This is a genomic window from Pseudomonas sp. MF7453 (genome assembly GCF_016405455.1).
Classification (GTDB): Bacteria; Pseudomonadota; Gammaproteobacteria; order Pseudomonadales; family Pseudomonadaceae; genus Aquipseudomonas; species Aquipseudomonas paralactis.
Window position 1 is genome coordinate 115344 of the sequence record NZ_JAEKCN010000002.1, and the last position, 230686, is coordinate 346029.

The following is a 230686-nucleotide window of genomic DNA, read 5'->3' on the forward strand; positions in this document are numbered from 1 at the left end:
GGAAATGCCAAAGGCGGTCGCGCTGCTCGGCGCCAACCGTGCTCAAGCCACTGAGCTCTGGGTCTGGGCGATCATCCCCCGGCACCAGGATCAGCGTGACGCCGCGTTCGGCCAGCTCCACCAGGCGCTCGATACCGTAGCGCCAATAGCCAATGCCACCGTGCAGGGAAATCAGGATGACCTTGGCGTGACGCAACACCTCATCGACATACAGGTCGACCGAGGCATGGTTCTGCACCTGCATCGGGTTGGCCAGGCGCAGGCTGGGGTAATCCTCGGGCAATTGCTGGGCGACTTCGGCCAGCAGCGCCAGGCTGGAATCGCCGCTGCACAGGATCACCAGCTCGGCGGGGGTTTGGCCAAGGTCGGCGATATTGTCGTCCGCGACGAAACCACCGGGCTGGGTCCTGAGCAGGTGCATGGTTAAACGCTGAGGGCAGCGCGCAATTGCGCTTCAAGGCCGGCGGCGTCCAGCTCTTGGCCGATCAGCACCAGGCGCGTGGTGCGCGCTTCATCGGCGCCCCAGGCGCGGTCGAAGTGCTTGTCAAAGCGTGTGCCCACACCCTGGATCAGCAGGCGCATCGGCTTGTTTGGGATAGCTGCAAAGCCTTTCACACGCAAAATGCCGTGCTGCACCACCAATTGGGTCAGGGCGTCGAGCAACAGGGCTTCGTCGGCTTGCGGCAAGTCGATGGAGATGGAGTCGAACGCGTCGTGGTCGTGGTCGTCTTCGCCTTCATGGTGCTGATCGTGATGGCTGTGGCGAGCGTCGATATGCTCTTCGGAGCTGGCGCCGAGGCCGATCAACACGTCCAGCGGCAGGCGGCCGCTGCTGGCTTCGATGACCTTCACCGCCGGCGGCAGTTCTTCGGCCACTTCCAGGCGCACACGGGCCAGGTCTTCGGCGCTGATCAGGTCGGCTTTGTTGAGGATCACCAGGTCAGCGCTGGCCAGTTGGTCGGCGAACAGTTCGTGCAACGGCGACTCGTGGTCCAGGTTGGGGTCAAGTTTGCGCTGGGCGTCGACCTGATCCGGGAAGGCGGCAAAGGTACCGGCGGCCACGGCCGGGCTGTCGACTACGGTGATCACCGCGTCAACGGTGCAGGCGCTGCGGATTTCCGGCCACTGGAAGGCTTGCACCAACGGCTTGGGCAGGGCCAGGCCCGAGGTTTCAATGAGGATATGGTCCAGGTCACCGCGACGGGCGACCAGTTCGCGCATCACCGGGAAGAACTCTTCCTGCACCGTGCAGCACAGGCAGCCGTTGGCCAGTTCGTACACGCGGCCGTTGGCTTCTTCCTCGGTGCAACCGATAGAGCACTGCTTGAGGATCTCGCCGTCAATGCCCAGCTCGCCAAATTCATTGACGATCACGGCAATGCGACGGCCCTGGGCGTTGTCGAGCATATGGCGCAGCAACGTAGTCTTGCCCGAGCCGAGGAAGCCGGTAACGATGGTGACGGGAAGTTTGGCCAGTGTTTTCATCGGATGCCCTTTGGGGCGGGCATACGGGACGACAGGCCCTGCGGCGGCGCGCAGCAGCGGATTTCGTCACCGGATCACCCCGCCCGGTTGAATTGAAAAATCGGTGACGAGGCAGGTCTCCTGGCTTGGGGCGTGCAGGTCTTGCGACCAACGTTGACTGCGCCTTCCCGCCGTCTCGGCAGTGGCATGGCAGTCAACTGAACCCTTCACAGTTGCGGGGGCAGCCGCGGCTTGAACCGCGTTCCCTTCTTAGCTTCGGCGTGGGGCCGAAGAACCTCGAAGGTGCAAGGCTACAGGGGCTCGCGGCATTTGACTACCGTCCCCGGCCCATGCTCTCCTACACATCTTGTTTCGGGTGCCCTTCACAGGGTGAAACGGGAAACCGGTGCGTCATACCCCTATGACAAATCCGGTGCTGCCCCCGCAACGGTAAGCGAGCGAAGCGTCACGGCCACTGTGCTTTTGCATGGGAAGGCGATGCTTTTCAGGCGCACTCTGTCCAGAGCCGCCCCTCGCAAGCCCGGAGACCGGCCCGAAAAAATCAGATAACAAACCCGCGGTGGGCGGGCGCTGTTCGAACCCTGCGTGCCTGGCGCGTGGGGTTTGCATGCGCTCGTTTCACCCTGACACCTGAAAGGGACGCGCCATGTCGATCATCAGCAGCACTACGCCCTCCGCAAGCAGCACCACCACGTTGAGTCAACGCCTGAGCGCTGCGATCGGCGCGGCAATCCTGGGTGCGTGCCTTGTGTACTTCGCCGGTTTTTCGCATATCGAGGCGGTGCATAACGCGGCCCACGATACCCGCCACAGCGCCGCGTTCCCTTGCCACTGAGGCCTGCCGACATGATCAAACGTATTGCGCAAACCGCAGGTTTCACCGGCCTGCTGGCCGCCCTGCTGCTGACCCTGCTGCAAAGCTTGTGGGTCTCGCCGTTGATTTTGCAGGCCGAAACGTATGAAAAGGCTCCTGTAGCGACCGAAGTTGCCCACGAACACGGCGCAGGTGCCGCTGCACATAGCCACGACGCCGAAGCCTGGGAGCCGGAAGATGGCTGGCAGCGCGTGTTGTCGACCACAGGTGGCAACCTGGTGGTGGCGGTCGGCTTTGCGTTGATGCTCGCCGGCCTTTACACCTTGCGCGCCCCCACCCGCACCGCCCAGGGCTTGCTCTGGGGCCTGGCGGGTTACGCGACCTTTGTGCTGGCACCTACCCTGGGCCTGCCGCCTGAATTGCCGGGCACGGCCGCGGCTGACCTGACGCTGCGCCAGACCTGGTGGATCGGTACCGCCGCCTCCACCGCCGCCGGTATTGCGCTGATCGTGTTCGGTCGCAACGGGCTGCTCAAAGTGCTGGGCGTGGCAATTCTTGCCGTCCCCCACGTGATTGGCGCGCCGCAGCCGCAAGTGCATTCGATGCTGGCACCCGAGGCGCTCGAAGCACAGTTCAAAATCGCATCGCAACTGACCAATGTGGTGTTCTGGCTGGCCCTGGGCCTGATCAGCGCCTGGCTGTTTCGCCGCAACCGCGACGACCAATACTCGGCATGACGTTGGTAGTCGGCCTGGGTTGCCAGCGGGGTTGTGACGTTCACACGCTGCTGGCGCTGCTGGACAGCGCCCTCGTCGAAGCGGGTATCGGCCGCCAGTGCTTGACGGCGCTGGCCAGTATCGATCGCAAGCAGGATGAGCCAGGGTTGCTGGCGCTCGCCCAAGTGCTGAATGTACCGCTGCTGTGCTTCGATGCCACGCAATTGGCGGCTTACGAAGAGCGACTGAGCCACAAATCGAGCGTCGCATTTGCCCATACCGGCTGTTACGGCATTGCCGAAAGCGCCGCCCTGGCCCTGACCGAACAGCTCGCTAATGCCCCTGCCCGCCTGCTGATCACTCGCAGAAAAGTTGCCCACGCCACGCTTGCATTGGCCTGCACCGGCTAAAACCTTGATAATCGCCCTTGCGACCATGAGCCGTTTTCATGCTCGCCCGCTTTTCAACAGGAACTCTCCATGACCGTCTACTTCATCGGCGCAGGCCCCGGCGATCCGGAACTGATCACCGTCAAGGGCCAGCGGCTGATCCGCAGTTGCCCGGTGATCATCTATGCCGGCTCGTTAGTGCCCGCCGCGGTGCTGGAGGGTCATCAGGCGCAGCAGGTGGTCAACAGCGCCGAGCTGCATCTTGAACAGATCATGGACCTGATCAAGACCGCCCATGCCCAAGGCCAGGATGTGGCGCGCGTGCACTCGGGCGACCCGAGCCTGTATGGCGCGATTGGCGAGCAGATCCGCCACTTGCGGGAAATGGGTATTCCTTTCCAGGTCATTCCCGGCGTTACGGCAGTAGCGGCCTGCGCCGCGTTGCTGGAAACCGAGCTGACTCTGCCGGACATCGCCCAGAGCGTGATCCTGACCCGATACGCCGACAAGACCAACATGCCCCCCGGTGAGAGCTTCGACAGCCTGGCCCGCCATGGTACGACCATGGCGATCCACTTGGGGGTCAATCACCTGGAAAAGATCGTCGCCGAACTGCTGCCGCACTATGGCGCCGATTGCCCAATTGCCGTGGTGCACCGAGCGACCTGGCCGGATCAGGATTGGGTTGTCGGCACCCTGACAGATATTGCCGCCAAGGTCGCAGCCAAGGGGTTCCGGCGCACGGCACTGATTGTGGTGGGCCGAGTGCTGGCCAGTGACAGTTTCGGCGAGTCGTCGCTGTATCGGGCCGGGCATGCCCACCTTTACAGACCCTGATTATGTGGGGTGGCTTGCCCTAATCCCTGTAGGAGCGAGCTTGCTCGCGAAAACCCCATAGGCGCCGCGTTTATTCAGGAAACACGCGTTATCGTTGACGCTTTTCGCGAGCAAGCTCGCTCCTACAGAGAGCGCATAAAAAAACGGCGCTCACGGGCGCCGTTTTTTATGCTCGCAGTGAACACCTTACTCAGTAGTAGGCATTTTCTTTCTGCGTGTGGTCGGTCACGTCACGTACGCCCTTAAGCTCAGGAATACGCTCAAGCAAAGTCCGCTCGATGCCTTCGCGCAGGGTCACGTCCGCCTGGCCGCAGCCCTGGCAGCCGCCGCCGAATTTCAGCACGGCGATCCCGTCATCCACCACGTCGATCAAACTCACCTGGCCGCCGTGGCTGGCCAACCCCGGGTTGATCTCGGTTTGCAGGTAGTAGTTGATGCGCTCGTTGACCGGGCTGTCGGCGTTGACGTTCGGCACCTTGGCGTTGGGCGCTTTGATGGTCAACTGGCCGCCCATGCGGTCGGTGGCGTAGTCGACCACGGCGTCGTCAAGAAAGGCTTCGCTGAAGGCATCAATGTACGCGGTGAAGCTTTTGAGCCCCAGGGCGGTGTCTTCAGGCTTCTCTTCGCCGGGCTTGCAATACGCGATGCAGGTCTCTGCGTACTGGGTGCCGGGCTGGGTGATAAAGACGCGGATGCCAATACCCGGGGTGTTCTGCTTGGACAGCAGGTCAGCCAGGTAATCGTGGGCGGCGTCGGTAATGGTTATGGCAGTCATGGAAACTCCTCACAGGCTTGCCCGCAGTTTACGCCAAATCATTACAGAGGTACAAAGTCCTAGTATTTTTGTCGGGAAATAATTACCGAATCATCAACGCCCAGCCAACGCTTTAGCGCGCGATAGGTTGCCTTCTCCAGCCATCGATAGCTTGCATAAGCGCCCAAAGCTATCACCACGATGCACATCAGCAGCATCGTGTAAGGGTCGACACCCATTCGCTGGGCAACAAAATACCCAACGGCGAGCACCGGCACGTGGATCAAGTACACCGAATAGGAACAATCCCCGAGCAACTTCAAAAAGCGGGAGCCTTGAAACCAGGGCTCCAACGCTACACAACTGATGACCAGTACCGCACTGGGCACTCCCCATTCCAGCGCACGCGGTATATCGGCGCCATGATAAATCGCCGTTAACGCAACGACGATACCCAGCACCGGCAGCCACGGCTTGGCCTGGCACCTACCCCGTCGATACATCATGCCGATCATAATGCCCATCAGAAACTCCAGCACAATGCCATTGCTATAGAACCCACTGGCCAAGCCCAGGGCGGGGCCGATATAGCACATCAGATACAGCAAAGTGGCCGCGACCCACAACCGACAGGATTCGCGAACCAACAGCGCGACTGCAAACAGCGCATAGAACACCATCTCGAAATTCAGGGTCCACCCAACACCCAGCAGTGGGTAGACCTCTACACCCGGCTCGCTTGGAGCTGCGATGAACAGCAGCGACATCAGCACATAACTCGGATCAAGATGCTCTTGGGGAAACACCGAGGGCACGGTGGCAACCAGAACAATCATCAACAGGGTATAGAACCAATAGGCCGGGACGATCCTTGCCACGCGCATAAGCATGAAACGCCAAGGGGTCAGGGCTTTGTCCGCAGTCGCAAGAAAGATCACAAAGCCACTGATGACAAAGAATATATCCACCCCGATACCGCCTTTATCGGCCAGCAGATACTCCAACACGTTATGTGCCTCAAAGTCGAAGAACAACTGCATGAAATGAACACCCACCACCATCCACGCCGCCAGGGCGCGTAGCGCCTGCACTGAAATCAACATCGTCGGAGTACCTTTTCCCGGTTTATCGATAGATATCCGACTGCTTCAGCGCCCGCGTGGTGGGGTGACCGGATCAATACCAGCAGTTATAGGTTCTCATAGCGGTTCATGTCCAATACGCCCTCTTCCACCGGTGTGGTTTCGTGGATGTACCGCGACAAGTCGTGGAAATACTGCCAGAACAACGGATGGCTGCGCCGCACGCCCCAGTGATCAACGATTTTCTCGAAGCTTTGCGCGTCCCTGGCCTGCTCCATCTGTGCGACAAAGGCAGGTACTTCCCGGGCCGGGATATTGAACATGAAGTTCGGGTAGCTGCTGAGCACACCCGGGTAGATGGTCAAGGTGTCCAGGCCCGGCTGATAGCGATACGCCTCGCCCAGCAGGAACGCGACGTTACTGTGGGCACGGTTGCGCAGCAGGCTGTAGACCTCGCGCTTGCCGCTGGCGGTCTCGATGCGCAGCATCGTGGCTTCGGGCAATTGCTCGATCACCTTGAGCCCTGCCGCCGGCCGTGAGGTCAGGCGGCTCAGCGCTTGTTCGGCATCCTGCAAGGCCGGGTCAATGCCGTCGCGGGAGCAGAACGCGCCGCTGCAGCGGTTGATCGGGTCGGGGCTGGCGTTCAAATGGCCGTAGCGGGTCAGCAACTGGTTGGCGAAGTCACGCTTGGGGTCTTTCTCGCTCAGGTGCAAACCACTGGCCTTGTCATCGTCAATCGCTTCATAGTCCAGCCACAGCTTGAGCTTGCCGCTGTTCTGGTACCAGTCGTCCATGAAGTCTTCGCGGGTGTCGGCAGGCATCAGGCGCAGGAAGTTCTGCTCGGCGCCGTTACGGATCAGGTCGAAATACAGGCGGGTCTGGGCCTGATGCGAGACGTTGCCAAACACATCGAAATTCACCGCCAACTGATAATAGGTGCGCTCCAGCAGTGGGTAGTCGAACAGCCACATCGTCTGCGGGACCTCGCCAATCAGGCCCTTGGTCACCGAGGCGCTGTCGAAATGGCGGAAAATGCTCAACAAGGCGTTGTCATTACCCGCCCACAATGTCGACCAACTCGGCGCCGGCAGGTCTGCATAGTTGTCACGGCGCAAGGCTTCGTACTGGTTGCGCTTGTCGCGATAGGCCAGCCACAGGCTCAGCACACTGCCCACGTCGTCATTCTGCCCAGGCATGGCCAGCAACGGCGTGGCCTGGCCACGATAACGCGCATCGGTGATGTACAGATCGTGGTTGGGGTCCTGGAACAGCGTCCAGAAGTTATCGCGGATCACGTCCGTAGCGATCTGCCCACGGCACACCGGCCCGCGAATGAAGGTACGCACGAAGTATTCAGCGTTATCGAGCATGAATTGGTAACGCGCTTTGGCCGGGATGGCTTCGAATGTCGCAAACGGGTTGGCGCGGCTGCCAGGGCCGTAGCCTGGCAAGGCCGTGACTTGCCAGTCGCCGGCGTAGAACAACGCCTTGATCCGCGCCATCTTCGCCGCGCTGAAGGGGTAAGTGATGTGGGTCTTATGCACGATCACACCCTGCACCGGCCACAGGCGGTAGTACACCTGGGTGCCGGGGTCGTCGTTGGGGCGACGGGTGGCGATCAGGTCAATCGGCTGGCCACTGGGCGTACGCGAACGCACCCACTGGAAGTAATGCCCCGGCTCGCCGTTCTCGAAATAGATATGCGCCAGAAACAAATGCTCGAACAGCCAGCGCGCCACCAGGCTTTCCCGGGCGCCCGGCTGGTTGAACAGGTTTTCCCACTGTTGCACTTGCAACGCTTCCCTGGCGCTTGGCGCCAGGCCCTGCTCGTCAATCGGCGCGCCGGAGGCCAGCCAGCGTTGCAAAGTCTGGTACTGCTGATCGGTCAAGCCGGTGACCGCCAGCGGCATGCCTTCCTTGGGGTGAGCGCCGGCATAGGCATTGAACTCACCGGGCGTTGCGCACATATTGTCGCGGTTGAGCCCCAGCACAATGTTGTCGGGCAGCTTGGCATTGGGCGCTAACGGTGCGTTGTGCCCCAGCTCCAGCATGCGCGCCATCAGCGCAGCCTGGCTGCCCTGGGCGTCCAGCACCGAATAGAAGCCCTTCTGCTGCCACGCCTGCTTACCGAAGGCGTCATAAAACAAGCGGGTGGTTGGCGTGGCCTGGCTGCGCTCGCCGTCATACACCGGCATTTTGCTTGCACCGCGCACGGCGCCCTCGGCACTGCCCAGGTTGAGCTGGCAGGCGGAGTCGTAGCAGGCGTGGCAGGCCACGCATTTCTCGGTGAAGATCGGTTGGATATCGCGGGTATAGGAAATCGCCGAAGCGGGACCTTCCGCCTGAGCGCTGCTGGCTATCAAGGCCAGGACGGCGCTGACGATTAAACGAAGTGACATGTATCCGGTCCCGATTCAAGGCGTGCGGTGTTTGAAGTGGCGTGATTCTACCGGGCCATGCACCCCGGCAACATGAGCGATATTCATGCAAAAGCTCAACATGCTCCAAAAGCCCGCAGGTTTGCTATGATTCACGCCCTCCGTAATGCCTGACCAGAGTAGTCCCATGCCCGATCGTAGCGCTCGCCTGCAAGCCCTTCACCAAGCCCTCAAGGAACGCATCCTGATCCTTGATGGTGGCATGGGCACGATGATCCAGAGCTATAAGCTTGAGGAGCAGGACTACCGTGGCAAACGCTTCGCCGATTGGCCGAGCGACGTCAAGGGTAACAACGACCTGCTGGTGCTGACCCGTCCCGACGTGATCGGTGGCATTGAAAAAGCCTACCTGGACGCTGGCGCCGACATCCTTGAAACCAACACCTTCAACGCCACGCGTATCTCCATGGCCGACTACGGCATGGAAGAACTGGCCTATGAACTGAACGTGGAAGGCGCACGCCTGGCGCGCAAGGTGGCCGACGCCAAAACCCACGAGAACCCGGCCAAGCCGCGTTTTGTCGCCGGTGTACTGGGCCCGACCAGCCGTACCTGCTCGCTGTCGCCGGACGTGAACAACCCCGGCTACCGCAACGTGACCTTCGATGAGCTGGTGGAAAACTACACCGAAGCCACCAAGGGCCTGATCGAAGGCGGCGCCGACCTGATCCTGATCGAAACCATCTTCGACACCCTCAACGCAAAGGCCGCGATCTTCGCCGTGCAAGGGGTGTTCGAGAAACTGGGCGTGGAACTGCCGATCATGATCTCCGGCACCATCACCGACGCCTCCGGCCGTACTCTCTCGGGCCAGACCACCGAGGCGTTCTGGAACTCCGTGGCCCACGCCAAGCCGATCTCGGTCGGTTTGAACTGCGCCCTGGGCGCCAGCGAGCTGCGCCCCTACCTGGAGGAGTTGTCGAACAAGGCCAACACCCATGTGTCGGCGCACCCCAACGCTGGCCTGCCCAATGAGTTCGGCGAGTACGATGAACTGCCGTCAGAAACCGCCAAGGTCATCGAAGAGTTCGCCCAGAGCGGCTTCCTGAACATCGTCGGCGGTTGCTGCGGCACCACGCCTGGGCATATCGAAGCCATCGCCAAGGCCGTGGCCGGTTACGCGCCGCGCTCGATCCCGGACATTCCCAAGGCCTGCCGCCTGTCGGGCCTGGAGCCGTTCACCATCGACCGCAGTTCGTTGTTCGTCAACGTCGGCGAACGTACCAACATCACCGGCTCGGCCAAGTTCGCCCGCCTGATCCGCGAAGACAACTACACCGAAGCCCTCGAAGTCGCCCTGCAGCAGGTGGAAGCCGGCGCCCAGGTGATCGACATCAACATGGACGAAGGCATGTTGGATTCGAAGAAGGCCATGGTGACCTTCCTCAATCTGATCGCCGGCGAGCCGGACATCTCCCGCGTACCGATCATGATCGACTCCTCCAAGTGGGAGGTGATCGAAGCGGGCCTCAAGTGCATCCAGGGCAAGGGCATCGTCAACTCCATCAGCATGAAGGAAGGCGTAGAGCAGTTCATTCACCACGCCAAGCTGTGCAAGCGCTACGGCGCGGCAGTGGTGGTGATGGCCTTTGACGAAGCCGGCCAGGCCGACACCGAAGCGCGCAAGAAAGAGATCTGCAAGCGCTCCTACGACATTCTGGTCAATGAAGTGGGCTTCCCGCCGGAAGACATCATCTTCGACCCGAACATCTTCGCGGTCGCCACCGGCATCGAAGAACACAACAACTACGCCGTCGACTTCATTAATGCCTGTGCCTATATCCGGGATGAACTGCCCTACGCGCTGACCTCCGGTGGCGTGTCCAACGTGTCGTTCTCGTTCCGCGGCAACAACCCGGTGCGCGAGGCGATCCACTCGGTGTTCCTGCTGTATGCGATCCGCGCGGGCCTGACCATGGGGATCGTCAACGCCGGCCAACTGGAGATCTACGACCAGATCCCGGCCGAGCTGCGCGATGCGGTGGAAGACGTAGTGCTCAACCGCACGCCGGAGGGCACCGACGCCCTGCTCGCCATTGCCGACAAGTACAAGGGCGACGGTAGCGTCAAGGAAGCCGAGACCGAAGAGTGGCGCGGCTGGGACGTCAACAAGCGTCTTGAACACGCGCTGGTCAAGGGCATCACCACGCACATCGTCGAAGACACCGAAGAGTCGCGCCTGTCGTTCGCGCGCCCGATCGAAGTGATCGAAGGCCCGTTGATGTCCGGCATGAACATCGTTGGCGACCTGTTCGGCGCCGGCAAGATGTTCCTGCCCCAGGTGGTGAAATCCGCCCGCGTGATGAAGCAGGCCGTGGCCCACTTGATTCCGTTCATCGAGCTGGAAAAAGGCGACAAGCCCGAAGCCAAGGGCAAGATCCTCATGGCCACGGTCAAGGGCGACGTGCATGACATCGGCAAGAACATTGTCGGCGTGGTGCTCGGTTGCAACGGCTATGACATCGTCGACCTGGGCGTGATGGTGCCAGCGGAGAAGATCTTGCAGGTAGCCAAGGAGCAGAAATGCGACATCATTGGCCTGTCCGGTCTGATCACACCGTCCCTGGATGAAATGGTGCATGTGGCTCGCGAGATGCAGCGCCAGGATTTCCACCTGCCGCTGATGATCGGTGGCGCCACCACGTCCAAGGCGCACACGGCGGTGAAAATTGAGCCCAAGTACAGCAACGACGCAGTGATCTACGTGACCGACGCCTCCCGCGCGGTGGGCGTGGCCACGCAGTTGCTGTCCAAGGAGCTGAAGGCCGGCTTCGTCGAGAAGACCCGCCTGGAATACATCGACGTACGTGAGCGCACCTCCAACCGCAGCGCCCGCACCGAGCGCCTGAGCTACGCGGCGGCCATCGCCAAGAAGCCGCAGTTCGACTGGAGCAGCTACACCCCGGTGGTGCCGACCTTCACCGGCGCCAGGGTGCTGGACAATATCGACCTCAAGGTGCTGGCCGAGTACATCGACTGGACGCCGTTCTTTATCTCCTGGGACCTGGCCGGCAAATTCCCGCGTATTCTCACCGATGAAGTGGTCGGCGAAGCGGCCACCGCGCTGTACGCCGATGCCCGGGAAATGCTCAAAAAGTTGATCGACGAGAAACTCATCAGCGCCCGTGCAGTGTTCGGTTTCTGGCCGACCAACCAGGTGCAGGATGACGACCTGGAAGTCTATGGTGACGACGGCCAGCCCATCGCCAAACTGCATCACTTGCGCCAGCAAATCATCAAGACCGACGGCAAGCCGAACTTCTCTCTGGCCGACTTCGTGGCGCCAAAGGACAGCGGCGTGACCGACTATATCGGTGGCTTCATCACCACCGCCGGCATCGGTGCCGAGGAAGTGGCCAAGGCTTACCAGGACGCGGGCGATGACTACAACTCGATCATGGTCAAGGCCCTCGCCGACCGCCTGGCCGAAGCCTGCGCCGAATGGCTGCACCAGCAAGTGCGTAAAGAACACTGGGGCTACGCCAAGGACGAGCAACTGGACAACGAGGCGCTGATCAAGGAGCAATACAGCGGCATCCGCCCTGCCCCCGGCTACCCGGCGTGCCCGGATCACACCGAAAAAGCCCAGCTGTTCCAACTGCTCGACCCCCAAGCCCAGGAAATGCACGCCGGTCGCAGCGGCGTGTTTCTCACCGAGCACTACGCGATGTTCCCGGCGGCAGCGGTCAGCGGCTGGTATTTTGCCCACCCACAGGCGCAGTACTTCGCCGTGGGCAAGGTCGACAAGGATCAGGTCGCCAGCTACACGGCACGCAAAGGCCAGGACCTGAGCGTGACGGAGCGCTGGCTGGCACCGAACCTGGGCTACGACAACTGAGGTAACGCTGCTACTGGCTGCGGTAACCGTTTACCGCACCTACGATGACTCAATGCGATTTCCTGTGTCGGACCGATTCTCGGTCCGCTGAACCGGCAGCTCAGCACAACCGGTTTTACACAGGAAACGCATGTCGTCATGACCGAACCCAATACTCCCTCGCTAAACTCAGCCTTTCGCCAACTGCCCGCCCAGGCAGTGCATGAGCACTTCGCTACGCGGCCGGCGCTGTATTCTGTCGTCTTCGAGGCATTGCGCAGCCGTATGCTGGAGCAATACCCGTCGCTGAACCTCGACTGGCTTGCGGTCAAACTGGCCAGCCCTCAGCCCAATGGCGAATACACCTACCCCGCACTCATGGAGGTGGCTGTCGCCCATGTACTGAACCCACAGTTACTTGACCTGCGCGCCGTACGCGAGCGTCCGTACTTCCTCACGACACAGCCCCCCGCCGTGCTCAAGACCGGGGATGGCCAGCCGCTCGACATGCAGGTGGTCGCCCAGATTCTTGACGAATTTCCCGCGTCCCTCTACTTGTACATGCAGCACGATCTGGCCGACTACTGGAGCCAGGTCGACAACCATGGCAACAGCCGCTGGCAGTGGCTTGCAGAGTTCCTCAATGGTCAGATGATTGCCACTGCGGCCAGCCAGTCACAGCTAAGCGACATGCAGCGCGACATGCTAGCGGTAGTTGCCGCCTGGCCGGCGCAACGTGAGCGCCTGCCCCGCTCCTCGCCCGCCACCTACGTATATTTCATCGAGAGCACACTCACCAGCGTCGGCAAGACGGTGCGGGTATTGACCCCGGACCTGTTACTGGTACGCGATAAACAGGTGTTGCTCTACAGCGTAGCCGGCGCAGTCCAGGCGTTTGATTCGCTGGAGGCGTTCAGCCAGGCCTGGGGGAGCAGGATGCAACGCGAGTTTCAGTTCGACAGCCTTGCCTGGCAACGCAACGAAACTGCCGCCAACGTGTTTGAACAACAGGCCGGGCTGATCCTCAACCAACAACTCGAAGACCTGGCAATCCTATCGTTCCAGGGGCAAGACGAAAAAAAACTCGATCAACGCCTGGATACTCTCACCGATCCGGCGGTTTTTTTTACCGACATCAAGGTGCCCGACACCCAGCGCCTTGGCACTGTGAGCCAGCAACTGCCGCAATGGCTCAAGCAAGCCGAGCCCGCGGATCGTTTCGCCTATCACCGCCACTTGCAGGATATGGCGCAAGTGCTGCAGAAAAACCAGGGGCGATCGTTCAACGAGGGCATTGAAAACATCCACACATTCAGCCGCGTCGCATTGCGCAAGCAAATGCAAGCCGATCACGGTGATTTCGACCCTGACGCGGTGCTGTTGGACTTCGCGGTAGCGGCGGGTTATCCGGGCGGCGCCGGAATCATCGAACACGTGCGCATGTCACTGACGGAGCTGGCTCTGAAGAATCTGGCCGGCAAGCCCAAAGGTACGTTGAAGCTATCTTCGACAACAGCCACGCCACTGCCTGGCTGGTTGAATGAAGACTATCTGATGGGCAGCAACGGCCTGATCCAGCGCGTCGATATCGGCACCACCTACCCCAAGGCCCTCAAAGAGCTGCTGCTGTCCGATACCGTCGAGGCACGTCGCCGCGAGTTGCTGTTTACTCGCGAACTGAAGGCTCATCTGCCGATGCAGGCACTGGAATTCAAGGTCCGCCAGCAGCATGGCATGACCGTGACGGGTTACCAGTATGTCAAGGCACTCATGGGAGAAACGCCTTCGCTCAGACTCGTCAACGATCAGGAAATCGTCCTGCGCCCCCTGGCGTTGTGCCGCAAAGCCGGGGCCACGCCGGACGAAGTAAATAATATGTTTATCATCGAGCCTCGCGACTCCCAGATCGGGCCACACTTGCTGTACCGACCGCTGTACGCCGAGTCCCTCAACGAATACCCCACGCGCCAGGCGCTGCTGGAGGCCATCGCCGAACCAGGTGCGTTGCAGGACAGCGTGCTGACCTGGCTGTCGGACAAGGCGCGCCCCATCTATGCACACGGCGGCATCAAAGAGCCGCACATCATCCGTTTCTTGCCTGGCGACGAGTTCAACCGACCCGAGAAACCAGCGCCCGCGACCCTGGCCGTCGATGACGGCGCCGGTGAATGGCTCCAGTCCCAGCTCAACGGCCAACTGCCCAACCATCTGTTTGGCAGCACCGCACGGGCACTGGTCGACCTGGCGGACCGCGAGTCGATCTCCAACGCCGAAAGCCGATGGGCCATTGTGATGGAGGGTGCCTGGCTGTTGTTCAATACATTGCTGCTGCCCTTGGTACAGGGCCCAGCCATGTTGGCCGGCTGGTTCCTGGTGCTGGTTGCCAGCCTGGAGCAGGACTTGGCTGGCCTGGACAGCAGCGATCCCACCACCCGCGAGTTGGCGCTGATTGATCTGCTGCTCAATACCGCGATGGTGTTGCTGCATGGCGCATCGCCTTCTGCCAAACCGTTGTCGCCACCGAGTGCAACCGACGGCGCATTGCGCCTTGAAACCTGGCGCCGTGCACCAGGCCTGCCGCCACCACAGGATGCGCCAGTGATACGCCATGGCGCAGTGTCATTGCCGGGAGAACCCCCGGCATCAGGCCACACCGCCCTGGATTTCGTTCGCTCGCTGGCAAGCCCACACGCAAGCGAACGACTGAGGGCGATGCTGGACATCAATGTGCCGTGGCCTGACCCCTTGCCGGCTGCGCAAGCCAGCGGCCCGCTCAAAGGCCTTTACCGCATAGATGGCACCTGGCACGCCAGCCTCGGTGGGTTGCTGTTCCAGGTCAATGTGGTGCCGGGATTCAACGAGGTCTATCTGGTACACCCGCAATATCCTCAACACCCCGGTTTCAAGCTGATAAGCGACCACCAGGGGCACTGGCGCCTGGACACTCACGCCAGGCTGGAGGGCGGAATGCCCCGGGAACGCTTGAGTAAATGGCAGAGGGAACGTGCCGAAAAACTGGGTGTATTAAAGGCCGAACTGCAAGCACTGAATGCCGAAATATTCTCGCTGATACCCACTTCGCTTTCGCTACAAAGCACTCTGAACGCCGCCCGTGCCCAGCTTGTTGAACAAAGCAAAAGCCTGCGCAAGGATTGGTTATTGCTGGGCAGTTCCGCGAACATACCGAAGTTGCACGCAGAAGTTCTTATCCGTCATGAGAAGCGGCGTGTCGCGGCGGCCCAAGCCAGGACGCAGTGGAATATCGCCCTCGATAACTTTCAGCAGTACGGCCGTGTGGTAATGGCGCTGATGCAAAAAATCGAAGCCAAGGCCAGCGAACTGATGGCTGTCGACAGGACTGACCCCACTTATGTAAGGGAACGAAACAGGGCAAGCAAAAGCAACTTTGACTTCTGGGCAGGCATCTACGAATCGGTGTCGCAAAAAATGGCAGACGCCCTGGAAACCGATCGTGGCGAAACCGACGCTGAACTCAGCGCCCGCGCATCACGGGAGCTGCCGCAAAACATCAGCGGCGCCTACGACGACTACATCATCACCAAAAAACGCCAGCTTGCCGCGCTTACGGAAATGGTCGAGCCCGCTGAAAAGATCGAGACGTTACTCAAAGAGGCAGACCCGGCCCTGCGCCAGATACTCTTGCAAGGCAAGCCCTCTGATCAAAACATCCGCTCGGTCGCGATCAAACAGCACGCCCTGCTGGTGTTCATGGACTTGGTGTTTAATCGCATGAATGACTCGCGCAACCCAACGGAATTTCCATTCGTGCGCGATCTGACCGACACGCGAACGGCAACCAGCTTGATGGCGCATACGGAAATGCTCACCACCACCGGCTACTCGGCCCGAGAGCAGGTCGACGTCCTCAAGGACGTTCTGGAGCGATATGAGCAATTGGAAAACGCTGTCACGTCACTGGCTGAAATGAATTCCGGCTTCATTCGCGAGGAGCATCGCCAACCCTTTATGGACTACCTGGCTTACGCCCGCACCAGCCTTGAAGCGCAGTTGGCCAATTTGATTCTGGTGGAAGAAGGCTTCGCGCCACTGCCGACGCCCGAGCGCATCACACGGCAGAAAGCACCGAACCGAAGAGTGATCAAGACCCGTGACCGCAGGACGCTGGTGGGTGAAGTGCGCCCTGCCCAGCGTGACACACCGGGCAACTTCGTCGATATCAAGGACCCGCTCACCGGGAAAACCCTCGCCACCTACCTTGAACACCCCGGCGAAGGTGTATGGAACGTGGTTGAAGAGGTCGGGCCCTCAGCACCCGCGCCGACGGCAATCAAGCGTTCGCTGAAGACCATAGAAGCACAGGCGCAAACCGTCAGGGACGAGCGCGCCGGCATTGACAGCAGCATCGCCTTCCAACAACGAAAGCTACGCGACCCGGGCCGACTGGAAAGTCTCGACCCCCTTGAGTGGGATGTGATACTGACCCAGCACGCAGCGAAGTTCACAACCCTTGCCGAAGAACTCCAGCGCGATCACGCCAACGATCCCGGCGCTCGCGCGTTGATCGACCAATACCGCAGCCTGGCGGCCGAGGCAACGCAACAGGCCCGTGAGCATTGCAGCGAAGGGTACAAGTTACAACGCCCAAAAGCCTCCCACGTCAATTACTTGTGGAAACACGGTTTTGTCGATATCAACCTGGTGAAGAGCCGCGTGCCGTTGAAGGCCGGTGACTTTCTCACCGAGTATGCAGTACGCGATAAAAGCAAAATCAGGGCGGGTATAAAGGGTAAGGACAATGTTTTGTGGTACGCCCATTTCCATTACTCATCCGTCGATCAACCGCCCTCCCAACCTGACTTCGGCCACCTTAAAACCCCGAGTGAGCAGCGATATACGCGCCGGGAACTGATTGAACAGGCGCGTGCCGACAACCGCGCCGTGGTCAATCTGGAGAAAGCCGAGATCAAGCCACCGCTTGATCAGCGGCTATTCCTGGGGTTGGAGGTACTGGCTTCCAAATGAGCCTCGACAGACTGTCTATACTCTGCACGAGAACCTTGTTGACGAGGGGTTTATGGACGATCCAATCGATAACAAACCACCGACCTTCTGGCAGATGCTGCACAGCGTGACGGCCGCCGCGTTCGGTGTGCAAAGCGGCAAGAATCGCGCCCGCGATTTCACCCATGGCAAGCCCAGCCACTTCGTGATCCTGGGCATTGCGTTCACGGTGGTGTTTGCCTTGACGCTGTTTGGCATCGTCAAGCTGGTGCTGTACCTGGCCGGTGTTTAACGCAGCCGCCGATGCAAACTGAACCGCATCAACAGGACGCCGGTTTGCCAACGACCGCCAGCGCACGGAATCCACCGGCGCTGGCGGCGCTGACAAATGCAAGCGCTCAGATGAAGCTTGAATATCGATCGCTGCTCAATCAACGGTTTTATTACTGGTGGCTGACCCAAAATACAGCGGTGCCGACCACGAGAATAATCAGAAACAAAATGGCCCAGGCATCAACGGTACTGTCAGGTTTACGGGCTTTGGTGGAATTACTCATCGCATCGCCTCTTGTCGGTTTTATAGGTGACTGCACTAAGACTCGTCCACAGTAAAGACCAGTCTTGCCCCTATGACAAATGTGGGTATCGCGATAACTGTTCTCATTAGTCAGTTTGGTTATGTGCATATACCCAAACATCACTTTTGCGCATATACGCAAACTGGTATCGTGCGCCGGCTCCGTTGGGAGTGCGCGGCCGTGCGCGCAGATTTGCCGAGAACAGGACCTATATGTACGTATACGACGAATACGATCAGCGCATCATCGAGGACCGCGTCAAGCAGTTCCGTGATCAGACCCGACGCTACTTAGCAGGTGAACTGAGCGAAGAAGAGTTCCGCCCTCTGCGCCTGCAAAATGGCCTTTACGTTCAGCGCTTTGCGCCGATGCTGCGGGTGGCCGTGCCTTATGGCCAACTGACCTCGCGCCAGACGCGAATGATGGCCAGGATTGCCCGCGATTTCGACAAGGGCTACGCCCACATCAGTACCCGCCAGAACGTGCAGTTCAACTGGCCGGCGCTGGAAGATGTGCCGGACATCCTGGCTGAGCTGGCGACCGTGCAAATGCACGCCATTCAGACCAGCGGTAACTGCCTGCGCAACGTGACCACCGACCAATTTGCCGGCGTCGCCGCCGATGAACTGATCGACCCACGGCCGTGGTGCGAAATCGTGCGTCAGTGGACCACTTTCCACCCGGAATTCGCCTACCTGCCACGCAAGTTCAAGATCGCCATCAATGGCTCGACCTCGGACCGCGCGGCCATCGAAGTGCACGACATCGGCCTGGAGCCGGTGTACAACGCTGCAGGCGAGCTGGGCTTCCGTGTGCTGGTGGGTGGCGGCCTCGGCCGTACGCCGGTAGTCGGTGCCTTCATCAACGAGTTCCTGCCGTGGCAGGACCTGCTGAGCTACCTCGACGCCATCCTGCGGGTTTACAACCGTTATGGCCGTCGTGACAACAAATACAAGGCCCGGATCAAGATCCTGGTCAAGGCACTGACCCCTGAGGTGTTCGCGCAGAAAGTCGATGCCGAGATGGAACACCTGCGCGGCGGCCAGACCACCCTGACCGAAGCCGAAGTGCACCGCGTCGCCAAGCATTTTGTCGACCCTGAGTACAAGGCCCTGAGCAATCAGGGCGCCGAGCTGGCCGCACTCGACCAGCAACACCCAGGCTTCGCCCGCTGGCGCACCCGCAACACCCTGGCGCACAAGAAGCCGGGCTATGTGGCCGTGACCCTGTCGCTCAAGCCCACCGGCGTTGCCCCTGGCGACATCACCGACAAGCAGCTGGACGCCGTAGCCGACCTGGCCGAGCGCTACAGCTTCGGCCAACTGCGTACCTCCCACGAACAGAACATCATTCTCGCGGACGTCGAGCAGAGCCAACTGTTCACCCTGTGGGGCGAGTTGCGTGAAGGCGGTTTTGCCACGCCGAATATCGGCCTGTTGACCGATATCATCTGCTGCCCGGGCGGCGACTTCTGCTCCCTGGCCAACGCCAAGTCAATCCCGATTGCCGAATCGATCCAGCGCCGTTTCGACGACCTGGACTACCTGTTCGACATCGGTGAGCTGGACCTGAACATCTCCGGTTGCATGAACGCCTGTGGTCACCACCACGTCGGCCACATCGGCATCCTGGGCGTGGACAAAAAAGGCGAAGAATTCTATCAAGTGTCCCTGGGTGGCAGCGCCAGCCGCGATGCGAGCCTGGGCAAGATCCTCGGCCCATCCTTCGCCCAGGAAGCCATGCCCGAGGTGATCGGCAAGCTGATCGACGTGTACATCGAACAGCGCACCGAAGATGAGCGTTTCATCGACACCTACCAGCGCATCGGCATTGACCTGTTCAAGGAGCGCGTCTATGCAGCGAATCATTAAGAACAACGCAGTCGTCGACGAAACCTGGCACTTGTTGCCCAAGGACGCGAGCTTCGACGGCATCTCCAACTGCGACGACCTGATCGTGCCGCTGGCCCTGTGGCGCGAACACGGCCACGCCCTCAAGGCCCGCGATGGCGGCCTGGGCGTGTGGCTGGACGCCGATGAAGAAGCCGAGGAAATCGGTGCCGACGTAGAACACTTCCAGGTTATCGCCCTGAACTTCCCGGCGTTCACCGATGGCCGCAACTACTCCAACGCCCGCCTGCTGCGTGACCGTTATGGTTACAAGGGCGAGCTGCGAGCGATTGGCGATGTGCTGCGCGACCAGTTGTTCTACCTGCACCGTTGCGGGTTCGATGCCTTCGCCTTGCGAGCCGACAAAGACCCGTACGAAGCGCTGGAAAGTCTCAAGGATTTCTCGGTGACCTATCAAGCGGCCACCGATGAACCCCTGCCACTGTTCCGCCGCCGCTAACCTCGTGTCCCTGTAGGAGCGAGCTTGCTCGCGAAAAACCTGAACGATAACGCTGACATCCTGAATGAACGCGTTGTCCTCGAGTTCTTCGCGAGCAAGAACTAGGCGTCCCCCTCGCTCCTACAGTTGCATCGCCCGTGATCGACTCCCGCTTGACATTAAAGTTAACTTTAAGCTTAGCCTGAGGCCTCCCCAGCTCAGGAGTTAACCCATGTCACCGTTCGAATCGCTGCAACTGCCTAACGGCCAAGTCATCGCCAACCGCATCGCCAAGGCCGCGATGGAAGAGAACATGGCGGACCTGCATCAGGCACCATCCAAAGCATTGAAGCAGCTGTACAAGACCTGGGCCGACGGCGAGCCCGGCTTGCTGCTGACCGGTAACGTGATGATCGACCGCCGCGCCATGACCGGCCCTGGTGGTGTCGCTCTGGAAAACGAGCAACACCTGGCCAGTTTTCGTGAATGGGCCGACGTAGCCCGGACCAAAGGTGTGCACTTCTGGGTACAGCTCAGCCACCCGGGCCGTCAGACCATGGCCAACCTCGGTCAACAAGCGTTGGCACCCTCGGCTATTGCGCTGGATGTGGGCAGTTTTTCCAAGATGTTCGCCAAACCCAAGGCCATGACCGAAGACGACATACAGGATGTCATCAAGCGCTTCGCCACCAGCGCCCGCCTGGCCGAGCAAGCCGGGCTCACCGGGGTGCAGATCCACGGTGCCCATGGCTATTTGTTGAGCCAGTTCCTCTCGCCCTTGAGCAACCACCGCACCGACCGCTGGGGCGGCTCCTTGGAAAACCGCGCACGCCTGTTGCTGGAGGTCGTCCGTGCCGTACGTGACAGCGTCAGCCCTTCATTTTGTGTGTCGGTAAAACTCAATTCCGCAGACTTCCAGCGCGGCGGCTTCGATGAGACCGATGCACGCGCTGTAGTGGAGATGCTCAATACACTGCCGATCGATTTGCTTGAGTTGTCCGGCGGCAGCTATGAAGCGCCGGCCATGCAAGGCGAGGCGCGGGACGGCCGCACCTTGGCCCGTGAAGCCTACTTTTTGGATTTCGCCACCCAAATGGCGAGCATCGCCACCATGCCACTGATGGTGACCGGAGGTATTCGCCGCTTGCCAGTGGTCCAGCAAGTATTGGACAGCGGCATCGCCATGGCCGGCATCGCTACCGCCCTGACCCTGGAGCCGCAACTGATCAAACAGTGGCGTGAAGGTCGCGACCTCAACCCACAACTGCGGCCCATGGAATGGAAGCGCAAACCCCTGGCAGCCCTCGCCACCCTCGCCGTGGTGCGCGACCAGATGCGCCGTCTGAGCCGCGGCCGTCTGCCCAACCCCAACGTTGCGCCCTGGCTGGCATTGGCCTGTGACCAGTGGTTTATAGCGCGGCGTACGCGGCAATACCGCGCAAGCATGAAGTCTTAGGCTGCGAGCGAAATCCTGCGTTGCCTGACTACCCGAACGCCATCGTTGATAGTTTCATTCAAAGAAAATCCAATTAAGCGCATTGAAAAAGAGATATTTCTTACATCCAAGAACCACGAAACGTAGCGAACCCGTCCGACATGACATCGCATAACCCCGAAGTTTCTAATAGCAGTACTTTTAGAGCAGGGTTTGCCCAATGTCGTACACAAAAAATCCCCAAGCCCCACAGCCTCTTACTCCACCCACCCAAGGAACCAGGCCGGAGACTCCGGCCTTGGTTGACGTCCTCTCGCAGTTATCGGATCCCGAATTCGACATGCGCGGCGTGGCCTGGAACCCGCTTTGCGATGCCGCCACGCCGCTGATAGGCCTGGTCATTCGAATACGCCGTCTGACCCAGCATGATGATGTACCTGCGCTGTACCAAGCCGTACGTAACCACATCACTGCAATCATGGAGGAAGTCAGCCAGCTCGACTACGACCCCGGCATGCTCAAGGCTTACTCCTACAGCCTTTGCTTGTTGGTGGATGAGGTGGTGATGGGCACGCCATGGGGGAGATCATCAGAATGGAGCCAAGACTCGCTGCTAAACGCCTTTCACCAGGAAACCTGGGGCGGGGAGCGATTCTTCATCGTGATGAACAACATGATTCCCGAAGCAGCCAGGTACCAGCATGTGTTGGAGTTCATGTACCAGTGCCTGATCTCAGGCCTTAAAGGCAAATACGGCGCCCATCCCAAAGGTGATGATGAAATCCAGAAAATCATCGACCTGTTGCACGGCCTGTTGCGCCCGCTGCGCGGCGAAACACCCAAGCGCCTGACCGACCCGCTGACCAACATCGCGCCGCGCAACTATCGGATCAAACGGGTCTGGCCGTTGTGGACGCCGTGGGCCATGGCCGCCGTGGTGCTGATAGTCGCCTACACGTTCTATTCCATGCGCCTGAACGCTCTCACTCAGGAAGTGCTGGTATCACTGAACAAGATCCTCGCGCTATAACGCCCAACTCATCAATAGCCGATCAGGAAGGACGCCATGCCCCGTCAAAGCGACCTGCGTTTCACGTTCGAGCCCTTGAAAGGCGAAGCCTTCGATGTGGTGTCTTTCACGCTTGAAGAAAGCCTGTCCCAGCCGTTCAAACTGCAATTGGAACTGGCCAGCCACAACGCCGCCATCGACTTCAATAACGTGCTCGACCTGGCGGGGCTGTTCACGATCTGGCGCGGCGAAATGCCGGTGCGCTACGTACACGGCCTGGTCAGCCTGTTCACCCAGGGCGACACCGGCTTTCGTCGCACCCGCTACACCGCCGTCATCGAACCGACCCTGGCGCGTTTCGACCTGCGCTCCAACTGGCGCATCTTCCAGGGCCAGACCGTGCCCGACATCATCACCAGCCTGCTTGCCGAGCACCGACTGACCGACATCCGCCGCGAAATCTGCTTCGATCACCAACCCCGCGAATACTGCGTACAGGCCGGCGAAACCGACCTCGATTTCATCGCCCGCCTGGCCGCCGAAGAAGGCCTGCTCTACACCTTCGAACACCGCGACGACGGCCACACCCTCGTCCTCACCGACCGCGTCGGCGGCCTGGGCACCATCGGCACGCACAAACATTGCCCCGTGATCTACCAACCCATGGCCGGCGGCGATGCCACAGAACCGGCCTTGACCCGTTTTCACTACACCGAACAAGTACGCACCGCACGCCAAGTACAACGCGACTACACCTTCACCCACCCGCGCTACGACCAACAGCACACCGCCACCGGCGACCAGGACCTGAAAAACCAGCACAAGGACTACGAGCGCTACGACTACCCCGGACGCTACAAACGCGACATCGCCGGCAAACCCTTCACCAAGACTCGGCTGACCGCCCTGCGCAATGACGCCAAACTGGCGCACCTGGCCGGTGACGACGCGCGCCTGCAACCGGGGCTGGCATTCGACCTCAACGAACATCCCCGCGAAGACTTCAACGACCGTTGGCGCACCATCGCCATCACCCACGAAGGCAAGCAGCACACCAGCCTGGAGGAAGAGGCGTTCGGCAGCGACCACGGCAGCTCTTATGAAATGACCGCCAGCGCCATCCGCTGGACCTCGGATTGGAAGGCGCCGCTGCGCGACAAACCCTGCATCGACGGCCCGCAGATCGCCACGGTAGTTGGGCCGCCAGGGGAAGAGATTTATTGCGATGAATGGGGCCGGGTGAAAGTGCAATTCCCGTGGGATCGTGCGGACAAAAACAACGATCAGAGCTCGTGCTGGATTCGTGTGGCGCAGGGTTGGGCCGGTGCGACCTGGGGCGCCATGGCCATTCCACGTGTGGGTCAAGAACTGGTGATCAGCTATTTGGATGGCGATCCTGACCAGCCCATCGCCACGGGCCGTACCTACCGCGAGACCAATCTGCCGCCGTACCAGCTGCCCAAGCACAAGACGCGGATGACCATCAAGAGCCAAACCCATAAGGGTGCAGGCTTCAACGAGCTGCGATTTGAGGATGAGTTGGGCCATCAGGAGGTGTTCATCCATGCCGAAAAAGACAAAAACGTCCACATCAAGCACAACAACACTACCTTCGTAGGAAACGACCGAAGCGAACAAGTCGGGCATGACGAGCACATCGAAATCGGTCATGACCGCAGCGAACGAGTGGGCAACGATGAAGACATTGCTGTCGCTCAAGACCAGCATCTGCAAGTGGGCCGTGATCGTATACACACTGTAGGGCGCAACCACCACATCGACATCGGTGGAGACCGCGTCGAAGAAATTGCCAACAATCGGCATGACAGGATCGCCGCTGACCACCAGGTGCAGATCGGCGGCAATGCTGAACAATCAGTACGCAACCATTACCGCCTCTGCGCAGGACAGCGCATTGAGCAAAAAACCCGAGTGTTCGATGTTGCATCGAACGAGCGCCTTATTCTGCGAGCGCCCGGCGGCAGCATCACGATTGATGGCAATGGCATCACGCTCGATGGACTGGCCATCAGAATCAAAGGCCCTGTGACCACAGATCCGATCGGAACGGGTAACCCACTCGGCACTCCACAACTGCCTGCCCTACCGCCGGGACCGTTCCTGGGGCGCTACACGTTGCTCAAGAACGACCAACGTGCCTTCGCAGGCTATCGGTATCGCATCACCGATGGCACGGCGCTGCTTGCCGAAGGGCGCACCTGCCCCTTGGGTGGCACTGAGTGGACGGTGACGCCGGCAGCCAAACCCGTGCAGGCCCATAAGGCAATCATGCGCGACGATCAGCAAATCACCGAAACGTGGGCCCCCTACCTGATGGCCCTTGATGATCAAGGCACCCCCGTTGAGGCCAAGGCGATTTTCCCCGACGACTTTCTGGATCAACACAGTGGAGACCTCGACTGATGCCAGGCCCACTAGCTCCAGCCGTCGCGCGGATCATCGACGGTGCCTATCGCGCCTATCGGGCAAACCAGGCTTTTGAGAACAGCAGAACCGCCGCCGAACTGGCCCAACTCGCGGTGGAAATTGCCGAGCGCAGGAAGCAGATCAAGGAAACCCTTCGCGTCACCATTGAAGCAATGACCCGCGAGATCGAGGTCAAGAGTTCCACCTTTGCCGTGGTAGATCGCGGCGGTAATAGCACAGTTTCTCGACGAGGCCAGGAGAACATCACGTTCAAGGAATACATCGAACGCAAAGTGCCCTTTCGCCCGGCGATCAGCCAAGTCTGCACCGTTGCGCTGCAAATGCCGATCAAGGTACCGCGCCGTATTCGCAAGAAAATTGCCGGCGATACGGTACCGACCACCATCGAGATCGCCCTCAAACAATTTACCGCCTCGTTGTTTTTTGAAGCCGTGGATGAGGCACTGGAGTGGCGCAGCCCGCTCAAGGCCGAACCCAACTACAACGGCAACAGCAAGAAGGCGTTGTTGGGCGAGCCGGTTACGCGGCCCAAACGGTTCGGCAGTGCCGTGCAGCCTTTTTGGCCACGGCCGAAGGGTTTGCTGGCGCCCGATCTGGTGGTGGTTGAGTACCGGCAAGAGCCGTTTGAAACCGAGAATGTGTTTGCGGCGGTGGAGATCAAGTTCCCGGGTGATTGGGCAGTTTCAAAACAAATGAAAAGGTACGTGACCCTCATGACACCTGAGACGGGAATAAATCCGGCGAAAATTGGCAAGGAAAAAGTGGCGTTGCTTAGGGTTCCGGAAGACTGCGTGGGTTTTAAAGCAGAAGAGAAGAATTCCTCGATGAAAGGTAATAAAAATAGGAGGTAAGCGTGAGCACTATTCATAGACTGTTTAACGAAGAAGAGCGTGATGAGTTTATTGCAGAGCTTAAGGAATGGCCCAACACCGATTGGGGTACAGATGAGGTCGCCCGGCATAGCGTAAGCCCGTTCATCAGCTTCTACTTCCCCCCCAACTCCGACAACCAAGTCGATATCGCCCTGCTGATGGTTGATATTCACGAAGCCTTCGAACGCCTGCTTGGTCATCCTTACACCATGACCATGCACGAAGACACAGATCGTCCGCACCCTTACCCCGAGGAGGAGTTCGACCTTCGCATGCAAGCGATGGATGTCGATGCAAACGATTACTTCGAATTCTGGTTTACCGACGAAGCAAACCATGCCAGTTCACCCACAACATCGGGCCATTTCTGGCGTAGCAGGCACGAAGGTACCGGGAAAAAATCGGCTTACTCCTGGGTTGTTTTCTATTACCGCTGGCAATGGTGGCAGGACAACCGCGATGCCTGGCGCCAGTTCGTCCTCAAGACCATTGACCTGCTCAAGGCTCACCAGGTCTACAGCGGCTTCGCCATGGCCAATCCAATGGAATATGGCACCCGGGCGGAAGTCACTACCTGGGAGCGAGCGCTTATGCCAGCTTTCTACGGACTTGATATCGAATATGCCTATGGCATGGACGACGAATTGCCTAACGGCATCCGCCCGCCCACTTGGGCCTTCCTGCTCGCCGATCACTGGCGAGAAAAGCTCGACCTGACCCGCGAACAGGTACGTAGCGCACTCGCTCACCCCCGCATCAACGTCATCGAACTGCACAGCGGCCAGTGGATTGAGCTGGGCGAACAGCCCAAGTTGTACCCTGTCGAACTCGGCGTGCCGGAACTGCCCATGCTCTTGAACAGACTGCTCAAGCCCATCCGTTACGACGATCTGGGATTACTCGGCTTCGGCCAATGGGACGGTGATCCGAATGAGCGCTTTACCGACGCCGACAGCCGCCGCTGGATGGCACGTTTCGATACCGACAGCGACTGGCCCACGCCAGCATCGCGATTGGGCACACCCAAGCCAACGGCTCCCGCGCAAAACTCTGCGCCGCTGAGCATCATTGCGGGCATGCCATGCACCCAAGCCGGCTGGTGGCTTGTCCCGGGGGTCGCTGATTCACGTCGCGAATTCAAGCAAGGCGAAATCCTGCCCGTGCTCACCTCGCAACCCAGTGAAAGGCTGACGCTTTGGCAACGCGACTCCGACCAAACGCCCCCGGAACCCGCCCGGCACGCCAGCAGCCACGAAGCCGCTCCCCGCGCCGGCCGCTGGGAAATGGAGGCGGATCGCTGCGTGGAGTGCACCGTCCGGCTGAACGAACGGCTGCCGTTACATCAAGGCCAAAAGGTGCGCTGGTTATGGACTGTCAGCGGCATGCGCGCCCGTAGCGGCGAAACCTGCCCGTATCCAGGGAAATGGGTGTGTGACTACAAACCCGGTACCGAACGGCTATTCGATTACGCCGCCCTGATGCCGCACGTGGACGGTGAAAAAGTTGTCTGGCGCTGGTTAGGGCTGGTGCAGAGATGAGTGTCGACTGATGCCTGTCCCTCTAACCCCTGCCGTCGCGCGGATCATCGACGGTGCCTATCGCGCCTATCGGGCAAACCAGGCTTTTGAGAACAGCAGAACCGCCGCCGAACTGGCCAACTCGCGGTGGAAATTGCCGAACGCAGGAAGCAGATCAAGGAAACCCTTCGCGCCACCATTGAAGCAATGACCCGCGAGATCGAGGTCAAGAGTTCCACCTTTGCCGTGGTGGATCGCGGCGGTAATAGCACGGTTTCTCGACGAGGCCAGGAGAACATCACGTTCAAGGAATACATCGAACGCAAAGTGCCCTTTCGCCCGGCGATCAGCCAAGTCTGCACCGTTGCGCTGCAGATGCCGATCAAGGTACCGCGCCGTATCCGCAAGAAAATTGCCGGCGATACGGTACCGACCACCATCGAGATCGCCCTCAAACAATTTACCGCCTCGTTGTTTTTTGAAGCCGTGGACGAGGCACTGGAGTGGCGCAGCCCGCTCAAGGCCGAACCCAACTACAACGGCAACAGCAAGAAGGCGTTGTTGGGCGAGCCGGTTACGCGGCCCAAACGGTTCGGCAGTGCCGTGCAGCCTTTTTGGCCACGGCCGAAGGGTTTGCTGGCGCCCGATCTGGTGGTGGTTGAGTACCGGCAAGAGCCGTTTGAAACCGAGAATGTGTTTGCGGCGGTGGAGATCAAGTTTCCGGGAGATTGGGTAGTAAAAAAACAAATAACGGACTACGTGAACCTGATGAAGCCCTCAACGGGCGTCAACCCGGACAAAATCGGAAGAGAGAAAGTTGCGCTGTTGCGGGTGCCGGAAGATTGCACCGGTTTTGAAATAGATGAAAAGAACAATTCAACGTCCAAAGGCCAAAAAAACAGGAGGTAAGCATGAGTACGACTCATAGACTTTTTGATGACGAAGAACGTGACGAGTTTATTGCAGAACTGAAGGAATGGCCCAACACGGATTGGGGTAAAGATGAAGTCGCCCGCCATAGTGTCAGCCCGTTCATCAGCTTCTACTTCCCCCCTACTCCTGATAACCATCGCGATGTAGCTCTATTGATGGTGGATATCCACGAAGCTTTCGAAAAACTGCTTGGCTTCCCTTTCACCATGACCATGCACGAAGACACTGAGCGTCCTCATGCTTATCCGCAAGAAGAGCCTGATCTTCGCAGGCAGGCCATGGAAGCCCATCCACACGAGTACTTCGTATTCTGGTTTACCGACGAAACAAACCATGCCAGCTCACCTACAACATCGGGCGATTTCTGGCGTACTTGGTATCGAACTGACGGGTCGCGAACAGAGTATTCCTCAATCGTATTCTATTACCGCTGGCAATGGTGGCTGGACAACCGCGATGCCTGGCGCCAGTTCGTACTCAAGACCATTGATCTGCTCAAGGCTCATCAGGTCTACAGTGGTTTAGCCATGGCTAACCCAATGGAATATGGCACGCGAGCAGAAATTACCACATGGGAAAGAGCCTTGACGCCCGCTTTCTACGGGCTCGATATCGACTACGAGTTTTCGATGCGTGACGAGTTACTCAACGGCATCCGTCCGCCCACCTGGGCCTTCCTGCTAGCCGATCTCTGGCGCGTAAAACTCGACCTGACCCGTGAACAGGTACGCGAAGCACTCGCTCACCCCCGCATCAGCATCACCGAACTGCACAGCGGCCAGTGGATCGAGCTGGGCGAACAGCCCGAATTGTACCCTGTCGAACTCGGCGTGCCGGAACTGCCCATGCTCTTGAACAGACTGCTCAAGCCCATCCGTTACGACGACTTGGGATTACTGGGCTTCGGCCAATGGGACGGTGACCCAAACGAGCGCTTTACCGACGCCGACAGCCGCCGCTGGATGGCACGTTTCGATACCGACAGCGACTGGCCCACGCCAGCATCGCGATTGCTCACAGCCAAGCAACAGCTCCCGCGTAAACCTTTGCGCCGCTGACCAGGGCTTATGCAGGTATGCATCACTGAGTGCAAGCATGACGCAATCTTCACATTAAAGGCGGAGCATTCGCCGTGATTGAACTGTCCCCTACTGATCAGCAGTTTTTCAACCTCACTGACGATTGGAGTTCCTCATGGCGAAAATCAACCTGGCGCAGCAGTTGGCGACCACCCTGGAACAGGCAGGCATCAAGCGTATCTGGGGCCTGACCGGCGACAGCCTCAATGGCCTGACCGACGCGCTCCGCAGCATGGACAGTATCGAGTGGATGCATGTGCGCCACGAAGAAGTCGCCGCCTTTGCCGCCGGTGCCGAAGCCGCCGCCACTGGCGAGTTGACGGTGTGCGCCGGCAGTTGCGGGCCGGGCAATCTGCATTTGATCAATGGTTTGTTCGACTGCCATCGTAATCATGTGCCGGTGCTGGCGATTGCCGCGCAGATTCCATCGTCGGAGATCGGCCTCAACTATTTCCAGGAAACCCATCCCCAGGAGCTGTTCAAGGAGTGCAGCCATTTCATCGAACTGGTGAGCAACCCCGAGCAGATGCCCCAGGTGCTGCACCGCGCCATGCGCTCAGCCATCCTCAATCGCGGCGTGGCGGTGGTGGTGATTCCAGGGGATGTATCGTTGCTGGAAGTGGAAGACAAGCTCAAGCCCTGGCCAGCCCTGCACGCACCGCGCACCTTGCCGGCTGAACAGGACTTGCAACGTCTCAGCGAGATCCTTCAGAGCAGTGAAAAAGTCACCCTGCTCTGCGGCAGCGGCTGTGCCGGTGCGCACGATCAGGTGGTGGCGTTGGCCGACGCACTCGGCGCGCCGGTGGTGCACGCGCTGCGCGGCAAGGAACATGTGGAGTGGGATAACCCTTTTGACGTGGGCATGACCGGCCTGATCGGTTTCAGCTCCGGTTACCATGCCATGCTCGACTGCGACACGTTGATCATGCTCGGCACCGACTTCCCCTATCGCCAGTTCTACCCCACCGATGCCAGGATCATTCAGGTTGATCGTGACCCCCAGGCCCTGGGCCGACGCGCCACGCTGGATCTGGGCATCGCCGCCGATGTCAGCGAAACCATCGATGCCTTGCTGCCGCGCTTGACCCGCAAGACCGATCGCAGCTTTCTGGAGACCTCGTTGAAGCATTACGAGAAGGCCCGCCAGGGGTTGGATGACCTGGCGCAACCCTCCAAGGCCAATCGGCCGATCCACCCCCAGTACGTCGCACGCTTGCTCAGTGAGCTGGCCGACGATGATGCAATCTTCACCGCCGACGTTGGCTCACCCACAGTATGGGCGGCGCGCTATTTGAAAATGAACGGCAAGCGCCGGCTGATTGGCTCTTTCAACCATGGCTCGATGGCCAATGCCATGCCCCAGGCCATTGGCGCCCAGGCGGCATTCCCTGGGCGCCAGGTGATTTCGATGTCGGGGGATGGCGGGTTCACGATGTTGATGGGGGATTTCATTTCACTGGCGCAGTTGAATCTGCCGGTGAAACTCATTGTGTTCAATAACTCATCCCTGGGTTTTGTCGCCATGGAAATGAAGGCTGCCGGGTACCTGGACACTGGCACCGAGTTGAAAAACCCGGACTTCGCGGCCATGTCCAATGCCATGGGTATTCTGGGGATTCGCGTAGAGCAATCCGAAGATCTGGAACCGGCCCTGCGCCGCGCCCTGGCCCATGATGGCCCCGTGCTGGTGGACGTGGTGACAGCCACGCAGGAACTGGTGATGCCGCCGAGTATCAAGCTGGAACAGGCCAAAGGGTTCAGCCTGTATATGCTTAAAGCGGTGATGAGCGGTCGCGGCGATGAGGTCATCGAACTGGCACGCACCAACTGGTTGCGATAACCCCTACTGTAGGAGCGAGCTTGCTCGCGAAGATCGTTAACGATAACGCTGACATCCTGAATGAACGCGTAGTCCTCAGGTTTTTCGCGAGCAAGCTCGCTCCTACAGGTGCCGGGCTAATATCAGCCCTTCTGTTTTTCTACCCACTTGCCGTAGGCATCGATGAATGACTGCAGGAACGGTTTGGTTTTTTCCGAGACCTTGCCCGCCTCATCGAATACGCTACCGGCGCCGCCTAAGTAGGCTTCCGGCTGTTGCATGCACCACACATCCAGGAACACCAGCGACTGGCGCAGGTGATGGTTGGCGCCAAAACCACCAATGGCACCCGGCGATACGCTGATGATCGCTCCAGGCTTGCCGCTCCAGGCGCTTTGCCCATAAGGGCGGGAACCCACGTCGATTGCATTCTTCAGCGCAGCGGGTACGGAACGGTTGTATTCCGGGGTCACGAACAGCACGGCGTCGGATGAACTCACCTGTTGGCGGAAAGTGCTGTAGGCTGCGGGCGGTGTTGCACCGTCGATGTCCTCGTTGTAGAGCGGCAGGTCGCCGATTTCAACAATGTTCAACTTGAGGTTGGCAGGTGCCAGCTCGGCCAGGGCCAGGGCGACCTTGCGGTTGATCGACGCTTTTCTCAAGCTGCCCACCAGGACGGCAATCGTGTAGACCTTGCTCATTGAGGTTTCCCGACTTCTGAATAAAGGAGCTTGTAGTTATAGAGGCTTAGCGGCCTGTTCACCAGCGAGTTTTGATGATTCCCGCGGCGATTTCCTTGCAGCCGCTTGCGTAGGAAACGGCTGAAAACATCAGCGAATAGTATTTTTTTCTTATAGGTAAACTACCCCGCTCCCTGACGGTCTACAGAACCGCAAATCGAGTGTTTATCTCCAGAGGTTCTAAACAGATGGCAGCAGTACTAGTTGGACAGTTCCATGCTCGAGACGCGGAAGGCCGCGTATATTCGGTGCATGAGTTCCAGGAATCCGACCCGGCGCAAGGCGACCTGGCTGGCTCGACGCCCACCACCACCTACAAGCTGGCCATTGGCGACCGCGTAGAGAAACTGGAAGGCGATGAATTCAAACTGCTCCAGTCGGGGACCATTCTTGTCCGCGAATCGCAAACTACCCTGGCGTCATAAGGGCCCCCATTTTGTACACCCGCTCAGTCCTGGCCATCGTTGGCGTTGACTGGGCCGGGGTCATCAAGGGCTGCGCATCTGCGTTATTTCAATGCCCTGCTCGCTTTGTTTGAGCGTCACCACCAATTGCCCTCTTTCCCCCTCCACCGCATACATCGAGCGCTTGTAGCCCGACCGGTTGGACGCGGGATACGCCTCCACTTGCCTGATCAGGTTAACCGCCAACACGGCGCCCACCTGCTCGCTCACCTTTTCCTGGGAACGGATGAACGTTTCAAGTGCAAGCTCTTCAGGAGGGTGTTCAGTGGAGTCATTAAAGAGGTAAGCCGCCATGCACCCCACGGTCAAAAGGACCAGGAGTTGCTTGGCCGTCACCCCGAAGAACGTCGAGGGTAGAGGCATTTGAGACCAGACCTGTTTTTTGTTGTAAGTACCGGCAAGCCGGCATTGGTCGTTGCTGATCAGACGCACCATTCTAATGAGGTCATGGCCGAACGCCATAGGCCGGGGCGACCCGCGCAGTCTTTTTTGCGCCTGAAGGCCTGCACCATTGAATCCACTTCGCGCTGCACATAGACTCCGGCCATGCGTTTACGTCATATCGAAGTGATTCAGGCCATCTTGCAAACCGGACACCTGGGCACCGCCGCCGAATGGTTGCAACTCTCTGTGGGTGAAGTAGACGCCACGCTCAAGGATGCCGAGCTGCAATTGGGTTTTATGTTGTTTGCCAGCGTGCGCGGACGTTTGCAAGCAACGCACGAGACGCTGCAATTGCAGGCGCAGATCGTCCAGTTGTACGAAGCACTCGAACCGATGCAACGCCTGGCCGGCCGCTTGAAACATCACCACGCCGCGCCCCTGCGTGCGCTGTGCACCCCTCCCCTGGCCAATCAACTACTGCCGCAAAGCATTGCCATGCTGCGCAGACGCTTCCAGGACACGCCGTGCAACCTGTCGAGCCAGCCGACCCGGGAGATCGTCAGGAGCCTGCTGCTGCACGAAGCCGATGTGGGGCTGAGCCTGCATGACCCGCAACATCCACAAATTCAAAGCACCCCACTGGCCCAGGGCAAGCTGCAATTGCTCGCGCCCCACGGCTGGCTCAAACCCAAGCAGAAGTACATCGCGCTGCAGGATCTGGCCGGGCAGTCGCTGATCGGGCTGGAAGGCCACGACCCGCTGAGTCGTCTGCTGGACGCCAAACTGCAAGCCCTGCGCCCGCTGCCGGTGGTGCAGACGCGGGTACAGACCTACCAGATGATGCGCAGCATGGTTGAGGCCGGTGAAGGCTTGGCGATTGTCGATCCTTTTACCGCCTCTGGTGCCAGGGAAGCCGGGCTGGATGCGTGCCCGGTGTCGCCCCCCATAATGGTCAGCCTGTATGCACTCACCCTGAAAGACGGCGCCACCTCACCGGCATTGAATGCGCTGCTGGAGATTGTCACCCAGAAGGCCGAAAGTCTCCTGGGCGGCGACACAAACCTCTCGTAGGAGCGAGCTTGCTCGCGAAGGACGTGAACGGTTACGCGCTCATCCTGACGTAACGCGGCGCCTTTGCGTTTTTCGCGAGCAAGCTCGCTCCTACAGGGCTTAGATCGATCCCACTTCCGTCTTGAATAACCGATACCAGAAAATCGCCACTTCACGGGTTTGTGGATCAATCCCGCGATAACGCAATTGGTCGATCCCACCCATCACATACCCGCAGCGCTCATACAGGCGGCAAGCACCCAGATTATTGTTTTGGGTTTCCAACATCATGCCCGGCAGGTTTTTCTTGCGGGCCCAGAACTGCGCCACGTCCAGCAGCGCCTTGGCCACGCCATGACGTCGCGCCGGCAACACCACGGCCAACTCATCAACATGGGCAAAACCGTTCCAGTTGGTGCTGACCACCACGTGCCCTACCGCACGGTCATCCAGGTAGGCCATGAAGATCGCACTGTCGGCGGCATCGCGAAAGCTGGAGAACTCTTCAGGGTCGATGCCATAGCATTTGCGATACGGCAGGATGCGCTCCACCGGCCATTGATCGACACGCTGGCCCATCTGCGGAACGCCATAGGCGTCGACCTCGAAGCTGAAGTCATTGCCCCATACATAAGCGTCAAAACCTTCGTCGGCGACGCGCACACTGAGCCCTGGGTACTTCGGGTTCATCACAGCTTGCTGCATAAACATTCTTAACCCTTGATGCAATCGACGGTGTAACGACGGCCACTACCGTCATCTTCGTGTTGCAGCCCATGAACATCGGCGACAAAACCGGGGAAACTGCTATCGAACGTTCGGGCAAATGCCAGGTAGTCGATGATTGAACGCGTTGATTCTGTAAAGCGCTCGCCGGGCATGATCAATGGAATGCCCGGCGGATAAGGCACCAGCATTACGGCTGCGATGCGTCCTGGCAAGGCATCGATGGATACCGCTTCGACTTCGCCCCTCACCAGTTGGTCGTAGGCATCGGCGGGTTTCATCGCGATCTGCGGCAATACCGTGTACATGCGTTTGAGATGCTTGGCGGTGGCGTTGCTACGGTAACAGCTGTGCAACTGGTCGCAAAGATCGCGCAGGCCCATGCCCTGATAACGTACCGGCCCCTGGGCGTATACCGAAGGCAAACAACTGGCCAGGCTGACGTTGGCATCGTAACTGCGCTTGAACTCCAGCAACTCGGTGAGCAAGGTACTCCACTTGCCTTTGGTGATCCCCATGGAGAACAACACGAGGAACGAATACAACCCGGTTTTTTCCACCACCAGGCCGCGCTCCCAGAGAAACTTGCTGACCACCGCGGCGGGAATCCCGCAATCGCTCAAGGCGCCACCGGCATTGAGGCCGGGCATTACCAGGGTGACTTTGATCGGGTCCAGCAAGACATAATCTTCAGCCACGTCGCCAAAGCCATGCCAATCATCCTGAGGATGCAGTAGCCAGTCCGCCGTGGCAACGCGGTCGATACCCGCCACCGATTGCGGCTGCCAGATCGAAAACCACCAATCCTCGGCAGCAATATGCTGGCGCAGGTTGGCCAGCGCGCGGCGGAAACTCAAGGCCTCGTCGAACATCTCCTGCAGCAGCGAGCGCCCGGCCGGCCCTTCCATCATCGCCGAGGCGACGTCCAGCGAGGCGATGATGCTGTATTGCGGTGAAGTCGAGATGTGCATCATGAAGGCTTCGTTGAAACGGTCACGGTCCAGCTGCCGTGCACCGCCGTCCTGCACATGGATCATCGACGCCTGGCTGAATGCGGCCAGCAGTTTATGAGTGGAGTGGGTGGTAAATACCAGCGGGCTGTCCGGTGTGCGCAAGGTACCCATGCCATAGCGCCCGGCGAAAAACTCGTGAAATGCCGCATAGGCGTACCAGGCCTCATCGAAGTGCAGCACTTCTACGCTGTTACCCAATTGCTGCTTGATCAGTTCGGCGTTGTAGCACAGGCCGTCGTAGGTGGAATTGGTTACCACCGCCAGCTTCACCTTGGGTGGCCGGCCATGCGTCAACGGGCTGGCGTCGATCTTGGCGCGGATTGACTCGGGGCTGAATTCGCTCAGAGGGATCGGGCCGATGATCCCCAGCTCGTTGCGCTCCGGGCACAGGTACAGCGGGATAGCGCCGGTCATGATGATCGAGTGCAGTACTGACTTGTGACAGTTGCGGTCTACCAGCACCAGATCGTCGCGGCCAACCATGGAGTGCCAGACAATTTTGTTGGCGGTGGAAGTGCCGTTGATAACGAAGAATGTATGGTCGGCGCCAAAGTTGCGGGCGGCGCGGGCCTCGGCTTCGGCCAGGGGGCCGGTATGATCGAGCAACGAGCCCAGTTCAGGGACGGAAACAGACAAGTCCGAGCGCAGGGTGTTCTCCCCGAAAAACTGGTGAAATGCCTGCCCCACCGGGCTTTTGCGGTACGCCACGCCACCGCCATGGCCAGGGGTGTGCCAGGAATAATTGGAATCGGCAGTGTGCTGTACCAAAGCCTTGAAGAACGGCGGCAACAGCCCGTCCAGGTAAGTGCGTGCAGAGCGGGCGACCTGACGCGCCAGAAACGGCACGGTGTCTTCGAACAGATAAAGAATGCCACGCAGTTGGTTAAGCTCGCTCATTGCATCGGCCGGCGCATTTTCCAGGGTGACTTGCTCACCCAGGGCGAAGATCGGCAGGTTGGGTGCCCGCACCCGCGCCAGGCGAATCAGCTCGACCATGTTTTGCAGCAGGTGGGTATTTTCCCCGGCGCCTTCGGCGGCAATCAACATGCACGCCAAACCGTGATGGGTGGAGGCCACCAACCGCCCCTCGGCGTAGTCCACCGCAGAAAAGATACTGAAGCCCTCTTGTTCCAATTCCCTGGCGATGCCTCGAACCCGGTCACCGGCAACGGTGTCGGCCTTGATGTCACGGTGCACGATAAGAATGGGAAACTTGAGGTCTTTGTACATGAGCGCTCTTACTCCGGAGGGCTTTGCACTCAGGGTAGAAGCTGGAAGCGAATGTGGCGAATGAAGATTTTATCGGCAGTGGTGATCACATGTGCAAGCGCGCCTGCCTCACTGCCAGTCAGCTATAGAGAGGGTGCAGGCAATAGCTCCCTCGCCACAACACAAGCCTGCCACCACTACTGTTGCGTAAGTTGAGTCCACAACGCCGGCGCACCCGCTGCCTTGGCAATCGCTTCCAACCGCGCCACGTGCTCGGCCAGGTCTTGCTCGCTGGCACGAATGACCGGTGTCGGTTTGCGATCGGCCGGCAGGCGGCGGATTTCCGAAGGACGGTTGCCGGAGCCTTCCGCCGAGCCGCTGCCATCGGAGGCGTTACCCGCCAGGGACAGGCTGGTTTGCCCGCCGGTCATGGTCAGGTAAACGTCGGCCAGGATCTCGGAGTCGAGCAAGGCGCCGTGCAGTTCACGGCCGGAGTTATCAACGCCATAACGCTTGCACAAGGCATCAAGGCTGTTGCGCTGGCCCGGGTGACGCTCGCGGGCCATCATCAAGGTGTCGAGGATCGTGCAGTGCTGGGAAATGTCCGCACGGTCCGTCTGCCCCATCAGGGCAAATTCGTTGTTGATAAAGCCGATGTCGAACGCCGCGTTATGGATGATCAACTGCGCGCCGTTGATGAACTCGAAGAACTCATCGGCGACTTCGGCAAAGCGTGGCTTGCCCTTGAGGAATTCGTCGGTGATGCCGTGGACGCCGATCGCGCCTTCGTCACTGTCACGGTCTGGTTGCAGGTAAACGTGGAAGTGGCGGCCGGTCAGGCGGCGCCCCATCAGTTCGACGCAGCCGATTTCGATGATCCGGTGACCATCGGTCACCGGCATGCCGGTGGTTTCGGTATCGAGTACAACAGATCGGATGGCCATCAGGGTTCAGCTCTCAACGGTTTGGTACATTTCAAGGGGCGGGATATTAGCACGCTCCAGAACCGGTGCGCCCCATGGCAAACAGCCGCGGCGGCTCGCCCAACAGTTTTTTACAAGGTTTAGCAAACCTGCTGCAGTTTGCTGCCGTCCCTGTTGTTAGCCTGCACGCCCCTTCTTGATGCGGAATACCCGGATTCATGTGCACGTTTAAATGGCTGTTTATTCCCTGCCTGCTCTGCGCCGCCAGTGTGCAGGCCACCAGTTTCGTCATGACGACTGACGCGCTGGTAAGCCTGTCGATGAGTGCCACAGGAGGCACCAGCAGCAGCTTCAAGGACGACAAGATCGTGCTGGCGGCCAAGGCCGATGCCGCGTCGTTTATTGCAAGCCAGGGTGAAATACGCGGCGTTCAGTTGGAGTCGGCGTTCGAGCACATTCGCCGTTTGAGGGTGGATCTACACTGCACGGACGAGCAACTCGCCCGTGCGATCCTGGTGCTGTAACCGCCCGGCGTGAACGGCCGCTGCGGTGTTGCGGATCAGCTCTGCTTGTAGCCGCGCACTTCATCCACGCCACGATTGGCCAACTGGTCAGCGCGCTCGTTGCCAGGGTGGCCGATGTGCCCGCGCACCCATTTCCAGGTGATGTCGTGACGGTTGCATTGCTCATCGAGCAATTGCCACAAGTCGGCGTTCTTGACCGGCTCCTTGGCCGCCGTCTTCCAACCGCGCTTCTTCCAGTTGACCATCCACTCGTTGATGCCCTTCATCACGTATTGCGAGTCGGTCACCAGCAGCACGTTGCAGCGCCGCTTGAGTTCTTCCAGGCCACGAATGGCGCCCATCAGCTCCATGCGGTTATTGGTGGTGTTGGCTTCACCGCCCCACAGTTCCTTCTCCACGCCCTTGCACACCAGCAAGGCGCCCCAGCCGCCGGGGCCGGGGTTGCCCTTGCAGGCGCCATCGGTGAAGAGTTCTACGCTATCGGTCATCGGTTGTATCCATCAAAACGGGCTGGCGGTAATCGACCGACAGTATCCCGAGGCCGGGCAAACCGGCCTGAAATCAAAAAAGGAGTTTAGCGTTCGCTTTGCTTGCGGTTGACCTTGGCCAGCGGCATCGGCACGAGCTTTCCAATGGGCTGGCGCGCAACCTGGCGTACCGGCCGCAACCCGACCACGATCTTGCGCGCCACCAGCAGATAGAAGCCGCCGCCCGCTAGTTGCCAGGCACCCGCACGGCGTTCCCAGCCCGCCAGGCGACCCTGCCACTTGGCTGTCGCAAGCGGCGGACGATAGCACCCGAAGCGACGTTTCTCCAGCGCAAAGCCCAGCAGGTTCAGCCAGTCTGCCACCCGCGATGGCGAGATACAGCGCGCCTGACGCAGGCCATCATGGGCGAATACACGGCGCAAGCCCCAACTGCTCCAGGGGTTGATACCGACAATCAGCAAATGGCCACCAGGGCGCACGCTGCTCGCGGCTTCGCGCAGCAACCCATGGGGCGACAGGCAGAAATCCAGGCCATGCTGCAACACCACCACATCGGCGGCATGTTCGCTCAAGGGCCAGGCCTGTTCCTCACAGACGATTTCAACCCCCGGCAGCGGCGCGCCCAGGCGAACATTGCGTTGCACCTGCGGCGCCGATGGCGGCGTCTGAGCCGAGGGGCCGTAATGCACCAGATAGCCACCAAAGAACCGACCCAGCTCGTCATCGAGCATGCGCCGCTCTTCATCCAGCAGAAATTGTCCAATCGGCCCGGACAACCATTCACGGGCCGCGCTGATCAGGGCCAGCCACTCAGGATCGGCCTGGGCGAACGCTTTATCAGTCATTGCATTCTCCAACTCGCCTAGACGTTCTAAGATGCACCAATGTGTTCAGCTTGGCGAATCGAAGAATGATACAGATCAGTGCCCTACCCGCCTTCACCGACAACTACATCTGGTTGTTACAAGACCCGTCCACCCTGCGCTGCGCTGTGGTCGACCCCGGCGATGCCGCGCCGGTGCTGGCCTGGCTCAAGCACAACACCGAGTGGACCCTCAGCGACATTCTGGTCACCCACCATCACCATGATCATGTGGGCGGCGTCGAGCAACTGAAAAATATCACCGGCGCCAGGGTCTACGGCCCGGCCAACGAAAAGATTCCGGCGCGCGATGAAGCCCTGCAAGACAACGACCGCATCAGCGTACTGGGCTGGGACTTCGACGTGTACGCCGTGCCGGGGCACACGCTGGGGCATATTGCCTTTTATCACCAGGGCGTGTTGTTGTGTGGCGATACGCTGTTCGCTGCCGGTTGCGGTCGCCTGTTCGAGGGCACGCCGGAGCAGATGCATGCCTCCTTGCAGCGCCTGGCCGCCCTGCCTGCCGACACACTTGTGTACTGCACCCATGAATACACACAAAGCAACCTCAAGTTTGCCCAGGCGGTCGAACCGGATAACGCCGATATCGCTGAACGTGTGAAAAATGTCGCCCAACTTCGCTCCCGTGGCGAGATCACGCTGCCTTCGAGCCTGGCCATGGAAAAACTCACAAATCCATTTTTACGCACCGCTGAAACATCCGTTAAACAAAAAGCGGACGAACGGAACGGCCGCGACAACCGCTCTGGGGCCGAGGTGTTTGCTAGCTTGAGGGCCTGGAAAGATAAGTTCTAACAGGATGCAATCTGATACGTAATTTCTGAATGGTTGACCGGAACCAAAGCGCTTTCTAGAATCGCCCGACATTTTTGCCCGGAACTTACTTCCAGCCAATGTCGTCATCTATTCGTAAATCCATTTCTTCAGACGCATTGACCCGCCTGGCTCAAGCCGTGGCGGTGGCCGTTTCCGCAACTCTGGCGGGCTGCCAATCGACTAATTACGCTGCACAATCCACCGTGCAACCCAAACCCAATCTTGCTGCCAAGATTAAGCAAAAACCTATTTGGCTATCAGAGAAGCCCAGCCCCGAAGTGCCCCAGGATGTCTGGGAACGCATGCGTCGGGGCTTTCAATTGCAGGACGGTGTCGGCGTCAACCCACGCATTGAGCAACAGCGCTTGTGGTTCGCCAGCAACCCATCATTTTTGGAAAATGCCGGTGAGCGCGGCAGCCTCTACATTCATTACATCGTCGAACGCCTTGAAGAACGCAACATGCCTCTGGAGCTGGCCCTGCTGCCAGTGATTGAAAGTGCCTACAACCCGATGGCCTATTCGCGCAGCGATGCGGTCGGCTTGTGGCAGTTCATTCCCTCCACCGGGCGCTACTTCAACCTGCGTCAGACCCGCGCCTACGATGGCCGCCGCGACATTACCGCTTCCACCACCGCCGCCCTGGACTATCTGACGCGTCTGCATGACATGTTCAACGGCGACTGGCTGCTGGCTCTGGCGGCCTACAACGCCGGCGAAGGTACGGTCAGCCGGGCGATCGAGCGCAACGAAAAGCTTGGCCTGCCCACCGACTACTGGAACCTGCCCCTGCCCCAGGAAACCAAGGACTACGTGCCCAAGTTCCTGGCCTTGTCCCAGGTGGTTCTGGCGCCCGAGGCTTATGGCGTCAACCTGAACCCGATTGCCAACACACCGTATTTCGAAGTGGTTGAAGTCAAGCAAAGCATGGACCTCTCACGGGTTGCCGCGCTGGCCGAGATCGACGAAGACGAACTGTTCCAGCTCAACCCGGCCTTGAAACAACGTACCACCCTGGACGGCCCCCAGCATTTGCTGGTGCCGACCTCCAAGGCGCAGTTGCTCACCAGCACCCTTTCGACGATGAAGCCGGAAGAGTTGCTGAGTATGCGCCCAAAAAAGCCGGTGTTCGACGAAGTCGAGTCCAAGGCGGTTGCCGGGCGTACCCGCAGCTACAAAGTGCGCAGTGGCGACAACCTTACGCTGATCGCCAAAGCCAACAAGGTCGATGTGCATGACCTGCAGCGCTGGAACAAGCTCAACGGCCAGTCACTCAAGGTCGGCCAGACCCTGGTGATGCAGGACACCCGCAAGGCTGCCGCGAAAAAACCGGTGCAGTACAAGGTAAAAAAAGGCGACTCGTTGTACATGGTCGCCAAGCGTTTCAACGTTGAGATGCAACATCTCAAGCGTTGGAACCCGCGCACGGGCCAGGCGCTGAAGCCGGGGCAAATGCTAGTGGTGTCGGGGCCAAGATAAAGCCCTCAAGAACACCGGAGGCTAATGTGGGAGGGGGCTTGCTCCCGATAGCAGTGGGTCAGTCAGCCTATGTACTGGCTGACATGCCGCTATCGGGAGCAAGCCCCCTCCCACATTGGATCGCCATCGCCCTAACTGGCTTTTTCCAACCGGAACAAGCTGTTACTGTACCGATCATAAAGCCCAAGCCGCCTGGATCGGATCTCTGACTTGAAGCGTCCTCTCCTTCTACTAATAAGTCTGGCCTTGAGCTTTGCTGCGAACGCGACGATTACCGAAAGCCACGGTTACGCGCAGTTCGGCTCACTCAAGTACCCGGCCAAGTTCACCCATTACGATTGGGTAAACCCTGCAGCGCCCAAAGGCGGCACACTGCGGGTCATGGCCTTTGGCACGTTCGACACGCTCAACCCCTATACCTTCAAGGGCACCAGCCCGGTTTCTACCGGCAACTTCCTGCAATACGGCGTCAATGAGCTGAACGAACCCTTAATGGTCGGCACCGGCCAGTACGCGCCGTCAGGGGATGAGCCCACTTCCAGCTATGGCCTGATTGCCCAGTCAGTGGAATACAGCGAAGACCGCAGTTGGGTGGTGTTCAACCTGCGCCCCGAAGCGCGCTTTCACGACGGCAAGCCGATCACCGCCGCAGACGTGGCGTTTTCCTATCGCACCCTGCTGACCGAAGGCCACCCGCAATACCGTACCAACCTGCAGGAAGTGGCCAGGGTCGATATTCTCAACCGCCACCGCATCCGTTTTGTGTTCAAGCGCGCCGGCAACCCATTGCTGATCCTGCGCCTGGGCGAGTTGCCGGTGCTGCCCCTGCACTACTGGAAGAACCGCGACTTCAAGGCCACCACCTTCGAGCCGCCGCTGGGCAGCGGGCCATACCGCATGACCAAAGTCACCCCGGGCCGGCAGTTGGTGTTTGAGCGGGTCAAGGATTACTGGGGCAAGGACCTGCCGGTCAACCGCGGCTTCTACAACTACGATAAGGTCGAGGTGGAGTTCTATCGCGACAGCGACGTGGCTTTTGAAGCCTTCAAGGCCGGTGAATTCGACATTTATATCGAGCATCAAGCCAAGAACTGGGCCACGGGTTACAACTTCCCGGCGGTCAATCGGGGCGATGTGATCAAGGCGCAGATTGCCCACCAGATCCCCACACAGAGCCAGGGTCTGTTCATGAATACCCGGCGGCCCGCCTTCAGCCAGGCCAAGGTCCGCGAAGCCCTGGGGTTGATGTTCGATTTTGAGTGGACCAACCGTACCCTGTTCAGCAGCGCGTATAAGCGTTCGGTGAGCTATTACCCCAACAGTGATTTTTCGGCCACCGGCCTGCCAGTGGGCCATGAATGGCTGATGCTCTCGCCCTACCGCGACCAACTGCCGGCCGCACTGTTTACCCAGCCGTTCAGCCTGCCGCAAACCGACGGTCGCGGCATCCCTCGCGAAACGCTGCGTCGCGCCCTGGCCCTGCTCGGCGAAGCGGGCTGGAAACTGTCGGGGCAACGCCTGCTCGACAAGGATGGGCAACCGCTGCGCCTGGAGATCCTGCTGGTCAATCCGAACCTTGAGCGCATCCTGCAACCTTATGTCGAAAATCTGACCCGTATCGGCATCGACGCCCGCTTGCGCACCGTCGACCGGGCACAGTACAAACAGCGCCTCGATCAATTCGATTTCGACATGATTCTGATGACCCTCAACCAGACCTTGAGCCCCGGTCTTGAGCAGTGGCAGTACTTTCACTCCAGCCAGGCCGCGATCAAGGGCAGCAAGAACTACGCCGGCATCGCCAGCCCGGTGGTCGACCACCTGCTGGATCAACTACTGGCGGCGCAGACCCGCGAACAACAACTGGCCGCCGGCCGTGCCCTGGACCGCGTGCTGCTGTGGCAGCACTACAGCATTCCCAACTGGTACCTCAACTATCATCGCCTGGCGTACCGCAACCGGTTCGCCTTCGTTACCACGCCACCCTATAGCCTGGGCCTGAGTGCGTGGTGGCTGAAAGCTTCGGAGAAAGCCCAATGATGTCTTTGCATACTACCCTGCTCGCCAGCCTGTTGCTGTGCACTGCGGCCCAAGCCGCCCCGCAACACGCGCTGACCCTCTACAACGAGCCGCCCAAGTACCCCGCCGACTTCAAGCATTTCGACTACGTCAACCCCGACGCCCCCAAAGGCGGCACCTTCCGCGAATCGGCCATGGGCGGCTTCGACAGCCTCAACCCCTACATCAGCAAGGGCGTGCCGGCGGATAATCTGCCGTTGATCTACGACACCCTGGCCATGCAAAGCCTGGATGAACCCATCACCGAATACGGGCTGGTGGCCGGCAAGATCGAAAAAGCCCCGGACAACAGCTGGGTACGTTTCTACCTGCGCCCCGAAGCGCGCTTCCACGATGGCCACCCGATGCGCGCCGAAGACGTGGTGTTTACCTTCCAGACCCTGATCAAGGACGGTAACCCGCTCTACCGCAACTACTACGCCGATGTCGACGAAGTGGTGGCCGAAGACCCGTTGCGTGTGTTGTTCAAGTTCAAACGCACCAACAACCGCGAACTGCCGCTGATCCTCGGCCAGTTGCCGGTGCTGCCCAAGCACTGGTGGGCGACTCGCGACTTCTCCAAGGGCAACCTGGAAGCGCCCCTGGGCAGCGGGCCGTACCAGGTGTCGGAGGTCAAGCCTGGACGCATGATTCGCTACGAGCGGGTCAAGGATTATTGGGCCAAGGACCTGCCGGTGAACAAGGGCTTCTACAATTTCGACACCCGCATCACCGATTACTACCGTGACAGCACGGTCTCCCTGGAAGCCTTGAAGGCCGGGCAGTTCGATTACTGGCTGGAATTCAGCGCAAAGAACTGGGCCAATGCCTATAACATCCCGGCGGTGACCCAGGGCCGACTGATCAAGGAAGAGATCCCCAACGGCAACCCCACCGGTATGCAGGGTTTTGTATTCAATATGCGCAAGCCGATGTTCCAGGATGTGCGAGTGCGCAAGGCGATCAGCCTGTTACTGGATTTCGAATGGAGCAACAAGCAGCTGTTCAATGGCGCGTACACACGGACTCGCAGCTATTTCGAAAACTCGGAAATGGCCGCCACCGGTCTACCCGGCCCGGACGAGCTGGCAATCCTTGAGCCGTTGCGCGACAAGATCCCGCCCGAAGTCTTCACCCAGGCTTTCGAACCTTCCAAAACCGATGGCAGCGGCATGATCCGCACCCAGCAGCGTGAGGCTTACCAGCTGTTGCAAGCGGCCGGCTGGAAGATTGTCGATGACAAGATGGTCGACAGCACCGGCAAACCGGTGACTATCGAATTCCTGCTGGCCCAGACCGAGTTCGAACGCATCCTGCTGCCGTTCAAGCGCAACCTGGCCGACTTGGGTATCGACCTGGTGATTCGCCGGGTGGATGTCTCGCAGTTCGTCAACCGCCTGCGCTCACGGGATTTCGACATGCTGGTGGGCAGCTTCCCGCAGTCCACCTCGCCCGGTAACGAGCAGCGCGAATTCTGGAAATCGTCCAGCGCCGACAAGCCCGGCAGCCGCAACTACATGGGCCTCAAGGATCCGGCCGTCGACCAGTTGGTCGAAGCGCTGATCGATGCCGGCTCACGCCAAAGCCTGATTGCCCACGCCAGGGCACTCGATCGCGTACTCCAGTTTGGTTACTACGTGGTGCCCAATTGGCACATCAAAACTTTCCGCGTCGCGTACTGGGACCATTTGGGTCATCCCAAGGTCTCGCCACGCTACGACGTGGGCACGGCCACCTGGTGGGCCAAGCCTGACGTCAAACCGGCGGTATCCCTGGACACGACGCAAAACGCCGATGCGGCGAGCGGAGGCGATTAAATGCTGGCCTATATTGTTCGCCGCCTGTTGCTGATCATCCCCACGCTGTTCGGGATTTTGCTGATCAACTTTGTGATCATCCAGGCCGCCCCCGGCGGGCCGGTGGAGCAGATGATCGCCAAGCTGGAAGGCTTCGAGGGTGCCACCAGCCGCATTGCCGGGGGCGGAGCCGAAGTTGCGGTGGCCGGTTCCAGCTACCGCGGGGCTCAGGGCCTGGACCCGGCGCTGATCAAGGAAATCGAAAAGATGTACGGCTTCGACAAATCGGCGCCGGAACGCTTGTGGATTATGGTCAAGAACTACGCCCGGCTGGATTTCGGCGACAGCTTTTTCCGTGACGCCAAGGTCATCGACCTGATCAAGGAAAAGATGCCGGTGTCCATCTCCCTGGGATTATGGAGCACCCTGATCATGTACCTGGTGTCGATCCCGCTGGGGATCGCCAAGGCCACGCGACACGGCAGTCACTTCGATGTGTGGACCAGCTCGGCCATCATCGTCGGCTATGCGATTCCGGCATTCCTGTTTGCGATCCTGCTGATCGTGGTGTTTGCCGGCGGCAGTTACCTGGACTGGTTCCCTCTGCGCGGGCTGACCTCCAACAACTTCGATGAGTTGAGCACCGGCGGCAAGATCCTCGATTACTTCTGGCACTTGGCCTTGCCCGTCACCGCACTGGTGATCGGTAACTTCGCGACCATGACCCTGCTGACCAAAAACAGCTTTCTCGACGAGATCAACAAGCAATACGTGGTCACCGCCAAGGCCAAAGGGCTGACCAACCACCGCGTGCTTTACGGCCACGTGTTTCGCAATGCGATGCTGCTGGTGATCGCCGGCTTCCCTTCCGCCTTCATCGGTATCTTCTTTACCGGCTCATTGCTGGTGGAAGTGATCTTCTCCCTCGACGGCCTGGGCCTGATGAGCTTTGAAGCAGCCATCAACCGCGACTACCCGGTGGTATTCGGCACGCTGTTTATCTTCACCCTGCTGGGGCTGATCGTAAAACTGATCGGTGACCTCACCTATACCCTGGTCGATCCTCGTATCGACTTCGCCAGCCGGGAGCATTGAGATGAATTTGTCCCCCCTCAATCGCCGCCGGTTCGAGCGGTTCAAGGCCAACAAACGTGGCTGGTGGTCGCTGTGGCTGTTCCTGATCCTGTTCGGGCTGAGCCTGGGCGCAGAGCTGATCGCCAACGACAAACCCCTGGCCGTGCATTACGACGGCGACTGGTATTTCCCGGCGCTCAAGCGCTACCCGGAGACCACCTTCGGCGGCGAATTCCCTCTGGAAGCCAACTACAAGAGCCCGTACATCCAGGAGCTGCTCAAGGCCAAGGACGCCTGGACCTTGTGGGCGCCGATCCCGTTCAGCTACCAGAGCATCAACTACGACCTGAAGGTACCCGCCCCCGCGCCCCCTTCAAGCGTTAACCTGCTGGGCACCGATGACCAGGGCCGAGACGTGCTGGCGCGGGTGATCTACGGTTTTCGGGTGTCGGTGCTGTTTGCCCTGACCCTGACCGTGCTCAGCTCGATCATCGGCGTGATTGCCGGCGCGTTGCAGGGGTTCTATGGCGGCTGGGTCGACCTGGCCGGGCAGCGCTTTCTGGAGATCTGGTCGGGGCTGCCGGTGCTCTACCTGCTGATCATCCTCGCCAGCTTCGTGCAACCCAACTTCTGGTGGCTGTTGGGGATCATGCTGCTGTTTTCCTGGATGAGCCTGGTGGATGTGGTGCGCGCCGAGTTCCTGCGCGGGCGAAACCTTGAATACGTGCGTGCAGCGCGGGCGCTGGGTATGCAGAACGGCGCGATCATGTTCCGCCATATCCTGCCCAATGCGATGGTCTCGACCATGACCTTTTTGCCGTTCATCCTCACCGGCGCCATCGGCACCCTCACTGCCCTGGATTTCCTTGGCTTTGGCCTGCCGGCGGGCTCACCGTCGCTGGGTGAACTAGTGGCCCAGGGCAAATCCAACCTGCAAGCGCCGTGGCTGGGCATGAGTGCCTTTGCGGTGCTGGCGATCATGTTGAGCCTGCTGGTGTTTATCGGCGAGTCCGCTCGCGATGCGTTCGACCCGAGGAAATGAGATGAATCCGGACAATCTGATCGAAATCCGCGACCTCAGTGTCGAGTTCGTCACCGGTGAACATCACCACCGCGTGGTCAACCAGGTGAGTTTTGACATCAAGCGGGGTGAAACCCTGGCACTCGTCGGCGAAAGCGGCTCCGGAAAATCGGTGACGGCGCACTCGATTCTGCGGCTGCTGCCCTACCCGTTGGCGCGGCACCCGTCCGGCACTATCGAATACGCCGGGCAAGACCTGCTGACCCTTAAAGAAAAGACCCTGCGGCATATTCGCGGCAACCGCATTGCGATGATCTTCCAGGAGCCGATGACTTCCTTGAATCCGCTGCACTCGATCGAAAAACAGATCAATGAAGTGCTCGGGCTGCATAAGGGCCTGACCGGCAAGGTCGCCACCCGGCGCACCCTGGAATTGCTGGAGCTGGTGGGTATCCCCGAACCGCACAAACGCCTCAAGGCGCTGCCCCACGAATTGTCCGGCGGCCAGCGCCAGCGTGTGATGATCGCCATGGCCTTGGCCAATGAGCCGGAGTTGCTGATCGCCGATGAGCCGACCACAGCGCTGGACGTTACCGTGCAGTTGAAGATCCTGGAATTGCTCAAGGAGTTGCAGGCGCGGCTGGGCATGGCGCTGTTGCTGATCAGCCACGACCTCAACCTGGTGCGACGCATCGCCCATCGCGTGTGTGTGATGCAGCAAGGTTGCATCGTGGAGCAGGCCGAGTGCGAGACACTGTTCCAGTCGCCCCAGCATCCCTATACCCAGGAATTATTGGCGGCGGAGCCCAGCGGCGGCCCGGCCGGCAACGAGGTCGGGCCACCGCTGCTGGAAGTGGATGACCTGAAAGTCTGGTTCCCGATCAAGAAGGGCTTTTTGCGCAACACCGTGGATTACGTCAAGGCGGTGGACGGCATCAACTTCAGCCTGCCCCAGGGGCAGACGCTTGGCATCGTCGGTGAAAGCGGCTCGGGCAAGTCCACCCTGGGCCTGGCGATTTTGCGCCTGATCGGCAGCAAGGGCGGGATTCGCTTCGAAGGCCAGCAGCTGGACAGGCTTACCCAGCAACAGGTGCGCCCGTTGCGCCGGGAAATGCAGGTGGTGTTCCAGGACCCGTTCGGCAGCTTGAGCCCGCGCATGTGTGTCAGCGAAATCGTCGGCGAGGGCTTGCGTATCCACAAGATGGGCACGCCTGACGAGCAGGAAGCAGCGATTATCGCGGCGCTCAAGGAGGTGGGTCTGGACCCCGACTCCCGCCACCGCTACCCCCACGAATTCTCCGGTGGCCAACGTCAACGCATCGCCATCGCCCGCGCCCTGGTGCTCAAGCCGCGCCTGATCCTGCTGGACGAACCCACCTCGGCCCTGGACCGCACGGTACAACGCCAGGTGGTTGAATTGCTGCGCGGGTTGCAGGCCAAGTACAACCTGACCTACCTGTTTATCAGCCATGACCTGGCGGTGGTGAAGGCGCTCAGTCACCAACTGATGGTGGTCAAGCAAGGGCAGGTGGTGGAGCAAGGCGATGCGAAGGCCATTTTTGCCGACCCACAACATGCCTACACTCGCCAGTTGCTCAAGGCCGCCTTTTTGGTACCGGCCTGACGTCACATTGAGGCTGACGCCACTGGCGGTGTGTGTAAAGATCAGCCCTCGATCTCTCAAGGGATGGAACCACCGCCATGTCGCTGAACACCCCTGCCCGCCCCGCTCAGGCGCCTTGTTTCTGGCGCGACGAACGCTTGCCGTTTATCGAGGCGCGCACCATTGCCGACGGACGCAAGGTTACCTACACCCGGCACGCCCACGAGCACTTTTCCATCGGCGCGATTACCTGCGGGCGCAGTTATTACCACTACGGCACACAGACGTTCGAGATCAGCGCAGGCACCGTGGTGCTGATGAACCCCGGCGACGTACATGCCTGTAACCCTATCCGCAATGAGCACTGGTCCTACCATATGCTCTACCTCGATAGCCCCTGGCTGACCGACCTGCAGCACCAGTTGGGTTTCAGCACCGACCAGGGTTACCGCCCGTTCAACACCCCACATACCCGGGACACCTCGCTGTACAGCGGCTTATTGGCGTTGTACCGACTGCTGGTGGATGAGCAGGCCGAACTGCTGCACAAACAGAGCGCGCTGGTAGGTTACTTCAGCGAAGTTCAGCAGCGCTTGAACCCGTCGCTTACGCCGGTACGGGAGGTCAATCACAAGCTGGAGCGCGCTGCGGATTTCATCCGTGAACACTGCACCGAGGCGTTGAAACTGGAGGATATTTGCCTGGCGGCCGAGCTGTCGCCGTCGTACCTGATTCGCGCGTTCAAGCAATATTACGGGCTGACACCCCATGCCTTCCTGGTCAATCACCGTATCCAGTTCGCCCGCGCTCGATTGCGCGACGGCGAACTGATTGCCGATGTCGCCCTGGCCGCAGGCTTTGCCGACCAGGCGCACTTCCAGCGCACGTTCAAACAACACTTTGCCGCCACGCCCGGGCAGTACCGCGAGAACCTCAAGCCATCAGCAAATAACCCACACTGGCCACCAGCAACCCGGCCATGGAGCGGTTAAACAGGCGCACGCCCTGCGGGTTGTTCAAGTAGCGACGCAAAAACGTCCCCGCGTACGCCCAGCACGCCACCGACAGGTAGCAAATCACCAGGTAAAGCGCCGCAAACAGCCACACTTGCCTGGCATCGCCATCGGCCACGAACAAGCCCATGCCCGCGACACAGGCCAGCCAGGCTTTGGGGTTGAGCCATTGCATGATCGCGCCGTACAGCATCGATGGCGCGCTAGCTGCACCTTCGGCGTCCAGACGACCGTCATCCATCGCCAGTTTCCAAGCCATGTACAACAGGAAAGCCACCCCGCCCCACTGGATCAGCTGGGTCAGTATTGGCCAGCGCACCAGTACTTCATGCAGCCCCAGGCCGATCAATACCAGCAGTAACGTGAAGCCGACTGCCGCGCCGAACACATGTTTCTGGCTGGCGGCAAAGCCAAAACGTGCGCCGCTGCTCAAGGCGACCACATTGACCGGTCCAGGGGTGATGGAGGTGGCCAGGGCGAAAGCGGCCATGGAAATGATCAAGCTCATTGCAGTCCCTCTTGTTATGTCAAACACAGGTGACATCACGGTAAAGGCTCAGACACTGCGGATATTGAACAAAATGCCCCTTGGTGAACATTTGTGGTGATTCTGTAAAGGCGTGATTCCAGGCCACCTATCTCGGTTAAGGTAGGCGCCCTTTGGCCCTGACTCACTCTTCATGTCAACACTCAAGCACCTGCTGGTACTGCTGCCGCTGATCCTCATGTCCCAGTCTGCCCACGCCCAACCCGACGCTGTGCGCTGGCAGCCGTGCACCGACAGCCCGTTCGACAATTGGTTTGACGCTGAGCCACCAGAGGATCTGCTGTGCGGCTATGTTGAGGCGCCTTTGGGATATTCGGGCAACGCCAAGGCGGACAAGGTACGGCTGGCGCTGACCCGCTTGCCTGCCACTGGCGCCAAACAGGGCAGCGTAGTGGTGATCAGCGGCGGGCCGGGGCTGCCCGGCATCAACCCCTTCCTGGCCGATGACGACACCGTGGCCAGGCTCACGCGGTCCTACGACATTATCGGCTACGACCCGCGAGGCGTGGGGCAGTCAACACCGAAGATTTCCTGTGCCTTGCCCCAGCGTGACGAAAAAATGGTCATCGACGAAAACGACGTTGGCGCCTTGGAAGCCCAGGCCCGCAAAACCCTGGCCGCCTGCATCGAACATACCGGCGCAAAGGTCTTGCAGCACATGGGTACCGACGACGCGGTCAATGACCTTGATGTAATCCGGGCTGCGTTGGGCGAACCCGGTTTAACCGCAGTGGCCTACTCCTACGGCACCCAGGTCGCGGCGCTGTATGCCGAACGCTTTGCAGCGCACACCCGTGCATTGGTGCTGGACGGTGTGGTGGACCTTTCAGAGGACGATTACACCCAGCTACTGAATCAGGCTCGCGGCTACCAGCAAACCTTCAAACGCTTTGCAGCGTACTGCGCAAAAAACCGTGACTGCCCTTTACCGCCCGATGAGGCGGGAGCGACCAAGGCGTTTCATCAATTGTTACGCCAGGTATACGACACAGCCTTGATCACGCCCGATGGGGACGAAGTGACCGCCGACGACCTATTGACCACCACTCAAGCGCTGCTGCTGTGGTCCGACCGCTGGCCCGAGCTGATGGCTTTGTAGCACAAGGCCAACGACGGGATCGCCGATGAACAGGTAGCCGGGCTGATTGACGAGAACGTCGGGGAAGATGCCGATGATGCCCTGAGCGTAATCTCTTGTGCAGACGTCGCAATCCCCGGTCGCGATGTCCAGTTATTGCGCAAGCAGAGACAGGCGATTCGAGAGGCCTCGCCCTTCACCAATTACCTGGCTGTGCAACAGTCGGGCTTGGAACTGTGCGACCTGTGGCCATGGCGCGGCACACTTTCAGCCCACGTGCCAGTGGCCGCACCGAACCTGCCTCCGTTGTTGTTTGTCGGCCAGCAATTCGATCCGACCACGCCCTACATCAACGCGCGGCAGATGGCGAAATGGTTTAAAAGCCCACTGGTCACCCGTGAGGGAGACGGGCACACCCTGGTGCTCAACGGCATCGACCGCTGCGTGGACGAGGCTGTCGTCGACTATCTGCTGGCGCCTCATGAAACAAGACCGGACAAGACCTGCCGCTAGCCAAATGCACAAGTCGGCACCTCGCCCAGATCGATGCGTCCCTATAATCATGGGTACCTACACAACTTTGCAGTCGCCAACAGTAACCACGATGCGAAGCGAGCCGCTCTTGATCTTGATCTGCTTTTGATCTCAGGCGCCCCGTCAAACCACGCTGGCCGGAATTCGACAGGGATTTGGGGGGTAAACCGGCAGGGATGCCGGTTTAGCCGCCCCGCGCCATGGATGGCGCGTGGCGGCGGCCCCCCAAATCCATGGCGGATTACGGGCACACCGAGCCTAGGCGAGGTGCCGAGTGGTGGGGCAAGAGCCCTTTGGTTACTTTGGGGCTCTTTTCCAAAGTGACCCGCTGTAAAAGCGGAACCCATAGCAGCCATTACCCAAATAACGGATATATACTCGGTCTAATCCAACATCCTGGCCGGCTATCAGGCCGCCATCGGGAACAAGCCCCCTCCCACATTCAAACCCCTCCCACAGTAGAGTCGCGGGGTATCAGTTCAATAGTCGGCCGCTGCCGGCCTTCACGGGAGCAAGCTCCCTCGCCACAGGTCCCGCGTCGCGCCGGGCGCTAGACCTTTGGCTGCAGCAGCAAAGCGACCAGCGCACTCCACCCCGTCTGGTGCGACGCGCCCAACCCTCGCCCGGTCTCGCCATGAAAGTACTCATGAAACAACACCAGATCGCGGCTGGCCGGGTCCGCCTCCAACTGCGCATACCCCGCCATGGATGGCCGCAGGCCATTTTCATCGCGCAGCAATAGCCCAGTCAGACGCTGGCTGAGGCTGTCGGCCACTTCCTCAAGGGACGCCAGATAACCGCTGCCTGTGGGGTATTCCACAGAAAAATTATCCGCGTAGTAGCGGTGAAACTCGCGCAGCGACTCGATCAGCATGTAGTTCACCGGCATCCACAGCGGCCCGCGCCAATTGGAGTTGCCGCCGTACAGGCGTGAGTCGGATTCGCCAGGCTGGTAACGGGCGCACAGGGTGTCGCCATTCATCTTCAGCGCCAGGGGTTGCTCGGCAAAGGCCTTGGACAAGGCGCGCACACCGAAGGCCGACAAAAACTCCTGGTCGTCCAACATACGGCGCAGCAAATCCTTGGTACGCTCGCCACGCAGCAGCGCCAACAACAAGCGATTGCCCTGCCCCGGTTCGTTCCAGCGCGAGACCAGTTTGGCAAGGTCAGGCCGGTGATGCATAAACCCCAGCAAACGCTCGCGCAGGCCTTCCAAGCCCTCATGCTCGCGCTGTTCCAGCACCAGCACGGCGAACAACGGCATCAGGCCAACGATAGAACGCAGGCGCACCGGTTCGCTCTGGCCGTCGGGACGGTGCAGCACGTCATAGAAGAACAGGTCCTGCTCATCCCACAAGCCTTCGGCGCTGTCATCGACGCGGTTGATCGCGCCGGCGATATACAGGAAGTGCTCGAAAAACTTCACCGCAATGTCCACGTACACGGCGTTGCGCTTGGCCAGCTCCAGTCCGATACGCATCAGGTCCAGGGCATAGGCCGCGACCCAGGCAGTGCCATCGGCCTGGTCCAACTGATAGCCCGGCGGCAGCGTGGCCGAGCGGTCGAACAAGGCGATATTGTCCAGGCCCAGAAATCCACCCTGGAACAGGTTGCGGCCTTCGGCGTCCTTGCGGTTGACCCACCAGGAAAAATTCAGCAGCAGCTTGTGGAAGATCCGCTCCAGAAAGTCCATATCGCCCACGCCGGTTAGCGCCTTATCCTGCTGATACACCCGCCAGCTCGCCCATGCATGTACCGGCGGGTTGGCGTCGTCAAAGCGCCATTCGTAGGCGGGCAACTGGCCGTTGGGGTGCATGAAGCGGTCTTTCACCAGCAGCAGCAACTGCTGCTTGGCGTAGCCGGGATCGATCAGCGCGATGGCCACCGCCTGGAAGCCTTGGTCCCAGGAGGCATACCACGGGTATTCCCAGGTGTCGGGCATGGACAGGATGTCGAAGTTGGACAAATGCCGCCAATGGCTATTGCGCGCGTGCAGACGCTCGGGCGGCGGCGCAGGCTGAGCCGGGTCGCCGTCGAGCCACTGATTGACGTCGAAATAGTACAACTGCTTGGACCACAGCAAGCCGGCCAGGGCCTGGCGCTGCACATTGCGCGCATCGTCGTCGGTGATGCCTTGTTGCAGGGCCGCGTAGAAGTCATCGGCCTCCTGACGGCGCTGTTCAAACAGCTTGCGGGCATTGACCTGGGGCGCGCCCACTGGGGCAAAGCGCACATACAGGATTTTGCTTTCCAGGCCCGCCAGTTCAAGCATGAACCGCGCCGCCACCTTGGTGCCCGAATCCCGGCGGATCGCCGACTCCACACCCGCTACCACGTAATCGTTGATGCCATCCTTGAACGGCCCCGGCGCCGGTTGCCCGCCCAATTTTCGAACATTTGTCTCGTTTTCGCAGAACAACCATTGCAGTCCATCCTGGCCCCAGGCGCTGAGCTGGCGATCGTCAAGCTCATGATGACGGGCCAGCACGCGGTCGCCGTCCAGCGTCAATCTGGGTTTGGGCGCATCAAAGGTCCAGCTCCAGTCATTGCGCGCCCACAGCTGGGGCAGCACCTGCAGACGTGTCGATTGGTCCGAGCGGTTGTGCACGGTCACACGCATGAACATATCGTCGGGCTGGTGCTTGGCGTACTCAACGCTGATGTCGCAGTAACGGTTGTCTTCAAACACCCCGGTATCGAGGATTTCATACTCGCTATCGCCCAGCCCACGGCGGGCGTTTTCAGCGATCAGGTCGGTATAGGGAAAGGCGGCATGGGGGTATTTGTAGAGCATGCGCATGTAGGCATGGCTCGGTACGCCATCGACGAAAAAGTACAGTTCCTTGACGTCTTCACCGTGGTTGCCTTCGGCGTTATTGAGGCCGAACAGGCGCTCCTTGAGGATCGCGTCACGCTCATTCCACAGCGCCAGGCCCAGGCACCAGCGTTGCGCCTTGTCGCTGAAACCGGCCAGGCCATCCTCGCCCCAGCGATAGGCGCGGCTGCGCGCCTGTTCATGGGGGAAGGACGCCCAGGCGTCGCCATCGGCGCTGTAGTCTTCGCGCACGGTGCCCCACTGGCGTTCGCTCAAGTACGGGCCCCATTCACGCCAACGCTCGGCATCTTGCGTCGCCAGGCGCTGGCCTTCAATCGTGTCAAGCAGGCGGGTTGCGGGTACGGCCGTCATAGGGTTCTCCATCACCTACACAGTGAGGCGCAGTGTAGAACCCAATGGCGCCCGGTTGCACATGAAGACTTGGAAGAGGCGGGTTTTGCTCCTGTTCATGGCAGCTCATTCATTTGCAGAATGAAGTCCAGAGGAATCTTCGTTTGCAAGCCGGCCTGCGCCTCAACAAAATCGGGGAAAGGTCACTTTCCTCGCCACAGCCATCAGGAATTTTTCTATGCACGCCAACGCACATGTCAGCCCCGATGAGATCCGCAAGGGCTTTTCCAAGGCCATGTCCGACATGTACCGCGATGAAGTGCCGCTGTACGGCGCGCTGCTCGAACTAGTGGCCCACACCAATGCACGCGTACTCGACAGCCAACCCGAGCTGGTGCAGCAGTTGCAGCGCACCGGAGAAATCCAGCGCCTGGACATGGAGCGCCATGGCGCCATCCGCCTGGGCACTGCCGCAGAACTGGCAACCATCAGCCGCCTGTTCGCGGTCATGGGTATGCAACCGGTGGGCTACTACGACCTCACCCCCGCGGGCGTGCCGGTGCATTCCACTGCCTTTCGCGCCGTGCATGAACACGCGCTGCAAACCAGCCCGTTTCGGGTGTTCACTTCACTGCTGCGCCTGGAGCTGATCGAAAACCTGGAGCTGCGCGCCTTTGCCGAAAGTGCCCTGGCCAAGCGCTCGATCTTCACCCCCGGCGCACTGGCGCTGATCGAGCAGGCAGAAACACAGGGCGGCTTGAATGCCAGCGACGCCCAGGCTTTTATCCGCGAGGCCCTGGAGACGTTCCGCTGGCATAACACCGCCACCGTCACAGGGGCGCAATACGAGCAGCTGAGCAACCAGCACCGCCTGATCGCCGATGTGGTCGCCTTCAGGGGCCCGCACATCAACCACCTCACGCCACGCACCCTGGACATCGACCAGGTACAGGCCGCCATGCCCGGCAAAGGCATTACGCCCAAAGCCGTGATCGAAGGCCCACCGCGGCGCCAGTGCCCGATCCTGCTGCGCCAGACCAGCTTCAAAGCGCTCGACGAACCTATCGCCTTCAGCGACGCCCAGGGTAGCCACAGCGCACGCTTTGGCGAAATCGAACAACGCGGCGTAGCGCTCACGCCCAGAGGCCGCGCCCTGTATGACCAACTGCTGAACGCCGCCCGCGATGAGCTGGGCGCGTTCCCCAATGAGGCCAACGCCGAGCGTTATGTGCAGTTGATGGAACAACACTTCCAGGTGTTTCCCGACAACCATGCGCAGATGCGCGAACAGGGCCTGGCTTACTTTCACTACTTCGTGACCGACCATGGCCTGGCCGCACGCGGCCACGCGGATCAGCCGCGCACGCTGGAAGCACTGGTCAGCGCCGGTCACGTCGCGATCGAGCCATTGGTGTATGAGGATTTTCTGCCGGTAAGTGCGGCGGGGATCTTCCAGTCAAACCTGGGGGACGCAGCGCAGAGTCGCTACGCGGCCAATGCCAATCAGGCTGAATTCGAACAGGCGCTGGGCCGCAAGACGATGGATGAATTGCAGCTCTATGGCCAGACGCAGCAGCGTTCTATCGATGAATGCATGGCAACGCTGCTGCCATAAAGAGGATGCCCACCCGGCTCAGCAGCACAATCCTTGCGCCGCAACAGTCCCCAGAGCCGGGTGGACGGGGCGCATCATAAAGACACAGCCCTGCAATGTCGCGCATACAAATCTGAACAAATATTGCCGTTTGCGCCTAGCCCAATCGCCCGGCGATCTCGTCCTTGATCAGCAGCCGTTTCTTCTTCAGGTTTTCCACTTCCTCATCGCTGGCACTGGCTTTTTCCGCTTTCAGTACATTCGCGTCGGCGTCGTCATATTGAGTGAGCAGCGAATCCAGCCGTTTGTCCTCCGCCCTGCGCTTGTGAACGTCTTCCTTGCTGACACCCAAGTCCTGATACAGGTCGTGTTTCACTGGCATGGCGTACCTCCACAGATTGATCAATGGTCTACGCCCTTGAAGCTAGCCCATTCCAATGGGTCTTGTCATGTTTGAGGTCAATACAGCCCCGTTCGTCGCGCTGCATCCGATGGGATCAAACCTTTGCCGTGCCCTGCCCTCCACTGTAGATCGCCACCCGAGGGAGACAGGTTTCATGAATCACGCTGCCACTGCTGCCGACACTCAATGCATCAACACCCTGCGCACCCTGGCCATGGACGCCGTGCAGAAGGCCAATTCGGGGCATCCGGGCACGCCCATGGGCCTGGCGCCGGTGGGGTATACGCTGTGGAGTCGCTTCCTGCGTTATCACCCTGAACATCCCGACTGGCCTAACCGTGACCGTTTTGTGTTGTCCGTGGGTCATGCGTCGATGTTGCTGTATTCGCTGTTGCACCTGGCCGGTGTGGTGGAAATTGACGCCCATGGCCAGCGCTCCGGCCAGCCGGCCATCAGCCTCGACGATATCAAGCAGTTCCGGCAGATGGGCTCCAAGACCCCAGGCCACCCCGAGTACCGTATGACCACCGGCGTGGAAACCACCACCGGCCCGCTCGGCCAGGGCTGCGCCAACAGCGTGGGCATGGCCATGGCCCAGCGTTGGCTGGCCGAGCGCTTTAACCGCGACGACCAGGTGCTGTTCGACTATGACGTCTACACCCTGTGCGGTGACGGCGACATGATGGAAGGCATCAGCAGCGAAGCGGCCTCCATGGCCGGGCACTTGAAGCTGGATAACCTGTGCTGGATCTACGACAACAACACCATCAGCATTGAGGGCCACACCGAACTGGCGTTCAGCGAAGATGTGATCAAGCGCTTCCAGGCCTACGGCTGGCATACCCAGCATGTCACCGACGCCAATGACTTGCAGGCGTTGAGCGTGGCGCTGGAAACCTTCAAGGCCAACACCGGCGCGCCGACCCTGATCGTGGTCGACAGCGTGATTGGCTATGGTTCGCCGCATAAGCACAACACCGCTGCCGCCCATGGCGAGCCATTGGGCGAAGACGAGATTCGCCTGACCAAGGCTGCTTATGGCTGGCCGCAGGATTCGAGTTTTCTGGTGCCCGACGAGGCCCGCAGCGTCCTGCGCGATGCCCTCTACGAGCGCGCTGAACCGCTGTACGCCGAATGGAACCAGACCCTGGCAACCCTCGACCCGCCACGCGCCGATGAACTGCACCGGATGCGCGCCGGGGAAATGCCCGAGCAATGGCAGGCGCATCTGCCCAGCTTTGCCGCCGATGCCAAGGGCGTTGCCAGCCGCGCCTCCGGCGGCGAGGTACTGAATGCCTTCGCCCAACAGATCCCCTGGTTACTGGGCGGCTCGGCGGATTTGTCGCCGTCGACCAAAACCAACCTGACCTTCGACGGTGCCGGGCGTTTCAGCGCCGATGACTACAGCGGGCGCAACCTGCACTTCGGCATCCGCGAGCACGCCATGGGTGCGATTGCCAATGGCATGGCGCTGTCCTATCTGCGTCCGTACACCTCGACCTTTCTGGTGTTCAGCGACTATATGAAACCGCCGATCCGCCTGGCGGCGATCATGGAAATACCGGTGATTTTCGTGTTTACCCATGACTCCATCGGCGTGGGTGAAGACGGGCCTACACACCAGCCGATCGAACACCTGACTCAACTGCGCGCCACGCCGGGGCTGTTGACCCTGCGCCCGGGCGACGCCAATGAAACCCTGGAGTTATGGAAGGTGGCCCTGGCGCAAACCCATCGGCCAAGCTGCGTGGTGCTGTCGCGCCAGGCGCTGCCGACCCTGGACCGCACCCGGTATGCGTGCGCCTCCGGTGCGGCCAAAGGTGCCTATGTGTTGGCTGGTGCGGATAAGCCTGAGGTCATACTGATCGCGACCGGCAGTGAGGTCAGCCTGGCGGTGGCTGCCTACGAGCAACTCAGGGGCGAAGGCGTGGCCGCGCAAGTGGTATCGATGCCGAGTTGGGAGCTGTTTGAAGACCAGGATCAAGCCTACCGCGACAGCGTCTTGCCGCCCGCGATAAAGGCCCGGGTCGTGGTAGAGCAAGCAGGCCCTCTGGGTTGGGATCGCTACGTCGGGCAAACCGGCGCCAAGGTGGTGATGAACAGCTTTGGCGCGTCGGCGCCGTTGGCCAAGTTGCAGGAAAAGTTCGGGTTTACCGTGGAGAATGTGGTGAAGCTGGCCAGGGAGCAGACCCAACTGAACAAACGCTGATCAACAGGTGGGATGGGGCGTGCCCTAATGCCTGTAGGAGCGAGCTTGCTCGCGAAAAACGCCAACGATAACGCGTGCTTCCTGAATAATCGCGGCGCCTATGGGTTTTTCGCGAGCGAGCTCGCTCCTACAACTGCCTGGCCTTGGCCCCTCCCACATTTGGCTATCAGGTTAGCGCTTGGGCCAGGTAAGTCGCGGTGCGACTGTTCTTGCTTTTGGCAACCTTGTGCGGCGTACCGCACACCACTACCTTCCCGCCCTGGTCCCCTGCCCCCGGCCCGATATCAATGACCCAGTCGCTCTGGGCCACCACACGCATCTCATGCTCGACCACAACCACGCTATGCCCCGCGTCTACCAGTTGATTCAACTGGCTGAGCAAGCGGTCCACATCCTTGGGGTGCAAGCCGGTGGTCGGCTCATCGAGTACATACAAGGTAGCGCCGCGGGCATTGCGTTGCAGTTCGGTGGCGAGCTTGATGCGTTGGGCTTCACCGCCGGACAGTTCGGTGGCGGGCTGACCAAGACGCAAATAGCCCAGGCCGATATCGCGCAGCACTTGCAATGAGCGCAGTACGCCAGCCTCCTCGGCAAAGACTTCCACTGCCTGCTCGACCGTCAGCCCCAGCACCTGCGCGATGTTCAAACCCTGCCATTTGATCGCCAGGGTTTCGGGGTTATAGCGCGCACCATGGCAGGTGGGGCATGGCGCGTACACGCTGGGCATAAACAACAGCTCAACACTGACAAAACCTTCACCCTCGCAGTTCGGGCACCGGCCCTTGGCGACGTTGAAGGAAAATTGCCCGGCGTCATAACCGCGCTTCTTGGCTGCCGGCGTAGCGGCGAACAGCTTGCGCACATGGTCGAACAGCCCGGTGTAGGTCGCCAGGTTAGAGCGCGGCGTGCGACCGATGGGTTTTTGGTCCACCTGCACCAGGCGGCGAATGTGTTCCAGCCCGGCACTGATACGCCCGCCGCTGGCTTGCGGTGCGGCGTCTTCCAGGCTGGGTTCGTCGTCGTTTTCCAGCACGCGCCCAAGCCCCGTGCCCACCAGCTCCAGCAACGCCTGGCTGACCAGGCTGGATTTACCCGAGCCGGAAATACCGGTTACCGCGGTAAAGCAGCCCAGCGGAAATTCCACCGTCAGGTCCTGGAGGTTATTACGCGTCACCCCGTCGAGCTTCAACCAAGCGCTGGGCTTGCGCCGCGCCACGTTGGCCGGGCGCTGTGGGGCAAACAGATACTCACGGGTCTGTGACGCCTCGACAGCCTCCAACCCCGCAGGGGGCCCGCTGTACAGCACTTGCCCGCCATGTTCACCGGCCGCCGGGCCCACGTCGATCAACCAGTCGGCGCGGCGCATGGTTTCCAGATCATGCTCCACCACAAACAATGAATTACCCGCAGCCTTTAATCGCTCAAGCGCGCTGAATAACGCTTCGCCATCCGCCGGATGCAGGCCCGCCGAGGGCTCGTCCAATACATAGATGACGCCGAACAACTGCGAGCCCAACTGGGTGGCCAGGCGCAAGCGCTGCAACTCTCCCGACGACAGGGTCGGCGTGCTGCGCTCCAGCGACAGATAGCCCAGGCCCAACTCGATCAGGGTGTTCACCCGTTCGAGCAAGTCCTGGGCAATGCGCTGGGCTGCCAGGCGTTTTTCCACCGACAATTTCATCTTGTCCTGCCCCGCCGCCACCGGCTGCAGCAACTCGGCCAATTGTGCCAGGGACAGTTGCGACAACTCACCGATATCCACCCCGGCAAACTTCACCGACAGCGCTGCCTGGGTGAGGCGCTTGCCGTGGCATAACGGGCAGGCACTGCCCTGCATGAACTGCGAGACGCGCTTTTTCATCAGCGCGCTTTGGGTGTGGGCGAAGGTGTGCAGGATGTAGCGCCGGGCGCCGCTGAAGGTGCCCTGGTAGCTGGGGTCGAGCTTGCGTTTCAACGCATCGCGGGTCTGCTGCGGGGTGAAGCCGGCGTACACCGGCACGGTGGGGGTTTCTTCGGTGAACAGGATCCAGTCGCGCTGTTTTTTCGGCAGCTCACGCCAAGGGATGTCGACGTCATAGCCCAGCGTCACAAGGATGTCGCGCAGGTTCTGGCCCTGCCATGCCAGCGGCCACGACGCCACCGCACGCTGGCGGATAGTCAAGGAGGGATCGGGCACCATCAGTGCTTCGGTCACTTCATACACGCGACCCAAACCATGGCATTGCGGGCACGCGCCCTGAGGCAGGTTCGGGGAAAAATCCTCGGCATACAGCATGGCCTGCCCCGGCGGATAGCTGCCGGCGCGGGAGTACAGCATACGGATCAGGCTGGACAGGGTAGTGACGCTGCCCACCGAGGAGCGCGCACTCGGTGTGCCGCGTTGCTGTTGCAGGGCCACCGCCGGCGGCAAGCCCTCAATGCTGTCCACATCCGGCACGCCTACCTGGTCGATCAAGCGCCGCGCATAGGGCGCCACCGATTCGAAATAGCGACGTTGCGCCTCGGCATACACGGTGGAAAACGCCAGGGACGATTTGCCGGAGCCGGACACACCGGTAAACACCACCAGGGCATCGCGGGGAATATCGACGTCGACGTTACGCAGGTTATGTTCACGGGCGCCACGCACCCTGACAAAGCCCGATTGCTGGGCGCTAACCGCAGGGATGTTGCGCTGTGATGTCATGGGCAACCTTGTCTTGCGCTGAGCACCCTGCGCACGCGTTGAGTCAGGGCATCAGGACTGTAGGGTTTGCTCAGCAGGTGGATGTCGGCGCTGAGCAAATGATTGGAGGATAGAATGTCGCGGGTGTGGCCGGAGGTGAACAGCACCGCCACCGGCGGGTTTTGCGCACGCGCCCAAGTGGCCAGGTCGGTGCTCTTGACCCGGCCTGGCATCACCACGTCGGTGAAGATCAGGTCCGGCGCCGCGCCGCGCTGCAACACCTGCATCGCGCGGTCGCCATCTTCGGCGGTCAGTACGGTATAGCCCGACTGCTGCAGCAACTCGACCACCGTCAGGCGCACGCCTTCATTGTCTTCGACCACCAGAATGGTTTCCTGGCCGCCGCCTTGCAGGTCCACGTCACTGTCGTCGTCGAGGCATTCGGGCTCCAGGCTATGGGGAAAATACATCTGTACCACTGAGCCCTTGCCCTCCTCGCTCCACATATCCACGTGCCCACCACTCTGGCGTACAAAACCAAACACCATGCTCAGCCCCAGGCCGGTGCCGTGGCCTTCGCGCTTGGTGGTGAAAAAGGGTTCGAAGGCGCGCTTGAGGGTCGCCTGGGACATGCCTACACCGGTATCGGACACCGCCAGGCGCACGTACTCGCCGGGCCTGATGCTTTTACCGACGCAATCGTTGGGGTTGAGGATGACGTTTTCCCCGGTGATGCGAATTACCCCCTCGCCCTGCATGGCATCCCGGGCGTTGATCGCCAGGTTAAGCAGCGCGTTTTCCAACTGGTTGCGGTCGACATTGATGCACCAGGAGTCCTGGGGCAGTTGCACGTCGATATGAATGGTTTCGCCCAGCGCCCGTTGCAGCAACTCGCCCAGACCGGCGTAGATGCGTTGCGGGTTGTACACCGCCGGTGATAATGGTTGGCGTCGGGCAAACGCCAGCAGTTGCGAGGACAGCTTGGCCCCACGCTCGACTGCGGCGATGGCCGCGGTGACGCGACGTTGCACCTGGCAATTATCCGGTTCATGCCGGGCAAGCAAATGCAGATTGCCGGCGATCACTTGCAGCAGGTTATTGAAGTCATGGGCCACGCCCCCGGTGAGGCCGCCAATCGCCTCCAGCTTTTGTGACTGACGCAACTGGTCTTCGGCGGCAGAGCGCGCCTGCACCTCAGCGGCCACGCGTTGCTCCAGGTTATGGGTGAGTTCCTGACGTACCCGCTCGGACTTCACCAGCTCGGTGGTTTCCACCACAATCGCCAGCACACCGGCCGGCTCCTGATTATCACCGGCCACCGGGCTGTAATAGAGGTCCAGCCACACGCTTTCCGGCCGGCCGTGACGCGACAACACCAGTTCCTTGTTGTTGAACGACAAGGTCCCGCCCGCCAGGCATGTATCGACCACATGCCGATTGAATTCGGCCACCTCCGGCCAGCCCAGCTCCACCGGCGTGCCCAATAGGTAGGGATGGCGCCCGCCGGCAAATGCCGAATAGCTGTCGTTGTAGATCATGTACCCCGCCCGCCCCCACAACATCACCATCGGCACCGGTGAGGCGAGCATCATTTGCACGGTGCAAGCCAGGCTTGTGGACCACTGATCCAGAGGGCCAAGGTCGGTCGTTGACCAGTCAAACGTGCGTATCCGCTGAGCCATTTCGCCGGCCCAGCCTTCACAGCCGTGGGGGTTGGATAAAAATTGCATCATTAGGCTCTGTGCGCAGGAGTAGACAATCGCAAGTTTTGGAGCGCGCCGACGGTGGATGGTTTCATCTTGTACGCATTGGAATGCACAAACCACTGAACTCAATGAAAATCCCGGCTGCGCACCACGATTCCATCCAACAGCGGCGTCAAATCGGTCAGGCGCCCTGCGATCAAATGCCGCACCTCGCCCACCGCTTCCCAGCGCCCATCCACCTTGAGCAGGCGCGAGCCCACCAGCGCCTGGCGCTGGCGCTCGGCCAGGTCGCGCCAGACCACCACATTGAGGTTGCCGAATTCATCTTCGAGGGTGACAAAGGTCACACCACTGGCCGTACCGGGGCGCTGCCGACCGGTTACCAAACCGGCGATGCTCACATTGCGCCCATGCTCCACCGCCAGCAACTCTTGGGAACTGCGGCAGCGGCGCTTGCGCAACTCGGTGCGCAGCAAGGCCAGGGGATGCGGCCCAAGGGTGGTGCCCAGCGTGGCGTAATCGGCTTGCAGGTCCTCGCCTACGCTGGGCGCGGGCAATTGCACCACGGTTTCATCCGGACTTGGCTGGCCGGCAAACAAGCCGAGTTGCTTGTGCACACCGGCCATGTCCCAGCGGGCCTGGTGCCGGTTGCCGGCCAGGGCGCGCAAGGCTCCGGCATCCGCCAGCAGCGCCTGGGCCCGGGCATCCAGGCCAGCGCGGGCGTCCAGGTCGGCGATGTCGCTGAACGGTTGCCGTTGGCGTGCGGCTTCGATGCGCCGCCCATCGTCCTCGCGAAACCCCGAGATCATACGCAAGCCCATCCGAATCGCCGGTTGCCGACCATCGATAGGCTCCAGGCTGCAATCCCAGTCACTGGCTTGCACATCCACCGGGCGGATCTGCAAACGATGGCGCCGGGCGTCCTGCAGGATCTGGTCCGGGCTGTAGAAACCCATGGGCCAGCTGTTGATCAGCGCACAGGCGAAAGCCGCCGGCTCATGGCACTTGAGCCAGCAACTGGCGTAGGTCAGCAGGGCAAAACTGGCCGCGTGGGATTCGGGGAAGCCATAGCTGCCAAAGCCTTTGATCTGCTCGAAAATCTGCGCGGCAAAGGCTTTGGTGTAGCCGTTCTTGAGCATACCGTCGCGCAGACGTTTCTGGTGCGGCTCCAGGCCGCCGTGACGTTTCCAGGCGGCCATGGAGCGGCGCAACTGGTCGGCCTCACCAGGGCTGTAGTCGGCGGCGACCATGGCGATCTGCATCACTTGTTCCTGGAACAAAGGGATACCCAGGGTGCGTTTGAGCACGGCCTCCAATTGGGGTGAAGGATAGGTTTCTGCTTCCTCTTTGTTCCTGCGGCGCAAATACGGATGCACCATGCCGCCCTGAATCGGCCCAGGGCGCACGATGGCGACTTCGATCACCAGGTCATAGAAGGTTTGCGGCTTGAGCCTGGGCAACATCGACATCTGTGCCCGCGATTCGATCTGGAACACGCCGATGGTGTCGGCCTTGCTGATCATGGCGTAGGTCGCCGGATCTTCCTTGGGAATGTTCGCCAGGCTCAAATCCAGGTTGCGATGCCGACGCAGCAAATCGAAACAGCGGCGGATGGCGCTGAGCATACCGAGGGCGAGGATATCCACTTTGAGCAGGCCGACGGCGTCCAGGTCATCCTTGTCCCACTGGATGATGGTGCGCTCAGCCATGGCCGCGTTCTCCACCGGTACCAGGGTGTCCAGCGGGTATTCGCTAATCACGAAACCGCCAGGGTGCTGGGACAGGTGCCGGGGGAAACCGATCAATTGCCGGGTGAGCGTCAACACGCGGCGCAGCAGTGGGCTGTCCGGGTCGAAGCCGCTTTCACGCAGGCGTTCAAGAGGTGGCGCGTCATCGCTCCAGCGCCCGCAGCAGTCGGCCAGCGCATTGATCTGGTCCGGCGGCAGCCCGAGGGCCTTGGCCACATCGCGCACCGCGCCGGCGGCATGGTAGCTGCTGACCACCGCAGTCAACGCTGCACGGTGGCGGCCGTAACGCTGGAATACGTATTGCAGCACTTCTTCGCGGCGTTCGTGCTCAAAGTCCACGTCGATATCCGGCGGTTCATTGCGCTCTTTGGAGAGGAAGCGCTCGAACAGCATGTCGGTCAGGCTTGGGTCGATTTCGGTAATTCCCAAGGCAAAACACACCGCCGAATTGGCCGCCGAGCCACGGCCCTGGCACAGGATCGAACGGCTGCGGGCGAAGCGCACAATGTCGTGAACCGTGAGGAAATAACTTTCGTAGCCCAACTCGCTGATCAGTCCAAGTTCCTTGTCGATCTGCTGCAAGGTCCTGGCATCGGCGCCCTTGGGCCAGCGCCGGGCAATGCCTTCTTCGGTGACCGCACGCAACCAGGAGGCGGCGTCATGGCCTGTCGGCACCAGTTCGCGTGGGTAGTGATAGCGCAACTGGCTCAGGTCGAAGGTGCAACGCCGTGCAATCGCCAGGGTTTCGTCAAGCAGCGCTTGCGGGTACAGCGCGGCCAGGGCATCGAGGCTGCGCAAATGCCGCTCGCCATTGGGATGCAATAACGTACCGGCGTCGGCCACCGCGACGTGATGACGGATGGCGGTCATGGTGTCTTGCAGGGCGCGGCGGCCGCGAGCGTGCATGTGCACATCCCCGCAAGCCACCGCCGGGATCTGCAACTGGGCGGCCAGGTTCAGGCGTTGTCCCAGGTGGTGTTCGTCGTCCTGGCCGCAATGCAATTGCACCGCCAACCACAGGCGCCCGGCGAAGGTGCGGCGCAGCCATTGGATCGAGGCCTGGGTGTCGTGGTCCTGCGCCACCCACAGCGCCAGCAGGCCGGGCAGTGGTTGCTCGAAGTCTTCCTGCAGCAGACGGTAACGGCCTTTTTCGGCACGGCGCCGGGCCAGAGTGATCAGCCTGCACAGGTGCTGGTAGCCGCTGAGGTCTTGCACCAGCAGCACCAGTTTGGGGCCGTTTTCGATGCACACTTCACTGCCGATAATCAGCGGCAAGCCCACCGCTTTCGCCGCCTGCCAGGCCCGTACAATGCCCGACAAGGTGCATTCATCGGTGATTGCCAGGGCGCTGTAACCCTGGTGTTTGGCCCGCTGGAACAGCTCCAGTGCACTGGAGGCACCACGCTGGAAACTGAAATTGGACAGGCAATGCAGTTCGGCGTAGCTCATGCGCTATTCGCCGCTGTAGGAGCGAGCTTGCTCGCGAAAAACTTGAAGGCGCCGCGTTCATTCAGGATGCCGGCGTCATCGTTGACGACCTTCGCGAGCAAGCTCGCTCCTACAGAGCTCATGCAAACCAGCCTTGCAGCCACAGCCCATCGCTGCACCCCACATTGCGGTAGGCCCAGCCTTGCTGGCCGGCGCGGGTCTGGATCAGGTAATAGTCGCGGCGGATATCGGCGCCATCCCACCAGCCGGATTCGATGCGCTCCGGGCCCATCAATATATGCACGCCCTGCTCGGCCACCAGCGTCGGTTCGGGCAGCAGCCAGCCGGGGCGCCGCACCTTGTTCAAGCTCGGGCATGGGCGGCTGTCGGTCGCGGCTTGCCAGGCGCATTCGGGGCGATGGTCGGCGTGAAAGCGCAGGCCCTGCACCGCCTCATCCCCCAGGCGCGCGCGCAGACGTTCGCGCAACTGTTCCCACGGCAGGGTTTGCTGCGGGCGGTCGTCGAACAGGTCCTGGCGCTGAGGCACGAACACCGGCAAGTCCTCGGCCACCAGGCGCAAACCACGTACCGGCGAGGTGACCTGGACCTGCTCCAGGCGCCCACGGGCCAGCTCAAACAACATCAAGGGCTCGCGCTCGGCACTGAGCAGGCCCACCTTGATCACGCTGTCGGGCGCCTGGGCATGTTCCAGGTGCAGGTCAAAGCGCTGCACGCCGCTGTCACGGCCGCACAGGAAGGCCGACAAATCGCCGGTCAAGCGTCGTAATGGAAACAGCAAGGCCTGGTGGGATTGCACATCGAAGTTCAACTCGATGCGCGCCTCGAACTGGTCCGGCGGCTGATAGAACGCCAATGCCAGGGGCCGTTGCCCGCTCAGGGCGTCGAGATGCTTGAGCAGGCTGGCCTCAAAGCGCCGCGCCAAGGTATGCCGCGGCAATGCCTGCACCTGGGCCAGGGTGCGCAGGCCCATGCGGGACAAGGCGGTGGCGGCCTGCGGCTCAAGACCGGCGCGGTCGACAGGCAGTGGCGCCAGGGCCTGCATCAAGGCGTTATCATCGGCCACGGCCAGGCCATCGTAAAGATTTGCCAACACCCGCGCCGCCGCCGGGTTGGGCGCAGCGACGATGCGGTGACGAAAGCCAAGCTCGGTCAACTCCTTGCGCAAGCGCGCCTCGAACTGCGACCAGGGCCCGAACAGGCCCAGGCTCGACTCGATCTCGAACAACAAGGCACGTGGGTAATACAGGCTGACCTGGGAACTGAAGCGGTAAGCCCAGGCGGCAAGAAACTGCTGCAAGCGCTCGATTTCCAGAGGGTCGTATTCCACACAGGCAAAGCCTTTGGCCACGGCATGGGCGGCCGTCAACGATTGACCAGGGCGCAAGCCCAGGGCACGGGCGGCGGTATTGACGGTTTGCAGCACACGTCGCTGCGGCGTACCGGCCAGCAGCGCCAGAGGCTGATCGGGTTCGGGGTGCACACGCTGCGCCCCGTCCAGCGCCAATTGCGGGAAGACGATACAGACCCAACGCATGGCAACCTCAATGCCCCGCCAGGGCAATCGGTGCCGGATGGGCCAACCCACCCCGGCACTTGAGCACGCGCACTTGCGCAGGCTTTGCCTCGACCGCCAGGCGCAAGGCCGCGGGCGAGGCATTGACCGCCTCACTCAAGGAACGCCAGGCGAACGCCAGGGTCTGCCCGGTTTCCGCCGCCACCTGCAAACGCCGCAAGGCCCGATCATCAGCCTTGCGCGGCCAGCACAACACCGCACCGCAACTGCCCGAGCGCAGGCATTGTTCCACCGCCCACAGCGCATCGCGCTCCTGGGCCTGGATAATGGAAAGCTGGCGGATATCCACTCCGGCGTTCTGCCAGGCATGGGGATACGGCGTATAGGGCGGCGCCACCAGCACAATGCGCTCACCCTGGGCCGACAAGCGCGCCAGGGTGGGCAGCACCAGTTGCAATTCGCCCACCCCATCCCGGGCCATGAGGATTTCACTCAAGGCCGCTTCCGGCCAGCCGCCACTGGGCAGCACCGCATCCAGCGCCGCCAGCCCCGTTGGGTGCACGCTGGCCGGTGGCGCAGCGGGACGGCCCTTCCAGACTCGCCCGCCATTGAACAGCGAGTCCAGCGCAACCACGGCGCCCATCAGCCTTGCCTCACCAGGCCGCAGAACACCCCTTCGATGGCCAGGTCCTGATCAGGGCCGACCACAATGGGTTGATACGCCGGGTTGCGCGGCAATAAACGCACGCGCTCGCCGTTGCGCTCGAAGCGCTTGATGGTGACCTCACCGTCCAGGCGCGCCACCACAATCTGCCCGTTCAAAGCTTCGGCACTGCGGCGCACACCCACCAGGTCGCCGTCGAGAATGCCGTCTTCGATCATCGAATCACCCTGTACGCGCAGCAGGTAATCGGGGGTTTTGGCGAAAGTGGCCGGGTCCAGTTGCAAGCGGCTGTGCACGTCGGCATCGGCACCAATGGGCCGGCCGGCCGCCACCCGCCCAAGTACCGGGACATCCAGCCACTCGGGACGCGCAGGTTGATTGAGCAAACGAATGCCACGGGCCTGATTGGGGTTGACCTCGATGAAGCCGGCTTCAGTCAACGCCACCACATGCTTGCGGGCGACGCTGCGCGAGGCAAAGCCGAACGCCTCGGCGATCTCGGCGAGGCTGGGGGGCTGGCCTTGCTGCGCGATGCGCTCGCGGATGAAGGTCAGGATGGCGGTACGGCGAGGAGTAAGATTAGTCATGGAGTACATTTGTACTCCTGTGGGAAATTTCTGACAATAACCGTCAGTCGGCGGTCAACCTCCACGCCATCAAGGCATACCTATCAACACAACTGTGTAGTTAGCCAACCGTAACCACGATGCGAAGCGAGCCGCTCTTGCTCTAGCTCTTGCTCTGCTTTTGATCTTAGGCGCCCCGTCAAACCACGCTGGCCGGAATTCGACAGGGATTTGGGGGGTAAACCGGCAGGGATGCCGGTTTAGCCGCCCCGCGCCATGGATGGCGCGTGGCGGCGGCCCCCCAAATCACTGGCGGATTACGGGCACACCGAGCCTGAGCGAGGTGCCGAGTGGTGGGGCAAGAGCGCTTTGGTTACTTTCGCGCTTTTCGAAAGTGACCCGCCGTAAGGGCGGAACCCATATCAGCCGTTACCCAAATAACGGATATGCACTCGATCAAAGTCCAGCATCCTGGTCGGCTCTTAGGCCGCCATCGGGGGCAAGCCCCCTCCCACATTTGGACCCCAGCACATCAGATATAGATTCGGCGACTTACACGCCGTCACGGGAGCAAGAAGCTGGCCCCCGCAACTGAGCTCAGCGCTGCGTCGGAATACGAATATCACCACTACGGCATTGGCTTTTCACGCTGCGCGGGCACCCGGTGAATGCCAGCTCCTTGGTCAGGCACACGCGCACCTCCGACAGCACCTTGCCCTTGCAGATTACCGCCAAGCCGTGATTGCCCATGCGCGGGTTACTCTCGCGAAACAAGTCCTCAATCTCACGCGCCTGTAGCGACGCGGGCGTATTGAATGGCTGCAGTTGTGGCGGAATGACCACCGCGCCGAGGGCCGTGTCGGTCTTGTCCAGATACTCCAGCGGTTCGAGCCCGCTGCAGGTCCCATGCTTGGCCCACTCGTGCTTGAGCAGCGCACGGGTTGGAAACAGCGCCGCGCCCTTGTCCATTTCCTCGGCATTCAAGCGTGAGTGTGGCGCACAGGAGGCCGGCCACCCTCCCCGCGCGTATTGCGGCCACAAGCCGTGCAACACAAACCCATAGCCCTTGCCCGTGCACTGTTCATTGCCTGGGTGCGTCAGGCAGAAGGTCGGAGACCACGACAACGACAGCACATAAAAGTCAAACTCCCCCGGTAGCCCTTGGTCACGCGGCGCCGCCGTTGCAACTGTGGCGATCAGGAGCCACAACACCATCCAGTATTTCATCCCGTATTCCTTTAAAAATGAAGTCTCACGCTATCGCGGCAGCTAGGGATGGTTGGAGTAACGTTGCAGCACCTTGTCCAGGATGATATCGGTCTTCAACGCCTCGATCGCCAGCGACGGATGTTCGGCGTCCCCGCGAATATGCGCATTCATGCCCAATACGTGGTGCCACTGGATATGCGCATGGCACGGCACTTCCAACACCTCGCTGGTTTCGCTTTCCAGGCGCAATGGTTGATCCTCGAACACTGAAAATTGAATGCGGCCATGGCTGCCGATCAGTTCGACACGGTCTTCGCGGCGGTCCGCCACGAAATTCCAGCAGCCCATGCCCAAGGCACCATTGGCGAAGGTCCAGCAGGCCGTTACAGCATCCTCCGCCGCGTAGCGCCCGGCCTGGCGCGCAGAAAAGCCTGAGACCTCGACAATATCCCCGGCCAGGTACTGGAACAGGTCAAACCCGTGGCTGGCCAGGTCGGCGAAATATCCGCCACCGGCAATGGCCGGGTCGGTGCGCCAATTGGCGGCGTTGCTATCAGCTGCAGCGGCAGGCTTGCACAGGGTCCAGGTCAGGTGCCGCAACTCGCCGATGCGCCCCTCCTGCAACCAATTGCGCACTTGCTGGAAGCGCGGCAACGAGCGCCGATAATAAGAAACAAACAGGTGCAACCCCGCGCGCTCAAAGGTGCGTTGCATCAATGTGCTCTGCTCGGCATTCAGCGACATGGGCTTTTCGACGCAGCAATGTTTGCCCGCCGCAGCCACCATCAGGCTGTATTCAAGATGACTGTCGGGCGGTGTGGCGATGTAGACCGCATCCACCTCCGGGTCATTGATCAGTGCCTGGGCATCGGTATAAAAACGTGCAATGCCATGCCGCGCTGCATAATCGCGCACCGCCTCGCTACGCCGCCCCATCACGGCCACCAATGCTGAACCTGGCGCTTTGTAGAAAGCGGGTCCACTCTTTAACTCAGTGACACTGCCACAGCCGATCATGCCCCAGCGTATGGTCTTCATCGAATGCCCTCGTTCGTCTTCGTCAATCGGGCAGTATCCACATACAGGTCCCGGCACGCCATAACCACTTAGCATGACATTTGCATTACACTTTTGTGACATTCATCCGGCGCGGGGGCACATACGATGAAAATTAGAGCAACCGTCATTTGCGAACATGAAGGGCATATTCTCTTCGTGCGCAAGGCCAGATCAAAGTGGGCATTGCCGGGCGGCAAGGTAGAACGCGACGAACGCCCGGTGGGCGCCGCCGAGCGTGAGCTGGAAGAAGAAACCGGATTAAACGTCGACGGTTTGCTGTACTTGCAAGAACTGAAGGCCCGCGACACCCTGCACCATGTGTTCGAAGCCTCGGTGGTAAACATCGACGAAGCACGGCCATGCAACGAGATCGTTGCGTGCCAATGGCATGCCTACAGCGCCCTGGACGAGCTGGATACCACTGACGCCACCCGTCACATCGTCAAATCCTTTCTGCGTCGCCTCTGACGCCGTGCTCAACCCCTAGCCCACTGCCGCAAACCCACGGCGCCCGGCCTTGATCTCGGCGCGCAACTCTCCAATCAGGTTTGAGATGGAACGGATGCTGTCCAGACCTTCAGGGGACACGCACGTCAACAAAAGATCGACACGACCGGACTGCGGCTCATAAATGCTGATGCGCAGCGAGCCATCGCTGTTCAAGGTGCAGTCGCAGCAAAGCGGTTGGAACCCCGAGGCCATGATGCGGTTGAATTCGACGATCGAGATCATGGCAAGCGCCCTTGTGCGGGCCTACCTGGTGATTGTGATGCAAAACAGCGTAGATGAGGTTTCGCGGCAGGCGAGGCAATTAATGCAAAAGTGTTAGCCATGCCTCATTTCGCCCGGCAGCGAACGCGTGCCGAGTGGCAGGCCGTATCACTAACATGGTTACCCGTACTTAATTCAAGGCAAAAAAAAATCCCAAGTAGCTGATGGAAACTTGGGATTTAAAAATGCATAAACCGTGGGAGGTGAACGCCCGGCTATAGTAGCGAGTGTAAAAACCTGTAACAAGATTATTTTAATCCTTTCGTCGGATTAAAAGCGTCGTAAGTCATTCAATAACCACATGTTTTTTAAGGTAACGAACACACCGAGTGCCACTTTTTGGTGCAAGTAACGCTTATACCTGCGCTATAAGTCCATCTATAAAAAAGGGTTATTCAGCCAGTCGCGGCACACTTACAATCACTCTTGGCTCAACTGCTTGCACCTCTGTTGAAGTTCAGCGCGTCTGGCAGCGCTCACCTCCACGACGGTCTCCATGTGCCGACAAAGCGCCAGGCGCTCAGCGGCCTCTTCACGCTGACGGTCCACCTGAGCGTTGAGTTGAATGAAATAGCCCCCCAGTAGCGCTGCGAGGCACAGCACTCCCACGGCTAAATACAGCAAGCCGTTGGACGATGGCGGTTGCGGGGCATTCATGACCTACGGCGCCCTGCTTTTTTCATAGCGAACGTCATCGCCATCGACCTGACCGACGTTGGACCAACCCAGGCGTTGATAGAAGCCGTTGGCACGGATTTCATCACGCCCGTCAGTGACCAGATACAGCCGGTCATGGCGTTCAAACAATGCGGCCTCAGCCACTGCCATCAGTTGGCGTCCCAGGCCCAGGTTCTCGTGCGTGGGCAACACGAACATCGCGAACACTTCACCTTCATCCAGATCAACCATGGAAAATCCGGCTGCCTGGCCGTCAACTTCGGCGATCCAGGCGCAAGGCGCTTGGCGTAATGCGTCGACCAGTACCGGCGGCGTAATCCCCCGTTCGGCCATTTGCTCAAGGCTCAGATGGTTTTGCACCACCGAGGTGCGAATAGCGCACAGCGTGTCGACATCATCGGCTGTCGCCGCTCGAATAAGCACTTGCATACAAGCCTCCATGAAGAAGTGCGCAATTGTATGCAAATACTCACACAGGGTTTGTGGGGGATTTGTAAGCGCCGTTAAACGGCTTCGGCTTATTTACGTGCGACTTTGTAGCGCACGCAATCCTGGTAAAAACTTTTGCGAATCGCCTCAGGCTTGAGTCTTGAGCGGCTGTCATAGGTTTGCTCGGTGATACCCATGGCCATCATGCGCATCCAGGATTTATTGAACTTGATGGTCTGGATCTTCTGCCGAGCGGCATACAGCGACACCCCGGACAGTTTGAGTTCCTGGGCTCTGGCAGCCGTGCCCGCGCCCCAACTGCACATGTACTTGTCGCCCTCGCGCAACTCCCGAGCCTGTACGGTGGTCGCGCCACCTGCCAGGGAGCAGGCAATCAGCATCATTCCAACAGTGCGCATTTGCATCCCCACCTAACCACCTGAAAATAAAAGTGATTTTGGCGAGGATTTTGTTACAAAGGGGCCATTAAATTGCCTTATTGCGCACTATTTTGGCGGCGGTGCGCAATGTGGCGAGGGAGCAAGCTCCCTCGCCGCAACGAGTTCAAGTCAAGGCTTGAGCTCGAACAGCGCCGGCATCGGCGGCCACTCCGAGGGGACTTTGCGAAAATGACTGAAACCGGCCGCCTGCGCCATCTGGCGGGCACGTTTCTCGCCCATGAACGCTCCCAGCCCTTCCCCGCCATGGGACAGCGAGCAAGTCATGCAATAGAGGGTGCTCTGGGGGTACATGACACGGCCGAACAGGTTCATGTTCTCGTGCAGCTCTTCAGACAGGTTGAGTTCTACCATCAGGTAGGTGCCGTCCTCATCAATCGCAATTAAGCGTCACGGCCGATGCCGGCTACTCCAATGGCGAACAGTTTCAAGCCTGTGAAAATGTCGGCATCATGGCCTTCGTACCGCCTAATCGCTCGGTCAACAATCAAGGTGACGGTACTGAGTTTTTTGATCGCACGGACTTCAAATACGAGGAACAACGCGACGCTTATCAATGCCCTGGCGGTAAATGGCTAACACTTAAGCAATGGCCGTTTCTTGCTACGACAGCTGAAAGGCCCCACCACTCAGCACCTCGCTTAGGCTCGGTGTGCCCGTAATTCGCTATGGATTTGGGGGCGGCTAAGATCAAAAGCAGAGGGGCAAGAGCAAGAGCGGCTCGCTTCGCATCGTGGTTAGCGTCGGCAGTGGCTACAAAAAGTTGTGTAGATACCCATGACCATCGGGGGCAAGCCCCCCTCCCACATTTGCACTGCATCATCCTCCCTTACACACGTGCCCCACCTGCTCACAAACCTGCCATCCCCCGCCCAGCGCCTTGTAAATTCCCACCACCGCCAAGCGCTGCCCGGTACGCGCCGCCGTCAACGCACGGCGGCTGTTGAAGTCCGCACGTTCGGCCTCAAGCACATCCAGATACACGCCCTCGCCTTCGGCGAAGCGCGTGCGTGCAAACCTGGCCGCTTCGCGATTTGCTGCTGCTTCCAGCAGGCGCAGGTTTAGCGTATTGCCCGCAGCGCTGTTGGCCTGAAACGCATCATCGGTCTCTTGCAGGGCACGCAAGACGGTCTGGTCGTAGGCGATGAGTGCCGCCTGGGTGCGCGCCTCGCTGGCGGCTATTCGTGCGCGCACGCGTGCGGTGTCCAGCAGTGACCAGCGAATTACCGGGGCGATAAAGTTCGACTGCATACCGGCATCCCCCAGGGAACCGAGGCTTCCGGCCAACAGCCCGATGGAGCCCTGTACCTGGATATCCGGATACAAACCGGCAGTTTCCACGCCTATTTGTGCAGTCTCGGCCGCCAGCGTGCGTTCGGCCGCCGCGATATCGGCGCGCCGAGCCAACAAGCCAGCCGGGTCGCCCACTTGCAGGGTACGCAGGTTCAAGGTGTCACGGCCGGGTTTGGCCGACGGCGGCTTGAACCCTTGCGGCGCTTGCCCCAGCAGCACGGCCAGTGCGTTGGTAGAGGTTGCGCGTCGCCGTTCAAGGTCGGGCGCTACCGCCTCGACATTGCGCAGCAAGGCCTCGGCGCGTAGCCGGTCGAACTCAGTGGCGGCACCGACGCTGACCAGATGCTCCACCAGGCCCAGACTGTCACGCTGGCTCTGGCTGATATCCGCGACCACCGCCTGTTCAGCTTCGATCCCTTGCAGTTCGAACCAGGTGGCCGCGACGGTGGCGGCGACGCTCGCCTGCACGCTGCGCAGCAAGGCCTGGCGCGACCCCGCCTGCGCCTGCGCTACTTCTACCGAGCGGCGCACGCGGCCAAACAGGTCGATTTCCCAGGCCGCATCCAGCGCCGCACGGGTGGTTTCGATTGAGCGTTCCTCACCGAACGGTGTCTCGACTTCACTGCGCCGCCTGTGCTCATAACCCAGGGCGGCACCGCCACTGGGCAGGAACCCTTGACGGCTCTCACGCAGCATTGCCTTGGCTTCGTCCAGGCGTGCGGCGGCGATGCCAATGTCGTGGTTGGCCGCCAGCGCCTGCCGGATCAATTGGCTGAGGGCCGGTTCGTCGAACACCTGCCACCACTGCATTTCAACCTCGCCACTTCCCAAACCTGCAACGGGCGCCCCGAAGCTTGCCGGCCTATGCGCGGCGGGCAGTACCGGCGCGGAATAGTCAGGCCCTACCGCAGCGCAGCCTGCCAGCAGCAACGGCAACATAAAGAGTGGAAAAGACCGTTTCATAATGCTTGCTCCTCCAGCTGCAACTTCGGACTCGAACCTTGACGCTGCAAGCGCAGCGCCAGGCTGCGCATCACCACGTAGAACACCGGCGTAAGGAACAGGCCAAACAGCGTCACCCCCAACATCCCGGCAAATACCGCAACCCCCATGGCATGGCGCATCTCGGCCCCGGCGCCACTGGCCAATACCAACGGCACCACGCCGGCGATGAACGCCAGCGACGTCATCAGGATCGGCCGCAAGCGCAGTTGGCACGCATGGATAACCGCCTCCAACGGGCTGGCGCCCTCGCCTTCGAGGCTGCGGGCAAACTCGACGATCAAAATAGCGTTCTTCGCCGCCAGCCCGACCAGCACCACCAGCCCGATTTGCACGAACACGTTGTTGTCACCGTCCACCAGCCACACGCCGACGATCGCGCTGAGCAGACACATGGGCACAATCATCAAGACCGCCAAAGGCAACAACCAGCTGTTGTATTGCGCGGCGAGGATCAGGTAAGCCAACAACACACACAGAGGGAAAATAAACAGCGCCGAGGACCCCGCGAGCTTCTGCTGGTAGGTCAAGTCCGTCCATTCATAGGTCACGCCTTCGGGCAGTACCTCCTGCGCCAGGCGCTCCATCAGCGCGACGGCTTGCCCCGAGCTGACCCCAGGCATAGCCCCGCCGGAGATGTCCGCCGAAGGGTAGCCGTTGTAGTGGATCACCCGGTCCGGGCCGGAACCCGGTGTGACGGTGACAAACGCCGACAACGGCAGCATGTCCCCGGCCGCATTGCGCACTTGCAGACGGCCGATGGCTTCGGCCTGCATACGGTGGTCGGCATCGGCCTGGGCGGTGACCTTGTAGGTGCGGCCAAAACGGTTGAAGTCGTTGACGTACAGCGACCCGAGATAGACCTGCAAGGACTCGAACACATCCGCCAGGCGCACGCCCTGGCTCTTGACCTGGGTGCGGTCGATGTCCACGTTCAACTGCGGGGCGTTGACGTCCAGGCTGGTCATCAACCCGGCGACCTGCCCCGATTCAGTGGCTTTGGTCATCAATACCTGGGTCTGCTGCACCAATGCCTCAAGCCCAACCCCGCCACGGTCCTCGACCTGCAATTTAAAACCACCGGTCACCCCAAGGCCGGGCACCGGCGGCGGCGGGAATACGCCGAGGAAACCGTCAGGGATGCTCGCGAACTTGGCTTGCAGGCGCCCGGCGATGGCAACCGCGCTCATATCGGATGAGGTTCGCTCTTTGAATGGATCGAGCATGACGAACATCACTGCCGCATTCGGCACATTGACGAAGCCGTTGACCGACAACCCCGGGAACGCCACCACACTTTCAACCCCCGGCTCATCCAGGGCGATTTTAGACATCTGCCGCACCACCGCATCGGTACGATCCAGCGAGGCCGAATTGGGCAATTGGGCGATCCCCACCAGGTAGTACTTGTCTTGCATCGGCACAAAACCCGCCGGTACAGCATTGAAGCCGAACCAGGTCAGCGCCAGTAACCCGCCATAGGCGACCAGCGCCACCCCGCGTCGGCCGACGACCTTGCGCACCGAGTTGCCATACGCTTGCGGTGCACGCTGGAACGGCCGGCTCAGCACGTGTACCCAATGCGCGGCGCGACCGCGCAGGCTGCGCGGGTCGTGCGCCACGGCGGCGGTGCGCGGGCGCAGCAACAGGCCGGCAAGCGCTGGGCTGAGGGTCAACGAGTTGACCGCTGAAAGGATGGTGGAAATCGCGATGGTCAACGCAAATTGCCGATAGAACTCCCCCTGCAGGCCGCTGAGAAATGCCGTGGGAATAAACACCGCCGCAAGGACCGACGTAATGGCGATGATCGGGCCGGTGACCTCGCCCATTGCCTTGCGCGCGGCCTGTGTGGGCTCTTCGCCGTTCTCGATATGCCGCTCAACGTTCTCGACCACCACGATGGCATCGTCGACCACAATGCCGATCGATAACACCAGCCCGAACAACGACAAGGTATTGAGGGAAAACCCCATCAAATGCATGACTGCAAAGGTACCAATGATCGACACCGGCACGGCCATTAATGGGATCAGCGATGCGCGCCAGTTACGCAGGAACACCACCACCACGATGACCACCAGCAGGATCGCTTCCATCAGCGTGATGGCGACCGATTCCAGCGAAGCGCGCACAAACACGGTCGGGTCATAGGCTATCCGCGAGACCAACCCTTCGGGGAAGTTGGCCTGCAAACGCTGCAGGGTGTCGCGCACCGCCTGCGCCACATCGAGCGCATTGGCCCCCGGGCTCTGGATGATTTGCAAAGCCACGGCCGGCTCGCCATCCAACAGGCTGCGCAGCGCGTAGGCATCGGCGCCCATTTCGATACGGGCGACATCGCGCAGGCGCGTAACCTGGCCGTTATCGCCGGTGCGGATGATGATGTCGCCAAACTGCGCTTCGTCCGTCAGCCGCCCAAGGGTGTTGACCGTAACCTGGAACGCCGCACTGGAATCAGGCGACTGGCCGACCGAGCCGGCGGCCACTTGCACGTTCTGCTCGCGTACGGCGCCGATCACATCACCGGCGGTCAAGCCACGGGCAGCGATCAGGTCCGGGTCGAGCCACAGCCTCATGCTGTATTCACCTGCACCCCACACCAGCACGTCGTTGATCCCCGGAATGCGCGACAGCTCATCACGCACCTGCAGGTAGGCGTAGTTGGAAATGTACAGCGGGTCATAACGTTGGTCGGGAGACAGCAGGTGGACCACCATGAGGATGTCCGGCGAGGTCTTCTGCGTGACCACACCGAGACGCTGCACCTCTTCAGGCAAGCGCGGTAACGCGCGCGAAACACGGTTTTGCACCTGGATCTGTGCCATGTCGGCATTCGTGCCCTGGGCGAAGGTCGCCGTCAGGATCATGCGGCCATCGGTGGCCGACTGCGAGGTCATGTAGAGCATGCCCTCAACGCCGGTAATCACCTGTTCCAGCGGCGCCGCCACAGTCTCGGCAATCACTTGCGGGTTGGCCCCCGGATAAGACGCGGTGACTTGCACAGTGGGCGGCGTGACCGCGGGGTATTCGCTCAGCGGCAGATGGAAGAAGGCGACAATGCCGCCGATCATCATCAACACCGACAGGACGATGGCGAAGATGGGCCGATCAATAAAGAAGCGTGGAAAGCTCATTGCACGCCTCCCACGGTCAGCGGGGCCTCAAGCGGCTTGCCCTCGATACTGGCGGCCAATGGCGTGACCGTCATACCGGGGCGTACCAGCCCTTTGACGACAATGCGCTCGCCCGGTTGCAGGCCCTGTTCGATCACCCGCAGGCCGTCAGCCATCGGGCCTAGTTCGACCGGGCGGTATTGGGTCTTGTCATCTTCACCGACCACCAGCACATAACGGCGGCCCTGGTCGGTACCAATGGAATGGTCGGCAATCAACACTCGCGTTTGCGCCGCGCCGGTGTCCAGTTTGACCTTGGCGAACAGCCCGGGGGTCAGGCGCCCGTCCGGGTTGTCGACCACCGCACGCACGCGCACGGTGCCGGTCTTGCGGTCGGCCGCGTTGGCCAGAAAGTCCACCCGCCCGGCTCGCGCATAGGTTGTATCGTTGAGCATCGCCACCATCACCCTGGCGGCTTTGTCCCCCTTCGATCCGGCGTGTTCCCGCGTCGCAGCCAACGAGTGCAGATAGGTGCGCTCGTCGACATCGAAGTAAACATGCAAGGGGTCGACCGAAACGATCGTCGTCAACGGCGTCTCCCCGCGGGTGACATAGTTGCCTTCAGTGACGAGTGCGCGATCGATACGGCCACTGATCGGCGCGGTGACGCGGGTGTAGCTCAGGTCCAACTGCGCCGTATCCAGCGCCGCTTTCGCGGCCTCAACCTGGGCCCGGCCGGCATTCAAGGAGGCAATGGCGGTGTCGAGGCGATCACGCGCCACCACCTTCTTGGCGAACAGCTGCTCGGCTCGCCCATGCTCGGCCTGGGCCAGCAACGCATTGGCCTCGGCCTCACGCAAGCGCGCCCTGGCAGCATTCAACGCAGCCTGAAACACCCGCGGGTCGATCACAAACAACGGGCTGCCCCTGGTGACGAACTGGCCCTCGGGTACGCTGACACTTTGCAGATAACCGCTGACACGCGGGCGCAGTTCAACCTGCTCAATGGCGGTCAACGAGCCGGTGTACTCGACAAACGGCGTCACCGCCCGCGCTACCACCTCGGCCACCGGCACACTCGGCGGTTTGCCGGCCGCGGCCGGCGGCGCATTGTCTGTGCATCCGCCCAGCGTCAACACCACGGCCATTGCCCCGGTGATCAGGCTTATTGGTTTGGCGTACATCGTTCACCCTCCTTGGAATTTTCAAGACAAATCGACACTGGAGGTTTTTATCGGGCTTGCCACATTGGGAAGGTCAAGCGCTATAAAACCGGGAGGTGTATTTTTGTCTGGAGGGTGTTTGGAGGGAGACAGCAGACCTGGAGACTGACTGATCGGGAGATCACACTGGATTAAAAATGTAGGAGCGAGCTTGCTCGCGAAAAACTCACAAGCGCCGCGTTTATTCAGGAAGCGCGCGCAATCGTTGACATTTTCGCGAGCAAGCTCGCTCCTACCGACGACTTGCCGCCCTAAACTGAGACGATCAGGTCCAGGCCACCACCAACAGCCCGGCACCCAACACCAGGCACAGCGGCGAGTAGAGGTAGGTATCCAGGCGCGCAAACCGGGAACTGCCGACCTTCTTGAAAAACCCCACCAGCTCCGAATCGCCAATCGCCCGGGCAAACATCAACACCGCAATCGCACTGATGCCCCACTGCAACGCCCCATGGGAAACCGGCGAAAAATACAGCCCGGCACGCAGGCAGACCAACAACGCAATCGCCACCAACCCCATCGCCACCAGAAAGGTGCCCAGGGTCGACGGTTTGAACGCCGGTCGCGGCCCGCTGGCAAATTCACCAGGCAGTTGTGGAATCGCCGCCAGGCTGCCGAATTTGCCGCCAGCCGCCCAGTACAAATGCACCATACTGATGAAGGTAAATACGCCGACGATCCATCGCGCTATGACGAAGCTCATGCCCGGTACTCCCCAAAAATGTGCGAATGAGGATAGTCGCCCTGAGATTTTCTGCAGGCATTTCGTCGGCCGCTGATGGTAAAGTGCCGCCCCATGAAACTCGCCCGTGCCGACCGCTCGCTCATTGCCTGGATGCTCTACTGCTGCGTCCTGTTCAATGTGTTCGCCTGCAGCATTGGCCATGGGCAGATGGTGGGGATGCAGCTCAACGGCATCAGCGGCCAGTTCTGTACGGTGGACCCGCGCACCCAGGCGCCACTGCCTGCCAACTCTACCGATGAGAACCTGCCAACCCTGTCCAAGGCGTTTGGTTGCCCGCTGTGTTCTACCGGCGGCATGGGGCCTGCGCTCAACTCCCATTTGAATGTGGCGGTACTGCCCCAACCCCATGCGCCGCCTGCTGCGGTGGTGCTTGCCGCTGATATTCCTGCCCGCTTCACCTGGCCCACGGCTAACCCGCGCGCGCCACCTGCCTTCGCCTGATCCCTGCGCTTTCCGATCTGCATTGCCCGCCGTTTGCGTGAGGACGTATGGGCAGCGGTGCGTTGTTTTCAAGCCAAGTTTTCAGGATTCAACCATGAAACATTTACCCCTGTTGGCGGGCCTGTTCGGCTGCCTGCCTGTTTGCGCCTGCGCCCTTGAGCTGGCGCCGACCACCATTGACGGTGATCAAAGCGTCGAGCCCGGCCTGGCCCTTGATCAATCCAGCGGCATGGCCTCGCGCCTGGGTCTGAGCGTGCGGGAAACCCCGGCGTCGGTGGCGATCGCCAACCGTAACGATATCGAGCGCCATGGCGCCAAGACCTTCCGCGATGCGGCCAATACCCTTCCCGGCGTCAACGCCAGCGCGCCGCCCGGGTTCGGTGGTTTTGTCTCGTATCGAGGGTTTACCAGCAGCCAGATCACCCAGATGTTCAACGGCATCAATGTCGCCACGGGCCTGGCGCGCCCGGTGGATGCCTGGATCTACGACCGCGTGGAACTGGTCGGCGGCCCCTCCTCCCTGATCAACGGCGCCGGCTCCGTGGGTGGCTCGCTCAATTACGTGACCAAGCTGGCGACCCGTGAAGAACTGGCCGCAGAAGGCCAACTGACCTACGGCAGCTACGACACCGCCGGCATGGCCTTGGGCCTTAATCACGCACTGACCGAACCCGGCGCCGACGTGCAGCATTACGCGCGGCTGGATGTAAGCCGCAACACCAACCACAGCCACATCGAGCGTGTTCAACGGGATGCCTGGAGCGTGGCGTTTTCCCTGCTCAGCGACCTCACCCCCAACCTGTCCCACACCCTGGCCCTGGAGTATCAGGACGAGCATGAAGACAGCCCGTATTGGGGCACGCCGGTGCTCAATCCCAAAGCCGGCGAACTGAAGATCGACAGGCACAACCGCTTCAACAACTACAACGTTGCCGACGGGCGTTATGAACAGCGCACGATCTGGGCGCGATCGATCATCGACTATCGGATCAACGACAGCACCACGCTGAAAAACACCCTTTATCATCTCGACAGCCAGCGCGATTACCGCAACCTGGAGACCTACCAGTACAACGCCGACAACAGCGCCGTTAACCGCTCCACGGCCTATCAGGTGCGGCATCAGGGCGAACAGAATGGCAACCAGTTCGAACTGCGCCATGACACCAGCGTGTTCGGGCTCTCTACCACCTGGTCCGGCGGTTTTGAGTACAAGGTCAACAGCACCACCGGCCACCCGCTTAGGGAGCAGGGTGACAGTACGGTTGACCCAAACCACTACAACCCGGGGCACTTCTATGACATCCCCGGCATCAAACCGGGTTTTGTGAAGGACACGACCAACCAGGTAACCACCAAGGCACTGTTCCTGGAAAACCGCCTGGGGCTGACGGATAAGCTGTCACTGCTGACCGGTCTGCGTTATGACGCCATCGACCTGGACGTGACCAACCACCGCACAATCACCGCCACCAACCCTCGGCACTTCAAGCGCAGCTGGGAACCAGTGACCGGCCGTGTGGGCCTGACCTATCAATTCATCCCGTCAGCCAATGTCTACGTGCAATACAGCACCGCCGTGGAACAGCCCAATACCACCACCCAGGTGTTTGACGTGTCCACCGGCAAGCAGTGGGAGATCGGCAGCAAGTTCGATTACCTGGACGGTCGCGGCTCGGCAACGGTCGCCGTCTACAAAATTGAACGCGAAGACTTTGCCGTCACCGACCCACAGGACCCCACCAACAGCATCCCGGTGGGCGCGCAGTCGTCCAAAGGTATCGAACTGGCCAGCTCACTGCGCATCACGCCAAGGCTCCTGGCCGAAGGCAACTTTGCCTGGGTGGATGCCGAGTACGATGAATTCAATGAGAAAGTTGCCAGCGGCGCCGTGGTATCGCGCAAAGGCAATACGCCGACCAATGTGCCCAAGCGCGTGGGCAACCTGTGGTTGACCTACGACTTCTCAGAGCATTGGCAAGGGGGGGTGGATGCGCGCTATGTCGACCAGGTGTATGCCGATTATGCCAACACCCAGACAGTGCCGGCTTACACGCTGTTCGGTAGTTTCCTGCGCTACAAGCTCGATGCTCGCACCTCTGTGACCGGGCGGGTGCGTAACTTGACCAATGAGGTGTATGCCGAGTTTGCGCATGTATCGCCAGCTTACTATCTGGGGTCACCGCGGACCTTCGAGATAGCGGTACAAACGCGATTCTAAATCTGGAATGCAAAAAAATTGTGGGAGGGAGCTTGCTCCCGATGAGGGAGTGTCAGTCAATTTATCTGTGATTGACACTCCGCCATCGGGAGCAAGCCCCCTCCCACATTTTGTTCTGCATCCAGGCTATTTAAGGGCCGTCTCAACCTTCTGCGCAACGTCCGGCGTCAACCACGCCTTCCAGACCTCAGGGTGCTCCTTGAGGAACGCCTGGGCCACGTCCCGTGGCGCGGTGTGGTTTTCGCTCATCTTCGCCAGGGCTTTGTTAAGCGGCTCGATGGGGAACTCGACTTTTTCGAAGAACTGGGTGATCTGCGGATATTGCTGCTGGAACGGCGTCGATACGCCAATGCTCAACCTGGAAGCCAACGAGCGTGTCGGCTTCGGGTTCGGGTTGTCTGCATCAGTCAGGGTTTTCCAGGCATCGGCATCAAAAGGCGGTTCTTCCAGCTGGATCAGCTTATAGCGGCCCATCAGCGGCGTCGGTGACCAGTAATAGAACAGCACCGGCTTGCCCCGGCGGATCGACGAGGCAATCTCGGCATCCAGCGCTGCGCCCGAACCGCTGCGGAAGTTCACATAGCTGTCGTCCAGGCCATAGGCCTTGAGCTTCTGTTTGTTGACCACTTCGGACGTCCAGCCGATGGGGCTATTGAGAAACCGCCCCTTGCCCGGGGATTCCGGGTCTTTAAATACGTCTTTGTAGCGCGCCAGGTCCTTTACACTTTTCAGGTCCGGCGCCAGGGCCTTGAGGTTTCTGGACGGGTCGCCCTTGACCACGTATTCCGGCACCCACCAGCCTTCAGTGGCGCCTTTGACTGTGTCTCCAAGCCCTGCCACTTTGCCTTCGGCTTCAGCCTTGACCCAAACAGGGCTGCGGCCCGCCCACTCTTCGCCGATCACCTGGATGTCGTTCTTGGCCAGGGCGGTTTCCAGGGTGATAGTGGTGCCCGGCAAGGTGTCGGTGGGCAAGTCATAACCCTTTTCGACGATAAAGCGCAGTACTTCGGTGATCAGGCTGCCGCTTTCCCAGTTGAGGTCGGCAAAATGCACCGGCGCCTGTGCGGCCGAAACCGGCAGTGACAGACTCATGGCCGTCAATGACGCCGCCAGCAGTGACTTCAATCCTTTCATGCCTTTGCACCTCGCGTTTTCGCAGTCATGGCAAACGGCTTGGCCGCTAATGCGCGAAGCCTCTGAATAGTTAAGTCAACTCAACTGTAGTAGAGGTTCCGAAAGAGAAAGGTGCGCAGCGAATTTACCGACTATTCGCTGGCCTTGAACGTCACCAGCTCACCCTTGCGCCACTTGGCGGCTTTGCCCGTCACGGCCTTGAGGGTTTTGGTCAGCCCTTCCTGCAATTGTTCATGGGCGGCAAATACCAGCATCACGCTGTGGCCTTCCTTGAACACAATGCCCTGACCTTCGTTCGACGATACAAAGGCGTAGTCGCCGAGGCCGTACACGGTCAACTTGATATCGCGAAACTTCAGCTCGAACTTTCCGCCTTCGCGGCTGGGCAAAACAGCCGCACGGAAATGGTCGCCCACTTTGAGTTCCAGGCGCGGCTTGTCATCCACGACCATTGCCGCTTCGGTATCGATCTCGGCAATGTAGATGCCTTCCGGCGTCTGTTCAGTGACGTAGACAAACCGGGATTGAAACTGTTTGACCAACTTTGCGCGCAAATCACCCAGCACGAATAACGCGTGCATATCCAGATTACTGACTGCCAAGGAAACGCCCCCACATCAAGAAAGCGCTGGCCGCGGAAGCGGGCAGCACAAAAAAACGGCCGTTACGGCACGATCACACATTCATCAAAAATCTGAAGACCACCCATAAGACCCGTACAGCCAACCGCGGTGGACCTAAAGCAAGGTCAGCCGGTGGCACAGCAAATCACAGGTTCAACGACCCGAGAATACGAGTCGACCAACTTCAGAGAATAACCCAGTCAGAAATGCAGTTTTCCGACACCCAAAACAAAAAATACACGGGCATGGAACCAGTTGCGAACTGCCGACGACAATACTAAAACAGCAGGCCGGGTCAAAACCACCCGAAACACCAAGAAAAGACAGGCTAACAAGATCGATCGACAGGAGCTGAGCATGCAACGACGTCAACACAACGCTACGTCCTTCCACTCTCGTTCATCATGTCCAGACGAACGCCAATACTACTGCTTACATAACCTTGATGGGTACTCCCATTCAGCTCTTTACCAAGTGGTACCGGCCGGAAAGAACTTTTTCCACATTCTTGAAGTGCCCAGTGGCAGGATCAAGGGGTTTCGCAGCGATCACAATAAAGCCTGTGAATTAGCCAAAACTCTGGAAGCCAACCTGCAAGCCCTATGCGGGGGGCTCGTTTCGTCACCTGGATGACTTTACTGCGCCGTCGCCCTTCAACAACTGCCATACTGACCCGTCCATTGAAGTTTGCCCCGTATGGGTCAGGTTTCATCAGTGCAGTTACCTTGAAGGGAAGGCTATACGTGACGGAATTTGATATTGGCGAATTTTTTATCCACGGCGACGCAAGGGAAGTAGACGGAGAGTTTCAAGCAGTCATTATCATGCGGGCCAAACCCCCGCTGACCACCGTGACCGCGCACCAGGTAGAAAAAGACCGCTGGTTCAAGACTGCAGACGCCGCTGCCATCGCAGCAAAAGAAGCCGCAAAAGCCCTGAAAACCGCCGTGGATTGCGGTGCACTAAACTCCTGATAATCCGATAGAACTCTGGCGTCCAATTCCCCTCACATGCATAACGATCAGTTGGCATGGAGAACACTATGGACACCACTATCCCTACCCTTGAAACCCTGTTCGATCAATTGGGCCTGGATTCCAGTCAGGAAGCCATAGAACGCTTCACCGCCGAGCATCGCCTGCCGGATGATGTGAAACTCATCGACGCGCCATTCTGGAGCGAACAACAGGCGAGTTTCCTCAGGGAGCAATTGCAGGTGGATGCGCAATGGGCACCTGCGGTGGATGACCTCAACGCACTGCTGCACGAGTCGCCGAAGGCTTGATTCAATGCAGGCTGTCTGACTGTTCCATGCGCAACAGCGCTTGCCAGGCAGCCTGGCACTCCTGCGCTTCATCGCGACTGGCAAAAGCGGTGCCGCGCTGTTCACCATTGAGCAACACCACCCAGCAGGCTTTCTGGCCCAGTGCGCGCAGGGTTTCAGGTACGCCACTGCCGATCATCACGGCCACATCGACTTTGTTTTGCATGGAAGTTCTCCGTAGCATTAGTTAGCTGCCTAACAATGTTGGCCATGCTACGGTTTTATTCCAGTTGGAAAAAGCTATCCTGGGAATAGCTTCATTGCATAAACAGCAACAATCCCGCCCCCCAGACGTAGACCGGATGATCTCGGAAGGCTTTTGCAGACGGGGCGGCCGACGCATTGGCAGGCGCCCCATTGCGCGCATCAGGCTTGACGCTGGTGCTTGTCGATCTGCTCGTGGCGCTCTTGGGCTTCGATGCAGTACTTGGTGGTCGGGCTGATCAGCAGGCGCTTGAGGCCGATCGGCTCGCCGCTGTCATCACACCAGCCAAAAGAATCTTCCTTGATGCGCTCCAGGGCGCGCTCAAGCTGCGGCAGCATACGCTGGTCGCGGTCGATGGCATTTACCAGCCAGGTGCGCTCTTCTTCGACGGAAGCCGCGTCAGCCGGGTCTGCCGGGGTGTCCAGGCTTTCAATGGCGATACGGTTCTGTTCAATGCGCTCGTGGTGTTCCACCTTCATGTCTTGCAGCAACTTCTCGAAAAAAGCGTGCTGTTCGGCATTCATGTAGTCATCCGCCGGCATGGCCAGCAACTTTTCCTTTGTCATTGATTTCTCTATAAAAAATACGTGCATTAAGGCGAATAAGGGAGCGTTCCGCAAGGCCTGTGCAGGTCTCGGAAGGGCGCCGTCCATTTCAAGCGCCACCCGGCACTCAATTTACGAGGGGCGGCAGTCTAAGGCCGACTTGAGGGCGCAGCAACTGAAAAGACAGGCATTTTTTCCCGATTAACCCCCAAAGGCACCAGGACGGGCTTGGCGAATGGTCATCGGAGTGCGTTTATAGCAAGAAATTCAGTGCAGTGGAGCTATATAGAAGACAAACGGTTGAAACAGACTGGCACGATACCAAATGTGGGAGGGGGCTTGCCCCCGGGTAGCAATAGTTCACTCAACATATTCGGTGACTGACACACCGCAATCGGGGGCAAGCCCCCTCCCACATTTGATTGGTGCTGTCCTTGAGATAGGCTCAGCGCTTGAGCTTGCGCTTGTTGCGATACTGGTCGATCACCACCGCCACCACAATGATCAGGCCCTTGATGATGTCCTGGATATACGCATCCACCCCGACGAAGGTAAACCCGCTGGCCATCACACCGAGGATCAACGCGCCGATCACGGTGCCGGTGATGCGCCCTACCCCGCCCGCCAGGCTGGTGCCGCCGATCACCGCGGCGGCAATCGCGTCCAGCTCGTAAGACATGCCCATGCCCGCCTGCCCCGTCGCGGCACGTGCCGAGGCCACCACTCCGGCCAGGCCCGCCAGCAGCCCGGCGATGCTGTAGACGATGATCAAGTGGCGCTTGACGTTGATGCCCGAGGTACGCGCCGCCTGCATATTGCCGCCGATGGCGTAGGTGTACTTGCCGTACTTGGTATAGCGCAGGGCGATATGGAAGATCACCGCCACCACCAGGAAGATGATCACCGGCATCGCACCATGGCCGATGGCCGTGTAGGAATCCGAGAGCATGCTCACCGGCTGGCCTTCGGTGTAGTAACGCGCCAGACCACGGGCCGAGACCATCATGCCCAGGGTCGCGATAAACGGCGGGATACCGGTCACCGCGATAATGCTGCCATTGATCGCCCCCGCCAGCAGCCCAACGCCCAGGCCCATCGCCACCGGGATCCACACCGGCAAGTCGGTCAGGGACGGAAACACCGCCCGGGAAAAGTCCGAGGTCTGCGCCAGGCTGGCCGCGATCATCGCCGACAAGGCCAGCACTGAGCCGGACGACAAATCGATCCCCGTGGTGATGATCACCTGGGTCACGCCGATGGCCAGCAGGCCGATGATCGAGACTTGCAGAATCATCAGCACCAGGCGCTGGGAATTCATCAAAAAGCTCTGGTCGCGAACGATCCAGCCGAACAGTTCAAACACCAGGCCGATACCGATCAGCACCAAAAAGATGCTCAGTTCGGTGGGCATGCGTCGACGGTTCTTCACCGGTGCCGTCGCCGGCTTGTTGTCTGTTATTGCGTTCATAGCCCATCACCTTCTTATTCTATAGATCAGTGGACCGCGGACATGCCGGAGGCCAACTGCATGACTTTTTCCTGGGTGGCCTCGGCGCGATCCAGGGTGCCCATCAGTTCGCCTTCATGCATCACCATCACCCGGTCGCTCATGCCAAGCACTTCGGGCAGTTCCGAGGAAATCATGATCACCGCCATGCCTTCGCTGGCAAGAAAAGCGATCAAACGATAGATCTCGGCCTTGGCGCCCACATCGATACCGCGGGTCGGTTCATCCAGAATCAGCAGCCTTGGGTTGGTCATCAACCAGCGCGCCAGCAGTGCTTTTTGCTGGTTACCGCCGGACAAGGTGTCGATGCATTGTTCCAGGGATGGAGTTTTTACCCGCAGCTTCTTGCACATGTCCTCACACAGGACGCGCAGGGCCTTCTGCTGGATAAAGCCGTTGTCCGAATAGTGCGGCAACACCGCCATCTCCATGTTTTCCAGCACCGACAGGCACGGGAACAGGCCGCTGAGCTTGCGATCTTCGGTCAATAGCGCAAAGCCTTTCTCGATGGCCATGTGCGGGTCGGTGATGCGCACCGCCTTGCCGTCCAGGGTGATTTGCCCGCTGGAGCTTGGGGTGATGCCAAAAATGGTTTCCGCCACATTGGTGCGCCCGGATCCCATCAGGCCGGCGATACCAAGAATCTCTCCGGCGTGCAGGTCGAACGAGACGTCCTTGAACACGCCGTCCAGGCTCAGGTCGCGTACGGACAACAGCAAGTCCCCTATCGGCGTCTCGCGCACCGGGAATAACTGGCTCAGCTCACGCCCCACCATCATCGAGATCAGGCTGTCGCTGTTCATGCTGTCGGCCCGTTGCAGGCCGATGTACTGACCGTCGCGGAACACCGCCACTTCATCGGCAATGGCGAACACTTCGTTCATTTTGTGCGTGATGTAGACGATGCCTTTGCCCTGGGATTTGAGGTCGGCAATGATTGAAAAAAGGTGGGCCACTTCCTTGTCAGTAATGGCCGAGGTCGGTTCATCCATGATCAGGATGTCGGAGTCATAGGACACCGCCTTGGCAATCTCGACCATCTGCCGCTCGGCGATGCTCAGGTTACCCACCTGCTCTTCAGGGTCGAGGTTGATGCGCAGGCGCGCCAGCAACTCGGCGGTGCAGCGGTGCATTTCGCGGTGGTTGACCATATGCAGGCTGTTGAGCTGCTCGCGGCCGATCCAGATGTTCTCGGCGATGCTCATATGGGGCATCAGGTTGAGCTCCTGATGGATCATGGCGATCCCGGCCTTTTGCGCCGCCAGCGGCGTCTCAAAGGTAATGGGCTTGCCACGCAGGCGGATTTCCCCGGCGTCGGGCTGGTAGATGCCGGCGATGATCTTCATCAGCGTCGACTTGCCCGCACCGTTCTCGCCCATCAACGCCAGCACCGTGCCGGGGCGCACCCGCAGTTGCACGTCGTCCAGGGCGACAACTCCGGGAAAGCCTTTGCTGATGTTGAGAATTTCCAGCAGGTAGGGTTCGTCCAGCGGCAACGGCTGGATGCCCGGGGGCTGCGAGGCAGCGGCTTGAGCAAGCATAAGGAGGCACTCCATCTGCAGGGCGGCCGTGGCCGCCCTGCCGGCTTATTGTTGTTATGTCAGGGCTACTTGAAGTCTTTGACGTTGTCCGGGGTGATCAATTGGAATGGGATGACAATGTTCTGTTCGATCGCCTCATTCTTCGCCATCTTGCGGGCCGCCTCTAAAGAGCCAACTGCCTGGCCTTTGGCGTCCTGGAACACCGACACAGTCATTTCGCCCTTAGTGATCGCGTTCAAGCCATCCGGTGTGCCGTCGACACCCGCAATCAACACGCTGCCCGGTTTGGTTCCGGCCGACTTCAAAGCCATGGCTGCACCAATGGCCATTTCATCGTTGTTGGCGAGTACTGCATTGAACTCACGGCCCTGGGTCAGCCAATCGTTGACCAGGGTCATGCCCTTGTCACGCAACCAGATGCCGGTTTGCTCCTGCTCGATTTTTATGTCTGGGTATTGGGTCAGGATCGCCTTGATGCCCTTGGTACGGTTGGTAGTGGAGTTGTTCGCCAAGTCGCCCAACAGGATCACGATCTTGCCCTTGCCGCCGAGTTTATCGGCGACGTACTGCATCTGCAGCTTGCCGGCTTCTTCATCATCGGAAGTCACAGCTGCCACACCTTTGGGCAGGTCTTTTTGGTCGGGCCGACGGTTGACGTACACCAGAGGGATCCCGGCTTCGATCGCTGACTTGCTGATCCGCGCCGTAGACGCGGTGTCCACCGGGTTGACGATGATGGCGTCGACTTTCTGGCTGATAAAATTCTCGACCTGGCTCAGCTGCTTGACCACATCGGCGCGGGCGTCCTCGAACTGCAATTGCACCCCATCGCCCTTGGGATAGGACTTGGCTTGCTTGTCCATGTACTCACGCACGTTGGTCAGGTAGGTGTCATCGAACTGCGACATGCTCACGCCGATCTTCAGATCGGCAGCCATGGCAAAACCACTGCCCAGCAACATGCACAGGGCCAGCGCGGTAAAACGGATCGGGGTCTTCATGAACGGTCTGTCTCCACTTTCTTGTTGGTTTTTTCGACGTTGCGTTTATCAGGACTCGGCTGTCAGTCGCACCACGGGCGCGCCTGGGAGGCAGCAAACCAGCGCGCCCTGGCTTTCGACGCACAGCACGTTGAGGAAGGAGAAGTAGAACGGCCGGGCGCGGGGCAGTCCGCGTGGCGCTTGGGCGGGGCGTAAAACTCGCAGTACAGCGTTGAAGATTTTCATCTGACGGTACCTGGTTGTTTTGATCTTGTTTTTGTTGAGTCGCCCGTTGGGTCCGGAACGTACTTTATGCAACCTGGAAACGACTGTATTAGAAAATAATTTCCATATCAACCTGTTTTAGAATTTTATTCTATTTTTGTCAAAACCACCTGTTGGCGCTCGGCGCTCAGGCGCGCGGCGTCCAATATACGGGTGGTTTCCAGGGCGTCATAGGCGCTTACCGGCAGCGGTCCCTGCCCTTGCACGGCCAGTTGCAACTGGCGATAAAACTGCGTCCAGCAGCCCTTCTCCGATGGCACCCGCTCACGCTCCGCGCCTTGTTCGAACCAGCCCCAGCGCCGATGCTCCTCAAAGCCCCAGTGCTCGCCTTCGGTCTTCGGCGATTTACCGGCGATCAGCGCGTCCTCCTGGCCGTCCAACCCTTCGACGGTGTAGCACCCCAGCGTGCCGCTGACACGAAAGCGCGGCGCCTGGCTGTTCTGCAAGGCGCTGCCCCACAGGTGTGAAATGACGCCGTTGGCATGGGTCAGGGAAACAAAAAAACCATGGTCCAGCGTGGGATGTTCCTGGGTGTACTGCAATTGGGCGAACACCCGATCCACCGGCCCGAACAGTTGCAGCGCCTGATCGACCAAGTGGCTGCCCAGGTCCCGCAGCCACCCGCCGCCGCTGGCATTGCCCAGTGCCTGGGGGCTGTAGCGTTCCACACGGGATTCAAAGCGGGTGATGGTGCCCAGGGCACCGGCATCGATCAGTTTGCGCAGGGTCAGGTAATCCGAGTCCCAGCGCCGGTTCTGGTAAACGCTGAGCAGAGAGCCCTGGCGCTCGGCGGCAGTGATCAGGGCCTGGGCCTGCTCGGCGTTAGCGGCAAAAGGTTTGTCGCTGACCACAGCCACGCCGTGTTCGATGGCTTCCAGTACCAATGCCGGGCGACCTTTAAGGGTGGTGGAAATCACCAGGGCGTCAACGCCGGCTTCGACGATCTGGCCGATGGAATCGAAGGCTTTAACACCAGGAAGATCAGTACTTAATTGCTGGCGACGTTCGGGTGAACGCGTCACCACGCCGACAAAGGTAGCGCCAGGCAGGGTGGCGATCAGCGGCGCATGAAAAAAGCGCCCACCGTGGCCGTAGCCCACTAGTCCGATTCGCATGCTCAACTCCAGAATTGATTTGGGAACCCAAGCAACTGTGGGAGCTGGCTTGCCTGCGATAGCGGTGTGTCAGGCACTGAATCTGCCACTGATAGACCGCTATCGCAGGCAAGCCAGCTCCCACCATGTTAACCACATTTCTTCAGTGAGTTAGCCGTAGAAGCGCGGGCGATCCGGCAGGCTGACTTTCACAATCTGCCCACTGCCCTGCGCTTCAATGCAGGCATCCGCCGCCACCGCCGCCGCAAACCCATCCCAGGCTGACGGCCCACCGACCTGCCCGGCGCGCACACTGTCGATAAACGCCTGCAACTCGACGTCATAGGCACCGATAAAGCGATCCTTCCAATCCATCAGGATCGCATTGGACAGCTTCGCACCGCTGCGCAGTTGCACCTGAGACGGCTCCGGCAGTTTGGCGATACCGGTCTCCCCCACCACTTCGCACTGGATGTCGTAGCCGTATTGGCAGTTCACAAATACCTCCACGTCGATACGCGTGCCCTTGGCAGTTTCCAGCAGCACGATCTGCGGGTCGCGCAGGTGGGCCAGGGCCTTGCTGGTCTTGCGCGGAAACACCACCTGCACAGACACATAGTCGTCATTGAGCAACCAGCGCAGCACGTCCAGCTCGTGGATCAGGGTGTCGGTGATCGCCATGTCGGTGTTGTAGTTCTCACCCACCGTCGGGTTGCGGTGCGCGCAGTGCAGCATCAACGGCTCGCCGATCTGGCCGCTGTCGATCACAGCTTTCAAGGCCCGATAGCCTTCGTCATACGGACGCATGAAGCCCACCTGCACCAGGCGCTTACCGTAAGCCACTTCGGCCTCTACAATCTTGCGGCAGCCTTGCGCGGTGACCGCCAGGGGCTTTTCACAGAACACAGGTTTGCCGGCGGCGATGGCGGCCAGTACGAACTCTTCGTGGCTGGGGCCCCACGAGGTCACGAGGATCGCTTCGACCTCCGGCGAATTGATCAGCGTATGGCCATCCGGATACACCTCGGCGTCCAGTTTCAAGTCCGCCACCACCTGTGCGGCCTGCGCAAGGTTGATATCAGTGACCGCCACCACCTGGCTGTTGAGCAGGGTCTGGCTGCAACGACGAATATGGTCCCGGCCAATGGCGCCCGTACCGATCACTCCAAGCTTTAAAGACATGCAAACACTCCTCTTGTTATTAGTACTGCCGGGCCTTGGCCAGCTGTTCATTGAGTTTTTTTGCCGCTGCATTTGTACGTTCACTGGTGGACACCTGCGCCACACCCACCCGCCACCATGACAGGTAGCCGTGGACCATGGTCTTGGGCAGCACCTTGATATCGATCAGTGTGGATACGGTTTGCGTGCGCGCATCGGCCAGGGCCGCTTCCAGCTGATCTACCGTGCTGACCTTGTAGGTCTTGCAGCCATAGGCCGCCGCACTCATGGCGAAATCCACCGGCACCAGGCCGCCGTCGAGCTTGCCGCTCTCGGGGTTACGGAAGCGGAACTCGGTGCCGAAGCTGTCCATGCCGTTGCCGATCTGCAGGTTGTTGATGCAACCAAAGGCCATGTTATCGAGCAGCACCACGTTGATCTTGCGCCGCTCCTGGATCGAGGTGGCCAGCTCCGAGTGGAGCATCATGTAGGAGCCGTCACCGACCAGGGCATAGACCTCTTTGCTCGGCTCGGCCAGCTTCACGCCCAGGGCAGCGTTGATCTCGTAGCCCATGCACGAATAGCCGTATTCGACGTGATAGGTATTGACGCCCTTGCTGCGCCAGGCGCGCTGCAAGTCCCCGGGCAGGCTGCCGGCGGCGGCGACGATGATCGCATCGTCGGCCAGCGTCTGGTTGAGCACGCCCAATACGCGGCTTTGGGTCAGGCAGGAGCCGGTCAGTTCGATAAACTCGCGCAGTACGGCGCGGTCCAGAAGGTCGTCAACTTCCGGCACAAAGTCATCGCCTGAGTATTGCACCTGGTGCACGCGATCCACTTCGGCATCCAGTTGCGTTTTGGCGTCAGCGATCTGCTCGCCCCATCCCGAACGGTAATCGCCCAGGGCGTCGGCCAGCGCTTCAAGCGCGACTTTCGCATCCGCGAGCACTTGCACGCCGTCCAGCTTCAACGCGTCGCAAGGGTTGATATTGAGATTGAGAAAGGCCACATCGGGGTGCTTGAACAGCGATTTTGACGAGGTGGTGAAGTCGGTATACCGCGTGCCGATGCCGATGATCAGGTCCGCCTCGGGAGCCAGCAGGTTCGCCGCCAGGCAGCCGGTTTCACCGATGCCGCCGACGTTCAGCGCATGGCTGGAGACCACCGCGCTTTTACCGGCCTGGGTTTCGGCAAAGGGAATCGCAAAGCGCTCGGCAAAGGCTTGCAGTGCCGCATTGGCGCCGGAGTACTTCACCCCGCCGCCACAAATGATCAACGGTTTGCGCTTGCCGCGAAACGCTGCCAGCGCATCACCGATCATTGCGGCGGTGGCCGGGCGCCGGTCGATACGGTGCACGCGCTTTTGCAGGAAGTAATCGGGATAGTCCCAGACCTCGGCCTGCACATCCTGGGGCAACGCCAGGGTCACCGCGCCGGTTTCGGCGGGGTCGGTCAGCACGCGCATGGCGTGGATCGCTGCGGTCATCAGTTGTTCAGGGCGGTTGATACGGTCCCAGTATTTGCTCACGGCGCGAAACGCGTCGTTGGTGCTGATGCTCAGGTCGTGGAACTGCTCGATCTGCTGCAACACCGGATCGGGCTGACGGCTGGCGTAGACATCGCCGGGCAACAACAGCAACGGGATGCGGTTGGCCGTGGCGGTGGCTGCGGCGGTGAGCATATTCGCCGCACCGGGGCCCACCGAGGCCGTGCACGCATAGATCTTGCGGCGCAGGTGCTGCTTGGCAAACCCGATGGCGGCGTGGGCCATGCCTTGTTCGTTGCGGCCCTGATGCACCACCAGGTCGCCACCGTCCTGCTCAAGCGCCTGGCCAAGACCCAACACATTGCCATGCCCGAAAATAGTGAATACCCCGGCGACGAACTTGCTCTGTACGCCATCGATCTCGATGTATTGGTTATCCAGAAACTTCACCAGGGCCTGGGCCATGGTCAATCTTGTTGTGGTCATCATTTGCACCTTGTATGAATGCAATTGGAATGTTCAACACCGATCCACTGTGGGAGCTGGCTTGCCTGCGATAGCGGTCTATCCGTTGCATATGCATTGCCTGACGCACCGCTGTCGCAGGCAAGCCAGCTCCCACATTTTTGATCGCGTTATGGCAGGGGCTTTTGCAAATACGCCATGCTGCTGCCCAACGCCTGCCGGATATCCACCAACCCATGCACGCTTTCGGCAAACGGCTCGAACGACAGATAGCCGCTGTAACCGGTGCTCAACAAGGTGTCGATCTGCGCCGCATTGCCGAGGATATCGTCCTCGCCCACCAGCACGCGGTGGCCGTCGCGGATCGAGTCGAGCGGCGCCTCGCGGTCTTCCACCCCGGAGATATGCACAAGGCCGGTCAGCTCCGCAAAGAACTCATGCTCGCCGGCCAGATGATGGTGAAAGGTGTCGTGCACCACGCGGAACACATCCAGACCACCGACGGCCTTGATTGCATCCACTGCCACACGCTTGCGACGCAGGGCGGATACGGTGAAACCCAGGGGTTCGATGAAGCCGAGAATCCCGTATTCGCGCAGGATCAACGCCAGTTCGCTCAACGCGGTGCGCAAACCGGCGGCGCGCTGCGCGTCGTTGCGCGTATCGCCAGACTGATTGAACGGGCACATCACCAGGCCCTGGGCCCCGCATTCACGGGCGTAGGTGGCCAGTTCGATTGCCTGGGCCCGGCGTTCGTCGTTCCAAACATCAAAGGGGTACAGCGCGTTGATCGACAACACCTGGATGCCCTGCGCGGCGCACAACTCACGCACGCGGCTGGCGGACATGCCGTATTCGATCTCGCGGTTCTTGAGGTCGTTGCGGATCTCGATGGCATCGCACTGAAGGGCTTTGGCCAGCTGGATAAAATCCGCCAGGGGCAAATCAGGCGCGACCATACGGTTAAGGGCAAAACGTAGCGGCGACTTCATTGTTGTTGTTCTCCGTCCAAAACCGTTTAAAGGTCCAGCAGCCAACTGTGCTGCGGGTCGTTATGGAAATGCCAGGCGCGCTTGGGGCCGGCCATGACGTTGAGGTAATAAGACTCGTAGCCATACGGCACACTGACCGGGTGATACCCCTTGGGCACTACCACCAGGTCGCTGTTTTCCACGGCCATAGCCTGGTCGATGCTGCGATCGTCGGTGTACACGCGCTGGAACACAAAGCCCTGGGGCGGGTTGATCTGGTGGTAGTAGGTCTCTTCCAGAAAGCTCTGATGCGGCAGGTCGTCGGTGTCGTGCTTGTGCGGCGGATAACTTGAGGAATGCCCCGAAGGCGTGCGCACCTCCACCACCAGCAGCGAATGCGCCGGCTCACTGTCGGGCAGGATGTCGCAGACATAGCGGGTGTTGGCGCCTTTGCCGCGCACACTGCGTTTGCACTGCTCGGGACGGATCAGGCGCGGGGCAAAACCCGTAGCACCCGGCGCTGCGCAGACGGCAATTTGCACATCGCTCAGGGCCGTGACTCGGGCGTCAGTGCCCGGCGGCAAATAGGCGGCGAACGGTGACTTGTCTTCGAACACCGACTGGCGATCGCCCAGGTTCTGCCAATTGAAGCCTTCGCCTTCGATATTCACCCGACCGCTGAGCAGCACCAGGCACAGCTCCTGATCGCCCGCGCTGACCGGCAAGGTTTCGCCCAGGCTCAAGCGGTAAGCGGCGAAGCCTACGTACTCCAGGCGACCCGCCTCCAGGGCAACCATGGTTTGCCCGCGTTTACTGCTTTTGACCAACAAGCTCATCACTCAAGTCCTCTCGTCGAGCAGCGCACGCAAGGTGTCATAGCCCTTTTTCGCGTAGATATAGCTGGGCGCCACGGCCGGGTCCTGCTCGGCTTCCACCACCAGCCAGCCTTGATAGTTCGCAGCCAGCAACACGTCCAGCAACGACGCAAAGTTGATATCGCCGTCGCCGGGTACGGTGAACGTGCCGTTGACGATGCAATCGGGAAAGCTCCACATCTGGTTGCGCGCCAGTTGCACCACCGGCTTGCGCACGTCCTTGAAATGCACATGGCAAACGCGGTCGATGTGCTTGCGCAACACCTCGATGGGTTCGCCGCCTCCCATGTAGCAGTGACCCGAATCGAACAACAGACCAACTTCCGGGCCCGTGCGTGTCATCAACTGGTCAATGTCTTCGGGTGACTCAACGTAAGCGCCCATATGGTGGTGGTAGGCCAGGCGCACGCCTTGGGACAAGGTGAAACGCGCCAGCTCGGTGAGCTTGTCGGCGTACGCCTGCCACGCCTGCTCACTGTGAAAGCGCGGACGCTCGATCAGGCGAATGCGTGAACCCTGGATCGAGTCGGCGACTTCGCCGTACACCAGTACGTTGGCGCCGTTTTGTTTGAGCAGTTCGACATGCCCGGCAATAGCCTCGATTTCCTCGGCCACCGAACGACGAGCCAGGCGGCTGGAGTACCAGCCGGAGACGAGGGCCAGGTCATAGGGGCGCAGCACGTCGCCGACGCCCTTGGCATCCTTGGGGAATTTGCCATTGAGTTCAAAACCTTCGTAGCCGATGTCCTTGCCTTCGCTCAGGGCCGTGCTCAACGGGGTTTCACCGCCAAGGGCCGGGAGGTCATCGTTGCTCCAGGAGATCGGGTTGATGCCAATTCGGATTGCGGGCATGGCTGCACCTTTATTATTCAAGTCGCTTCTCAACTGTAGGAGCGAGCTTGCTCGCGAAGATCGCTAACGATTACACCGGCATTCTGACGAAGCGCGGTGCCCATGCGTTTTTCGCGAGCAAGCTCGCTCCTACAGGTATCGGTCATGTATCAGGTTCGAGCACTGCGCCAGGCATTGATGAGTTGTTCGAAGGTAGCCTGTACCTGCTGGATCAAGGTCTCATCATCGATTTCCCCCGCCATCCACGCCCGGCTCGGTTCCTGGAATATCGTGCGGCCCACGGCGAACCCGCGGCAGGTGTTGCTCTGGCTGGCCTGCTTGAAGCCATCAGCCAAAAACTCAGGGGAGGCATTCAGGCCCAGCAGCACCACGCCACGGCAGTACGGGTCACGCTCCTGGATAAGTTCGTCGAGCTTTTTCCAATCCTCGGCCGACTGTGCCTCGATCTTCCACCACGCCGGGTAGATGCCCAGGTTGTACAGGCGCTTGAGGCTGCGATACAAAACGTCGGGGTAAGTGGATGGGTGATCCTTGGGCGGGATGACTTCCAGCAGCAGTTCATGGCCGCTGACGATGGACGCCTCATACACCGCCTTGAGCTGCGCTTCCTGTTCCAGGCGCAGCATCGGCTCGTCATCGGGATGAAATTGCACCAGGCACTTGATGATCTGTTCCTGGGGCCAGGCAATCAGGTTACTGCCCACCGAACGGCCGTGTTCGAACGCCAGGGGCCGAGAGTTCTGCACTTCGACCGGGCGGGCGATCCACCAGCCACGGCCACTGGCGGCGTTGAGGGCATCCTGGCCGAAACGCTGATCGGCGAGCAGACCCACATCGGCCTCGATGCCCTGCTCGGCGAGCTTGTTCTCCACACGTTCAATGGCCTGGATAAACAGCTGCTTGATGGCGCTGATCCGCGCCAGATCCTGGCCGCCTTTTTGCGCCAGCTCCACCAGCTGCCAGCGGTGGTCGAAGGCGAACACGAACAGTTGCTTCCAGGCCTTGCGCGGCACCGTGACGCGGTGCAGGCGCTGCAAGGTTGCATCCTGGTCGGGCCGAGTGATCGGCACCGGGCTATTGAACAGGTAATCGAGTTCGGCGGGCGTGGGCATGGCCGGTGCGCAGGCGTGCCTCGAGACCACCAGGCCGCCACAGGCATTGGCCAACTGGCTGCAACGCTCGTCGCTGGCGTCATTGAGCCAGCCACTGAGAAAGCCCGACATAAAGGCATCGCCGGCGCCCAGCACATTGAGCACTTCAACGCGCACACCGGGATAGATCGCCCCGTCTTCCAAGCGCGCAGGGATTGCGCCGTGGATCACCGTGCAGCCCTGCGGGCCGAGCTTGACCACCAGGATCGCCGGGGTCAGTTCACGCACCGTGCGCAGGGCCGTGAGCAGGTCTTCACTGCCGCCGGCAATGAGAAATTCTTCTTCCGTGCCAACGATCAGGTCAAAACGCGGCAGGATTTTCTGCACATGCTGGCTGACATTCTGGTCGGCAACAAAACGGGTTTCGCCATCAGCCTTACCCGCCAGGCCCCATAGCACCGGACGGTAGTCAATATCCAGTACCCGCTGGACGTTGTGTTTGGCGGCGTATTCCAGCGCCTGGATGCTGGCCTTGTACACGCCGTCGGTGGAGAAATGCGTACCGGTGATCAGCAGCGCCTTGCTCGATGCAATAAAGGCTTCGCTGATGTCTTCGGCGCGCAGGGCCATGTCGGCGCAGTTTTCGCGGTAGAACACCAGGGGGAAAGTTTCGCGGTCCTTGAGGCCCAGCAACACCAGGGCGGTGAGGCGCTCCGGGTCGACCTTGATGCCGCTGACATCGCAGCCTTCGCGAGCCAGGGATTCGACCAGAAAACGGCCCATATGGTCGTCACCCACCCGGCTCAGCATCGCCGACTTAAGCCCCAGCCGGGCAGTGCCGAACGCAATGTTGGCGGAGGAACCACCGAGGTATTTGGCGAAGCTGGACACATCCTCAAGCCGCGCCCCCACTTGCTGCGCGTAGAGGTCGACGCCCAGGCGCCCGAGGCAAATCAGATCCAATTGACGCCCACTGGCAAAACGAGTCTGGCCCATGCTGGCTCCTGTTATTTTTATCAGCCTGCGTTGTGCCGCCGTGGTGGCGGCAAACGCTCTTGGTGGGAGCAGACTAGAACGTCCGACGGCGGCAATCAATATTTATTCCATAATTATTTTTAGTGGAATATTTTTTCCAATACGTCAGCATAGCGGCACGCCAGCGCCCGTGCATCGTTTCAGCAGGCCACGCGGGCCGTGATGTCGGGGTATTTTTTTGCGCCTACCCTGTAGACTTGCGCCAACCATCAGCGCATCAGACGAACACGCCAAAAGGATTGCCCATGTCCCGCACCGATCCCGAGACCACCCTGGAAGAAACTGTCGCCAGCCCTCCGATCAATGCCGAGCGCCTGTTGCAGCTGATCACCGACGAATACGAAAGCCTGCCGCGCCAGCTCAAGCGCATCGCCAGTTACATGAGCCAGCAGAGCGACCGCATCATGGTCGATCGCATCAGTGACATCGCCCGTGAATGCGAAGTACACCCCTCGGCCATCGTGCGGTTTTCCCAGCGTTTCGGCTTCAGCGGTTTCAGTGAAATGCAGGCGCTGTTTCGCGAGGCGTATACCCACAAGACCACGCCGGTGCAGAACTACCAGCAGCGCATCCGCAGCATGATCGCCAACAAGTCGCAGAAAGCCAGCGGCGGCGACCTGGCGCGTGAATGCGTCAACGCCACCCTCTCGGGCATCGAACGCCTGGGCCTGGAACTGGACGATGCGGCTTTCGAGAAAGCCGTGGACCTGGTGGTCAATGCCGACAACATCTACGTGGTCGGCGTGCGCCGCTCCTTTGCGGTGGCCGACTACCTGGTCTACAACCTGCAGCACACCAACAAGCGCATTCACCTGATCTCGGGCCTGGGCGGCAGTTATCGCGAGCAGATGCGCAGCGTGCGCGCCAATGACCTGGTGATTGCCATCAGCTTTACCCCCTACGGCAAGGAAACCCAGCACTGCCTGCGCATTGCCCAGCATCACCAGGCCAAGACCCTGATCATCACCGACAGCAACCTGTCGCCGCTGGCCAAGCGCGCGAATGCGGTGCTGTTGGTCAATGAAGGCTCTTCGTTTGCCTTCCGTTCGCTGAGCGCCACCTTGTGCCTGTGCCAGGCGTTGTTTATTGCGGTGGCGTATCGGTTGGAATTGAAGGTGGATGAAATTCATGAGCAGGTCGGGTTCGACGACTGACATGCGCCATCTGTAGGAGCGAGCTTGCTCGCGAAAAACTCACAGGCGCCGCGTTCATTCAGCAAGCACGCTTAATCGTTGACGATCATCGCGAGCAAGCTCGCTCCTACAGTAATTGCGCCAGGGCCCGGCCGTGGAAGCGGATCTGCGCCAGGGTCAACGCGGTGTAGCCGATGATCACCGCGGGCGGCAACGTTACCTCGACACAGAACTTGCCCAGTGGCTGCAAGCTCAGCCCGGCGTCGGCAGCGCGAGCGCAGAAATCCGCCTCTGACACCCCAGCCGGTAACCACAGCACAAAATGCAGCCCGGCCTGCTCACCACTGACCGTAACGCCCGGCGGGAGGCACGCGAGCAAGGCATCACGCCGCGCCTGATAGGCCTGGCGCGAAGCGCGCAAATGCCGCACGAACGCACCGCTGCCAAGAAAATCCACCAGGCCCGACTGATCGCTGGCGCCTACCGAATGCCCGGTCAGTTGCAAGGTGCGCAGCAGTGATGGGCGCAGGGCTTTGGGCACCACCATGAAACCCACTCGCAAGCCTGGAAACAGGTTTTTGTTGAAGCTGCCGCAGTAGAGCACGCGGTCATTCGTGTCCAGGGATTTGAGCGCGGCCAGAGGGGCGCTGTTGTAGTTGTACTCGCTGTCATAGTCGTCTTCGACCACCCAGGCATCCGCTCGATGTGCCCAATCCAGCAACGCCAGACGACGCGACACCGACAGGGTCACGCCCAGCGGCGCCTGGTGCGCGGGGGTGACATACGCCAGCCGTGCGTGCGCGGGGAGCTGAGCGGTATCGAGCCCTTCGGCGGTGACCGGAATCGACTGCACCTGTGCACCGGCCAGGTTGAACAGACGCCGCGCCGGGGTGTAGCCGGGATCTTCGACGCAGGCCAGGTCACCCGGTTGAAGCAGCGTGCGGGCGACCAGGTCAAGGCCATGACGAATGCCGGTGGTAACAATCACTTCGTCCGCCTCACAGTGCATGCCGCGATAACTGCGCAAGTAATCCGCAATGTGCTCCCGCAAGGCCGGCAGCCCCCCCGGGTGGGCGGCCTCCAGCACACCAACGCCCGCGGCCAGCAAGCCACGGGAGATGCAGCGCGCCCAGGCTTTGCGGTCGAACAGGCCGGCATCCGGGCGCCGTGCAACAAAGGGCACATGGCTCTGCACACCGGCGTGGGGTGGGTCGGCGTCAACCGGTCTGCGCAGCATGTGTTCTGATGCCGGGGCCGCAATGAATTGCTCGGGAATCACCGCGCACACCCGCGTGCCGGAGCCCGCCACACGCTGCACATAGCCTTCACTGTGCAAGCGGTCGAACACCGCCTCAAGGGTGCCACGTGAAACCTGCCAACGCTCGGCCAGGCTGCGGGTCGATGGCAAGCGGCTGTCGGCCGGCAACTGCCGATTCAGGATCGCCCCCCGTAACGCCTCATAGGCGCCCTGTTGTTTACCCGCATTCAGGTTGTCCGGGCGCGGCAGGTCAAGGTGGGAGGCGGCTTTTCCTCGGCGCATAGTGGTCCAGTCCTTCCGTGCACAAGTGGTCCTGCGGATTAAACCACAACGCCGCTAGAGTCCAGGCTCTACCCCTCGCGAAGTAACCGCCCATGACGCAACGTATTCTCGCCCCTTGGTTCTGGCTAACGCTGCTGACGATCCTGGTGGGCCTGCCGCGCCTCACCCTGGACCTGCACTTGCCCGCCCTGCCCGCTATGGCCGACTACTTCCAAACCTCGGACAGTCAACTGCAACTGGTGCTGACGCTCTACACCCTCGGTTCGGCGGTTTCCTTGCTGGTCAGCGGCCCGCTTACCGACCGCTTCGGCCGTCGCCCGGTGTTGCTGGCCGGGTTGACGATTTATGTGCTGGCGACCCTCACTTGCGCACTGGCCGACAGCCTCGGGGTGTTGATCATTGCGCGGCTGTTCCAGGCCCTCGGCGGGTGCTGCACCACGGTGATTGGTCGGGTGATTGTGCGCGACTATTTTGCCCCGCAGGAGCAGGCGCGCTTGCTGGGGTTGATCTCCATGGCGATGGCAGTCTCGCCCATGGCCGCGCCGGTGCTTGGCAGCGTGTTATTGCCCCTCTTGGGTTGGCGAGGTTTATTTGTGTTGCTGGGGGTGATTGGCAGCCTGTTGTGCCTGGTGGTGCAACGGCGTTTGCCGGAAACCCGTCCGCCGCAAGTGGCCGCTGCCCCGCCCCCGCACTTGCTGCACATCTACGGCCAACTGCTGCGCGACCGTTATTTCCTGCGTTATGCCTTGGCGATCGGCTGCGTGTACAGCACCTATTTTCCGTTTATCAGCGAGTCTTCGGCGTTGCTGCAACGCGGCTTTGGTTTGTCGCCCAGCGCCTATGCGCTGGTATTTGCCGCAACGATCAGCGGCTACATGCTCGGCGCCAACCTGTTCCGCCGCCTGGTGGGGCGGTTCGAGGCAGACCGCTTGATCAGCGTTGCCATCGGCCTGAATGTGCTGGGCAGCGTGATGCTGGCGACAGCCACAACCGTGCTGGCGCAGGATTGGCTGGCGATTGTATTGCCGATGGTGGTGATCATGGTATCGGTGGGGCTGACGATGCCTGCCAGTTGTCGGTGTTGCAGCCCCACGGCGCAATTGCCGGAACGGCGTCAGGGTTGTTCTTTTTTATTCAGATGATTGTGACGGCGCTGAGCAGTTGGGCCACCGGGCTGCTGTCGGATGGCACTGCGCAACCGCTGGTGATCATGACCTCACTGGCCAGCGCCTTGCTGGTCACCAGTTGGCTGGCACTGCGTAAAACCAAAAGTGGGAAGGAGCAAAGCCCTTCCCACCCTTTACCGAGCCAGGCCCGGGTTTAGTGCATGAAGATCGCGATCAGGATGATCACCGGAATCGGCACGCCGAGGAACCACAGCAGTAATGAGCGCATGATGCTTTCCTTTAATGAATGGACCTTGAATTAACGAACGTAGTTTTCGGTTTCGACGTACACCACAGCATCCCGGCGGCGACCGCCGAAGGTGGCAGCGAAGCTGGCGAAGAAAGCACCGATCAACAGCGCCACGAAGGTCCACAGCGAGGTGTAGGCAGCCACTTTGGCGGCGGTCTCGGCGGCTTGCTTGGCCTTGAGCTTGGCGTCTTCGATGGCTTTACGGGCATCGCCGTAGACTTTGTCGATACGCGCCTCGGCATCGGCCTGGCTGAGGTTGGTGCGCTGAGTGATCAACTGGGCCAGGTAGGCACGGTCTTCGGCAGCCAGTTGGCCGTCATTGCTCAGGGTGCGGGCAAAGATACGGCCGACCACGGCGTGCGCCGCGTCGTCGCTGACCGCGGCTGGGCGGTCATCGCGGAACAGGCTGTCGACGTAATAGCCGAAGTCGCCGCTGTCGGCACCTTTGGCTGCGCTGCCGGCCGCCTGAGTCAAACCACTGGCGGCGCCCGACGCGACGCTGGCACCGGCTTTAACACCGCCGCTGACCACACTGCTGACCGAACCGACCACCAGCATTGCCGTGATCAGGGTAGCCACGGCCCACGCCAGGAAACCATGGGCCGTATCACGAAAGTAGACTTCATCGCCGTGCATATTGGCCCACTTCACCCGCAACCGGCCAGCGATGTAGCCGCCCAGGCCCGATGCGACGATCTGAGTAAAAGCCAGCCAGACAATCGTGGAAATGCCAAGACCCTTGGCGCTGATACCGCTGTCGGCCCACGGCGACACCGCCGAAAAGCCAAGGCCGAAGCCCAGCAGCACCAGAATCAGTGACAACGCAGCCGCCGCAGCGGCCCCGGCGAAGATCGCCCCCCAGGAAACCCCGGAGAGCGTGCTTGACTCTTGCAGCGCGGATGAGGATGTGATCATTGTTGTTTTGCTCCAGGCATGAAAAATAGTGTTACAAGTCTCAAAAGGGACAGTGCAGGCACCATGCCAGTCGCCATACGTTTTAAAATTCTTATTTTTCAATAATTTAACTAAATTGAACTTCGCAAAACCATGCAAGTTGCAAGAAAGGTGGGTTAAGACCGGGCGATATGCATTCTTCCGTCGGGCACATTCCATGTAGGAGCGAGCTTGCTCGCGAAAACCCCACAGGCGCCGCGTTCATTCAGGAAACACGCGTTATCGTTGACGTTTTTCGCGAGCAAGCTCGCTCCTACAGGCATTAGCGCTTGCCCCCCTCCCACACTGGGTTGTGTCAGTCATGGTGGCAGTTTTGCCAAGATGAAGTTTTATTTAGGAAACATTCAGCAACTTCTTGGCAAAATAACCTCCACTTCTAGTGTGAACGCTCACCAGGTACTCCTATGACCCGCATTTTGACCATCGAGGATGACGCCGTAACGGCCCGCGAGATCGTCGCCGAGCTGAGTAGCCATGGACTGGACGTAGACTGGGTAGACAACGGCCGCGAGGGGCTGGTCCGCGCCGTGAGCGGCGATTACGATCTGATTACCCTCGACCGCATGTTGCCCGAACTGGATGGCCTGGCCATCGTCACCACCTTGCGCACGATTGGGGTATCGACGCCAATCCTGATGATCAGCGCCCTCTCCGATGTCGACGAGCGTGTACGCGGCCTGCGTGCCGGCGGTGATGACTACCTGACCAAGCCGTTCGCCTCCGACGAAATGGCCGCCCGTGTCGAAGTGCTGCTGCGGCGCAAAAGCACGGTCAAGGAGTTCGAAACCGCCCTGCGCGTGGCGGACCTGGAGTTGAACCTGATCAGCCGCGAAGCCAGCCGCGCCGAGCAGCCGCTGACGCTGTTGCCGACCGAATACAAACTGCTGGAATTTCTGATGCGCAACACCGGGCAGATCCTGTCGCGCATGATGATTTTCGAGGAAGTCTGGGGTTATCACTTTGACCCGGGCACCAACCTGATCGACGTGCACATCGGTCGCCTGCGCAAGAAAATCGATCCCCCGGGCCTCACGCCGCTGATCCGCACGGTACGAGGTTCCGGGTATGTCATTGCTGAACCCCTCTAAGGGCTGGCGTTCTTCCAGCAGCCGCTTGCTGGCGCTGTACAGCTCGTTGTTCGTGGCGTGGAGCTGCATCCTCATGGGGGTGCTGTATTACGAGGTGTCGGGCTACCTCAGCGACCTGTCGCGCCATTCTCTTCTGCAACGCCAGCACTTGTTCCAGCGTTTTGACGGCGAAGCCCTGGTCGAAGCGCTGACCACCAGCATGACCTTCGACATGAAGGGCGTCGACGCCTACGGCTTGTTCGACGAGCAGTTCCGGCCCCTGAGCGGCCCGATCCGCACGGTACCGGCCGACCTGCCGCTGGATGGCAAGATCCACACCCTGGCCAACTGCGTCGAATCCGATGACCCCAAGCTGCCCAAGGACAGCTGCGACGCCGTTGCCACCCACACCGACGACGGGCGCTGGCTGGTGCTGGTGCGCGCCAACGGCTCGCTGTTCGGCGTAACGCGGATCATCTGGCATGCCCTGCTGTGGGCGCTGTCGTTGACCATCATCCCCGGCGCTGCCGGCTGGCACCTGCTGCGCCGCCGCCCGTTGCGGCGCATCCGCGGGATCCAGGCCAGCGCCGAAGCCATCGTCGCCGGCGACCTGACGCACCGCTTGCCGCTGTCTGATCGGCGCGACGAACTGGACATGCTCGCGGCCATCGTCAACGCCATGCTCGAACGCATCGAGAAACTGATGAACGAGGTCAAGGGCGTGTGCGACGCCATCGCCCACGACCTGCGTACCCCCCTCACCCGCCTGCGCGCGCAGCTTTACCGCATCAAGCAGCAAGCCGAGGAAGACTCCGCCCACGCAGTGAAACTCGATGACGCCATTGCCGAAACCGACACACTGATGGCGCGCTTTCGCGGGCTGCTGCGCATTTCCGAACTGGAAGATCACCAGCGTCGGTCAGGCTTTTTGGTACTGGACCCGCTGCCGTTGCTGCGCGAACTGCATGACTTTTATCTGCCCCTCGCGGAGGAAGGTGAAATGGAGTTGGTATTGCAAACTCCCGAATCATTGCCGTGGGTGACCGGCGATCGCGCCCTGTTGTTTGAGGCCTTGGCCAACCTGTTGAGCAATTCGATCAAGTTCACTCCGCCCAATGGCAAGGTCATCCTGCGAGCGGTCAATGATATGGGCAGTACGCGCATTGAAGTGCTCGACTCGGGGCCCGGAATTCCGGCGGCTGAACGCGCGTCGGTGTTTCAGCGTTTCTATCGGGTGGATGAAAACGATCAGCAAGGTGGCTTTGGTCTGGGGCTGTCGATTGTGGCGGCGATCATCAACCTGCACGGTTTCAAGCTCGAAGTCGGCACCAGCGAACTGGGCGGCGCCCTGCTGGTGCTGGAATGCCGCCAGCAGTTGATACCGGAATAGAACGTAAGGGACATCAAGGACGGCGCTTGCCCTAACACCATGTAGGAGCGAGCTTGCTCGCGAAAAACCCATAGGCGCCGCGTTTACTCAGGAAACACGCGTTATCGTTGACGTTTTTCGCGAGCAAGCTCGCTCCTACATGGTGTTTCAAAGCCCTCCCCCATATTTTTTCTAGAGCACACTCCCCATGGCCTTGATCAACACCGGATCAAGCGCATAGATATCCGGCGCGTAGACCAGGCTCCCCTGGCGATCCACTTCCACCGTCCAATACCCCAACAGCACCGGCACCGGCGTGGTCAGCCTGAATTCATGGGTCAGGCCGGTGGCCAGCAGCTCATCGGTACGGGTGCGTTCGGCCGGGGTTACCAACAGGTCACGCAGCAGCAGCGGCTGCTCGACCCTCACACACCCCGAACTGAACGCCCGTGGACCCTTGGTAAACAGCGGCTGGCTGGGTGTGTCGTGCAGGTACACCGAGAACGGGTTAGGGAAGCGCATCACGATCTTGCCCAGCGGGTTGCGCGGGCCAGCCTGCTGGCGCAGCAGGATATTGCCGGGGCGCGCCCAGTCGACCTGCTCGGGCGTCAGCGGATGGCCTTCGGCGTCGAGCACTTGCAGGTTTTGCTGACGCAGGTATTCCGGGTTCAGACGGATGGCCGGGAGTTTGTCCTCGCGCATGATGGTCGGCGGGATGGTCCAGGTGGGGTTGAGGGTCAGCCGCGTGATGCGCGACTTGAGCAGCGGTGTCTGGCGTTCGGCGCGTCCCACTTGCAGGCGGGTTTGCCATACCGGAATGCCGCTCTGGTACACACTCAATTGCGCAGCAGCCACATTGACCACGACGCCTTCGGGCTCCAGGTCCTGGGCCAGCCAGCGGAAACGCTCCAGGTTGATGCGCAGTTGTTCGCGGCGTATCGCCGGGCTGATATTGAGTTCGGCCACGGTGCCTGCGCCGATCACACCATCGGCTTGCAACGAATGACTGAGCTGGAACGCTTTGGCCGCCTTGACCAGATCGCCCTGATATTGCTTGCCGTTGGGCAACTTGGCCAGATAGCCGCCACTGTGCAGGCGCCGCGCCAATTCCGGCACACGCGGGTCTTCCATGCCGGGGCGTAATAGCGGACCACTGCCTACCGCGTCCCAGTGCGGTAAAGGTTGCTGGCGCAGGCTGGAATAGGCATTGCGCAGGCTGCGATACAAGTCTGCACTGGGCCGCGCCTGGTCGAACCCTTTGGCCATGTCCTGCAAGCCGGTGGCGGCAAATGCCAATACTGCGGTGTTAGGGTCAATTGTGGGCGGTTGAGAATGCCAGAGCGGTTCATAGCGCGATTGCAGCAGGCGCCCGTAATGCAAGTCGTGCAGGGCTTGCAGGTATTGCTGGCTGGTCGCGATGTCGCTGCACAGCACGTTGGCCGTGGCATCTACCGCAGGCAAGCTATAGTGGGAGGGATCCAGGCCGTCGTCGGCCAGCATCTGCAACTGGGTGTGCAAGGCTTGCCGAGACTCGTCGGCCGACCATAACGGTGCATTGCCCTGCTGTTGGTAAAAGGCTTGCAGGCGCACCTGCGCGGTGGCGTCGACCCGCGAGACCAGGTGCGGGCATACGCTGGACAGTTGCGCCAGCGCCTGCTGTACCGGCGCCAGATCGACGGGCGCAGGCGTAGTGACCGGCAGCGGCTCAGGCGCCAGCGCATCGGCTGTCGCGACCAATGGTGCAACGAGCAGGCAAATGCTCAAGTAACATGCGTGTTTTTTGAACAATTGACTTAGCTCCACTCCACAGCGGGGACTCGACTGTAGATGCTGACTTTTATGCGCCACCTCGGCTTGATCACCGGGGGCCTGGCTTTATTGAGCAATTTTGCGCTCGCTGCCGCTGGCACCCCACCTTCCCTGTATAGCAGCCTGGCGCGCTCGGCTCCAGAACTCAATCCCACTGTACTCAAAAGTGCCCTGAGCGCGGTGCAGTGTGCAGTCAATAACGGCGAGGAACGCTCCGATCGCCTGGCGGTTATTGACTACTCCCAGCCCTCGACCGCCCGTCGGCTGTGGATCTTCGATTTGCGCAAACAGACCCTGGTGCTGCGTGATCTGGTGGCCCATGGCGCCAAGTCGGGGGAAAACTTCGCCACTCAGTTCTCCAATCTCGAAGGCAGCCATCAATCCAGCCTGGGCTTGTTCCGCACCCAGGAAAGCTACCTCGGCGCCCATGGCTACTCGCTGCGCATGGATGGCCTTGAGCCCGGCTTCAATGACCTGGCACGCGACCGCGCCATCGTGATCCATGCCGCCGACTACGTCAGCCCGTTATGGAGCAAGCGCGAAGGCCGAATCGGCCGCAGCCAGGGCTGCCCGGCAGTACGCCCGCAGGTCGCCCGTCAAGTGGTAGACAAGCTCAAGGATGGGCAGTTCATGTTCTCCTGGTATCCCGACCAGCGCTGGTTGAAGTCCTCGACGTACCTCAATTGCAAACCCCAACAGGTGGCGAGTAGTCGTACAATCCGTGGCGGATAGCCTGTCCCCACAGATAAAAGAGAGCTTCGAATGCTTCTACACACCAGCACCTGGATCGAAATCGGGCAGTTTCTGGAACGCAGCCGCACGGTCGTGATCCCTATCGGCTCCAACGAACAACACGGCCCCACCGGCCTGCTGGGCACCGACTGGATGTGCCCGGAGATCATCGCCCATGAGGCGCAAAAAAACGCCGACATCCTGATCGGCCCTACTTTCAATATAGGCATGGCCCAGCACCACCTGGGCTTTCCCGGCACCATCTCGCTGCGCCCTTCCACCTTTATCGCCGCGATTGGCGATTGGGTGCGTTCGCTGGCCGGGCATGGCTTCGAGAAAATCCTGTTCCTGAACGGCCATGGCGGCAATATCGCCACGATCGAGGCGGCGTTTTCCGAGCTGTACGCCGAAGCCAGCTTCGCCCGCCGCCCGGCCGGGTTCGCGCTGAAGCTGGTGAACTGGTGGGACCTGGAAGGCGTCACCGACCTGGCCCAGCGCCAGTTCCCGGTCGGCCACGGCAGCCACGCCACGCCGTCGGAGATTGCGGTGACGCAGTGGGCTTACCCGCAGTCGATCAAGTCTGCCGACTACTCACCGCAAATCGCCAACACCGGCCCGATCCGCGAGGCGCTGGACTTCCGCGCGCGCTTCCCCGATGGCCGCATGGGGTCGGATCCGGCGCTGGCGACGGTGGAAAAAGGCGGTGAGTTGGTCGCGTTGGCGGCGCTGGGGTTGATCAAGACGGTGGACAGCTTCAGCAACGAAGCAAAACCTTGAGCCAAATGCGGGAGGGGCCGTGCGACGATCCGACTTGCTCCCGATAGCAGTTCTGTAGGAGCGAGCTTGCTCGCGAAAAACTCACAGGCGCCGCGTTCATTCAGGAAGCACGCTTTATCGTTGAAGTTTTTCGCGAGCAAGCTCGCTCCTACAGAGGGCTATGTACGCTTAACTGACTGGCTCCGGTCAAGCCTCTCCCACATTATTTGCAGTCCTGGGCCGCCTGCTCAAGCCGCGATGGCTTGATTGCCGAAACCAGCGGCTTGCGCTCATACAGCGACACTTTGGTACCGTCCTGGGACTTGTAGGCTTCCAGCACATCATCGGCGGCGATCTTGCTGGTCAACAACACCTTGGCGTGACGGGAGTTCTGCGTCACGGTCGAGCTGATGCCGTGCTTTTCCAGCTTGGGCAATAGGCATTGCACATAGCCTTCGGGGGTCTTGGCGGTTTGCAGGGTCAGCGACGGGGCATTGGGAGCCGTAATACAACCAGTCAGCAACAGGGCAGCAAAGGCCACTGCCGGGGCGAAAAAAGAGCGCATACAGATTCCTGAAAATAACCAATAGGGTTCACATCCACTCGCGAATCAACCTGCGCGAACCAGGGCCTTGAGCGACACATCGAACTGCTTCAGGGCGTCTTGCTGTACATCTCGCTGCTGCTCGATCAACGCGGCAATCTCCGGCGCTGCCTTGCCGTGCACCCACACTGACGGCACTTGCCTGTCCATCGAGCCTTCGGCCTTGGCGATATATTGCAGGTTCGCGTCATAAAAACGTGCTGCAAAGCGTGCCTCAACCCGGTCGTTACGCTGGGTCAGCAACTGGTTATGGGTATCGAGCACCACCACCACATCCGGATGCGCCTGCACCATGTCATCCAGGGAGCTATAGACCGTCACCGAGAAAAAAGCGCCCTGCAGCGAGTTCATCAACCAGTCGATAGCCAGTTCCGGATCGGAGCTGTTGACGAACGCCTGGCGAATCCGCCCATCCAGGGCATCCTTGGCGCCGTTCATTGCCATGGCATGATAGCGCTCAAGGTAGATGAGGTTGTCGCGGGTGTTTTCGCTGAACAACACCCCTACTGTCTGGGTGCGTTGCAGGGATTCTACGCTAGCGGCCAGCGGCAGCAAATGGCCTGTACGCAGCTCATCAGCAATCGCCGGGGTGGTCATGACGGTGGTGCCCAACATCAGGGCCATTAAAGCAAGCTGGATAATCGTCCTCATCGCGCATTTCCTTGAGCTGCGTCTGGATGGGCAGATTTTGCGCGTTTGGCGAAAAAACAGAACTTGTGATCCTTGATGGTGACTATCATTTGAACCGATAGTGTCAGGCAGCCCATAAAACCTATAAGGACCCCGCCATGAAGCCCTACCAGAAAACCTTCGACCGCATCCGCGATGCCGTACTGCCGGAATTTCGCGAGCGGGTCGCCGATTACCTGGTCGAGTATGAAACCGTACTGCTGGACCCAAACGCCGGCGCCGAACAACGCTCGGCCAGCGCCCAGCAACTGCGTGGTTACCTGCGAGGCTTGAACACCATGCGGGTGCTGGGCATGGCCCACTGGGAGGACCTCGACCGGCGTGTCAAGGAAGAGTGGCAGCTAGAGCACCGGCCGTTGCAGGTTGACCCACTCCCGAACTGACGGGCGTTGCCACTGGCGTTGCGCGTACGCCACCAGCTCGGCCGGCACGGCGTCGCCGTTAAGGATCAGGCGATTGAGCATCACCGCCAAATCCACATCGGCGATCGACCACTGACCAAACAAATACTCGGGGTTGCCCGCCAGTAGTGCCTGAGCAGCGCTGATCAACTTGCCCGCAGCAGCCTGCGCCATCGGCGATAAAGGCGGCATCTGCTGCCCGTAGAACACCACCAGGGTTGAACGCTCCTGACGAATTGGCAGCAAGTCACTGCGTAACCATGCCTGAACCTGCCGCGCCCTCGCCCGCTGCTGCAGACCCGCCGGGTAAAGGCTGATCGGGGGATAAGCCTGGTCCAGGTACTCAGTAATTGCCGAAGATTCCGACAACGTAAAATCACCGTGCTCCAGAGTGGGTACCCGTTGGGTCAGGGAGCGCTGAGCGTAATCCGCCGACTGGTTTTGCCCAGCGTCCAGGTCCAGGGTAATCGTATCGAACGCCAGGCCTTTTTCCCGCAGGGCGACAAACACCGACATGGCGTAGGGGCTGGTGAACAGCGAATCAACGTAGAGGCGCAGCGGGGGTTGGCTCATGGGCTATCTCCGAGAATGAAACACCACGCTACGAGATCCGAGTCGATAAAGATAATGCAGGGTTTTTATGGGGGCATTCCTGGGGGGAATACAAAAGCCACCCTATGTCTGGCTGCTCCTGTTGTTTGCCAGTAAAACTGTCACCAGCGCTCCCAAGACGCCTAAACCAAGGGTTAGTAACGCCACGCCATGCATTCCAACGGCAATGAGCAGTGATGCTAATGTTGCGAATAACAGAGCGACTAACTGTTGCAAGAAACTAAACAACATCATTGCCTCAATACCAGGGTATTTTTTTACCGCCATGGACGCGACGCAGGGATAAATCATTGCCTGGGCATACCAGACTGCTAGATATGCAAAGAACATAAAGTGGCGATCCAAGTGCTTTAGGGTTGTTAATAAAAATACAGACACCGCAAAAAGCAGCACACCGCTGGCCATCATTGAAAGTGCAGAAAGGCTAACCGACCTAAGTGCACACCTTACGGATAGCGCCCCGAGCCAATAGGCACCCCCCAGCCATACGCCAAACATACCGTACTGCGCGCCATTCCACTCTAATAGCGCGTCGAAGACGTAAACACCTACACCTTGGTACACAACAAACACCCCATAACCACATCCGCCTAGTATGACCGGCAAATAAAAGCTGGGATGACTGACCATGGCTGCATACCTTGGAGGTCCGACTCGCTGCTGACTAGCAATATCCAAAGCAGACAGAGTCTCTCTTACGGGCAGCATCAGTATAGCGGTGATGACTGAGCCGCAAGCCATGACCACTGCCACCACCTCCCAGCGAAAAAAAGAAACCAATAAACCGCTTGCGACTTGTCCTGCCGCCAGCGCAAAAACAAATGAATAGGATAAAAGGGATAAATTTCTCGCCAAGTGACCCCCCGAGAAAACCTCCGATAACAATGCGCGCCCCAGCAACGCCGCCCCACCGCCACCAAAGCCTTGCATCAGCCTGGAAAGATAAAAGCTTTTATCATCACAAGCCCACACGGATAAAAAACTCCCGCTAAAGAAGATGCAGCAAAACCCCAAAAGAACTGCTGAACGACCAAATAACCGAATAAGGTGATCGGCAAAAATCAATGGAAACGCGGCACCGCTCAAATACATCAATAAGGCGTTGTAGCCTTCAGCCTCACTCATACCGAGCGCATAAATGATGTAAGGCGTGGCGGGAAGATAAAGTGTCACGCCCAGCTGGGCCATCACGGTGGTGCTGCAAGCTAAAATCAGTATCCGCACATTCGGCTGCACGTCCTGCGCCTCAGGTTAGTTATCCTGATAATGATGTTTGAGCACGCAGAAGAACTTTACAAGCAAGCAAAGTATAGGATTCAACCTAAAAATTTGTAGGCAAATTCTTCAAGTAATCACAGGTCTCCCCCAAACTAACCGATGCATCGTGATGTTGAATCAGTGAAAGGTGATTAAGCAAACACTCTTGCTCCGCCCTACCCCGCAAACCCTCCCTCATCCAAAAAAACCTGCTCCGCTGCTGTCGTAGCCCTGCCCAACACCGCATTGCGATGGGGAAACCGCCCAAACCGCTGGATAATATCGGCATGTTCCTTGGCCCAGTGGTAGGTGTTGGCATCCAACTGCTGGTTAAGCGCTAACGAGCGCTGCTGGTCTTGCGGGTCTTCGGAATGTTCAAACGGCAAATAACAAAACGCGCGTAACTGCGGATCGATCTGTTGATCCAGCCCGGCCTCCACCATCTGCTGCGCATAAAAACGCGCCAGCGGGTCGGTGGCGAACATGTGCGCCGTGCCGCGAAAAGCGTTGCGTGGGTATTGGTCGAGCAAAATCAATAACGCCAGTGCGCCATCGGCCGTGGCCAGCCAACCGTCGAGCTCGCGCCGCGCTGCTTGCATATGGGTAGTGTGGAAGGTGTCGCGAAAGGCCGTATCGAAGCCTTCGTCCTTGGCGAACCAGCGCTTGGGACCGGCCTGTGTCCAGAACTCAATCACGGCCTCGGCCGGTTGTGTGGTGGTGTGTGTCATGGGTACCTCCCCATCAGTTCGCAGATAAGATCCAGCGCGGCAATGCGCAGTTTAATGTTATAGGATAACGCTAATTTCTCGTCTTGCCTGTGATCCTTGCCCATGACCGACGCTGTTCCCCTCCGTCAACGCCTGCAATCCATCGATGCCCTGCGCGGCCTGGTGATCCTGTTCATGCTTCTCGACCATGTGCGTGAAACCTTCCTGCTGCACCGTCAGGTCAGCGACCCGATGAGCATCGACAGCATTGAGCCTGCGCTGTTTGCCAGCCGCACCCTGGCCCATCTGTGTGCGCCGGTATTTGTGTTACTCACCGGATTGTCGGCATGGCTTTACGGCCAGAAATATCAGGGACGACGCGATGTGTCGGCCTTTTTGTTCAAGCGCGGACTGTTCCTGGTGGTGCTGGAATTCACCCTGGTCAATTTCGCCTGGACCTTCCAGTTGCCGCCCAGCGTGATCTATATGCAGGTGATCTGGGCCATCGGCGTGAGCATGATCGCCCTCGCAGCGCTGGTGTGGTTGCCGCGCCCGCTGCTGATCACCTTGGCGCTGGTGATCATCGTCGGGCATAACCTGCTCGACGGGGTGCACTTTGCCCCCGGGTCGGCGTTGCAGACTGGCTGGTCAATCCTGCATGAGCGCAGTTGGATCCAGGTGTCGGAAAACCTGCGTCTGCGCGTGACTTATCCAGTGCTGCCATGGATCGGTGTGATCGCCCTGGGCTATGGACTGGGGCCATGGTTTGCCACTACCGCACTGCCAGCTGTGCGTCAGCGTCATCTGCTGATCGCGGGTGTGGCGGCATTAATGGGCTTCGTGCTGCTGCGGGCAGTCAACGGCTACGGCGAGCAGCCTTGGTATGCGTATGACAATGGCGTGCAGACCCTGATGAGCTTCTTCAACATCACCAAATACCCGCCGTCGCTGTTGTTCCTGGCGTTGACGTTGGGGGTTGGATTGTTGCTGTTGCTGGCGTTCGAACGCGCCGGGTCTAAGCGCTGGATAGGCGTGCTGGCGGTGTTTGGTGCGGCGCCGATGTTCTTTTATCTGCTGCATCTGTATGTGTTGAAGGTGCTGTATGTCGCCTGTGTGGGGTGGTTTGGGCTCAACCACGGCAATTACTTCGGCTTCGACAGCATGGGTGCGGTGTGGCTGACGGCGTTGGTGCTGCCGCTGGTGTTGTACCCGCCGGTACGTTGGTTTGCGGGGCTCAAAGCGCGCCGGCGCGATATCGCCTGGCTCAAGTACCTCTGACCGGGGCTGGGAGGCAAGCCCTAATGCCAGTCAGTTAAGCGTACATCGCCCTCTGTAGGAGCGAGCTTGCTCGCGAAGGTCGTCAACGATGACGCCGGCATCCTGAATGAACGCGGCGCCTATGAGTTTTTCGCGAGCAAGCTCGCTCCTACAAAAACCTTAACTGACTGGCATTTAGGGCAAGCCTCCTCCCACACTTGCAGACAATATCAGGCCAATTCAGCGCGTAGTTGGCGGGCGGCGGTGACCATGTGAATGAGCGCCGCCTCCGTCTCCGGCCAACCGCGGGTCTTCAAGCCGCAATCGGGGTTGACCCACAAACGCTCTGCCGGAATCCGCTTGGCAGCCTTGCGCAGCAAGTTAGCCATCTGCGATACATCGGGCACCCGTGGCGAGTGGATGTCATACACGCCGGGGCCGATGTCGTTCGGGTAGTCAAAGGCCTCAAAGGCATCAAGCAACTCCATGTCCGAACGCGAAGTTTCGATGGTGATCACGTCGGCATCCATCGCCGCGATGGACTCGATCACATCGTTGAACTCGCTGTAGCACATATGAGTGTGGATCTGGGTTTCGTCTCGCACGCCGCCGGCGCAAAGGCGAAACGCTTCGGTGGCCCAGTCGAGGTAGTGTTGCCACTGTGCCTGGCGTAACGGCAAACCTTCGCGGAACGCGGCTTCGTCGATCTGCACGATCCTGATGCCGGCGGCTTCCAGGTCCACCACTTCGTCACGAATCGCCAGGGCCAGTTGCCGAGCCTGCACTTGGCGGCTCACATCTTCCCGTGGGAACGACCACATCAGCATGGTTACCGGGCCGGTCAACATGCCCTTCAACACCTTGTCGGTCAGCCCCTGGGCATAGCGGATCCATTCCACGGTCATGGCTTTCGGGCGGCTCAGGTCACCGACGATCACCGCCGGTTTCACGCAACGGGAACCATAACTCTGCACCCAGCCGAAACGGGTGAACGCGTAGCCATCCAGTTGCTCGGCGAAGTACTCGACCATGTCGTTACGCTCGGCTTCACCGTGCACCAGCACGTCCAGGCCAAGGTTTTCCTGCACTTGGACAGCGTGCTTGATTTCGCTGTGCATGGCTTCGACGTATTCGGCTTCGCTCAACTTGCCGGCCTTGTACGATTGACGTGCCAGGCGGATCGACGCGGTTTGCGGGAAGGAACCAATGGTAGTGGTCGGGAACAGCGGCAGGTTCAGGCCGGCGCGCTGCTTCTCGATACGCTGGGCAAACGGCGACTGGCGTTGGCTGTCCTGCTCGGTGATGGCGGCGACGCGAGCCTGTACGGCAGGCTTGTGGATCCGCGTCGATGCCTCACGAGCAGCCTGTACGGCACGGCTTTCAGCCAGGGCGGCCAGTACGCCGGGCGCCTCGGGCTCGTCGACAGCCCGGGCCAGCAACGCCACTTCTTCGCACTTTTGCACGGCAAAGGCCAGCCAGCTTTTCAATTCGGCATCCAGCTTGTCTTCACGGGCGAGGTCTACCGGGCTGTGCAGTAGCGAGCAGGACGGCGCAACCCACAGGCGATCGCCCAGCTTTTCATGGGCATGCTGCAAAGTGGCCAGGGCCTTTTCCAGGTCGCAACGCCACACGTTGCGGCCATTGACCACGCCCAGGGACAACACCTTATAAGCCGGCAGGCGATCAAGGATGGTCGGGTACTGGTCCGGTGCACGCACCAGGTCGATATGCAAACCATCAACCGGCAAGTTGGCCGCCAGGCCGAGGTTTTCTTCCAGGCCACCGAAGTAGGTAGCCACGAGTTTTTTCAGCGGGTCACGCTGGATCAGGTTATAGGCACGCTCAAACGCGTTCTTCCAGTCCTGCGGCAAATCGAGCACCAGGATCGGCTCATCAATCTGCACCCACTCCACGCCCAGATCCGCCAGGCGTTGGAAGATCTGGCCGTACAGCGGCAACAAACGCTCAAGCAGATCAAGCTTGTCAAAAGCGTCGCCCTTGGCCTTGCCCAGCCACAGGTACGTCAGAGGGCCAATGACGACAGGCTTGACGGTGTGGCCCAGGTCACGGGCTTCCTTGACCTCTTCGAACAGTTGATCCCAGCCCAGGTGGAACTGCTGGTCAGCGCTGAACTCCGGCACCAGATAGTGATAGTTGGTATCGAACCACTTGGTCATCTCCTGGGCGTGAGCACCGGCGCAGCAGCTGTCACTGACGCCGCGAGCCATGGCGAACAACGTGTGCAACGTGGCGTGGCCATCGGCCGGGCGGAATCGCTCGGGGATCACGCCGAACATCAACGAATGGGTCAGCACCTGGTCGTACCAGGCGAAATCACCGACGGGTAGCAGCTCGATGCCGGCTTGTTGTTGCAGCGCCCAGTGAGTCTTGCGCAAATCACGGCCAACGGCGCGCAGGCCGGCTTCGTCGAGCTCGCCCTTCCAGAACGCTTCCTGCGCTTTTTTCAGTTCACGATCGCGTCCAATGCGTGGAAACCCGAGGGAATGAGCGACTGCCATGACTTACAACTCCGATGGTGTGATTGATGGCGGTCATTGTCGGCAGAGGGGTGTCTTGAGACAAACTCATTCTGTTCTAGATCATCACAAGATTTACTCATGTTCAGGTAAGCATGACATTCGCGGCGCTATTGTTGATGTGTGGGGTGCCAGGACGGCCGTCATCGCGGCCTCGCTTAGGCTCGAGCGCTCCCACAGGAGGCGGCATGATTCTTATGAACGGTCATACTTACGCCCTATGCTTAACGTGGCGCGCAAAATCCGCCGGCTAACCTTTCGATCTGCCCCAAGTGCGGGCACAATGCGTGTCCTTTTTTGGCAGGCACCGCCGCAGGCTCTCAAAAATGATCAAAACGCCGTATTACCTCATCGATAAACAGAAGCTTCTGGTCAACATGCAGAAGATTGCCTACGTGCGCGAGCAGTCCGGCGCCAAGGCTCTGCTGGCGCTCAAGTGCTTTGCCACCTGGTCGGTGTTCGACTTGATGCAGCAATACATGGACGGCACCACCTCGTCGTCGCTGTACGAGTTGAAGCTGGGCCGCCAGAAGTTCGAAGGTGAGGCGCACGCCTACAGCGTGGCCTGGGCCGATGATGAAATCGAAGAGATGCTGGAGAACTGCGACAAGATCATCTTCAACTCCATCAGCCAGCTGCAGCGCTTTGCCGAGCGCAGCGAAGGCAAGACCCGTGGCCTGCGCGTGAACCCACAGGTGAGCAGCTCCGACTACCTGCTGGCCGACCCGGCGCGCCCGTTCAGCCGTCTGGGCGAGTGGGACCCGGTGAAGATCGATGGCGTGATCGATCAGATCTCCGGTTTCATGTTCCACAATAACTGCGAGAACGGTGACTTCAGCCTGTTCGACAAGATGCTCGGCACCATCGAGGAACGCTTCGGTGAGCTGCTGCACAAGGTCAAGTGGGTCAGCCTCGGCGGCGGCATCCATTTCACCGGTGAAGGCTATGCGCTGGACGCGTTCTGCGCGCGCTTGAAGGCATTTTCCGAGATGTACGGCGTGCAGGTGTATCTGGAACCCGGCGAAGCGGCGATCACTAACAGCGCCTCCCTGGAAGTCACCGTGCTCGACACCCTCTACAACGGCAAAAACCTCGCCGTGGTAGACAGCTCCATCGAAGCCCACTTGCTGGACCTGCTGATCTATCGCCTCAACGCCAAGCTGGCGCCGAGCGAGGGTGAACACACCTACATGGTGTGCGGCAAATCCTGCCTGGCCGGGGACATCTTCGGCGAGTATCAATTTGATCGTCCGCTGGCCATCGGCGATCGGCTGTCGTTCATCGACACCGCAGGCTACACCATGGTCAAGAAAAACTGGTTCAACGGCCTGAAAATGCCGTCCATCGTAGTGAAACAACTCGACGGTACAGTCGAGGTGGTTCGTGAATTTGGTTACGACGACTACCTGTCCAGCCTTTCCTAAGCTGGCGGATACAGGAGAAATAAAGCAATTGAAAAAGAACGTTCTTATCATTGGTGCAGGAGGTGTCGCCAAGGTGGTGGCCCACAAGTGCGCGCAGCACAACGACGAACTCGGTCGTATTGCTATCGCGTCGCGCAACATCTCCAAATGCCAGGCCATCATCGACAGCGTCAAGGCCAAGGGTAGCCTCAAGGTTCCCGCCGAAATCCAGGCCTTTGCGCTGAACGCCCTGGACGTGGAAGCGACCAAGGCCCTGATCCGCGAGACCGAGTCGCAGATCGTTATCAACGTAGGTTCCGCGTTCCTCAACATGTCGGTGCTGCGTGCCTGCATCGACACGGGCGTTGCCTACCTCGACACCGCCATCCACGAAGAGCCGGGCAAGGTCTGCGAGACCCCGCCGTGGTACGGCAACTACGAATGGAACCACCTGGAAGAATGCAAACAGAAGAACATCACCGCCATCCTTGGCGTGGGCTTCGACCCGGGTGTCGTCAACGCGTATGCCGCGCTGGCGCAGCAACAGCATTTCGACCGCATTGATTCGATCGACATTCTCGACGTCAATGCCGGCTCCCATGGCAAATACTTCGCCACCAATTTCGATCCGGAAATCAACTTCCGCGAGTTCACCGGGCAGGTGTGGAGCTGGCAGAACAGCCAGTGGACCAGCAACACCATGTTCGAAGTCAAACGCACCGACGACCTGCCGGTAGTCGGTTCGCAAAACCTCTACCTTACCGGCCACGATGAAGTGCACTCGCTGTCGAAAAACCTCGACGTGCCCAACGTGCGGTTCTGGATGAGCTTTGGCGAGCACTACATCAACGTATTCACTGTGCTGAAAAACCTCGGCCTGCTCTCGGAAAAACCGGTCAAGACCGCCGAAGGCCTGGAAGTGGTACCGTTGAAAGTGGTCAAGGCCGTGCTGCCCGACCCGTCATCGCTTGCCCCGGGCTACACCGGCAAGACCTGCATCGGCGACCTGGTCAAAGGCACCAAAGGCGGCCAGCCACGCGAGATGTTCATCTACAACGTGGCCTGTCATGAAGAAGCCTTTGCCGAGACCGACAGCCAGGGCATCTCCTACACCGCAGGCGTACCACCGGTGGCCGCAGCACTGCTGGTTGCACGTGGCGAGTGGGATGTGAAGCACATGGCCAACGTTGAGGAACTGCCGGCTGAGCCGTTCCTCAAAGCGCTGGATGTGATGGGGTTGCCGACTCGAATCAAGGACGAGAACGGTGATCGGGCTTGGGATGCGATTGCCTGAACAGGTGATTGCTGACTGACAAAAGAATGCGCCCCCAGGGGCGCATTTTTTGTTTAGGCAAGCACACCGTTCAAACCCGGGAAATTTCATCGCCAATCCGTCTAAGCAACTGTCAATTTCCACAGGTTACGGGCCGTGCGAAAACCACTAGCCTGACTCGCTTACCCCTTCACCATGCGCGAAAGGAATCGTCCATGAACCCGTCAAAACAAACCAACAACCTGACAGTGTATCTGGCGTGGCTGCTCTACAGCATCGCCTGCTACCTGATTTTCCTGACCACGTTTTTATACCTCATAGGCTTCACAGGTGGCGTGCTGGTGCCCAAGACCATCAACGATGGGCCAGCTGTCGACTGGCCGCTTGCAGCGCTGATCAACGGGCTATTGGTGATTATGTTTGGCATCCAGCACAGCCTCATGGCGCGTAGAAGCGTCAAGAACGCAATGGCCGCGCTCATTGCCCCAGTGGCTGAACGCTCCACCTATGTGCTGCTCAGCAGCCTGGTGCTTGGGGTGATGTTCTGGTTGTGGCGACCCATTCCATACACCGTCTGGGAGATTGAAGCGGCTTGGGCCAAGGCACTGTTGTCAGGCTTGTTCTGCCTGGGTTGGGTCATCGTACTGCTGGCAACCTTCCTGATCAGCCACTTCGAACTGTTCGGATTAAAACAGGCCATTGATCATTGGCGAAACACCCCGCAGAAGGCGGCGATATTCAAAACACCGCTGTTCTACCACCTCGTGCGTCACCCGATGTACCTGGGTTTTTTGATCGCGTTCTGGGCAACGCCGCATATGACGGCAGGCCATCTGTTGTTCGCGCTGGGGATGTCGGTTTATCTGTTCATGGGCGCCCGTTTCGAAGAAAGGGACCTGGTGCGACTGTTTGGTGAGCGGTATCGACGGTACCAGCGTGACGTGGGCATGATCATGCCGCGACTCAGAAAACGACACCGTTAACCTCCGGTAGGAGCGAGCTTGCTCGCGAAGATCGCCAACGATGACGCGGGCAACCTGGATGACCGCAGGGCCTGGGCGTTTTTCGCGAGCAAGCTCGCTCCTACAGTGATCGTTGGCGCTGTGTCAGCCAGCATATCCGGCACTGAAAAACCGCTATCGCAGGCAAGCCAGCTCCCACAGAGGATTTGCGGCGTCAGGATATTTCCCACAACTGTTTCAGGTTGTCGCTCGGAATTTCGCTGACTAACCTCTGGACCGTCGCTGCCAATTCAGCGGCCGGATTTGACCGTCCGACCTTGTTAACGAACTGCTACGCCCTGCACCTCTTCAGGCGTTTTTTTTGTGCCTGAGGTATTGTGTCGCGGCAGTTGTGCGCGGGATACCTTCGGGTATGCCGGGTTCGTTGACAACCGGTCGGTCAACCCGCGTACAGCTGCCACCCTCTTCGCTTGACCGCGAACGCTGGCGGCTCCACTTGTCGACGGAGTTTTACCATGATTAAAGACACCCCAAATCCCCCAGAAACGCTCTTTACTGTGCGCCCCGGCCTGGGCATCGAAACCCTGCTGATCAACGCCTCCCAGGATCTAGCCTCCATCAGTGACATCGCTACTCATCTAGCCTTTGAAATCGACGGTACCCAACGCAACGTAGCACTGGGCATCTGCCGCATGCTCGAAGGTGTGCAGTTGCTCGTAGACAAGGCACTGGATGACACCCACCCAGCCACTTGACCTGATGATCGTGCCGCGCCCTTACCTACTGTAGGAGCGAGCTTGCTCGCGAAGATCGCCAAGGAGGACGCGGTTAACCTGGATAAGCGCAGAGCCTGTGAGTTTTTCGCGAGCAAGCTCGCTCCTACAGTGTGGATGCTGGCTCGGGTTCTGGGGCGTTTCCCACAACTGTTTCAGGTTGTCGCTCGCAAGTCCTGAATGAAGCCTGCCCCGCCACGTAAAGCCAGGTCATACCCCCACCCTCCAAAGCACTGAAGATGCAAATGTGGGAGGGGGCTTGCCCCCGATGGCGGTGAATCAGTGACAGGTAAGCTGAGTGACACCGCTATCGGGAGCAAGCCCCTCCCACATTGTGTTTTATAGTGCCTGTTGCTTAGCGTCCCACCGCGCCTCTAAAACACCGACCACCCAATCCGCTCACTCAACAACTCCAACGCCTTCATCCCCGCCAACGAATTCCCCGCTGCGTTCAACTCCGGCGACCACACGCACACCGTGAACTGCCCCGGCACCACCGCGACGATCCCGCCACCTACCCCGCTCTTGCCGGGCAAGCCCACGCGGTAGGCAAAATTGCCCGCCTCGTCATACAGCCCGCTGGTGGCCATGATCGAGTTCACCTGTTTGGTCTGCCGCGCCGTCAAGATTTGCTCGCCACTGTGGGCGCTCACGCCTTCGTTGGCCAGGAAGCTGAAGGCTCGTGCCAGGTCCAGGCAGCTCATCTGCAACGCGCAGTAGTTGAAGTAGCTGTGCAGCACTGCATGCACGTCGTTATGGAAGTTGCCGAAAGATTTCATCAGATAGGCCATGGCCGCATTGCGCGCACCGTGCTGGGCTTCGGATTCGGCGACCACGCTGTTGACCAGGATTTGCGGGTTGCCCGACAGGCGCCGTACGAAATCGCGCATCGACAAAATCGGCACGGCGAAGCGCGATTGGTTAATGTCGCAGATCACCAGGGCGCCGGCATTGATAAACGGATTGCGCGGGCGGCCGCGTTCGAATTCCAGTTGCACCATGGAGTTGAATGGTTGCCCTGAGGGCTCATGGCCCAGGCGCTCCCAGATACTTTCGCCACCATGGTCGATGGCCTGTACCAGGCTGAAAACCTTGGAGATGCTCTGCACCGAGAACAGCGTGTCGGCATCACCGGCGCTGTAGGCCGTGCCGTCGTTGCCGTAGACCGCGATCCCGAGTTGGTTGGCCGGCACGTCGGCCAGCGCAGGAATATAGTCAGCCACTTTGCCGAGGCCGATCAGGGGGCGCACTTCGTCGAGAATCGACTCCAGCAGCGCCTGCATATCTTGTCCTGTCATCATTGTTTAAATCAGTGATAAGCGAGGCGCGGAGGATACGTTAATGAGCGCGGAAGCCCCACACAATCTCTACCACCCGCTCGGCAATCACCACATACACCAGGATCAATAACACTTGCAGCGCCAGGTGATAAGGCAGCTTGGCCAGTCGGCGAATGCCGTCGCTGACATTCAACAACATCAACAACGTCGACAGAATAATCAGCCCCCAACCGGCGATGTTAGAGGCGAACACCCCGATAAATAACTCACGCCGCCCCATTAACGTATCGGTGCCCGCCGCAAACAACAGCGCACACACCAACAGGTTTTTCACGTTGTCGAAAATCTGGGTGCTCAGGTCGTTTTCCAGCAACGCCAGATACCGCGTCCATAAGCTGCGCATACTTGAGTACCGAGTGGGAAGGCTCGTCACTCAAGGTAGTTCATTTACAGGCGCTGTCGAGCCAGGGCGCGGCTTAGAAATGCGCGGCATCCGACACCCGCTCATCCAGCACATCCTCAGCCAGTGCCCAGGCACGGTCGCTGGACTCCACCACCAGCAGCGGGTACCCCCAGGCCTTGCCGAACGTCACGGCAAATGGCTTGAGGGCCAGGCGCTTGGCCGCACTGGGTTCGACCTGGATCATGCCTTTGACGTACGCACGCAAGGCCGCTTTGTTTTTCTTCATCCAGATCGAAGCGTGCCTGCGCTCCTCATGGGAGTGGGCATGGTTGTTTTCATCCACGGCTTTTTCGTGCAGCAGCACAAAAGGTTGTTTGCGCGCCAGCAGCCGTTCGAAGATCAGGAAGGCATCTTGCGCCCCGCCCTCATTGGGGGCGTCAAACACGATTTTCACCACGGGGAAAGTTGAACTGTCGAGTCGCATGGCAAAGCTCCTTGGATGAGATTTATTCTCATCATAAAAGCCTGCGCGCTGGACGGCATTGCACAAAATAGCCAGAATATTTCGCAATCCAGCCAGAGCAATCATCCGCATGGTCCATCATCGCCTCGACCAGTACGACCCCAGCAGCGTGCGCGACGCCGCGGCGATCCCGCGCCCGGTGGTGGCCGTAGGTGCCTCAAGTACCTGCGAACGCTGGGAGCACACCCCGCACCATCATCAGCATGGGCAATTGATCTACACCTTGCGCGGCGTGGTGCATTGTGTGATCGAGGCCGGTATCTGGATCGTGCCGCCGCAATGCGCCTTATGGATTCCCGGCGGGGTATCCCACGCAGCAAGGGGCGCCGGGGAAGCGGATGTGTATTGCCTGTTGATCGATCCCGACGCCGCCAGTGCCCTGCCCCGACAATGTTGCACGCTGGCGGTGTCGCCCTTGCTGCACGCATTGATCGGCAAGGCTGTGGGTTTCCCGCAGCTCTACGATGAAGACGGCGCCCAGGGCCGGCTGGTGGCGACATTGCTCGATGAATTGGCCCAGGCCCCCATCGAAGCCCTGCATTTACCGATGCCCCAGGACCCACGTTTGACGCGACTGGCCAACAGCTTGCTCGCCAACCCCGGCGACAAGTCCACTTTGGGCGAGTGGGCCACGCGCATCGGCATGAGCGAACGCAGCATGACTCGCCTGCTGCTGGAAGAGATCGGTTTGAGTTTCGGTCGCTGGCGCCGGCAGCTGCATGTGATCCTGTCGTTGCAGCGCCTGGCCAACGGCGAGAGCGTACAAACCGTGGCCCTGGACCTGGGCTATGAAAACGCCAGCGGGTTTATCACCATGTTCCGCAAGGCCACGGGCCAACCGCCAGCGCGTTATCTGGCGCAGCGCATGAGTTCGCCCAGCCAGGGAGCACAACCGGGTATTGCGATGCGCGAGGGGATCGCTTGAATGCATGTTGCTGAAACGCCCTCATCGGCGGCGAGGGCCGGATAAACAACGGGTGACAACCGTCCAGTACTTTGGGGTTTTCCACGCGGCCTTGGGTGTTGACGGTGTATTCCACTGAGCAGTCGCCTTCGAGGTTCTTGTCCAAGGCGCGCTCGGGGTAGTCCGGCGCGGCCTTGCTCAAGGGTTGGTACTGGCGGCTGTCGAAAACCTCGGTGGGCGCAGGCACGGCAGCTCGGGCTTTTTCAGAGGCCGCACGTTCCTGATTCAGGCTTCAACGACGCGGCGAACTTTCGGCGCTCTTTCAAACGTTGGACCGGCAGCACGCCCACTCTGATTCGTCAGCTGTTCAGCAGCCGCTAGCCAAGCGTTCGCGCAGGAACTCCACCAGCGCCTGCACTGGCCGTGAGCTCTGCCGGTGCTGGGGATATACGGCCGACAATGTCAGGGCTTGCGGGGCGAATTCGTCCAACAGGCTAACCAGGCGACCGTCCTTCAAGGCATCCCCGACAATAAAGGTCGGCAGGTAAGTGATGCCCAGGCCGGCGATGGCGGTGTCGCGCAGCAAATCGCCGTTATTGACCCGCATACGTCCGCTCACATTGAGTGCTTGCAGCTTACCCTTGAAGCGCCATTGCACCTGGCGCCCGTGCCCGTAGGGCAGGCAGTCGTGGTCGGCAAGATCGTCAGGTTTTTGCGGCGTGCCACGCAGGGCCAGGTAATCGGGGCTGGCGCAATACACCCGCGGGATGCTGGCGATGCGGCGGGCGATCAGGGTGGAATCTTCCAGGGTGCCGATGCGCAGCACCAAATCGTAGCCTTCGCCGATCAGGTCTACCGGGCGGTCACTGAGATCAACCTCCACCGACACGTCGGGATAGCGCTGCAGGAACAGCGGCAACAGACAACCCAGATGCGCCATGGCAAACGAAAGCGGCGCACTGAGGCGGATTGTGCCGCGCGGTTCGCTGTTCTGGCCGGCAATGCCCTGCTCTACCTGCTCGACATCACTGAGCAGGCGCAAGGCGGATTCGTAGTAACTCTGGCCCAGCGGCGTAACATCCAGGCGCCGCGTGGAGCGGTTGAGCAGGCGCACGCCCAGCCGTTCTTCCAGCTGGATCAGGCGGCGGCTGACAAACTGCTTGGACAGGCCCAGTTGCTCGGCGGCGGCGGTGAAACTGCCGGACTCCATGACCTGACAGAACAGGCGCATGTCTTCGAAGGGGTTCATTGTCGCTACTCGGTGGACGATGGGCTGTTTTATAACCGGTTGGTCGCAGCACCACAAATCAAATGTGGGAGGGGGCTTGCCCCCTCCCACAAGGGATTACCGACAAATTTCGAGAACCGGTTACTTGGCAGTAAACGCCGAGTAGCTGTTCATCAGGTTGCGGTAGTTGGGGATGCGTGGCGACAGCAGGTTGGCCAGGCCTTCCATGTCGTTGCGCCAATCCACTTGCAGCTCGCAGGCTACCGAGAACCAGTTCACCAGTTGCGCACCGGCGGCGGTCATGCGTGCCCAGGCGGCTTGTTGCACGGTTTCGTTGAAGGTGCCGGAGGCATCAGTGACCACAAACACTTCGAAGCCTTCGGCCAGGGCGCACAGGGTTGGGAAGGCAACGCACACATCCGTCACCACACCGGCAATGATGATCTGCTTACGGCCGGTGGCCTTGACGGCCTTGACGAACTCTTCGTTGTCCCAGGCGTTGATCTGGCCAGGGCGAGCGATGTAAGGCGCGTCCGGGAACAGTGCCTTGAGTTCGGGCACCAATGGGCCGTTGGGGCCACTTTCGAAGCTGGTGGTCAGGATGGTCGGCAGGTTGAAGAACTTGGCTACGTCGGCCAGGGCCAGCACGTTGTTCTTGAATTCGTTGGGGGAAAAATCCTGCACCAGCGAGATCAGCCCGGTTTGGTGATCGACCAGCAGGACAACGGCGTCATCTTTGTTCAAGCGCTTGTAAGTCATGGGTTAACTCCTTCGATTTGCTGATTAAAAGGCGAAGCACGAGCAGCCGAACGCACCCCAGAAACCCTGGAAGTCGCTGACCGGCACGCTGGAAAGACGGGCTTTTTCATGGCTGTGGGCGTGTACGCCACAGGGGCCGCTGCATTGATGCACCTGCGCCTGCATCGGCGAAGTCGGGCGCCAGTGCCCCGGCACCTTGACCACCGGCGACCAGTCCGGCAGCACCGGCACGCGCGGCGGTGCGTAATCTTCGAAGTCGCCGGCGCCGTAGACGACCTTGCCGCCGACCACGGTGAGTACCGACTCGATCCACTTGATCGCTTCTTCATCGACACTGAAAAAGTCCGCCGACAGCGCTGCAACATCAGCCAACTGGCCGACCTTGATTTGGCCTTTCTTGCCCTGCTCGGACGAGAACCAGGCGCTGCCGTGGGTAAACAATTCCAGCGCGGTAAGGCGCGGCAAGCCCTCGGCGTGCAGCTCCAGGCCGCCGACCGTGCGGCCGCTGACCATCCAGTACAACGAGGTCCAGGGGTTATAGCTGGAAACCCGCGTGGCATCGGTGCCCGCCCCTACCGGCACGCCTTCGGCAAGCATGCGTTTGATCGGCGGCGTGGCTTCGGCGGCTTTGGCGCCGTAGCGCTCGACAAAGTACTCCCCCTGGAACGCCATGCGATCCTGAATCGCGATGCCGCCGCCAAGGGCGCGTACCCGTTCGATGTTTTTCGGGGTAATGGTTTCGGCGTGGTCGAAGAACCACGGCAGGCCATTGAACGGAATGTCACGGTTGACCTTCTCGAACACGTCGAGCATACGCGAGATGGATTCGTCGTAAGTGGCGTGCAGGCGGAACGGCCAGCGCTGTTCCACCAGGTGGCGCACCACCGGCTCCAGCTCCTGCTCCATGGTCAGCGGCAGGTCCGGACGTGGTTCGAGGAAGTCTTCAAAGTCGGCTGCCGAGAACACCAGCATTTCCCCGGCACCGTTGTGGCGCAGGTAGTCGTCGCCCTGATGCAGGGTGACACTGCCGGTCCAGTTCTTGAAGTCGCTGAGTTCTTCCTTGGGCTTTTGGGTGAACAGGTTGTAGGCGATGCGCACCGTCAGCTGCTGGTCCTTGGCCAGTTGCTCGATCACCGCGTAATCGTCCGGGTAGTTCTGGAAACCGCCGCCGGCATCGATAGCGCTGGTCAGCCCCAGGCGATTGAGTTCGCGCATGAATTGGCGGGTGGAGTTGACCTGGTATTCCAGCGGCAGCTTCGGGCCTTTGGCCAGGGTCGAATACAGAATCATCGCGTTGGGCCGCGCCACCAGCATACCGGTGGGGTTGCCGTTGCTGTCACGCACGATCTCGCCGCCCGGTGGGTTCGGCGTGTCTTTGGTGTAGCCGGCCACACGCAGCGCTGCACGGTTGAGCAAGGCGCGGTCGTACAGGTGCAGCACGAACACCGGGGTATCCGGCGCGGCCTGGTTGAGTTCTTCCAGAGTCGGCATACGTTTTTCGGCAAACTGGAATTCGTTCCAGCCGCCGACCACGCGCACCCATTGCGGCGTGGGCGTGCGATCTGCCTGGTCCTTGAGCATACGCAAGGCGTCGGCCAGGGACGGCACGCCTTCCCAGCGCAGTTCGAGGTTGTAGTTCAGCCCGCCACGGATCAGGTGCAGGTGCGAGTCGTTGAGGCCGGGGATGACGGTGCGGCCCTTGAGGTCGATCACCTGGGTGCCGCTGCCGCGCAGGGCCATGGCCTCGCCGTCAGTGCCCACAGCGACGAAGCGCCCGTCGTGGATGGCGACGGCGGTGGCGCGTGGGTTTTCCCGGTCCACAGTGTGGAACTGGCCATTGAACAAAATCAGATCGGCGTTCATAGGGTTTCCTTTACAGAGGCTTCAAGCCAGGGAGCGAACAGGCGGGTGGCCGCTGGCATCAGCAGGTACACCACCAACAGCACAATGGTGAGGGTGACCAGGAAGGTCGAGACCACGTAGTTGGACAAAAATGGATGCAACCGCAGGATCGGCCCCCAGATAAAGGGCAACAGCAAGGTTTGCGGCAGGATCACAAACAGGCTGACCACCGCCTGCTTCCAGCGCGGCGGCTTGGCGGCGCCATCGGCCTGGGGCGCGAACCAGAACTCATTGGCGCCGCCGATTTCAGTCTGGTCGCCGTCAGCCAGCATCGGCGCGGCTTCGTCGATCAGGGCCTGGCGTTGTGGAGAGTCAAGCCACAGCTCCAGGGCATCGGTGGAGCTGTAGCGCAATACGCAAGTGAACAGGGCCGTGCCGCTTTGCTGGCTGCGTACCACATCGACGCCCAAGTGGCCGGGACGCTCGCCGGCGATACGCACGATGCGCCGTAGCCAGGCTTCATATTCGGCTTCACGGCCGGGCTTGACCCGGTGCTTGACGACCAGCGTGACGACTTCGTCAGAGCTGGTTTTAGATGTTGGGTCCATGATTGGGTGACTCCCCCGCAGAATTAAGCGATGGGAGGAGTTTGGTGGGAATTGGAAGCGCAGAATTGGATGTATGTGCTGTTGTGGGAGGGGCCTTACCCACTGTAGGAGCGAGCTTGCTCGCTAAAACCGTCAACGAAAAAGCGCGCTTTCTAAATGAACGCAGCGCCTGTGGGTTTTTCGCGAGCAAGCTCGCTCCTACAGGGGATCACCGACAGTCAGTTCGCCGCCATATGCTCGGCAATCCGCCCGCGTAGCCAGCGCTCTGCCGGGTCATTGTCATGCACCCCACTCCACACCATCGACAGCTCTGCCGCATCAATTGCGAACGGTGGGTCTTCGGCGCGCAAACGCGTGCCCTCGGTCAGCGCACAGGCGGCATAATCCGGCACGGTGGCGATGATCTGCGTACCCGCCAGCAATGCGCGCAGGCCGCTGAACTGCGGCACCGCCAGCACCACCCGCCGCGAGCGGCCGATGCGCGCCAGGTCCAGGTCGATGTTGCCGCTAAGGTCACCCGAAAATGACACCATTGCGTGGGGCCTGGCGCAGTAGTCGTCCAGGCTCAGCGGCGCCTGCCCGTCATCGCCGCGCAGTACCTTGCAGGGAATATCCCGTAGTTTTTTGCGCTTGGCGTTGGCCGGCAGTTCGGTGGTGTAGCTCACCCCGACCGAGATTTCACCGCTGGCCAGCAGCGACGACATCAACAGGTAATTGGCCCGGCGCACCACCACGATGATGCCCGGGGCCTCTTCGCGCAGTTGGCTGAGCAACGCTGGAAACAGCCCAAACTCGGCATCATCGGACAGGCCGATACGAAACACCGCGCAACTGGTGGACGGGTCGAAATCCTTGGCGCGACTGACGGCGCCCGAGATGGTGTCCATGGCCGGTTGCAGCTCCTTGAGTATGGCCACCGCCCGTGGCGTGGGTTCCATGCCGCGACCGTTGCGCAGCAGCAACGGGTCATCGAACAAATCACGCAGACGGCCCAGCGCCGCACTGACCGCCGGCTGGCCCATAAAGAGCTTTTCGGCGACTCGAGTCAGGTTTTTCTCGAACATCAGGGCCTCGAAAATCACCAGCAGGTTCATGTCGACGCGGCGCAAGTCGTTGCGGTTCATGGCGGTATCCAGACGATTTACAGGGGGTAAGCAAAGCATGACCTCGATGTCCGGGATTGCATAGCCGTGCTGTCTTTTATGCGAGCGCACCTGGCGAAATTAACAACGATTAACTCGTCAGCCAGGCGGCCGAGCAACAAGATGAGCCACGTCTACACTGCATCCATTCACGGGAACGCTCCCATCGACTGCGGATATTTGTCATGGCCCGACTAGAGCAATATGCCCCTCGTTTGTCCGCCACCGGAGGCCTGTGCCCCCGGCGCGAGCGCATCGCCAAGCAACTGATCCTCGCCAACCTCGGTGAAAGCCTGGCCATCGCCGACCTGGCTCAGGCCTGCGCCTTGTCGCGCAGCCATTTCTCCCGCGCCTTCAAATGCAGCACCGGAGTGTCGCCCCAGGAATGGATCCGTCAACAGCGGATCCTGCGGGCCAAGGAATTGATCACGGGTTCATCCTTGAGCCTCACGCAAATCAGCCTGGAATGCGGATTCTGCGACCAGGCGCACTTCTGTCATATGTTCACGCGCAGCGAAGGCGTGAACCCGATGACCTGGCGAAATCACCACTCGCGCTCCAAGCCTGACGTGATCGCCGCCTAGTGGTCTTCGTGCAGCTGGAATATGCTGGCCCAACCCCTACTCCAGAACCAGGGCAACCATGACAGACCTGAGCGACCAGGCCGTGCACTTCGGCCCTTATTGCATCCACCCGCGCCAGCGCCTGGTGCTGGAGGCCGGTCGCCCGTTGCGTCTGGGGCGGCGGGCGGTGGACATCCTGCTGATTCTGCTGGAGCAGGCCGGCAATGTGGTAAGCAAGCAAGAGCTGATCGCGCGGGTCTGGCCCAGAAGCGTGGTGGAAGACGGCAACCTGCGGGTACACATGGCGGCATTGCGCAAGGCACTGGGTGACGGCCAGGCCGGGCAGCGCTATATCGTCACGGTCGCCCAGCGCGGCTACAGCTTTGTTGCGCCACTGAGCATCGAACCGATGACGCTACCCACCGACGGCGTTCCCCAGCGCCCGCGCCATAACCTGCCGCTGCGACGCACGCGAATGATCGGCCGCCAGGCCCTGATCGACGCCCTGGTGCAGCAACTGCCGCAGCAACGCTTCATCACCCTGACCGGCGCCGGTGGCATCGGTAAAACCACCGTGGCCCTGCGTGTCGCCGAGTTGCTGATCGGGCATTACCGCGATGGGATTCATCTGCTGGACCTGGCGCCGCTGAGCGCCGCGTCGATGATCCTGCCCAACCTCGCCGCCCTGCTGGGCCTCACGCCCGGCGAGAATGCGCCACTGGTCAGCTTCGCCCGCAGCCTGCAGGCGCGCCAGATGCTGCTGGTGATCGATAATTGCGAACACCTGCTCGACGACATTGCCCTGATCAGCGAAACCCTGTTGCGCCATGCGCCGCACCTGCACATTCTCAGCACCAGCCGCGAAGCCCTGCGCGCCGAGGGTGAACATGTACAACGCCTCGAACCGCTGGCCTGCCCGCCCGCCACCGGCAACCGGGCCCAGGCGCTGGGTTACCCGGCCATGCAATTGCTGATCGAGCGGGCGATGTCCCATCAGGAAAGCTTTGCCCTCAGCGAAGCCGAATTGCCGCTGGCCATTGATATTTGCCAGCGCCTGGACGGCATTCCCCTGGCGATCGAACTGGTCGCCGCGCAGATCGAACGCTTTGGCTTGCAGGGGCTGCTGGTACAAATGGAGGACAACTTCCGTCTGCTGACCCGCGGACGGCGCAGTGCCCTGCCCCGCCAGCAAACTCTGCGGGCCACCCTCGACTGGAGTTTTGACCTGCTCACCGAATGCGAAAAAATCTGCCTGCGCCGGCTCGCCGTGTTCCGCGGTGGCTTCAGCCTGGTCAGCGCAGCGGCGGTGATCGCCGGGGACAATATCGCACCGGCACAGGTGCTCGGTTCCATCACCCAACTGGTGGCCAAGTCACTGTTAAACGTGGAAGCCAGCGATGACGAGATGGTTTATCGCCTGCTGGATATCACCCGTACCTACGCGTTGGAAAAGCTCAGCCAGGCCGGCGAGCTGCAAACCACTCGAGAACGTCACGCCGCCAGGTGCCTGACGCTGATGGAACAGGCGCAAGGCGACTGGGAACTGATCGCCACGCAACCCTGGATCGAACGTTACGCACCGCTGCGCGAGGACGTGCGCGCCGCCCTCGATTGGGGCTTTAGCGAGACAAACGAGCACCTGTTGGCCATTCGCCTGACGGTCAGCGCGATGCCGCTGTGGCAGGAGCTGTCGTTATTACGCGAGCATGGCGGTTATGTGCATAAGGCCCTGGCGCTGATTGATCAGGTCAAGGCCCCTTGCAACCAACTGACCCTGCAATTGCAGTTGGCCCTGGGCAGTCTTTCGTACCATGCCCTGGGCCCCGCGCCCCAGACCGTTGCAGCCTTTGTGGGAGCTGCACGGCTGGCCGAAATCAATCAAGACCGGGCCGGCCAGTTGCGGGCAGTCTCAGGCCATATGGCCGTGAACCTGTGTGCCGGGCGCTATGCCGAGGCGCTGGAGCAAAGCGTACAGTTCGAACGCCTGGACCCGCGCACCGAGCCGCTGCTGGACCTCAGCGTTCAACGCTTGCGCGCGCTGGGCCAGCACTACATGGGTCATCAAGCGCTGGCCCGTCATCATGCCGAGCAGGTGCTGCAGCGCATGACCCACAGTGGCCATGTGAACCGCTTCGCCCATGGCGTTGGCGTGCAATACGATCAAAACGTCGCGTCCCTGACCATCCTGGCGAGAGTCCTGTGGCTACAGGGTTTTCCCGAGCGCGCCTGGCGTACAGCCAGCCAGGCGCTGGAGATGGCGCTGCAGATCAATCATGGCACATCGATCTGCTACACCCTGGCGTTGGCCGGCGTGGTAATCGCCCGCTACAACGGCGCCGAACAGGACGCTCAAACGCTGCAAACGCTGCTGCTGGAGCAATCCCACAAGCATTCGGTGCAACTGTTCCAGACCTGGGCCGGACATTACGCCGGCATCCTGGGTGAACAGCATTTGCAGGGGCTGGGACTGATCAAGGACACCTTGATCACACTCGGCTGCTGTGAAGCCGACGAGGCCGCCTTTGAAAGGGCACGCAGCGGTGCTGCCGGCTGGTGCGCCGCGGAAATTCTGCGGGTGCGTGCCGAACAGTGGGCGCGCCAGGGTGATAGCCGTGCGGCTGAAACGCTGTTGCTCCAGGCGCTTGGCCTGGCACAGCAGCAAGGCGCCCTCGCCTGGGAGTTGCGGTGTGCTTACTCCCTGGCGCAACTGTGGCAACAGCAAGGGCGCATTCTGGCGGCCAGGGACCTGCTGAGTCCGATCCACGCGCAATTTACCGAAGGCTTCGCCACCCGGGACCTACTGTGCGTGCGCGGCCTGCTCGATGAGTTGCAGGACAAACGGCCGGCCTGAAATCACGTCCAGGCAGTCGCCATAACCTTGCTGCAACCGCTGCACCTGAGCCGGATCACGCAGTTGCGCCAAAGCGTAGCTGCGCACGCAGTTGAGCAGCCGGTAACGCGGCAGGCCCAAGCCCGGTTCGATGACCAGCAGCGAGGTATTGACCAGACGCGCCAGCAGATAAGACAGGTCGGCGTGCTCAAGCTCGGTACCGCGCACCATCTCGCTTAAAGTGGGCAAGGTCACCGCCATCTTGAACAAGCCCAACTGCAAGAACAGCCAACACTGCGGCAGGCTCAGACGCTCGTAGCTCCACTCCAGGGCAGCGCTCATGGATCGATGGTGTTCCAGCGCTGTGCGGCGCCCGCGCGTAAGCCCCTGCAAGCCGCTGCGCAATTGCTGATGCACTGCGCCGATGCCCAGTGCATCGACTTGGGCGGCCGCCAGTTCGAGCGCCAACGGGATACCGTCCAGGCGCCGACAAATATCGCGCAACGGCGCCAGGTCCTGCGGCCGCAACACAAAATCCTGCTGGCTGGCACGGGCGCGGGCGACGAACAGTTGCACCGCGGGACACGCCATGGCCTGCTCGACACTGCGGCACACCGAAGCTGATGGCAGCGTCAGCGGGGGTACACGCGACACCCACTCGCCGGGCGCCAGCAAGGCTTCGCGACTGCTGATCAGGACAGTCACTTCGGGCGCTCGTTCGCGCAGTGCGCGCACCAGTTTTCGACAGGCACCCAGCAGCAGGTCCGCACCGTCGAGTACCACCAGCAACTGGCGCGAGGCCAACTGACGAGATACCTCATCGAGACTGTCGGTGGGTGTGAGTTGCACGACCGTGGCGAGGCTGGCGAGCAGTTCTCCAAGCGTTTGCACGCAGGCCATGTCGAGCCACCACACCCCGTCGCGATAGCGCGGCAACACGCGCTCGGCCAGAGCCAGGGCCAGCGTACTTTTGCCGACGCCGGCCACGCCGGTGAGGGTCAGCAAGCGCTGCCCGGACAAGCGCCGCGCCAACTGGCTCACCCACTCGTCTCGACCGAATACCGGGCTGAGCCGGGCAGCCAGGTTATGCGCGGCCGGCTGCGTCGGCACAGTCGCTTGCACGAGGCCGGTGAAGCAGTACCCACGCTGGGGGTGATTGAGGATCAGGCGTTGCCCGTCCAGTGCCCGACGCAACGCGGCAATATGCACGCGCAGGTTATTGTCTTCGACGATGCTGTTGGGCCAGACCCGTTCGATCAAGGTGGCCTTGCTGATGAACTGCCCCGGCGCTTCCAGCAACACCGCCAGAATATCCAGAGCACGGCCGCCCAACGGCACCGGCCAGCCAGACTTGCTGACCAGGCGCTGTTGCCGATGAAAGGTATAGGGGCCGAAGCTCAGCGTCGCAGAATCTTGCATGTCCGTAACAGCGCTGAAACACCCGTGCTTGAGTGCCTGCGCATCCTTTTCCATGGGCTCGGCCCTATCTTGCCAGCTAGCGATGACAGGACAATGCTGGCACGGGGAGCGATACGGACAATCGAGTGCCTCAGACGGACATTGTGTCGTTAACTGAACTGTTGTCGGTATTGGGTTGGGTTCAGGCCCAGTTTCTCACTGAACAAAAAGCGCATATGCCGCACGCTGCCGAAGCCTGCGTGGAACGCGACGGTCTTGAGCGGCAGGTCGGTGGTTTCCAGCAGTTGCCGGGCCCGGTCGATGCGCGCGCCCTGCAAAAACGCCATGGGCGTCATCTGCACGTCCTTGGCGAACAGCCGCGCAAAATGGCGTGCACTCATGCCAGCCAGTTCGGCCATGGACTCGATAGTAAATGGCTGATCAAGATGGGCGAGCACGTGATTCTGTACGCGGGTGATCGCGGTTTCCTGAGGCGCTACCGCAGCGGTCATGGGGCTGAACTGGGCCTGGCCACCCTGGCGTTTCATCACCACCAGCAGGACTTTGGCCACGTCCACCGCCACTTGCTTGCCATGGTCCTGGGCGACAATCGACAGGGCCAGGTCAATACCAGCAGTAACGCCCCCCGAGGTAATCAGGCGCCCGTCCTGCAAGTAGATGCGATCGGTCTCGACGATGGCGTTGGGAAAGGCCTTGATCAAGCGCTCGGTGTAGTGCCAGTGAGTCGTCACGCGGTGCGCGTCGAGCAAGCCTGCATGGCCAAGTACAAAGGCCCCGGTGCAGATCGAGCCGAAACGCCGGGCACGCGGCGCGGCTGCCTTCAGCCAGGGCAGCAACGCAGGGTGGCATTCGTTATAGGCGCCGGGCCCGCCCGGTACCAGCAGCAGGTCATAGGCCGCCTGGGCCTGGTCCAGCAGCAGATCGGTCTGGACCATCACACCGTTGGAGGCCCGCAACGGGCCTGGCTCAGTGCCAATGGTCAGTATCTGGTAGTGATCGGCAGTCGGCAGGTAACGGTTGGCAATCGAAAACACTTCGAGCGGCCCGGCCATATCGAGCAGCAGGAAGTCCGGAAACAGCGCCATGGCCACGGTTTTCATAAGCGGGAAATGTCCATCGAAAAGAAGTGCGGCGGGCATTATGGCACGACTTTTACTGTCAACCTTAAAGCGACAGTTATTGTATTTTCATCTTCTTAATCAATCATTCGTTAACCATTAACCTTCTTCTCAACGCCAGCGCCCTGCATCTCGCAGCCTGCGCTCACTTGAGGACTGGACCATGCTGACCCTTCGCAAAGCTTCCGAACGCGGCGCCGCCAATCACGGTTGGTTGAAGTCGTTCCACACCTTTTCCTTCGCCAACTACTGGAACCCCAAGGAACAGGGTTTTTCCGACCTGCTGGTGATCAACGATGACCGTGTCGCCGCAGGTAAAGGCTTCGGCCAGCACCCTCATCGCGACATGGAGATCTTCTCCTATGTGCTTGAAGGCGCCCTGGAACACAAGGACACCCTGGGCACCGGCTCGGTGATCCGCCCCGGCGATGTGCAGTTGATGAGCGCCGGCAGCGGCGTGGCTCACAGCGAGTTCAACCACAGCCAGCGGCTTGGCGTGCACTTCCTGCAAATCTGGATCGTGCCGAATAAGGCGGGTGCCAAGCCGCGCTATCAACAGGAACACTTCAGCGAAGCGCAAAAACGCGGGCGCTTGCAGTTGATCATCTCGCCGGACGGCACCGACGGCTCGCTGAAGGTTCGTCAGGATGCACGGGTGTATGCCGGGCTGTTCAACGGCGACGAAAGCACCCGCCTGGAACTGGCACCGGAGCGGTACGCCTACATCCACGTAGCGCGCGGCAGCGTTGAACTCAATGGCCAGCGCTTGCAGGAAGGCGACGGCGTGCGGGTGCGGGACGAGCGCCAGATCCGCCTGAGCCATGGCGAGGACGCCGAGGTGCTGGTGTTTGACCTGCGCCCCAACGAACTGCCGCAGATGCCATGACGGTCACGGTGATGGCCCCGCAAGCGGGACCATCGCTGGCGTCGATAGTCACCATCAGCGCAATGAAGTTCTCTTAAAAAATGCAACGCGTAACATCAAACCCATGCCAAACGGCACCCAACTAAAGCATTCGGAGCACATCATCATGAAACGCCAAATCCTGCTTAGCCTCGCTTTCTCGGTACTGGCTGCAAACGCTTTTGCCCACCCTGTAGTCGCTGAAGGCGGTGCCGATCGTCTGATAGAAACCCGTGTCGCCGAAGGTGGCGCGGATCGCTTGCAGGAACGCGGCCTGGCTGAAGGTGGTGCTGACCGCCTGCAGGAACGCGGCCTCGCCGAAGGCGGTGCCGACCGCTTGCAGGAACGCGGCCTGGCTGAAGGCGGTGCTGACCGCTTGCAGGAACGCGGCCTGGCTGAAGGTGGTGCCGACCGCTTGCAGGAACGTGGCCTGGCCGAAGGTGGTGCCGACCGCTTGCAGGAACGCGGCCTGGCTGAAGGCGGTGCTGACCGCCTGCTGAGCACCCACGTATAACCCGCACTGTTGGCGGGACACTCCAAACCGGCCTGATCAGCCGGTTTTTTTTCGTCTGCGATTTGGATAGCTATCGACACAAACTTTGTAAAGCTACCGCAATCACGATGGGTAGCGCCCCGTTAAACCGCGCGGGCTTGCGTGGGCTACCTGTTGCGATTGGTCACATTCCCCCGGCCCGCTGCAGAGGAACCCTTACGCCCTTTTCCTTCACCCAACATCGCGTCTGAAATACAGACGCACGCCTTAGGAAACCGGCCTCTCAGATATTTACCTACGAGTACCCGCCCATGCTCAGCGCCCCCCTGCACACCCAACGACATTGGTATAACACGCCATTCCATACCCCAATGCCCGCCGTGCCCCCCAGCCAGGCAGGCGTCACCGGGCAGACAAACCAACCCTCAGCCCTGGTATCCGGGCTGTCCACTTCTGCACCGACAACCTACACAGAAGGGTTCGGCGACCGACACAACCTGCAGACGCTGACCAACAACCTCACCGAAGCTGCGACACAACTGGACGCAAACGCCACGCCCCAGGCAATACGGGCCGCCTTGAGCGCGCCGCTGGATATCCACCCTGACTCATCGTTCCCTATGCGCCCCAGTGAAGGCGCGACACTGGAAAGTTTTATCAGGGCCAAGGGCTGGGCCGTACCCACCACCCTGCTTGCTCTGACTGAACTGATAAACATAGTGAAACATGCGGCCCTGACCCAACCGCTGGGTAATTTCGGCGGCGCGTTGTCATGGTCAGTGCCCTTGAGTCAGGCGGAGCAGACCCGGCTGCGCGTTATCTCCATGAGGTCAGACTTCCCGAATGCCCTGGATGCTCTGCTGGCCCAGCACCCGCTCTCCCCCGAGCTACCGAGTGACCCCGCCCAGGCGCTGGAAGCGCTGCTCAATGGCCGCGCCGGGCAAGCGCTGGGTAAACATCTGCAAGAGCAATCAAGCGGTATCGCCACGGACAATAGCGCCGCAGACTATCTGATGGCAGCCATTAACCTGCAATTGGACCCCGAATCCATCACGGCCCCTCGACATAACAAGGTGGCGGGATTGGACCTGGCAAACGAGAAACACTGGGGTAAGCCCGCTGCTACGGTGGTGGAGGCATTGAGCAAGCATTTGAGCGACAGCGGCAGGATCAGCCCGGCACTGTCCAAGGTGGGCGCGTACGCTCTACTGGCGAAGAAAGCCCCCGTTTATCTGATCAAGGACATTCCGCCCACCGTGAACTATGGCAGCGCGGCTTGGCTGAACCTGGTCATCGCGGCGACGGCCATCGAAGCCGGTACGCCGGGAAAAGTCCCGAATATGACTTACGCTCAAGTGATGCTGGAGGGCGAGCGCGCCCGGCTGGAGCAACCCGATGCCGCTCGGCACGCCCAGATGACGGCCTTGGTAGACTGGGGAATCTGCCAGCACCTGATCGCCCCCAGGGACGACAGGCAATACACACAGCAAGAGTTGGAAACCCTCATAACCACCTTCAATGCCCGACAACAAATCATGCTCAGCGCCTCCCGGGCGATGGACCTGGAACTGCCCACGCGTGAAAAAATGGCCCTGGAGATGCTGGTGGAACGGTACGGCGATCTGGGCGACCTGTTTAAACAGAAACTCATCAAGACCGGTACCGCTACGCGCACAGGGCAGACTAAGGAGCATACCTGGTTATACGGTCGTCATTCGATGCTGGACTTCGCAATGATGGATCTGGAGTTGCCCTATGTCTTCGAAGCATTGGACAAACGCATTCCCATCCAGGATATGAATGCCCGTTATCGATTTGGGATACGCGGTACCTTCGAACAACGATTCGAAGACACGATCAAGCAAAAAAAGGTCGCCCTGAATACAACGGTCAAGCATTTGATTGCCCAACTGCCACTCGAAGACCGCAAGCACTTTGAGTACGGCGAGATTACTTATTATCGAGAGTCGTCTACTCGGTTGGGTTTCTGGAGCAAGTCCGATCCCGTCTATAAAAAGGACCTGTTGGTAAAAATTGAACGCAACGGCCAATCCACCGGCTATCGGATCGACCTCGCCCGAGGCACGATCGTGCCGGCTGCCAGGTGGGAGGTGAGAGAGCATACATCCAGGGATGCGGGAGACGTAGAGTTGGGTACCCGCGTGTTCATACCCAAAAACGTCAGCAGTCATCACGCAAAAGAACGCGCCGGTGCGGCGGGCGCGATTGATAGTTTTTCCACGCCCCGCACACAGGACATTGCTGATGTTTTCGTTGAGCACTACAACCTCGACGACCCGGACATCGAACGATACGCCAGAGGGCAGACGACCCAGGACCTGGCTAACGCAAAAGCTCATCAAATCGACGAATTCTTCATGAATTTGATTCCTTTCCGCTCGGCGATTGAAAACTTTAAAAAGGGTAACAACGTCGAGGGCGGATTTGACTTGGCCCTGGATGTATTTGGTTTTCTGACAGCCGGCGCGGCCAACATCGGCAAACTGACCAGGGTCGCCGGCAGTGTCGCGTCCCTCGCATCCAAAATCGCACGGACAGGCAAAATGGTCGGCATGGTCACCCTGAGCAACCTGAATCCCATGGACGGTTTGGCTGACCTGGCCGTCGGAGGAGCAAACCTGCTCAGCAAAGGAGTGACCAAAACTACAGCGTGGCTGGCTAACCTACAAAAAACGGGTCACAGCCACGAGTGGCTCAAGGCTCTCAGTCAGGAGCATGGCAGCGCGTTGCTCGGTTCAACCAAGTCCGGCGAACACTCCGTTGAGGGGGTTGCGGTACTCAAAAACGATCAGTGGCACCACTACGATCCCGTCACCCGCCAACCCTACGGTGCGCCAATCAAGGACTTCACCCCGAAAGTGCTGGCAACCCAAGGTGAAATCAACGGCATCATCAGCGACTGGATCACCGGATGGCTCAATCCGGCGAAAAGCGATATTCCTTTAGCAGAGGCCTTCAACGACGCGGTTGCAGCAGCAACCGCAACTACAACAGGCCAGGCTGCGTTCCATCAAGGGTACAGCACGGTCGCCGCGTCCAGCCTTTCTGGCTACTCAGCGGCACTGGGCATCAGCCAGCTGAAAAAACTGGCCATGGACTCCATCGACTCACCCGCAATACTGGGTAGCCTGTCCAAGCGTATCGACGAGTTGGAGGCCCTGCCAGAAAAAGTCAGAGCACACTACGAGACGCTCATTACGCCACAAAACCCCGTGCCCGGCCTCCACCCGACACCGCAACAAATACAGTTTGAAGAGGGGTTCGCAAGGGGTATTCCAGACGCAATCGCGGGCTTCTCGCCGACGATGAAAATGCATCAATTGCGCGAGCTGATATTGACCCCAGCGCTGTCACCTGCAGAAGTGGGTGCCCTGTTCCGGCATATGCAAAATCGACTGCTTGAAACAAGCTTGGCAACGAGCAGAAAATTCACGGATGACATCACGGCCGCCGGCGGCACAGTGATCGCCATGCCGCAGGGCTATTATCTGAGTCAGGTGAATATTCCGTCCTCGGGCGACTGCGCAGCCTTGTCGAACACCATGGCGTTGGCCATTCTCGACGACGCCGAAGACACACTGATAAAGAATTTCTTTCTCAGTATGGCGCACCCCAAACACCCTAATACTGAACGATTCCGCAACAGCCTGGAGAGGTTCCAGACCATCCTCAGAGATGACTTTCATTCCGGGCAGCTCACCCGCAAAGCCACGTACGACATGATCATCTCGGACCTGGCAACGGCCACCACCTCCAAAGCCTTGCTCATCGGCAATCCAAAGCATGGCGTAACAGCCGCCGTCAGGATTCTGAATGGTAAAAAAACCTGGTTCTATTACGACCCCAATTTCGGGCTCGCCAAATTCACCACTGAGGCGTCCATGCGCAGCGGCATCGAACGCGTGCTTAACAGTGGGCAAACCAGCCATCTGTTCCAGCCACTCAAACGGGCCGAGGGCTATACCGTGTCTGAATTCAACGAGTTGTATCTGATCAATAAAATGAGAGACCCGCGAAGTGTCAGTGGCCTGTATTCGGCAGCCATATCGGTAACCTAGATAGCCGCCAATGGCGCTTAACGTTCGCGTTTGACCTTCAAGTGCCGCGCATACCAGGGCCGCCTGGGCACGCGCTTGAACAGGCCCTTGAGCAGCTCCTCATCGGCACCGAAGGTGATGCGCAGGGCCAGCTTCATGATTTCCGGGTCCATTTCCATCGAACGCCCCTGTTGCAGCCCCGGTGTGGTGCTGCAGCCGTGGGTGTCCGGGCCCAGCCAGGGGTCGTCCACTTCAACCCAGCGGCCCGGCGCAAACCAGGCCACGCCGTTGACTTGCAGGCGGCGTACTTCGCCCGGGTTGAAGCGCTCGTGGGCGCGGAACCAGTCTTCGATGCGGTCATCGATCCAGCCATGGAAGTGCCAGAACACCGGGTTGACGTGGGATGAAAACGGATCGCCGAGGAAGTCATTCTCCGGCGCATACCAACGTGCCGCAAAATCTGCCGGGTCGCGGGCGAACGGCACCGGTGCGCCGTTGGACGGGTCACGCGGCACCGAGGCCCAGCGCATGTGCAGCCAATCATGCAGGCCCAACTCCATCTCCGAGCCCAGCTGGCCCAGGGTGAGCTTGGCCAGGTAGCGCGGGTCGCGGTACTGGGATTCCCACACCTGGAAATTACTGTGATAGGTCTCGGCCGCCTTGATGTCGCTGACCCACTGGGTGTAGTCGGCGTCGTCCGGCGCCGACCAACAGGGCGGCAGCGCGAAGCCGTCGTGGTTGTCGAAGTAGCGCACAAACCCCAGGCGGTCCCGCTCCAGCGCCGGTTGCGGCGCGGGGAATTGCGGCCACGACGGCAGGTCTTGCATGGAGCGCGCAGTACCGAGCATATGCCGGTGCATGAAGAAGAAGTCGATGCCCGAGCCATTACGGTCCTTGTGTTTGCCGCGGGCATCGCGCTCCTGACCACGGGGCCCGGGTTGCCAGCCGATACCGCGCAAGGCCTCGCGCTTTTCTTCGGAGAGCTTGTGCCACTGGTCTCGCGTGGCGTGCCACAGCTGGTGAAACAGGCGGTGTTCGGGCGAAACCAGCCAGGCCAGCAAGGTGGGATTCAGACCGATGCGCTGGCGTGCCTCGGGGAACAGCTGTTTGTGCGCAATAAAACGGTTATCGCGCTCAATCAACGCCAGGGGGCGCTCAAGATCGAGGATTTGCCCACTGAGCGTGGCGCTGCCGGCATTGCCGAAGGCGGCCCAGACTTCATCAAGGGTCATCTTGAATTCATAGGTCGGCACGCCGCCAACCGAGTCGCGGTCGATCAACCGCCAATAGAGCACGGCGCCCTCGCCCGTCAGCAGATCGCCCAGTACGCGATAGCGCGGCTCGCCGTCGGCGCGCAGGTTCTCGGCGGTATCCAGGTAACCACGCAGGCCACGGCCACGAGGGGCGATGTCGAGCAGCAGCTCCAGGCCGTGCAGCGGCAAGCCTTTGAGGCCGGCATCGCGCCCTGCCAGGCGCAGGCTCCAGACGCCGCGCAGGGTGTTGGCCAGGTGCTGGCCCTGGGTGTCGGCCAGGTCAACCGTGGCTTCGCCGGGGGTGATGGGAAATTCTTCTTCCCGCGTCAGCTCGCGATGGGCATAAAAGGCCGCCGGCACGGCCGCGCCGGTCAGCGCCAGGCCTGCGATGAACCCTCGTCGAGAGATTGTCATTGTCTACCTTAGGAAACGGCTTGATCAGAGCTAGAACGTTTGCAGCCCACCGAAATTTACCGTCGCACCCGCACGGCCTAAATTTCCCCCGCCAGCGCTCGTTCTTCCCTGATAGCAAAGGCCGCAACTGACTGAGATGGCAATGACAAAATCACGTTCGAAAAAGGCGTTGTATATCGGCCTGCCGTTGGCCCTGGCTATCGGCGCCGGGGTCGGCTTTCTGGTCTGGGACCGTTGGTTCAAGGGCAACGCCGGCTACCCGCTGGAGGTGATCAAGCAGGCCAATGAAATGCAGGATCGCCTGTTGTCGTTCGACAGCCATATCACCCTGCCCCTGGACTTCGGCACGGCAGGCAATGAGGCCGACAAGGATGGCAGCGGCCAGTTCGACCTGGCCAAGGCATCGCGAGGCAGATTGTCGGGGGCCGCATTGACGATCTTCGGCTGGCCGGAAATCTGGAACGGCGATAACGCCCCACACAAACCCACCGATGGTTTTGTCGAAGAGGCCCGCCACGAGCAGGAGGTGCGCTACAAGATCATCTCCGGCATGGTGCGCGACTTTCCCAACCAGGTGGGCATCGCCTACACCCCGGACGATATGCGGCGCCTGCACGGCGAAGGCAAGTTCGCGATCTTTATCAGCATGCTCAACGCCTACCCGCTGGGCAACGACCTGAACCAACTGGACCTGTGGACCGCACGCGGTATGCGCATGTTCGGGTTCAGCTACATCGGCAATAACGCCTGGTCCGACTCGTCGCGCCCGCTGCCGTTTTTCAATGACTCCCCCGACGCCCTTGATGGCCTGTCGCCGATCGGCCAGCAGGCGGTGCATCGTCTCAATGACCTGGGCGTGATCATCGATGTGTCGCAGATGTCGACCAAGGCCCTGGAGCAGGTCGCGCAGTTGAGCCGCACGCCGATGGTGGCGTCCCATTCGGCGCCTCGGGCGTCAGTGGATATCCCGCGCAACCTCAGCGACAAGGAACTGCAACTGATCAAAAACAGTGGCGGCGTGGTGCAAGTGGTCGGCTTCCCCGCGTACCTGCGCCCTTTGAGCCAGGCGACTCAGGACAAGCTCAACGTTCTGCGCGCACGCTTTGACCTGCCGCCACTGCCCAACCTGGCCATGGCCTTGATGCCCGGCGATGCAATCATTGCCGCCTGGCCCGAGCAACGCTTCGGCGAGTACGCCGGCGCGCTGTACGCCATCCTTGAGGAAGAACCCAAGGCCACCCTCAAGGACCTGGGCGATGCGATTGACTACACCGTGCGCAAGATCGGCATCGATCACGTCGGCATCGCCTCGGACTTCAACGACGGCGGCGGCCTCCAGGGTTGGGAAAACGTCGGCGAAGTGCGCAACGTCACCGCCGAATTGATCCAGCGCGGCTACTCCGAAGCCGATATCGCCAAGCTGTGGGGAGGCAATTTCCTGCGGGTGTGGGACCAGGTACAAAAAGCCGCCAAGCCATTGGCCAATCGCTAACCACCACGAAGTAAGTCCATGACCGACCGCCGTACATTTCTCAAGCAGGCCGGCGTCTTTGCCGCGAGCCTGCCGCTGGGCACCGCACTGCTGCCCAAGGCACTGGCAACCACTACCAACGACCCATGGACGGGGCTCAAACAGCTGTTCAACCAGGATCCGGACTATCTGCACTTTTCCAACTTCCTGGTGGCCTCGCACCCCAAGCCTGTGCGCGAGGCCATCGAGCGCTACCGCCAACAGATCGACCGCAACCCCGGACTGGCAATGGACTGGGACCTTCAGGAAACCTGGAAGCGTGAAGGCCAGGTACGCGAATGGGCCGGCCGCTACTTGAAGGCCGCGCCGGCGCAGATCGCCCTCACCGGCAGCACGTCCGAAGGGCTGGCGATGATTTATGGCGGGATCAAGGTGCGCGCCGACCAGGAAATTCTTACCACCGTGCACGAACACTATGCGACCGGGTTCAGCCTGGATTTCAGAGTGCGCAAGGAGCAAACCCAGGTTCGTAAAATACGCCTGTTCGAAAACGCCAATCGGGTATCGACCGATGAAGTGCTGGGCAATATCCAGCGCAATATCCGTCCCAACACTCGCGTGCTGGGCATGACGTGGGTGCAGTCGGGCAGCGGCGTGAAATTGCCGATTGGTGAAATCGGCAAGCTGGTGGCCGAACATAACCGCAACCGCGACGAGCAGGACCGCCTGCTCTATATCGTCGACGGCGTGCATGGCTTTGGCGTGGAAAACCTCGATTTCCCGGACATGCATTGCGATTTCTTTATCGCTGGCACCCACAAATGGATGTTCGGGCCGCGCGGCACCGGCCTGGTGTGCGCCCGCGAGAGCCAAAACAAATACATCACACCGATGATACCGACCTTCTCCGAAGACAAGGACTTTGCCACGACCATGACGCCCGGTGGCTACCACGCCTTCGAGCATCGCTGGGCCGCCGATGAAGCCTTCAAGCTGCACCTCAAGTTGGGCAAGGCGCCGGTGCAGGCGCGTATCCATGCGCTCAATACCGAACTCAAAGACCAGTTGCTGGCTCACTCGCAGATCGAATTAGTCACCCCGCGCAGCCCCGAGCTGTCGGCGGGTTTCACCTTCTTCCGGGTCAAGGGCCAGGACAGCGATGCGGTCGCGGCCTACTTGATGAAAAACCGTGTGGTGGTGGACGCGGTGGACCGTGACGTCGGCCCGGTGATTCGAACCTCGCCCGGCCTGCTCAACAGCTCGGATGAGATCCAGCGCTTCATGACCTTGCTGAGCCAGCGGTTATGACATTTTTCCCTTTGAACGAGATGCCCACATGACTCCATCCCGACTCAAACCCCTGACCGCCCTGGCGCTCACCGCCCTGTGCGGCGCCCTGCTGCCCAACCTGGCCCAGGCCGCCGCCCCGCAACCGGGCAAAGTCTTCAAGGACTGCAAGGACTGCCCGGAGATGGTGGTACTGCCCGCAGGCACTTTCACCATGGGCACCCCGGAAGATGAAGTGGGACGCGAGCCCGATGAAGGCCCGATGCATGAAGTGACCTTCGCCAAACCATTCGCCATGAGCCGTTTCCACATCACCGCCGGCGAATGGGACAGTTACGTGCGTCAGAGCGGCGTGAAGATCGCCAACGGCGACGACCGCCCCGGTCGCGAATGCATCGCCAGCAAGCCGCGCTACCCCCAGGGCCCACGCCAGCCGGCCGTGTGCATGGACATGGACGACATCAAGCAATACGTAAGTTGGCTGTCGAAGAAGACCGGGCACACGTACCACATGGTCAGCGAAGCCCAGCGTGAATACGCCGCCCGCGCCGGTACCACCGGACCGTTCCCCTTCCCGTTCGACGAGGGCAAGGGCTACAGCATCGCCAGGCACGCCAACACCTACGGCCCGGCGGACGGCTACAGCTATTCGTCGCCCGTGGGCAGCTACCCGCCGAATGCGTTCGGGATGTATGACATGCACGGCAATGTGTACGAGCGGGTAGCCGATTGCGAGCACCCCAACTACGTCGGCGCGCCGACTGATGGCAGTGCGTGGATGGAGCCCAATTGTGAGGCCTACCAGATTCGCGGCAATGACTGGGGCGAGGCACCGGTATTTTCACGCTCGGGCAATCGCAACAACATCTACCCGCAGACACGCGGGGACTGGATTGGCTTTCGGGTAGTACGCGAGCTCTAATACCTTGTAGGAGCGAGCTTGCTCGCGAAAAACTCATAGACGCCGCATTTACTCAGGAAGCACGCGTCATCGTTGACGTTTTTCGCGAGCAAGCTCGCTCCTACAAGGTTCGTGCCCGCCTTTGGAGTGTTTTCAGCCTTGTTTGGCCAACAGCTCCAAGCCTTCATGCAGCGCCGGGAACAGGCTGTTGTTGAAGTTGTTCCAGCGCAGTTCAAGGATGGTGTCCTCGGGCGAAATCTCGGTCTTGAGCACGTCGTGGAACACCTCACCCGAATCGATACCGTTATCCACGTAGTGGAACGACGCGCCGGTCCAATACAACGGCTCGCACGCCTGAGTCGCTTTGGTCGCCCAGTCGGTAATCGCCTGCCCACGCGCACCGTACAGTGCATTCCAGGTGGCATAGGCCCCACGGCGTTCGTAAGGCGATTCGATACGGGTGATGCCCGGATGAATGTTCATGATGCGCCGCGCAAACGGCGCGCCCGGACGCACCAGTTCATCGAGGATCACCAGCAAACCGTCAAGCACCACGATGTCGGCCTTCAACTCCACCAGGGTGTCATGCAGGCGCCGCTCGAAATCCTGCTTGCCAGCGATATGTTCGGCGCTGCCCCGTGGCAGCCGGCGATAGGTGGATGGCACGCTCAGCAGCAGGTCATTGACCAACTTGCCCTGCACGCGCAAATCCGCCGGGTACAACCACTGGCGGCCAGGCGTGTAGGCGAAGCCATAGTCCGCTACCAACTGCTGGTCGCGCGGGTTTTGCTCATCGTCGTCATACACCACGCCCACCAGGTTGTAGACCTCGCCCAGCGGCGTGTCATTGAGCGAGCCCACCAGAAACTCCAGCACCGACTTCATGTAGCGCTCGTGGTCCTTGTAGGCCACCGGCTGCCCGGCCTTGTCGGCAGCGGCATTTCTCAGGGACCAGACATACACCAGGTTCTTTTTCGTCATTTGTTTCGCTCTCGCTCAAAGGGCCACGCACAGCGTCGATACGCGTGCGCCTACACAACAAGAACGAACCAGGCCCCAGGCAATTTATCGCTCACTGCCACCGCCTGGCGCACCGAGCTAAATAGTCACGCCGATGCTTCGTTTGTCATGGGTAAGGGTCTGTGTGCCCAGCCCCCACTTTTTCATTTTCCGGGAAGTATTTATGACCGACCCCAAGCGCGGCGCCTTCAAAGGTTTGCTCGCATTGCTCAGGCCCTTTCGCACCATTGTGACGGTCTCCGTCGCCCTCGGTATGGCGGGTGGCCTGGCCATCACGTTGCTGTTGGCGACCATCAATACTGCCTTGCACTCATCCACCGGTATGACACAGGGAGTGATCCTGACCTTCGCCGCCCTTTGCCTATTGGCCCTGACCAGCTCAATCGTCTCCGATATCGGCACCAATTATGTGGGCCAGCGGATCATCGCCGCCCTGCGCAAGGATCTCGGCGAAAAAGTGCTGTCAGCGCCCATCGAACAGATCGAACAGTATCGCTCTCACCGTCTTATCCCGGTACTGACCCATGACGTCGACACTATCAGCGATTTCTCCTTCGCCTTCACCCCGCTGGCCATCGCAACAACCGTGACGCTGGGTTGCCTTGGCTACCTGGCTTACCTGTCGGTGCCGATGTTCCTGATGATGGTGGTGGCAATCATCATTGGCAGCAGCGTGCAGTTCATTGCCGGCGCAAAAGGCATTCGTGGCTTCGACGAGGCCCGTGATCAGGAAGACGAGCTGCAACGCTACTATTCGGCAATCGCCTCAGGCGCCAAGGAGCTGCGCATCCATCGACCGCGCCGCTACCGCATGAACACTCACCGCATCCAGGAAACCGCCGACCGCATCAGCGACATCCAAGTGCGCTCGGTGAACATCTATATTGTCGCCAAGACCTTCGGCTCGATGCTCTTTTTCGTCGTCATCGGCCTGGCCCTGGCGATGCAAGCCTACAACCCAAACCCGGACCCGGCGGTGATCACAGGTTTCGTGCTGGTGCTGCTGTACATGAAGGGCCCGCTGGAACATGTGGTGGGTTACCTGCCGATCATCGGCAAGGCACGCATCGCGTTTGCACGCATTACCGAACTGTCCGAACGCTTCTCCTCCCCCGAGCCGCACTTGCTGATGGACGGCAGCGAAGCGCCCACACCCGTGGTGCACAGCCTGGAATTGCGCGGCGTGAGCTACAGCCCGCCGCCAGTACAAGGCAGCCAGCCGTTCCACTTGGGGCCGATCAACCTGAGCATCAAGCAGGGCGATATCGTGTTTATCGTCGGCGAGAACGGTTGCGGCAAGACCACGCTGATCAAGCTGTTGCTGGGCCTGTATCAACCCCACGCCGGCGAAATTCGTCTCAACGGCGAAACCGTGACCGACCCGGCACGCGACGACTACCGCCAATTGTTCACTACGGTATTCGCCGACTACTACTTGTTCGATGACCTGGTCCAAGGCAGTGCCACTCAATCGCTGGACAGCGCCGCCAAGTACCTGGAACGCCTGGAAATCGCGCACAAGGTCAGCGTCAAGGACGGCGTGTTCAGCACCACCGACCTCTCTACCGGGCAGCGCAAACGCCTGGCCCTGGTGAATGCCTGGCTGGAAGAACGCCCGGTGCTGGTGTTCGACGAATGGGCCGCCGACCAGGACCCGGCCTTCCGCCGCGTCTTCTATACCGAGCTGCTGCCAGACCTCAAGCGTCTGGGCAAGACCATCATTGTGATCAGTCATGACGACCGTTATTTCGATATTGCCGACCAGTTGGTGCGCTTAAGTGCGGGCCAGGTGGTGCATGAAATGGAACCCGCGTGAATTTCTTTTCCGGTTTCTGCAGGTAGGAACGTCTCACTAGTGGTAATGAGAATTGACCTCAATAAGCACCTATAAACTGTCAACCTAAAAACACAGAAGAGAACGCATCCATGTCAGTACGACTCGGTCTCAGCCCCCTGAGCAAAGCGCTATCCATGCGACGGGCACTGAACTTCGACCTCAAGCCTTGCGCACTTGCCCTCGCGGTGTCCCTGCCCATGGCGAGTTATGTGCAGGCCCAGGAGATCGAGATCGACATTCCCGCACAGCCGTTGGGGACGGCGCTGCAGGAGTTTGGTCGCCAGACCAACCTGCAGGTGCTATACAGCCCGACTGATGTGCAAGGCAAGAACAGCACCGCGGTCAAGGGCAAGCAGGAGCCCAACAAGGCCATCGCCACCCTGCTCACTGGCGCCGGCGTCAGTTATGGCCTGCAAGGCAACACGATCACCATCAGCGCGATCGCGTCTTCGGGGCTGGAGCTGGGGACAACGCAGGTCACGGCCAACCAGCTGGGCACCGTGACAGAAGGCACCGGTTCGTATACTCCGGGGACCATCGCCACGGCGACACGCCTGGTGCTGACGCCACGGGAAACGCCGCAGTCGATTTCGGTGGTGACGCGTCAGGTGATGGATGATTTCGGGCTTAACGCTATCGATGACGTGATGCGCCATACCCCGGGCATCACCGTGTCGACCTATGACACCGAGCGCACCAACTACTATTCCCGTGGTTTCTCTATCGTCAACTTCCAGTACGACGGTATTCCGACCTTGCGCGACGCCCAATACTCGGCCGGCCAGACCCTGACCGACATGGCGATCTACGACCGCGTCGAGGTGCTCAAGGGCGCCACCGGCCTGCTCACCGGCGCCGGCGGCCCGGGCGGTACGATCAACCTGATTCGCAAAAAGCCGACCTCGGAATTCAAGAGCAGTATCGAGTTAGGCGCCGGCTCCTGGGATAACTATCGCTCCCAGGTCGACGTCAGCGGCCCACTGACCGAAACCGGTAACGTGCGTGGCCGTGCCGTTGCGGCCTATCAGGACAAACACTCGTTCCTTGACCACTATTCACGCAAGACCGGTGTGCTTTACGGCATCCTCGAATTCGACCTGGACGAAAACACCCTGCTGACCGTTGGCGCCGACTACCAGGACAGCGACCCGAAAGGCTCCAGCTGGACGGGCACACGCACCATCTTCGATGCTACCGGCAACAAGCTGGACCTGCCGCGTTCGTTCAACAACGGCCCAAAATGGGGCTCATGGGAGCAGTACAGCCGCACTGCGTTCGCCACCCTGGAACATACGTTCGACAATGGCTGGGTCACCAAAGGCCAGTACAACCACCAGATCAACGGCTATAACGCGCCCCTGGGTTACATTTCCCAGGATTCCGCCACGGCCAGCTCCATTTATGCGCGCAAATACGTCGGCGACACCACCAGCGACAGCCTCGATGTGTACGCCTCGGGGCCATTCGAGCTGTTCGGCCGCGAACACGAACTGGTGATCGGCCAGTCCCTTTCCATCTCCAAATGGAAAGCCAAGGACTACACGGCGTCCACCTACTTCAACAACTCCTATGACTTCTACAACTGGCACGGCCAGGCCATAGAGCCGCTGTGGACTGCCACCAAGATCAATGACGAAACCACCCGCCAGACCGGTACCTATGTGACTGGCCGCTTCAGCCTGACGGATGAGCTGCACCTGTTACTCGGCTCACGTATCGCCAACTATCAGGTCACCGGTACCAGCGACACCCAGGAAAGCGGCAAGGTAGTGCCCTACGCCGGCTTGACGTTTGACCTGAACGACAACTTCACCGCGTATGCCAGCTACACCGAAATCTTCCAGCCACAAACCCAGTACCGCACACGTACCCGTACCATGCTCGACCCGAACGAAGGCAAGAACTATGAGCTGGGCCTCAAGGGTGAATTTTTCGAAGGCCGCCTGAACTCCAGCCTCGCTTACTTCGAAGTGCACGAAGAAAACCGTCCGCTTGCCGATACGGCCTGGAACTCCCAGCCAGGCGTCGACTTCTCGTACATCGGCACCAAGACCAAGACCAAGGGCTACGAAGCGGAAATCTCCGGCGAACTCGCCCGAGGCTGGCAACTGCAAGCGGGTTACACCCACAAGATCGCCCGCGATGACGATGGCAAGAAGGTTGCCACCTGGGAACCGGAAGATCAGGTGAGCTTCTATACCACCTACAAACTGCAGGGCAACCTGGACAAGCTCACCATTGGTGGCGGCGCACGCTGGCAGAGCGCCGGCTGGCAGACCGTCAACAACTGGGGCTACCCAGGTGGTGGCCGCTCCGAGAAGTTCACCCAGGACCCGTACTGGATAGTTGACTTGATGACCCGCTACCAAGTGACTGAAAACCTTTCGGCCACCCTCAACGTCAACAACCTGTTCGACAAGCACTACTACACCAACATCGGTTTCTATGACTCGGCCTACCCTGGCGACCCACGCAACGTAATGGTCACCACACGCTGGGACTTCTAAGCCCGCCCCCCCCAAAAAAGCCCCTGATCACCACGTGAGCAGGGGCTTTTTTGTACCCTTTGTCCATGCCTGAGTGAATGCGGTGCCTGGGCGTTTTTCGCCGGCAAGCCGGCGCCTACGGAAAATGCGTATACCCAAAGGAGCCGGCGTGAGGCACATCAGATAGCAAAACGCCCCTGGTCATCACTGACCAGGGGCGTCTGTTACCGCAGCCGCTTACTCCATTGCCGAGACAAAACTGCTGATGAACTCGGCGTTGTCCACGATCCGGTGGTGTGTCGTGTCGATCACCACCGAGCGCTGGATGCCTGACTCGCCAATCACTTCGCGCATGCCGGTCTCAATCAGCGCCTGGTGAATACCGCCTTCGCTCAGGGCGGCCCACCAGCAATTGACCGGAGCCTTGATCGCACGGTAGTCGGCGTCTTGCAGGCGCTCGTCCAGCACCTGCTTGAGCGCCCAGGAACGCTCCGTCTCGCCGCCGCCTTGCAACTCATCCTTGAGTATGCGGAAGCTGTCGCCCAGGGTCAGTTCGGCCCACTCGGACACACGTTGCCACTGCTCGTCCTGCTCGCCGGCAGCCATCTGCCAGACGTTCTGGATCTGCTCGGCATACGCCGGGAACATCACAGCCAACAATTGCACGCGGCGCTCGGAGGCGGAAATCGCTCGCTCGGCCACCCCAGCGCCCTCCTGCCAGAATGCAGTAAAGCGTGCAGGCGGCGGCGCGTCGATCCAGCCCAGCAATTCCACGGTCCGGCCAGCTTGCTCCAGGCGGTACGCCACCTCCATCGCCAGGTTGCCGCCCAGTGACCAGCCGCCCAGACGGAAGGCGCCGTGGGGCTGGGCCAGCAACAGCTGTTGGGTGTAGTCCTCGACCATCTGCGCCCAGGTCGGCACCTCAACGCCCTCTTCCACCAGGGTCCGACAAATCACACCCAACACCGGACGCTGCTCACGCAATGCCAGGGCGATAGCCTTGTAACAATGCACCGAGCCAAAGCTTGGGTGAAACAGGTACAGCGGCGTGCCCTGGGTCTGGCTGTTGAGCCTGACGATCAACGAGCCACCGACATCCCCCTCGATACAGCGCGCCTGGCCTGCGATCGTCGGGTGCAGCATCAGCTGATTGACGGCGAGCATGGCACCGCAGGCCTTTTGGATGCGGTCCTTGAGCAACAACACCAGCAACGAGTGGCCGCCCAGTTCGAAGAAGTTGTCGTGCAACCCCACACGCTCCACCTCCAGCACCTGCGCCCACACCGCGGCAAGCTGATGCTCCAGTCCGGTCTGTGGCGCAACGTAATCGCGGCCGCTCACTTGCGGTTTGGGCAGGGCCTTGCGATCCAGCTTGCCGTTGGGGCTCAGGGGCATGTGTTCCAGCAATACCCACTGCGCCGGGACCATATAGTCCGGCACGTGACTGGCCAGATAGGCGCTCAACCGCTCGCGCCAATCGTCGCCGGCCTGTTGCAGCACCAGGTAACCCACCAGATGCTTGCCATCGACTGCCAGCACGGTGGCCTCACGCACAATCGGGAGTTCAAGCAGACGTGCTTCGATTTCTCCCAGCTCGATACGCAAACCGCGCAGCTTGACCTGATGATCGAGACGGCCCAGGTATTCAATAATGCCATTTGCACGCTGGCGCACGCGATCACCAGTGCGATACAGGCGCGCGCCGTTGTGGAACGGACAAGGAACGAAACGTTCGGCGGTCAGCGCCGGACGGCGGTGATAACTGCGTGCCAGGCCCGCGCCGCCGAGGTACAGCTCCCCGGCGGCGCCGGCCGGCACGGGTGCCAATTCAGCGTCCAACACATAAGTGCGCAGGTTGGCGATGGGCTCACCAATCGGCACCGTGTCGCGACCTTCGTCGCGGCAGGTCCAGTGGGTCACGTCGATGGCTGCTTCGGTCGGGCCATACAGGTTGTACAGGTCGGCCTGCGGCAATTTGGCGAAGACTTGCTGCTGGGCATCCACGGGCAGCGCCTCGCCGCTGCACACAATGCGCTGCAGGCTGTGACAGCTGGCAACCGCCGAATCCTGAAGGAACGCTTGCAACATCGAGGGCACGAAGTGCAACGTGGTGATGCGCTGCGCATTGATCAGCGTGACCAGCTTTTGCGGATCGCGGTGATCCCCCGGCGCGGCGACGACAAGCCGCGAGCCGGTCATCAGTGGCCAGAAGAACTCCCACACCGACACGTCGAAACTGAACGGCGTTTTTTGCAGCACGCTGTCGCGGGCATTCAGACCATAGGCTTCCTGCATCCAGCACAGCCGGTTGGTCAGTGACGAATGACGGTTTCCGGCGCCTTTGGGCTGACCGGTGGAACCGGAGGTGTAGATCACGTAGGCGAGGTTTTCGCCGTACAAAACGATGCCCGGGTTTTCCTCGCTATAGCGTTCGAACACAGATCCGCCCAGCACCAGGGTCTCCAAACCGGTTGGAATCGGTAACTGTTCAAGCAAATGCGCCTGGGTCAGCAACAGTTTCACACCGCTGTCTTCCAGCATATAAGCCAGCCGCTCGCGCGGGTATTCAGGGTCCAGCGGCACATAAGCACCGCCAGCCTTGAGTACTGCCAACAAGCCGATGACCATTTCGATGGAGCGCTCAACCGCCAGCCCCACCAGCACATCCGGGCCCACACCGGCTTCCATCAAGCGATGGGCGAGTCGGTTGGCGCGCTGGTTCAACTCGGCGTAGTCCAGGCACTGTTGACCAAACACCAGTGCAGGTGCATCCGGTGTGCGGACGACCTGTTCTTCGATCAACTGATGCACGCAACGTTGCAACGGGTATTCTCGCGCGGTGGAATTCCAATCGTGGACGGCTGCTTGCTGCTCCTGAGGGTCGAGCAACGGTAACTGGCCGATACGCTGCTGGGCATCACGGGCCATGCCATTGAGCAGGTTCAGCCAATGGGCCGCCATGCGCGCCAATGTGGCGAGCTCGAACAGGTCCGTGGCGTAAGTCAGCGAGGCGGCAAGCCCTTCGGCGGACTCGTGGGTGTTGAGGCTCAGATCAAACTGGGCGGTATGATTGTCCCACTCCAGGCCACTGACGTGCAGGCCGGGTAATTGCTCACCTTCGTCGCGGCCACTGGTTTGGGTCTGATGATTGAACAGCACCTGGAACAATGGGTTGAAACTCAGGTTGCGCTCAGGCTGCAAGGCTTCCACCAACTGCTCGAAGGGCAAGTCCTGATGGGCCTGGGCGTCCAGCGCACGCTGTTTGACCTGGGCGAGCAACTGAGCAACCGTCTGTTGGCCATCGATATCGGCCTTGAGCACCTGGGTGTTGACAAAAAAGCCGATCAGCCGTTCAGTTTCCACGCGGTTGCGGTTGGCCACGGGCACGCCCACGCGGATATCCGACTGACCGCTGTAACGATGCAACAGGGTCTGGAACGACGCCAGCAGTAACATGAACAAGGTCACGTCCTCGCGCTGGGCAAGCGCGCGCAGCGCCGTCACCAGCGCAGGCGGCACTTGGATGTCCAGGCTCGCGCCGCGATGGCTTTGCTGACTCGGGCGGGCGTGATCCAGCGGCAGCTCCAGTACCGGTTGTTCACCGCCCAGAAGGCCGCACCAGTACTCCAGCTGGCGGGCTTTCTCGCCCGCCTCCATCCACTGGCGCTGCCACACGGCATAGTCAGCATACTGGATCGGCAACGCCGGCAATTGCGGCGCCTGGCCCAGGCTGAAGGCGGCGTACAGCCGCACCAACTCATCGACCATGACCTGCATCGACCAGCCATCGGAAACGATGTGATGCAGCACCAGCACCAGCACATGATCGTCTTCGGCCACACGCAGAAGGCTCGCCCGCATCAGCGGCCCCTGAGTCAGGTCGAAAGGCTGCGCGATCTGCGACTCCACTTCGGTACGGATCGCTGATGCGCCGATGTCGACCCGGGCGACCTCGACGCTGGCCTGCACGGCGATCACCTGCACAACACGCTCACCGTCCTGCTGAAGGTAAGTTCGCAGGCTTTCGTGACGCGCTACCAGGGTGTCAAAACTGCGCTGCAGTGCCGGCAGGTCAAGGCGCCCTTTCAGGCGCAGAGCGCTCGGCACATGATAGGCCGCGCTGTGCGGGTCCAGTTGCCAGAGGAACCATTGGCGCTCCTGGGCATAGGACAGCGGCAAGGGCTGATCGCGCCCGACCGCAACCAACGCCGGTGCCAGTGGCCTGCCTCTGTCGGTCGAAAGCGCGGCGACAAACCCTTGCAGTCGCGGCTGTTCGAACAAATTTCGCAGCGCCACTTCCCGGCCCAACAGGTTGCGCAGGCGTGAGATGACCTGCATCGCCAGCAGCGAGTGGCCGCCCATCTCAAAGAAGTGATCGGTCAACCCGACCCGCTCGGCGCCAAGGATATCGGCCCATACCGCTGCAACCTGTTGCTCCAGTTTAGTCACTGGGGCAACCCAGGCCTGCTGCGATTGGCTGGCGTCGGGTTTTGGCAATGCGTGGCGATCCATCTTGCCGTTGGGGTTCAGCGGCATGCGGTCGAGGAAGATCAGGTGCGCCGGCACCATGTAATCCGGCAGTTGTTCACGCAGGACATTTTTGAGTGCTTCACCGTCTTGCTGCTCGGTGACCACATAAGCGACCAGTTGATTATCGGCGGCCAACACCAGCGTTTCACGTACGCCGTCCTGGGCCAGCAGCAATGCTTCGATTTCCCCCAATTCAATGCGAAAACCGCGGATTTTCACTTGATGATCCACGCGGCCGACGCACTCGATCACGCCGTCGGCGCGGTAACGCGCCAGATCGCCGGTGCGATACAGACGCCCGCTGGTTTCACCAAACGGGTCCGGCACAAAACGCTCGGCGGTGAGCAATGCGCGGTTCAGGTAAGCGCGCGCAAGACCGCAGTGGCTGCCAATATACAACTCGCCCACGGCGCCCAGCGGCGCCAGGTTCAAGTCGCGGTCCAGCACATACAGGGCACGGCCCGGCAGCGAGCGGCCAATCGGGCTGGCAGTGGCACCGATGGTTTCAGTTCCAGACGTGCAATCCAGCACGCTCGACACCACCGTGGCTTCGGTCGGGCCGTAAGTGTTGAGCAAACGCACACGACCGAGACCGACTTTCAACCATTGTGCCGGGCCATCTAGCGGCATGGCTTCGCCGCCAATATGAATTTGACGCAATGCACCATAAGAGCGAGGGCCTGCGGCCAGGCAGTCAAGCAAAAACAGATTCCAGTAGGCGGTTGGCAAGTCGGCCAGGGTGATGCCCTGGGCAATAATTTCGTCGTATAGCCGCGCGCTGTCCCACAGTTCGGGGCCACGTAGCACAACCCTGGCGCCATGGGTCAGCGCCGGGTACAGCTGCTCGACGAAACCATCGAAATTCAGCGTGGCGAATTGCAGTACGCAATCATCCGGAGTGAGTCGCGAGTAACCTGCCGCAATACTCGAGAATTCGGTGAGTGCTGCGTGGTTGATTGCCACGCCTTTGGGCTTGCCGGTGGAACCGGAGGTGTAGATCACATAGGCGAGGTTTTGCGGATCGACCGTTACCTGCGGATTGGTCTGCGCGTATGGGGCCAGATCCGCGTCACTCAGGTCCAGCGTCGCCATACTTTCGGGTAACGGCATGTCGATAAGTGACTGGGTCAGCACCAGCCGCACGCCGCTGTCTTCGAGCATATGCAACAGGCGATCGCGTGGGTATTGCGGGTCCAGCGGCACATAGGCGCCGCCTGCCTTGAGCACGGCCAGCAGGCTGACCACCATCTCAAGCGAGCGCTCCACCGCGACGCCCACCAGCACTTCCGGGCCGACACCCCGGGCGATCAGCGCATGGGCCAAACGGTTGGCCTGAAGATTCAACTCGCCATAACGCATGGACCGCGCACCCAGGCACAGCGCCACCGCATCCGGGCGCCGTTGAGCCTGATGCTCGAACAGGTGCTGCACGCCCTGTTGAATCGCACATGCAGGGGCGGCGCTGTTCCATTCCTGCAGTAAGTGCAACTGCTCCTGGTGATTGAGCAGCGCCAGTTCGCCGATAGGCTGCACGGCATCCCGCGCCACATCTTCCAGCAGGTTCTGCCAATGCTGCGCCAGACGCGCAATGGTGGCGGCCTCAAACAGATCGGTGGCATAGGTCAGCGACGCCCAAAGACCGTCACTCGACTCCTGGGTATCCAGGCTCAAGTCGAAATGCGCGGTATGGCTGTCCCACGCCAGCCCTTCCACCCGTAAGCCGGGCAGTTGTTCGCCACGCGGTACACGTGCCTCGGACTGGTGGTTGAACATCACCTGGAACAGCGGATTGTGGCTGAGGCTGCGTTCAGGCTGCAGCGCTTCCACCAGTTGCTCGAACGGCAAATCCTGATTGGCCTGGGCATCGAGGGCGCGACGCTTGACCTGCTGCAACAGCTGGGCAAAGGTCATCTGCCCGTCGATATCAACTTTGAGTACCTGGGTGTTGACGAAGAAACCGATCAGCCGCTCGATTTCTGCACGATTGCGGTTGGCAATCGGCACGCCGACGCGGATATCCGACTGGCCGCTGTAGCGATGCAGCAAGGTCTGGAACGACGCCAGCAACAGCATGAACAACGTCACGCCCTCGCGCTGTGCCAACGCTTTGAGGCCCGTAACAAGACCGCTATCCAAACCGACTTCCAGCAAAGCACCCCGGTAGCTCTGCACCGCCGGGCGCGGATGATCCAGCGGCAACTCCAGCACCGGCTGTTCGCCGCCCAACAGTTCACGCCAGTAGTCCAATTGGCGCTGCTGCTCACCGGCGTCCATCCAACCACGCTGCCACGCCGCGTAATCGGCGTATTGCAGCGCGATCGTCGGTAGTTGCGCCGGCCTGCTTTGGCTGAACCCCGCGTACAGTTGCACCAGCTCATCGACCATAACTTGCATCGACCAGCCATCGGACACGATATGATGCTGGACCAGTACCAGCACATGTTCCTGCTCACTCAGTTGCAGCAACGTCACCCGCAGCAACGGGCCCTGGCGCAAGTTGAAAGGCCGGGCGATTTCCGCTTCAACCCGCGCCTGTACCTGTTGTGCAGACGCATCTTCCAACCGGGCAAAATCCAGCTGCAATGTGGCGATTGGCAGGATGTGCTGCAGCGTGCGCTCACCGTCCGTGACAAACACAGTGCGCAACGCTTCATGGCGCGCGAGCAAAGCGTCAAAACTGCGCTGCAGGGCCGGGCGATCCAGCTGCCCGCTCAGGCGCAACGCATTGGGCACATGGTAGGCCGCGCTCTCGGGTTCCAATTGCCAGAGGAACCACTGACGTTCCTGGGCATAGGACAACACCAGCGGTCGGGCACGGGAGACTGCCACCATCGACGGTACCAGCATGGTGTTATCCAGCGCTTGCAATGCCGTTACAAAGCCTTCCAGCTGCGGCTGTTCGAATAGTGTGCGCAGGGCGACTTCCCGCGCTAGTAAATGACGCAGTCGGGAAATGACCTGCATGGCCAGCAGTGAATGCCCACCCAGTTCAAAGAAGTGATCGGTGAGGCCGATCCGCTGGACACCGAGGACGTCGGCCCAGATGGCCGCTACCTGCTGCTGCAAAGAGGTAACCGGCTCGACAAATACACCTTGGGACTGGGTCACGTCCGGCTGCGGCAAGCCTTTTCGGTCGAGCTTGCCGTTGGGGGTCAGCGGCATCTGGGCAAGAAGCATGAAATGCGCCGGCACCATGTAGTCCGGCAGGCAGGTTTTCAGGGCGCGGCGCAGGCTGTCGCGGAACTCGGCCTGATCGACCAGGTTGGCATCTGCCGGAACCACATAGGCCACCAGTTGTTTGCCAGTCGGGCCGTCCTGGGCGACTACGACGGTTTCACCGACGTTGTCCTGTTCACGCAAGCGCGCTTCGATTTCGCCCAATTCGATCCGGAAACCACGGATTTTCACCTGATGGTCTACACGACCGAGGTAGTCCACCACCCCATCCGGGCGGCCACGGGTCAAGTCGCCGCTGCGATACACGCGGCTACCCGGTTTGCCGAACGGGTCCGGTACGAAACGCTCGGCGGTCAGTGCCGGGCGCTCAAGATACCCACGGGCCACGCCTTCACCGCCCAGGTACAGCTCACCTGCTACGCCGATCGGTTGCAGGTTGAGTTGCGAGTCCAGCACGTAGCCACTGCGGTTGCCCAACAGCGTGCCAATCGGTGCGTAGACGGCGCCGCACGGGTTGTCCTTGCGCGCCTTCCACAGCAGTGGCGTGACCACAGTTTCGGTCGGGCCGTAGCCGTTGAACAGGTAGGTCGGCTTGAGTGCGCGCCAGGCCAGGTCATAGCTGGCCTGGGCGACGGCGTCACCGCCGAAGCAGTACACACGAACCTTCGGCGGGTTGCCGTCACGCTCGGCATGTTCGGCCAGCTGTTGCAGGTACACCGGCGGGAACACCGCCATGGTTACGTTGTGACGGTGCATCTGCTCGTAGGTGTATTCCGGCAGCCACAGGCTGTCGTCACGAATCAGCACGCTGGCGCCGTTGATCAACGGGTGCATCCAGCCTTCGTGGGAGCCGTCGAAAGCGAACGACATGAAATGCAGTTCGCAGTCGGCTGGCGAGGTTTCATAGCGCTCGCCGGTGGCGATGATATGGGCCACCAACGGGCCGTGGGATACCGCCACGCCTTTGGGCATGCCGGTGGAGCCGGAGGTGTAGATCACGTAGGCCAGGTTGTCGCCGTCCAGCTTCACCTGAGGGGCAGTGTCGCTGAATCCTGACCATTGCTCGGTGCGATCAATCGCCAGGCTATCGAGGCCGTCCGGGATCGGCAGTTGCTGCAAAGCGCTGGTGTGGGTCAGCAGCAACTGCGCGCGGCTGTCCTGCATCATGTACAGCAGGCGATCACGTGGGTATTCGATGTCCAGCGGCACGTAGACGCCACCGGCTTTCATCACCGCCAGGAACGCCACCATGCTCTCGGCACTGCGCGGCATGGCGATCGCAACGCGCACTTCCGGGCCGATGCCACGGGCGATTAGCGCATGGGCCAGACGGTTGGCCTGGCGGTCCAGCTCGCCATAGATCAGGGTTTGTGCGTCGAATTTCACCGCCACCGCGTGCGGATTTTCCCGGGCGCGGTCGGCCACCAACTCGTGAACAAAGCGCTCGGCCGAGAAGCCGGCATCGGTCTGGTTCCACAGCTGCAGGATATGTTGTTGCTCAACCTGGCCCAGCAGACTCAATTGGCTGATAGGTTGCCGTTGGTCGGTAACCATTGCCTGCAACAGGTTCTGCCAGTGGCCGGCCATGCGCTCGATGGTAGAAACCTCGAACAGATCGGTGGCATACCCCAGTGACGCCCAGAGCCCGTCCGCTCCCTCCTGAACATCCAGGTCCAGATCGAAATGTGCGGTACGCCGGTCCCACACCAGTCCTTCGATGCGCAAATGGGCCAGTGACTGTGGCCCTTCACCTGGACGCCCTTCGGCCTGGTGATTGAACATCACCTGGAACAATGGGTTGAGGCTCAGGCTACGCTCGGGCTGCAAGGCTTCTACCAGTTGTTCGAAGGGCAGCTCCTGGTACGATTGGGCATCCAGCGCACGCTGTTTAACCTGGGCCAGCAACTGGGCAACGGTAGTTTGCTCGTCGATCTCGGCCTTGAGCACCTGGGTGTTGATGAAAAAGCCGATCAGCCGTTCGGTCTCGACACGATTGCGGTTAGCGATCGGCACACCGACGCGAATATCCTGCTGGCCGCTGTAGCGGTGCAACAAAATCTGGAACGACGCCAACAGCAACATGAACAGGGTCACGCCCTGTGCCTGGGCCAAGGCCTTGAGTTCGGCAGCCAGGGCGGTTGGCAGCGGCACATCAAGCCGCGCACCGCGATGGCTCTGTTGCGCCGGACGCTGATGATCGAACGGAAGTTCCAACACCGGCTGCTCACCGCCGAGCAGGTCACGCCAGTAATCCAGCTGTCGGGCCTTTTCGCCGGCCTCCATCCAAGCACGCTGCCACACGGCATAGTCGGCATACTGGATCGGCATATCCGGCAGTTGCGGCGCCTGGCCTTGGCTGAACGCGGCATACAACTTCACCAGTTCTTCGACCATCACCTGCATCGACCAACCATCGGACACGATGTGATGCTGCACCAGCACCAGCACATGATCATCCTCGGCCAGGCGCAGCAAGGTCACGCGCAGCAACGGCCCTTGCTGCAAATCAAATGGACGGGCGATCTCGGCTTCGACCTGCTCCTGCAAATCAGCCTCTGCGACCTGGTCCAGCCTGATCGGCAAAGCAGCGTCAGGCCGAATCACCTGCAGCGCTCCGTTCGGTTGTTCCTGCACACAGGTGCGCAGGCTTTCGTGACGGGCCACCAAGGCATCGAAACTGCGTTGCAGTGCCGAAATATCCAAAGCGCCCTTGAGGCGCAAGGCACTGGGGATATGGTACGCGGCACTGGAAGGGTCCAGTTGCCAGAGAAACCACTGGCGCTCCTGCGCGTAAGAGAGGGGTAGCAGTTGTTCGCGACCGACCGCGAGCAACGGGGGGGCCTGCTCGCCCTCATGGGCCTCCAAGGCTTGCAGAGCGGTGGCGAAACCTTCCAGACGCGGTTGCTCAAAAACCAGTTTCAATGGAACTTCACGGCACAATACATGGCGCAGGCGCGAGACCACCTGCATTGCCAAAAGCGAGTGCCCGCCCATTTCAAAGAAGTGATCGGCCAGCCCTACCCGTTCAGCCCCAAGAATGTCTGCCCAGACGGCGGCGACCTGTTGCTCCAGCTCCGTGACCGGGGCAACCCACACCTGTTGTGAATGACTGGCATCCGGTTTCGGCAGTGCCTGCCGATCCAGCTTGCCATTCGGGTTCAGCGGCATGCGTTCAAGGAAAATCAGGTGCGCAGGCATCATGTAGTCCGGCAGCTGTTCACGCAGGATCGACTTAAGTGCATCGGGATCGTGCTGTTCGGCTACCAGATAAGCCACAAGCTGATTATCGACAGCCCGTACCAAGGTTTCACGCACGCCCGCCTGGGCCAGTAGCAGCGCTTCGATTTCCCCCAGTTCAATGCGAAAGCCGCGAATTTTCACCTGATGGTCAACCCGGCCGACGTACTCGATCACGCCGTCGGCGCGGTAGCGCGCAAGGTCTGCGGTGCGGTACAGGCGCTCGCCGGGTTCACCGAAAGGATCCGGTACAAAACGCTCGGCTGTCAGCACTGCGCGATTCAGATAGGCGCGCGCCAAGCCGCAGCTGCTGCCGATATACAGCTCGCCCACGGCGCCCAACGGCGCCAGGTTCAAGTCGCGGTCCAGCACATACAGGGCGCGGCCCGGCAGCGAGCGACCAATCGGGCTGGCAGTGGCGCCGATGGTTTCAGTACCGGAGGTGCAATCCAGCACGCTCGATACCACCGTGGCTTCGGTCGGACCGTAAGTGTTGAGCAAACGCACATGGCCAAGACCGGCTTTCAACCATTGCGCTGGGCCGTCTAGCGGCATGGCTTCGCCGCCAATATGAACTTGACGCAATGCACCGTAGGAGCGAGGGCCAGCGGCCAGGCAGTCAAGCAGAAACAGGTTCCAATAGGCGGTTGGCAAGTCGGCCAGGGTGATGCCCTGTGCAATAATTTCGTCGTATAGCCGCGCGCTGTCCCACAGTTCGGGGCCACGTAGTACAACTGTGGCGCCATGGGTCAGCGCCGGGTACAACTGCTCGACGAACCCATCGAAGTTCAGGGTAGCGAATTGAAGCACGCGGTCTTCGGCGGTCAACTGCGAGTAACCGGCGGCAATACTGGAGAATTCGGTCAGCGCCCCATGGTGGATAGCCACGCCCTTGGGCTTGCCAGTGGAACCCGAGGTGTAGATCACGTAGGCCAGGTTTTGCGCGGTAACGGCCACCTGCGGATCGTTTTCAGGGCACAGCGCCAGGCGTGCATCCGCCAGATCGACCGTCGCCATGCCTTCGGGCAATGGCATCGCCATATGGGCTTGGGTCAACACCAGGCGTACGCCGCTGTCTTCAAGCATATGCATCAGCCGCTCACGCGGGTATTGCGGGTCCAGCGGTACATAGGCGCCGCCGGCCTTGAGCACCGCCAACAGGCTGACCACCATATCGAACGAACGCTCGACTGCCACCCCCACCAGCACTTCCGGACCAATACCCTGGTCGATCAGGTGATGGGCCAAACGGTTGGCCTGACGGTTCAGCTCGGCATAGCTGATGGACTGATTGCCCAAGCACAGGGCAATCGTATCAGGCCGTTGCCGGACCTGGGCCTGGAACAAGCCGTGCACGCCCACGACGTCTTCAAACGCCGCAGCGCTGCGGTTCCAGTCTTGCAATAGCCTGCGTTGTTCGTCATCAATCAGCATCCCGAGCTGTGCAATACGATTGCCAACGCGCCCCACCACCGCCCGCAACAACATTTGCCAGTGCTCGGCCATACGCCGCACCGTCGCAGCCTCGAACAGGTCGGTCGCATAGCTCAGCGAGGCCCAGATCCCTTCCGGAGATTCCTGGGTATCCAGGCTCAGGTCGAACTGCGCACTCTGGCTGCCCAACTCCAGAGCCTCCACGCCCAGGCCTGGCAACTGCTGCTCGCCACGTGGCCCGCGGCCTTCGGTCTGGTGGTTGAACATCACCTGGAACAACGGGTTATGGCTCAGGCTACGCTCGGGCTGCAAGGCCTCCACCAACTGTTCGAACGGCAGGTCCTGATGACTTTGGGCCTCCAATGCACGTTGCTTGACCTGGGCCAGCAATTGACTGAAGGTCATCTGCCCGTCGATGTCTGCCTTGAGCACCTGGGTATTGACGAAAAAGCCGATCAGCCGCTCGGTTTCCGTACGATTGCGGTTGGCAATCGGCACACCAACACGGATATCCGACTGCCCGCTGTAGCGATACAACAAGGTCTGGAAGGACGCCAGCAACAACATGAACAGCGTCACGCCTTCGCGCTGGGCCAACGTCTTGAGTCCGGCGACCAATGCCGCGTCCAGGCCCATATCGAGCCGGTCACCGCGATAGCTCTGCACGGCCGGGCGCGGGTGATCCAGCGGGAGTTCCAGCACCGGTTGCTCACCGCCCAACTGCTCGCACCAATAGCCCAGCTGACGCTCTTTTTCGCCGGCCTCCATCCAGCTGCGCTGCCACAAGGCATAGTCCGGGTATTGGATCGACAAATCCGGCAGGCGAAAATCATGGCCTTGGCTGTACGCGACGTACGATTGCACCAACTCGTCGACCATCACCTGCATCGACCAGCCATCGGAGACGATGTGGTGCAACACCAACACCAGCACGTGCTCATCGGCTGCCAATTGCAACAACTTGACCCGCAACAGCGGGCCTTGTAGCAGATCAAAGGGCTTGGCGATCTCTGCTTGCACCAGCCGTTCAAGCTGTGCGGCATCAGCGCTTTCAAAGGCGATTTCAAGCGACAACTCGGGCCTGACCACCTGCAGCACTTGGTCGACATCCTGCTGCAAGTAAGTACGCAGGCTATCGTGACGGGCGATAAGGCTATCGAAGCTGCGCTGCAAGGCCGCCCGGTCAAGGCGACCTTTCAAGCGCAAGGCGCGCGGCAGGTGGTAAGCCGGACTCTGCGGCTCCAACTGCCACAAGAACCACTGCCGCTCCTGAGCATAAGAGAGCCGAAGAGGCTCACCTTCCTGGCGTTTGAAAACCGGGGCGATCTCAAACAGGTTGATGCCTTGCTGTTTGAGCATAACCGCCAACGCTTTCTTTTGTTGCGCCGAAAGTGAACCTACCGACTCGATTAATGCTTGCACGCCACGCCCCTCAGGAAATCAATTTATCCAAATCTTCTGCTGATAGACGTTTGAGGGCCTCCAAGGATTTAGCCAATGCGTCCTGCACCGGCGAATTATTTGTCTGCTGGGCCGCCACATGGGCGCTGAAATCAGCCAGGGTCGGGGTGGTAAAGATCGATTTGATGTCGAATTCAGCGTGCAACTGCTCGCGCAGGCGCACCACCACCTGGGTGGCCAGCAGGGAATGCCCGCCCAGTTCAAAGAAGTTGTCGTGCATGCCCACCCGTTCAACGTCCAGCACCTCGGCCCAGATCGCAGCGATCTGCTGTTCAAGCTCGCTTTGCGGGGCGACGTATTCCCGGGCTTGCAGGTTGGCGTCGACCTTCGGCAGGGCTTTGCGGTCCAGTTTGCCGTTGGGGCTCAGCGGCATTTGGTCCAGCAGCATCCACTGCGCCGGGACCATGTACTCCGGCAGATGCTGGGTCAGGTGGGCACTCAACACATCGCGCCAATCATCACCGGCGTTGTGCAGCACCAGGTAACCCACCAGGTATTTGCCCTCGACCGCCAGCACGGCGGCCTCGCGGACCCATTGGTGCTCCAGCAGGCGCGCTTCGATTTCACCCAGCTCGATACGCAGGCCGCGCAGCTTGACCTGGTGGTCGATGCGCCCGGCGTATTCAATCACGCCGTTTTCGCGGTAGCGCGCCAGGTCACCGGTGCGGTAAAGGCGCTCGCCTTTGACAAACGGGTGCGCGATAAAACGCTCGGCCGTCAGGGAGGGACGGCGGTGATAACCACGGGCCAGGCCAACGCCGCCCAGGTACAGCTCGCCCAGCACACCGACCGGCACCGGTTCGAAGTTGCCGTCGAGGATGTAGCACCCAAGGTTGGCAATCGGGCGACCGATCGGCACGGCATCGCGGCCTTCGTCGATGCAGGTCCAGTGGGTCACGTCGATGGCGGCTTCGGTCGGGCCATAGAGGTTGTAGAGCCCGGCCCGCGGCAGCTTGGCGAAGACCTGCTGCTGAGCGTCCACCGGTAGGGCTTCACCACTGCAAACAATGTGTTGCAGGCTTTGGCAGCTCGATGCCGCCGGGTCCTGCAGGAACGCCTGCAACATCGAGGGCACAAAGTGCAGCGTGGTGACCTGCTGCTGATTGATCAGGTTGATCAATTTGGCCGGATCACGGTGATCACCCGGTGCGGCGACCACCAGGCGCGAACCAGTCATCAGCGGCCAGAAGAACTCCCACACCGACACGTCGAAGCTGAACGGCGTTTTCTGCAGCACGGTGTCGCTGGGGTCCAGGCCATAGGCTTCCTGCATCCATTGCAGGCGGTTCAGCAACGCCGAATGACGGTTGCCTGCGCCTTTGGGTTGGCCCGTGGAACCAGAGGTGTAGATCACGTAGGCAAGGTTTTCGCCGTCCAGCGCGATGCCAGGGTTGGTATCGCTGTAGGCTTCAAAGGCCGACTCGCCCAGCACCAGGCAGTCCAGGCCATCCGGGATCGGCAACTGTTCAAGCAAATGCGCCTGGGTCAGCAGCAGTTTCACGCCACTGTCGTCGAGCATGTAGGCCAGGCGCTCACGCGGGTATTCCGGGTCCAGCGGCACGTAGGCACCACCGGCCTTGAGCACCGCCAGCAGACCCACGACCATCTCGACAGAGCGCTCCACCGCCAGCCCCACCAACACATCCGGGCCCACGCCGGCCTCGATCAGGCGATGGGCCAGGCGGTTGGCACGACGGTTCAGCTCGGCATAGCTCAAGCGCTGCTCGGCAAATACCAGCGCCGCAGCGTCTGGCGTGCGCGCCACCTGTTCTTCAATCAGGTGATGCACGCAGTGTTGCAACGGGTAGTCCCGCGCTGTGGCGTTCCAATCGTGGATCACCTGTTGACGCTCAGCCGCATCGAGCATCGCCAGGTCGCCCAAACGCTGCTGGCCACCCTCAAGCATGGCGTGCAGCAGGTTGGCCAGATGGCGACCATAGGTGTGCACTGTGCCTGCACCGAAGTGTGCACGCGCAAAGCTGAACTGCACCGACAGCGTGTCACCGACGTCCACCAGCACGGTCAACGGGAAGCTGGTTTGCTCACGGGAGTCCGGCAGACCAAAACGGATACCGCTGCCACCACTCTGCTCCAGGGCCTTGGACACCGGGTAGTTCTCGAACACCAGGATGTTGTCGAACAAGGCTTCACCGCCCTGTCCGGCCCAGCGCTGGATATCGTACAGCCCGGTGTGTTCATGCTCGCGCAAGGCCAGGTTCTGCGCCTGCACCGCCTGCAACCAGTCGGCTACGCTTTGCTGGCCATCCACTGCGCAGATCACCGGCAGGGTATTGATAAACAGGCCGATCTGCTGCTCTACACCCACAAGATCCGCAGGGCGTCCAGCCACGGTGGCACCAAAAGACACCACCGGTTGCCCGCTATGGCGCTGCAACAGCACCAGCCACGCCGCCTGGATCAGGGTATTGAGCGTGACCTTGTTGCTGCGTGCGAAGGCCTCGAGGCGTTCGGTCAGCAGGCGATCCAGGCTCAATTGATGTTCGCCATGCCCGTCTGCCGTCATCGGCTGGCTGCTGCCCAGGCGAGTCGGTGACTGCAGTGCGCTCAACTGCTCGCGCCAAAAGGTTTCGGTCGCACCCGCATCACGCTGCTGCAACCAACCGATGTAGTCGCGATAACGCCCGGCCGCCTCCGGCACGGCCACGCCGGCGTAGCGCTGCAGCACTTCACCGAACAGCCGCGAATTGCTCCAGCCGTCCATCAGGATATGGTGGTGGGTGTAGATCAATTCATGGCGTTGCTCGTCGGTGCGCACCAGCACCATACGCACCAGGGGTGCCTTGGCCAGGTCAAAGCCCTGGCGACGCTGGGCTTCCTGCAGGTTTTGCAACGCCAGCTCACGCCCCGGCATCGCACGCCAATCGAGGTGTTCGATCGGCAACCGGGCCTCGCGATACACCACCTGGCAAGGCCATTCCAGCTGGCCTTCCCAGAAGAACCCACTGCGCAACACGTCATGGGCGCGCACGGTGGCATCCCAGGCCTGCTGGAATCGCGCCACATCCAGACCCTCGGCGGTCACGCGGATCTGGTTGATGTAGTCACCGGCCGACTGTTCGTACAGGGTGTGGAACAGCATGCCCTGCTGCATAGGCGACAAGGTGTAGATGTCTTCAATGGCATCGGCAGCCAGCGGCAAGGACTCCAGTTGCTGTTGATTCAAGCCTGACAACGGGAAATCGGAAGCCGTCACGCCACGGTTGCCGGGGGTGCAGCAATGCTCGACCAACGCCGTGAGTTCGCGGGTAAACGCCTGGCTCAACGCGTCGATCTGCGACGCCTCGAACATCAACGGGCTGAAGGTCCAGCCCATATGCAGTTCACCGCCGAACACCTGGCCGTTGAGCGTCAACCAGTTGCTCAGCGGCGCCTCCGGGCTTTGCTCGGCACCCGCGTTTTCTGGCGCCGGCACGAACAAACCTTGCGGCTGATCAAAGCTACCGTCGAGCTGGCCCAGGTAGTTGAAGGTAATACGCGGTACCGGCAACTCACTGAACGCCTTTCGCGTGGCGTCGTCGCCAAGGTAGCGCAGTGCGCCAAAACCCAGGCCTTTGTCAGGCACGGAGCGCAGTTGTTCCTTGATCTGCTTGATCGAGCTGCCAAGGGATTCGGCTGGGGTCAGGCGCACCGGGAACAGGCTGGTGAACCAGCCAAGGGTGCGGGTCAGGTCGATGTCGTCGAACACGTCTTCGCGGCCATGGCCTTCCAGTTGGATCAGGCTCGAAGCCTGTCCGGTCCACTGGCAGATGACACGCGCCAGGGCGGTCAGCAACAGGTCGTTGATCTGGGTACGATAGGCAGTGGGCGCCTGTTGCAGCAATTGCCGGGTGTGTTCGGCGTCCAGTTGGCTGACCACGGTCTGCGCCATGCGAGCGGGACGTGCGCCGTGTGGATCCCGGCACGGCAGGTCGATCGGCACCCCCTGGAGTTGTTGCAACCAGAAGTGTTTTTCCGGCTCCACGACTTCGCTGCGGGCATGGGCCCGCAGGCGCTCGGCCCAGGCCTTGAACGAGGTGGTCTTGGCCGGCAACTGTTGCTGGCGATACAAGCTTTGCAGGTCTTCGAGGAACACCCGCCAGGACACGCCGTCTACCACCAGGTGGTGCATGACCAGCAACAGGCGCTGGGAACCGTCGGCCATCTCAGCAAGCACCGCACGCAGCAGTGGGCCTTGCTGCAGGTCGAGACTGCGTTGGGCGCGTTCGCACAGGATGTGCAGTTCGGCGGCGTCGTGCACGTGCGCCTGCCATAGCACGGTGGCAGCTTGCGCATCATGCCGTGCGGTCCAGGTCCCGGCCTGCCGGCTGAAGCTCAGGCGCAGCACATCGTGGTGTTGGGTGAGTGCTTGCAGCGCCGCTTCCAACGGCTCGGCCTCAAGGCGCTGGCGTGGCGTCAGCAGCAATGACTGGTTCCAGTGGTGACGGTCCGGCAGGTCCATCTCGAAGAACAATTGCTGGAACGGCAGCAACGGCGTCTCGCCTTGCACCGGGCCCTGGTCGATCACTTGAGCTGTCTGCAACTGCGCCACGCGGGCCAGGCTGCGCACCGTTTGGTGCTGGAACAATGCCTTGGCAGTGAAATGGATACCGGCGGCACGGGCGCGGCTGACCACTTGAATGGAGATGATCGAATCACCGCCACGCTCGAAGAAGTTGTCGTTCAAACCCACTTGCTCGACGCCCAGCACCTCGGCCCAAATTGCGGCGATCTGCTGCTCCAGCCCACTCTGCGGCGCTTCGTAGTGGTGGGTGGCCTCGGGCTTGGGCAGGGCCTTGCGGTCCAGTTTGCCGTTGGGGCTCAGGGGCATGTGTTCCAGCAGCATCCACTGGGCCGGGACCATGTACTCCGGCAGGTGTTGGCCCAGGTGAGCGCTCAACACATCGCGCCAGTCATCGCCAGCGTTGTGCAGCACCAGGTAACCCACCAGGTATTTGCCCTCGACCGCCAGCACGGCGGCCTCGCGGACCCATTGGTGCTCCAGCAGGCGCGCTTCGATTTCACCCAGCTCGATACGCAGGCCGCGCAGCTTGACCTGATGGTCGATGCGCCCGGCGTATTCAATCACGCCGTTTTCGCGGTAGCGCGCCAGGTCACCGGTGCGGTACAGGCGCTCGCCGTTGACAAACGGGTGCGCGATAAAACGCTCGGCCGTCAGGGAGGGACGGCGGTGATAACCACGGGCCAGGCCCACGCCGCCCAGGTACAGCTCGCCCAGCACACCGACCGGCACCGGTTCGAAGTTGCCGTCGAGGATGTAGCACCCAAGGTTGGCAATCGGGCGACCGATCGGCACGGCATCGCGGCCTTCGTCGATGCAGGTCCAGTGGGTCACGTCGATGGCGGCTTCGGTCGGGCCGTACAGGTTGTAGAGCCCGACTTGGGGCAGCTTCGCGAAGACCTGCTGCTGGGCGTCCACCGGCAGGGCCTCGCCACTGCAGACAATGCGTTGCAGGCTTTGGCAGCTCGATGCCGCCGGGTCCTGCAGGAACGCCTGCAACATCGAGGGCACAAAGTGCAGCGTGGTGACCTGCTGCTGATTGATCAGGTTGATCAATTTGGCCGGATCACGGTGATCACCCGGTGCGGCGACCACCAGGCGCGAACCAGTCATCAGCGGCCAGAAGAACTCCCACACCGACACGTCGAAGCTGAACGGCGTTTTCTGCAGCACGGTGTCGCTGGGGTCCAGGCCATAGGTTTCCTGCATCCATTGCAGGCGGTTCAGCAACGCCGAATGACGGTTGCCTGCGCCTTTGGGTTGGCCGGTGGAACCAGAGGTGTAGATCACGTAGGCAAGGTTTTCGCCGTCCAGCGCGATGCCAGGGTTGGTATCGCTGTAGGCTTCAAAGGCCGACTCGCCCAGCACCAGAGTTTTCAGACCTTGGGGAATCGGCAGCTGTTCACGCAGATGCGCCTGGGTCAGCAGCAGTTTCACGCCACTGTCGTCGAGCATGTAGGCCAGGCGCTCACGCGGGTATTCCGGGTCCAACGGCACATAAGCACCACCCGCCTTCAACACCGCCAGCAGGCACACGACCATTTCGACGGAGCGCTCTGCCGCCAGGCCCACCAGCACGTCCGGCCCCACGCCGGCCTCGATCAGGCGATGAGCCAAGCGGTTGGCGCGACGGTTCAGTTCGGCATAGCTCAGGGACAGTTCGTTGAAGCGCAAGGCCTGCGCATCCGGCTGTGCCTGCGCCTGAGCCTCGAACAGCTGGTGCACCCACTGCCCTTGCGGATAGCCGCGCTCGGTGGCGTTCCACTCAGAGAGAATCTGCTCGCGCTCATGGGCGTTGAGTGTCGCCAGCTCCTGCAAAGGCAACGCAGTATTCGCCACGGCGGCACGCAACAGGCTCAACCAGTGCTCGGCCATGCGCGCCACCGTGGCGGCATTGAACAGGTCGGTGGCATAGGTCAGGGAGGCCCAGATCGCGTCGCCGCTCTCTTGGGTATCCAGGCTCAGGTCGAACTGGGCGCTGTGGCTGTCCCATTCGAGGTTGGCCACGCGCAAGCCCGGCAGCGGATGTGCCGCTACTTGAGTGCTGGCCTGGTGATTGAACATCACCTGGAACAGTGGGTTGTGGCTCAGGCTACGTTCCGGTTGCAGCGCTTCCACCAGTTGCTCAAAGGGCAAGTCCTGATGGGCCTGGGCCTCCAGCGCACGGCGCTTGGTGTGTTGCAGCAACTGGGCGAAACTCATCTGGCCGTCGAGGTCGGCCTTGAGCACTTGGGTATTGACGAAGAAACCAATCAGCGACTCGGTCTCGACGCGGTTGCGGTTGGCAATCGGCACGCCGACGCGAATATCCGGCTGGCCGCTGTAGCGATAAAGAAAAGCCTGGAACGAGGCCAGCAGCAGCATGAACATCGTCACGCCTTCACGCTGGGCCAGGGCTTTCAACCCCGCAACCAATGCCGGCTCCAGCGCGATGTCCTGGCGCGCGCCGCGGAAGCTCTGTTGGGCCGGGCGCGGCTGGTCGAAGGGCAACTCCAGCACCGGCTGCGCGCCGCTGAGCAGTTCGCGCCAGTACGCCAATTGACGGGCCTTCTCCCCCGCTTCCATCCAGCTACGTTGCCACAGCGCATAGTCGGCGTACTGGATCGGCAGCGGCGCCAAGGCACAGTCCTGGCCCTGGCTGTAGGCGGCGTAGAGTTGCATCAGCTCCTGCACCATCACACCCATCGACCAACCATCGGAAACGATATGGTGCTGCACCAGCACCAGCACGTGTTCTTCTGCATTCACTGCGAGCAAGCTGACCCGCAACAACGGACCTTGCTGCAAGTCGAAGGGACGGGCGATTTCCGCTTCGACGCGGGCCTTGAGGTGTGCCTCATCGACGGCGCTTTCGGCGATCTCGATCACGCTGTGGGCCAGCACCTCTTGGGCACGCTCATCGGCGTCCAGATGCAGGCGCGTGCGCAGGCTTTCATGGCGTGCCACCAGGGTGTCGAAACTGCGTTGCAGGGCGGCCTTATCCAACTGGCCGCTCAGGCGCAGGGCGCCGGGGACGTGATAGGCATCGCTGTCCGGGTCCAACTGCCAGAGAAACCACTGGCGCTCCTGGGCGTAGGACAGCGGCAGCTTCTGGCCGTCCTCGCGGATCGAGGCAATCGGTAGCTGGGCGAAGCTCATGCCCCGGCTTTGCAGGCGCTGGTAAAACTGCTGGCGCTGTTCCAAAGGCAGGCGAAGAAAGCGCGAAACCAGATCGATATTAGGGTTGGAAAGCATGGTTCAAATCGCCTCTAGTTCGCTCAGAAAGTCACGAAGATCATCAAAATCTTCCGCGCTGCCGGCGCGGAAGGTGGCGGCGACCTGGACATAGGCGCGCAGCGTTTCGGCCTGGAACACTTCCACCAATGGTACTTCCAGCCCCAGTTCGGCCTGGACCCGCGAGGTGATCTGGATCGCCAACAGCGAATGACCGCCCACTTCAAAGAAGTTGTCGTTGAGGCCCACTTGCGGCAAGCGCAGCACGTCAGCCCAGATCGCGGCGACCTGCTGTTCAAGCTCGGTTTCGGGGGCCACATAGGCCTGTTGCAACAGGCTGGCGTCCGGCTCGGGCAAGCCCTTGCGGTCGAGTTTGCCGTTGGGAGTCAGCGGCATCTGCGCCAGGAACACGAAGTGCACTGGCACCATATAGTCCGGCAGGCGTGTTTTCAGAGCGCGGCGCAGGGCGTCGCGCCATACGGCTTCATCACCCACCGACTCTGCCGGTACAACATAAGCCACCAATTGCTTACCGGTCGGGCCGTCCTGGGCGACCACCACGGTTTCACCGACATTGTCCTGTTCACGCAGACGCGCCTCGATTTCCCCCAGTTCGATACGGAAACCGCGGATCTTCACCTGATGGTCCACACGCCCCAGGTAATCCACCACACCGTCCGGACGCCCACGGGTCAGGTCGCCGCTGCGATACACACGGCTGCCGCGCTTGCCGAACGGGTCCGGCACGAAGCGCTCGGCGGTTAACGCCGGACGCTCCAGATAACCCCGGGCCACGCCCTCGCCGCCCAGGTACAACTCGCCGGCTACGCCGATGGGTTGCAGGTTCAGTTGCGCGTCCAATACATAACCGCTGCGGTTGCCCAGCAAGGTGCCGATGGGCGCGTAAACGGCTCCGCAGGGGTCGCCTTTACGTGCCTTCCATAGCAACGGCGTAACCACGGTTTCCGTCGGGCCGTAGCCGTTGAACAGGTATTTGGGTTTCAGCGCGCGCCACGCCAGGTCATAGCTGGCTTGAGCAACGGCATCACCGCCAAAGCAGTACACCCGCACCGCTGGCGGGTTGCCATCGCGCTCGGCATGTTCGGCCAACTGTTGCAGGTACACCGGCGGGAACACCGCCATGGTTACGTTGTGACGGTGCATCTGCTCGTAGGTGTATTCCGGCAGCCACAGGCTGTCGTCACGAATCAGCACGCTGGCGCCGTTGATCAACGGGTGCATCCAGCCTTCGTGGGAGCCGTCGAAAGCGAACGACATGAAATGCAGTTCGCAGTCGGCTGGCGAGGTTTCATAGCGCTCGCCGGTGGCGATGATATGGGCCACCAACGGGCCGTGGGATACCGCCACGCCTTTGGGCATGCCGGTGGAGCCGGAGGTGTAGATCACGTAGGCCAGGTTGTCGCCGTCCAGCTTCACCTGAGGGGCAGTGTCGCTGAATCCTGACCATTGCTCGGTGCGATCAATCGCCAGGCTATCAAGGCCGTCCGGGATCGGCAGTTGCTGCAAAGCGCTGGTGTGGGTCAGCAGCAACTGCGCGCGGCTGTCCTGCATCATGTACAGCAGGCGATCACGTGGGTATTCGATGTCCAGCGGCACGTAGACGCCACCGGCTTTCATCACCGCCAGGAACGCCACCATGCTCTCGGCACTGCGCGGCATGGCGATCGCAACGCGCACTTCCGGGCCGATGCCACGGGCGTTTAGCGCATGGGCCAGACGGTTGGCCTGGCGGTCCAGCTCGCCATAGGTCAGGGTTTGTGCGTCGAATTTCACCGCCACCGCGTGCGGATTTTCCCGGGCGCGGTCGGCCACCAACTCGTGAACAAAGCGCTCGGCCGAGAAGCCGGCATCGGTCTGGTTCCACAGCTGGATAATATGTTGCTGCTCTTCGCCGTCCAACAACTGTAACTGCCCAATGCTCTGCTGCTGATCGGCAACCATCGCCTGCAACAGGTTCCGCCAATGGCGCGCCATACGCTTGATGGTCGCGGCCTCGAACAGGTCAGTGGCATAACTCAACGAGGCACTTAAGCGTCCCTGGGATTCTTCGATGTCCAAGGTCAGGTCGAATTGCGCGACCGCCTCGTCCCAGCTCACAGGACTGACTTCAAGCTGGCCCAGGCGTTGCAAATGCTGGCCGGCCAGGCTGATATGGTGGTTGAACGCTACCTGGAACAGCGGGCTCAGGCTGAGACTGCGCTCGGGCTGCAGCACCTCGACCAGTTGTTCGAAGGGCAAGTCCTGATGGGCCTGGGCTTCGAGCGCGCGCCGCTTGACCTGGGCCAGCAACTGGCTGACGGTGGTGTGCCCATCAATTTCGGCCTTGAGCACCTGGGTGTTGACGAAAAAGCCGATCAGCCGCTCGGTCTCGACCCGGTTGCGGTTGGCAATCGGCACGCCGACGCGAATATCCGGCTGGCCGCTGTAGCGATGCAGCAACATCTGATAGGACGCCAACAACAGCATGAACAGCGTCACACCCTCGCGCTGGGCCAGAGCCTTGAGGCTGTCGAGCAACAGTATTGGCAACGGGATGTTCAAGCGTGCACCGCGATGGGTTGGCACTGCCGGGCGCTGATGATCGAATGGCAGTTCCAGCACCGGTTGCTCGCCACCCAACACTTCACGCCAGTAATCGAGTTGGCGAGTTTTCTCGCCTGCTTCCATCCAACTGCGCTGCCACAGTGCGTAATCGACGTACTGGATCGGCAGCGCCGGCAGTTGCAGCCCTTCGCCCCGGCTGTAGGCGGCATACAGCTGGACCAGCTCATCGACCATCACCTGCATCGACCAACCATCGGAAATAATGTGGTGCTGCACCAGCACCAGCACATGTTCGTCTTGCGCCAGGCGCAACAGGCTGACACGCATAAGCGGGCCCTGACGCAGGTCGAATGGCTGGGTGATGCTCGCTTCTATCTGGGCTTTCAGACTCGCTTCATCGGCGTTCGCCAAGGCGAGCTCGATCCTTGCTGGCGGGCTGATCACTTGCACGGTGCGGCCGGCATCTTGCTGCAAGTGTGTACGCAAGCTTTCGTGGCGCGCGACCAATGTATCGAAGGCGCGCTGCAGGGCGTCGCGGTCGAGTTGCCCTTTGAGGCGCAACGCGCGGGGTACATGGTAGGCCGCGCTGCGGGGGTCCAGTTGCCACAGGAACCATTGGCGCTCCTGCGCATAGGACAGCCCCAGCGGCTGCTCACGTTCGACGCGCTCCATACGGCTGCTTTCAACGTGTGCCTGGGTCAGGCTATGGACAAAAAGGCCCAGCACCGGCTGATCGAACAGGGCTTTCAAGCCCACATCGAGGCCCAGGCCATGGCGGATGCGCGAGACGGCCTGGGTGGCCATCAGCGAATGCCCGCCGCGTTCGAAGAAGTGGTCATTGAGGCCTACACGTTCGACACCGAGCACTTCGGCCCAGATCGCAGCGATCTGTTGCTCCCGTTCAGTCAGTGGCGCGATGTACTCACCACCCGCTGCCTCGGGCTTGGGCAGGGCCTTGCGGTCCAGTTTGCCGTTGGGGCTCAGGGGCATGTGTTCCAGCAGCATCCACTGGGCCGGGACCATGTACTCCGGCAGGTGTTGGCCCAGGTGAGCGCTCAACACATCGCGCCAGTCATCGCCAGCGTTGTGCAGCACCAGGTAACCCACCAGGTATTTGCCCTCGACCGCCAGCACGGCGGCCTCGCGGACCCATTGGTGCTCCAGCAGGCGCGCTTCGATTTCACCCAGCTCGATACGCAGGCCGCGCAGCTTGACCTGGTGGTCGATGCGCCCGGCGTATTCAATCACGCCGTTTTCGCGGTAGCGCGCCAGGTCGCCGGTACGGTACAGGCGCTCGCCTTTGACAAACGGGTGCGCGATAAAACGCTCGGCCGTCAGGGAGGGACGGCGGTGATAACCACGGGCCAGGCCCACGCCGCCCAGGTACAGCTCGCCCAGCACACCGACCGGCACCGGTTCGAAGTTGCCGTCGAGGATGTAGCACCCAAGGTTGGCAATCGGGCGGCCGATCGGCACGGCATCGCGGCCTTCGTCGATGCAGGTCCAGTGGGTCACGTCGATGGCGGCTTCGGTCGGGCCATAGAGGTTGTAGAGCCCGGCCCGCGGCAGCTTGGCGAAGACCTGCTGCTGAGCGTCCACCGGTAGGGCTTCACCACTGCAAACAATGTGTTGCAGGCTTTGGCAGCTCGATGCCGCCGGGTCCTGCAGGAACGCCTGCAACATCGAGGGCACAAAGTGCAGCGTGGTGACCTGCTGCTGATTGATCAGGTTGATCAATTTGGCCGGATCACGGTGATCACCCGGTGCGGCGACCACCAGGCGCGAACCAGTCATCAGCGGCCAGAAGAACTCCCACACCGACACGTCGAAGCTGAACGGCGTTTTCTGCAGCACGGTGTCGCTGGGGTCCAGGCCATAGGTTTCCTGCATCCATTGCAGGCGGTTCAGCAACGCCGAATGACGGTTGCCCGCGCCTTTGGGTTGGCCGGTGGAACCAGAGGTGTAGATCACGTAGGCAAGGTTTTCGCCGTCCAGCGCGATGCCAGGGTTGGTATCGCTGTAGGCTTCAAAGGCCGACTCGCCCAGCTCCAGGCAGTCCAGGCCATCCGGGATCGGCAACTGTTCAAGCAAATGCGCCTGGGTCAGCAGCAGTTTCACGCCACTGTCGTCGAGCATGTAGGCCAGGCGCTCACGCGGGTATTCCGGGTCCAGCGGCACGTAGGCACCCCCGGCCTTGAGCACCGCCAGCAGACCCACGACCATCTCGACAGAACGCTCCACCGCCAGCCCCACCAGCACGTCCGGCCCCACGCCGGCTTCGATCAGGCGATGAGCCAGGCGGTTGGCGCGACGGTTCAGTTCGGCATAGCTCAGGGACAGTTCGTTGAAGCGCAACGCCTGCGCATCCGGCTGTGCCTTCACCTGAGCCTCGAACAGCTGGTGCACCCACTGCCCTTGCGGATAGCCGCGCTCGGTGGCGTTCCACCCCTCCACCACCTGCCGGCGCACTGCGTCCGTCAGCGACGGCAACTCGCCGACACGACGCGGCGTGACACTGGTCAAGCCGTGAAGCAGGTGCTGGAAAGACTCGGCCAACTGCCGAATCTCGTCGTTGCCGAACGACTGCACGTCAAAGCTGAACTCGAACTCCAGAGCCCTCCCGGCGCCAAGCAGCACCGTCAACGGATAATGGGTTTGCTCGAAATTCTGCACATTACTGAAGGTCAGCCCGGCTGGTGCACCTTCGGCCAGCGCTGTGGACACCGGGTAGTTTTCAAACACCAGCAGCGTGTCGAACAACGCGGCGCCGCTCGCACCCGCCCAGCGCTGGATTTCGAACAACGGCGTATATTCGTGTTCACGCAGGCTGAGGTTCAGTGCCTGCACCTGCTGCAACCATTCCCCCACCCACAACATCGGACTCGGGGTGGCGATAACCGGCAAGGTGTTGATAAACAGACCGACCTGCTGCTCCACACCCGGCAACCCTGCTGGTCGACCGGATACCGTGGCGCCAAACACCACTGTGTCCTGGCCGGTCTGGCGTTGCAGCAACAACAGCCAGGCGGCTTGCACAAGGGTGTTCAGAGTGATTTTGTGGGTCTGGGCAAACCCCTTGAGCTGGTCAGTCTGGGCGATGCTCAGGGCCAGTGCGTAGCTGCCTTTGGCGGACGAAGGATCAGACCCGGCGCCGCGCGACAGGCGTGTTGGCCCCTGCATCGTGGCCAATTGGTCCTTCCAGAAGGCTTCGCTGGCAGCCGGTTCCTGAGCTTGCAACCAACCGATATAGTCACGGTAGTGCCCTTGCAGCGTCGGTAACGGCCGGCCGGCGTAATACTCCAGGACCTCGCCGAACAACTGCGCTCGGCTCCAACCATCCAGGAGAATGTGATGATTGGTGTAGATCAAATGGAAGCGGTCGACACCGGTGCGTACCAGTTTCAGGCTCAGCAGCGGCGCCTGCTCCAGCACAAAACCTTGTACCCGCGTCGACTCGCTCAACTCATCCAGCGCGGCGTGCTGATCCGGCAGGGCCTGCCAGTCGTATTCGGCGAACGGCAGGCCCGCTACGCGATACACCGCTTGCAAAGGCTGCGCCTGGTCTTGTTGCCAGACAAACCCGGTGCGCAGCATGTCATGCCGCCCCAGCACCTGCTCCCAAGCGCGCCGGAACCGAGGCACATCGAGGCCGTGGATATCGGCACGCAGCTGGCTGACATAAATATCGTCAAGGCCCTGCTGGTACAGACTGTGGAACAGCATGCCCTGTTGCATCGGCGACAGCGGATACAGGTCCTGTACCTCGCGCGATGGGAGTGCCAGATGATCCAGTTGTTCTTGCGTCAGCTGAGCCAGGATCACATCGGCCGGGGTGAACGCACCGTGTTTCGGGTCGACGCAATGTTCGATCAGCGCCAGCAGTTCCTGCTGGAAATCATCCGCCAGGCGCTGGATTGTCGACGCCTCAAACATCTCACGGCTGAAGCCCCACTGCAGCGCCAGTTCACCGCCATACACCTGCCCTTCCACCGTCAACCAATTGGCCAGCGGCGCCTGGGGATCCTGGGCTTGGCCGCTGCCTTCACTGGCCGGTACGAAGAGTGCCGACTCATTGAACTGACGGTCGAACTGGCCCAGGTAGTTGAACGTAATGCGTGGCGCAGCGAGGTTCGCCAGGCTTTCACGGGCCTGCGGCGATCCCAGGTAACGCAGCAGACCGTAGCCCAGGCCCTTGTCGGGCACGGCGCGCAGTTGCTCCTTGACCGACTTTATTGCTTCGGACAACTCGCCTTCGGCGTGCAAGCACACCGGGAACAGACTGGTAAACCAGCCGACGGTGCGGCTCAGGTCGATGTCGTCGAACAGGTCCTCGCGACCATGCCCCTCCAGTTGGATCAACGCGGCAGGTTGTTCACTCCAGCGGCTGATCACCCGCGCCAGGGCGGTCAGCAATAGGTCATTGACCTGGGTGCGGTACGCCGCTGGCGCCTCTTGCAGGAGGCGGCGGGTCTGTTCGGCGTCGAGGCGCGTTTCCAGCTTGATGCCCAAGCGATTTTGCAGGCCTCCCTCGGGATGGTCGCAGGGCAACTCGGCGTCGATGGATTGCGCTTGCCAGTACGGCAGTTGCGCGTCCAGGGTTTGTGCGTGGCTCTGCAACTGTTGCGCCCAGTGCTGGTAGGCAGTGGTTTTCGCCGGCAGCGGCTGTTCGCGGTAAGCCTGTTGCAGGTCTTCGAGCAGGATGCGCCAGGACACGCCATCGACGACCAAGTGGTGGATCACCAGTAGCAAGCGTTGGCTACCATCGGCCATATTCACCAACGCGGCGCGCAGCAGCGGGCCTTGTTCCAGGTCAAGGCTGCGCTGGGCCTCTTCACAGAGCGCGGCCAATTCGGTGTCGGTGTTGGCTTGGGACTGCCACAGCAGCGGCTCGGCGGGCAGCGCTGCATGGCTCTGATGCCAGCCATCTGCCTGCTGCACAAAGCGCAAGCGCAAGGCGTCGTGATGCTGGATCAACTGGTTCAAGGCCGCTTCCAGCCGCGGGGGCTGCAACGTCTCGCGCGCGGTCAGCAGCAACGACTGGTTCCAGTGCTGACGCGCCGGGATCGCCTGGGTGAAAAAGTGCTGTTGCACAGGGGTCAGAATCACCTCGCCGCTGACCGGGCCCTGGTCGATCAGGCTGACTTGGTCGAAGCTGGCCACCCGCGAAAGGCTGCGGATGCTTTGGTACTGGAACAGGTCCCGTGGGCTGAGTCGGATACCGGCTCGGCGGGCGCGACTGACCACCTGGATAGAAATGATCGAGTCGCCACCCAGCTCGAAGAAGTTATCGTCCTGGCCAACCTGTTCAACGCCGAGCACATCGCTCCAGATCGCGGCCAGGACTGTCTGCAGGTCCCCTTGAGGGGCGATAAACGCCTGTTGCAGCGCTGCATCCGGCAATGGCAATGCCTTGCGGTCAAGCTTGCCGTTGGCGGTCACCGGCAGCTTGGCCAGGGTGACGAAGTGGGTCGGCACCATGTATTCCGGCAGGCTGCCGAGCAGCCAGGGCTTGAGGTCGGTCGGTTCCTCGCCTTCATACACCAGGTACGCGACCAATTGTTTGCCACCTTGCACCAACACCACTGCTTCGCGCACTTGCGGATGCTGCAGCAGGCGGGTTTCGATTTCGCCCAGTTCGATACGCAAGCCGCGCAACTTGACCTGGTGATCGAGGCGACCGAGGTATTCGATCACCCCATCGGCGCGCTGGCGCACACGGTCACCGGTGCGATACAGGCGTTCGCCTGTCACAAACGGGCTGGGTACAAAACGCTCGGCGGTGAGCGCCGGACGCCGGTGGTAACTGCGCGCCAGGCCAACGCCGCCCAGGTAGAGTTCGCCGCTGACGCCAGCCGGCACCGGGTTGAGTTGCGCATCCAGCACGTAGGTGCCGAGGTTGGCGATGGGGCGGCCGATGGGCACGCTGTCGGCGCCTTCGTCGATGCAGGTCCAGTGCGTGACGTCGATGGCCGCCTCGGTCGGGCCATAGAGGTTGTACAGCGCCGCAGTCGGCAACTTGGCGAACACTTGCTGTTGCGCATCCAGGGGCAAGGCTTCGCCGCTGCAGATGATACGCGCGAGGCTTGCGCACGCCTGTACGCCCGGCTCATGGATAAACGCCTGCAACATCGACGGCACGAAGTGCAACGTGGTAATGGCGTGTCGGCCGATGGTTTCGATCAAACGCGCAGGCTCTCGGTGTTCGCCAGGCGCTGCAACCACCAGGCGTGCGCCGGTCATCAGCGGCCAAAAGAACTCCCACACCGACACATCGAAGCTGAACGGGGTTTTCTGTAACACCGCATCACTGGCATCCAGGCCATACGACTGCTGCATCCAGCTCAAGCGGTTGACCAGTGCGCGATGGCTGTTGCCGGCGCCCTTGGGCTTGCCGGTGGAGCCGGAGGTGTAGATCACATAGGCGAGATTGAGCGCATCAGTAGCGACGGTCGGCGCTTGGTGACTGTAGCCGTCGAGCCACAGCGCGGGCTGATCCAGGGCAATCACCTGGATACCGGCGGCCGGCAGCACGGCCAGCAGGCTTTGCTGGCTGAGCAATAGTTGAATGCCGCTGTCCTGGATCATGTAGGCCAGGCGTTCCTGCGGATACTCGGGGTCGAGGGGCACGTAGGCGCCACCGGCCTTGAGAATCGCCAGCAGGCCAATCACCATTTCGATAGAACGCTCGACGCAGATTCCCACTAGTACGTCGGGGCCTACGCCCTGCTCGCCCAAGGCGTGGGCCAGCTGGTTGGCACGCGTATCAAGTTGGGCGTAGGTCAAGGTGGTGCTGCCAAACACCAGTGCCGGTGCATCCGGCGTGCGTTGCACCTGCTCTTGGATGAGGTGATGGATACCGCGTTCCGTCGGATATGGCTCGGCGGTCTGGTTCCAGGTGTGGACCAGCCGTTGCTGTTCATGCGCATCGAGCATCGGCAACTCGCCGATACGCAGGTCACCTTCCGTCACCATCGCCTGTAACAGGCTGATCCAGTGGCGGGCCATGCGCTCGATGGTAGGCGCGTCAAACAGGTCATTGGCGTAGGTCAGCGCGGCGTGCAGGGTGCCGGATTTTTCATAGGTGTCCAGGGTCAGATCAAACTGCGTGGTGCGACCTTGCCATTGCACCAGGGCCAGCTCCAGGCCGGACGCGGTACTGACCGAAGCGATGTCGGCAACGACCGGCTGGTGGTTGTACATCACCTGGAACAGCGGCGTATGACTCAGGTTGCGCTCGATTTTCAGCGCCTCTACCAACCGCTCGAAGGGCAATTCCTGATGGGCCTGGGCACCCAGGGCGTGTTCCTTTATGCCTTGCAACAGCTCGGTGACGCGGGTTTGCCCGCTCAGCTCAGTGCGCAACACCTGGGTGTTGACGAAGAAACCGATCAGCCCTTCGACTTCAGTGCGGTTGCGGTTGGCAATCGGCACACCGACGCGAATATCACCCTGGCCGGTGTAGCGATGCAGCAAAACATTGAACGCGCCCAACAGCAGCATGAACAGCGTGACGTTGTGTTGTTGCGCGCAACTGCGCAGTTGCGCGCAACAACACAACGTCACGCTGTTCATGCTGCTGTTGGGCGCGTTCAATGTTTTGCTGCATCGCTACACCGGCCAGGGTGATATTCGCGTCGGTGTGCCGATTGCCAACCGCAACCGCACTGAAGTCGAAGGGCTGATCGGTTTCTTCGTCAACACCCAGGTGTTGCGCACTGAGCTGAGCGGGCAAACCCGCGTCACCGAGCTGTTGCAAGGCATAAAGGAACACGCCCTGGGTGCCCAGGCCCATCAGGAATTGCCCTTCGAGCGGTTGGTAGAGGCGCTGAAAATCGAGCGCAACCTGAGTCATACGCCGCTGTTCCAGGTGATGTACAACCACCAGCCGGTCGTTGCCGACATCGCTTCGGTCAGTACCGCGTCCGGCCTGGAGCTGGCCCTGGTGCAATGGCAAGGTCGCACCACGCAGTTTGATCTGACCCTGGACACCTATGAAAAATCCGGCACCCTGCACGCCGCGCTGACCTACGCCAATGACCTGTTTGACGCGCCTACCATCGAGCGCATGGCCCGCCACTGGATCAGCCTGTTACAGGCGATGGTGACGGAAGGTGACCTGCGTATCGGCGAGTTGCCGATGCTCGATGCGCATGAACAGCAACGGCTGGTCCACACCTGGAACCAGACCGCCGAGCCATATCCGACGGAACGCGGTATCCATCACCTCATCCAAGAGCAGGTGCAACGCACGCCGGATGCACCGGCACTGGTGTTTGGCAGCACCACCTTGACCTACGCCCAACTTGATACGCGTGCCAACCAGCTGGCCCACGCCTTGGGCGAGCAGGGCGTAGGCCCCGACGTACTAGTGGGAATCTGCGTCGAGCGTTCTATCGAAATGGTGATTGGCCTGCTGGCGATTCTCAAGGCCGGTGGCGCCTACGTGCCCCTCGACCCCGAGTATCCGCAGGAACGCCTGGCCTACATGATCCAGGACAGCGGCATTCAACTATTGCTCAGCCAGCAAAGCCTGCTGGCCGTGCTGCCGGCCGCCGGTATCCAGGTGATTGCCCTGGATCAGCCCGCGCTGTGGCTCGACGGCTACAGTCACCAAGCGCCGACCGTCGCTACTGATGCGCTCAATCTCGCCTATGTGATCTACACCTCCGGCTCCACCGGCAAGCCCAAGGGCGCCGGCAACAGCCATCGCGCACTGGTCAACCGCTTGAGCTGGATGCAGCAGTCGTATGGCCTGGATGCCAGTGATGCGGTGTTACAGAAAACCCCGTTCAGCTTCGATGTGTCGGTGTGGGAGTTCTTTTGGCCGCTGATGACCGGCGCACGCCTGGTGGTTGCAGCGCCTGGCGAACACCGAGAGCCTGCGCGTTTGATCGAAACCATCGGCCGACACGCCATTACCACGTTGCACTTCGTGCCGTCGATGTTGCAGGCGTTTATCCATGAGCCGGGCGTACAGGCGTGCGCAAGCCTCGCGCGTATCATCTGCAGCGGCGAAGCCTTGCCCCTGGATGCGCAACAGCAAGTGTTCGCCAAGTTGCCGACTGCGGCGCTGTACAACCTCTATGGCCCGACCGAGGCGGCCATCGACGTCACGCACTGGACCTGCATCGACGAAGGCGCCGACAGCGTGCCCATCGGCCGCCCCATCGCCAACCTCGGCACCTACGTGCTGGATGCGCAACTCAACCCGGTGCCGGCTGGCGTCAGCGGCGAACTCTACCTGGGCGGCGTTGGCCTGGCGCGCAGTTACCACCGGCGTCCGGCGCTCACCGCCGAGCGTTTTGTACCCAGCCCGTTTGTGACAGGCGAACGCCTGTATCGCACCGGTGACCGTGTGCGCCAGCGCGCCGATGGGGTGATCGAATACCTCGGTCGCCTCGATCACCAGGTCAAGTTGCGCGGCTTGCGTATCGAACTGGGCGAAATCGAAACCCGCCTGCTGCAGCATCCGCAAGTGCGCGAAGCAGTGGTGTTGGTGCAAGGTGGCAAACAATTGGTCGCGTACCTGGTGTATGAAGGCGAGGAACCGACCGACCTCAAGCCCTGGCTGCTCGGCAGCCTGCCGGAATACATGGTGCCGACCCACTTCGTCACCCTGGCCAAGCTGCCGGTGACCGCCAACGGCAAGCTTGACCGCAAGGCATTGCCATTGCCGGATGCAGCGCTGCAACAGGCGTTTATCGCCCCTCAAGGGGACCTGCAGACAGTCCTGGCCGCGATCTGGAGCGATGTGCTCGGCGTTGAACAGGTTGGCCAGGACGATAACTTCTTCGAGCTGGGTGGCGACTCGATCATTTCTATCCAGGTGGTCAGTCGCGCCCGCCGAGCCGGTATCCGACTCAGCCCACGGGACCTGTTCCAGTACCAAAGCATCCGCAGCCTTTCGCGGGTGGCCAGCTTCGACCAAGTCAGCCTGATCGACCAGGGCCCGGTCAGCGGCGAGGTGATTCTGACCCCTGTGCAACAGCACTTTTTCACCCAGGCGATCCCGGCGCGTCAGCACTGGAACCAGTCGTTGCTGCTGACCGCGCGCGAGACGTTGCAGCCCCCGCGGCTGGAAGCGGCCTTGAACCAGTTGATCCAGCATCACGACGCCTTGCGCTTGCGCTTTGTGCAGCAGGCAGATGGCTGGCATCAGAGCCATGCAGCGCTGCCCGCCGAGCCGCTGCTGTGGCAGTCCCAAGCCAACACCGACACCGAATTGGCCGCGCTCTGTGAAGAGGCCCAGCGCAGCCTTGACCTGGAACAAGGCCCGCTGCTGCGCGCCGCGTTGGTGAATATGGCCGATGGTAGCCAACGCTTGCTACTGGTGATCCACCACTTGGTCGTCGATGGCGTGTCCTGGCGCATCCTGCTCGAAGACCTGCAACAGGCTTACCGCGAACAGCCGCTGCCGGCGAAAACCACTGCCTACCAGCACTGGGCGCAACAGTTGCAGAGCCACGCACAAACCCTGGACGCGCAACTGCCGTACTGGCAAGCGCAATCCATCGACGCCGAGTTGCCCTGCGACCATCCCGAGGGAGGCCTGCAAAATCGCTTGGGCATCAAGCTGGAAACGCGCCTCGACGCCGAACAGACCCGCCGCCTCCTGCAAGAGGCGCCAGCGGCGTACCGCACCCAGGTCAATGACCTATTGCTGACCGCCCTGGCGCGGGTGATCAGCCGCTGGAGTGAACAACCTGCCGCGTTGATCCAACTGGAGGGGCATGGTCGCGAGGACCTGTTCGACGACATCGACCTGAGCCGCACCGTCGGCTGGTTTACCAGTCTGTTCCCGGTGTGCTTGCACGCCGAAGGCGAGTTGTCCGAAGCAATAAAGTCGGTCAAGGAGCAACTGCGCGCCGTGCCCGACAAGGGCCTGGGCTACGGTCTGCTGCGTTACCTGGGATCGCCGCAGGCCCGTGAAAGCCTGGCGAACCTCGCTGCGCCACGCATTACGTTCAACTACCTGGGCCAGTTCGACCGTCAGTTCAATGAGTCGGCACTCTTCGTACCGGCCAGTGAAGGCAGCGGCCAAGCCCAGGATCCCCAGGCGCCGCTGGCCAATTGGTTGACGGTGGAAGGGCAGGTGTATGGCGGTGAACTGGCGCTGCAGTGGGGCTTCAGCCGTGAGATGTTTGAGGCGTCGACAATCCAGCGCCTGGCGGATGATTTCCAGCAGGAACTGCTGGCGCTGATCGAACATTGCGTCGACCCGAAACACGGTGCGTTCACCCCGGCCGATGTGATCCTGGCTCAGCTGACGCAAGAACAACTGGATCATCTGGCACTCCCATCGCGCGAGGTACAGGACCTGTATCCGCTGTCGCCGATGCAACAGGGCATGCTGTTCCACAGTCTGTACCAGCAGGGCCTTGACGATATTTATGTCAGCCAGCTGCGTGCCGATATCCACGGCCTCGATGTGCCTCGGTTCCGGCGCGCTTGGGAGCAGGTGCTGGGGCGGCATGACATGCTGCGCACCGGGTTTGTCTGGCAACAAGACCAGGCGCAGCCTTTGCAAGCGGTGTATCGCGTAGCGGGCCTGCCGTTCGCCGAATACGACTGGCAGGCCCTGCCGGATCAGCACGCCGCGCTGGATGAGTTGAGCGAGTCGACGCGGGTACAAGGTTTTGTGCTGGAGCAGGCGCCGCTGCTGAGCCTGAAACTGGTACGCACCGGTGTCGACCGCTTCCATTTGATCTACACCAATCATCACATTCTCCTGGATGGTTGGAGCCGAGCGCAGTTGTTCGGCGAGGTCCTGGAGTATTACGCCGGCCGGCCGTTACCGACGCTGCAAGGGCACTACCGTGACTATATCGGTTGGTTGCAAGCTCAGGAACCGGCTGCCAGCGAAGCCTTCTGGAAGGACCAATTGGCCACGATGCAGGGGCCAACACGCCTGTCGCGCGGCGCCGGGTCTGATCCTTCGTCCGCCAAAGGCAGCTACGCACTGGCCCTGAGCATCGCCCAGACTGACCAGCTCAAGGGGTTTGCCCAGACCCACAAAATCACTCTGAACACCCTTGTGCAAGCCGCCTGGCTGTTGTTGCTGCAACGCCAGACCGGCCAGGACACAGTGGTGTTTGGCGCCACGGTATCCGGTCGACCAGCAGGGTTGCCGGGTGTGGAGCAGCAGGTCGGTCTGTTTATCAACACCTTGCCGGTTATCGCCACCCCGAGTCCGATGTTGTGGGTGGGGGAATGGTTGCAGCAGGTGCAGGCACTGAACCTCAGCCTGCGTGAACACGAATATACGCCGTTGTTCGAAATCCAGCGCTGGGCGGGTGCGAGCGGCGCCGCGTTGTTCGACACGCTGCTGGTGTTTGAAAACTACCCGGTGTCCACAGCGCTGGCCGAAGGTGCACCAGCCGGGCTGACCTTCAGTAATGTGCAGAATTTCGAGCAAACCCATTATCCGTTGACGGTGCTGCTTGGCGCCGGGAGGGCTCTGGAGTTCGAGTTCAGCTTTGACGTGCAGTCGTTCGGCAACGACGAGATTCGGCAGTTGGCCGAGTCTTTCCAGCACCTGCTTCACGGCTTGACCAGTGTCACGCCGCGTCGTGTCGGCGAGTTGCCGTCGCTGACGGACGCAGTGCGCCGGCAGGTGGTGGAGGGGTGGAACGCCACCGAGCGCGGCTATCCGCAAGGGCAGTGGGTGCACCAGCTGTTCGAGGCTCAGGTGAAGGCACAGCCGGATGCGCAGGCGTTGCGCTTCAACGAACTGTCCCTGAGCTATGCCGAACTGAACCGTCGCGCCAACCGCCTGGCTCATCGCCTGATCGAAGCCGGCGTGGGGCCGGACGTGCTGGTGGGGCTGGCGGTGGAGCGTTCTGTCGAGATGGTCGTGGGTCTGCTGGCGGTGCTCAAGGCCGGGGGTGCCTACGTGCCGCTGGACCCGGAATACCCGCGTGAGCGCCTGGCCTACATGCTCGACGACAGTGGCGTGAAACTGCTGCTGACCCAGGCGCATTTGCTTGAACAGTTGCCGATCCCGGATGGCCTGGACTGCCTGGAGCTGGGCGAGTCGGCCTTTGAAGCCTACAGCGATACCAACCCTGGCATCGCGCTGGACGGCGAAAACCTTGCCTACGTGATCTACACCTCTGGTTCCACCGGCCAACCCAAAGGCGCGGGCAACCGTCATTCGGCGTTGCTGAACCGCCTGCAATGGATGCAGGAAACCTATGGCCTGGACCCCAGCGACACCGTGCTGCAGAAAACGCCGTTCAGCTTCGACGTGTCGGTGTGGGAGTTCTTCTGGCCGCTGATGACTGGTTCGCGCCTGGTGGTCGCCGCACCGGGTGATCACCGTGATCCGGCCAAATTGATCAACCTGATCAATCAGCAGCAGGTCACCACGCTGCACTTTGTGCCCTCGATGTTGCAGGCGTTCCTGCAGGACCCGGCGGCATCGAGCTGCCAAAGCCTGCAACACATTGTTTGCAGTGGTGAAGCCCTACCGGTGGACGCTCAGCAGCAGGTCTTCGCCAAGCTGCCGCGGGCCGGGCTCTACAACCTCTATGGCCCGACCGAAGCCGCCATCGACGTGACCCACTGGACCTGCATCGACGAAGGCCGCGATGCCGTGCCGATCGGCCGCCCGATTGCCAACCTTGGGTGCTACATCCTCGACGGCAACTTCGAACCGGTGCCGGTCGGTGTGCTGGGCGAGCTGTACCTGGGCGGCGTGGGCCTGGCCCGTGGTTATCACCGCCGTCCCTCCCTGACGGCCGAGCGTTTTATCGCGCACCCGTTTGTCAAAGGCGAGCGCCTGTACCGTACCGGCGACCTGGCGCGCTACCGCGAAAACGGCGTGATTGAATACGCCGGGCGCATCGACCACCAGGTCAAGCTGCGCGGCCTGCGTATCGAGCTGGGTGAAATCGAAGCGCGCCTGCTGGAGCACCAATGGGTCCGCGAGGCCGCCGTGCTGGCGGTCGAGGGCAAATACCTGGTGGGTTACCTGGTGCTGCACAACGCTGGCGATGACTGGCGCGATGTGTTGAGCGCTCACCTGGGCCAACACCTGCCGGAGTACATGGTCCCGGCCCAGTGGATGCTGCTGGAACACATGCCCCTGAGCCCCAACGGCAAACTGGACCGCAAGGCCCTGCCCAAGCCCGAGGCAGCGGGTGGTGAGTACATCGCGCCACTGACTGAACGGGAGCAACAGATCGCTGCGATCTGGGCCGAAGTGCTCGGTGTCGAACGTGTAGGCCTCAATGACCACTTCTTCGAACGCGGCGGGCATTCGCTGATGGCCACCCAGGCCGTCTCGCGCATCCGCCATGGCCTGGGCCTCGATGTGGGCTTGAAAGCCCTGTTCGATCAGCCGGTGCTGGGCCTTTTTGTCCATAGCCTGACCCAGGCACACGTTGAAAGCAGCCGTATGGAGCGCGTCGAACGTGAGCAGCCGCTGGGGCTGTCCTATGCGCAGGAGCGCCAATGGTTCCTGTGGCAACTGGACCCCCGCAGCGCGGCCTACCATGTACCCCGCGCGTTGCGCCTCAAAGGGCAACTCGACCGCGACGCCCTGCAGCGCGCCTTCGATACATTGGTCGCGCGCCACGAAAGCTTGCGTACACACTTGCAGCAAGATGCCGGCCGCACCGTGCAAGTGATCAGCCCGCCAGCAAGGATCGAGCTCGCCTTGGCGAACGCCGATGAAGCGAGTCTGAAAGCCCAGATAGAAGCGAGCATCACCCAGCCATTCGACCTGCGTCAGGGCCCGCTTATGCGTGTCAGCCTGTTGCGCCTGGCGCAAGACGAACATGTGCTGGTGCTGGTGCAGCACCACATTATTTCCGATGGTTGGTCGATGCAGGTGATGGTCGATGAGCTGGTCCAGCTGTATGCCGCCTACAGCCGGGGCGAAGGGCTGCAACTGCCGGCGCTGCCGATCCAGTACGTCGATTACGCACTGTGGCAGCGCAGTTGGATGGAAGCAGGCGAGAAAACTCGCCAACTCGATTACTGGCGTGAAGTGTTGGGTGGCGAGCAACCGGTGCTGGAACTGCCATTCGATCATCAGCGCCCGGCAGTGCCAACCCATCGCGGTGCACGCTTGAACATCCCGTTGCCAATACTGTTGCTCGACAGCCTCAAGGCTCTGGCCCAGCGCGAGGGTGTGACGCTGTTCATGCTGTTGTTGGCGTCCTATCAGATGTTGCTGCATCGCTACAGCGGCCAGCCGGATATTCGCGTCGGCGTGCCGATTGCCAACCGCAACCGGGTCGAGACCGAGCGGCTGATCGGCTTTTTCGTCAACACCCAGGTGCTCAAGGCCGAAATTGATGGGCACACCACCGTCAGCCAGTTGCTGGCCCAGGTCAAGCGGCGCGCGCTCGAAGCCCAGGCCCATCAGGACTTGCCCTTCGAACAACTGGTCGAGGTGCTGCAGCCCGAGCGCAGTCTCAGCCTGAGCCCGCTGTTCCAGGTAGCGTTCAACCACCATATCAGCCTGGCCGGCCAGCATTTGCAACGCCTGGGCCAGCTTGAAGTCAGTCCTGTGAGCTGGGACGAGGCGGTCGCGCAATTCGACCTGACCTTGGACATCGAAGAATCCCAGGGACGCTTAAGTGCCTCGTTGAGTTATGCCACTGACCTGTTCGAGGCCGCGACCATCAAGCGTATGGCGCGCCATTGGCGGAACCTGTTGCAGGCGATGGTTGCCGATCAGCAGCAGAGCATTGGGCAGTTACAGTTGTTGGACGGCGAAGAGCAGCAACATATTATCCAGCTGTGGAACCAGACCGATGCCGGCTTCTCGGCCGAGCGCTTTGTTCACGAGTTGGTGGCCGACCGCGCCCGGGAAAATCCGCACGCGGTGGCGGTGAAATTCGACGCACAAACCCTGACCTATGGCGAGCTGGACCGCCAGGCCAACCGTCTGGCCCATGCGCTAAACGCCCGTGGCATCGGCCCGGAAGTGCGCGTTGCGATCGCCATGCCGCGCAGTGCCGAGAGCATGGTGGCGTTCCTGGCGGTGATGAAAGCCGGTGGCGTCTACGTGCCGCTGGACATCGAATACCCACGTGATCGCCTGCTGTACATGATGCAGGACAGCCGCGCGCAGTTGCTGCTGACCCACACCAGCGCTTTGCAGCAACTGCCGATCCCGGACGGCCTTGATAGCCTGGCGATTGATCGCACCGAGCAATGGTCAGGATTCAGCGACACTGCCCCTCAGGTGAAGCTGGACGGCGACAACCTGGCCTACGTGATCTACACCTCCGGCTCCACCGGCATGCCCAAAGGCGTGGCGGTATCCCACGGCCCGTTGGTGGCCCATATCATCGCCACCGGCGAGCGCTATGAAACCTCGCCAGCCGACTGCGAACTGCATTTCATGTCGTTCGCTTTCGACGGCTCCCACGAAGGCTGGATGCACCCGTTGATCAACGGCGCCAGCGTGCTGATTCGTGACGACAGCCTGTGGCTGCCGGAATACACCTACGAGCAGATGCACCGTCACAACGTAACCATGGCGGTGTTCCCGCCGGTGTACCTGCAACAGTTGGCCGAACATGCCGAGCGCGATGGCAACCCGCCAGCGGTGCGGGTGTACTGCTTTGGCGGTGATGCCGTTGCTCAAGCCAGCTATGACCTGGCGTGGCGCGCGCTGAAACCCAAATACCTGTTCAACGGCTACGGCCCGACGGAAACCGTGGTTACGCCGTTGCTATGGAAGGCACGTAAAGGCGACCCCTGCGGAGCCGTTTACGCGCCCATCGGCACCTTGCTGGGCAACCGCAGCGGTTATGTATTGGACGCGCAACTGAACCTGCAACCCATCGGCGTAGCCGGCGAGTTGTACCTGGGCGGCGAGGGCGTGGCCCGGGGTTATCTGGAGCGTCCGGCGTTAACCGCCGAGCGCTTCGTGCCGGACCCGTTCGGCAAGCGCGGCAGCCGTGTGTATCGCAGCGGCGACCTGACCCGTGGGCGTCCGGACGGTGTGGTGGATTACCTGGGGCGTGTGGACCATCAGGTGAAGATCCGCGGTTTCCGTATCGAACTGGGGGAAATCGAGGCGCGTCTGCGTGAACAGGACAATGTCGGTGAAACCGTGGTGGTCGCCCAGGACGGCCCGACCGGTAAGCAATTGGTGGCTTATGTTGTACCGGCAGAGTCGGTGGGTGATGAAGCCGTATGGCGCGACGCCCTGCGCCGCGCTCTGAAAACACGCCTGCCGGACTATATGGTGCCAGTGCACTTCGTGTTCCTGGCGCAGATGCCGCTGACTCCCAACGGCAAACTCGACCGCAAGGGCTTGCCCGAGCCGGACGCCAGCCTGTTGCAACAGGCCTATGTGGCCCCCGAAACCGAGCTTGAACAGCAGGTCGCCGCGATCTGGGCTGACGTGCTGCGCTTGCCGCAAGTGGGCCTCAACGACAACTTCTTTGAAGTGGGCGGTCATTCGCTGTTGGCGATCCAGATCACCTCGCGGGTCCAGGCCGAACTGGGGCTGGAAGTACCATTGGTGGAAGTGTTCCAGGCCGAAACGCTGCGCGCCTATGTCCAGGTCGCCGCCACCTTCCGCGCCGGCAGCGCGGAAGATTTTGATGATCTTCGTGACTTTCTGAGCGAACTAGAGGCGATTTGAACCATGCTTTCCAACCCTAATATCGATCTGGTTTCGCGCTTTCTTCGCCTGCCTTTGGAACAGCGCCAGCAGTTTTACCAGCGCCTGCAAAGCCGGGGCATGAGCTTCGCCCAGCTACCGATTGCCTCGATCCGCGAGGACGGCCAGAAGCTGCCGCTGTCCTACGCCCAGGAGCGCCAGTGGTTTCTCTGGCAGTTGGACCCGGACAGCGATGCCTATCACGTCCCCGGCGCCCTGCGCCTGAGCGGCCAGTTGGATAAGGCCGCCCTGCAACGCAGTTTCGACACCCTGGTGGCACGCCATGAAAGCCTGCGCACGCGCCTGCATCTGGACGCCGATGAGCGTGCCCAAGAGGTGCTGGCCCACAGCGTGATCGAGATCGCCGAAAGCGCCGTCGATGAGGCACACCTCAAGGCCCGCGTCGAAGCGGAAATCGCCCGTCCCTTCGACTTGCAGCAAGGTCCGTTGTTGCGGGTCAGCTTGCTCGCAGTGAATGCAGAAGAACACGTGCTGGTGCTGGTGCAGCACCATATCGTTTCCGATGGTTGGTCGATGGGTGTGATGGTGCAGGAGCTGATGCAACTCTACGCCGCCTACAGCCAGGGCCAGGACTGTGCCTTGGCGCCGCTGCCGATCCAGTACGCCGACTATGCGCTGTGGCAACGTAGCTGGATGGAAGCGGGGGAGAAGGCCCGTCAATTGGCGTACTGGCGCGAACTGCTCAGCGGCGCGCAGCCGGTGCTGGAGTTGCCCTTCGACCAGCCGCGCCCGGCCCAACAGAGCTTCCGCGGCGCGCGCCAGGACATCGCGCTGGAGCCGGCATTGGTTGCGGGGTTGAAAGCCCTGGCCCAGCGTGAAGGCGTGACGATGTTCATGCTGCTGCTGGCCTCGTTCCAGGCTTTTCTTTATCGCTACAGCGGCCAGCCGGATATTCGCGTCGGCGTGCCGATTGCCAACCGCAACCGCGTCGAGACCGAGTCGCTGATTGGTTTCTTCGTCAATACCCAAGTGCTCAAGGCCGACCTCGACGGCCAGATGAGTTTCGCCCAGTTGCTGCAACACACCAAGCGCCGTGCGCTGGAGGCCCAGGCCCATCAGGACTTGCCCTTTGAGCAACTGGTGGAAGCGCTGCAACCGGAACGTAGCCTGAGCCACAACCCACTGTTCCAGGTGATGTTCAATCACCAGGCCAGCACTCAAGTAGCGGCACATCCGCTGCCGGGCTTGCGCGTGGCCAACCTCGAATGGGACAGCCACAGCGCCCAGTTCGACCTGAGCCTGGATACCCAAGAGAGCGGCGACGCGATCTGGGCCTCCCTGACCTATGCCACCGACCTGTTCAATGCCGCCACGGTGGCGCGCATGGCCGAGCACTGGTTGAGCCTGTTGCGTGCCGCCGTGGCGAATACTGCGTTGCCTTTGCAGGAGCTGGCGACACTCAACGCCCATGAGCGCGAGCAGATTCTCTCTGAGTGGAACGCCACCGAGCGCGGCTATCCGCAAGGGCAGTGGGTGCACCAGCTGTTCGAGGCTCAGGCGCAGGCACAGCCGGATGCGCAGGCCTTGCGCTTCAACGAACTGTCCCTGAGCTATGCCGAACTGAACCGTCGCGCCAACCGCTTGGCTCATCGCCTGATCGAGGCCGGCGTGGGGCCGGACGTGCTGGTGGGCCTGGCGGCAGAGCGCTCCGTCGAAATGGTCGTGTGCCTGCTGGCGGTGTTGAAGGCGGGTGGTGCTTATGTGCCGTTGGACCCGGAATACCCGCGTGAGCGCCTGGCCTACATGCTCGACGACAGTGGCGTGAAACTGCTGCTGACCCAGGCGCATCTGCGTGAACAGCTGCCGATTCCCCAAGGTCTGAAAACTCTGGTGCTGGGCGAGTCGGCCTTTGAAGCCTACAGCGATACCAACCCTGGCATCGCGCTGGACGGCGAAAACCTTGCCTACGTGATCTACACCTCTGGTTCCACCGGCCAACCCAAAGGCGCAGGCAACCGTCATTCGGCGTTGCTGAACCGCCTGCAATGGATGCAGGAAACCTATGGCCTGGACCCCAGCGACACCGTGCTGCAGAAAACGCCGTTCAGCTTCGACGTGTCGGTGTGGGAGTTCTTCTGGCCGCTGATGACTGGTTCGCGCCTGGTGGTCGCCGCACCGGGTGATCACCGTGATCCGGCCAAATTGATCAACCTGATCAATCAGCAGCAGGTCACCACGCTGCACTTTGTGCCCTCGATGTTGCAGGCGTTCCTGCAGGACCCGGCGGCATCGAGCTGCCAAAGCCTGCAACGCATTGTCTGCAGTGGCGAGGCCCTGCCGGTGGACGCCCAGCAGCAGGTCTTCGCGAAGCTGCCCCAAGTCGGGCTCTACAACCTGTACGGCCCGACCGAAGCCGCCATCGACGTGACCCACTGGACCTGCATCGACGAAGGCCGCGATGCCGTGCCGATCGGTCGCCCGATTGCCAACCTTGGGTGCTACATCCTCGACGGCAACTTCGAACCGGTGCCGGTCGGTGTGCTGGGCGAGCTGTACCTGGGCGGCGTGGGCCTGGCCCGTGGTTATCACCGCCGTCCCTCCCTGACGGCCGAGCGTTTTATCGCGCACCCGTTTGTCAACGGCGAGCGCCTGTACCGCACCGGTGACCTGGCGCGCTACCGCGAAAACGGCGTGATTGAATACGCCGGGCGCATCGACCATCAGGTCAAGCTGCGCGGCCTGCGTATCGAGCTGGGTGAAATCGAAGCGCGCCTGCTGGAGCACCAATGGGTCCGCGAGGCCGCCGTGCTGGCGGTCGAGGGCAAATACCTGGTGGGTTACCTGGTGCTGCACAACGCTGGCGATGACTGGCGCGATGTGTTGAGCGCTCACCTGGGCCAACACCTGCCGGAGTACATGGTCCCGGCCCAGTGGATGCTGCTGGAACACATGCCCCTGAGCCCCAACGGCAAACTGGACCGCAAGGCCCTGCCCAAGCCCGAGGCCACCCACCACTACGAAGCGCCGCAGAGTGGGCTGGAGCAGCAGATCGCCGCAATTTGGGCCGAGGTGCTGGGCGTCGAGCAAGTGGGTTTGAACGACAACTTCTTCGAGCGTGGCGGTGATTCGATCATCTCCATTCAAGTGGTCAGCCGCGCCCGTGCCGCCGGTATCCATTTCACTGCCAAGGCATTGTTCCAGCACCAAACGGTGCGCAGCCTGGCCCGCGTGGCGCAGTTGCAGACAGCTCAAGTGATCGACCAGGGCCCGGTGCAAGGCGAGACGCCGTTGCTGCCGTTCCAGCAATTGTTCTTCGAGATGGACCTGCCGGACCGTCACCACTGGAACCAGTCATTGCTGCTGACGCCACGCCAGCGCCTTGAGGCCGAGCCGTTGGAAGCGGCGCTGCAAGCACTCACCCAACACCACGATGTGCTGCGCCTGAGCTTCAGCCGGCAGGCCGGGACCTGGACCGCACGGCATGATGCGCAAGCTGCCACCGTGCTATGGCAGGCGCACGTGCACGACGCCGCCGAACTGCACATCCTGTGCGAACGCGCCCAACGCAGTCTCGACCTGCAGCAAGGCCCACTGCTGCGTGCGGTGCTTGCTGAGATGGCCGACGGTTCCCAGCGCCTGTTGCTGGTCATGCACCACCTGGTGGTAGACGGCGTGTCCTGGCGGGTGTTCCTCGAAGACCTGCAAAGCTTGTATCGCCAGCAACAGTTGCCGGCCAAGACCACCTCGTTCAAGGCCTGGGCCGAGCGCCTGCGGGCCCATGCCCGCAGCGAAGTCGTGGAGCCGGAAAAACACTTCTGGTTGCAACAACTCCAGGGGGTGCCGATCGACCTGCCGTGCCGGGATCCACACGGCGCACGTCCCGCTCGCATGGCGCAGACCGTGGTCAGCCAACTGGACGCCGAACACACCCGGCAATTGCTGCAACAGGCGCCCACTGCCTATCGTACCCAGATCAACGACCTGTTGCTGACCGCCCTGGCGCGTGTCATCTGCCAGTGGACCGGACAGGCTTCGAGCCTGATCCAACTGGAAGGCCATGGCCGCGAAGACGTGTTCGACGACATCGACCTGACCCGCACCCTTGGCTGGTTCACCAGCCTGTTCCCGGTGCGCCTGACCCCAGCCGAATCCCTTGGCAGCTCGATCAAGCAGATCAAGGAACAACTGCGCTCCGTGCCTGACAAAGGCCTGGGTTTTGGCGCACTGCGCTACCTTGGCGACGACGCCACGCGAAAGGCGTTCAGTGAGTTGCCGGTACCGCGTATTACCTTCAACTACCTGGGCCAGCTCGACGGTAGCTTTGATCAGCCGCAAGGTTTGTTCGTGCCGGCGCCAGAAAACGCGGGTGCCGAGCAAAGCCCGGAGGCGCCGCTGAGCAACTGGTTGACGCTCAACGGCCAGGTGTTCGGCGGTGAACTGCATATGGGCTGGACCTTCAGCCCGTTGATGTTCGAGGCGTCGCAGATCGACGCGTTGAGCCAGGCGTTTACCCGCGAACTCACGGCGTTGGTCGAGCATTGCTGCACCCCCGGCAACCGTGGCGTGACGGCTTCCGATTTCCCGTTGTCAGGCTTGAATCAACAGCAACTGGAGTCCTTGCCGCTGGCTGCCGATGCCATTGAAGACATCTACACCTTGTCGCCTATGCAGCAGGGCATGCTGTTCCACACCCTGTACGAACAGTCGGCCGGTGACTACATCAACCAGATCCGCGTGACCGCCGAGGGTCTGGATGTGGCGCGATTCCAGCAGGCCTGGGATGCCACCGTGCGCGCCCATGACGTGTTGCGCAGTGGGTTCTTCTGGGAAGGCCAGCTGGAATGGCCTTGCCAGGTGGTGTATCGCGAGGCCCGGTTGCCGATCGAACACCTCGATTGGCGTGCGATGCCGGGGCGTGAGCTGGCGTTGCAAAACCTGCAGGAAGCCCAGCGTCGCCAGGGCTTTGACCTGGCCAAGGCACCCCTGGTGCGTATGGTGCTGGTGCGCACCGACGAGCAACGCCATGAATTGATCTACACCCACCACCATATCCTGATGGACGGCTGGAGCAATTCGCGGCTGTTCGGTGAAGTGCTGCAGCGCTACGCCGGCGTGGCCGTGCCGGAGGCGGCCGGGCGTTATCGCGACTACATCGGTTGGTTGCAGCAGCGTGATGCGGGTGCGACCGAAACCTTTTGGCGCGAGCAGTTGAGCGCACTGCAGTCACCGACTCGCCTGGGCAGCAGCCAGCCGATGACGGCAGACGGGCATGGCGAACATCAATTGAGCCTGGATCGCCTGCTGACCGAACGCCTCGAGGCCTTCGCACGCAGCAACAAGGTCACGCTCAATACCCTGATCCAGGCGGCGTGGCTGGTGCTGTTGCAGCGCCATAGCGGGCAACCGGTGGTGTCTTTTGGTGCCACCGTGGCTGGACGCCCTGCGGATCTTGTGGGTGTAGAGCAGCAGATCGGCCTGTTTATCAATACCCTGCCGGTGATCTGCGCAGTGGATGGCCAGCAAAGCGTAGCCGACTGGTTGCAGGCGGTGCAGGCGCAGAACCTGGCCTTGCGCGAGCATGAACACACCGGGCTGTACGATATCCAGCGCTGGGCCGGACAGGGCGGTGAAGCCTTGTTCGACAACATCCTGGTGTTCGAGAACTACCCGGTGTCCAAGGCCCTGGAGCAGAGTGGTGGCAGCGGTATCCGTTTTGGTCTGCCGGACTCCCGTGAGCAAACCAGCTTCCCGTTGACCGTGCTGGTGGACGTCGGTGACACGCTGTCGGTGCAGTTCAGCTTTGCGCGTGCACACTTCGGTGCAGGCACAGTGCACACCTATGGTCGCCATCTGGCCAACCTGCTGCACGCCATGCTTGAGGGTGGCCAGCAGCGTTTGGGCGACCTGGCGATGCTCGATGCGGCTGAGCGTCAACAGGTGATCCACGATTGGAACGCCACAGCGCGGGACTACCCGTTGCAACACTGCGTGCATCACCTGATTGAAGAACAGGTGGCGCGCACGCCAGACGCTGCGGCGCTGGTATTTGCCGAGCAGCGCTTGAGCTATGCCGAGCTGAACCGTCGTGCCAACCGCCTGGCCCATCGCCTGATCGAGGCCGGCGTGGGCCCGGATGTGTTGGTGGGGCTGGCGGTGGAGCGCTCTGTCGAGATGGTCGTGGGTCTGCTGGCGGTGCTCAAGGCCGGTGGTGCCTACGTGCCGCTGGACCCGGAATACCCGCGTGAGCGCCTGGCCTACATGCTCGACGACAGTGGCGTGAAACTGCTGCTGACCCAGGCGCATTTGCTTGAACAGTTGCCGATCCCGGATGGCCTGGACTGCCTGGTGCTGGGCGAGTCGGCCTTTGAAGCCTACAGCGATACCAACCCTGGCATCGCGCTGGACGGCGAAAACCTTGCCTACGTGATCTACACCTCTGGTTCCACGGGCCAACCCAAAGGCGCAGGCAACCGTCATTCGGCGTTGCTGAACCGCCTGCAATGGATGCAGGAAGCCTATGGCCTGGACCCCAGCGACACCGTGCTGCAGAAAACGCCGTTCAGCTTCGACGTGTCGGTGTGGGAGTTCTTCTGGCCGCTGATGACTGGTTCGCGCCTGGTGGTCGCCGCACCGGGTGATCACCGTGATCCGGCCAAATTGATCAACCTGATCAATCAGCAGCAGGTCACCACGCTGCACTTTGTGCCCTCGATGTTGCAGGCGTTCCTGCAGGACCCGGCGGCATCGAGCTGCCAAAGCCTGCAACACATTGTTTGCAGTGGTGAAGCCCTACCGGTGGACGCTCAGCAGCAGGTCTTCGCCAAGCTGCCGCGGGCCGGGCTCTACAACCTCTATGGCCCGACCGAAGCCGCCATCGACGTGACCCACTGGACCTGCATCGACGAAGGCCGCGATGCCGTGCCGATCGGTCGCCCGATTGCCAACCTTGGGTGCTACATCCTCGACGGCAACTTCGAACCGGTGCCGGTCGGTGTGCTGGGCGAGCTGTACCTGGGCGGCGTTGGCCTGGCCCGTGGTTATCACCGCCGTCCCTCCCTGACGGCCGAGCGTTTTATCGCGCACCCGTTTGTCAAAGGCGAGCGCCTTTACCGCACCGGTGACCTGGCGCGCTACCGCGAAAACGGCGTGATTGAATACGCCGGGCGCATCGACCACCAGGTCAAGCTGCGCGGCCTGCGTATCGAGCTGGGTGAAATCGAAGCGCGCCTGCTGGAGCACCAATGGGTCCGCGAGGCCGCCGTGCTGGCGGTCGAGGGCAAATACCTGGTGGGTTACCTGGTGCTGCACAACGCCGGTGATGATTGGCGCGATGTGTTGAGTGCCCACCTGACCCAGCATCTGCCGGAGTACATGGTCCCGGCGCAGTGGATGCTGCTGGACCAAATGCCGCTGAGCCCCAACGGCAAACTGGACCGCAAAGCCCTGCCGAAGGTCGACGCCAACCTGCAAGCCCGGGAATACGTCGCCCCGCAAAGCGAGCTTGAACAGCAGATCGCTGCGATCTGGGCCGAGGTGCTGGACGTTGAACGGGTGGGCATGCACGACAACTTCTTTGAACTGGGCGGGCATTCCCTGCTGGCCACCCAGGTGGTGGTGCGCCTGCGCGAGCAGTTGCACGCTGAATTCGACATCAAATCGATCTTTACCACCCCGACCCTGGCTGATTTCAGCGCCCATGTGGCGGCCCAGCAGACAAATAATTCGCCGGTGCAGGACGCATTGGCTAAATCCTTGGAGGCCCTCAAACGTCTATCAGCAGAAGATTTGGATAAATTGATTTCCTGAGGGGCGTGGCGTGCAAGCATTAATCGAGTCGGTAGGTTCACTTTCGGCGCAACAAAAGAAAGCGTTGGCGGTTATGCTCAAACAGCAAGGCATCAACCTGTTTGAGATCGCCCCGGTTTTCAAACGCCAGGAAGGTGAGCCTCTTCGGCTCTCTTATGCTCAGGAGCGGCAGTGGTTCTTGTGGCAGTTGGAGCCGCAGAGTCCGGCTTACCACCTGCCGCGCGCCTTGCGCTTGAAAGGTCGCCTTGACCGGGCGGCCTTGCAGCGCAGCTTCGATAGCCTTATCGCCCGTCACGATAGCCTGCGTACTTACTTGCAGCAGGATGTCGACCAAGTGCTGCAGGTGGTCAGGCCCGAGTTGTCGCTTGAAATCGCCTTTGAAAGCGCTGATGCCGCACAGCTTGAACGGCTGGTGCAAGCAGAGATCGCCAAGCCCTTTGATCTGCTACAAGGCCCGCTGTTGCGGGTCAAGTTGTTGCAATTGGCAGCCGATGAGCACGTGCTGGTGTTGGTGTTGCACCACATCGTCTCCGATGGCTGGTCGATGCAGGTGATGGTCGACGAGTTGGTGCAATCGTACGTCGCGTACAGCCAAGGCCATGATTTTCGCCTGCCGGATTTGTCGATCCAATACCCGGACTATGCCTTGTGGCAGCGCAGCTGGATGGAGGCCGGCGAAAAAGAGCGTCAGCTGGGCTATTGGTGCGAGCAGTTGGGCGGTGAGCAACCGGTGCTGGAACTCCCGCTGGATCACCCGCGCCCGGCCGTGCAGAGCTATCGCGGTGACCGGCTCGATATGGGCCTGGACGCGGCATTGGTCGCCGGACTCAAGACGTTGGCCCAGCGCGAAGGCGTGACGCTGTTCATGTTGTTGCTGGCGTCCTTCCAGACCTTGTTGTATCGCTACAGCGGGCAGTCGGATATCCGTGTTGGTGTGCCGATTGCCAACCGCAATCGTACGGAAACCGAGCGGCTGATCGGCTTTTTCGTCAATACCCAGGTGCTCAAGGCAGACATCGACGGGCAGATGACCTTCAGTCAATTGCTGGCCCAGGTCAAGCAACGTGCATTGGAGGCCCAAAGTCATCAGGACCTGCCGTTCGAACAGTTGGTGGAGGCCTTGCAGCCCGAGCGTAGCCTGAGCCATAACCCGTTGTTCCAGGTGATGTTCAACCACCAGACCGAAGGCCGCGGGCCACGTGGCGAGCAGCAGTTGCCAGGCCTGGGCGTGGAGGCTCTGGAGTTGGGCAGCCAGAGTGCGCAGTTCGACCTGAGCCTGGATACCCAGGAATCTCCGGAAGGGATCTGGGCCTCGCTGAGCTATGCGACCGACCTGTTCGAGGCTGCGACGGTGCGGCGTATGGCCGAGCACTGGCAAATGTTGTTGCGGGCGGTGGTGGGGCGCGTTGGCAATCGTATTGCACAGCTCGGGATGCTGATTGATGACGAACAACGCAGGCTATTGCAAGACTGGAACCGCAGCGCTGCGGCGTTTGAAGACGTCGTGGGCGTGCACGGCTTGTTCCAGGCCCAGGTCCGGCAACGGCCTGATACGATTGCCCTGTGCTTGGGCAATCAGTCCATCAGCTATGCCGAGCTGAACCGTCAGGCCAACCGTTTGGCCCATCACCTGATCGACCAGGGTATTGGTCCGGAAGTGCTGGTGGGGGTGGCAGTCGAGCGTTCGTTCGATATGGTGGTCAGCCTGTTGGCGGTGCTCAAGGCCGGCGGCGCCTATGTACCGCTGGACCCGCAATACCCGCGTGAGCGGCTGATGCATATGCTTGAAGACAGCGGCGTACGCCTGGTGTTGACCCAAGCCCATATGGCGATGCCATTGCCCGAAGGCATGGCGACGGTCGATCTGGCGGATGCACGCCTGGCGCTGTGCCCTGAAAACGATCCGCAGGTGGCCGTTACCGCGCAAAACCTGGCCTACGTGATCTACACCTCGGGTTCCACTGGCAAGCCCAAGGGCGTGGCTATCCACCATGGGGCGCTGACCGAATTCTCCAGTATTGCCGCCGGTTACTCGCAGTTGACCGCCGAAGACCGCGTGCTTCAATTCGCTACCCTGAACTTCGATGGGTTCGTCGAGCAGTTGTACCCGGCGCTGACCCATGGCGCCACAGTTGTACTACGTGGCCCCGAACTGTGGGACAGCGCGCGGCTATACGACGAAATTATTGCACAGGGCATCACCCTGGCCGACTTGCCAACCGCCTATTGGAACCTGTTTCTGCTTGACTGCCTGGCCGCTGGCCCTCGCTCCTACGGTGCATTGCGTCAAGTTCATATTGGCGGCGAAGCCATGCCGCTAGACGGCCCAGCGCAATGGTTGAAAGCCGGTCTTGGCCATGTGCGTTTGCTCAACACTTACGGTCCGACCGAAGCCACGGTGGTATCGAGCGTGCTGGATTGCACCTCCGGTACTGAAACCATCGGCGCCACTGCCAGCCCGATTGGTCGCTCGCTGCCGGGCCGCGCCCTGTATGTGCTGGACCGCGACTTGAACCTGGCGCCGTTGGGCGCCGTGGGCGAGCTGTATATCGGCAGCAGCTGCGGCTTGGCGCGCGCCTATCTGAATCGCGCAGTGCTGACAGCCGAGCGTTTTGTACCGGATCCTTTCGGTGAACCCGGCGAGCGCCTGTACCGCACCGCAGACCTTGCGCGCTACCGCGCCGACGGCGTGATCGAGTACGTCGGCCGGGTTGACCATCAGGTGAAAATTCGCGGCTTTCGCATTGAACTGGGGGAAATCGAAGCGCTGCTACTGGCCCAGGCGGGCGTGCGTGAAACCTTGGTACGGGCTGTCGATAATCAGCTTGTGGCTTATCTGGTAGCCGAACAGCACGATCCCGATGCACTTAAGTCGATCCTGCGTGAACAGCTGCCGGACTACATGATGCCTGCGCACCTGATTTTCCTTGAACGCATGCCGCTGAACCCGAATGGCAAGCTGGATCGGCAGGCACTGCCGAAACCGGATGCCAGTCATTCACAACAGGTGTGGGTTGCCCCGGTCACGGAGCTGGAGCAACAGGTCGCCGCCGTCTGGGCAGACATTCTTGGGGCTGAACGGGTAGGGCTGGCCGATCACTTCTTTGAAATGGGCGGGCACTCGCTTTTGGCAATGCAGGTGGTCTCGCGCCTGCGCCATGTATTGTGCCGTGAAGTTCCATTGAAACTGGTTTTTGAGCAACCGCGTCTGGAAGGTTTCGCCACCGCTCTGCAAGCCTTGGAGGCCCATGAGGGCGAGCAGGCCCCCCCGTTGCTCGCGGTCGGTCGCGAACAACTGCTACCCCTCTCTTACGCGCAGGAGCGCCAGTGGTTTCTCTGGCAACTGGACCCTTCCAGTGCCGCGTACCATATCCCCAGTGCCTTGCGCCTCAAGGGCGCTTTGGATATTTCGGCACTGCAACGCAGTTTCGATGCCTTGGTGGCCCGTCACGAAAGCCTGCGCACCTGTGTGCAGGAACAACCGAACGGAGCGCTGCAGGTGATTCGGCCTGACGCTGCTTTGCCGATCAGGCTGGACCAGGTCGCAGAGGCTGATTTGCAGGAGCAGGTCGAAGCCGAGATCGCCCGTCCATTTGATTTGCAGCAAGGGCCGTTGCTGCGCGTGACCTTGCTGCGCCTGGCCGAGGATGATCATGTGCTGGTGCTGGTGCAGCATCACATCGTGTCCGATGGTTGGTCGATGCAGGTGATGGTCGAAGAACTGGTGAAGTTGTATGCCGCGTTCAGCCAAGGCCAGGCGCCGCAACTGCCGGATATGCCGATCCAGTATGCCGACTATGCCGTGTGGCAGCGTGCTTGGATGGAGGCCGGCGAAAAGGCCCGACAGCTGGATTACTGGCGTGACCTGCTCGGCGGTGAGCAGCCGGTGTTGGAACTTCCGTTCGATCATCAGCGTCCGGCGCAACAGAGCCATCGCGGTGCGCGGCTTGATGTGCCGCTGCCAACCGCCCTGGCTGCCGAACTCAAGGCCTTGGCCCAGGCACAGGGCGTGACCCTGTTCATGTTGCTGTTGGCGTCGTTCCAGATTTTGTTGCACCGCTACAGCGGCCAGCAGGATATTCGCGTCGGTGTGCCGATCGCTAACCGCAATCGTGTCGAGACCGAACGGCTGATCGGCTTTTTCATCAACACCCAGGTGCTCAAGGCCGAGATCGACGAGCAAACTACCGTTGCCCAGTTGCTGGCCCAGGTTAAACAGCGTGCGCTGGATGCCCAATCGTACCAGGAGCTGCCCTTCGAACAACTGGTAGAAGCCTTGCAGCCCGAGCGTAGCCTGAGCCTCAACCCATTGTTCCAGGTGATGTTCAATCACCAGGCCGAAGGGCGTCCAGGTGAAGGGCCACAGTCACTGGCCCATTTGCGCATCGAAGGACTGGTGTGGGACCGGCGTACCGCACATTTCGATCTGGACCTGGATGTTCAGGAGGGAGCGGACGGGCTCTGGGCGTCACTGGGGTATGCCACCGATCTGTTCGAGGTTTCTACCATCGAGCGCATGGCCGGCCACTGGCAGAACCTGTTGCAGGCAATGGTTACCGACCAACGGCAACCTATCAGCCAATTGAGTCTGCTGGGCCAGGTTGAGCAACAACATATCCTGCAGCTGTGGAACCAGACCGATGCCGGCTTCTCGGCCGAGCGCTTTGTTCACGAGTTGGTGGCCGACCGCGCCCGGGAAAATCCGCACGCGGTGGCGGTGAAATTCGACGCACAAACCCTGATCTATGGCGAGCTGGACCGCCAGGCCAACCGTCTGGCCCATGCGCTAATCGCCCGTGGCATCGGCCCGGAAGTGCGCGTTGCGATCGCCATGCCGCGCAGTGCCGAGAGCATGGTGGCGTTCCTGGCGGTGATGAAAGCCGGTGGCGTCTACGTGCCGCTGGACATCGAATACCCACGTGATCGCCTGCTGTACATGATGCAGGACAGCCGCGCGCAGTTGCTGCTGACCCACACCAGCGCTTTGCAGCAACTGCCGATCCCGGACGGCCTCGATAGCCTGGCGATTGATCGCACCGAGCAATGGTCAGGATTCAGCGACACTGCCCCTCAGGTGAAGCTGGACGGCGACAACCTGGCCTACGTGATCTACACCTCCGGCTCCACCGGCATGCCCAAAGGCGTGGCGGTATCCCACGGCCCGTTGGTGGCCCATATCATCGCCACCGGCGAGCGCTATGAAACCTCGCCAGCCGACTGCGAACTGCATTTCATGTCGTTCGCTTTCGACGGCTCCCACGAAGGCTGGATGCACCCGTTGATCAACGGCGCCAGCGTGCTGATTCGTGACGACAGCCTGTGGCTGCCGGAATACACCTACGAGCAGATGCACCGTCACAACGTAACCATGGCGGTGTTCCCGCCGGTGTACCTGCAACAGCTGGCCGAACATGCCGAGCGTGACGGCAACCCGCCGAAGGTTCGTGTGTACTGCTTCGGCGGTGACGCCGTCGCCCAGGCCAGCTATGACCTGGCCTGGCGCGCACTCAAGCCGACCTACCTGTTCAACGGCTACGGCCCGACCGAAACTGTGGTCACGCCACTGCTGTGGAAGGCGCGCAAGGACAACCCGTGCGGCGCCGTCTACGCACCGATTGGCACGCTGTTGGGCAACCGCAGTGGCTACGTGCTGGACTCGCAACTCAACCTGCAACCGATCGGCGTAGCAGGTGAGCTGTACCTGGGCGGTGAAGGCGTGGCCCGTGGGTATCTTGAGCGCCCGGCACTGACCGCCGAGCGTTTCGTACCGGACCCGTTCGGCAAACCGGGTAGCCGCGTGTATCGCAGCGGCGACTTGACCCGTGGCCGCCCGGATGGGGTGGTGGACTACCTCGGTCGTGTAGACCATCAGGTGAAAATCCGTGGTTTCCGGATCGAATTGGGCGAAATCGAAGCGCGCTTGCGTGAACAGGACAACGTCGGTGAAACCGTCGTAGTCGCCCAGGACGGCCCGACTGGCAAACAACTGGTGGCCTATGTGGTTCCGGCAGATGCCAACCTGGTCGATCAGGCCGAGTTCCGCGACAGCCTGCGCCGCGCCCTGAAAACCTGCCTGCCGGACTACATGGTGCCGGCGCATTTCATGCTTCTTGCCCAGATGCCGCTGACCCCCAACGGCAAGCTCGACCGAAAAGGCTTGCCGCAGCCGGACGTGACCCAGTCCCAAGGTGTATTTGTCGAGCCGGTTACCTCTTTGCAGCAGCAGGTAGCGGCCATCTGGGCCGACGTCCTCGGTGTCCAGCGGATCGGCCTCACCGATCACTTCTTTGAACTGGGTGGGCATTCACTGCTGGCCATGCAGGTCATTTCCCGACTGCGTCATTTACTAGCGCGGGAAGTCGCCCTGCGCACACTATTCGAACAGCCGCAGCTGGAAGGCTTTGTAACGGCATTGCAAGCGCTGGATAACACCATGCTGGTACCGTCGATGGTGGCAGTCTCCCGTGCCCGACCGCTGGTGTTGTCCTATGCCCAGGAACGTCAGTGGTTCCTCTGGCAATTGGAACCCGAGAGCGCGGCCTACCATGTGCCCAATGCGTTGCGCCTGAGCGGGCAGCTGGATCGCCCGGCCCTGCAGCGCAGTTTTGACGCTTTGCTCGCGCGCCATGAAGCGTTGCGCACTGTGTTTGTCACGGACGGTGAGCGCACGCTGCAGCACATCCTGCCAATCGCCACATTGCAGCTGGATTTTGCCCGGTTGGAAGATGCGTCTGCACAACAGGTACAGGCGCGGGTTGAAGCGGAAATCGCCCGGCCTTTCAACTTGCGCCAGGGCCCGTTGCTGCGGGTGACGTTGCTGCAACTGAGTGAGCAGGAACATGTGCTGGTACTGGTCCAGCATCATATCGTGTCCGATGGCTGGTCGATGCAAGTTATGGTCGATGAGCTGGTGCAACTGTACGCGGGGTTCAGCCAAAGCAGGCCGGCGCAACTACCGACGATCGCGCTGCAATACGCCGATTACGCGGCGTGGCAGCGTGGTTGGATGGACGCCGGTGAGCAGCAGCGCCAATTGGACTACTGGCGTGAACTGTTGGGCGGCGAACAGCCGGTGCTGGAGTTGCCGCTGGATCATCCGCGCCCGGCGGTGCAGAGCTACCGGGGTGCTTTGCTGGAAGTCGGTTTGGATAGCGGTCTTGTTACGGGCCTCAAAGCGTTGGCACAGCGCGAGGGCGTGACGTTGTTCATGCTGTTGCTGGCGTCGTTCCAGACCTTGCTGCATCGCTACAGCGGCCAGTCGGATATCCGCGTCGGCGTGCCGATTGCCAACCGCAATCGTGCAGAAATCGAGCGGCTGATCGGTTTCTTCGTCAACACCCAGGTACTCAAAGTTGATATCGACGGGCAGATGACCTTTGCCCAGCTGTTGCAGCAGGTCAAGCGTCGCGCCCTCGATGCCCAGGCCAATCAGGATTTGCCGTTCGAGCAACTGGTGGAAGCGCTGCAGCCTGAACGCAGCCTCAGCCACAATCCGCTGTTCCAGGTGATGTTCAACCACCAGTCCGAGGCACGTGTACCGCGTGGCGAACAACTGCCCGGCTTACGGGTGGAAGGGCTGGCGTGGGACAGCCATACCGCGCATTTCGACTTGAGCCTGGATACCCAGGAGTCGAGTGACGGTCTTTGGGCGTCGCTGACCTATGCCACCGATCTGTTTGAGGCCGCCACCATTGCGCGTCTGGCGCAGCATTGGCAGAACCTGCTGGAAGATGTGGCGCGGGATGCCGTGCAGCCTATCGGCGAACTGGCGCTGCTCAATCACCAGGAGCAGTTGCACTTACTGCAGGAATGGAACAGCGCCGCCCCTGCATGTGCGATTCAACAGGGCGTGCAGCACCTGTTCGAGCATCAGGCTCAACGGCGCCCGGATGCGGTGGCGCTGTGCCTGGGTGCGCGGTCCATGCGTTATGGCGAGTTGAATCTTCAGGCCAACCGTTTGGCCCATGCGCTGATCGCCCGGGGTGTCGGCCCGGAAGTGCTGGTGGGCGTCGCGGTGGAGCGCTCGCTTGAGATGGTGGTCAGCCTGCTGGCCGTGCTCAAGGCAGGCGGCGCCTATGTGCCGCTGGACCCGCAATACCCACGCGATCGCCTGTTGCATATGCTCGAAGACAGCGGCGTGCGGCTGGTGCTGACCCAGTCACTTATCGACATGCCGTTACCCGAAAGTATGGCGACGCTGGACCTGAGTGACGCGGATCTGGCCCCATACGCGCAGACCAATCCGCAGGTAACGGTCGATCCGCAAAACCTCGCCTATGTGATCTACACCTCCGGTTCCACCGGCAAGCCCAAAGGCGTGGCAATCAACCACGCAGCACTCACCGAATTCTCGAGTATTGCGGCAGGTTACTCGCGACTCACTCCGGATGATTGCGTACTGCAATTCGCCACGCTGAATTTCGATGGTTTCGTCGAGCAGCTGTACCCGGCGCTGACCCATGGCGCCAGGGTTGTGCTACGTGGCCCCGAACTGTGGGACAGCGCGCGGCTATACGACGAAATTATTGCCCAGGGCATCACCCTGGCCGACTTGCCAACCGCCTACTGGAATCTGTTTTTGCTTGACTGCCTGGCCGCAGGCCCTCGCTCTTATGGTGCATTGCGTCAAATTCATATTGGCGGCGAAGCCATGCCGCTAGATGGCCCGGCACAATGGTTGAAAGTCGGTCTCGGTCGTGTGCGTTTGCTCAACACTTACGGCCCGACCGAAGCCACGGTGGTGTCGAGCGTGCTGGATTGCACGTCTGGAACTGAAACCATCGGTGCCACTGCCAGCCCGATTGGCCGCTCGCTGCCGGGCCGTGCCCTGTATGTGCTGGACCGCGACTTGAACCTGGCGCCGCTGGGCGCCGTGGGCGAGTTGTATATTGGCAGCCACTGCGGTCTTGCGCGCGCTTACCTGAACCGCGCATTGCTCACCGCCGAGCGTTTTGTGCCGGACCCGTTTGGTGAAACCAGCGGGCGTCTGTATCGCACCGGCGATCTGGCGCGTTACCGCGCCGACGGCGTGATCGAGTGCGTCGGCCGCGTGGATCATCAAGTGAAAATCCGCGGTTTTCGCATTGAATTGGGGGAAATCGAAGCATTGCTGCTGGCCCAGGACGGCGTACGTGAAACGCTGGTGTTGGCCGCCGATAATCAACTGGTCGCTTATGTGGTCACCGAGCAGCAAGACGGTGAAGCACTCAAAAATGTCCTGCGTGAACAACTGCCGGATTACATGGTGCCGGCGCACCTGATCTTCCTCGACCGCATGCCGCTGAACCCCAACGGCAAGATGGATCGCCACGCATTGCCAAAACCCGACGCCAGCCAATCGCAGCAGGCCTGGGTTGCCCCAGTGACTAAACTGGAGCAACAGGTTGCAGCGGTATGGGCCGATATCCTTGGCGCCGAGCGGGTCGGGTTGACCGATCACTTCTTTGAGATGGGCGGCCACTCGCTGCTGGCGATGCAGGTCATCTCACGCCTGCGCAACCTGTTGGGCCGGGAAGTGGCGCTGCGAAATTTGTTCGAACAGCCGCGACTGCAAGGGTTTGTCGCCGCGCTTTCGACCGACAGAGGCAGGCCACTGGCACCGGCGTTGGTTGCGGTCGGGCGCGATCAGCCCTTGCCGCTGTCCTATGCCCAGGAGCGCCAATGGTTCCTCTGGCAACTGGACCCGCACAGCGCGGCCTATCATGTGCCGAGCGCTCTGCGCCTGAAAGGGCGCCTTGACCTGCCGGCACTGCAGCGCAGTTTTGACACCCTGGTAGCGCGTCACGAAAGCCTGCGAACTTACCTTCAGCAGGACGGTGAGCGTGTTGTGCAGGTGATCGCCGTGCAGGCCAGCGTCGAGGTCGCCCGGGTCGACATCGGCGCATCAGCGATCCGTACCGAAGTGGAGTCGCAGATCGCGCAGCCTTTCGACCTGACTCAGGGGCCGCTGATGCGGGCGAGCCTTCTGCGTGTGGCCGAAGACGATCATGTGCTGGTGCTGGTGCTGCATCACATCGTTTCCGATGGCTGGTCGATGCAGGTCATGGTCGATGAGTTGGTGCGGCTGTACGCCGCCTTCAGCCTGGGCCAGGCGCCGCAATTGCCGGCGTTGCCGATCCAGTATGCTGACTATGCCGTGTGGCAGCGCCAGTGGATGGAGGCGGGCGAGAAAGCCCGCCAGCTGGAGTACTGGTGCGGCCTTCTGGGCGGTGAACAACCGGTACTGGAGCTGCCGCTGGATCACGCCCGCCCGAGTCAGCAAAGCCATCGCGGCGCGAGCCTGGACATCCAAGTGCCGCCTGCGCTGGTGACGGCGCTGCGCGCGCTTGCCCAGCGCGAGGACGTGACCTTGTTCATGTTACTGCTGGCGTCGTTCCAGACCCTGTTGCATCGTTACAGCGGTCAGTCGGATATCCGCGTGGGCGTGCCCGTGGCCAACCGCAACCGCGTGGAAACTGAACGGCTGATCGGCTTTTTTGTCAACACCCAGGTGCTCAAGGCCGATATCGATGGCCAACAGACGGTTGCTCAGTTGCTCGCCCAGGTCAAACAGCGTGCGCTGGACGCCCAGGCCCATCAGGACTTGCCCTTCGAGCAGTTGGTGGAAGCCTTGCAGCCTGAGCGCAACCTGAGTTTCAACCCATTGTTCCAGGTGCTGTTCAATCATCAGACCCAAACCAGTGGCCGCGACGAAGGTGAGCAATTACCCGGCCTGCACGTCAGTGGCCTGGAGTGGGACAATCATACCGCCCAGTTTGATCTGAGCCTCAACACCCACGAGTCCGCCGAAGGGCTTGCCGCCTCGCTGACTTACGCCACGGACCTGTTCGAGCTCGCCACATTGGCGCGCATGGCGGCCCATTGGCTGAACCTGCTCAATGGCATGGCCCGTGATGCCCAGCAGCGTATCGGCCAGTTACCGTTGCTCGACCCTCAGGAGCAGCAAGCAGCCGTCCACGATTGGAATTCCACCGCGCGAGAATACCCGTTGCAACGTTGCGTGCATCAGTTGATCGAAGAACAGGTCGTCCGCACACCGGATGCACCTGCACTGGTGTTTGGTCAACAGTGCCTGGACTACGCCGAGTTGAACCAGCGCGCCAACCGACTCGCCCATCGCTTGATGGAAGCCGGTGTGGGCCCGGATGTGCTGGTGGGGCTGGCGGTTGAGCGCTCCATCGAAATGGTCATCGGCTTGTTGGCAGTACTCAAGGCTGGCGGTGCTTATGTGCCGCTGGACCCTGAATACCCGCGCGAGCGGCTGGCTTATATGCTGGAAGACAGCGGTGTGAAACTGTTGCTGACCCAGGCGCATTTGCTTGAACAGTTACCGATTCCAACCGGTTTGGAGACCCTGGTGCTGGGCGGATCTGTGTTCGAACGCTATAGCGAGGAAAACCCGGGCATCGTTTTGTACGGCGAAAACCTCGCCTACGTGATCTACACCTCCGGTTCCACCGGTCAGCCCAAAGGCGCCGGAAACCGTCATTCGTCACTGACCAACCGGCTGTGCTGGATGCAGGAAGCCTATGGTCTGAATGCCCGCGACAGCGTGCTGCAAAAAACGCCGTTCAGTTTCGACGTGTCGGTGTGGGAGTTCTTCTGGCCACTGATGACCGGCTCGCGGCTTGTCGTCGCCGCGCCGGGGGATCACCGCGATCCGCAAAAGCTGGTCACGCTGATCAATGCGCAGCGCATCACCACGTTGCACTTCGTGCCCTCGATGTTGCAAGCGTTCCTTCAGGATTCGGCGGTTGCCAGCTGTCACAGCCTGCAGCGCATTGTGTGCAGCGGCGAGGCGCTGCCCGTGGATGCCCAGCAGCAAGTCTTCGCCAAATTGCCGCAGGCCGACCTGTACAACCTGTATGGCCCGACCGAAGCAGCCATCGACGTGACCCACTGGACCTGCCGCGACGAAGGTCGCGACACGGTGCCGATTGGTGAGCCCATCGCCAACCTGCGCACTTATGTGTTGGACGCTGAATTGGCACCCGTGCCGGCCGGCGCCGCCGGGGAGCTGTACCTCGGCGGCGCGGGCCTGGCACGCAGTTATCACCGCCGTCCGGCGCTGACCGCCGAACGTTTCGTTCCTTGTCCGTTCCACAACGGCGCGCGCCTGTATCGCACTGGTGATCGCGTGCGCCAGCGTGCAAATGGCATTATTGAATACCTGGGCCGTCTCGATCATCAGGTCAAGCTGCGCGGTTTGCGTATCGAGCTGGGAGAAATCGAAGCACGTCTGCTTGAACTCCCGATTGTGCGTGAGGCCACCGTGCTGGCAGTCGATGGCAAGCATCTGGTGGGTTACCTGGTGCTGCAACAGGCCGGCGACGATTGGCGCGAGCGGTTGAGCGCCTATCTGGCCAGTCACGTGCCGGACTATATGGTCCCGGCGCAGTGGGTATTGCTGGAACACATGCCCCTGAGCCCCAACGGCAAGCTGGATCGCAAGGCCCTGCCCAAACCGCAAGTGAGCGGCCGCGATTACGTTGCGCCACAGACCGGACTGGAGCATCAGCTTGCCGCGGTGTGGGCGCAGGTGCTGGAGGTGGAGCGTGTGGGGTTGCACGACAACTTCTTCGAACTGGGCGGCCACTCGTTGCTGGTGTTGTTGCTCAAGGACCGCATCCAAAAGGCCTGCGGTGCCATGCTCGCCGTCAATCAGCTGATGCTGCACCCGACGATCGCAGGCCAGGCGCGCTGTATCGAGGGGGATGTCGGTGGCTCGTTGATCGTCAGGCTCAACAGCCAGACCCAGGGCACGCCGCTGTACCTGTTTCACCCAAGCTTTGGCTCGGTGCATTGTTACAAGGCTATCGCCCTGGCATTGCGTGAGCAGCGTCCGGTGTTGGGTGTGATTTGTCGGACCCTGGTGGAAGAGGGCGTTGAGGTGCCGACCTGGGCGCAGATGGTCGAGGACTACACCCAACAGCTGTTGCTGGCCCAGCCCCACGGCGCCTTCCGTCTGGGCGGCTGGTCACTGGGCGGCAACCTGGCGATGGAGGTGGCGTACCGCCTGGAGCAAGCTGGCCGGACCGTGGAATTGCTGGGCTGGATCGACGCGCCGCCGCCTGCACGCTTTACTGCATTCTGGCAGGAGGGCGCTGGGGTGGCCGAGCGAGCGATTTCCGCCTCCGAGCGCCGCGTGCAATTGTTGGCTGTGATGTTCCCGGCGTATGCCGAGCAGATCCAGAACGTCTGGCAGATGGCTGCCGGCGAGCAGGACGAGCAGTGGCAACGTGTGTCCGAGTGGGCCGAACTGACCCTGGGCGACAGCTTCCGCATACTCAAGGATGAGTTGCAAGGCGGCGGCGAGACGGAGCGTTCCTGGGCGCTCAAGCAGGTGCTGGACGAGCGCCTGCAAGACGCCGACTACCGTGCGATCAAGGCTCCGGTCAATTGCTGGTGGGCCGCCCTGAGCGAAGGCGGTATTCACCAGGCGCTGATTGAGACCGGCATGCGCGAAGTGATTGGCGAGTCAGGCATCCAGCGCTCGGTGGTGATCGACACGACACACCACCGGATCGTGGACAACGCCGAGTTCATCAGCAGTTTTGTCTCGGCAATGGAGTAAGCGGCTGCGGTAACAGACGCCCCTGGTCAGTGATGACCAGGGGCGTTTTGCTATCTGATGTGCCTCACGCCGGCTCCTTTGGGTATACGCATTTTCCGTAGGCGCCGGCTTGCCGGCGAAAAACGCCCAGGCACCGCATTCACTCAGGCATGGACAAAGGGTACAAAAAAGCCCCTGCTCACGTGGTGATCAGGGGCTTTTTTGGGGGGGGCGGGCTTAGAAGTCCCAGCGTGTGGTGACCATTACGTTGCGTGGGTCGCCAGGGTAGGCCGAGTCATAGAAACCGATGTTGGTGTAGTAGTGCTTGTCGAACAGGTTGTTGACGTTGAGGGTGGCCGAAAGGTTTTCAGTCACTTGGTAGCGGGTCATCAAGTCAACTATCCAGTACGGGTCCTGGGTGAACTTCTCGGAGCGGCCACCACCTGGGTAGCCCCAGTTGTTGACGGTCTGCCAGCCGGCGCTCTGCCAGCGTGCGCCGCCACCAATGGTGAGCTTGTCCAGGTTGCCCTGCAGTTTGTAGGTGGTATAGAAGCTCACCTGATCTTCCGGTTCCCAGGTGGCAACCTTCTTGCCATCGTCATCGCGGGCGATCTTGTGGGTGTAACCCGCTTGCAGTTGCCAGCCTCGGGCGAGTTCGCCGGAGATTTCCGCTTCGTAGCCCTTGGTCTTGGTCTTGGTGCCGATGTACGAGAAGTCGACGCCTGGCTGGGAGTTCCAGGCCGTATCGGCAAGCGGACGGTTTTCTTCGTGCACTTCGAAGTAAGCGAGGCTGGAGTTCAGGCGGCCTTCGAAAAATTCACCCTTGAGGCCCAGCTCATAGTTCTTGCCTTCGTTCGGGTCGAGCATGGTACGGGTACGTGTGCGGTACTGGGTTTGTGGCTGGAAGATTTCGGTGTAGCTGGCATACGCGGTGAAGTTGTCGTTCAGGTCAAACGTCAAGCCGGCGTAGGGCACTACCTTGCCGCTTTCCTGGGTGTCGCTGGTACCGGTGACCTGATAGTTGGCGATACGTGAGCCGAGTAACAGGTGCAGCTCATCCGTCAGGCTGAAGCGGCCAGTCACATAGGTACCGGTCTGGCGGGTGGTTTCGTCATTGATCTTGGTGGCAGTCCACAGCGGCTCTATGGCCTGGCCGTGCCAGTTGTAGAAGTCATAGGAGTTGTTGAAGTAGGTGGACGCCGTGTAGTCCTTGGCTTTCCATTTGGAGATGGAAAGGGACTGGCCGATCACCAGTTCGTGTTCGCGGCCGAACAGCTCGAATGGCCCCGAGGCGTACACATCGAGGCTGTCGCTGGTGGTGTCGCCGACGTATTTGCGCGCATAAATGGAGCTGGCCGTGGCGGAATCCTGGGAAATGTAACCCAGGGGCGCGTTATAGCCGTTGATCTGGTGGTTGTACTGGCCTTTGGTGACCCAGCCATTGTCGAACGTATGTTCCAGGGTGGCGAACGCAGTGCGGCTGTACTGCTCCCATGAGCCCCATTTTGGGCCGTTGTTGAACGAACGCGGCAGGTCCAGCTTGTTGCCGGTAGCATCGAAGATGGTGCGTGTGCCCGTCCAGCTGGAGCCTTTCGGGTCGCTGTCCTGGTAGTCGGCGCCAACGGTCAGCAGGGTGTTTTCGTCCAGGTCGAATTCGAGGATGCCGTAAAGCACACCGGTCTTGCGTGAATAGTGGTCAAGGAACGAGTGTTTGTCCTGATAGGCCGCAACGGCACGGCCACGCACGTTACCGGTTTCGGTCAGTGGGCCGCTGACGTCGACCTGGGAGCGATAGTTATCCCAGGAGCCGGCGCCTAACTCGATACTGCTCTTGAATTCCGAGGTCGGCTTTTTGCGAATCAGGTTGATCGTACCGCCCGGGCCGCCGGCGCCGGTGAGCAGGCCGGTGGCGCCCTTGAGCACCTCGACGCGGTCGTAGATCGCCATGTCGGTCAGGGTCTGGCCGGCCGAGTATTGGGCGTCGCGCAAGGTCGGAATACCGTCGTACTGGAAGTTGACGATAGAGAAACCACGGGAATAGTAGTTGGTGCGCTCGGTGTCATAGGTCGACACGGTGATGCCCGGGGTATGGCGCATCACGTCATCGATAGCGTTAAGCCCGAAATCATCCATCACCTGACGCGTCACCACCGAAATCGACTGCGGCGTTTCCCGTGGCGTCAGCACCAGGCGTGTCGCCGTGGCGATGGTCCCCGGAGTATACGAACCGGTGCCTTCTGTCACGGTGCCCAGCTGGTTGGCCGTGACCTGCGTTGTCCCCAGCTCCAGCCCCGAAGACGCGATCGCGCTGATGGTGATCGTGTTGCCTTGCAGGCCATAACTGACGCCGGCGCCAGTGAGCAGGGTGGCGATGGCCTTGTTGGGCTCCTGCTTGCCCTTGACCGCGGTGCTGTTCTTGCCTTGCACATCAGTCGGGCTGTATAGCACCTGCAGGTTGGTCTGGCGACCAAACTCCTGCAGCGCCGTCCCCAACGGCTGTGCGGGAATGTCGATCTCGATCTCCTGGGCCTGCACATAACTCGCCATGGGCAGGGACACCGCGAGGGCAAGTGCGCAAGGCTTGAGGTCGAAGTTCAGTGCCCGTCGCATGGATAGCGCTTTGCTCAGGGGGCTGAGACCGAGTCGTACTGACATGGATGCGTTCTCTTCTGTGTTTTTAGGTTGACAGTTTATAGGTGCTTATTGAGGTCAATTCTCATTACCACTAGTGAGACGTTCCTACCTGCAGAAACCGGAAAAGAAATTCACGCGGGTTCCATTTCATGCACCACCTGGCCCGCACTTAAGCGCACCAACTGGTCGGCAATATCGAAATAACGGTCGTCATGACTGATCACAATGATGGTCTTGCCCAGACGCTTGAGGTCTGGCAGCAGCTCGGTATAGAAGACGCGGCGGAAGGCCGGGTCCTGGTCGGCGGCCCATTCGTCGAACACCAGCACCGGGCGTTCTTCCAGCCAGGCATTCACCAGGGCCAGGCGTTTGCGCTGCCCGGTAGAGAGGTCGGTGGTGCTGAACACGCCGTCCTTGACGCTGACCTTGTGCGCGATTTCCAGGCGTTCCAGGTACTTGGCGGCGCTGTCCAGCGATTGAGTGGCACTGCCTTGGACCAGGTCATCGAACAAGTAGTAGTCGGCGAATACCGTAGTGAACAATTGGCGGTAGTCGTCGCGTGCCGGGTCGGTCACGGTTTCGCCGTTGAGACGAATTTCGCCGGCGTGGGGTTGATACAGGCCCAGCAACAGCTTGATCAGCGTGGTCTTGCCGCAACCGTTCTCGCCGACGATAAACACGATATCGCCCTGCTTGATGCTCAGGTTGATCGGCCCCAAGTGGAACGGCTGGCTGCCTTGTACTGGCGGCGGGCTGTAGCTCACGCCGCGCAATTCCAGGCTGTGCACCACGGGTGTGGGCGCTTCGCTGCCGTCCATCAGCAAGTGCGGCTCGGGGGAGGAGAAGCGTTCGGACAGTTCGGTAATGCGTGCAAACGCGATGCGTGCCTTGCCGATGATCGGCAGGTAACCCACCACATGTTCCAGCGGGCCCTTCATGTACAGCAGCACCAGCACGAAACCTGTGATCACCGCCGGGTCCGGGTTTGGGTTGTAGGCTTGCATCGCCAGGGCCAGGCCGATGACGACGAAAAAGAGCATCGAGCCGAAGGTCTTGGCGACAATATAGATGTTCACCGAGCGCACTTGGATGTCGCTGATGCGGTCGGCGGTTTCCTGGATGCGGTGAGTGTTCATGCGGTAGCGGCGCGGTCGATGGATGCGCAGCTCCTTGGCGCCTGAGGCGATTGCCGAATAGTAGCGTTGCAGCTCGTCTTCCTGATCACGGGCCTCGTCGAAGCCACGAATGCCTTTTGCGCCGGCAATGAACTGCACGCTGCTGCCAATGATGATTGCCACCACCATCATCAGGAACATCGGCACCGACAGGTAAGCCAGGTAGCCAAGGCAACCCAGCGTCACGGTTGTTGCGATGGCCAGCGGGGTGAAGGCGAAGGAGAAATCGCTGATAGTGTCGACGTCATGGGTCAGTACCGGGATAAGACGGTGAGAGCGATACTGTTCGATCTGTTCGATGGGCGCTGACAGCACTTTTTCGCCGAGATCCTTGCGCAGGGCGGCGATGATCCGCTGGCCCACATAATTGGTGCCGATATCGGAGACGATTGAGCTGGTCAGGGCCAATAGGCAAAGGGCGGCGAAGGTCAGGATCACTCCCTGTGTCATACCGGTGGATGAGTGCAAGGCAGTATTGATGGTCGCCAACAGCAACGTGATGGCCAGGCCACCCGCCATACCGAGGGCGACGGAGACCGTCACAATGGTGCGAAAGGGCCTGAGCAATGCGAGCAAACCTTTGAAGGCGCCGCGCTTGGGGTCGGTCATAAATACTTCCCGGAAAATGAAAAAGTGGGGGCTGGGCACACAGACCCTTACCCATGACAAACGAAGCATCGGCGTGACTATTTAGCTCGGTGCGCCAGGCGGTGGCAGTGAGCGATAAATTGCCTGGGGCCTGGTTCGTTCTTGTTGTGTAGGCGCACGCGTATCGACGCTGTGCGTGGCCCTTTGAGCGAGAGCGAAACAAATGACGAAAAAGAACCTGGTGTATGTCTGGTCCCTGAGAAATGCCGCTGCCGACAAGGCCGGGCAGCCGGTGGCCTACAAGGACCACGAGCGCTACATGAAGTCGGTGCTGGAGTTTCTGGTGGGCTCGCTCAATGACACGCCGCTGGGCGAGGTCTACAACCTGGTGGGCGTGGTGTATGACGACGATGAGCAAAACCCGCGCGACCAGCAGTTGGTAGCGGACTATGGCTTCGCCTACACGCCTGGCCGCCAGTGGTTGTACCCGGCGGATTTGCGCGTGCAGGGCAAGTTGGTCAATGACCTGCTGCTGAGCGTGCCATCCACCTATCGCCGGCTGCCACGGGGCAGCGCCGAACATATCGCTGGCAAGCAGGATTTCGAGCGGCGCCTGCATGACACCCTGGTGGAGTTGAAGGCCGACATCGTGGTGCTTGACGGTTTGCTGGTGATCCTCGATGAACTGGTGCGTCCGGGCGCGCCGTTTGCGCGGCGCATCATGAACATTCATCCGGGCATCACCCGTATCGAATCGCCTTACGAACGCCGTGGGGCCTATGCCACCTGGAATGCACTGTACGGTGCGCGTGGGCAGGCGATTACCGACTGGGCGACCAAAGCGACTCAGGCGTGCGAGCCGTTGTATTGGACCGGCGCGTCGTTCCACTACGTGGATAACGGTATCGATTCGGGTGAGGTGTTCCACGACGTGCTCAAGACCGAGATTTCGCCCGAGGACACCATCCTTGAACTGCGCTGGAACAACTTCAACAACAGCCTGTTCCCGGCGCTGCATGAAGGCTTGGAGCTGTTGGCCAAACAAGGCTGAAAACACTCCAAAGGCGGGCACGAACCTTGTAGGAGCGAGCTTGCTCGCGAAAAACGTCAACGATGACGCGTGCTTCCTGAGTAAATGCGGCGTCTATGAGTTTTTCGCGAGCAAGCTCGCTCCTACAAGGTATTAGAGCTCGCGTACTACCCGAAAGCCAATCCAGTCCCCGCGTGTCTGCGGGTAGATGTTGTTGCGATTGCCCGAGCGTGAAAATACCGGTGCCTCGCCCCAGTCATTGCCGCGAATCTGGTAGGCCTCACAATTGGGCTCCATCCACGCACTGCCATCAGTCGGCGCGCCGACGTAGTTGGGGTGCTCGCAATCGGCTACCCGCTCGTACACATTGCCGTGCATGTCATACATCCCGAACGCATTCGGCGGGTAGCTGCCCACGGGCGACGAATAGCTGTAGCCGTCCGCCGGGCCGTAGGTGTTGGCGTGCCTGGCGATGCTGTAGCCCTTGCCCTCGTCGAACGGGAAGGGGAACGGTCCGGTGGTACCGGCGCGGGCGGCGTATTCACGCTGGGCTTCGCTGACCATGTGGTACGTGTGCCCGGTCTTCTTCGACAGCCAACTTACGTATTGCTTGATGTCGTCCATGTCCATGCACACGGCCGGCTGGCGTGGGCCCTGGGGGTAGCGCGGCTTGCTGGCGATGCATTCGCGACCGGGGCGGTCGTCGCCGTTGGCGATCTTCACGCCGCTCTGACGCACGTAACTGTCCCATTCGCCGGCGGTGATGTGGAAACGGCTCATGGCGAATGGTTTGGCGAAGGTCACTTCATGCATCGGGCCTTCATCGGGCTCGCGTCCCACTTCATCTTCCGGGGTGCCCATGGTGAAAGTGCCTGCGGGCAGTACCACCATCTCCGGGCAGTCCTTGCAGTCCTTGAAGACTTTGCCCGGTTGCGGGGCGGCGGCCTGGGCCAGGTTGGGCAGCAGGGCGCCGCACAGGGCGGTGAGCGCCAGGGCGGTCAGGGGTTTGAGTCGGGATGGAGTCATGTGGGCATCTCGTTCAAAGGGAAAAATGTCATAACCGCTGGCTCAGCAAGGTCATGAAGCGCTGGATCTCATCCGAGCTGTTGAGCAGGCCGGGCGAGGTTCGAATCACCGGGCCGACGTCACGGTCCACCGCGTCCACCACCACACGGTTTTTCATCAAGTAGGCCGCGACCGCATCGCTGTCCTGGCCCTTGACCCGGAAGAAGGTGAAACCCGCCGACAGCTCGGGGCTGCGCGGGGTGACTAATTCGATCTGCGAGTGAGCCAGCAACTGGTCTTTGAGTTCGGTATTGAGCGCATGGATACGCGCCTGCACCGGCGCCTTGCCCAACTTGAGGTGCAGCTTGAAGGCTTCATCGGCGGCCCAGCGATGCTCGAAGGCGTGGTAGCCACCGGGCGTCATGGTCGTGGCAAAGTCCTTGTCTTCGGAGAAGGTCGGTATCATCGGTGTGATGTATTTGTTTTGGCTCTCGCGGGCGCACACCAGGCCGGTGCCGCGCGGCCCGAACATCCATTTGTGGGTGCCAGCGATAAAGAAATCGCAATGCATGTCCGGGAAATCGAGGTTTTCCACGCCAAAGCCATGCACGCCGTCGACGATATAGAGCAGGCGGTCCTGCTCGTCGCGGTTGCGGTTATGTTCGGCCACCAGCTTGCCGATTTCACCAATCGGCAATTTCACGCCGCTGCCCGACTGCACCCACGTCATGCCCAGCACGCGAGTGTTGGGACGGATATTGCGCTGGATATTGCCCAGCACTTCATCGGTCGATACCCGATTGGCGTTTTCGAACAGGCGTATTTTACGAACCTGGGTTTGCTCCTTGCGCACTCTGAAATCCAGGCTGAACCCGGTCGCATAGTGTTCGTGCACGGTGGTAAGAATTTCCTGGTCGGCGCGCACCTTGATCCCGCCATAAATCATCGCCAGCCCTTCGGACGTGCTGCCGGTGAGGGCGATCTGCGCCGGCGCGGCCTTCAAGTAGCGGCCGGCCCATTCGCGTACCTGGCCTTCACGCTTCCAGGTTTCCTGAAGGTCCCAGTCCATTGCCAGTCCGGGGTTGCGGTCGATCTGTTGGCGGTAGCGCTCGATGGCCTCGCGCACAGGCTTGGGGTGCGAGGCCACCAGGAAGTTGGAAAAGTGCAGATAGTCCGGATCCTGGTTGAACAGCTGTTTGAGCCCCGTCCATGGGTCGTTGGTAGTGGTTGCCAGTGCCTTGGGCAGCAGTGCGGTGCCCAGCGGCAGGCTCGCGGCAAAGACGCCGGCCTGCTTGAGAAATGTACGGCGGTCGGTCATGGACTTACTTCGTGGTGGTTAGCGATTGGCCAATGGCTTGGCGGCTTTTTGTACCTGGTCCCACACCCGCAGGAAATTGCCTCCCCACAGCTTGGCGATATCGGCTTCGGAGTAGCCGCGCTGGATCAATTCGGCGGTGACGTTGCGCACTTCGCCGACGTTTTCCCAACCCTGGAGGCCGCCGCCGTCGTTGAAGTCCGAGGCGATGCCGACGTGATCGATGCCGATCTTGCGCACGGTGTAGTCAATCGCATCGCCCAGGTCCTTGAGGGTGGCCTTGGGTTCTTCCTCAAGGATGGCGTACAGCGCGCCGGCGTACTCGCCGAAGCGTTGCTCGGGCCAGGCGGCAATGATTGCATCGCCGGGCATCAAGGCCATGGCCAGGTTGGGCAGTGGCGGCAGGTCAAAGCGTGCGCGCAGAACGTTGAGCTTGTCCTGAGTCGCCTGGCTCAAAGGGCGCAGGTACGCGGGGAAGCCGACCACTTGCACCACGCCGCCACTGTTTTTGATCAGTTGCAGTTCCTTGTCGCTGAGGTTGCGCGGGATATCCACTGACGCCCGAGGCGCCGAATGGGACGCCACCATCGGCGTGCGGCTCAACTGCGCGACCTGCTCCAGGGCCTTGGTCGACATCTGCGACACATCGATGATCACGCCCAGGTCATTGAGACGATGCACCGCCTGCTGGCCGATCGGCGACAGGCCATCAAGGGCGTCGGGGGAGTCATTGAAAAACGGCAGCGGGCGCGACGAGTCGGACCAGGCGTTATTGCCGATGTAGCTGAACCCGAACATGCGCATACCGCGTGCGGTCCACAGGTCCAGTTGGTTCAGGTCGTTGCCCAGCGGGTAGGCGTTGAGCATGCTGATAAAGATCGCGAACTTGCCTTCGCCGTGCAGGCGCCGCATATCGTCCGGGGTGTAGGCGATGCCCACCTGGTTGGGAAAGTCGCGCACCATGCCGGAGATGATCTTGTAGCGCACCTCCTGCTCGTGGCGGGCCTCTTCGACAAAACCATCGGTGGGTTTGTGTGGGGCGTTATCGCCGTTCCAGATTTCCGGCCAGCCGAAGATCGTCAATGCGGCCCCCGACAATCTGCCTCGCGATGCCTTGGCCAGGTCGAACTGGCCGCTGCCATCCTTGTCGGCCTCATTGCCTGCCGTGCCGAAGTCCAGGGGCAGGGTGATATGGCTGTCGAACGACAACAGGCGATCCTGCATTTCATTGGCCTGCTTGATCACCTCCAGCGGGTAGCCGGCGTTGCCCTTGAACCAACGGTCCCAGACCAGAAAGCCGACCCCGGCGCCGATAGCCAGGGCCAACGGCAGGCCGATATACAACGCCTTTTTCGAACGTGATTTTGTCATTGCCATCTCAGTCAGTTGCGGCCTTTGCTATCAGGGAAGAACGAGCGCTGGCGGGGGAAATTTAGGCCGTGCGGGTGCGACGGTAAATTTCGGTGGGCTGCAAACGTTCTAGCTCTGATCAAGCCGTTTCCTAAGGTAGACAATGACAATCTCTCGACGAGGGTTCATCGCAGGCCTGGCGCTGACCGGCGCGGCCGTGCCGGCGGCCTTTTATGCCCATCGCGAGCTGACGCGGGAAGAAGAATTTCCCATCACCCCCGGCGAAGCCACGGTTGACCTGGCCGACACCCAGGGCCAGCACCTGGCCAACACCCTGCGCGGCGTCTGGAGCCTGCGCCTGGCAGGGCGCGATGCCGGCCTCAAAGGCTTGCCGCTGCACGGCCTGGAGCTGCTGCTCGACATCGCCCCTCGTGGCCGTGGCCTGCGTGGTTACCTGGATACCGCCGAGAACCTGCGCGCCGACGGCGAGCCGCGCTATCGCGTACTGGGCGATCTGCTGACGGGCGAGGGCGCCGTGCTCTATTGGCGGTTGATCGACCGCGACTCGGTTGGCGGCGTGCCGACCTATGAATTCAAGATGACCCTTGATGAAGTCTGGGCCGCCTTCGGCAATGCCGGCAGCGCCACGCTCAGTGGGCAAATCCTCGATCTTGAGCGCCCCCTGGCGTTGATTGAGCGCGATAACCGTTTTATTGCGCACAAACAGCTGTTCCCCGAGGCACGCCAGCGCATCGGTCTGAATCCCACCTTGCTGGCCTGGCTGGTTTCGCCCGAACACCGCCTGTTTCACCAGCTGTGGCACGCCACGCGAGACCAGTGGCACAAGCTCTCCGAAGAAAAGCGCGAGGCCTTGCGCGGTATCGGCTGGCAACCCGGGCCCCGTGGTCAGGAGCGCGATGCCCGCGGCAAACACAAGGACCGTAATGGCTCGGGCATCGACTTCTTCTTCATGCACCGGCATATGCTCGGTACTGCGCGCTCCATGCAAGACCTGCCGTCGTGGCCGCAATTCCCCGCGCCGCAACCGGCGCTGGAGCGGGACCGCCTGGGGTTTGTGCGCTACTTCGACAACCACGACGGCTTCGCGCTGCCGCCCTGTTGGTCGGCGCCGGACGACGCCGACTACACCCAGTGGGTCAGCGACATCAAGGCGGCCGAGACCTATCACAGTAATTTCCAGGTGTGGGAATCCCAGTACCGCGACCCGCGCTACCTGGCCAAGCTCACCCTGGGCCAGCTGGGCTCGGAGATGGAGTTGGGCCTGCATGATTGGCTGCACATGCGCTGGGCCTCGGTGCCGCGTGACCCGTCCAACGGCGCACCGGTGCCGTTCGCCCGCGACCCGGCAGATTTTGCGGCACGTTGGTATGCGCCGGAGAATGACTTCCTCGGCGATCCGTTTTCATCCCACGTCAACCCGGTGTTCTGGCACTTCCATGGCTGGATCGATGACCGCATCGAAGACTGGTTCCGCGCCCACGAGCGCTTCAACCCGGGCGAAGTACGCCGCCTGCAAGTCAACGGCGTGGCCTGGTTTGCGCCGGGCCGCTGGGTTGAAGTGGACGACCCCTGGCTGGGCCCGGACACCCACGGCTGCAGCACCACACCGGGGCTGCAACAGGGGCGTTCGATGGAAATGGACCCGGAAATCATGAAGCTGGCCCTGCGCATCACCTTCGGTGCCGATGAGGAGCTGCTCAAGGGCCTGTTCAAGCGCGTGCCCAGGCGGCCCTGGTATGCGCGGCACTTGAAGGTCAAACGCGAACGTTAAGCGCCATTGGCGGCTATCTAGGTTACCGATATGGCTGCCGAATACAGGCCACTGACACTTCGCGGGTCTCTCATTTTATTGATCAGATACAACTCGTTGAATTCAGACACGGTATAGCCCTCGGCCCGTTTGAGTGGCTGGAACAGATGGCTGGTTTGCCCACTGTTAAGCACGCGTTCGATGCCGCTGCGCATGGACGCCTCAGTGGTGAATTTGGCGAGCCCGAAATTGGGGTCGTAATAGAACCAGGTTTTTTTACCATTCAGAATCCTGACGGCGGCTGTTACGCCATGCTTTGGATTGCCGATGAGCAAGGCTTTGGAGGTGGTGGCCGTTGCCAGGTCCGAGATGATCATGTCGTACGTGGCTTTGCGGGTGAGCTGCCCGGAATGAAAGTCATCTCTGAGGATGGTCTGGAACCTCTCCAGGCTGTTGCGGAATCGTTCAGTATTAGGGTGTTTGGG

Annotated in this window: 140 protein-coding genes, 6 pseudogenes and 2 riboswitches (2 of these 148 only partly in view); of the genes and pseudogenes, 68 read left to right on the plus strand and 78 right to left on the minus strand. The window is 60.8% G+C overall.

Annotation, left to right across the window (positions count from 1 at the left end; genetic code table 11):
• Both cobN and cobW read right to left on the minus strand, forming a co-directional pair.
• On the minus strand, window positions 1–421 hold the beginning of the coding sequence (gene cobN, locus JFT63_RS05390; protein ID WP_198843523.1) for a cobaltochelatase subunit CobN. It extends 3341 nt beyond the left edge of the window; only the first 421 of its 3762 coding nucleotides appear in the window; the start codon lies at window positions 419–421; its stop codon lies beyond the left edge, outside the window.
• Window positions 422–423: 2 nt separating this feature from the next.
• Window positions 424–1485: a cobalamin biosynthesis protein CobW gene (gene cobW / locus JFT63_RS05385; protein WP_057702859.1), complete on the minus strand. Its 1062-nt coding sequence runs from the start codon at window positions 1483–1485 to the stop codon at window positions 424–426.
• A gap of 93 nt (window positions 1486–1578) precedes the next feature.
• A riboswitch (cobalamin riboswitch) is annotated at window positions 1579–1779 on the minus strand.
• A gap of 42 nt (window positions 1780–1821) precedes the next feature.
• Window positions 1822–2035: riboswitch (cobalamin riboswitch) on the plus strand.
• 96 nt (window positions 2036–2131) lie between these two features.
• Here cobW and JFT63_RS05380 point away from each other — a divergent pair.
• The 4 genes from JFT63_RS05380 to cobM all read left to right on the plus strand — a co-directional run bounded on the left by JFT63_RS05380 (window position 2132) and on the right by cobM (window position 4241).
• On the plus strand, window positions 2132–2320 hold the full coding sequence (locus tag JFT63_RS05380; RefSeq protein WP_057702858.1) for a CbtB domain-containing protein: 189 nt from the start codon (window positions 2132–2134) through the stop codon (window positions 2318–2320).
• A gap of 11 nt (window positions 2321–2331) precedes the next feature.
• Window positions 2332–3036 (plus strand): CbtA family protein, encoded by a 705-nt coding sequence (locus JFT63_RS05375; protein ID WP_057702857.1) that lies wholly within the window; start codon window positions 2332–2334, stop codon window positions 3034–3036.
• Window positions 3033–3425 (plus strand): cobalamin biosynthesis protein, encoded by a 393-nt coding sequence (locus tag JFT63_RS05370; protein WP_057702856.1) that lies wholly within the window; start codon window positions 3033–3035, stop codon window positions 3423–3425. The genes JFT63_RS05375 and JFT63_RS05370 overlap by 4 nt, the downstream gene beginning before the upstream one ends.
• Window positions 3426–3494: 69 nt before the next feature.
• Window positions 3495–4241, plus strand: a complete 747-nt coding sequence (gene cobM / locus JFT63_RS05365; protein ID WP_198843524.1) for a precorrin-4 C(11)-methyltransferase — start codon at window positions 3495–3497, stop codon at window positions 4239–4241.
• A 190-nt stretch (window positions 4242–4431) separates the two neighbouring features.
• Here cobM and nfuA read toward each other — a convergent pair whose 3' ends face one another.
• From nfuA to JFT63_RS05350, 3 genes are all read right to left on the minus strand, one after another.
• Complete coding sequence (nfuA, locus tag JFT63_RS05360; protein WP_003190728.1) at window positions 4432–5016, minus strand: Fe-S biogenesis protein NfuA; 585 nt, start codon at window positions 5014–5016, stop codon at window positions 4432–4434.
• A 59-nt stretch (window positions 5017–5075) separates the two neighbouring features.
• Window positions 5076–6098, minus strand: a complete 1023-nt coding sequence (locus JFT63_RS05355) for an acyltransferase family protein (protein ID WP_198843525.1) — start codon at window positions 6096–6098, stop codon at window positions 5076–5078.
• Window positions 6099–6184: 86 nt separating this feature from the next.
• Window positions 6185–8476, minus strand: coding sequence for a fatty acid cis/trans isomerase (locus tag JFT63_RS05350; RefSeq protein ID WP_198843526.1), 2292 nt, complete (start codon window positions 8474–8476; stop codon window positions 6185–6187).
• 166 nt (window positions 8477–8642) lie between these two features.
• Here JFT63_RS05350 and metH point away from each other — a divergent pair, with 166 nt between their 5' ends.
• The 14 genes from metH to poxB all read left to right on the plus strand — a co-directional run bounded on the left by metH (window position 8643) and on the right by poxB (window position 31354).
• Window positions 8643–12353 (plus strand): methionine synthase, encoded by a 3711-nt coding sequence (gene metH / locus JFT63_RS05345; RefSeq protein ID WP_198843527.1) that lies wholly within the window; start codon window positions 8643–8645, stop codon window positions 12351–12353.
• A 138-nt stretch (window positions 12354–12491) separates the two neighbouring features.
• Window positions 12492–17336 carry a hypothetical protein gene (locus tag JFT63_RS05340; protein WP_198843528.1) on the plus strand — a complete coding sequence of 1615 codons (4845 nt, stop codon included), beginning with the start codon at window positions 12492–12494 and terminating at the stop codon, window positions 17334–17336.
• A gap of 52 nt (window positions 17337–17388) precedes the next feature.
• Window positions 17389–17607, plus strand: a complete 219-nt coding sequence (locus tag JFT63_RS05335; RefSeq protein ID WP_057702850.1) for a DUF2970 domain-containing protein — start codon at window positions 17389–17391, stop codon at window positions 17605–17607.
• An 11-nt stretch (window positions 17608–17618) separates the two neighbouring features.
• Window positions 17619–17927, plus strand: coding sequence for a hypothetical protein (locus JFT63_RS05330; RefSeq protein ID WP_198843583.1), 309 nt, complete (start codon window positions 17619–17621; stop codon window positions 17925–17927).
• 178 nt (window positions 17928–18105) lie between these two features.
• A complete protein-coding gene (locus JFT63_RS05325; RefSeq protein WP_198843529.1) occupies window positions 18106–19764 on the plus strand; it encodes a nitrite/sulfite reductase in 1659 nt (552 codons plus the stop codon).
• A complete protein-coding gene (locus tag JFT63_RS05320; protein ID WP_057702849.1) occupies window positions 19748–20242 on the plus strand; it encodes a DUF934 domain-containing protein in 495 nt (164 codons plus the stop codon). Before JFT63_RS05325 ends, JFT63_RS05320 begins: the two co-directional genes overlap by 17 nt.
• A gap of 211 nt (window positions 20243–20453) precedes the next feature.
• Window positions 20454–21677, plus strand: coding sequence for an NADH:flavin oxidoreductase/NADH oxidase family protein (locus JFT63_RS05315; protein WP_198843530.1), 1224 nt, complete (start codon window positions 20454–20456; stop codon window positions 21675–21677).
• 277 nt (window positions 21678–21954) lie between these two features.
• Window positions 21955–22686 (plus strand): type IVB secretion system protein IcmH/DotU, encoded by a 732-nt coding sequence (gene icmH / locus JFT63_RS05310; RefSeq protein WP_407071383.1) that lies wholly within the window; start codon window positions 21955–21957, stop codon window positions 22684–22686.
• 36 nt (window positions 22687–22722) lie between these two features.
• On the plus strand, window positions 22723–25089 hold the full coding sequence (locus JFT63_RS05305) for a type VI secretion system Vgr family protein (RefSeq protein ID WP_198843531.1): 2367 nt from the start codon (window positions 22723–22725) through the stop codon (window positions 25087–25089).
• A gap of 116 nt (window positions 25090–25205) precedes the next feature.
• Window positions 25206–25964, plus strand: a complete 759-nt coding sequence (locus tag JFT63_RS05300) for a VRR-NUC domain-containing protein (RefSeq protein WP_332875215.1) — start codon at window positions 25206–25208, stop codon at window positions 25962–25964.
• A gap of 2 nt (window positions 25965–25966) precedes the next feature.
• Window positions 25967–27523: a type VI immunity family protein gene (locus JFT63_RS05295; RefSeq protein WP_057702845.1), complete on the plus strand. Its 1557-nt coding sequence runs from the start codon at window positions 25967–25969 to the stop codon at window positions 27521–27523.
• A 126-nt stretch (window positions 27524–27649) separates the two neighbouring features.
• On the plus strand, window positions 27650–28411 hold the full coding sequence (locus JFT63_RS05290; RefSeq protein WP_233102222.1) for a VRR-NUC domain-containing protein: 762 nt from the start codon (window positions 27650–27652) through the stop codon (window positions 28409–28411).
• Between the two features lie 2 nt (window positions 28412–28413).
• A complete protein-coding gene (locus tag JFT63_RS05285) occupies window positions 28414–29493 on the plus strand; it encodes a type VI immunity family protein (protein WP_233102223.1) in 1080 nt (359 codons plus the stop codon).
• Between the two features lie 136 nt (window positions 29494–29629).
• Entirely contained in the window at window positions 29630–31354 is a 1725-nt protein-coding gene (poxB, locus tag JFT63_RS05280) for a ubiquinone-dependent pyruvate dehydrogenase (protein ID WP_186561529.1), read from the plus strand.
• Window positions 31355–31476: 122 nt separating this feature from the next.
• Here poxB and JFT63_RS05275 read toward each other — a convergent pair whose 3' ends face one another.
• Window positions 31477–32034 (minus strand): NADPH-dependent FMN reductase, encoded by a 558-nt coding sequence (locus JFT63_RS05275; RefSeq protein WP_186561532.1) that lies wholly within the window; start codon window positions 32032–32034, stop codon window positions 31477–31479.
• A gap of 227 nt (window positions 32035–32261) precedes the next feature.
• Here JFT63_RS05275 and JFT63_RS05270 point away from each other — a divergent pair, with 227 nt between their 5' ends.
• Window positions 32262–32498 (plus strand): hypothetical protein, encoded by a 237-nt coding sequence (locus JFT63_RS05270; RefSeq protein ID WP_057702842.1) that lies wholly within the window; start codon window positions 32262–32264, stop codon window positions 32496–32498.
• Window positions 32499–32561: 63 nt separating this feature from the next.
• Here JFT63_RS05270 and JFT63_RS05265 read toward each other — a convergent pair whose 3' ends face one another.
• Window positions 32562–32900 (minus strand): hypothetical protein, encoded by a 339-nt coding sequence (locus JFT63_RS05265; protein ID WP_198843580.1) that lies wholly within the window; start codon window positions 32898–32900, stop codon window positions 32562–32564.
• 183 nt (window positions 32901–33083) lie between these two features.
• Between JFT63_RS05265 and JFT63_RS05260 the strand changes: the two genes are divergently transcribed.
• Window positions 33084–33992 carry a LysR family transcriptional regulator gene (locus tag JFT63_RS05260; RefSeq protein WP_198843532.1) on the plus strand — a complete coding sequence of 303 codons (909 nt, stop codon included), beginning with the start codon at window positions 33084–33086 and terminating at the stop codon, window positions 33990–33992.
• A gap of 99 nt (window positions 33993–34091) precedes the next feature.
• On the opposite strand, the gene JFT63_RS05255 is transcribed toward JFT63_RS05260, so the two are convergent.
• The 3 genes from JFT63_RS05255 to dnaQ form a co-directional block, all read right to left on the minus strand.
• Entirely contained in the window at window positions 34092–34661 is a 570-nt protein-coding gene (locus JFT63_RS05255; protein ID WP_198843581.1) for a GNAT family N-acetyltransferase, read from the minus strand.
• A gap of 23 nt (window positions 34662–34684) precedes the next feature.
• The gene (locus tag JFT63_RS05250) at window positions 34685–36940 is read right to left on the minus strand and encodes an Orn/Lys/Arg decarboxylase N-terminal domain-containing protein (RefSeq protein WP_057702840.1); all 2256 of its coding nucleotides are present in this window, start codon (window positions 36938–36940) and stop codon (window positions 34685–34687) included.
• A 176-nt stretch (window positions 36941–37116) separates the two neighbouring features.
• Window positions 37117–37857 carry a DNA polymerase III subunit epsilon gene (gene dnaQ, locus JFT63_RS05245; protein WP_164365998.1) on the minus strand — a complete coding sequence of 247 codons (741 nt, stop codon included), beginning with the start codon at window positions 37855–37857 and terminating at the stop codon, window positions 37117–37119.
• A 203-nt stretch (window positions 37858–38060) separates the two neighbouring features.
• Here dnaQ and JFT63_RS05240 point away from each other — a divergent pair, with 203 nt between their 5' ends.
• Entirely contained in the window at window positions 38061–38366 is a 306-nt protein-coding gene (locus JFT63_RS05240; RefSeq protein ID WP_057702838.1) for a DUF2388 domain-containing protein, read from the plus strand.
• A gap of 35 nt (window positions 38367–38401) precedes the next feature.
• Here JFT63_RS05240 and rnhA read toward each other — a convergent pair whose 3' ends face one another.
• Window positions 38402–38854 carry a ribonuclease HI gene (gene rnhA / locus JFT63_RS05235; protein WP_003173571.1) on the minus strand — a complete coding sequence of 151 codons (453 nt, stop codon included), beginning with the start codon at window positions 38852–38854 and terminating at the stop codon, window positions 38402–38404.
• An 86-nt stretch (window positions 38855–38940) separates the two neighbouring features.
• Window positions 38941–39699 (minus strand): class I SAM-dependent methyltransferase, encoded by a 759-nt coding sequence (locus tag JFT63_RS05230; protein ID WP_057702837.1) that lies wholly within the window; start codon window positions 39697–39699, stop codon window positions 38941–38943.
• Window positions 39700–39764: 65 nt separating this feature from the next.
• On the opposite strand from JFT63_RS05230, the gene gloB reads away from it, so the two are divergent.
• The 8 genes from gloB (at window position 39765) to JFT63_RS05190 (ending at window position 50575) form a co-directional block, all read left to right on the plus strand.
• Entirely contained in the window at window positions 39765–40532 is a 768-nt protein-coding gene (gene gloB / locus JFT63_RS05225) for a hydroxyacylglutathione hydrolase (protein ID WP_198843533.1), read from the plus strand.
• 98 nt (window positions 40533–40630) lie between these two features.
• The gene (locus JFT63_RS05220; RefSeq protein ID WP_057702834.1) at window positions 40631–42031 is read left to right on the plus strand and encodes a transglycosylase SLT domain-containing protein; all 1401 of its coding nucleotides are present in this window, start codon (window positions 40631–40633) and stop codon (window positions 42029–42031) included.
• 210 nt (window positions 42032–42241) lie between these two features.
• On the plus strand, window positions 42242–44071 hold the full coding sequence (locus JFT63_RS05215; RefSeq protein WP_198843534.1) for an extracellular solute-binding protein: 1830 nt from the start codon (window positions 42242–42244) through the stop codon (window positions 44069–44071).
• A complete protein-coding gene (locus JFT63_RS05210) occupies window positions 44068–45906 on the plus strand; it encodes an extracellular solute-binding protein (RefSeq protein WP_198843535.1) in 1839 nt (612 codons plus the stop codon). The genes JFT63_RS05215 and JFT63_RS05210 overlap by 4 nt, the downstream gene beginning before the upstream one ends.
• Entirely contained in the window at window positions 45907–46980 is a 1074-nt protein-coding gene (locus tag JFT63_RS05205) for a microcin C ABC transporter permease YejB (RefSeq protein WP_057702828.1), read from the plus strand.
• A gap of 1 nt (window position 46981) precedes the next feature.
• The gene (locus JFT63_RS05200; RefSeq protein ID WP_005788757.1) at window positions 46982–48001 is read left to right on the plus strand and encodes an ABC transporter permease; all 1020 of its coding nucleotides are present in this window, start codon (window positions 46982–46984) and stop codon (window positions 47999–48001) included.
• A gap of 1 nt (window position 48002) precedes the next feature.
• Window positions 48003–49604 carry an ABC transporter ATP-binding protein gene (locus JFT63_RS05195; protein ID WP_057702826.1) on the plus strand — a complete coding sequence of 534 codons (1602 nt, stop codon included), beginning with the start codon at window positions 48003–48005 and terminating at the stop codon, window positions 49602–49604.
• 77 nt (window positions 49605–49681) lie between these two features.
• Complete coding sequence (locus JFT63_RS05190; protein WP_198843536.1) at window positions 49682–50575, plus strand: AraC family transcriptional regulator; 894 nt, start codon at window positions 49682–49684, stop codon at window positions 50573–50575.
• On the opposite strand, the gene JFT63_RS05185 is transcribed toward JFT63_RS05190, so the two are convergent.
• On the minus strand, window positions 50517–51104 hold the full coding sequence (locus JFT63_RS05185) for a LysE family translocator (RefSeq protein WP_186561550.1): 588 nt from the start codon (window positions 51102–51104) through the stop codon (window positions 50517–50519). The two genes, JFT63_RS05190 and JFT63_RS05185, sit on opposite strands and share 59 nt — an antisense overlap.
• A gap of 172 nt (window positions 51105–51276) precedes the next feature.
• Between JFT63_RS05185 and JFT63_RS05180 the strand changes: the two genes are divergently transcribed.
• Together JFT63_RS05180 and JFT63_RS05175 are read left to right on the plus strand one after the other, a co-directional pair.
• Window positions 51277–52242 (plus strand): alpha/beta fold hydrolase, encoded by a 966-nt coding sequence (locus JFT63_RS05180; protein WP_198843537.1) that lies wholly within the window; start codon window positions 51277–51279, stop codon window positions 52240–52242.
• Between the two features lie 135 nt (window positions 52243–52377).
• A complete protein-coding gene (locus JFT63_RS05175) occupies window positions 52378–52734 on the plus strand; it encodes an alpha/beta hydrolase (RefSeq protein WP_198843538.1) in 357 nt (118 codons plus the stop codon).
• A 571-nt stretch (window positions 52735–53305) separates the two neighbouring features.
• On the opposite strand, the gene JFT63_RS05170 is transcribed toward JFT63_RS05175, so the two are convergent.
• Window positions 53306–55942: an MGH1-like glycoside hydrolase domain-containing protein gene (locus tag JFT63_RS05170; protein ID WP_186563254.1), complete on the minus strand. Its 2637-nt coding sequence runs from the start codon at window positions 55940–55942 to the stop codon at window positions 53306–53308.
• A gap of 217 nt (window positions 55943–56159) precedes the next feature.
• Between JFT63_RS05170 and hglS the strand changes: the two genes are divergently transcribed.
• A complete protein-coding gene (gene hglS / locus JFT63_RS05165; protein ID WP_198843539.1) occupies window positions 56160–57536 on the plus strand; it encodes a 2-oxoadipate dioxygenase/decarboxylase HglS in 1377 nt (458 codons plus the stop codon).
• A gap of 136 nt (window positions 57537–57672) precedes the next feature.
• Here the strand turns inward: hglS and JFT63_RS05160 are convergent, their stop codons facing one another.
• Window positions 57673–57897 (minus strand): YdcH family protein, encoded by a 225-nt coding sequence (locus JFT63_RS05160; protein WP_057702817.1) that lies wholly within the window; start codon window positions 57895–57897, stop codon window positions 57673–57675.
• Window positions 57898–58072: 175 nt separating this feature from the next.
• Here JFT63_RS05160 and tkt point away from each other — a divergent pair, with 175 nt between their 5' ends.
• On the plus strand, window positions 58073–60127 hold the full coding sequence (gene tkt, locus JFT63_RS05155) for a transketolase (protein WP_186563258.1): 2055 nt from the start codon (window positions 58073–58075) through the stop codon (window positions 60125–60127).
• A 166-nt stretch (window positions 60128–60293) separates the two neighbouring features.
• Here the strand turns inward: tkt and uvrA are convergent, their stop codons facing one another.
• The 8 genes from uvrA to JFT63_RS05115 all read right to left on the minus strand — a co-directional run bounded on the left by uvrA (window position 60294) and on the right by JFT63_RS05115 (window position 72685).
• Entirely contained in the window at window positions 60294–62813 is a 2520-nt protein-coding gene (gene uvrA / locus JFT63_RS05150; protein WP_198843540.1) for an excinuclease ABC subunit UvrA, read from the minus strand.
• The gene (locus tag JFT63_RS05145) at window positions 62810–64522 is read right to left on the minus strand and encodes an ATP-binding protein (RefSeq protein ID WP_186563263.1); all 1713 of its coding nucleotides are present in this window, start codon (window positions 64520–64522) and stop codon (window positions 62810–62812) included. The genes uvrA and JFT63_RS05145 overlap by 4 nt, the downstream gene beginning before the upstream one ends.
• 101 nt (window positions 64523–64623) lie before the next feature.
• On the minus strand, window positions 64624–67695 hold the full coding sequence (locus JFT63_RS05140; RefSeq protein WP_198843541.1) for an error-prone DNA polymerase: 3072 nt from the start codon (window positions 67693–67695) through the stop codon (window positions 64624–64626).
• A gap of 118 nt (window positions 67696–67813) precedes the next feature.
• Complete coding sequence (locus tag JFT63_RS05135) at window positions 67814–69229, minus strand: Y-family DNA polymerase (protein WP_198843542.1); 1416 nt, start codon at window positions 69227–69229, stop codon at window positions 67814–67816.
• A 7-nt stretch (window positions 69230–69236) separates the two neighbouring features.
• Window positions 69237–69851 (minus strand): translesion DNA synthesis-associated protein ImuA, encoded by a 615-nt coding sequence (gene imuA / locus JFT63_RS05130; protein ID WP_057702806.1) that lies wholly within the window; start codon window positions 69849–69851, stop codon window positions 69237–69239.
• Entirely contained in the window at window positions 69851–70468 is a 618-nt protein-coding gene (gene lexA / locus JFT63_RS05125) for a transcriptional repressor LexA (RefSeq protein ID WP_057702804.1), read from the minus strand. The genes imuA and lexA overlap by 1 nt, the downstream gene beginning before the upstream one ends.
• A 567-nt stretch (window positions 70469–71035) precedes the next feature.
• Window positions 71036–71665: a ribonuclease T2 family protein gene (locus tag JFT63_RS05120; protein ID WP_057702803.1), complete on the minus strand. Its 630-nt coding sequence runs from the start codon at window positions 71663–71665 to the stop codon at window positions 71036–71038.
• Window positions 71666–71707: 42 nt separating this feature from the next.
• A complete protein-coding gene (locus tag JFT63_RS05115) occupies window positions 71708–72685 on the minus strand; it encodes a Gfo/Idh/MocA family protein (RefSeq protein ID WP_057702801.1) in 978 nt (325 codons plus the stop codon).
• Window positions 72686–72811: 126 nt separating this feature from the next.
• On the opposite strand from JFT63_RS05115, the gene JFT63_RS05110 reads away from it, so the two are divergent.
• The gene (locus tag JFT63_RS05110; protein WP_057702800.1) at window positions 72812–73174 is read left to right on the plus strand and encodes an NUDIX hydrolase; all 363 of its coding nucleotides are present in this window, start codon (window positions 72812–72814) and stop codon (window positions 73172–73174) included.
• A gap of 15 nt (window positions 73175–73189) precedes the next feature.
• On the opposite strand, the gene JFT63_RS05105 is transcribed toward JFT63_RS05110, so the two are convergent.
• From JFT63_RS05105 to JFT63_RS05085, 5 genes and pseudogenes are all read right to left on the minus strand, one after another.
• Window positions 73190–73438: a DUF1652 domain-containing protein gene (locus JFT63_RS05105; protein WP_057702797.1), complete on the minus strand. Its 249-nt coding sequence runs from the start codon at window positions 73436–73438 to the stop codon at window positions 73190–73192.
• Between the two features lie 459 nt (window positions 73439–73897).
• Window positions 73898–74134: a hypothetical protein gene (locus JFT63_RS05100; protein ID WP_057702796.1), complete on the minus strand. Its 237-nt coding sequence runs from the start codon at window positions 74132–74134 to the stop codon at window positions 73898–73900.
• A gap of 3 nt (window positions 74135–74137) precedes the next feature.
• Window positions 74138–74584: a GNAT family N-acetyltransferase gene (locus tag JFT63_RS05095; protein ID WP_198708629.1), complete on the minus strand. Its 447-nt coding sequence runs from the start codon at window positions 74582–74584 to the stop codon at window positions 74138–74140.
• Between the two features lie 89 nt (window positions 74585–74673).
• Window positions 74674–75003: a hypothetical protein gene (locus JFT63_RS05090; RefSeq protein ID WP_198843543.1), complete on the minus strand. Its 330-nt coding sequence runs from the start codon at window positions 75001–75003 to the stop codon at window positions 74674–74676.
• A gap of 150 nt (window positions 75004–75153) precedes the next feature.
• Window positions 75154–75414: pseudogene (locus tag JFT63_RS05085) on the minus strand (class I SAM-dependent methyltransferase); the annotation flags it as partial.
• Window positions 75415–75416: 2 nt separating this feature from the next.
• On the opposite strand from JFT63_RS05085, the pseudogene JFT63_RS05080 reads away from it, so the two are divergent.
• Window positions 75417–75632 (plus strand): annotated as a pseudogene (locus tag JFT63_RS05080) (IS5/IS1182 family transposase); the annotation flags it as partial.
• Between the two features lie 229 nt (window positions 75633–75861).
• On the opposite strand, the gene JFT63_RS05075 reads toward JFT63_RS05080, so the two are convergent.
• From JFT63_RS05075 to JFT63_RS05060, 4 genes are all read right to left on the minus strand, one after another.
• On the minus strand, window positions 75862–77298 hold the full coding sequence (locus tag JFT63_RS05075; RefSeq protein WP_198843544.1) for an efflux transporter outer membrane subunit: 1437 nt from the start codon (window positions 77296–77298) through the stop codon (window positions 75862–75864).
• On the minus strand, window positions 77295–80471 hold the full coding sequence (locus JFT63_RS05070; RefSeq protein WP_198843545.1) for an efflux RND transporter permease subunit: 3177 nt from the start codon (window positions 80469–80471) through the stop codon (window positions 77295–77297). The genes JFT63_RS05075 and JFT63_RS05070 overlap by 4 nt, the downstream gene beginning before the upstream one ends.
• The gene (locus JFT63_RS05065; RefSeq protein ID WP_198843546.1) at window positions 80468–81634 is read right to left on the minus strand and encodes an efflux RND transporter periplasmic adaptor subunit; all 1167 of its coding nucleotides are present in this window, start codon (window positions 81632–81634) and stop codon (window positions 80468–80470) included. The genes JFT63_RS05070 and JFT63_RS05065 overlap by 4 nt, the downstream gene beginning before the upstream one ends.
• A gap of 304 nt (window positions 81635–81938) precedes the next feature.
• Window positions 81939–82376: a DUF3995 domain-containing protein gene (locus tag JFT63_RS05060; RefSeq protein ID WP_186560137.1), complete on the minus strand. Its 438-nt coding sequence runs from the start codon at window positions 82374–82376 to the stop codon at window positions 81939–81941.
• A 93-nt stretch (window positions 82377–82469) separates the two neighbouring features.
• Here JFT63_RS05060 and JFT63_RS05055 point away from each other — a divergent pair, with 93 nt between their 5' ends.
• Together JFT63_RS05055 and JFT63_RS05050 are read left to right on the plus strand one after the other, a co-directional pair.
• Window positions 82470–82859, plus strand: a complete 390-nt coding sequence (locus JFT63_RS05055; RefSeq protein ID WP_057702785.1) for a DUF2946 domain-containing protein — start codon at window positions 82470–82472, stop codon at window positions 82857–82859.
• A gap of 94 nt (window positions 82860–82953) precedes the next feature.
• Window positions 82954–85080: a TonB-dependent receptor gene (locus JFT63_RS05050; RefSeq protein ID WP_198843547.1), complete on the plus strand. Its 2127-nt coding sequence runs from the start codon at window positions 82954–82956 to the stop codon at window positions 85078–85080.
• 126 nt (window positions 85081–85206) lie between these two features.
• On the opposite strand, the gene JFT63_RS05045 is transcribed toward JFT63_RS05050, so the two are convergent.
• Window positions 85207–86214 carry an ABC transporter substrate-binding protein gene (locus JFT63_RS05045; protein ID WP_198843548.1) on the minus strand — a complete coding sequence of 336 codons (1008 nt, stop codon included), beginning with the start codon at window positions 86212–86214 and terminating at the stop codon, window positions 85207–85209.
• A 131-nt stretch (window positions 86215–86345) separates the two neighbouring features.
• Window positions 86346–86795: a hypothetical protein gene (locus tag JFT63_RS05040; protein WP_186560256.1), complete on the minus strand. Its 450-nt coding sequence runs from the start codon at window positions 86793–86795 to the stop codon at window positions 86346–86348.
• Window positions 86796–87580: 785 nt separating this feature from the next.
• Here JFT63_RS05040 and JFT63_RS05035 point away from each other — a divergent pair.
• The gene (locus JFT63_RS05035; protein WP_057702779.1) at window positions 87581–87811 is read left to right on the plus strand and encodes a hypothetical protein; all 231 of its coding nucleotides are present in this window, start codon (window positions 87581–87583) and stop codon (window positions 87809–87811) included.
• 68 nt (window positions 87812–87879) lie between these two features.
• Entirely contained in the window at window positions 87880–88122 is a 243-nt protein-coding gene (locus JFT63_RS05030; protein WP_057702778.1) for a DUF2789 domain-containing protein, read from the plus strand.
• A 1-nt stretch (window position 88123) separates the two neighbouring features.
• Here the strand turns inward: JFT63_RS05030 and JFT63_RS05025 are convergent, their stop codons facing one another.
• The 12 genes from JFT63_RS05025 to JFT63_RS04970 all read right to left on the minus strand — a co-directional run bounded on the left by JFT63_RS05025 (window position 88124) and on the right by JFT63_RS04970 (window position 102215).
• Window positions 88124–88327, minus strand: coding sequence for a hypothetical protein (locus JFT63_RS05025; protein WP_005787746.1), 204 nt, complete (start codon window positions 88325–88327; stop codon window positions 88124–88126).
• 200 nt (window positions 88328–88527) lie between these two features.
• The gene (locus JFT63_RS05020; protein WP_003191666.1) at window positions 88528–88932 is read right to left on the minus strand and encodes a TraR/DksA family transcriptional regulator; all 405 of its coding nucleotides are present in this window, start codon (window positions 88930–88932) and stop codon (window positions 88528–88530) included.
• 424 nt (window positions 88933–89356) lie between these two features.
• Window positions 89357–90379 (minus strand): ABC transporter permease, encoded by a 1023-nt coding sequence (locus JFT63_RS05015; protein WP_003191668.1) that lies wholly within the window; start codon window positions 90377–90379, stop codon window positions 89357–89359.
• A gap of 26 nt (window positions 90380–90405) precedes the next feature.
• On the minus strand, window positions 90406–91959 hold the full coding sequence (locus tag JFT63_RS05010) for a sugar ABC transporter ATP-binding protein (protein WP_057702777.1): 1554 nt from the start codon (window positions 91957–91959) through the stop codon (window positions 90406–90408).
• Between the two features lie 65 nt (window positions 91960–92024).
• Entirely contained in the window at window positions 92025–92960 is a 936-nt protein-coding gene (locus JFT63_RS05005; protein ID WP_057702776.1) for a sugar ABC transporter substrate-binding protein, read from the minus strand.
• Window positions 92961–93310: 350 nt separating this feature from the next.
• Window positions 93311–94339, minus strand: coding sequence for a Gfo/Idh/MocA family protein (locus JFT63_RS05000; RefSeq protein ID WP_057702775.1), 1029 nt, complete (start codon window positions 94337–94339; stop codon window positions 93311–93313).
• 150 nt (window positions 94340–94489) lie between these two features.
• Entirely contained in the window at window positions 94490–95500 is a 1011-nt protein-coding gene (locus tag JFT63_RS04995; RefSeq protein ID WP_198843549.1) for a Gfo/Idh/MocA family protein, read from the minus strand.
• A gap of 19 nt (window positions 95501–95519) precedes the next feature.
• Window positions 95520–97451 carry a 3D-(3,5/4)-trihydroxycyclohexane-1,2-dione acylhydrolase (decyclizing) gene (iolD, locus tag JFT63_RS04990; protein WP_198843550.1) on the minus strand — a complete coding sequence of 644 codons (1932 nt, stop codon included), beginning with the start codon at window positions 97449–97451 and terminating at the stop codon, window positions 95520–95522.
• A 149-nt stretch (window positions 97452–97600) separates the two neighbouring features.
• Window positions 97601–98422 carry a TIM barrel protein gene (locus tag JFT63_RS04985; protein WP_198843551.1) on the minus strand — a complete coding sequence of 274 codons (822 nt, stop codon included), beginning with the start codon at window positions 98420–98422 and terminating at the stop codon, window positions 97601–97603.
• A gap of 26 nt (window positions 98423–98448) precedes the next feature.
• Window positions 98449–99237, minus strand: coding sequence for a 5-deoxy-glucuronate isomerase (gene iolB, locus JFT63_RS04980; protein WP_032897000.1), 789 nt, complete (start codon window positions 99235–99237; stop codon window positions 98449–98451).
• Window positions 99238–99240: 3 nt separating this feature from the next.
• Entirely contained in the window at window positions 99241–100128 is an 888-nt protein-coding gene (gene iolE / locus JFT63_RS04975) for a myo-inosose-2 dehydratase (RefSeq protein WP_198843552.1), read from the minus strand.
• A gap of 149 nt (window positions 100129–100277) precedes the next feature.
• Window positions 100278–102215 (minus strand): bifunctional 5-dehydro-2-deoxygluconokinase/5-dehydro-2-deoxyphosphogluconate aldolase, encoded by a 1938-nt coding sequence (locus JFT63_RS04970; RefSeq protein ID WP_198843553.1) that lies wholly within the window; start codon window positions 102213–102215, stop codon window positions 100278–100280.
• 284 nt (window positions 102216–102499) lie between these two features.
• On the opposite strand from JFT63_RS04970, the gene JFT63_RS04965 reads away from it, so the two are divergent.
• Window positions 102500–103408, plus strand: a complete 909-nt coding sequence (locus JFT63_RS04965; RefSeq protein WP_005787722.1) for a MurR/RpiR family transcriptional regulator — start codon at window positions 102500–102502, stop codon at window positions 103406–103408.
• Between the two features lie 106 nt (window positions 103409–103514).
• On the opposite strand, the gene pdxR is transcribed toward JFT63_RS04965, so the two are convergent.
• The gene (pdxR, locus tag JFT63_RS04960; protein WP_198843554.1) at window positions 103515–104927 is read right to left on the minus strand and encodes a MocR-like pyridoxine biosynthesis transcription factor PdxR; all 1413 of its coding nucleotides are present in this window, start codon (window positions 104925–104927) and stop codon (window positions 103515–103517) included.
• A 92-nt stretch (window positions 104928–105019) separates the two neighbouring features.
• On the opposite strand from pdxR, the pseudogene JFT63_RS04955 reads away from it, so the two are divergent.
• Window positions 105020–106251 (plus strand): annotated as a pseudogene (locus JFT63_RS04955) (multidrug effflux MFS transporter).
• Window positions 106252–106352: 101 nt separating this feature from the next.
• Here the strand turns inward: JFT63_RS04955 and JFT63_RS04950 are convergent.
• Window positions 106353–107258, minus strand: coding sequence for a hypothetical protein (locus tag JFT63_RS04950; protein ID WP_005787714.1), 906 nt, complete (start codon window positions 107256–107258; stop codon window positions 106353–106355).
• A gap of 443 nt (window positions 107259–107701) precedes the next feature.
• Here JFT63_RS04950 and JFT63_RS04945 point away from each other — a divergent pair, with 443 nt between their 5' ends.
• The gene (locus JFT63_RS04945) at window positions 107702–108385 is read left to right on the plus strand and encodes a response regulator transcription factor (protein WP_005787712.1); all 684 of its coding nucleotides are present in this window, start codon (window positions 107702–107704) and stop codon (window positions 108383–108385) included.
• A complete protein-coding gene (locus JFT63_RS04940; protein WP_057702765.1) occupies window positions 108363–109754 on the plus strand; it encodes a sensor histidine kinase in 1392 nt (463 codons plus the stop codon). Before JFT63_RS04945 ends, JFT63_RS04940 begins: the two co-directional genes overlap by 23 nt.
• A 171-nt stretch (window positions 109755–109925) precedes the next feature.
• Here JFT63_RS04940 and JFT63_RS04935 read toward each other — a convergent pair whose 3' ends face one another.
• Window positions 109926–111521: a L,D-transpeptidase family protein gene (locus JFT63_RS04935; RefSeq protein ID WP_198843555.1), complete on the minus strand. Its 1596-nt coding sequence runs from the start codon at window positions 111519–111521 to the stop codon at window positions 109926–109928.
• 39 nt (window positions 111522–111560) lie between these two features.
• Here JFT63_RS04935 and JFT63_RS04930 point away from each other — a divergent pair, with 39 nt between their 5' ends.
• Window positions 111561–112274, plus strand: a complete 714-nt coding sequence (locus JFT63_RS04930; protein WP_057702763.1) for a murein L,D-transpeptidase catalytic domain family protein — start codon at window positions 111561–111563, stop codon at window positions 112272–112274.
• A 30-nt stretch (window positions 112275–112304) separates the two neighbouring features.
• Window positions 112305–113051 (plus strand): creatininase family protein, encoded by a 747-nt coding sequence (locus JFT63_RS04925; protein ID WP_057702762.1) that lies wholly within the window; start codon window positions 112305–112307, stop codon window positions 113049–113051.
• A 202-nt stretch (window positions 113052–113253) separates the two neighbouring features.
• Here JFT63_RS04925 and JFT63_RS04920 read toward each other — a convergent pair whose 3' ends face one another.
• Together JFT63_RS04920 and JFT63_RS04915 are read right to left on the minus strand one after the other, a co-directional pair.
• Window positions 113254–113595, minus strand: coding sequence for a hypothetical protein (locus JFT63_RS04920; RefSeq protein ID WP_057702761.1), 342 nt, complete (start codon window positions 113593–113595; stop codon window positions 113254–113256).
• 45 nt (window positions 113596–113640) lie between these two features.
• Window positions 113641–114285, minus strand: coding sequence for an ATPase (locus tag JFT63_RS04915; RefSeq protein ID WP_186560162.1), 645 nt, complete (start codon window positions 114283–114285; stop codon window positions 113641–113643).
• A 137-nt stretch (window positions 114286–114422) separates the two neighbouring features.
• Between JFT63_RS04915 and JFT63_RS04910 the strand changes: the two genes are divergently transcribed.
• Window positions 114423–114707 carry a hypothetical protein gene (locus JFT63_RS04910; RefSeq protein ID WP_198843556.1) on the plus strand — a complete coding sequence of 95 codons (285 nt, stop codon included), beginning with the start codon at window positions 114423–114425 and terminating at the stop codon, window positions 114705–114707.
• Here JFT63_RS04910 and yfcF read toward each other — a convergent pair.
• From yfcF to JFT63_RS04895, 3 genes are all read right to left on the minus strand, one after another.
• On the minus strand, window positions 114666–115298 hold the full coding sequence (gene yfcF, locus JFT63_RS04905; RefSeq protein ID WP_198843557.1) for a glutathione transferase: 633 nt from the start codon (window positions 115296–115298) through the stop codon (window positions 114666–114668). The genes JFT63_RS04910 and yfcF overlap by 42 nt on opposite strands.
• Window positions 115299–115400: 102 nt before the next feature.
• The gene (locus JFT63_RS04900; RefSeq protein WP_186560168.1) at window positions 115401–116573 is read right to left on the minus strand and encodes an MFS transporter; all 1173 of its coding nucleotides are present in this window, start codon (window positions 116571–116573) and stop codon (window positions 115401–115403) included.
• 197 nt (window positions 116574–116770) lie between these two features.
• A complete protein-coding gene (locus JFT63_RS04895; protein WP_198843558.1) occupies window positions 116771–117322 on the minus strand; it encodes a DUF924 family protein in 552 nt (183 codons plus the stop codon).
• Window positions 117323–117424: 102 nt separating this feature from the next.
• Between JFT63_RS04895 and JFT63_RS04890 the strand changes: the two genes are divergently transcribed.
• Window positions 117425–118579, plus strand: a complete 1155-nt coding sequence (locus JFT63_RS04890; protein WP_198843559.1) for a DUF1624 domain-containing protein — start codon at window positions 117425–117427, stop codon at window positions 118577–118579.
• A 209-nt stretch (window positions 118580–118788) separates the two neighbouring features.
• Here the strand turns inward: JFT63_RS04890 and metE are convergent, their stop codons facing one another.
• A complete protein-coding gene (gene metE / locus JFT63_RS04885; protein ID WP_057702754.1) occupies window positions 118789–121077 on the minus strand; it encodes a 5-methyltetrahydropteroyltriglutamate--homocysteine S-methyltransferase in 2289 nt (762 codons plus the stop codon).
• A gap of 344 nt (window positions 121078–121421) precedes the next feature.
• On the opposite strand from metE, the gene JFT63_RS04880 reads away from it, so the two are divergent.
• From JFT63_RS04880 to JFT63_RS04865, 4 genes are all read left to right on the plus strand, one after another.
• Window positions 121422–122519, plus strand: a complete 1098-nt coding sequence (locus tag JFT63_RS04880; RefSeq protein ID WP_198843560.1) for a carboxynorspermidine decarboxylase — start codon at window positions 121422–121424, stop codon at window positions 122517–122519.
• A 28-nt stretch (window positions 122520–122547) separates the two neighbouring features.
• Window positions 122548–123792, plus strand: coding sequence for a saccharopine dehydrogenase family protein (locus JFT63_RS04875; protein ID WP_057702753.1), 1245 nt, complete (start codon window positions 122548–122550; stop codon window positions 123790–123792).
• Between the two features lie 194 nt (window positions 123793–123986).
• A complete protein-coding gene (gene mddA, locus JFT63_RS04870; protein WP_198843561.1) occupies window positions 123987–124754 on the plus strand; it encodes a methanethiol S-methyltransferase in 768 nt (255 codons plus the stop codon).
• 494 nt (window positions 124755–125248) lie between these two features.
• Complete coding sequence (locus tag JFT63_RS04865; RefSeq protein WP_198843562.1) at window positions 125249–125488, plus strand: DUF6124 family protein; 240 nt, start codon at window positions 125249–125251, stop codon at window positions 125486–125488.
• 392 nt (window positions 125489–125880) lie between these two features.
• Here JFT63_RS04865 and glsB read toward each other — a convergent pair whose 3' ends face one another.
• The 3 genes from glsB to JFT63_RS04850 form a co-directional block, all read right to left on the minus strand.
• Complete coding sequence (glsB, locus tag JFT63_RS04860) at window positions 125881–126789, minus strand: glutaminase B (protein ID WP_057702750.1); 909 nt, start codon at window positions 126787–126789, stop codon at window positions 125881–125883.
• Between the two features lie 55 nt (window positions 126790–126844).
• The gene (locus JFT63_RS04855; RefSeq protein WP_057702749.1) at window positions 126845–127189 is read right to left on the minus strand and encodes a hypothetical protein; all 345 of its coding nucleotides are present in this window, start codon (window positions 127187–127189) and stop codon (window positions 126845–126847) included.
• 73 nt (window positions 127190–127262) lie between these two features.
• Window positions 127263–127673 (minus strand): hypothetical protein, encoded by a 411-nt coding sequence (locus JFT63_RS04850; RefSeq protein ID WP_198843563.1) that lies wholly within the window; start codon window positions 127671–127673, stop codon window positions 127263–127265.
• A 109-nt stretch (window positions 127674–127782) separates the two neighbouring features.
• Between JFT63_RS04850 and JFT63_RS04845 the strand changes: the two genes are divergently transcribed.
• On the plus strand, window positions 127783–128637 hold the full coding sequence (locus JFT63_RS04845; protein WP_057702747.1) for an AraC family transcriptional regulator: 855 nt from the start codon (window positions 127783–127785) through the stop codon (window positions 128635–128637).
• Here the strand turns inward: JFT63_RS04845 and JFT63_RS30010 are convergent.
• A pseudogene (locus JFT63_RS30010) lies at window positions 128522–128905 on the minus strand (energy transducer TonB); the annotation flags it as partial. The gene JFT63_RS04845 and the pseudogene JFT63_RS30010 overlap by 116 nt on opposite strands.
• Before the next feature lie 2 nt (window positions 128906–128907).
• Here JFT63_RS30010 and JFT63_RS04835 point away from each other — a divergent pair.
• Window positions 128908–128997, plus strand: a pseudogene (locus JFT63_RS04835) (helix-turn-helix domain-containing protein); the annotation flags it as partial.
• Here the strand turns inward: JFT63_RS04835 and JFT63_RS04830 are convergent.
• The 5 genes from JFT63_RS04830 to JFT63_RS04810 all read right to left on the minus strand — a co-directional run bounded on the left by JFT63_RS04830 (window position 128984) and on the right by JFT63_RS04810 (window position 134177).
• Entirely contained in the window at window positions 128984–129865 is an 882-nt protein-coding gene (locus JFT63_RS04830; RefSeq protein WP_057702746.1) for a LysR family transcriptional regulator, read from the minus strand. The pseudogene JFT63_RS04835 and the gene JFT63_RS04830 overlap by 14 nt on opposite strands.
• Window positions 129866–129985: 120 nt before the next feature.
• Entirely contained in the window at window positions 129986–130603 is a 618-nt protein-coding gene (gene ycaC, locus JFT63_RS04825; protein WP_005787666.1) for an isochorismate family cysteine hydrolase YcaC, read from the minus strand.
• 24 nt (window positions 130604–130627) lie between these two features.
• Window positions 130628–132466, minus strand: coding sequence for an amidohydrolase (locus JFT63_RS04820; protein WP_057702745.1), 1839 nt, complete (start codon window positions 132464–132466; stop codon window positions 130628–130630).
• The gene (locus tag JFT63_RS04815) at window positions 132463–133053 is read right to left on the minus strand and encodes an antibiotic biosynthesis monooxygenase (RefSeq protein WP_198706834.1); all 591 of its coding nucleotides are present in this window, start codon (window positions 133051–133053) and stop codon (window positions 132463–132465) included. The genes JFT63_RS04820 and JFT63_RS04815 overlap by 4 nt, the downstream gene beginning before the upstream one ends.
• A 218-nt stretch (window positions 133054–133271) precedes the next feature.
• Complete coding sequence (locus JFT63_RS04810; protein ID WP_057702743.1) at window positions 133272–134177, minus strand: LysR family transcriptional regulator; 906 nt, start codon at window positions 134175–134177, stop codon at window positions 133272–133274.
• Between the two features lie 203 nt (window positions 134178–134380).
• Here JFT63_RS04810 and JFT63_RS04805 point away from each other — a divergent pair, with 203 nt between their 5' ends.
• The gene (locus tag JFT63_RS04805; RefSeq protein WP_057702742.1) at window positions 134381–134779 is read left to right on the plus strand and encodes a helix-turn-helix domain-containing protein; all 399 of its coding nucleotides are present in this window, start codon (window positions 134381–134383) and stop codon (window positions 134777–134779) included.
• A gap of 58 nt (window positions 134780–134837) precedes the next feature.
• Window positions 134838–137609 carry an ATP-binding protein gene (locus tag JFT63_RS04800; RefSeq protein ID WP_198843564.1) on the plus strand — a complete coding sequence of 924 codons (2772 nt, stop codon included), beginning with the start codon at window positions 134838–134840 and terminating at the stop codon, window positions 137607–137609.
• Here the strand turns inward: JFT63_RS04800 and JFT63_RS04795 are convergent.
• Both JFT63_RS04795 and JFT63_RS04790 read right to left on the minus strand, forming a co-directional pair.
• The gene (locus tag JFT63_RS04795; RefSeq protein WP_198843565.1) at window positions 137556–139061 is read right to left on the minus strand and encodes a winged helix-turn-helix domain-containing protein; all 1506 of its coding nucleotides are present in this window, start codon (window positions 139059–139061) and stop codon (window positions 137556–137558) included. The genes JFT63_RS04800 and JFT63_RS04795 overlap by 54 nt on opposite strands.
• Before the next feature lie 95 nt (window positions 139062–139156).
• Window positions 139157–140107 (minus strand): GlxA family transcriptional regulator, encoded by a 951-nt coding sequence (locus tag JFT63_RS04790; RefSeq protein WP_057702739.1) that lies wholly within the window; start codon window positions 140105–140107, stop codon window positions 139157–139159.
• Window positions 140108–140288: 181 nt separating this feature from the next.
• On the opposite strand from JFT63_RS04790, the gene JFT63_RS04785 reads away from it, so the two are divergent.
• From JFT63_RS04785 to JFT63_RS04775, 3 genes are all read left to right on the plus strand, one after another.
• The gene (locus JFT63_RS04785) at window positions 140289–141011 is read left to right on the plus strand and encodes a pirin family protein (RefSeq protein WP_198843566.1); all 723 of its coding nucleotides are present in this window, start codon (window positions 140289–140291) and stop codon (window positions 141009–141011) included.
• A 145-nt stretch (window positions 141012–141156) separates the two neighbouring features.
• Entirely contained in the window at window positions 141157–141543 is a 387-nt protein-coding gene (locus tag JFT63_RS04780; protein ID WP_082629627.1) for a hypothetical protein, read from the plus strand.
• A 290-nt stretch (window positions 141544–141833) separates the two neighbouring features.
• Complete coding sequence (locus JFT63_RS04775) at window positions 141834–145601, plus strand: hypothetical protein (protein WP_198843567.1); 3768 nt, start codon at window positions 141834–141836, stop codon at window positions 145599–145601.
• A 17-nt stretch (window positions 145602–145618) separates the two neighbouring features.
• Here the strand turns inward: JFT63_RS04775 and pvdP (JFT63_RS04770) are convergent, their stop codons facing one another.
• On the minus strand, window positions 145619–147247 hold the full coding sequence (pvdP, locus tag JFT63_RS04770) for a pyoverdine maturation tyrosinase PvdP (protein WP_198843568.1): 1629 nt from the start codon (window positions 147245–147247) through the stop codon (window positions 145619–145621).
• A 142-nt stretch (window positions 147248–147389) separates the two neighbouring features.
• Between pvdP (JFT63_RS04770) and pvdM (JFT63_RS04765) the strand changes: the two genes are divergently transcribed.
• The 3 genes from pvdM (JFT63_RS04765) to pvdO (JFT63_RS04755) are packed head-to-tail and all read left to right on the plus strand — an operon-like array spanning window position 147390 to window position 150927.
• The gene (gene pvdM / locus JFT63_RS04765; protein ID WP_198843569.1) at window positions 147390–148739 is read left to right on the plus strand and encodes a pyoverdine-tailoring dipeptidase-like protein PvdM; all 1350 of its coding nucleotides are present in this window, start codon (window positions 147390–147392) and stop codon (window positions 148737–148739) included.
• Window positions 148740–148757: 18 nt separating this feature from the next.
• The gene (pvdN, locus tag JFT63_RS04760) at window positions 148758–150026 is read left to right on the plus strand and encodes a pyoverdine-tailoring periplasmic protein PvdN (protein WP_198843570.1); all 1269 of its coding nucleotides are present in this window, start codon (window positions 148758–148760) and stop codon (window positions 150024–150026) included.
• Between the two features lie 28 nt (window positions 150027–150054).
• Window positions 150055–150927 (plus strand): dihydropyoverdine dehydrogenase, encoded by an 873-nt coding sequence (gene pvdO / locus JFT63_RS04755; protein WP_198843571.1) that lies wholly within the window; start codon window positions 150055–150057, stop codon window positions 150925–150927.
• A gap of 132 nt (window positions 150928–151059) precedes the next feature.
• On the opposite strand, the gene JFT63_RS04750 is transcribed toward pvdO (JFT63_RS04755), so the two are convergent.
• Window positions 151060–151887 (minus strand): N(5)-hydroxyornithine transformylase PvdF, encoded by an 828-nt coding sequence (locus JFT63_RS04750; RefSeq protein WP_198706826.1) that lies wholly within the window; start codon window positions 151885–151887, stop codon window positions 151060–151062.
• Window positions 151888–152089: 202 nt separating this feature from the next.
• On the opposite strand from JFT63_RS04750, the gene JFT63_RS04745 reads away from it, so the two are divergent.
• Together JFT63_RS04745 and JFT63_RS04740 are read left to right on the plus strand one after the other, a co-directional pair.
• On the plus strand, window positions 152090–153742 hold the full coding sequence (locus JFT63_RS04745) for a cyclic peptide export ABC transporter (RefSeq protein ID WP_198843572.1): 1653 nt from the start codon (window positions 152090–152092) through the stop codon (window positions 153740–153742).
• Window positions 153743–153897: 155 nt separating this feature from the next.
• Window positions 153898–156270: a TonB-dependent siderophore receptor gene (locus JFT63_RS04740; protein WP_269835565.1), complete on the plus strand. Its 2373-nt coding sequence runs from the start codon at window positions 153898–153900 to the stop codon at window positions 156268–156270.
• A 216-nt stretch (window positions 156271–156486) separates the two neighbouring features.
• Here JFT63_RS04740 and JFT63_RS04735 read toward each other — a convergent pair whose 3' ends face one another.
• The 4 genes and pseudogenes from JFT63_RS04735 to JFT63_RS30020 all read right to left on the minus strand — a co-directional run.
• Window positions 156487–170049: a non-ribosomal peptide synthase/polyketide synthase gene (locus JFT63_RS04735; protein ID WP_332875217.1), complete on the minus strand. Its 13563-nt coding sequence runs from the start codon at window positions 170047–170049 to the stop codon at window positions 156487–156489.
• 10 nt (window positions 170050–170059) lie between these two features.
• Window positions 170060–177841 (minus strand): non-ribosomal peptide synthetase, encoded by a 7782-nt coding sequence (locus tag JFT63_RS04730; protein WP_198843574.1) that lies wholly within the window; start codon window positions 177839–177841, stop codon window positions 170060–170062.
• A gap of 3 nt (window positions 177842–177844) precedes the next feature.
• Window positions 177845–182854, minus strand: coding sequence for an amino acid adenylation domain-containing protein (locus tag JFT63_RS30015; protein ID WP_442963705.1), 5010 nt, complete (start codon window positions 182852–182854; stop codon window positions 177845–177847).
• 48 nt (window positions 182855–182902) lie between these two features.
• Window positions 182903–187957 (minus strand): annotated as a pseudogene (locus JFT63_RS30020) (amino acid adenylation domain-containing protein); the annotation flags it as partial.
• On the opposite strand from JFT63_RS30020, the gene JFT63_RS04720 reads away from it, so the two are divergent.
• From JFT63_RS04720 to JFT63_RS04710, 3 genes are read left to right on the plus strand one after another with little or no spacing between them, the layout of a single operon-like run.
• Window positions 187893–197996, plus strand: a complete 10104-nt coding sequence (locus JFT63_RS04720; protein ID WP_332875218.1) for an amino acid adenylation domain-containing protein — start codon at window positions 187893–187895, stop codon at window positions 197994–197996. The pseudogene JFT63_RS30020 and the gene JFT63_RS04720 overlap by 65 nt on opposite strands.
• Before the next feature lie 3 nt (window positions 197997–197999).
• Window positions 198000–205781, plus strand: coding sequence for a non-ribosomal peptide synthetase (locus tag JFT63_RS04715; RefSeq protein WP_198843574.1), 7782 nt, complete (start codon window positions 198000–198002; stop codon window positions 205779–205781).
• 10 nt (window positions 205782–205791) lie between these two features.
• Entirely contained in the window at window positions 205792–219354 is a 13563-nt protein-coding gene (locus JFT63_RS04710; protein WP_332875217.1) for a non-ribosomal peptide synthase/polyketide synthase, read from the plus strand.
• Between the two features lie 216 nt (window positions 219355–219570).
• Here JFT63_RS04710 and JFT63_RS04705 read toward each other — a convergent pair whose 3' ends face one another.
• Window positions 219571–221943, minus strand: a complete 2373-nt coding sequence (locus JFT63_RS04705) for a TonB-dependent siderophore receptor (RefSeq protein WP_269835565.1) — start codon at window positions 221941–221943, stop codon at window positions 219571–219573.
• A gap of 155 nt (window positions 221944–222098) precedes the next feature.
• Entirely contained in the window at window positions 222099–223751 is a 1653-nt protein-coding gene (locus JFT63_RS04700) for a cyclic peptide export ABC transporter (RefSeq protein WP_198843572.1), read from the minus strand.
• A 202-nt stretch (window positions 223752–223953) separates the two neighbouring features.
• Here JFT63_RS04700 and JFT63_RS04695 point away from each other — a divergent pair, with 202 nt between their 5' ends.
• A complete protein-coding gene (locus JFT63_RS04695; RefSeq protein WP_198706826.1) occupies window positions 223954–224781 on the plus strand; it encodes a N(5)-hydroxyornithine transformylase PvdF in 828 nt (275 codons plus the stop codon).
• A gap of 132 nt (window positions 224782–224913) precedes the next feature.
• Here JFT63_RS04695 and pvdO (JFT63_RS04690) read toward each other — a convergent pair whose 3' ends face one another.
• Genes pvdO (JFT63_RS04690) through pvdM (JFT63_RS04680) form a run of 3 tightly spaced genes read right to left on the minus strand, consistent with a single transcriptional unit; the run spans window position 224914 to window position 228451 of the window.
• A complete protein-coding gene (gene pvdO / locus JFT63_RS04690) occupies window positions 224914–225786 on the minus strand; it encodes a dihydropyoverdine dehydrogenase (RefSeq protein WP_198843571.1) in 873 nt (290 codons plus the stop codon).
• 28 nt (window positions 225787–225814) lie between these two features.
• Window positions 225815–227083, minus strand: a complete 1269-nt coding sequence (gene pvdN, locus JFT63_RS04685) for a pyoverdine-tailoring periplasmic protein PvdN (protein WP_198843570.1) — start codon at window positions 227081–227083, stop codon at window positions 225815–225817.
• An 18-nt stretch (window positions 227084–227101) separates the two neighbouring features.
• Complete coding sequence (pvdM, locus tag JFT63_RS04680; protein WP_198843569.1) at window positions 227102–228451, minus strand: pyoverdine-tailoring dipeptidase-like protein PvdM; 1350 nt, start codon at window positions 228449–228451, stop codon at window positions 227102–227104.
• 142 nt (window positions 228452–228593) lie between these two features.
• Between pvdM (JFT63_RS04680) and pvdP (JFT63_RS04675) the strand changes: the two genes are divergently transcribed.
• On the plus strand, window positions 228594–230222 hold the full coding sequence (pvdP, locus tag JFT63_RS04675; RefSeq protein ID WP_198843568.1) for a pyoverdine maturation tyrosinase PvdP: 1629 nt from the start codon (window positions 228594–228596) through the stop codon (window positions 230220–230222).
• Window positions 230223–230239: 17 nt separating this feature from the next.
• Here the strand turns inward: pvdP (JFT63_RS04675) and JFT63_RS04670 are convergent, their stop codons facing one another.
• Window positions 230240–230686, minus strand: partial view of a hypothetical protein gene (locus JFT63_RS04670; RefSeq protein WP_198843567.1) — the end only. Its footprint extends 3321 nt past the window's final position; 447 of the gene's 3768 nt are visible here — the last part of the coding sequence; its start codon lies beyond the right edge, outside the window — the gene reads right to left on this strand; its stop codon occupies window positions 230240–230242.

What these genes read in the sequence shown, in the direction of transcription:
- cobW (WP_057702859.1), bottom strand. Translation starts at nt 1,485, where the DNA reads ATGAAAACACTGGCCAAACTTCCCGTCACCATCGTTACCGGCTTCCTC.
- JFT63_RS05380 (WP_057702858.1), top strand. Translation starts at nt 2,132, where the DNA reads ATGTCGATCATCAGCAGCACTACGCCCTCCGCAAGCAGCACCACCACG.
- JFT63_RS05375 (WP_057702857.1), top strand. Translation starts at nt 2,332, where the DNA reads ATGATCAAACGTATTGCGCAAACCGCAGGTTTCACCGGCCTGCTGGCC.
- JFT63_RS05370 (WP_057702856.1), top strand. Translation starts at nt 3,033, where the DNA reads ATGACGTTGGTAGTCGGCCTGGGTTGCCAGCGGGGTTGTGACGTTCAC.
- cobM (WP_198843524.1), top strand. Translation starts at nt 3,495, where the DNA reads ATGACCGTCTACTTCATCGGCGCAGGCCCCGGCGATCCGGAACTGATC.
- nfuA (WP_003190728.1), bottom strand. Translation starts at nt 5,016, where the DNA reads ATGACTGCCATAACCATTACCGACGCCGCCCACGATTACCTGGCTGAC.
- JFT63_RS05355 (WP_198843525.1), bottom strand. Translation starts at nt 6,098, where the DNA reads ATGTTGATTTCAGTGCAGGCGCTACGCGCCCTGGCGGCGTGGATGGTG.
- JFT63_RS05350 (WP_198843526.1), bottom strand. Translation starts at nt 8,476, where the DNA reads ATGTCACTTCGTTTAATCGTCAGCGCCGTCCTGGCCTTGATAGCCAGC.
- metH (WP_198843527.1), top strand. Translation starts at nt 8,643, where the DNA reads ATGCCCGATCGTAGCGCTCGCCTGCAAGCCCTTCACCAAGCCCTCAAG.
- JFT63_RS05340 (WP_198843528.1), top strand. Translation starts at nt 12,492, where the DNA reads ATGACCGAACCCAATACTCCCTCGCTAAACTCAGCCTTTCGCCAACTG.
- JFT63_RS05335 (WP_057702850.1), top strand. Translation starts at nt 17,389, where the DNA reads ATGGACGATCCAATCGATAACAAACCACCGACCTTCTGGCAGATGCTG.
- JFT63_RS05330 (WP_198843583.1), top strand. Translation starts at nt 17,619, where the DNA reads ATGCAAACTGAACCGCATCAACAGGACGCCGGTTTGCCAACGACCGCC.
- JFT63_RS05325 (WP_198843529.1), top strand. Translation starts at nt 18,106, where the DNA reads ATGTACGTATACGACGAATACGATCAGCGCATCATCGAGGACCGCGTC.
- JFT63_RS05320 (WP_057702849.1), top strand. Translation starts at nt 19,748, where the DNA reads ATGCAGCGAATCATTAAGAACAACGCAGTCGTCGACGAAACCTGGCAC.
- JFT63_RS05315 (WP_198843530.1), top strand. Translation starts at nt 20,454, where the DNA reads ATGTCACCGTTCGAATCGCTGCAACTGCCTAACGGCCAAGTCATCGCC.
- JFT63_RS05305 (WP_198843531.1), top strand. Translation starts at nt 22,723, where the DNA reads ATGCCCCGTCAAAGCGACCTGCGTTTCACGTTCGAGCCCTTGAAAGGC.
- JFT63_RS05285 (WP_233102223.1), top strand. Translation starts at nt 28,414, where the DNA reads ATGAGTACGACTCATAGACTTTTTGATGACGAAGAACGTGACGAGTTT.
- poxB (WP_186561529.1), top strand. Translation starts at nt 29,630, where the DNA reads ATGGCGAAAATCAACCTGGCGCAGCAGTTGGCGACCACCCTGGAACAG.
- JFT63_RS05275 (WP_186561532.1), bottom strand. Translation starts at nt 32,034, where the DNA reads ATGAGCAAGGTCTACACGATTGCCGTCCTGGTGGGCAGCTTGAGAAAA.
- JFT63_RS05270 (WP_057702842.1), top strand. Translation starts at nt 32,262, where the DNA reads ATGGCAGCAGTACTAGTTGGACAGTTCCATGCTCGAGACGCGGAAGGC.
- JFT63_RS05265 (WP_198843580.1), bottom strand. Translation starts at nt 32,900, where the DNA reads ATGCCTCTACCCTCGACGTTCTTCGGGGTGACGGCCAAGCAACTCCTG.
- JFT63_RS05260 (WP_198843532.1), top strand. Translation starts at nt 33,084, where the DNA reads ATGCGTTTACGTCATATCGAAGTGATTCAGGCCATCTTGCAAACCGGA.
- JFT63_RS05255 (WP_198843581.1), bottom strand. Translation starts at nt 34,661, where the DNA reads ATGAACCCGAAGTACCCAGGGCTCAGTGTGCGCGTCGCCGACGAAGGT.
- JFT63_RS05250 (WP_057702840.1), bottom strand. Translation starts at nt 36,940, where the DNA reads ATGTACAAAGACCTCAAGTTTCCCATTCTTATCGTGCACCGTGACATC.
- JFT63_RS05240 (WP_057702838.1), top strand. Translation starts at nt 38,061, where the DNA reads ATGTGCACGTTTAAATGGCTGTTTATTCCCTGCCTGCTCTGCGCCGCC.
- rnhA (WP_003173571.1), bottom strand. Translation starts at nt 38,854, where the DNA reads ATGACCGATAGCGTAGAACTCTTCACCGATGGCGCCTGCAAGGGCAAC.
- JFT63_RS05230 (WP_057702837.1), bottom strand. Translation starts at nt 39,699, where the DNA reads ATGACTGATAAAGCGTTCGCCCAGGCCGATCCTGAGTGGCTGGCCCTG.
- gloB (WP_198843533.1), top strand. Translation starts at nt 39,765, where the DNA reads ATGATACAGATCAGTGCCCTACCCGCCTTCACCGACAACTACATCTGG.
- JFT63_RS05220 (WP_057702834.1), top strand. Translation starts at nt 40,631, where the DNA reads ATGTCGTCATCTATTCGTAAATCCATTTCTTCAGACGCATTGACCCGC.
- JFT63_RS05210 (WP_198843535.1), top strand. Translation starts at nt 44,068, where the DNA reads ATGATGTCTTTGCATACTACCCTGCTCGCCAGCCTGTTGCTGTGCACT.
- JFT63_RS05205 (WP_057702828.1), top strand. Translation starts at nt 45,907, where the DNA reads ATGCTGGCCTATATTGTTCGCCGCCTGTTGCTGATCATCCCCACGCTG.
- JFT63_RS05200 (WP_005788757.1), top strand. Translation starts at nt 46,982, where the DNA reads ATGAATTTGTCCCCCCTCAATCGCCGCCGGTTCGAGCGGTTCAAGGCC.
- JFT63_RS05195 (WP_057702826.1), top strand. Translation starts at nt 48,003, where the DNA reads ATGAATCCGGACAATCTGATCGAAATCCGCGACCTCAGTGTCGAGTTC.
- JFT63_RS05190 (WP_198843536.1), top strand. Translation starts at nt 49,682, where the DNA reads ATGTCGCTGAACACCCCTGCCCGCCCCGCTCAGGCGCCTTGTTTCTGG.
- JFT63_RS05185 (WP_186561550.1), bottom strand. Translation starts at nt 51,104, where the DNA reads ATGAGCTTGATCATTTCCATGGCCGCTTTCGCCCTGGCCACCTCCATC.
- JFT63_RS05180 (WP_198843537.1), top strand. Translation starts at nt 51,277, where the DNA reads ATGTCAACACTCAAGCACCTGCTGGTACTGCTGCCGCTGATCCTCATG.
- JFT63_RS05170 (WP_186563254.1), bottom strand. Translation starts at nt 55,942, where the DNA reads ATGACGGCCGTACCCGCAACCCGCCTGCTTGACACGATTGAAGGCCAG.
- hglS (WP_198843539.1), top strand. Translation starts at nt 56,160, where the DNA reads ATGCACGCCAACGCACATGTCAGCCCCGATGAGATCCGCAAGGGCTTT.
- JFT63_RS05160 (WP_057702817.1), bottom strand. Translation starts at nt 57,897, where the DNA reads ATGCCAGTGAAACACGACCTGTATCAGGACTTGGGTGTCAGCAAGGAA.
- tkt (WP_186563258.1), top strand. Translation starts at nt 58,073, where the DNA reads ATGAATCACGCTGCCACTGCTGCCGACACTCAATGCATCAACACCCTG.
- uvrA (WP_198843540.1), bottom strand. Translation starts at nt 62,813, where the DNA reads ATGACATCACAGCGCAACATCCCTGCGGTTAGCGCCCAGCAATCGGGC.
- JFT63_RS05145 (WP_186563263.1), bottom strand. Translation starts at nt 64,522, where the DNA reads ATGCAATTTTTATCCAACCCCCACGGCTGTGAAGGCTGGGCCGGCGAA.
- JFT63_RS05140 (WP_198843541.1), bottom strand. Translation starts at nt 67,695, where the DNA reads ATGAGCTACGCCGAACTGCATTGCCTGTCCAATTTCAGTTTCCAGCGT.
- JFT63_RS05135 (WP_198843542.1), bottom strand. Translation starts at nt 69,229, where the DNA reads ATGCGTTGGGTCTGTATCGTCTTCCCGCAATTGGCGCTGGACGGGGCG.
- imuA (WP_057702806.1), bottom strand. Translation starts at nt 69,851, where the DNA reads ATGGGCGCCGTGGTTGCGCTGGACTCGCTGTTCAATGGCGGGCGAGTC.
- lexA (WP_057702804.1), bottom strand. Translation starts at nt 70,468, where the DNA reads ATGTACTCCATGACTAATCTTACTCCTCGCCGTACCGCCATCCTGACC.
- JFT63_RS05120 (WP_057702803.1), bottom strand. Translation starts at nt 71,665, where the DNA reads ATGAAATACTGGATGGTGTTGTGGCTCCTGATCGCCACAGTTGCAACG.
- JFT63_RS05115 (WP_057702801.1), bottom strand. Translation starts at nt 72,685, where the DNA reads ATGAAGACCATACGCTGGGGCATGATCGGCTGTGGCAGTGTCACTGAG.
- JFT63_RS05110 (WP_057702800.1), top strand. Translation starts at nt 72,812, where the DNA reads ATGAAAATTAGAGCAACCGTCATTTGCGAACATGAAGGGCATATTCTC.
- JFT63_RS05105 (WP_057702797.1), bottom strand. Translation starts at nt 73,438, where the DNA reads ATGATCTCGATCGTCGAATTCAACCGCATCATGGCCTCGGGGTTCCAA.
- JFT63_RS05100 (WP_057702796.1), bottom strand. Translation starts at nt 74,134, where the DNA reads ATGAATGCCCCGCAACCGCCATCGTCCAACGGCTTGCTGTATTTAGCC.
- JFT63_RS05095 (WP_198708629.1), bottom strand. Translation starts at nt 74,584, where the DNA reads ATGCAAGTGCTTATTCGAGCGGCGACAGCCGATGATGTCGACACGCTG.
- JFT63_RS05090 (WP_198843543.1), bottom strand. Translation starts at nt 75,003, where the DNA reads ATGCGCACTGTTGGAATGATGCTGATTGCCTGCTCCCTGGCAGGTGGC.
- JFT63_RS05075 (WP_198843544.1), bottom strand. Translation starts at nt 77,298, where the DNA reads ATGAAACGGTCTTTTCCACTCTTTATGTTGCCGTTGCTGCTGGCAGGC.
- JFT63_RS05070 (WP_198843545.1), bottom strand. Translation starts at nt 80,471, where the DNA reads ATGAGCTTTCCACGCTTCTTTATTGATCGGCCCATCTTCGCCATCGTC.
- JFT63_RS05065 (WP_198843546.1), bottom strand. Translation starts at nt 81,634, where the DNA reads ATGTACGCCAAACCAATAAGCCTGATCACCGGGGCAATGGCCGTGGTG.
- JFT63_RS05060 (WP_186560137.1), bottom strand. Translation starts at nt 82,376, where the DNA reads ATGAGCTTCGTCATAGCGCGATGGATCGTCGGCGTATTTACCTTCATC.
- JFT63_RS05055 (WP_057702785.1), top strand. Translation starts at nt 82,470, where the DNA reads ATGAAACTCGCCCGTGCCGACCGCTCGCTCATTGCCTGGATGCTCTAC.
- JFT63_RS05050 (WP_198843547.1), top strand. Translation starts at nt 82,954, where the DNA reads ATGAAACATTTACCCCTGTTGGCGGGCCTGTTCGGCTGCCTGCCTGTT.
- JFT63_RS05045 (WP_198843548.1), bottom strand. Translation starts at nt 86,214, where the DNA reads ATGAAAGGATTGAAGTCACTGCTGGCGGCGTCATTGACGGCCATGAGT.
- JFT63_RS05040 (WP_186560256.1), bottom strand. Translation starts at nt 86,795, where the DNA reads ATGCACGCGTTATTCGTGCTGGGTGATTTGCGCGCAAAGTTGGTCAAA.
- JFT63_RS05030 (WP_057702778.1), top strand. Translation starts at nt 87,880, where the DNA reads ATGGACACCACTATCCCTACCCTTGAAACCCTGTTCGATCAATTGGGC.
- JFT63_RS05025 (WP_005787746.1), bottom strand. Translation starts at nt 88,327, where the DNA reads ATGCAAAACAAAGTCGATGTGGCCGTGATGATCGGCAGTGGCGTACCT.
- JFT63_RS05020 (WP_003191666.1), bottom strand. Translation starts at nt 88,932, where the DNA reads ATGACAAAGGAAAAGTTGCTGGCCATGCCGGCGGATGACTACATGAAT.
- JFT63_RS05015 (WP_003191668.1), bottom strand. Translation starts at nt 90,379, where the DNA reads ATGAACGCAATAACAGACAACAAGCCGGCGACGGCACCGGTGAAGAAC.
- JFT63_RS05010 (WP_057702777.1), bottom strand. Translation starts at nt 91,959, where the DNA reads ATGCTTGCTCAAGCCGCTGCCTCGCAGCCCCCGGGCATCCAGCCGTTG.
- JFT63_RS05005 (WP_057702776.1), bottom strand. Translation starts at nt 92,960, where the DNA reads ATGAAGACCCCGATCCGTTTTACCGCGCTGGCCCTGTGCATGTTGCTG.
- JFT63_RS05000 (WP_057702775.1), bottom strand. Translation starts at nt 94,339, where the DNA reads ATGCGAATCGGACTAGTGGGCTACGGCCACGGTGGGCGCTTTTTTCAT.
- JFT63_RS04995 (WP_198843549.1), bottom strand. Translation starts at nt 95,500, where the DNA reads ATGTCTTTAAAGCTTGGAGTGATCGGTACGGGCGCCATTGGCCGGGAC.
- iolD (WP_198843550.1), bottom strand. Translation starts at nt 97,451, where the DNA reads ATGACCACAACAAGATTGACCATGGCCCAGGCCCTGGTGAAGTTTCTG.
- JFT63_RS04985 (WP_198843551.1), bottom strand. Translation starts at nt 98,422, where the DNA reads ATGAAGTCGCCGCTACGTTTTGCCCTTAACCGTATGGTCGCGCCTGAT.
- iolB (WP_032897000.1), bottom strand. Translation starts at nt 99,237, where the DNA reads ATGAGCTTGTTGGTCAAAAGCAGTAAACGCGGGCAAACCATGGTTGCC.
- iolE (WP_198843552.1), bottom strand. Translation starts at nt 100,128, where the DNA reads ATGCCCGCAATCCGAATTGGCATCAACCCGATCTCCTGGAGCAACGAT.
- JFT63_RS04970 (WP_198843553.1), bottom strand. Translation starts at nt 102,215, where the DNA reads ATGGGCCAGACTCGTTTTGCCAGTGGGCGTCAATTGGATCTGATTTGC.
- JFT63_RS04965 (WP_005787722.1), top strand. Translation starts at nt 102,500, where the DNA reads ATGTCCCGCACCGATCCCGAGACCACCCTGGAAGAAACTGTCGCCAGC.
- pdxR (WP_198843554.1), bottom strand. Translation starts at nt 104,927, where the DNA reads ATGCGCCGAGGAAAAGCCGCCTCCCACCTTGACCTGCCGCGCCCGGAC.
- JFT63_RS04950 (WP_005787714.1), bottom strand. Translation starts at nt 107,258, where the DNA reads ATGATCACATCCTCATCCGCGCTGCAAGAGTCAAGCACGCTCTCCGGG.
- JFT63_RS04945 (WP_005787712.1), top strand. Translation starts at nt 107,702, where the DNA reads ATGACCCGCATTTTGACCATCGAGGATGACGCCGTAACGGCCCGCGAG.
- JFT63_RS04940 (WP_057702765.1), top strand. Translation starts at nt 108,363, where the DNA reads ATGTCATTGCTGAACCCCTCTAAGGGCTGGCGTTCTTCCAGCAGCCGC.
- JFT63_RS04930 (WP_057702763.1), top strand. Translation starts at nt 111,561, where the DNA reads ATGCTGACTTTTATGCGCCACCTCGGCTTGATCACCGGGGGCCTGGCT.
- JFT63_RS04925 (WP_057702762.1), top strand. Translation starts at nt 112,305, where the DNA reads ATGCTTCTACACACCAGCACCTGGATCGAAATCGGGCAGTTTCTGGAA.
- JFT63_RS04920 (WP_057702761.1), bottom strand. Translation starts at nt 113,595, where the DNA reads ATGCGCTCTTTTTTCGCCCCGGCAGTGGCCTTTGCTGCCCTGTTGCTG.
- JFT63_RS04915 (WP_186560162.1), bottom strand. Translation starts at nt 114,285, where the DNA reads ATGAGGACGATTATCCAGCTTGCTTTAATGGCCCTGATGTTGGGCACC.
- JFT63_RS04910 (WP_198843556.1), top strand. Translation starts at nt 114,423, where the DNA reads ATGAAGCCCTACCAGAAAACCTTCGACCGCATCCGCGATGCCGTACTG.
- yfcF (WP_198843557.1), bottom strand. Translation starts at nt 115,298, where the DNA reads ATGAGCCAACCCCCGCTGCGCCTCTACGTTGATTCGCTGTTCACCAGC.
- JFT63_RS04895 (WP_198843558.1), bottom strand. Translation starts at nt 117,322, where the DNA reads ATGACACACACCACCACACAACCGGCCGAGGCCGTGATTGAGTTCTGG.
- JFT63_RS04890 (WP_198843559.1), top strand. Translation starts at nt 117,425, where the DNA reads ATGACCGACGCTGTTCCCCTCCGTCAACGCCTGCAATCCATCGATGCC.
- metE (WP_057702754.1), bottom strand. Translation starts at nt 121,077, where the DNA reads ATGGCAGTCGCTCATTCCCTCGGGTTTCCACGCATTGGACGCGATCGT.
- JFT63_RS04880 (WP_198843560.1), top strand. Translation starts at nt 121,422, where the DNA reads ATGATCAAAACGCCGTATTACCTCATCGATAAACAGAAGCTTCTGGTC.
- mddA (WP_198843561.1), top strand. Translation starts at nt 123,987, where the DNA reads ATGAACCCGTCAAAACAAACCAACAACCTGACAGTGTATCTGGCGTGG.
- JFT63_RS04865 (WP_198843562.1), top strand. Translation starts at nt 125,249, where the DNA reads ATGATTAAAGACACCCCAAATCCCCCAGAAACGCTCTTTACTGTGCGC.
- glsB (WP_057702750.1), bottom strand. Translation starts at nt 126,789, where the DNA reads ATGCAGGCGCTGCTGGAGTCGATTCTCGACGAAGTGCGCCCCCTGATC.
- JFT63_RS04855 (WP_057702749.1), bottom strand. Translation starts at nt 127,189, where the DNA reads ATGCGCAGCTTATGGACGCGGTATCTGGCGTTGCTGGAAAACGACCTG.
- JFT63_RS04850 (WP_198843563.1), bottom strand. Translation starts at nt 127,673, where the DNA reads ATGCGACTCGACAGTTCAACTTTCCCCGTGGTGAAAATCGTGTTTGAC.
- JFT63_RS04845 (WP_057702747.1), top strand. Translation starts at nt 127,783, where the DNA reads ATGGTCCATCATCGCCTCGACCAGTACGACCCCAGCAGCGTGCGCGAC.
- JFT63_RS04830 (WP_057702746.1), bottom strand. Translation starts at nt 129,865, where the DNA reads ATGAACCCCTTCGAAGACATGCGCCTGTTCTGTCAGGTCATGGAGTCC.
- ycaC (WP_005787666.1), bottom strand. Translation starts at nt 130,603, where the DNA reads ATGACTTACAAGCGCTTGAACAAAGATGACGCCGTTGTCCTGCTGGTC.
- JFT63_RS04820 (WP_057702745.1), bottom strand. Translation starts at nt 132,466, where the DNA reads ATGAACGCCGATCTGATTTTGTTCAATGGCCAGTTCCACACTGTGGAC.
- JFT63_RS04815 (WP_198706834.1), bottom strand. Translation starts at nt 133,053, where the DNA reads ATGGACCCAACATCTAAAACCAGCTCTGACGAAGTCGTCACGCTGGTC.
- JFT63_RS04810 (WP_057702743.1), bottom strand. Translation starts at nt 134,177, where the DNA reads ATGAACCGCAACGACTTGCGCCGCGTCGACATGAACCTGCTGGTGATT.
- JFT63_RS04805 (WP_057702742.1), top strand. Translation starts at nt 134,381, where the DNA reads ATGGCCCGACTAGAGCAATATGCCCCTCGTTTGTCCGCCACCGGAGGC.
- JFT63_RS04800 (WP_198843564.1), top strand. Translation starts at nt 134,838, where the DNA reads ATGACAGACCTGAGCGACCAGGCCGTGCACTTCGGCCCTTATTGCATC.
- JFT63_RS04795 (WP_198843565.1), bottom strand. Translation starts at nt 139,061, where the DNA reads ATGGAAAAGGATGCGCAGGCACTCAAGCACGGGTGTTTCAGCGCTGTT.
- JFT63_RS04790 (WP_057702739.1), bottom strand. Translation starts at nt 140,107, where the DNA reads ATGAAAACCGTGGCCATGGCGCTGTTTCCGGACTTCCTGCTGCTCGAT.
- JFT63_RS04785 (WP_198843566.1), top strand. Translation starts at nt 140,289, where the DNA reads ATGCTGACCCTTCGCAAAGCTTCCGAACGCGGCGCCGCCAATCACGGT.
- JFT63_RS04780 (WP_082629627.1), top strand. Translation starts at nt 141,157, where the DNA reads ATGAAACGCCAAATCCTGCTTAGCCTCGCTTTCTCGGTACTGGCTGCA.
- JFT63_RS04775 (WP_198843567.1), top strand. Translation starts at nt 141,834, where the DNA reads ATGCTCAGCGCCCCCCTGCACACCCAACGACATTGGTATAACACGCCA.
- pvdP (WP_198843568.1), bottom strand. Translation starts at nt 147,247, where the DNA reads ATGACAATCTCTCGACGAGGGTTCATCGCAGGCCTGGCGCTGACCGGC.
- pvdM (WP_198843569.1), top strand. Translation starts at nt 147,390, where the DNA reads ATGACAAAATCACGTTCGAAAAAGGCGTTGTATATCGGCCTGCCGTTG.
- pvdN (WP_198843570.1), top strand. Translation starts at nt 148,758, where the DNA reads ATGACCGACCGCCGTACATTTCTCAAGCAGGCCGGCGTCTTTGCCGCG.
- pvdO (WP_198843571.1), top strand. Translation starts at nt 150,055, where the DNA reads ATGACTCCATCCCGACTCAAACCCCTGACCGCCCTGGCGCTCACCGCC.
- JFT63_RS04750 (WP_198706826.1), bottom strand. Translation starts at nt 151,887, where the DNA reads ATGACGAAAAAGAACCTGGTGTATGTCTGGTCCCTGAGAAATGCCGCT.
- JFT63_RS04745 (WP_198843572.1), top strand. Translation starts at nt 152,090, where the DNA reads ATGACCGACCCCAAGCGCGGCGCCTTCAAAGGTTTGCTCGCATTGCTC.
- JFT63_RS04740 (WP_269835565.1), top strand. Translation starts at nt 153,898, where the DNA reads ATGCGACGGGCACTGAACTTCGACCTCAAGCCTTGCGCACTTGCCCTC.
- JFT63_RS04730 (WP_198843574.1), bottom strand. Translation starts at nt 177,841, where the DNA reads ATGCTTTCCAACCCTAATATCGATCTGGTTTCGCGCTTTCTTCGCCTG.
- JFT63_RS04715 (WP_198843574.1), top strand. Translation starts at nt 198,000, where the DNA reads ATGCTTTCCAACCCTAATATCGATCTGGTTTCGCGCTTTCTTCGCCTG.
- JFT63_RS04705 (WP_269835565.1), bottom strand. Translation starts at nt 221,943, where the DNA reads ATGCGACGGGCACTGAACTTCGACCTCAAGCCTTGCGCACTTGCCCTC.
- JFT63_RS04700 (WP_198843572.1), bottom strand. Translation starts at nt 223,751, where the DNA reads ATGACCGACCCCAAGCGCGGCGCCTTCAAAGGTTTGCTCGCATTGCTC.
- JFT63_RS04695 (WP_198706826.1), top strand. Translation starts at nt 223,954, where the DNA reads ATGACGAAAAAGAACCTGGTGTATGTCTGGTCCCTGAGAAATGCCGCT.
- pvdO (WP_198843571.1), bottom strand. Translation starts at nt 225,786, where the DNA reads ATGACTCCATCCCGACTCAAACCCCTGACCGCCCTGGCGCTCACCGCC.
- pvdN (WP_198843570.1), bottom strand. Translation starts at nt 227,083, where the DNA reads ATGACCGACCGCCGTACATTTCTCAAGCAGGCCGGCGTCTTTGCCGCG.
- pvdM (WP_198843569.1), bottom strand. Translation starts at nt 228,451, where the DNA reads ATGACAAAATCACGTTCGAAAAAGGCGTTGTATATCGGCCTGCCGTTG.
- pvdP (WP_198843568.1), top strand. Translation starts at nt 228,594, where the DNA reads ATGACAATCTCTCGACGAGGGTTCATCGCAGGCCTGGCGCTGACCGGC.